This window comes from Shinella sp. 1A1, assembly GCF_055379515.1.
The window spans coordinates 661,944-885,747 of record NZ_AP039671.1 but is presented as its reverse complement, the minus strand read 5'-3'; the positions used below and the strand labels follow the sequence as shown (position 1 = coordinate 885,747).

The 223,804-nt window shown below is 66.8% G+C and carries 208 protein-coding genes (2 of these 208 only partly in view); 86 read left to right on the top strand and 122 right to left on the bottom strand.

Annotation, left to right across the window (positions count from 1 at the left end):
* Both ACZ48C_RS04355 and ACZ48C_RS04350 read left to right on the top strand, forming a co-directional pair.
* A protein-coding gene (locus ACZ48C_RS04355) for a glycosyltransferase family 39 protein (protein WP_464782304.1) crosses the window boundary here: on the top strand, positions 1-1,095 show its 3' portion. The gene continues 408 nt to the left of window position 1, outside the view; 1,095 of the gene's 1,503 nt are visible here — the last part of the coding sequence; its start codon lies beyond the left edge, outside the window; the stop codon is at positions 1,093-1,095.
* Between the two features lie 18 nt (positions 1,096-1,113).
* A complete protein-coding gene (locus tag ACZ48C_RS04350) occupies positions 1,114-1,857 on the top strand; it encodes a ChbG/HpnK family deacetylase (RefSeq protein WP_464782303.1) in 744 nt (247 codons plus the stop codon).
* 10 nt (positions 1,858-1,867) lie between these two features.
* Here the strand turns inward: ACZ48C_RS04350 and ACZ48C_RS04345 are convergent, their stop codons facing one another.
* Entirely contained in the window at positions 1,868-3,241 is a 1,374-nt protein-coding gene (locus ACZ48C_RS04345) for an aspartate aminotransferase family protein (protein WP_464782302.1), read from the bottom strand.
* Between the two features lie 149 nt (positions 3,242-3,390).
* Here ACZ48C_RS04345 and ACZ48C_RS04340 point away from each other — a divergent pair, with 149 nt between their 5' ends.
* On the top strand, positions 3,391-4,761 hold the full coding sequence (locus ACZ48C_RS04340) for a glutamine synthetase family protein (RefSeq protein WP_464782301.1): 1,371 nt from the start codon (positions 3,391-3,393) through the stop codon (positions 4,759-4,761).
* Positions 4,762-4,932: 171 nt separating this feature from the next.
* Here the strand turns inward: ACZ48C_RS04340 and ACZ48C_RS04335 are convergent, their stop codons facing one another.
* A complete protein-coding gene (locus ACZ48C_RS04335) occupies positions 4,933-5,871 on the bottom strand; it encodes a diacylglycerol/lipid kinase family protein (RefSeq protein ID WP_119258868.1) in 939 nt (312 codons plus the stop codon).
* 343 nt (positions 5,872-6,214) lie between these two features.
* Between ACZ48C_RS04335 and ACZ48C_RS04330 the strand changes: the two genes are divergently transcribed.
* Positions 6,215-7,453: an MFS transporter gene (locus ACZ48C_RS04330; protein WP_119258869.1), complete on the top strand. Its 1,239-nt coding sequence runs from the start codon at positions 6,215-6,217 to the stop codon at positions 7,451-7,453.
* A 73-nt stretch (positions 7,454-7,526) separates the two neighbouring features.
* On the opposite strand, the gene ACZ48C_RS04325 is transcribed toward ACZ48C_RS04330, so the two are convergent.
* The 3 genes from ACZ48C_RS04325 to ACZ48C_RS04315 form a co-directional block, all read right to left on the bottom strand.
* Positions 7,527-8,414, bottom strand: a complete 888-nt coding sequence (locus tag ACZ48C_RS04325) for an ABC transporter permease (protein WP_119258870.1) — start codon at positions 8,412-8,414, stop codon at positions 7,527-7,529.
* A gap of 161 nt (positions 8,415-8,575) precedes the next feature.
* On the bottom strand, positions 8,576-9,574 hold the full coding sequence (locus tag ACZ48C_RS04320) for an ABC transporter substrate-binding protein (RefSeq protein ID WP_119258871.1): 999 nt from the start codon (positions 9,572-9,574) through the stop codon (positions 8,576-8,578).
* Between the two features lie 359 nt (positions 9,575-9,933).
* The gene (locus ACZ48C_RS04315; RefSeq protein WP_424546694.1) at positions 9,934-10,563 is read right to left on the bottom strand and encodes a L,D-transpeptidase family protein; all 630 of its coding nucleotides are present in this window, start codon (positions 10,561-10,563) and stop codon (positions 9,934-9,936) included.
* Positions 10,564-10,865: 302 nt separating this feature from the next.
* Between ACZ48C_RS04315 and mgtE the strand changes: the two genes are divergently transcribed.
* Positions 10,866-12,245 carry a magnesium transporter gene (gene mgtE / locus ACZ48C_RS04310; protein ID WP_464782300.1) on the top strand — a complete coding sequence of 460 codons (1,380 nt, stop codon included), beginning with the start codon at positions 10,866-10,868 and terminating at the stop codon, positions 12,243-12,245.
* Positions 12,246-12,379: 134 nt separating this feature from the next.
* Here mgtE and ACZ48C_RS04305 read toward each other — a convergent pair whose 3' ends face one another.
* Positions 12,380-14,044: an electron transfer flavoprotein-ubiquinone oxidoreductase gene (locus tag ACZ48C_RS04305; protein ID WP_464782299.1), complete on the bottom strand. Its 1,665-nt coding sequence runs from the start codon at positions 14,042-14,044 to the stop codon at positions 12,380-12,382.
* A gap of 268 nt (positions 14,045-14,312) precedes the next feature.
* Here ACZ48C_RS04305 and ACZ48C_RS04300 point away from each other — a divergent pair, with 268 nt between their 5' ends.
* From ACZ48C_RS04300 to ACZ48C_RS04270, 7 genes are all read left to right on the top strand, one after another.
* Positions 14,313-15,716, top strand: a complete 1,404-nt coding sequence (locus ACZ48C_RS04300) for an FAD-binding oxidoreductase (RefSeq protein WP_464782298.1) — start codon at positions 14,313-14,315, stop codon at positions 15,714-15,716.
* 22 nt (positions 15,717-15,738) lie between these two features.
* A complete protein-coding gene (locus ACZ48C_RS04295; RefSeq protein ID WP_464782297.1) occupies positions 15,739-16,527 on the top strand; it encodes an SDR family oxidoreductase in 789 nt (262 codons plus the stop codon).
* A 142-nt stretch (positions 16,528-16,669) separates the two neighbouring features.
* On the top strand, positions 16,670-17,962 hold the full coding sequence (locus ACZ48C_RS04290) for an Hsp70 family protein (protein WP_464782296.1): 1,293 nt from the start codon (positions 16,670-16,672) through the stop codon (positions 17,960-17,962).
* Positions 17,963-18,007: 45 nt separating this feature from the next.
* A complete protein-coding gene (locus tag ACZ48C_RS04285) occupies positions 18,008-18,868 on the top strand; it encodes a uracil-DNA glycosylase (RefSeq protein WP_464782295.1) in 861 nt (286 codons plus the stop codon).
* Positions 18,869-19,079: 211 nt separating this feature from the next.
* Positions 19,080-19,256 carry a hypothetical protein gene (locus ACZ48C_RS04280; RefSeq protein WP_162911529.1) on the top strand — a complete coding sequence of 59 codons (177 nt, stop codon included), beginning with the start codon at positions 19,080-19,082 and terminating at the stop codon, positions 19,254-19,256.
* A gap of 52 nt (positions 19,257-19,308) precedes the next feature.
* Positions 19,309-19,452 carry a hypothetical protein gene (locus tag ACZ48C_RS04275; protein ID WP_162911530.1) on the top strand — a complete coding sequence of 48 codons (144 nt, stop codon included), beginning with the start codon at positions 19,309-19,311 and terminating at the stop codon, positions 19,450-19,452.
* A gap of 325 nt (positions 19,453-19,777) precedes the next feature.
* A complete protein-coding gene (locus tag ACZ48C_RS04270) occupies positions 19,778-21,064 on the top strand; it encodes an MFS transporter (protein WP_464782294.1) in 1,287 nt (428 codons plus the stop codon).
* On the opposite strand, the gene ACZ48C_RS04265 is transcribed toward ACZ48C_RS04270, so the two are convergent.
* On the bottom strand, positions 21,055-21,993 hold the full coding sequence (locus ACZ48C_RS04265) for a DMT family transporter (RefSeq protein ID WP_464782293.1): 939 nt from the start codon (positions 21,991-21,993) through the stop codon (positions 21,055-21,057). The genes ACZ48C_RS04270 and ACZ48C_RS04265 overlap by 10 nt on opposite strands.
* A 322-nt stretch (positions 21,994-22,315) precedes the next feature.
* Here ACZ48C_RS04265 and pepN point away from each other — a divergent pair, with 322 nt between their 5' ends.
* On the top strand, positions 22,316-24,964 hold the full coding sequence (gene pepN / locus ACZ48C_RS04260; RefSeq protein WP_464782292.1) for an aminopeptidase N: 2,649 nt from the start codon (positions 22,316-22,318) through the stop codon (positions 24,962-24,964).
* Positions 24,965-24,973: 9 nt separating this feature from the next.
* Here pepN and ACZ48C_RS04255 read toward each other — a convergent pair whose 3' ends face one another.
* Positions 24,974-25,342, bottom strand: coding sequence for a VOC family protein (locus ACZ48C_RS04255; RefSeq protein WP_464782291.1), 369 nt, complete (start codon positions 25,340-25,342; stop codon positions 24,974-24,976).
* 74 nt (positions 25,343-25,416) lie between these two features.
* On the opposite strand from ACZ48C_RS04255, the gene ACZ48C_RS04250 reads away from it, so the two are divergent.
* Entirely contained in the window at positions 25,417-26,118 is a 702-nt protein-coding gene (locus tag ACZ48C_RS04250) for a helix-turn-helix transcriptional regulator (protein WP_464782290.1), read from the top strand.
* 153 nt (positions 26,119-26,271) lie between these two features.
* Positions 26,272-28,620 (top strand): PAS domain-containing sensor histidine kinase, encoded by a 2,349-nt coding sequence (locus ACZ48C_RS04245; RefSeq protein ID WP_464782289.1) that lies wholly within the window; start codon positions 26,272-26,274, stop codon positions 28,618-28,620.
* Positions 28,621-28,865: 245 nt separating this feature from the next.
* Here ACZ48C_RS04245 and ACZ48C_RS04240 read toward each other — a convergent pair whose 3' ends face one another.
* The 31 genes from ACZ48C_RS04240 to ACZ48C_RS04090 form a co-directional block, all read right to left on the bottom strand.
* Entirely contained in the window at positions 28,866-31,820 is a 2,955-nt protein-coding gene (locus tag ACZ48C_RS04240; protein WP_464782288.1) for a bifunctional [glutamine synthetase] adenylyltransferase/[glutamine synthetase]-adenylyl-L-tyrosine phosphorylase, read from the bottom strand.
* A 30-nt stretch (positions 31,821-31,850) separates the two neighbouring features.
* Complete coding sequence (locus tag ACZ48C_RS04235) at positions 31,851-33,266, bottom strand: sensor histidine kinase (protein ID WP_464782774.1); 1,416 nt, start codon at positions 33,264-33,266, stop codon at positions 31,851-31,853.
* A 13-nt stretch (positions 33,267-33,279) separates the two neighbouring features.
* Entirely contained in the window at positions 33,280-33,963 is a 684-nt protein-coding gene (locus ACZ48C_RS04230) for a response regulator transcription factor (RefSeq protein ID WP_203318291.1), read from the bottom strand.
* Between the two features lie 114 nt (positions 33,964-34,077).
* Complete coding sequence (locus ACZ48C_RS04225) at positions 34,078-35,643, bottom strand: Do family serine endopeptidase (protein WP_424546682.1); 1,566 nt, start codon at positions 35,641-35,643, stop codon at positions 34,078-34,080.
* A 122-nt stretch (positions 35,644-35,765) separates the two neighbouring features.
* On the bottom strand, positions 35,766-36,224 hold the full coding sequence (locus tag ACZ48C_RS04220) for a cytochrome c-type biogenesis protein (RefSeq protein WP_464782287.1): 459 nt from the start codon (positions 36,222-36,224) through the stop codon (positions 35,766-35,768).
* Complete coding sequence (locus tag ACZ48C_RS04215; RefSeq protein WP_454635485.1) at positions 36,221-38,206, bottom strand: heme lyase CcmF/NrfE family subunit; 1,986 nt, start codon at positions 38,204-38,206, stop codon at positions 36,221-36,223. Before ACZ48C_RS04215 ends, ACZ48C_RS04220 begins: the two co-directional genes overlap by 4 nt.
* Positions 38,203-38,652, bottom strand: a complete 450-nt coding sequence (gene ccmE / locus ACZ48C_RS04210) for a cytochrome c maturation protein CcmE (RefSeq protein WP_119258890.1) — start codon at positions 38,650-38,652, stop codon at positions 38,203-38,205. Before ccmE ends, ACZ48C_RS04215 begins: the two co-directional genes overlap by 4 nt.
* Entirely contained in the window at positions 38,649-39,788 is a 1,140-nt protein-coding gene (gene ccmI / locus ACZ48C_RS04205; RefSeq protein WP_464782286.1) for a c-type cytochrome biogenesis protein CcmI, read from the bottom strand. The genes ccmE and ccmI overlap by 4 nt, the downstream gene beginning before the upstream one ends.
* A 106-nt stretch (positions 39,789-39,894) precedes the next feature.
* Positions 39,895-40,329: a hypothetical protein gene (locus ACZ48C_RS04200; RefSeq protein ID WP_119258892.1), complete on the bottom strand. Its 435-nt coding sequence runs from the start codon at positions 40,327-40,329 to the stop codon at positions 39,895-39,897.
* A gap of 109 nt (positions 40,330-40,438) precedes the next feature.
* Positions 40,439-41,857 (bottom strand): ATP-binding protein, encoded by a 1,419-nt coding sequence (locus ACZ48C_RS04195; RefSeq protein ID WP_464782285.1) that lies wholly within the window; start codon positions 41,855-41,857, stop codon positions 40,439-40,441.
* Positions 41,847-42,518: a response regulator transcription factor gene (locus tag ACZ48C_RS04190; protein ID WP_119258894.1), complete on the bottom strand. Its 672-nt coding sequence runs from the start codon at positions 42,516-42,518 to the stop codon at positions 41,847-41,849. The genes ACZ48C_RS04195 and ACZ48C_RS04190 overlap by 11 nt, the downstream gene beginning before the upstream one ends.
* 51 nt (positions 42,519-42,569) lie before the next feature.
* On the bottom strand, positions 42,570-42,821 hold the full coding sequence (locus ACZ48C_RS04185) for a hypothetical protein (protein WP_119258930.1): 252 nt from the start codon (positions 42,819-42,821) through the stop codon (positions 42,570-42,572).
* Between the two features lie 93 nt (positions 42,822-42,914).
* Entirely contained in the window at positions 42,915-43,121 is a 207-nt protein-coding gene (locus tag ACZ48C_RS04180; RefSeq protein ID WP_464782284.1) for a hypothetical protein, read from the bottom strand.
* A gap of 13 nt (positions 43,122-43,134) precedes the next feature.
* Entirely contained in the window at positions 43,135-46,974 is a 3,840-nt protein-coding gene (locus ACZ48C_RS04175) for a baseplate multidomain protein megatron (RefSeq protein WP_464782283.1), read from the bottom strand.
* A gap of 3 nt (positions 46,975-46,977) precedes the next feature.
* Positions 46,978-47,418 (bottom strand): NlpC/P60 family protein, encoded by a 441-nt coding sequence (locus ACZ48C_RS04170; RefSeq protein ID WP_464782282.1) that lies wholly within the window; start codon positions 47,416-47,418, stop codon positions 46,978-46,980.
* Positions 47,411-48,295, bottom strand: coding sequence for a DUF2163 domain-containing protein (locus ACZ48C_RS04165; RefSeq protein WP_464782281.1), 885 nt, complete (start codon positions 48,293-48,295; stop codon positions 47,411-47,413). The genes ACZ48C_RS04170 and ACZ48C_RS04165 overlap by 8 nt, the downstream gene beginning before the upstream one ends.
* The gene (locus ACZ48C_RS04160) at positions 48,292-48,927 is read right to left on the bottom strand and encodes a phage distal tail protein, Rcc01695 family (protein WP_464782280.1); all 636 of its coding nucleotides are present in this window, start codon (positions 48,925-48,927) and stop codon (positions 48,292-48,294) included. Before ACZ48C_RS04160 ends, ACZ48C_RS04165 begins: the two co-directional genes overlap by 4 nt.
* Positions 48,928-49,136: 209 nt before the next feature.
* Entirely contained in the window at positions 49,137-49,676 is a 540-nt protein-coding gene (locus ACZ48C_RS04155) for a phage tail tape measure protein (protein WP_203318277.1), read from the bottom strand.
* Between the two features lie 3 nt (positions 49,677-49,679).
* Entirely contained in the window at positions 49,680-49,883 is a 204-nt protein-coding gene (locus ACZ48C_RS04150) for a rcc01693 family protein (RefSeq protein WP_464782773.1), read from the bottom strand.
* Complete coding sequence (locus tag ACZ48C_RS04145) at positions 49,880-50,236, bottom strand: gene transfer agent family protein (RefSeq protein WP_464782279.1); 357 nt, start codon at positions 50,234-50,236, stop codon at positions 49,880-49,882. Before ACZ48C_RS04145 ends, ACZ48C_RS04150 begins: the two co-directional genes overlap by 4 nt.
* Positions 50,236-50,643: a phage major tail protein, TP901-1 family gene (locus tag ACZ48C_RS04140; RefSeq protein WP_464782278.1), complete on the bottom strand. Its 408-nt coding sequence runs from the start codon at positions 50,641-50,643 to the stop codon at positions 50,236-50,238. Before ACZ48C_RS04140 ends, ACZ48C_RS04145 begins: the two co-directional genes overlap by 1 nt.
* A 27-nt stretch (positions 50,644-50,670) precedes the next feature.
* Positions 50,671-51,078 carry a DUF3168 domain-containing protein gene (locus ACZ48C_RS04135; protein ID WP_464782277.1) on the bottom strand — a complete coding sequence of 136 codons (408 nt, stop codon included), beginning with the start codon at positions 51,076-51,078 and terminating at the stop codon, positions 50,671-50,673.
* The gene (locus ACZ48C_RS04130; protein ID WP_464782276.1) at positions 51,075-51,407 is read right to left on the bottom strand and encodes a phage head closure protein; all 333 of its coding nucleotides are present in this window, start codon (positions 51,405-51,407) and stop codon (positions 51,075-51,077) included. Before ACZ48C_RS04130 ends, ACZ48C_RS04135 begins: the two co-directional genes overlap by 4 nt.
* Positions 51,407-51,976, bottom strand: coding sequence for a head-tail connector protein (locus tag ACZ48C_RS04125; RefSeq protein ID WP_464782275.1), 570 nt, complete (start codon positions 51,974-51,976; stop codon positions 51,407-51,409). The genes ACZ48C_RS04130 and ACZ48C_RS04125 overlap by 1 nt, the downstream gene beginning before the upstream one ends.
* Before the next feature lie 175 nt (positions 51,977-52,151).
* Positions 52,152-53,402 (bottom strand): phage major capsid protein, encoded by a 1,251-nt coding sequence (locus ACZ48C_RS04120; RefSeq protein ID WP_464782274.1) that lies wholly within the window; start codon positions 53,400-53,402, stop codon positions 52,152-52,154.
* Positions 53,403-53,417: 15 nt separating this feature from the next.
* The gene (locus ACZ48C_RS04115; RefSeq protein WP_464782273.1) at positions 53,418-53,975 is read right to left on the bottom strand and encodes an HK97 family phage prohead protease; all 558 of its coding nucleotides are present in this window, start codon (positions 53,973-53,975) and stop codon (positions 53,418-53,420) included.
* A gap of 85 nt (positions 53,976-54,060) precedes the next feature.
* Positions 54,061-54,369, bottom strand: a complete 309-nt coding sequence (locus ACZ48C_RS04110) for a DUF6107 family protein (RefSeq protein ID WP_464782272.1) — start codon at positions 54,367-54,369, stop codon at positions 54,061-54,063.
* Between the two features lie 405 nt (positions 54,370-54,774).
* Complete coding sequence (locus ACZ48C_RS04105) at positions 54,775-55,908, bottom strand: phage portal protein (protein ID WP_464782271.1); 1,134 nt, start codon at positions 55,906-55,908, stop codon at positions 54,775-54,777.
* A 208-nt stretch (positions 55,909-56,116) separates the two neighbouring features.
* On the bottom strand, positions 56,117-56,728 hold the full coding sequence (locus tag ACZ48C_RS04100) for a glycoside hydrolase family 19 protein (protein WP_464782270.1): 612 nt from the start codon (positions 56,726-56,728) through the stop codon (positions 56,117-56,119).
* A 2-nt stretch (positions 56,729-56,730) separates the two neighbouring features.
* Positions 56,731-57,999: a DNA-packaging protein gene (locus ACZ48C_RS04095; RefSeq protein ID WP_464782269.1), complete on the bottom strand. Its 1,269-nt coding sequence runs from the start codon at positions 57,997-57,999 to the stop codon at positions 56,731-56,733.
* 307 nt (positions 58,000-58,306) lie between these two features.
* Positions 58,307-58,840: a hypothetical protein gene (locus ACZ48C_RS04090; RefSeq protein ID WP_464782268.1), complete on the bottom strand. Its 534-nt coding sequence runs from the start codon at positions 58,838-58,840 to the stop codon at positions 58,307-58,309.
* A 347-nt stretch (positions 58,841-59,187) separates the two neighbouring features.
* On the opposite strand from ACZ48C_RS04090, the gene ACZ48C_RS04085 reads away from it, so the two are divergent.
* Complete coding sequence (locus ACZ48C_RS04085) at positions 59,188-59,517, top strand: MmcQ/YjbR family DNA-binding protein (protein WP_318911225.1); 330 nt, start codon at positions 59,188-59,190, stop codon at positions 59,515-59,517.
* An 89-nt stretch (positions 59,518-59,606) separates the two neighbouring features.
* Here ACZ48C_RS04085 and ACZ48C_RS04080 read toward each other — a convergent pair whose 3' ends face one another.
* Positions 59,607-60,092 carry a YcgN family cysteine cluster protein gene (locus ACZ48C_RS04080; RefSeq protein ID WP_464782267.1) on the bottom strand — a complete coding sequence of 162 codons (486 nt, stop codon included), beginning with the start codon at positions 60,090-60,092 and terminating at the stop codon, positions 59,607-59,609.
* 187 nt (positions 60,093-60,279) lie between these two features.
* Here ACZ48C_RS04080 and ACZ48C_RS04075 point away from each other — a divergent pair, with 187 nt between their 5' ends.
* The 3 genes from ACZ48C_RS04075 (at position 60,280) to ACZ48C_RS04065 (ending at position 63,782) form a co-directional block, all read left to right on the top strand.
* Positions 60,280-62,454, top strand: a complete 2,175-nt coding sequence (locus ACZ48C_RS04075) for a transglycosylase domain-containing protein (RefSeq protein ID WP_464782772.1) — start codon at positions 60,280-60,282, stop codon at positions 62,452-62,454.
* A 187-nt stretch (positions 62,455-62,641) separates the two neighbouring features.
* Positions 62,642-63,235 carry a DUF1214 domain-containing protein gene (locus ACZ48C_RS04070; protein WP_119258915.1) on the top strand — a complete coding sequence of 198 codons (594 nt, stop codon included), beginning with the start codon at positions 62,642-62,644 and terminating at the stop codon, positions 63,233-63,235.
* The gene (locus ACZ48C_RS04065; RefSeq protein ID WP_313196634.1) at positions 63,228-63,782 is read left to right on the top strand and encodes a DUF1254 domain-containing protein; all 555 of its coding nucleotides are present in this window, start codon (positions 63,228-63,230) and stop codon (positions 63,780-63,782) included. Before ACZ48C_RS04070 ends, ACZ48C_RS04065 begins: the two co-directional genes overlap by 8 nt.
* A gap of 32 nt (positions 63,783-63,814) precedes the next feature.
* Here the strand turns inward: ACZ48C_RS04065 and ACZ48C_RS04060 are convergent, their stop codons facing one another.
* The 3 genes from ACZ48C_RS04060 to ACZ48C_RS04050 form a co-directional block, all read right to left on the bottom strand.
* The gene (locus tag ACZ48C_RS04060) at positions 63,815-64,003 is read right to left on the bottom strand and encodes a hypothetical protein (protein ID WP_464782266.1); all 189 of its coding nucleotides are present in this window, start codon (positions 64,001-64,003) and stop codon (positions 63,815-63,817) included.
* 1,131 nt (positions 64,004-65,134) lie between these two features.
* Positions 65,135-65,899, bottom strand: coding sequence for a hypothetical protein (locus tag ACZ48C_RS04055; RefSeq protein WP_464782265.1), 765 nt, complete (start codon positions 65,897-65,899; stop codon positions 65,135-65,137).
* Between the two features lie 148 nt (positions 65,900-66,047).
* Positions 66,048-66,515 carry a hypothetical protein gene (locus ACZ48C_RS04050; protein WP_119258217.1) on the bottom strand — a complete coding sequence of 156 codons (468 nt, stop codon included), beginning with the start codon at positions 66,513-66,515 and terminating at the stop codon, positions 66,048-66,050.
* A gap of 577 nt (positions 66,516-67,092) precedes the next feature.
* Here ACZ48C_RS04050 and ACZ48C_RS04045 point away from each other — a divergent pair.
* Positions 67,093-68,007 (top strand): DUF2336 domain-containing protein, encoded by a 915-nt coding sequence (locus tag ACZ48C_RS04045; RefSeq protein WP_464782264.1) that lies wholly within the window; start codon positions 67,093-67,095, stop codon positions 68,005-68,007.
* An 8-nt stretch (positions 68,008-68,015) separates the two neighbouring features.
* Here ACZ48C_RS04045 and ACZ48C_RS04040 read toward each other — a convergent pair whose 3' ends face one another.
* The 13 genes from ACZ48C_RS04040 to ACZ48C_RS03980 all read right to left on the bottom strand — a co-directional run bounded on the left by ACZ48C_RS04040 (position 68,016) and on the right by ACZ48C_RS03980 (position 77,869).
* Positions 68,016-68,147 carry a hypothetical protein gene (locus ACZ48C_RS04040; protein ID WP_318911219.1) on the bottom strand — a complete coding sequence of 44 codons (132 nt, stop codon included), beginning with the start codon at positions 68,145-68,147 and terminating at the stop codon, positions 68,016-68,018.
* A gap of 315 nt (positions 68,148-68,462) precedes the next feature.
* Positions 68,463-69,263 carry a DUF6456 domain-containing protein gene (locus ACZ48C_RS04035; protein WP_464782263.1) on the bottom strand — a complete coding sequence of 267 codons (801 nt, stop codon included), beginning with the start codon at positions 69,261-69,263 and terminating at the stop codon, positions 68,463-68,465.
* Positions 69,256-69,606: a helix-turn-helix domain-containing protein gene (locus ACZ48C_RS04030; protein ID WP_313194134.1), complete on the bottom strand. Its 351-nt coding sequence runs from the start codon at positions 69,604-69,606 to the stop codon at positions 69,256-69,258. The genes ACZ48C_RS04035 and ACZ48C_RS04030 overlap by 8 nt, the downstream gene beginning before the upstream one ends.
* 527 nt (positions 69,607-70,133) lie before the next feature.
* A complete protein-coding gene (locus ACZ48C_RS04025; protein ID WP_119258210.1) occupies positions 70,134-70,571 on the bottom strand; it encodes a Ros/MucR family transcriptional regulator in 438 nt (145 codons plus the stop codon).
* Positions 70,572-70,993: 422 nt separating this feature from the next.
* The gene (gene mnhG, locus ACZ48C_RS04020; protein WP_454635508.1) at positions 70,994-71,350 is read right to left on the bottom strand and encodes a monovalent cation/H(+) antiporter subunit G; all 357 of its coding nucleotides are present in this window, start codon (positions 71,348-71,350) and stop codon (positions 70,994-70,996) included.
* The gene (locus ACZ48C_RS04015) at positions 71,347-71,700 is read right to left on the bottom strand and encodes a cation:proton antiporter (RefSeq protein ID WP_119258208.1); all 354 of its coding nucleotides are present in this window, start codon (positions 71,698-71,700) and stop codon (positions 71,347-71,349) included. Before ACZ48C_RS04015 ends, mnhG begins: the two co-directional genes overlap by 4 nt.
* Positions 71,700-72,173: a Na+/H+ antiporter subunit E gene (locus ACZ48C_RS04010; protein ID WP_464782262.1), complete on the bottom strand. Its 474-nt coding sequence runs from the start codon at positions 72,171-72,173 to the stop codon at positions 71,700-71,702. The genes ACZ48C_RS04015 and ACZ48C_RS04010 overlap by 1 nt, the downstream gene beginning before the upstream one ends.
* A gap of 2 nt (positions 72,174-72,175) precedes the next feature.
* Positions 72,176-73,717: a Na+/H+ antiporter subunit D gene (locus tag ACZ48C_RS04005; RefSeq protein WP_464782261.1), complete on the bottom strand. Its 1,542-nt coding sequence runs from the start codon at positions 73,715-73,717 to the stop codon at positions 72,176-72,178.
* A 17-nt stretch (positions 73,718-73,734) separates the two neighbouring features.
* Positions 73,735-74,112: a Na+/H+ antiporter subunit C gene (locus tag ACZ48C_RS04000; RefSeq protein ID WP_119258205.1), complete on the bottom strand. Its 378-nt coding sequence runs from the start codon at positions 74,110-74,112 to the stop codon at positions 73,735-73,737.
* Entirely contained in the window at positions 74,112-74,531 is a 420-nt protein-coding gene (locus tag ACZ48C_RS03995; protein WP_119258204.1) for a Na(+)/H(+) antiporter subunit B, read from the bottom strand. The genes ACZ48C_RS04000 and ACZ48C_RS03995 overlap by 1 nt, the downstream gene beginning before the upstream one ends.
* Positions 74,532-74,838: 307 nt before the next feature.
* Entirely contained in the window at positions 74,839-77,178 is a 2,340-nt protein-coding gene (locus ACZ48C_RS03990; RefSeq protein WP_464782260.1) for a putative monovalent cation/H+ antiporter subunit A, read from the bottom strand.
* 47 nt (positions 77,179-77,225) lie between these two features.
* Entirely contained in the window at positions 77,226-77,621 is a 396-nt protein-coding gene (locus ACZ48C_RS03985) for a type II toxin-antitoxin system VapC family toxin (protein WP_348627935.1), read from the bottom strand.
* Positions 77,621-77,869, bottom strand: a complete 249-nt coding sequence (locus ACZ48C_RS03980; RefSeq protein WP_119258202.1) for a type II toxin-antitoxin system VapB family antitoxin — start codon at positions 77,867-77,869, stop codon at positions 77,621-77,623. Before ACZ48C_RS03980 ends, ACZ48C_RS03985 begins: the two co-directional genes overlap by 1 nt.
* Positions 77,870-77,986: 117 nt before the next feature.
* Between ACZ48C_RS03980 and msrB the strand changes: the two genes are divergently transcribed.
* Positions 77,987-78,394: a peptide-methionine (R)-S-oxide reductase MsrB gene (msrB, locus tag ACZ48C_RS03975; protein ID WP_464782259.1), complete on the top strand. Its 408-nt coding sequence runs from the start codon at positions 77,987-77,989 to the stop codon at positions 78,392-78,394.
* A gap of 61 nt (positions 78,395-78,455) precedes the next feature.
* On the opposite strand, the gene ACZ48C_RS03970 is transcribed toward msrB, so the two are convergent.
* Entirely contained in the window at positions 78,456-78,959 is a 504-nt protein-coding gene (locus tag ACZ48C_RS03970; RefSeq protein ID WP_119258200.1) for a GNAT family N-acetyltransferase, read from the bottom strand.
* Positions 78,960-79,089: 130 nt separating this feature from the next.
* Here ACZ48C_RS03970 and ACZ48C_RS03965 point away from each other — a divergent pair, with 130 nt between their 5' ends.
* A complete protein-coding gene (locus tag ACZ48C_RS03965; RefSeq protein WP_464782258.1) occupies positions 79,090-79,590 on the top strand; it encodes a hypothetical protein in 501 nt (166 codons plus the stop codon).
* 6 nt (positions 79,591-79,596) lie between these two features.
* Here the strand turns inward: ACZ48C_RS03965 and trhA are convergent, their stop codons facing one another.
* Together trhA and ACZ48C_RS03955 are read right to left on the bottom strand one after the other, a co-directional pair.
* Positions 79,597-80,253 (bottom strand): PAQR family membrane homeostasis protein TrhA, encoded by a 657-nt coding sequence (trhA, locus tag ACZ48C_RS03960; RefSeq protein WP_119258198.1) that lies wholly within the window; start codon positions 80,251-80,253, stop codon positions 79,597-79,599.
* Positions 80,254-80,368: 115 nt separating this feature from the next.
* Entirely contained in the window at positions 80,369-80,692 is a 324-nt protein-coding gene (locus ACZ48C_RS03955) for a TraR/DksA family transcriptional regulator (RefSeq protein ID WP_464782257.1), read from the bottom strand.
* 297 nt (positions 80,693-80,989) lie between these two features.
* Between ACZ48C_RS03955 and ACZ48C_RS03950 the strand changes: the two genes are divergently transcribed.
* Positions 80,990-81,850 carry a VOC family protein gene (locus ACZ48C_RS03950; RefSeq protein ID WP_464782771.1) on the top strand — a complete coding sequence of 287 codons (861 nt, stop codon included), beginning with the start codon at positions 80,990-80,992 and terminating at the stop codon, positions 81,848-81,850.
* Between the two features lie 159 nt (positions 81,851-82,009).
* On the opposite strand, the gene ACZ48C_RS03945 is transcribed toward ACZ48C_RS03950, so the two are convergent.
* Positions 82,010-82,345, bottom strand: coding sequence for a DUF930 domain-containing protein (locus ACZ48C_RS03945; RefSeq protein WP_245424885.1), 336 nt, complete (start codon positions 82,343-82,345; stop codon positions 82,010-82,012).
* Between the two features lie 239 nt (positions 82,346-82,584).
* On the opposite strand from ACZ48C_RS03945, the gene ACZ48C_RS03940 reads away from it, so the two are divergent.
* The 9 genes from ACZ48C_RS03940 to ACZ48C_RS03900 all read left to right on the top strand — a co-directional run bounded on the left by ACZ48C_RS03940 (position 82,585) and on the right by ACZ48C_RS03900 (position 94,615).
* On the top strand, positions 82,585-83,712 hold the full coding sequence (locus ACZ48C_RS03940) for an AI-2E family transporter (protein ID WP_119258194.1): 1,128 nt from the start codon (positions 82,585-82,587) through the stop codon (positions 83,710-83,712).
* Positions 83,713-83,804: 92 nt separating this feature from the next.
* Positions 83,805-84,119 (top strand): ArsR/SmtB family transcription factor, encoded by a 315-nt coding sequence (locus ACZ48C_RS03935; protein ID WP_119258237.1) that lies wholly within the window; start codon positions 83,805-83,807, stop codon positions 84,117-84,119.
* A 140-nt stretch (positions 84,120-84,259) separates the two neighbouring features.
* Positions 84,260-86,353: a S9 family peptidase gene (locus ACZ48C_RS03930; protein WP_464782256.1), complete on the top strand. Its 2,094-nt coding sequence runs from the start codon at positions 84,260-84,262 to the stop codon at positions 86,351-86,353.
* A gap of 244 nt (positions 86,354-86,597) precedes the next feature.
* Entirely contained in the window at positions 86,598-88,106 is a 1,509-nt protein-coding gene (locus ACZ48C_RS03925; protein ID WP_464782255.1) for a protein adenylyltransferase SelO, read from the top strand.
* Between the two features lie 145 nt (positions 88,107-88,251).
* Complete coding sequence (locus tag ACZ48C_RS03920; RefSeq protein WP_464782254.1) at positions 88,252-90,585, top strand: glucose/quinate/shikimate family membrane-bound PQQ-dependent dehydrogenase; 2,334 nt, start codon at positions 88,252-88,254, stop codon at positions 90,583-90,585.
* 513 nt (positions 90,586-91,098) lie between these two features.
* Entirely contained in the window at positions 91,099-92,775 is a 1,677-nt protein-coding gene (locus tag ACZ48C_RS03915) for an ABC transporter ATP-binding protein (protein WP_464782253.1), read from the top strand.
* A 62-nt stretch (positions 92,776-92,837) separates the two neighbouring features.
* Positions 92,838-93,293 (top strand): hypothetical protein, encoded by a 456-nt coding sequence (locus tag ACZ48C_RS03910; protein ID WP_464782252.1) that lies wholly within the window; start codon positions 92,838-92,840, stop codon positions 93,291-93,293.
* 220 nt (positions 93,294-93,513) lie between these two features.
* The gene (locus ACZ48C_RS03905; protein ID WP_424547786.1) at positions 93,514-94,014 is read left to right on the top strand and encodes a GNAT family N-acetyltransferase; all 501 of its coding nucleotides are present in this window, start codon (positions 93,514-93,516) and stop codon (positions 94,012-94,014) included.
* Between the two features lie 16 nt (positions 94,015-94,030).
* Positions 94,031-94,615 (top strand): DJ-1/PfpI family protein, encoded by a 585-nt coding sequence (locus ACZ48C_RS03900; protein WP_464782251.1) that lies wholly within the window; start codon positions 94,031-94,033, stop codon positions 94,613-94,615.
* A gap of 553 nt (positions 94,616-95,168) precedes the next feature.
* Here ACZ48C_RS03900 and ACZ48C_RS03895 read toward each other — a convergent pair.
* Together ACZ48C_RS03895 and ACZ48C_RS03890 are read right to left on the bottom strand one after the other, a co-directional pair.
* Positions 95,169-96,077 carry a cytochrome c gene (locus ACZ48C_RS03895; RefSeq protein WP_464782250.1) on the bottom strand — a complete coding sequence of 303 codons (909 nt, stop codon included), beginning with the start codon at positions 96,075-96,077 and terminating at the stop codon, positions 95,169-95,171.
* A 126-nt stretch (positions 96,078-96,203) separates the two neighbouring features.
* Positions 96,204-96,647: a c-type cytochrome gene (locus ACZ48C_RS03890; RefSeq protein ID WP_424547789.1), complete on the bottom strand. Its 444-nt coding sequence runs from the start codon at positions 96,645-96,647 to the stop codon at positions 96,204-96,206.
* Positions 96,648-96,858: 211 nt separating this feature from the next.
* Here ACZ48C_RS03890 and ACZ48C_RS03885 point away from each other — a divergent pair, with 211 nt between their 5' ends.
* On the top strand, positions 96,859-97,920 hold the full coding sequence (locus ACZ48C_RS03885) for a phosphatase PAP2 family protein (protein WP_464782249.1): 1,062 nt from the start codon (positions 96,859-96,861) through the stop codon (positions 97,918-97,920).
* Here ACZ48C_RS03885 and ACZ48C_RS03880 read toward each other — a convergent pair.
* Positions 97,889-98,524: a LysE family translocator gene (locus ACZ48C_RS03880; protein ID WP_464782248.1), complete on the bottom strand. Its 636-nt coding sequence runs from the start codon at positions 98,522-98,524 to the stop codon at positions 97,889-97,891. The genes ACZ48C_RS03885 and ACZ48C_RS03880 overlap by 32 nt on opposite strands.
* A gap of 121 nt (positions 98,525-98,645) precedes the next feature.
* On the opposite strand from ACZ48C_RS03880, the gene ACZ48C_RS03875 reads away from it, so the two are divergent.
* A complete protein-coding gene (locus tag ACZ48C_RS03875; protein WP_464782247.1) occupies positions 98,646-99,347 on the top strand; it encodes a helix-turn-helix transcriptional regulator in 702 nt (233 codons plus the stop codon).
* A gap of 53 nt (positions 99,348-99,400) precedes the next feature.
* On the opposite strand, the gene ACZ48C_RS03870 is transcribed toward ACZ48C_RS03875, so the two are convergent.
* The 3 genes from ACZ48C_RS03870 to ACZ48C_RS03860 all read right to left on the bottom strand — a co-directional run bounded on the left by ACZ48C_RS03870 (position 99,401) and on the right by ACZ48C_RS03860 (position 100,725).
* A complete protein-coding gene (locus ACZ48C_RS03870; RefSeq protein ID WP_464782246.1) occupies positions 99,401-99,709 on the bottom strand; it encodes a type II toxin-antitoxin system RelE/ParE family toxin in 309 nt (102 codons plus the stop codon).
* The gene (locus ACZ48C_RS03865; RefSeq protein ID WP_464782245.1) at positions 99,706-99,963 is read right to left on the bottom strand and encodes a CopG family ribbon-helix-helix protein; all 258 of its coding nucleotides are present in this window, start codon (positions 99,961-99,963) and stop codon (positions 99,706-99,708) included. The genes ACZ48C_RS03870 and ACZ48C_RS03865 overlap by 4 nt, the downstream gene beginning before the upstream one ends.
* A 159-nt stretch (positions 99,964-100,122) precedes the next feature.
* Positions 100,123-100,725, bottom strand: a complete 603-nt coding sequence (locus ACZ48C_RS03860) for a superoxide dismutase (RefSeq protein ID WP_119258180.1) — start codon at positions 100,723-100,725, stop codon at positions 100,123-100,125.
* A gap of 263 nt (positions 100,726-100,988) precedes the next feature.
* Here ACZ48C_RS03860 and ACZ48C_RS03855 point away from each other — a divergent pair, with 263 nt between their 5' ends.
* Positions 100,989-101,381: a hypothetical protein gene (locus ACZ48C_RS03855; RefSeq protein ID WP_464782244.1), complete on the top strand. Its 393-nt coding sequence runs from the start codon at positions 100,989-100,991 to the stop codon at positions 101,379-101,381.
* A gap of 290 nt (positions 101,382-101,671) precedes the next feature.
* Here the strand turns inward: ACZ48C_RS03855 and ACZ48C_RS03850 are convergent, their stop codons facing one another.
* Positions 101,672-102,556, bottom strand: coding sequence for a branched-chain amino acid aminotransferase (locus ACZ48C_RS03850; protein WP_464782243.1), 885 nt, complete (start codon positions 102,554-102,556; stop codon positions 101,672-101,674).
* Positions 102,557-102,842: 286 nt separating this feature from the next.
* Here ACZ48C_RS03850 and ACZ48C_RS03845 point away from each other — a divergent pair, with 286 nt between their 5' ends.
* From ACZ48C_RS03845 to tam, 3 genes are all read left to right on the top strand, one after another.
* On the top strand, positions 102,843-103,883 hold the full coding sequence (locus tag ACZ48C_RS03845; RefSeq protein WP_464782242.1) for a zinc-dependent alcohol dehydrogenase family protein: 1,041 nt from the start codon (positions 102,843-102,845) through the stop codon (positions 103,881-103,883).
* A 253-nt stretch (positions 103,884-104,136) separates the two neighbouring features.
* The gene (locus ACZ48C_RS03840) at positions 104,137-104,787 is read left to right on the top strand and encodes a haloacid dehalogenase type II (RefSeq protein WP_318911185.1); all 651 of its coding nucleotides are present in this window, start codon (positions 104,137-104,139) and stop codon (positions 104,785-104,787) included.
* 1 nt (position 104,788) lies between these two features.
* Positions 104,789-105,562: a trans-aconitate 2-methyltransferase gene (gene tam, locus ACZ48C_RS03835; RefSeq protein WP_464782241.1), complete on the top strand. Its 774-nt coding sequence runs from the start codon at positions 104,789-104,791 to the stop codon at positions 105,560-105,562.
* A gap of 3 nt (positions 105,563-105,565) precedes the next feature.
* On the opposite strand, the gene ACZ48C_RS03830 is transcribed toward tam, so the two are convergent.
* Complete coding sequence (locus ACZ48C_RS03830; RefSeq protein ID WP_464782240.1) at positions 105,566-106,456, bottom strand: LysR family transcriptional regulator; 891 nt, start codon at positions 106,454-106,456, stop codon at positions 105,566-105,568.
* A 137-nt stretch (positions 106,457-106,593) separates the two neighbouring features.
* On the opposite strand from ACZ48C_RS03830, the gene ACZ48C_RS03825 reads away from it, so the two are divergent.
* From ACZ48C_RS03825 to ACZ48C_RS03805, 5 genes are all read left to right on the top strand, one after another.
* Complete coding sequence (locus ACZ48C_RS03825) at positions 106,594-107,787, top strand: MFS transporter (protein ID WP_464782239.1); 1,194 nt, start codon at positions 106,594-106,596, stop codon at positions 107,785-107,787.
* A gap of 71 nt (positions 107,788-107,858) precedes the next feature.
* A complete protein-coding gene (locus tag ACZ48C_RS03820; RefSeq protein ID WP_464782238.1) occupies positions 107,859-108,692 on the top strand; it encodes an aldo/keto reductase in 834 nt (277 codons plus the stop codon).
* Positions 108,693-108,972: 280 nt separating this feature from the next.
* Positions 108,973-110,136 carry an MFS transporter gene (locus ACZ48C_RS03815; protein ID WP_464782237.1) on the top strand — a complete coding sequence of 388 codons (1,164 nt, stop codon included), beginning with the start codon at positions 108,973-108,975 and terminating at the stop codon, positions 110,134-110,136.
* Between the two features lie 15 nt (positions 110,137-110,151).
* Positions 110,152-111,414, top strand: a complete 1,263-nt coding sequence (locus tag ACZ48C_RS03810; RefSeq protein WP_464782236.1) for a hypothetical protein — start codon at positions 110,152-110,154, stop codon at positions 111,412-111,414.
* Complete coding sequence (locus tag ACZ48C_RS03805; RefSeq protein ID WP_464782235.1) at positions 111,414-112,010, top strand: hypothetical protein; 597 nt, start codon at positions 111,414-111,416, stop codon at positions 112,008-112,010. The genes ACZ48C_RS03810 and ACZ48C_RS03805 overlap by 1 nt, the downstream gene beginning before the upstream one ends.
* 55 nt (positions 112,011-112,065) lie before the next feature.
* Here ACZ48C_RS03805 and ACZ48C_RS03800 read toward each other — a convergent pair whose 3' ends face one another.
* A complete protein-coding gene (locus ACZ48C_RS03800) occupies positions 112,066-112,458 on the bottom strand; it encodes a hypothetical protein (RefSeq protein ID WP_119258171.1) in 393 nt (130 codons plus the stop codon).
* Between the two features lie 243 nt (positions 112,459-112,701).
* Between ACZ48C_RS03800 and ACZ48C_RS03795 the strand changes: the two genes are divergently transcribed.
* Together ACZ48C_RS03795 and ACZ48C_RS03790 are read left to right on the top strand one after the other, a co-directional pair.
* On the top strand, positions 112,702-114,252 hold the full coding sequence (locus ACZ48C_RS03795; protein WP_464782770.1) for a helicase HerA-like C-terminal domain-containing protein: 1,551 nt from the start codon (positions 112,702-112,704) through the stop codon (positions 114,250-114,252).
* Positions 114,253-114,868: 616 nt separating this feature from the next.
* Entirely contained in the window at positions 114,869-116,389 is a 1,521-nt protein-coding gene (locus ACZ48C_RS03790; RefSeq protein ID WP_464782234.1) for an ABC-F family ATP-binding cassette domain-containing protein, read from the top strand.
* A gap of 191 nt (positions 116,390-116,580) precedes the next feature.
* On the opposite strand, the gene ACZ48C_RS03785 is transcribed toward ACZ48C_RS03790, so the two are convergent.
* The 7 genes from ACZ48C_RS03785 to ACZ48C_RS03755 all read right to left on the bottom strand — a co-directional run bounded on the left by ACZ48C_RS03785 (position 116,581) and on the right by ACZ48C_RS03755 (position 123,586).
* Complete coding sequence (locus tag ACZ48C_RS03785; protein ID WP_464782233.1) at positions 116,581-117,330, bottom strand: RES family NAD+ phosphorylase; 750 nt, start codon at positions 117,328-117,330, stop codon at positions 116,581-116,583.
* Positions 117,290-117,667 carry an MbcA/ParS/Xre antitoxin family protein gene (locus ACZ48C_RS03780; protein ID WP_119258167.1) on the bottom strand — a complete coding sequence of 126 codons (378 nt, stop codon included), beginning with the start codon at positions 117,665-117,667 and terminating at the stop codon, positions 117,290-117,292. The genes ACZ48C_RS03785 and ACZ48C_RS03780 overlap by 41 nt, the downstream gene beginning before the upstream one ends.
* A 67-nt stretch (positions 117,668-117,734) precedes the next feature.
* Positions 117,735-119,120, bottom strand: a complete 1,386-nt coding sequence (locus ACZ48C_RS03775; protein ID WP_464782232.1) for a multicopper oxidase family protein — start codon at positions 119,118-119,120, stop codon at positions 117,735-117,737.
* Between the two features lie 85 nt (positions 119,121-119,205).
* On the bottom strand, positions 119,206-120,447 hold the full coding sequence (locus ACZ48C_RS03770; protein WP_464782231.1) for an MFS transporter: 1,242 nt from the start codon (positions 120,445-120,447) through the stop codon (positions 119,206-119,208).
* A 269-nt stretch (positions 120,448-120,716) separates the two neighbouring features.
* Positions 120,717-121,094 (bottom strand): response regulator, encoded by a 378-nt coding sequence (locus ACZ48C_RS03765; protein ID WP_162911478.1) that lies wholly within the window; start codon positions 121,092-121,094, stop codon positions 120,717-120,719.
* Between the two features lies 1 nt (position 121,095).
* Positions 121,096-123,015, bottom strand: coding sequence for a sensor histidine kinase (locus tag ACZ48C_RS03760; protein ID WP_464782230.1), 1,920 nt, complete (start codon positions 123,013-123,015; stop codon positions 121,096-121,098).
* Between the two features lie 79 nt (positions 123,016-123,094).
* Positions 123,095-123,586, bottom strand: a complete 492-nt coding sequence (locus tag ACZ48C_RS03755) for a MarR family winged helix-turn-helix transcriptional regulator (protein WP_464782229.1) — start codon at positions 123,584-123,586, stop codon at positions 123,095-123,097.
* 113 nt (positions 123,587-123,699) lie between these two features.
* Here ACZ48C_RS03755 and ACZ48C_RS03750 point away from each other — a divergent pair, with 113 nt between their 5' ends.
* From ACZ48C_RS03750 to rnd, 3 genes are all read left to right on the top strand, one after another.
* A complete protein-coding gene (locus ACZ48C_RS03750; RefSeq protein WP_234189232.1) occupies positions 123,700-124,122 on the top strand; it encodes an organic hydroperoxide resistance protein in 423 nt (140 codons plus the stop codon).
* 145 nt (positions 124,123-124,267) lie between these two features.
* Positions 124,268-124,444, top strand: a complete 177-nt coding sequence (locus ACZ48C_RS03745; RefSeq protein WP_162911477.1) for a hypothetical protein — start codon at positions 124,268-124,270, stop codon at positions 124,442-124,444.
* Between the two features lie 177 nt (positions 124,445-124,621).
* Positions 124,622-125,767 carry a ribonuclease D gene (gene rnd / locus ACZ48C_RS03740; protein ID WP_318912357.1) on the top strand — a complete coding sequence of 382 codons (1,146 nt, stop codon included), beginning with the start codon at positions 124,622-124,624 and terminating at the stop codon, positions 125,765-125,767.
* Here the strand turns inward: rnd and ACZ48C_RS03735 are convergent.
* From ACZ48C_RS03735 to ACZ48C_RS03725, 3 genes are all read right to left on the bottom strand, one after another.
* Positions 125,764-126,222, bottom strand: a complete 459-nt coding sequence (locus ACZ48C_RS03735; protein ID WP_162911476.1) for a DUF2442 domain-containing protein — start codon at positions 126,220-126,222, stop codon at positions 125,764-125,766. The two genes, rnd and ACZ48C_RS03735, sit on opposite strands and share 4 nt — an antisense overlap.
* On the bottom strand, positions 126,212-126,403 hold the full coding sequence (locus ACZ48C_RS03730; RefSeq protein WP_464782228.1) for a DUF4160 domain-containing protein: 192 nt from the start codon (positions 126,401-126,403) through the stop codon (positions 126,212-126,214). Before ACZ48C_RS03730 ends, ACZ48C_RS03735 begins: the two co-directional genes overlap by 11 nt.
* Before the next feature lie 119 nt (positions 126,404-126,522).
* The gene (locus tag ACZ48C_RS03725; RefSeq protein WP_318911171.1) at positions 126,523-126,930 is read right to left on the bottom strand and encodes a DUF2000 family protein; all 408 of its coding nucleotides are present in this window, start codon (positions 126,928-126,930) and stop codon (positions 126,523-126,525) included.
* Here ACZ48C_RS03725 and ACZ48C_RS03720 point away from each other — a divergent pair.
* Positions 126,929-127,831, top strand: coding sequence for an AraC family transcriptional regulator (locus tag ACZ48C_RS03720; protein ID WP_464782227.1), 903 nt, complete (start codon positions 126,929-126,931; stop codon positions 127,829-127,831). The genes ACZ48C_RS03725 and ACZ48C_RS03720 overlap by 2 nt on opposite strands.
* A gap of 166 nt (positions 127,832-127,997) precedes the next feature.
* Entirely contained in the window at positions 127,998-129,356 is a 1,359-nt protein-coding gene (locus ACZ48C_RS03715) for an esterase-like activity of phytase family protein (protein ID WP_464782226.1), read from the top strand.
* A gap of 102 nt (positions 129,357-129,458) precedes the next feature.
* Here the strand turns inward: ACZ48C_RS03715 and ACZ48C_RS03710 are convergent, their stop codons facing one another.
* From ACZ48C_RS03710 to ACZ48C_RS03690, 5 genes are all read right to left on the bottom strand, one after another.
* Positions 129,459-130,043, bottom strand: a complete 585-nt coding sequence (locus ACZ48C_RS03710; RefSeq protein ID WP_464782225.1) for a DUF922 domain-containing Zn-dependent protease — start codon at positions 130,041-130,043, stop codon at positions 129,459-129,461.
* A 6-nt stretch (positions 130,044-130,049) separates the two neighbouring features.
* Positions 130,050-131,570: a Ppx/GppA family phosphatase gene (locus ACZ48C_RS03705; protein WP_119258156.1), complete on the bottom strand. Its 1,521-nt coding sequence runs from the start codon at positions 131,568-131,570 to the stop codon at positions 130,050-130,052.
* Positions 131,571-131,580: 10 nt separating this feature from the next.
* The gene (locus tag ACZ48C_RS03700) at positions 131,581-133,794 is read right to left on the bottom strand and encodes an RNA degradosome polyphosphate kinase (protein WP_464782224.1); all 2,214 of its coding nucleotides are present in this window, start codon (positions 133,792-133,794) and stop codon (positions 131,581-131,583) included.
* A 314-nt stretch (positions 133,795-134,108) separates the two neighbouring features.
* Entirely contained in the window at positions 134,109-134,792 is a 684-nt protein-coding gene (hdaA, locus tag ACZ48C_RS03695; RefSeq protein ID WP_464782223.1) for a DnaA regulatory inactivator HdaA, read from the bottom strand.
* Between the two features lie 32 nt (positions 134,793-134,824).
* Complete coding sequence (locus tag ACZ48C_RS03690; RefSeq protein ID WP_119258153.1) at positions 134,825-135,946, bottom strand: AI-2E family transporter; 1,122 nt, start codon at positions 135,944-135,946, stop codon at positions 134,825-134,827.
* A gap of 521 nt (positions 135,947-136,467) precedes the next feature.
* On the opposite strand from ACZ48C_RS03690, the gene minC reads away from it, so the two are divergent.
* The 5 genes from minC (at position 136,468) to ACZ48C_RS03665 (ending at position 141,084) form a co-directional block, all read left to right on the top strand.
* Positions 136,468-137,211 (top strand): septum site-determining protein MinC, encoded by a 744-nt coding sequence (gene minC, locus ACZ48C_RS03685; protein WP_464782222.1) that lies wholly within the window; start codon positions 136,468-136,470, stop codon positions 137,209-137,211.
* A 26-nt stretch (positions 137,212-137,237) separates the two neighbouring features.
* Complete coding sequence (minD, locus tag ACZ48C_RS03680; RefSeq protein WP_119258151.1) at positions 137,238-138,053, top strand: septum site-determining protein MinD; 816 nt, start codon at positions 137,238-137,240, stop codon at positions 138,051-138,053.
* Positions 138,050-138,313: a cell division topological specificity factor MinE gene (gene minE, locus ACZ48C_RS03675; protein ID WP_119258150.1), complete on the top strand. Its 264-nt coding sequence runs from the start codon at positions 138,050-138,052 to the stop codon at positions 138,311-138,313. Before minD ends, minE begins: the two co-directional genes overlap by 4 nt.
* A gap of 139 nt (positions 138,314-138,452) precedes the next feature.
* A complete protein-coding gene (locus ACZ48C_RS03670) occupies positions 138,453-138,638 on the top strand; it encodes a hypothetical protein (RefSeq protein WP_424547817.1) in 186 nt (61 codons plus the stop codon).
* A gap of 271 nt (positions 138,639-138,909) precedes the next feature.
* Complete coding sequence (locus ACZ48C_RS03665) at positions 138,910-141,084, top strand: right-handed parallel beta-helix repeat-containing protein (RefSeq protein WP_464782221.1); 2,175 nt, start codon at positions 138,910-138,912, stop codon at positions 141,082-141,084.
* Between the two features lie 52 nt (positions 141,085-141,136).
* Here ACZ48C_RS03665 and ACZ48C_RS03660 read toward each other — a convergent pair whose 3' ends face one another.
* Complete coding sequence (locus tag ACZ48C_RS03660; RefSeq protein WP_318911163.1) at positions 141,137-142,000, bottom strand: DMT family transporter; 864 nt, start codon at positions 141,998-142,000, stop codon at positions 141,137-141,139.
* A gap of 101 nt (positions 142,001-142,101) precedes the next feature.
* Here ACZ48C_RS03660 and ACZ48C_RS03655 point away from each other — a divergent pair, with 101 nt between their 5' ends.
* Positions 142,102-143,499, top strand: a complete 1,398-nt coding sequence (locus ACZ48C_RS03655) for an aminotransferase-like domain-containing protein (RefSeq protein WP_464782220.1) — start codon at positions 142,102-142,104, stop codon at positions 143,497-143,499.
* Here ACZ48C_RS03655 and ACZ48C_RS03650 read toward each other — a convergent pair.
* Both ACZ48C_RS03650 and ACZ48C_RS03645 read right to left on the bottom strand, forming a co-directional pair.
* Complete coding sequence (locus ACZ48C_RS03650) at positions 143,496-144,245, bottom strand: SDR family NAD(P)-dependent oxidoreductase (protein WP_464782219.1); 750 nt, start codon at positions 144,243-144,245, stop codon at positions 143,496-143,498. The genes ACZ48C_RS03655 and ACZ48C_RS03650 overlap by 4 nt on opposite strands.
* A gap of 10 nt (positions 144,246-144,255) precedes the next feature.
* Complete coding sequence (locus ACZ48C_RS03645) at positions 144,256-145,029, bottom strand: SDR family NAD(P)-dependent oxidoreductase (protein WP_464782218.1); 774 nt, start codon at positions 145,027-145,029, stop codon at positions 144,256-144,258.
* A gap of 229 nt (positions 145,030-145,258) precedes the next feature.
* On the opposite strand from ACZ48C_RS03645, the gene ACZ48C_RS03640 reads away from it, so the two are divergent.
* A complete protein-coding gene (locus tag ACZ48C_RS03640; RefSeq protein ID WP_464782217.1) occupies positions 145,259-147,940 on the top strand; it encodes an ATP-binding protein in 2,682 nt (893 codons plus the stop codon).
* Positions 147,941-148,205: 265 nt separating this feature from the next.
* Here the strand turns inward: ACZ48C_RS03640 and ACZ48C_RS03635 are convergent, their stop codons facing one another.
* The 5 genes from ACZ48C_RS03635 to cyoA form a co-directional block, all read right to left on the bottom strand.
* Entirely contained in the window at positions 148,206-148,925 is a 720-nt protein-coding gene (locus ACZ48C_RS03635; RefSeq protein ID WP_464782216.1) for an SURF1 family protein, read from the bottom strand.
* A 218-nt stretch (positions 148,926-149,143) separates the two neighbouring features.
* On the bottom strand, positions 149,144-149,542 hold the full coding sequence (cyoD, locus tag ACZ48C_RS03630) for a cytochrome o ubiquinol oxidase subunit IV (RefSeq protein ID WP_119258143.1): 399 nt from the start codon (positions 149,540-149,542) through the stop codon (positions 149,144-149,146).
* Positions 149,539-150,162, bottom strand: coding sequence for a cytochrome o ubiquinol oxidase subunit III (gene cyoC, locus ACZ48C_RS03625; protein ID WP_464782215.1), 624 nt, complete (start codon positions 150,160-150,162; stop codon positions 149,539-149,541). The genes cyoD and cyoC overlap by 4 nt, the downstream gene beginning before the upstream one ends.
* 4 nt (positions 150,163-150,166) lie before the next feature.
* Positions 150,167-152,170: a cytochrome o ubiquinol oxidase subunit I gene (gene cyoB, locus ACZ48C_RS03620; RefSeq protein ID WP_464782214.1), complete on the bottom strand. Its 2,004-nt coding sequence runs from the start codon at positions 152,168-152,170 to the stop codon at positions 150,167-150,169.
* Between the two features lie 78 nt (positions 152,171-152,248).
* Entirely contained in the window at positions 152,249-153,307 is a 1,059-nt protein-coding gene (cyoA, locus tag ACZ48C_RS03615) for a ubiquinol oxidase subunit II (protein WP_413251112.1), read from the bottom strand.
* Between the two features lie 312 nt (positions 153,308-153,619).
* Between cyoA and ACZ48C_RS03610 the strand changes: the two genes are divergently transcribed.
* From ACZ48C_RS03610 to ACZ48C_RS03585, 6 genes are all read left to right on the top strand, one after another.
* Positions 153,620-154,945, top strand: coding sequence for an MFS transporter (locus ACZ48C_RS03610; protein WP_119258139.1), 1,326 nt, complete (start codon positions 153,620-153,622; stop codon positions 154,943-154,945).
* 121 nt (positions 154,946-155,066) lie between these two features.
* Positions 155,067-156,452: an NAD(P)/FAD-dependent oxidoreductase gene (locus tag ACZ48C_RS03605; RefSeq protein WP_464782213.1), complete on the top strand. Its 1,386-nt coding sequence runs from the start codon at positions 155,067-155,069 to the stop codon at positions 156,450-156,452.
* 109 nt (positions 156,453-156,561) lie between these two features.
* The gene (locus ACZ48C_RS03600) at positions 156,562-156,936 is read left to right on the top strand and encodes a COG4315 family predicted lipoprotein (protein WP_119258228.1); all 375 of its coding nucleotides are present in this window, start codon (positions 156,562-156,564) and stop codon (positions 156,934-156,936) included.
* Positions 156,920-157,486 carry an RNA polymerase sigma factor gene (locus ACZ48C_RS03595; RefSeq protein WP_464782212.1) on the top strand — a complete coding sequence of 189 codons (567 nt, stop codon included), beginning with the start codon at positions 156,920-156,922 and terminating at the stop codon, positions 157,484-157,486. Before ACZ48C_RS03600 ends, ACZ48C_RS03595 begins: the two co-directional genes overlap by 17 nt.
* Positions 157,483-158,262, top strand: coding sequence for an anti-sigma factor family protein (locus tag ACZ48C_RS03590; RefSeq protein ID WP_464782211.1), 780 nt, complete (start codon positions 157,483-157,485; stop codon positions 158,260-158,262). Before ACZ48C_RS03595 ends, ACZ48C_RS03590 begins: the two co-directional genes overlap by 4 nt.
* A gap of 164 nt (positions 158,263-158,426) precedes the next feature.
* The gene (locus ACZ48C_RS03585; RefSeq protein WP_464782210.1) at positions 158,427-165,212 is read left to right on the top strand and encodes a beta strand repeat-containing protein; all 6,786 of its coding nucleotides are present in this window, start codon (positions 158,427-158,429) and stop codon (positions 165,210-165,212) included.
* Here the strand turns inward: ACZ48C_RS03585 and ACZ48C_RS03580 are convergent.
* Both ACZ48C_RS03580 and ACZ48C_RS03575 read right to left on the bottom strand, forming a co-directional pair.
* Complete coding sequence (locus ACZ48C_RS03580) at positions 165,197-166,477, bottom strand: GGDEF domain-containing protein (protein ID WP_464782209.1); 1,281 nt, start codon at positions 166,475-166,477, stop codon at positions 165,197-165,199. The two genes, ACZ48C_RS03585 and ACZ48C_RS03580, sit on opposite strands and share 16 nt — an antisense overlap.
* 162 nt (positions 166,478-166,639) lie before the next feature.
* Complete coding sequence (locus ACZ48C_RS03575) at positions 166,640-167,044, bottom strand: MerR family transcriptional regulator (protein WP_464782208.1); 405 nt, start codon at positions 167,042-167,044, stop codon at positions 166,640-166,642.
* Between the two features lie 51 nt (positions 167,045-167,095).
* Between ACZ48C_RS03575 and ACZ48C_RS03570 the strand changes: the two genes are divergently transcribed.
* Positions 167,096-167,872 (top strand): MauE/DoxX family redox-associated membrane protein, encoded by a 777-nt coding sequence (locus ACZ48C_RS03570; protein ID WP_464782207.1) that lies wholly within the window; start codon positions 167,096-167,098, stop codon positions 167,870-167,872.
* Positions 167,873-167,911: 39 nt separating this feature from the next.
* On the opposite strand, the gene aguB is transcribed toward ACZ48C_RS03570, so the two are convergent.
* On the bottom strand, positions 167,912-168,790 hold the full coding sequence (gene aguB, locus ACZ48C_RS03565) for an N-carbamoylputrescine amidase (protein WP_464782206.1): 879 nt from the start codon (positions 168,788-168,790) through the stop codon (positions 167,912-167,914).
* Positions 168,791-168,865: 75 nt separating this feature from the next.
* Here aguB and ACZ48C_RS03560 point away from each other — a divergent pair, with 75 nt between their 5' ends.
* Positions 168,866-169,642, top strand: a complete 777-nt coding sequence (locus ACZ48C_RS03560; RefSeq protein WP_464782205.1) for a LuxR C-terminal-related transcriptional regulator — start codon at positions 168,866-168,868, stop codon at positions 169,640-169,642.
* Positions 169,643-169,702: 60 nt separating this feature from the next.
* Here ACZ48C_RS03560 and ACZ48C_RS03555 read toward each other — a convergent pair whose 3' ends face one another.
* The 7 genes from ACZ48C_RS03555 to ACZ48C_RS03525 all read right to left on the bottom strand — a co-directional run bounded on the left by ACZ48C_RS03555 (position 169,703) and on the right by ACZ48C_RS03525 (position 178,204).
* Entirely contained in the window at positions 169,703-170,794 is a 1,092-nt protein-coding gene (locus tag ACZ48C_RS03555; RefSeq protein ID WP_464782204.1) for a polyamine ABC transporter substrate-binding protein, read from the bottom strand.
* Positions 170,795-170,805: 11 nt separating this feature from the next.
* Positions 170,806-171,918 carry an agmatine deiminase gene (aguA, locus tag ACZ48C_RS03550; RefSeq protein WP_464782203.1) on the bottom strand — a complete coding sequence of 371 codons (1,113 nt, stop codon included), beginning with the start codon at positions 171,916-171,918 and terminating at the stop codon, positions 170,806-170,808.
* An 87-nt stretch (positions 171,919-172,005) separates the two neighbouring features.
* Complete coding sequence (locus ACZ48C_RS03545; protein WP_464782202.1) at positions 172,006-173,733, bottom strand: acetyl/propionyl/methylcrotonyl-CoA carboxylase subunit alpha; 1,728 nt, start codon at positions 173,731-173,733, stop codon at positions 172,006-172,008.
* Between the two features lie 9 nt (positions 173,734-173,742).
* Positions 173,743-175,332 carry a 5-oxoprolinase subunit B/C family protein gene (locus tag ACZ48C_RS03540; protein WP_464782769.1) on the bottom strand — a complete coding sequence of 530 codons (1,590 nt, stop codon included), beginning with the start codon at positions 175,330-175,332 and terminating at the stop codon, positions 173,743-173,745.
* Positions 175,333-175,339: 7 nt separating this feature from the next.
* A complete protein-coding gene (locus tag ACZ48C_RS03535; RefSeq protein WP_464782201.1) occupies positions 175,340-176,149 on the bottom strand; it encodes a putative hydro-lyase in 810 nt (269 codons plus the stop codon).
* 10 nt (positions 176,150-176,159) lie between these two features.
* Positions 176,160-176,927 carry a LamB/YcsF family protein gene (locus tag ACZ48C_RS03530; RefSeq protein WP_464782200.1) on the bottom strand — a complete coding sequence of 256 codons (768 nt, stop codon included), beginning with the start codon at positions 176,925-176,927 and terminating at the stop codon, positions 176,160-176,162.
* A gap of 14 nt (positions 176,928-176,941) precedes the next feature.
* On the bottom strand, positions 176,942-178,204 hold the full coding sequence (locus tag ACZ48C_RS03525) for an NRAMP family divalent metal transporter (RefSeq protein WP_119258124.1): 1,263 nt from the start codon (positions 178,202-178,204) through the stop codon (positions 176,942-176,944).
* Positions 178,205-178,450: 246 nt separating this feature from the next.
* Between ACZ48C_RS03525 and ACZ48C_RS03520 the strand changes: the two genes are divergently transcribed.
* Positions 178,451-179,113, top strand: a complete 663-nt coding sequence (locus ACZ48C_RS03520; protein ID WP_119258123.1) for a GntR family transcriptional regulator — start codon at positions 178,451-178,453, stop codon at positions 179,111-179,113.
* Between the two features lie 25 nt (positions 179,114-179,138).
* Here ACZ48C_RS03520 and ACZ48C_RS03515 read toward each other — a convergent pair whose 3' ends face one another.
* The 6 genes from ACZ48C_RS03515 to ACZ48C_RS03490 form a co-directional block, all read right to left on the bottom strand.
* Positions 179,139-179,963 (bottom strand): sugar phosphate isomerase/epimerase family protein, encoded by an 825-nt coding sequence (locus ACZ48C_RS03515; RefSeq protein WP_464782199.1) that lies wholly within the window; start codon positions 179,961-179,963, stop codon positions 179,139-179,141.
* The gene (locus ACZ48C_RS03510) at positions 179,960-181,165 is read right to left on the bottom strand and encodes an NAD(P)/FAD-dependent oxidoreductase (RefSeq protein WP_464782198.1); all 1,206 of its coding nucleotides are present in this window, start codon (positions 181,163-181,165) and stop codon (positions 179,960-179,962) included. Before ACZ48C_RS03510 ends, ACZ48C_RS03515 begins: the two co-directional genes overlap by 4 nt.
* Positions 181,166-181,221: 56 nt before the next feature.
* Positions 181,222-182,166, bottom strand: coding sequence for a substrate-binding domain-containing protein (locus tag ACZ48C_RS03505; RefSeq protein ID WP_454634779.1), 945 nt, complete (start codon positions 182,164-182,166; stop codon positions 181,222-181,224).
* A gap of 77 nt (positions 182,167-182,243) precedes the next feature.
* Positions 182,244-182,555, bottom strand: coding sequence for a MocE family 2Fe-2S type ferredoxin (locus tag ACZ48C_RS03500; protein ID WP_119258119.1), 312 nt, complete (start codon positions 182,553-182,555; stop codon positions 182,244-182,246).
* The gene (locus ACZ48C_RS03495; RefSeq protein ID WP_464782197.1) at positions 182,552-183,586 is read right to left on the bottom strand and encodes a sterol desaturase family protein; all 1,035 of its coding nucleotides are present in this window, start codon (positions 183,584-183,586) and stop codon (positions 182,552-182,554) included. Before ACZ48C_RS03495 ends, ACZ48C_RS03500 begins: the two co-directional genes overlap by 4 nt.
* A 127-nt stretch (positions 183,587-183,713) precedes the next feature.
* Positions 183,714-184,715 (bottom strand): LacI family DNA-binding transcriptional regulator, encoded by a 1,002-nt coding sequence (locus ACZ48C_RS03490; protein WP_464782196.1) that lies wholly within the window; start codon positions 184,713-184,715, stop codon positions 183,714-183,716.
* 247 nt (positions 184,716-184,962) lie between these two features.
* Between ACZ48C_RS03490 and ACZ48C_RS03485 the strand changes: the two genes are divergently transcribed.
* From ACZ48C_RS03485 to ACZ48C_RS03415, 15 genes are all read left to right on the top strand, one after another.
* A complete protein-coding gene (locus ACZ48C_RS03485) occupies positions 184,963-186,219 on the top strand; it encodes a flavin-containing monooxygenase (protein WP_464782195.1) in 1,257 nt (418 codons plus the stop codon).
* A 157-nt stretch (positions 186,220-186,376) separates the two neighbouring features.
* Positions 186,377-187,336 (top strand): LysR family transcriptional regulator, encoded by a 960-nt coding sequence (locus tag ACZ48C_RS03480; protein ID WP_318911137.1) that lies wholly within the window; start codon positions 186,377-186,379, stop codon positions 187,334-187,336.
* Positions 187,333-188,814 carry an aldehyde dehydrogenase gene (locus tag ACZ48C_RS03475; RefSeq protein ID WP_463620795.1) on the top strand — a complete coding sequence of 494 codons (1,482 nt, stop codon included), beginning with the start codon at positions 187,333-187,335 and terminating at the stop codon, positions 188,812-188,814. The genes ACZ48C_RS03480 and ACZ48C_RS03475 overlap by 4 nt, the downstream gene beginning before the upstream one ends.
* 288 nt (positions 188,815-189,102) lie before the next feature.
* The gene (locus ACZ48C_RS03470; RefSeq protein WP_464782194.1) at positions 189,103-191,184 is read left to right on the top strand and encodes an oxidoreductase; all 2,082 of its coding nucleotides are present in this window, start codon (positions 189,103-189,105) and stop codon (positions 191,182-191,184) included.
* A gap of 10 nt (positions 191,185-191,194) precedes the next feature.
* The gene (locus ACZ48C_RS03465; RefSeq protein WP_464782193.1) at positions 191,195-192,268 is read left to right on the top strand and encodes an ABC transporter ATP-binding protein; all 1,074 of its coding nucleotides are present in this window, start codon (positions 191,195-191,197) and stop codon (positions 192,266-192,268) included.
* Positions 192,265-193,194 (top strand): ABC transporter permease, encoded by a 930-nt coding sequence (locus ACZ48C_RS03460; RefSeq protein ID WP_464782192.1) that lies wholly within the window; start codon positions 192,265-192,267, stop codon positions 193,192-193,194. The genes ACZ48C_RS03465 and ACZ48C_RS03460 overlap by 4 nt, the downstream gene beginning before the upstream one ends.
* On the top strand, positions 193,191-194,000 hold the full coding sequence (locus tag ACZ48C_RS03455) for an ABC transporter permease (protein ID WP_464782191.1): 810 nt from the start codon (positions 193,191-193,193) through the stop codon (positions 193,998-194,000). Before ACZ48C_RS03460 ends, ACZ48C_RS03455 begins: the two co-directional genes overlap by 4 nt.
* A 33-nt stretch (positions 194,001-194,033) precedes the next feature.
* Positions 194,034-195,050: an extracellular solute-binding protein gene (locus ACZ48C_RS03450; protein WP_464782190.1), complete on the top strand. Its 1,017-nt coding sequence runs from the start codon at positions 194,034-194,036 to the stop codon at positions 195,048-195,050.
* Between the two features lie 57 nt (positions 195,051-195,107).
* A complete protein-coding gene (locus ACZ48C_RS03445; protein ID WP_460927563.1) occupies positions 195,108-195,530 on the top strand; it encodes a RidA family protein in 423 nt (140 codons plus the stop codon).
* 11 nt (positions 195,531-195,541) lie between these two features.
* Positions 195,542-196,219, top strand: a complete 678-nt coding sequence (locus tag ACZ48C_RS03440) for a DUF1028 domain-containing protein (protein ID WP_464782189.1) — start codon at positions 195,542-195,544, stop codon at positions 196,217-196,219.
* Between the two features lie 251 nt (positions 196,220-196,470).
* Entirely contained in the window at positions 196,471-197,631 is a 1,161-nt protein-coding gene (gene argE, locus ACZ48C_RS03435) for an acetylornithine deacetylase (RefSeq protein ID WP_464782188.1), read from the top strand.
* A 102-nt stretch (positions 197,632-197,733) separates the two neighbouring features.
* Complete coding sequence (locus ACZ48C_RS03430; RefSeq protein WP_119258105.1) at positions 197,734-197,937, top strand: cold-shock protein; 204 nt, start codon at positions 197,734-197,736, stop codon at positions 197,935-197,937.
* Between the two features lie 186 nt (positions 197,938-198,123).
* Positions 198,124-199,335, top strand: a complete 1,212-nt coding sequence (locus ACZ48C_RS03425) for an MFS transporter (RefSeq protein WP_464782187.1) — start codon at positions 198,124-198,126, stop codon at positions 199,333-199,335.
* A 65-nt stretch (positions 199,336-199,400) separates the two neighbouring features.
* A complete protein-coding gene (locus ACZ48C_RS03420; RefSeq protein WP_464782186.1) occupies positions 199,401-200,738 on the top strand; it encodes an NAD(P)/FAD-dependent oxidoreductase in 1,338 nt (445 codons plus the stop codon).
* Positions 200,739-200,817: 79 nt separating this feature from the next.
* Positions 200,818-201,774 carry a sugar-binding transcriptional regulator gene (locus tag ACZ48C_RS03415; RefSeq protein WP_119258103.1) on the top strand — a complete coding sequence of 319 codons (957 nt, stop codon included), beginning with the start codon at positions 200,818-200,820 and terminating at the stop codon, positions 201,772-201,774.
* A gap of 6 nt (positions 201,775-201,780) precedes the next feature.
* Here the strand turns inward: ACZ48C_RS03415 and dhaL are convergent, their stop codons facing one another.
* The 4 genes from dhaL to ACZ48C_RS03395 form a co-directional block, all read right to left on the bottom strand.
* Complete coding sequence (dhaL, locus tag ACZ48C_RS03410; protein WP_464782185.1) at positions 201,781-203,544, bottom strand: dihydroxyacetone kinase subunit DhaL; 1,764 nt, start codon at positions 203,542-203,544, stop codon at positions 201,781-201,783.
* Positions 203,545-203,579: 35 nt separating this feature from the next.
* Entirely contained in the window at positions 203,580-204,542 is a 963-nt protein-coding gene (locus ACZ48C_RS03405; protein ID WP_119258101.1) for an ABC transporter permease, read from the bottom strand.
* Positions 204,532-206,031 (bottom strand): sugar ABC transporter ATP-binding protein, encoded by a 1,500-nt coding sequence (locus ACZ48C_RS03400; RefSeq protein ID WP_119258100.1) that lies wholly within the window; start codon positions 206,029-206,031, stop codon positions 204,532-204,534. The genes ACZ48C_RS03405 and ACZ48C_RS03400 overlap by 11 nt, the downstream gene beginning before the upstream one ends.
* 78 nt (positions 206,032-206,109) lie before the next feature.
* Positions 206,110-207,057 carry a substrate-binding domain-containing protein gene (locus tag ACZ48C_RS03395; protein WP_119258099.1) on the bottom strand — a complete coding sequence of 316 codons (948 nt, stop codon included), beginning with the start codon at positions 207,055-207,057 and terminating at the stop codon, positions 206,110-206,112.
* Between the two features lie 481 nt (positions 207,058-207,538).
* Here ACZ48C_RS03395 and ACZ48C_RS03390 point away from each other — a divergent pair, with 481 nt between their 5' ends.
* The 3 genes from ACZ48C_RS03390 to ACZ48C_RS03380 are packed head-to-tail and all read left to right on the top strand — an operon-like array spanning position 207,539 to position 211,946.
* Positions 207,539-209,335, top strand: coding sequence for an assimilatory sulfite reductase (NADPH) flavoprotein subunit (locus ACZ48C_RS03390; protein ID WP_464782184.1), 1,797 nt, complete (start codon positions 207,539-207,541; stop codon positions 209,333-209,335).
* 10 nt (positions 209,336-209,345) lie between these two features.
* Positions 209,346-211,064, top strand: coding sequence for an NADPH-dependent assimilatory sulfite reductase hemoprotein subunit (locus ACZ48C_RS03385; RefSeq protein WP_464782183.1), 1,719 nt, complete (start codon positions 209,346-209,348; stop codon positions 211,062-211,064).
* A gap of 15 nt (positions 211,065-211,079) precedes the next feature.
* The gene (locus ACZ48C_RS03380) at positions 211,080-211,946 is read left to right on the top strand and encodes a sulfurtransferase (RefSeq protein ID WP_464782182.1); all 867 of its coding nucleotides are present in this window, start codon (positions 211,080-211,082) and stop codon (positions 211,944-211,946) included.
* A gap of 52 nt (positions 211,947-211,998) precedes the next feature.
* Here the strand turns inward: ACZ48C_RS03380 and ACZ48C_RS03375 are convergent, their stop codons facing one another.
* Together ACZ48C_RS03375 and ACZ48C_RS03370 are read right to left on the bottom strand one after the other, a co-directional pair.
* On the bottom strand, positions 211,999-212,691 hold the full coding sequence (locus ACZ48C_RS03375) for a DUF899 domain-containing protein (protein WP_454634745.1): 693 nt from the start codon (positions 212,689-212,691) through the stop codon (positions 211,999-212,001).
* A 2-nt stretch (positions 212,692-212,693) separates the two neighbouring features.
* Positions 212,694-212,960, bottom strand: a complete 267-nt coding sequence (locus tag ACZ48C_RS03370) for a hypothetical protein (protein ID WP_464782181.1) — start codon at positions 212,958-212,960, stop codon at positions 212,694-212,696.
* 169 nt (positions 212,961-213,129) lie between these two features.
* Between ACZ48C_RS03370 and ACZ48C_RS03365 the strand changes: the two genes are divergently transcribed.
* Both ACZ48C_RS03365 and ACZ48C_RS03360 read left to right on the top strand, forming a co-directional pair.
* The gene (locus ACZ48C_RS03365; RefSeq protein ID WP_464782180.1) at positions 213,130-214,581 is read left to right on the top strand and encodes a metal-dependent hydrolase family protein; all 1,452 of its coding nucleotides are present in this window, start codon (positions 213,130-213,132) and stop codon (positions 214,579-214,581) included.
* Between the two features lie 11 nt (positions 214,582-214,592).
* The gene (locus ACZ48C_RS03360) at positions 214,593-215,408 is read left to right on the top strand and encodes a porin family protein (protein WP_464782179.1); all 816 of its coding nucleotides are present in this window, start codon (positions 214,593-214,595) and stop codon (positions 215,406-215,408) included.
* A gap of 21 nt (positions 215,409-215,429) precedes the next feature.
* Here ACZ48C_RS03360 and ACZ48C_RS03355 read toward each other — a convergent pair whose 3' ends face one another.
* The 8 genes from ACZ48C_RS03355 to ACZ48C_RS03320 all read right to left on the bottom strand — a co-directional run.
* A complete protein-coding gene (locus ACZ48C_RS03355) occupies positions 215,430-216,938 on the bottom strand; it encodes a methyl-accepting chemotaxis protein (protein ID WP_464782178.1) in 1,509 nt (502 codons plus the stop codon).
* A 312-nt stretch (positions 216,939-217,250) separates the two neighbouring features.
* Entirely contained in the window at positions 217,251-218,168 is a 918-nt protein-coding gene (locus tag ACZ48C_RS03350; RefSeq protein ID WP_464782177.1) for an FAD:protein FMN transferase, read from the bottom strand.
* A gap of 4 nt (positions 218,169-218,172) precedes the next feature.
* Positions 218,173-218,754, bottom strand: coding sequence for a nitrous oxide reductase accessory protein NosL (locus ACZ48C_RS03345; protein WP_464782176.1), 582 nt, complete (start codon positions 218,752-218,754; stop codon positions 218,173-218,175).
* The gene (locus tag ACZ48C_RS03340; protein ID WP_464782175.1) at positions 218,751-219,572 is read right to left on the bottom strand and encodes an ABC transporter permease; all 822 of its coding nucleotides are present in this window, start codon (positions 219,570-219,572) and stop codon (positions 218,751-218,753) included. Before ACZ48C_RS03340 ends, ACZ48C_RS03345 begins: the two co-directional genes overlap by 4 nt.
* A complete protein-coding gene (locus ACZ48C_RS03335; protein WP_464782174.1) occupies positions 219,569-220,468 on the bottom strand; it encodes an ABC transporter ATP-binding protein in 900 nt (299 codons plus the stop codon). The genes ACZ48C_RS03340 and ACZ48C_RS03335 overlap by 4 nt, the downstream gene beginning before the upstream one ends.
* Positions 220,434-221,762 (bottom strand): nitrous oxide reductase family maturation protein NosD, encoded by a 1,329-nt coding sequence (locus ACZ48C_RS03330; protein WP_464782173.1) that lies wholly within the window; start codon positions 221,760-221,762, stop codon positions 220,434-220,436. Before ACZ48C_RS03330 ends, ACZ48C_RS03335 begins: the two co-directional genes overlap by 35 nt.
* Positions 221,763-221,765: 3 nt before the next feature.
* Positions 221,766-223,694, bottom strand: coding sequence for a TAT-dependent nitrous-oxide reductase (nosZ, locus tag ACZ48C_RS03325; protein ID WP_464782172.1), 1,929 nt, complete (start codon positions 223,692-223,694; stop codon positions 221,766-221,768).
* 19 nt (positions 223,695-223,713) lie between these two features.
* Positions 223,714-223,804 carry the 3' end of a 4Fe-4S binding protein gene (locus ACZ48C_RS03320; protein ID WP_464782171.1) on the bottom strand. 2,066 nt of this gene lie beyond the right edge of the window, so 91 of the gene's 2,157 nt are visible here — the last part of the coding sequence; its start codon lies off the right edge, out of view; it ends in the stop codon at positions 223,714-223,716.

Here is a 223,804-nt window from a genome sequence, read left to right as displayed (position 1 = left end):
TGGACGGCATGGGCTTTCGTGAAGGCGACGTCGGAGCGGGACGGAAAGCGACTGCTTCATGCGGCGCTCTTCGGCCTGTTCGCCGGGCTCTCCATGCTCAGCAAATACTATTCGATCGTGCTCATATTGCCGCTCTTCGCCTTCACCTTCCTGCCGAGCCAGCGCTGGCTCTGGCGGACGGCGGCGCCGTGGATCGCGATCGTGGTGTTTCTCGCCGTGACCACGCCGCATCTTCTCTGGCTGCTCGGCCATCGGGACGCCCTTGCCTATGCAAGCGAACAGGGCGCAGGCGACGGGCTCGGCAATGCCGTCTACTACATCGCGAAATTCGTGATCGCACCGCTCTTCTACTGGCCGATCCCGCTGGTACTGGCCGGGCTTCTTCTTGTCCGTGGCTCCTTGGCATCCCGCTGTGTACAACTGTCGCGGTGGCCCAAGGACCGTCTCGTCCTCGGCGTGCTCACACTCGGCCCCTGGCTGGTGACGCTCTGCTTCGCCATTGCCGGTCTTGCCGAACTGTCCACGCCCTGGGCGATCCCGATCGGCTTTGCCTTCATGCTCTACATTACCGCCAATGCCGAACCCGCTCGGCTTGAGGAGAACGGCCCGAAGCTGATCGCCGCATTCCGCTTCATCTGGCCCCTCATGCTGGTCGGCGGCCTCGTTGCCGGGGCCATTGACGGCTACAAAGCCAATGCGAACTACTACAAGCCGGACCAGGAACAGGCGCTCGCCGCCGTCGAATACTGGCAGGCCCGCCATGACACGCCCCTTGCCTGGGCGGCCGGCGGCAACCGCGCCGCGATGATCTCCTTCTTCTCACCAACCCCGATCGAGGCGCTGCCGGCGCTGCCGGACGCCCTGCCGTCCTATTATCCGCCGCGCGAGAACTGGAAGGCCGAAGCCGGCATGATCGCCTGCCCCTTCCATGCTCCCGGCGAAGGCGACGTGGAATGCGTGCAGGCGGCACATGCCTGGGCGGCTGCCAACGGCCTGCAATCGGAAGACGCCACCTTCACGATCAAGCGCTCCGGCTTGCGCTTCCCCCGCGAGGTACCGGTCGAAACGGCGGTGGTCTATGTCTGGCCCAGGTGACGGCAAGGGCGGGCGCGCATGCTGATCGCGGACGATTTCGGCCTCGGTCGCGGGCATGACAAGGTCATCCTCGATCTCCTCGAAAAGCGGCGGATCGACGGGACCTCGGTCATGATCGACGGCGACATCGATCCGGAGGACATGCAGCGCCTGTGCCATGCGCGTGAGAAAGGGGCGGCCGTTGGCCTTCATCTCAATCTTACACATGGCTTTTCCGGGCGGAACTTTCATCGGCCGCTCGGTGAACTGCTCGGGCTCTGCCTGACAGGCCGCCTTCCGCAACAGGCGAAAAGCGAGTTTCGCAGACAGACAGAGGCGTTTCGCGACGCCTTCGGCTTTCTTCCCGATTATTATGACGGGCACCAGCACTGCCACTGCTTTCCCGGCCTGAGCCGGCTCGCGGCAGCCCTGCCGCGGGAAAACAGCGCCTGGATGCGCGTCCCCCTGCCCCGAACATTCGGCGGCGTAGCGCTCAACCTGCGCTCAGCGGGACCGAAGGTAGCGCTGATCATGGCGCTGGCGCTTCTCGCCGGAAGGACCTTCCGCAAGGCGGGTTGGCAGACGAACACGGATTTTTCCGGTTTCCTGGCGCTGGACAGACCGGAAGCCGTCGCACGCTGGCTGCCCCGGCTCCTGAACGCGCGGGCGGACGATACTTTGCTGATGGTCCATCCGGGCCGGGCCGATGACCGGAGCCAATGCCCCGGTCATGCGCCGCAAAGTCGCGCCGTGGAGGCGGAAATCCTCTTCCGCCAGTCCTGAGGTATGTTCCTCAGCCCGCCATTACCTTCCACGCATGTTCCAGCCCCTTGCGCGTGATGTCGATCATCTGGTCGACCTCGGCATGGGTGATGACGAGCGGCGGGGAGAAGAGCATGCGGTCACCGGTGGCGCGCAGGACCAGGCCGCTTTCCAGGCAATGGTTGCGGACGGTGACGCCGGCTTTTTCCTTGTCCTCGAAGCGCTTGCGGGTCGCCTTGTCCTCGGCGAGCTGGACGGCGGCCATCAGGCCGACCTGCTGGACCTCGCCGACGATCGGCAGGTCCTCCAGCGACTTGAGGCCGGCGGCGAGGTAGGGGCCAATGTCGTCGTGGACGCGCTCGACCAGCTTCTCGTCCTCGATGATGCGCAGGTTCTCCAGCGCCGCGGCCGCGCAGACCGGGTGGCCGGAATAGGTGAAACCGTGGTTGAAGTCGCCCACTTCCTCGACCAGGACGTTGCCGACGCGATCGGAGACCATGACGCCGCCGATGGGCAGGTAGCCGGAGGAGAGGCCCTTGGCGATGGGCGCGAGGTCCGGCTCGACGCCGAAATGCTGGTGGCCGAACCAGTGGCCGGTGCGGCCGAAGCCGCAGATCACCTCGTCTGTCACCAGCAGGATGTTGCGCGCCTTGCAGATGCGGGCGATCTCCGGCCAGTAGGTGGCCGGCGGCACGATGACGCCGCCCGCGCCCTGGATCGGCTCGGCGACGAAGGCGGCGACATTGTCCTCGCCGAGTTCATCGATCTTCTCTTCCAGCTGGCGGGCCATCTTCAGGCCGAACTCGTCGGACGAAAGATCGCCGCCCTCGCCGTACCAGAAGGGCTGGTCGATATGGTGGATGCCGGCGATCGGCAGATCCCCCTGCTCGTGCATCCACTTCATGCCGCCGAGCGAGGCGCCGGCGACCGTCGAACCGTGATAGCCGTTCTTGCGGGCGATGACCGCCTTCTTGGTCGGCTTGCCCATGGCGCCCCAGTAGACGCGGGCCATGCGGAACCAGGTGTCATTGGCCTCCGAGCCCGAGCCGGTGAAAAAGACGCGGTTGATGTTCGGGCCGGCATGCGAGGTGATCTTCTGGGCGAGCAGCACGGCCGGCGGCGTCGTGGTGCCGAAGAAGGTGTTATAATAGGGCAGCTCGTTCATCTGGCGCATGACCGCGTCGGCGATCTCCCTGCGGCCATAGCCGATATTGACGCACCAGAGACCGGCGAAGCCGTCGAGATAGCGCTTGCCGTGATTGTCGAAGATATAGGAGCCCTCGCCCCGCTCGATGATGCGCGTGCCCGTCGCGTTCAGCTTCTTCATGTCCGAGAAGGGATGAAGATGATGAGCGGCATCGAGGGCACCGAGGTTGGAAGCGGCTGCTGCACTGCTGTTCGACATTTGACTACATCCTTGGGGGTAGGCCCCGCCTTATTGAACGGCGAGACAGAATGGGCTACGAAAATGCCCATACAACAGGCATTTGGCAAGAGATCGAGCGCACGCAAAATTTCCTGTCCTTGCTTCCCGCCAAACCAAAAGCAGGCACCATGACAAACGACAAGACGGCAGCCGGTTCGCCGCGCGCCAACGCCCCTATCGATGCCCCGGCCCGTATCGAAATCCTCCTCGTCGGCATGAACGGGGACCTGCGCGGCAAGCAGGTTCCGCTGGAAGGCGAGAAGAAGATCTGGGACGGTTCCGTGCGCCTGCCCTCCTCCACCCAGTCGCTCGACATCTGGGGCGACGACAATGACGACATCACCGGCCTTTCCATTTCCGTCGGCGATCCCGACGGCCTGTGCATTCCCGACCGCCGCTCGCTGGCGGCCATGCCCTGGGCGCCGGAAGGCTCGCGCCAGGTGCTCGCTACCATGCACGAATTCGACGGCAGCGCCTCCTTCATGGATCCGCGCGCCATTCTCGGGCGCATGCTGAAGCGTTTCGAAGACAAGGGTTTGACACCGGTCGTGGCGACCGAGCTCGAATTCTACGTGGTCGAGGACGACTGGCGCGAGACCGGCAAGCCGCGCCCACCGGCGGCGCTGATGTATCGCGGCGAGCCGAACGGTTTCCAGCTCTACGACATGCGCGCGACGGATGCGCTCGATGGCTATCTCCAGACCGTGCGGAGCTGGGCGAAAACGATGGACCTGCCGGCCGATGCGACGACCGCCGAATTCGGCCCCGGCCAGTTCGAGATCAACCTGCTGCACCGGCCGGACGCCATGGCGGCCGCCGACGACTGCATCTATCTCAAGCGCATCGCCGAACTGGCCGCGCCCCGCTTCGGCCTGAAGTCCACCTGCATGGCCAAGCCCTATGCCGAGCATGCGGGCTCGGGCCTGCATGTCCATTGCAGCATCATTGACAGGGACGGCCGCAACATCCTCGACGCAAAGGGCGGCGAGCCGACGAAGCTGAAGTCCATCACCGCCGGCATGCTGCAGACCATGCGCGACGCGCAGCTCGTCTTCGCGCCCTTCGCCAATTCCTACCGCCGCTTCCAGCCGGGCTCCTTCGCGCCGGTTGACCTTACCTGGGGCTTCGGCCATCGCGGCACCGCCATCCGCATCCCGGACAAGGACGGCCCGGCGGCACGCGTCGAGCATCGCGTGGCGGGCGCGGACGTCAATCCCTACCTGCTTTTGACGGCGATCCTCGGCGGCATCCTGCTCGGCCTCGAAAACGACCTCGATCCGGGCCCGGTGACGGAGCCGGGCAAGGACGTGGCCGACGCCAGGCGCCTGACGCACGACTTCCTGACGGCCGTCGAGGAGTTCTCCGCCTCGCCCTTCATCGCGGACGCCTTCGGTGCGGCCTACCAGAAGCTCTACGGCGATACGAAGCGCAAGGAGGCGATCACCTTCCTGCGCACGGTGTCGGATTTCGACTACCAGACCTATCTGCCGCGAATTTGACGGTTAGGGGCGGGTGCCCCTCATCCGGCCTACCGGCCACCTTCTCCCCGCAAGCGGGGCGAAGGAGATATGCCGCACCGGTTTCCTCACTCCTCAACGTCGCGTGGGGCAAGTCCCCTCTCCCGGCTTGCGGGGAGAGGGCTAGGGTGAGGGGCAAGCTTCCGCACTACCTCAGGCGGCGGCCGGCTCGGTGGTCGCCATGTTCTCCGCCTGCACCTTCGGCACCATGACCTTCAGCTCGCCCGGATGGAGGCGGATGGAGACGTCGCGGTCCATCGGCAGGAGTTCGCCGTCGATCACGCAGTTGATCGATCGGTCGACATTGGGAAAGTGCAATTCCACCTCGGTGCCGGTCATTTCCGTGACGTCTGCATTCTCGCGCAGCTTGCCGCGCAGGATGTCGAAGGCGAGCTTCGCCACGCCCGCGGGCTTCAGGGGATTGGTGGTGTAGAAGCCGAGATGGCCACCCGTCAGATCGTCGGCATAGAGCAGGCCGTTTTCCCCGAAGCGGTTGTTGGAGACGTTGATCGCCGAGACCTTGCGGTGCTCCTCGACGCCGTCGACATTGAACTCCACCTCGAATTCCGGCGGGTTGAAGATGACGCCGAGGGCCGCGCGGGTGTTGGCGGCCATCTTGCCGAGCCGGGAACGGTAGGTCATCCCGTTGCGCAGCCGCACCATGCGGGCGTGCAGACCGGCGGAAAACTGGTGCACGAAGGCCCGGTCGTCGGCCGTGCCGATATCGGCGGCGGCGATGTCGCCATCGGCCAGCGCCTCGATCGCCTGCCAGATGTCGAGCGGGATCTTCAGCGAGCGGGCGAAGAGGTTCATCGTGCCGGCCGGAACGATGCCGAGCGGCATTCCGCTCTGCCAGGCAAGGCCGGCCGCCGCCGACACCGTGCCGTCGCCGCCGCCCGCCAGCATCGCGTCGAGGTCGGTGCGCTCGGCGCAGCGGTGCAGCGCCATCTCGATATCGGCCCCTTCGACGATATCACAGTCGAGGTGATGCCCTGCCGCCGCGAAGACCCTTTCCGCATGACGCGCATAGGCCTCCATGTCGGTGGTGCGGAACGTCCCCCCGTCCCTGTTGAAAATCGCCTGTACTCTCATTCGCATACTCCGCTTATGGCCGAGAACGCCTGTGTCCTCCATTAGATAACGGAGAAAGCGGCGATTCACAGGCGGGGGTGAAAGGCAGTGCAACAATTCGTGAAAAGCGGCGGCGCCGGCAATTGCATTTTCGGCCAAAATTGGCAGTAGGCAGCGCGCGGCACTTTGATATAGTGCAATCCGGTCGCCTGGCGTCGGGAGTACGCCGTCCGATCGATTCTTACCCTTTCCCATCCAGGCCATTTCGGCCGGACCAGATCGCATTCGCAGCCAGGAGGAGTGGCCGCCCTTGTGAGGGTTCGTCGCCGGTTTGCCGTGTGGGCCATACCTGCGGAGCCTCCCCGTGTCCGAACATCCCCTGCCGAACGCCGCCCTCTCCTCCGGGCAGCCACCGCTTCCGGCGCTCACCGTCACCCTCATCATCCTGGCGCTCGCCGTCGGCAGCTTCGGCATCGGCACCGGCGAGTTCGCCATCATGGGCCTCTTGCCGGACGTTGCCGGCACCTTCGGCGTGACGACCGCCCAGGCCGGCTACGTGATCAGCGCCTATGCGCTCGGCGTGGTGGTCGGCGCGCCGGTCATCGCCGTCATCGGCGCGCGCTACCGCCGCCGCGACCTGCTGCTGGTGCTGATGGGCGTCTTCGCCGCCGGCAACCTTGCCAGCGCCGCCGCGCCGACCTTCGAGAGCTTCATGCTGTTCCGCTTCCTCTCCGGCCTGCCGCACGGGGCCTATTTCGGCGTTGCAGCGCTCGTCGCCGCGTCGATGGTGCCGGTCAACAAGCGCACGCAGGCGGTCGGCAAGGTCATGCTCGGGCTCACGGTCGCCACCCTGATCGGCACCCCGCTCGCCGCCTTCTTCGGCCAGGTGTTCGACTGGCAGTTCATGTTCATCGCCGTCGGCATCACGGGGCTTCTGACGGTCGCGCTGATCGCCCTCTTCCTGCCGCGCGACAAGGCGCCCAAGGGCATCAACGCGCTGACGGAGCTTAGCGCCCTCGGGCGCAGGCAGGTCTGGCTGACGCTCGGCATCGCGGCGACCGGCTTCTGCGGCATGTTCGCGGTCTTCACCTATATCTCGCCGATCGTCACGGACGTCGCCGGGCTCAATGTCGGCATGGTGCCGGTCTTCATGGCGATCTTCGGCGGCGGCATGATCGTCGGCAACATCTTCGGCGCCAAGCTTGCCGACATGTCGCTGATGCGCACGATCGGCTGGTCGCTGGTGCTCTATTTCTTCGTGCTCGTCAGCCTGTCGCTGACCGCGCACAATCCGGTGCTGCTCGGCCTCTGCTGCTTCCTGATCGGCTGCAGCTTCGTCGTCGGCCCTGCCCTCCAGACGCGCCTGATGGACGTCGCTGGCAATGCCCAGACGCTCGCCGCCGCGCTCAACCACTCGGCCTTCAACGTCGCCAATGCGCTCGGCGCATTCTTCGGCGGCCTGTCGATCAGCGCCGGCTACGGCTACGCCTCGATGGGCTTCGTCGGCGCTTCCACCGCCGTTGTCGGCTTCGGCGTCTTCCTGCTCTCGCTGTCGCTGGAAAAGATGGATCGCGCCGCGACGCCGGTCTGCCCGGCGGAGTAATCGCCGAACGCGGAAACGAAAAGGGCGCCCACGGCTTTTGCCGGGGCGCCCTTTTCCTTGCTTCCTGCCCGGATCAGCCGTGGATGATCTCGCGGTGCTTCTGCAACCTTGCGCCAAAAGCCTGGCTGACGCGGTCGAAGATGATCGCGATGCCGACGATGGCGAGACCATTGAAGATGCCGAGCGTGAAATACTGGTTGGAGATCGCCTTCAGCACCGGCTGACCGAGGCCCTGCACGCCGATCATCGAGGCGATGACCACCATGGCGAGCGCCATCATGATCGTCTGGTTGATGCCGGCCATGATGGTGGGCAGGGCCAGCGGCATCTGCACGTTCTTCAGCTTCTGCCAGCTCGACGAGCCGAAGGCGTCGGCCGCTTCCAGCACGTCCTTGTCGACGAGACGAATGCCGAGATTGGTGAGACGGATCATCGGCGGAATGGCGTAGATGACGACCGCGATGAGGCCCGGAACCTTGCCGATGCCGAGAAGCATGACCACGGGAATCAGATAGACGAAGCTCGGCATGGTCTGCATCACGTCGAGGATCGGGTTGATGGCGTTCTGCACCCGGTCGGACCGCGACATGAGAATGCCGATCGGTATGCCGATGACGATGGAGAGGACGGTACAGACGAAGATCATCGAGACCGTCTTCATCGTGTCGTCCCACATGTCGAAATAGCCGATCACGAGGAGCGTGGCGATGCTGCCGGCGACGATCTTCCAGTTGCGACTGGCAAACCAGGCGACCAGCGCGATGAGCAGGAGGATGATCGGCCAGGGCGTCTTCGTCATGAAGCGCTCGGACCAGATGAGAAAGTGCTGCAACGGTTCGAAGAGGCCTTCGATGCTGTCGCCATAGGCGCGGGTGAAGGCGCGGAAGCCCTCGTCGATCGCCTTCTTGAGGTCGCGCAGCGAGTTCGCGTCCATCGTCGGAAATTTCGTAAACCAGTCCATGTCGATCCCCTTCCGGTTCCGTCCGGTCTTGTGCCGGCTTGCGAACCAAACCCTGAAGCATGCCGCGGGAAATTGCATGGCGATTTGCGCCAACGACATGCGCTAAAACGAAGAAGAAGGGCGGCGTGCCCTGCGACACGCCGCCCCGATTGTTCAGTCGCTCAGAGCGCGGCCTTGATCTTTTCGGCCGCTTCCGGCGAGACCCAGTCCTTCCAGAGGGCTTCGTTCTCCTCCAGGAAGTGCTTGGCGCCGTCGTCGCCGCTCGCCTGGTTGTCGGTCATCCAGGCCATCAGCTTGTTGACCGTGGCGTTCGTCCAGGCGCGCTTGTTGAGATAGGCCATGACGTCTTCGCCGGCGCGTTCGGAGAACGGCTTGGTCACGAGCGTCTGGACGGTGTCCTTCGGCCAGTCGTTCTTCTTCGGATCCGGGCAATCGGCAACCGTGTTGCAGCGCTTCCACTCGGCCGCATCATAGGGAACGCCGTGCTCGAGCTTCACCATGTCGTACTTGCCGAGCAGCGCGGTCGGGGCCCAGTAGTAGCCGACCCAGCCTTCCTTGCGCTCGTAGGCCTTGGCGATGGAGCCGTCGAGGCCGGCGGCAGAGCCGGTATCGATCAGCGTGAAGTTCGCGGCTTCCCCGCCATAGGCCTTGTAGAGCTGGCCGGTCACGACCGTGCCGCCCCAGCCCTGCGGGCCGTTATGAACGGCGCCCTTGCTCTTGTCCTCCGGATCCGGGAACAGTTCCGGGTGCTTCAGCGCGTCGTCGATCGTCTTGATGTCCGGATGGGCATCGGCGACGTATTTCGGAATCCACCAGCCCTGGACAGCGCCGTCGGACAGCGCGACGGCCGCGCCGACCAGCTTGCCCTCGTCGATGCCGCGCTTGACGACGTCCGGCAGGAGGTCCACCCAGCCTTCCGGCGCGAGATCCGGGTCGCCCTTCTCGATCATCGAGGTGATGGTCGGGACCGTGTCGCCGACGATGACCTCGGCATTGCAGCCATAGCCTTCGTTCAGGATGAACTTGTCGAGTGCGGCGAGGACCTCGGCGCTCTGCCAGTTCATGCTGGCGATGGTCACGTCGCCGCATTCGGCGCGTGCGGCGCCCGTCATGGCCATGAGGCCGGCGACGAGGCAGGTGGAAGCAAGAAGATGTTTCATATCCGTTCCCTCATTTTGCGGCGGTGTCGTTGTGTCTGTCCGAGCCCCGCCGCACCGCCGCCGCCAGGCCCGTAATCCTCCACGGAACGTTCCCGAAGGGACCGGAAGCCCTCCTGGATCCGCGATACCGCATCCTCGACTTTTGCAGCTACAAAGTCGAATGCCGGTACGAATGCGTCTGGAATTGACCCCGATGCGTCATGGCGACATCAAATTCGCAGAACCGTCCCCACATTGTCCGCGCGTGGGGCTCCGGCGGCAATGGTATGATACAATTCAGCTTTTTCAACCCGCAAACGAAAGGCCGGCGCGAAGCCGGCCTTGATCCGATGCGACATGGGCGCCGAAAGCGCCTCAGATCAGGCTTCGCGGCGGCCCTGGATGACGAAGACGCGGCCGCTGACCTGAACGCGCTCGTAGAGATCGATCACGTCATGGTTGAGCATGCGCACGCAGCCGCTCGACATGGCCTGGCCGATGGACCACGGCTGGTTGGTGCCGTGGATGCGGAACATGGTGTCGCGACCGTTCTGGTAGAGATAGATGGCGCGGGCGCCGAGCGGGTTATTGATGCCGCCGGGCACGCCTGCGGCATATTTCAGGTTCTTCTTCGGATCGCGGCGGATCATGTTGGGCGTCGGCGTCCAGCTCGGCCATTCGGCCTTGCGGCCGATATAGGCGCTGCCCGCCAGCGAATAGCCCTGCCGGCCGACGCCGATGCCGTAGCGCATCGCCCGGCCGTTGCCGAGTACGTAGTAGAGGCGGCGCGCCGGCGTATCGACGACGATGGTGCCGGCGGCGTGCGGCGTATCGTAGGCGACCTCCTGGCGGCGCAGCTCGGGCTTGATCTTGTCGAGCGGCATCGCCCGGAGCGGATGCTTCTCGTCCAGCCGGTCGCCGTAGTTGGCGCGATCACTGGTGCCGTTCGTCGCGCAGCCTGCCAGCAATGCAGACGCGCCGATGAGGAATCCGCGGCGTGAGATCGACATGAGGCCCCCTAACCATTTGCCATTCCTCAAAGATTTATGGAGGTATGGTTAATGGCCGGTTAACGGACGAAAGGCCGCAGCGCCCGCAGCCATCTCCGTCTTGACATTCGCGGGAAACGGGCACATCACAAACGAACGTGCGGGATTTCACTCCTCCCGCGCGGATTTCAACGGAGCCATCATCACGATGCCAAGCGACAGTAGCAGTCGATCGAGGACGCCCGAGCGGCATATCGTGCACTGACGTTTCCGTCAGCTCGCCCGGTCGGCCGCAAGGGCCGATCGACGGAAAGGCGAGCAACATGAACATCCAGCGTTTCCCCGCAACCGCCGGCCGCGCCGCACGCGACCTTCTGAATACCGGCCGCAAGGCCCCCACCATCGCCGACCGCATCGAGCAGCTCAACCGGCTCGACGTGCGCGAAGCCGCACGCCAGCTCGCCACGCTGCCCGAGGGGAAGGCTCTCGCCGTCATCTCCCGGCCCGAACTGCACGGAGCGGCCGACATCGTCGCGGCCCTGCCGACGGACCATGCCGCGCGGCTCCTCAAGGACACCGCCTACGACCGGGTCGCCGACCTCTTCCAGGCTATGGAGGACGGCGCACGGCGCTCCGCCATCTTCGCCCGGCTCGATCCGGCGACGGCGCAGGCCGTCTCCCATCTCATGGCCTATCCGCAGCGCACCGCCGGCGCCATGATGACCCCGGAATTCGTCAGCGTGCTCGAGGACATCACGGTCGCCGAGGCGCTGGACCACGTGCGCGCCGTGGAAAAGTCGAGCGAGACCATCTACGCCATCTACGTTCTGGAGCCGGAAAGCCGCGCGCTCAGCGGGGTCGTCACCCTGCGCCGCCTGATCATGGGCGATCCCGCCGCCAGCATCATGAGCGTCGCCCGGCAGGCCGGCGTCGTCAGCGTCACCCCGCTGACGCCGCAGGAAGAAGTCGCCCGGCAGATCCGCAGCCACAACCTGCTGGCCATCCCCGTGCTCGACGACAAGCGCAACGTCCTCGGCATCGTCACCGTGGACGACGTGATCGACACGATGATCGCCGACACGACGGAGGACGCGCACAAGTTCGGCGGCATGGAAGCGCTCGGCAAGCCCTATATGCAGATCGGCCTCGGCGGGATGATCCGCAAGCGCGCCGGCTGGCTCGCCGCACTGTTCCTCGGCGAGATGCTGACGGCGAGCGCCATGCAGCATTTCGAGGCGGAGCTGGAAAAGGCCATCGTGCTGACGCTGTTCGTGCCGCTGATCATGAGCTCGGGCGGCAATTCGGGCTCGCAGGCCACCTCGCTGATCATCCGCGCGCTGGCGCTCGGCGAATTGAAGCTTTCCGACTGGTGGAGGGTCGCGCTGCGCGAGCTTCCGACGGGCATCGCGCTCGGCGCCATGCTCGGCCTCGTCGGCTTCGCCCGCATCACGCTCTGGCAAGAGATCGGCCTCTACGACTACGGGCCGCACTGGGTTCTCATCGGCCTGACGGTCTTCGCCGCGCTGATCGGCATCGTCGCCTTCGGCTCGATGGCGGGCTCCATGCTGCCCTTCCTGCTGCAGCGGCTGCGCTTCGACCCCGCCAGCGCCTCAGCGCCCTTCGTCGCCACGCTGGTCGATGTCAGCGGACTGGTGATCTATTTCAGCGTCGCGCTGGTGATCCTCAGCGGGACGCTGCTCTAGAAACAGAAAGGCCGGTGGATCGCTCCATCGGCCTTTCTGTCTGCTGCCGCTCCGGCATCACATATTAGGATAGACCGGCCCTTCGCCGGCTCTTTCCTTTTCCGGGGGCCCGTGCGGCCCAGCCTCTCCCAACATTACATGTTGGGATAGACCGGCCCTTCGCCCCCTTGTGGCGGCACCCAGTTGATGTTCTGGTTCGGGTCCTTGATGTCGCAAGTCTTGCAGTGCACGCAATTCTGCGCGTTGATCACGAAGACGTCCTTGCCGTCCTTCTCCACCCATTCGTAGACGCCCGCAGGACAGTAGCGGGTCGACGGGCCGGCATAGACGTCGAGTTCCGAGGTCTTCTGCAGTTCCGGGTTCTTCACCTGGAGATGGATCGGCTGGTCTTCCTCGTGGTTGGTGTTCGACAGGAACACCGAGGAGAGACGATCGAAGGTCAGCACGCCATCGGGCTTGGGATAATCGATCCGCTGGTGCTTGGCCGCCGGCTCCAGAGAGGCGGCATCGGTCTTGCCGTGCTTCAGCGTGCCGAAGAAGGAGAAGCCGAGCAGCGTGTTCGTCCACATGTCGAGACCGCCAAGCGCCACGCCGACCGCCGTGCCGAACTTCGACCAGAGCGGCTTGACGTTGCGCACCTTCCTGAGGTCCGAGCCGATGGCGCTATCGCGCCAGCCCTGTTCGATCTCGATCGGCTCGTCATTGGCGCGGCCGTTGGCGATGGCGTCCGCCAGCTTTTCCGCCGCGAGCATGCCCGACAGCACCGCATTGTGGCTGCCCTTGATGCGCGGCACGTTGACGAAACCGGCCGAGCAGCCGATCAGCGCGCCGCCGGGGAACGACAGCTTCGGCACCGACTGGTAGCCGCCCTCGGTGATGGCGCGTGCGCCATAGGAGAGGCGCTTGCCGCCCTCGAAGGTTCCCCGGATCGCCGGATGGGTCTTGAAGCGCTGGAACTCCTCGAAGGGGAAGAGATAGGGGTTCTTGTAGTTGAGGTGCACCACGAAGCCGACGGCGACCATGTTGTCTTCGAGGTGGTACAGGAACGAGCCGCCGCCAGTCTTCATGCCGAGCGGCCAGCCGAAGGAGTGCTGCACGAGGCCGGGCCTGTGGTTCTCGGGCTTGACCTGCCAGAGCTCCTTGAGGCCGATGCCGAATTTTTGCGGCTCGCGATCCTTCTGGAGATCGAACTTCGCGATGAGCTGCTTGGCGAGCGAACCGCGCACGCCTTCCGAGATCAGCGTGTATTTGCCGAGCAGCGCCATGCCACGGGTATAGTTCGGGCCGGGCTCGCCATTGCGCTCGATGCCCATGTCGCCGGTGGCGACGCCGATCACCGCGCCTTCGTCGTTGTAGAGCACTTCGGTCGCGGCGAAGCCCGGATAGATCTCGACGCCAAGCTCCTCCGCCTTGGCCGCCAGCCAGCGACAGACATTGCCGAGCGAGACGATGTAGTTGCCGTGGTTGTTCATCAGCGGCGGCATGAAGGCGTTCGGCAGGCGGACGGAGCCGGCCGGGCCGAGGAAGAGGAAGTGGTCGTCCGTCACCTCGGTCTTGAAGGGATGGCTTTCATCCTCGCGCCAGCCGGGCAGCAGGCGGTCGATGCCGATGGGATCGACGACCGCGCCCGACAGGATATGCGCGCCGACTTCCGAGCCCTTTTCCAGGACGACGACCGTCAGATCGGGGTTCACCTGCTTCAACCGGATCGCCGCCGAAAGGCCGGCCGGGCCCGCACCGACGATCACAACGTCGAATTCCATCGATTCGCGTTCGGGGAGTTCCATTTCTTCGCTCATTCATCTCTCCACCCGCGCCCCCTCAAAAGCCGCGGAAAGTCCCTCGTATCGGCCTGTCATGACAAATACGGTAAATCTTGTCGAGCCGTTCTGCGACAGACTTTCCCCGCATTTGCGCATGACCTCATGACATGGGCCCGAAGTATTGTTTACTTTAACGTAAACGTCAATCGATTGTCGGTCCTGCCGATGGGCTACGCGCTTGATTCCGCTTGTCCTCGGGACTACGCATTCGGCCAGCCCGAATGCCTGCCCGAGAGGAAGCGCCATGTCCGAGATTATCCGATCGCTCCAGCGCGACTTGAACGAATTCGGCGGGGACCTCCACCTTATCGGAGCCGACATGCTCGGCGGCCGGCATCCCGGCGAGCATCCGGACAATTTCGGCGCCGGCGCCATGGCGATGCCGGCGACACCGGAGGCGGCGGCAGCGGTCGTGCGCTGGTGCGCGGAGAACGGTGTGCCCATCGTGCCGCAGGGCGGGCGCACGGGGCTTGTCGGCGGCGGCATCAGCCGGCCGGGTGACCTCATCCTCTCGACGGCGCGGCTCGATCGTATCGAGGGCATCGATCCCCTCGCCCGCACGGTGACGGTCGGCGCGGGCGTGACGCTGCAGGCGCTGCAGGAAGCGACCGCCGCGTTCGGCCTCACCCCCGGCATCGACCTTGCCGCGCGCGGCAGCGCCACCATCGGCGGCATGATCGCCACCAATGCCGGCGGCATCCTCGCCTTCCGCAACGGCGTGATGCGCCATCAGGTGCTCGGCATCGAGGCCGTGATGCCGGACGGCAGCCTTTTCAGCGACCTGACGCGCGTGCTCAAGGTCAGCGCCGGGCCGGACATCAAGCAGCTGCTCATCGGCTCGGAAGGGGCCTATGGCTTCGTCACCCGCGCGGTGCTGAAGCTGGAAAGCTTCAACCCGATGCGCGCCACCGCCCTCGTCGGCGTCAGGGACGCGGCCTCCGCGCTTGCCGTGATCGCCCATTTCCGTTCCCTGCCCGCCTTGCAGCTCGAAGGGGCCGAACTGATGTGGCGGCGCTATTTCCTCGACAGCGCGGGAGAGCGCGGCTTCGACCTCGACTGGCTGGAGGACGGCACGGCGGCGGTCCTCTTGATGGAGGTTTCCGCCGCCAGCGAAGCGGAGGCCCGCACCGCGCTGGAAGAGGGCCTTGCCGGACTCTGGGAGCAGCACGGGCTGACCAGCGGCATCGTCGCCGCCTCGCTCGACCAGGCGCGGCGCTTCTGGGCGCTGCGGGAGGAAAGCGATTTCATCTATCGCCTGCATCCCGCCGCGCCCTCCTACGACGTATCGCTGCCGCCCGGCGCGCTGGACGCCTATGTCGCGGACCTCGACGCCCGGTTGAAGGCGGTGCATCCGAGTTTCGACGCCTATGTCTATGGCCATGTCGCCGACGGCAACCTGCATCTTTCCGTCATCGGCGAGGGCGCGGCGGCCCCGGCCGTGAAGGACGCCATCGAGGATGCCGTCTATACCGGCGTCACGGAAGCCGGCGGCAGCTTTTCCGCCGAGCATGGGGTAGGCACGGAGAAGCGCCGCGCCTATCTCACCTATGGCAATCCGGCCCGCCGCGCTCTGGCGCAGGCGATCAAGGCCGCGCTCGACCCGAAGAACCTGTTCAATCCCGGCAAGGTGCCCTACCGCGCCGATTGAACCCAAAAGGAAGGACCTCACCATGGATCTCGCCATCGCGGGCAAACGCGCCCTCGTCCTCGCCTCCTCCCGCGGCCTCGGCAAGGGCATTGCCGTCGCGCTCGCCCGCGAGGGCGCGCATGTGCTCCTGTGCGGCCGCAGCGCCGAAGTGCTGGAGGCCAATTGCAAGGCCATCAACGCGGAAGGCCCCGGCCGGGCGGACTGGGTCCAGGCCGATCTGGGCGACGAGAGCTTCGTCGAGACGCTGGTGAAGGCGGTGTCCGAAAAGCTCAGCGGCGTCGATATCCTCGTCAACAATTCCGGCGGGCCGACGCCGGGCTCGACCGAGGACATGAGCGAGGAGAAGCTCGCCGCCTATTTCAATTCCATGGTGCTGCGCATCATCACGCTCACCAACCGCCTGCTGCCGGGCATGAAGGAGCGTGGCTGGGGCCGCATCCTCACCGTCGCCTCCTCCGGCGTAATCGAGCCGATCCCCGGCCTTGCGCTCTCCAACACGCTGCGGCCGGCGCTGGCCGGCTGGTCGAAGACGCTGGCGGGCGAGGTCGCGCAATACGGCATCACCAGCAACATGCTGCTGCCGGGAAGCATCATGACCGACCGGCTGAAGAGCCTCGATGCCGCCGCGGCCGAGCGTAGCGGCAGGAGCGTCGAGGACGTGCGCGCGGCCTCGGAAAAGGCGATCCCCGCCCGCCGCTACGGCACCGTCGAGGAATTCGCCGCGACCGCCGCCTTCCTCTGCAGCACGCCGGCAAGCTACGTGACCGGCAGCCTCGTCCGCTGCGACGGCGGGGCGGCGCATTCGGTCTGAGGGCAGCCTCCGCCCTTGCCATCCGCCGCCGCCTGTGCGATCTGGCGCGCTCTCAAATTGCGGGGCGCGCCTGACGCGCCCTTTCGCGCGCGGAGCCCTTCGCTCCGGTTCAACCCATACCAGCGGACAAAGGGGCACGGCGATGGCACGGGCACTCGGGCTCGATTTCGGCACGACCAACACGGTTCTGGCGTTTGCGACAGGCGGCAGCGACACGCAGTCGATGCACTTCGAAAGCAGCGTCGGCGTCACCGACACGATGCGCACAGCGCTTTCCTTCATGAAGGATCCGGTCGTCGGCGCGCAGGCGCTGAAGGTCGAGGCCGGGCAGGCGGCGATCCGCCAGTTCATCGACAATCCCGGCGATTGCCGCTTCCTGCAATCGATCAAGACTTTTGCGGCCAGCGCCCTCTTCCAGGGCACGTTGATCTTCGCCCGCCGGCACGCTTTCGACGACCTGATGGAAATCTTCCTGCGGCGCCTCAAGGCCTATGCCGGCGACGAATGGCCGGGGGACGTCTCGCGGGTGATCGCCGGCCGGCCGGTGCAGTTCGCCGGGGCAAGCCCGGACCCGGACCTTGCGCTGGAGCGCTACAACGCCGCGCTGACACGGCTCGGCTTTCCGGAGATCCACTATGTTTTCGAGCCGGTCGCAGCCGCCTATTATTTCGCCCAGACGCTGAAGAGCGACGCGACCGTGCTGGTCGCCGACTTCGGCGGCGGCACGACGGACTATTCGCTGATCCGCTTCGAGCGGCAGGCGGGCCGGCTGGCGGCAAGGCCCATCGGCCATTCGGGCGTCGGCATTGCGGGCGACCATTTCGACGCGCGCATGATCGACCATCTCGTGGCGCCCGAGATCGGCAAGGGCACGCATTTCAGGAGCTTCGACAAGGTGCTGGAGGTGCCGAGCGGGTACTACGCCAATTTCGCGCGCTGGAACCAGTTGTCGATCTTCAAGACGACGCGCGAATTCACCGATCTCAAGTCACTGGTGCGCTCGGCTCTGGAGCCGGAAAAGCTGGAGCTCTTCATCGACCTCGTCGAGCATGACGAGGGCTATCCGCTCTACCAGGCGATCTCCGCGACCAAGATGGCGCTTTCTTCGTCCGACGAAGCGGAATTCGACTTCGCCCCGCTCGGCGCCGCCGGCCGCAAGGTGGTGAAGCGCGCCGATTTCGAAGGCTGGATCGCGCCGGACCTCGCCCGCATCGAGGGCGCGCTCGACGAGGTGCTGGAAAAGACCGGTACGGCACCGGCGGAGGTCGACAAGGTGTTCCTCACCGGCGGCACCTCCTTCGTGCCGGCCGTGCGGAACATCTTCAACCGCCGCTTCGATGCCGAAAAGATCGAGACGGGCGGCGAGCTGCTTTCCATCGCCCACGGCCTTGCGCTGATCGGCGAAAGCGAGGACGTCGCGCAGTGGGCGGCGTGACGCGGGCGCTTTCCTCCCGCCCATCGCTTCGCTAAGGTACGCCGCATGAACGCCGCCAGAGACCTCCATCCCGAACAGCTCCGTTCGCTTCTGCATTTCTATGCGGATGCGGGCGTGGAATGGCTGCTGGAGGAAGAGGCGGTCGACCGCATCGCCGAATTCGAGGCGATGCGCGCGGCGCGGGGCGCACAGCCCCGACAGGAGGCCGCACCCGCGGCTCAGGCACCGGCCCGGCAGGCCCCCGCGCGGCAGGAGCAAGCGCGGCCCGCCACCCCTGCCCCGATGCCGAATGTCTCGATCCCGGACAGCCAGGCCGTATCCGAGGCCGAATTCGCCGCCGCCAGCGCCCGTTCGCTGGACGAGCTGCGCACCGCGATGGAAGGCTTCAACGGCTGCAACCTCAAGACCAGTGCGCGCTGCCTCGTCTTTGCCGAGGGCAATGCGAAACCCTCCGTCATGGTGATCGGCGCCATGCCGAATGCCGAGGACGACCGCGACGGCCAGCCCTTCTCCGGCCGGCAGGGCGCGATGCTCGACCGCATGCTCGCCGGCATCGGGCTTGCCCGCGCCGACCTGCTCCTGACCAATGTCGTGCCGTGGCGGCCGCCGGGCAACCGCCCGCCGTCGCAGCGCGAAGCCGATATCTGCCGGCCTTTCATCGAACGGCAGATCGCGCTTGCCGAGCCGAATCACCTGCTGATCCTCGGCAATTTCGCCGCGCGCTTCCTCCTGCGCTCCAACGACACGATCCACCAGTTGCGCGGGGAATGGCGCGACATCGAGGTTGCCGGCCGCACGGTCCCCGCCTTCGCGACGCTCCATCCACAGGATCTCGTGACGGCGCCGATCAGCAAGCGGCTGGCCTGGCAGGACCTCCTTGCCTTCCGCGCAGGGCTCAAGGGCTGACACCAGCAAAGCCAACCAGTCTTTTCAAGGACTTGGCCGCAACCTCCTGCCAACCCTCAAGCGCCTTGCCGCGAATCTGCCTCAAGCATGAACAAAATATTTCATCAGCCATGCGAATTGCACATATCTGCCGGGCAGAATGTCGCATTGCGAAATCAATGTTGCGGTGCAATATAAGGACACGGGAGGACAGGATTTAAGGAATCGACCCATGACCGCCCGTTTTCGGCCCATTCATTCGAGCTTCGAGACGCTCCGCCATTCCGGCCTCCGCGCCGGCCGCGGCTTCGGCGGCATCGCTGCCCCGGCCAACGAGCAGCTCACGGCCGCCGGCTTTGCCCGCATCAACCGCCCCGCCCAGCTCTTCTCCGAGTTCATCACGCGCTGAGCGAATGCGAGGGCGCGTCCGCGCCCTCTCCAGACGACCGCAGGAGCAAGCCATGGCCACGATCCGCAAGCTGATGTCCGATATCGCCGATATCCGCGCCGCCGTGAACGCCGCGCGGGAATATTCGGTGCTCGCTTCCCTGCCGCGCGACGCCGTGCAGCGCCGCGATCCGCTCAAGGCCTTCCTGCCCAACTGAGCCGCGATATGATCGCCATCGTGAGGAAGTGAGACGCCTTCCTCGGGTGGAGACCGGGCCGAAGCCCGGTTCCCGTTTCTTGGCTGATCGTCAGGGTGAAGCGCCAAGTCCTGAACCTGATGACCGGCGTAAGCCGGATTTTCAAATGTCTCACCTCCTTTCTTTTCGCCCGACGTTTTCTTCAGCATGCCCCTTCCGGGAAGCTGCAACCTCTCCGTTTCATGACAATCTCTTTACGCCAGCCGTTGTCGCAGTGGACAGCGCGCGGGCGGCGCAATAGAGCGACAGTCGCAAGCGAACGCATCCCGCCTTTTCCGGAGCCCCCATGCTGGCGAGCCTCGTGCCGATCCTCAGCCTGATGCTGTCCACCCTCCTGATGATGGTGGCCTTCGGCCTCCAGAGTTATGTCGTGCCGGTGCGCGCGGTCGCGGAAGGCTGGTCGACGCAGACGATCTCGATGATCGCGACGGGCTACACGATCGGCTTCACGCTCTCCTGCATCGTCACACCGAAATTCGTGCTGCTCGTCGGCCATGTGCGGGTGTTCGTGGCGCTGATCACGATGCTTGCCATCGCCATCCTGCTCTGCGCGCTCGTCGTGGACTGGCCGGCCTGGATGCTGTTCCGCGCCATATCGGGCTTCGCCATTTCCGGCAGCTATCTCATCATCGAAAGCTGGCTGAACGAGAAGGTGACGAACGACAATCGCGGCTCGGTCTTCTCCATCTACCTGATCACGACCATGGTCGGCACGATCGGCGGGCAATATCTCGTGCCGCTCGGCGATCCCTCCAATACGACGCTCTTCATCCTCTGCGGCATCATCTTCTCGGTCGCGCTGCTGCCGACCGCCCTCACCTCCTCGCCGCTGCCGGCGGCGCCGACGCAGGTGCGCTTCAACGTTCCGACGCTCTATCGCCGCTCGCCCGTCGCCGTGGTCGGGGCGTTCCTCGCCGGCGCGCTTTCCGGCGCCTGGCTCAATCTCGGCGGCGTCTTCACGCAGCGCAGCGGGCTGACGACCGCCGAGGGCGCGACGCTGCTCGCCTCGGTGCTCATCGGCAGCTCCCTCTCGCAGATTCCGATCGGCCGGGCCTCCGACCGGATGGACCGCCGCCTCGTGATGGTCGCCTGCGGCGCGGTCGGAACGGTCTCCTGCCTCGTCATGGCGCTCGTGGCCGGCGGGCCGCCGGTCCTGCTCTATATCGCCGCCGCCTGCGTCGGCTCGGTGATCTTCCCGATCTATGCGCTGAATGTCGCCCATGCCAACGACCGGGCGCAGCCGGACGAATATGTCGAGGTCTCCTCCGGCATGATGATCGTCTACGGCGTCGGGACGATCTCCGGTCCCATTATGGTCGGTCCCATCATGGACCGCTTCGGCCCCGGTTCGCTCTTTGCGGTGCTCGCCGTCTATTTCCTGCTCTACGGCGCCTATGCCGCCTGGCGCATCAGCCGGCGCGAGGAAAACGACGGCCTCGTCGCCAAGACGGATTTCCAGGCCATGGCGGCGCAGCCGCTCGGCGCCGATGCCGCGGCGGCGGCGCTCCAGCCGGATGCGGTACCCGAGGAGCTGGTGGAGGACACGACGACGCCGGAATGGCGTCAGCCCTGAGGCAGCTTGTGGCGAAGCTCGGCACGGCGCTTCAGGTCGAGCCGGTGCTCGCGGAAGATCACGAAGATGCCGGCGCTGACGACGATGGCGGTGCCGAGGAGCATGGTGCGCGTCGGCACGTCGCCGAACAGGACGTAGCCGATGACCAGGCCGAGCACGATGGACGTATATTCGAAGGGCGCGATGGTGGAGACGTCGGCATAGCGGTAGCTCGACGTCAGCAGCAATTGCGCGATGCCGCCGCAGAAGCCGGCGAGCGCCATCAGGACGAGCGATTGCCAACCGAGCGCAATCCAGCCGAAGGGCAGCGTGCCGAGCGAGAAGAGCGAGGCGAAGAGCGAGAAATAGATCACGATGGTCGGCGTGCGCTCCGTCTGCACCAGCTTGCGCACCAGCACCATGGCGCAGGAGCCGAGCACGCCGAAGGCCAGCATGGCGAGCACGCCCATCGCCTCCGACGAGCCCATACCGCCGCTGCGGAAAAGCGTGAGGCGCGGCCAGCTGATGATCGCGACGCCGACGAGGCCGACGAGAACGGCCGTCCAGCGATAGAGGCCGACCCGCTCCTTGAGGAAGACGGCGGCGATCATGACGGTGAAGAGCGGCAGCGCATAGCCGAGCGCGATGGATTCCGGCAGGGGCAGGTGCACGAGCCCGTAGAAGCCGAAGCCCATGGAGAGGATGCCGACGAAGCCGCGCTTGAAATGCCCGAAAATGTCCTTCGTGCGGAAGGCGTCGCGCAACTGCCCGTGCAGGCCGAGGAAGACGAGGATCGGCACCATGGCGAAGGCGGAGCGCAGGAAGGTGATCTGGCCCGCCGGAATGTCCTTGCCGGCCGCCTTGATGAGCGTCGACATGCACAGGAACGTCATCACCGAGGCGACCTTCAGGCAAATCCCCTTCATGGGATCGGGAGACTGGACGTCCATGCGGGAACTCGTCACGGCGGGCCGGCCGTGGCTTCGGGGACTGAGGATGATCGGAGAACCGATTCAGACGATCGCAAGTCTAGCCGCATTGCGGGCCGGGTACGATGAATTCTCGTGATGCATCGCGGATAATTTTGATCGGACCGGACCAAAGAAATGCTGTGCCGGGACGGCACGATTTTGTGATTTCAGCTTTCCCTTGGAAATGAGATGTTAAGCCAATCGTCCTATCAATTCGTTGAACTTGGGGGCAGACCGTCCCGGCGCCCCTTCCGCCATGCACAGGCACGAGGGGCCGGGCGGCATAGAGCAGGACATATCCATGCGGACAGAGAACGGCCAGATCATCCACCTGGCGGACTATCGCCAGACTGACTTCGTTCTCGAGCGCGTCGATCTGACCTTCGAACTGGACCCGACGGAAACCAAGGTCGAGGCCCGCCTGATCTTCCACCGCCGTGAGGGCGCCGACCTTACCGCGCCACTCGTCCTCGACGGCGACGAGCTGGTCATGACCGGCCTCCTCTTCGACCAGATGGAGATGGACGCCGCCCGCTACGACGCCAAGCCCGATAGCCTGACGATCCGCGACCTGCCGGCGAGCGAGCCCTTCGAGATCACGATCACCACGATGATCAATCCCGAGGCCAATACCCAGCTCATGGGCCTCTACCGCACGAACGGCGTCTATTGCACGCAGTGCGAGGCCGAGGGCTTCCGCCGCATCACCTATTTCCCCGACCGGCCGGACGTGCTCGCCGTCTACACGGTCAACATCATCGCCGACAAGGCGGGCTGCCCGCTCCTGCTCTCCAACGGCAATTTCCTCGGCGGCGCGGGCTACGGCGAGGGCAAGCATTTCGCCGCCTGGTTCGACCCGCATCCGAAACCCTCCTATCTCTTCGCGCTCGTCGCCGGCGATCTCGGCGTGGTCGAGGACACGTTCACGACGATGTCCGGCCGCGAGGTGACGCTGAAGATTTATGTCGAGCACGGCAAGGAGCCGCGCGCGGCCTATGCGATGGATGCGCTGAAGCGCTCGATGAAATGGGACGAGGAGGTGTTCGGCCGCGAATACGACCTCGACATCTTCATGATCGTCGCCGTCTCCGACTTCAACATGGGCGCCATGGAGAACAAGGGGCTCAACGTCTTCAACGACAAATACGTGCTGGCCGACCCGGAAACCGCGACCGACCAGGACTATGCGAATATCGAGGCGATCATCGCCCACGAATATTTCCACAACTGGACCGGCAACCGCGTCACCTGCCGCGACTGGTTCCAGCTCTGCCTCAAGGAAGGCCTGACGGTCTATCGCGACCACGAATTCTCCGCCGACCAGCGCTCGCGCGCCGTCAAGCGCATCGCCGAGGTGCGGCACCTGAAGTCGGAGCAGTTCCCGGAGGATGCAGGCCCCCTCGCCCATCCGGTGCGCCCGACGAAATACCGCGAGATCAACAACTTCTACACGACGACCGTCTACGAGAAGGGCTCCGAGGTCACGCGCATGATCGCGACCATCGTCGGCCCGGACGGCTTCAAGAAGGGCATGGACCTCTATTTCGAGCGTCATGACGGCGACGCTGCGACGATCGAGGACTTCGTCAAATGCTTCGAGGACGCGAACGGCGTCGACCTTTCGCAGTTCTCGCTCTGGTATCACCAGGCCGGCACGCCGCTCGTCAGCGTCTCGTGCAGCTACGACCAGGCGAAGGGCGAATTCACGCTGTCGCTGGAGCAGATGATCCCGCCGACGCCCGGCCAGGCGACCAAGGAGCCAATGCACATTCCGCTGCGCTTCGGCCTGCTGCTGGCTGACGGCTCGGAAGCCACGCCGAGCGCCGTCAGCGGCGCGGATGTGACCGGCGACGTGCTGCACCTCAAGGAGCGCCGCCAGACCGTCACCTTCTCCGGCATCGCCTCGCGCCCGGTCGTCTCGCTCAACCGCAGCTTCTCCGCGCCGATCAACCTGCATTTCGAGCAGGCTCCGGCCGACCTCGCCCAGATTGCCCGCCACGATAGCGACCTCTTCTCCCGCTGGCAGGCGCTGAACGATCTTGCCCTGCCGAACCTCGTCGAGGCGGCGCGCAAGGCGCGGATAGGCGAACCGGTGGAAACCAATGCGGTTCTCGCCGATACGCTGATCGCCATTGCCGGCGACGAGGCGCTGGAGCCGGCCTTCCGCGCGCAGGCGCTGGCCCTGCCGTCGGAATCCGACATCGCCCGCGAGCTCGGCAGCAACAACGACCCGGACGCCATCCGCGCCGGCCGCGAGGCCGTGCTTGCCTTCGTCGCGAACCGCGATCCCGCGGCCTTCGCAAGGCTGTTCGACGCCAACCGCACCGAAGGCGCCTTCACGCCGGATGCGGCAAGCGCCGGCCAGCGCGCGCTGCGCAACGCGGCGCTCGCCTATCTCGCCGTTTCCGACAGCACGCCGGCCCGCGCGGCACAGGCCTTCGCAAACGCCGACAACATGACGGATCTCAGCGCGGCGCTGACGGTACTCGCCCACCGCTTCCCCGATGCGCCGGAAACGGCGGCGGCGCTGGAGACCTTCCGCGCCCGCTTTGCCGACAACGCGCTGGTCATCGACAAGTGGTTCTCCATCCAGTCGACCATTCCCGGCGACGGCGCGCTTGCGCGCGTCAAGGCGCTGATGACGAGCCCGCATTTCAACAAGGCGAACCCGAACCGCGTGCGCGCGCTCGTCGGCACCTTCGCCTTCTCCAACCCGACCGGCTTCAACCGGGCGGACGGCGCGGGCTACCGGTTCCTCGCCGAGCAGATCCTGGAGATCGACCCCAAGAACCCGCAGCTCGCCGCGCGCATCCTCACTTCCATGCGCTCCTGGCGGGCGCTGGAGGAGGTGCGCTCCGACCACGCCCGCAACGCATTGCGTACCATCGCCGCGGGCGAAAAGCTCTCCTCCGACGTCTCCGACATCGTGGAACGCATGCTGAAGGGCTGAGCCCCCGGCTCACTTGTCCGGCGGGCAGACGCGGATCCGGTGGCCATCCGGGTCCAGCGCGACGAAGGTGCGGCCGAAGACGGCCGTGAACGGCGGCTGCTCGATGGCGACGCCGGCCGCCTTCCACGTTTCATGCAGCGCGTTGATCGCCGCATCGTCATCGACGGCGATGGCGATCTCGGAACGATGGCCGGTGCCAGACGAGACGAATTCCGGCGAGCTGGTCGACCACAGGCCGAGACCGAGGCCGTTCTCGAACCGGAAGGCGACGAAGCCGGCCGACTGGGCCATCGGCGCGCGGCCGAAAAGCTGCTCGTAGAAGCGGCCGCTTGCCGCCGGGTTCCCGACATAGAGGATCAGGAGATTGGGAGAGATCATGCGGATCGTCCTTTCGTTGCTTTGACGGGACGATCCTAGGCGACACCACTGCCAGAAAATGGCAGTATCGTCGCATGGCCCGCTCCGAACGACTGCTCGCCCTCCTCCAGCTTCTGCGCCGCCATCGCCATCCGGTGAGCGGCGCCACGCTTGCCGGCGAGCTCGGCGTCAGCATCCGCACGCTCTACCGCGACATCGCCACGCTGCAGGCGCAGGGCGCCGATATCGAGGGCGAACCGGGCGTCGGTTATGTGCTGCGCCCCGGCTTCATGCTGCCGCCGCTCATGTTCTCGCAAAGGGAACTGGAGGCGCTGGTGCTCGGCTTCCGCTGGGTGCAGAAATTCGCCGATGCGCCCGTGACCAAGGCGGCGACGGATGCGCTCGCCAAGATTTCCGCCGTGCTGCCGGCCGAGCTTGCCGCGGAACTGGAGAACACGGCGCTGCTGGTCGGGCCGCGCAGGATCGTCGACGGCGAGATCGTCGACCTTGCCGTGATCCGCGCGGCGATCCGCCGGGAGCGCAAGCTCCTTCTGTCCTATTGCGACGCGGCGGGCGTGCGCAGCGAACGCGTGGTCTGGCCGGTCGCGCTCGGCTATTTCGAGGAGACGCGCATGCTGGTCGCCTGGTGCGAATGGCGGCAGGGCTACCGGCATTTCCGTACGGAGCGCATGGCGGCGATCGCGCTGCTGGAGGAGCGCTTTCCCCGCCGCCGCGCCGCGATGCTGAAGGAATGGCGCGAGACGGAAGCGGGACCGCGACGGGCGCGCCAAGCGTAAAGCCATGCCCGGCAAGTGCAATTTCCCAACTATGAGAAATGGTTAAAAAACTTTTACCTTTTTCTATGGACAAGCCGAATCACAATTGATTCATTAGGGCAGATTCGGGCGAGCGGCGCGCCGAATCACGAGAGGGTTACAAGGTTTATGACTATGGCGGACGCGCAACGAGGACGCGCAGCCGGCGGATGGACTCGTCTCAGATTCCCGGGAATGGCGGCCTGGGAAGACGAGGCGACGGGGCAGGCGAAGATCTTCGCCGGGCCTGCCGCACGGCGTCTGACGCGGGCTGAGCCCGTGCTGAAACGGTCTATACCGATCCTGATCATCGCCTTCCTCTTCGTGGTCGGCATTTCGCGGATGGTCGGCATCATCGCCGAGCATGACCGGATGGATGCGAGCGTGCGCGACACGACCTCGCTGACGGCGATGGCCGTCGGCGCGGTCTTTTCCGGCACGCTGGCCGAAAGCCTGGCGAACTCCGATCGCATGGCCGTCGAGGCCGCGCTCTCGCTCAACCTGCCGCAGGACCGCATGCAGCCGGGCGGCATCGTGCTCTTCGTCGAGGAGGAAGGCCGCGTCTTCGGCGCTTCGCTGGCGGCCGCGCGCTTCGTCGGCCAGTCGCTGGCGCGCTTTTCCTCAGAGCTTGCCGCCGCGCAGTATTTCGGCGAGGCGGGCGGCGTCTTCCACACCCGCATCGGCGGCGAGGAATACTATGCCTCGCTCGTGCAGATGCCGAAGAAGGGCGGCTTCATCGTCGTCGCCAATCCGCTCGGGCACCTCGCCCTCTTCTGGCGCGACGAGGTGGCGCTGAACGTCACGCTCTTCGCCGGCATCTCGGCGATCCTGCTCGTCATCCTCTATGCCTACTACATCCAGGCCAAGCGCGCGCGCGATGCCGATGCGATCTTCGCGGAATCCAACCTGCGCGTGGAGACGGCGCTCGCCCGCGGCCGCTGCGGCCTGTGGGACTTCGACCTCACCAACCGCCGGCTGTTCTGGTCGCGCTCCATGTACGAGATGCTCGGCATGCCGGCGCGCGACAGCGTGCTCTCCTTCGGCGATGCCGCGCGCCTGATGCATCCCGATGACGACGGCATCTACCAGGTCGCGCGCGCGGTCGCCCGCAGCGAGGCCAAGCAGGTCGACCAGGTGTTCCGCATGCGCCATGCCGAGGGGCATTACGTCTGGCTGCGCGCTCGCGCCCAGCTCATCCGCATGGCCTCCGGCCGGCTGCACATGATCGGCATCGCCATGGACGTGACCGAGCAGCACAGGCTCGCCCAGCGCTACCAGGAGGCCGACCAGCGCCTCGCCGACGCCATCGAATGCACCTCCGAGGCCTTCGTCCTCTGGGACAAGCACGACCGGCTCGTCATGTGCAACGCGCATTACCAGCAGGCCTATGGCCTTCCCGACGAGGTGCTGGTGCCCGGCACGGAGCGCGCGACGGTGCATGCCGCGGCGGCCCGCCCGGTCATCGAGCGGCGCATCGCGGATGCGGACGGCACCGGCATCTCGCAGACCAGCGAGGTGCAGCTTGCCGACGAGCGCTGGCTACAGATCAACGAGCGGCGCACCCGAGACGGCGGCTGCGTCTCCGTCGGCACCGACATCACCATGATGAAGCGGCATCAGGTCCGTCTGCGCGAATCCGAACGCCGGCTGATGGCGACCATCGGCGACCTCTCGGCCTCCCGCGCCACGCTGGAGCGGCAGAAGACGGAGCTTTCGCTGGCCAATGCCAACTACCAGGCGGAGAAGGAGCGCGCCGAGGCGGCCAACCGCGCCAAGTCGGAATTCCTCGCCAACATGTCGCATGAGCTGCGCACGCCGCTCAACGCCATCCTCGGCTTCTCGGAAATCCTGCAGAATCAGATGTTCGGGCCGATCGGCTCGGACAAGTACCGCGAATATTCCCGCGACATCCACGAGAGCGGCAAGCACCTGCTCAATGTCATCAGCGACATCCTCGACATGTCGAAGATCGAGGCCGGGCACATGCGCATCAGCTGCGAGACGGTCGATCTCGCGCCGCTGATCGAGGAGACCATGCGGCTCACCATGCTGCAGGCGGAAAAGAAGAACATCGCCGTGCGGCAGACCTGCCCGGACAATCTCCTTGCCGTCGCGGATCGCCGCGCCATGAAGCAGATCCTGCTGAACCTGCTCTCGAACGCCATGAAGTTCACCAATGCGGGCGGCAAGGTGGAGGTGCGGGCGCGCAAGGTCCACGGCGCGATCACGCTGACCATCGCCGATACCGGCATCGGCATCCCGAAATCCGCCCTCCAGAAGATCGGCCAGCCCTTCGAGCAGGTGCAGAGCCAGTACGCCAAGAGCAAGGGCGGCTCGGGCCTTGGCCTTGCCATCTCCCGCTCCCTCGCCCACCTCCACGGCGGCGGCATGCGCATCCATTCCGTCGAGGGCAAGGGCACGATCATCTCGGTGCGCATCCCTGACCGGGAACGGCTGGCGGGGTTGCACTTGGCGGCGGCTTGAGGCAATCGATCTCGACCGTGGCTTGCCCCTCATCCGGCCTGCCGGCCACCTTCTCCTTGGCTGCAGGGAGAAGGCGAGATGCCGAACCGCTTTCCCAAAACATCAGCGTTCATGTGGGGCACGTCCCCGCTCCCCGCTTGCGGGGAGAGGGTTAGGGTGAGGGCCAGCAACCTTGCGGCCAATCACGTTTACACCCGATGCCATCCCAGTCCAGAACAGGATGGCGAGAACGCAAGGGAGACGCCTCAGCCCTTCACCACCCCCTGGAAAATCTTCCGCACCGCCTTCGATATCCGGCGGATTTCCGCCTCCAGCGTGCGCAGGTCCGGGCAGTCACCGGCCCGGCAGACGAGATCGACGAGGCCGGCGGGGGCTTCCTTAGGGTCGAAGCCGCCGTCGACGCAGAGGCGGACGATCTGCGAGATCTCCGTATAGAGAGACAGCGCCTTCTGCACCGTATCGAGTTCGTTGGGGTCCATCATGCCGGCGCCAAGGACGGCAAGCGCATCGGCGGTCGGCATGACCTCTTCCGGCTGCGGGGCGCCGCGGGCCGGCGCGACCAGCGCCAGGAACTGGGCGATGAATTCGATGTCGATCAGCCCGCCTGCGATGAGCTTCAGGTCCCAGATGTCCCTGGGCGGCTTTTCCTCATCGATGAGATCGCGCATCTCCGCGACGTCCTTGGCGATCTTCGCCGTGTCGCGCTTGCGGGCGAGCACGGCACGGAAGATGCCTTCCGCCTCCGTCATCAGGCTCTCCTCGCCGCAGAGAACCCGGGCGCGGGTGAGCGCCATGTGCTCCCAGGTCCAGGCCTCCTCGGCCTGGTACTTGGCGAAGGAGGTGATGCGGGTTGCCACCGGCCCCTTGTTGCCGGAGGGGCGCAGGCGCATGTCCACTTCATAGAGCACCCCCTCGGCCGTCGGCGCGGAGAGCGCCGCGATCAGCCGCTGAGTGATGCGGGTGAAGTATTTGACGTTGTCGAGGGGTTTCGGACCATCCGATTCGAAGGCGTCGCTCTCGTGGTCGTAGAGGAGGATCAGGTCGATGTCGGAGCCAGCAGTCAATTCGAAGCTGCCGAGCTTGCCCATGCCGACCAGCACCACGCGCCCGCCGGGGAATTTGCCGTGCGCCGCCTCGATCTCCTCCAGCACCGCCTTCAGCGCCGCCGCGACGATGAGGTCGGCGACATGGGTGAAGGCGCGGGCGGCCTGTTTGCCGGTAATCGCGCCAGTCAGCAGGCGGATGCCGATGAGAAAACGCTGTTCGGCGGCGATGATGCGAAGGCGATCGAGAATTTCCTCATAGTGCCGCGCGCCGGAGACGAAGCCCTCGATGCGTTCGGAAAGATAGGCGCGGGTCGGCAGTTCCGCGAGGAGGCCAGGGTCCAGCATACCGTCGAAGACATGCGGCTTGGCCGCGATCACCTCGGCCAGCTTCGGCGCGGACGACATGATGTTGACGATGAGGGAGAGCAGCGCCGGGTTGTTGCCGAGCAGCGAGAAGAGCTGGATGCCCGCCGGCAGGCCGGAGATGAAGCTGTCGAAGCGAAGCAGCGCCTCGTCCGCCCGCTTGCTCTCGCCGAAGACGCGCAGCAGCTGTGGCGTCAGCTCCGTCAGCCGCTCACGCGCCTCGACGGATTGCGTGGCGCGGTAGCGGCCGTAGTGCCAGGTGCGGATGGTGCGGGAAATGTCGGCGGGCCGCTCGAAGCCGAGGCGCTTCAGGGTCTCCAGCGTATCGGGATCGTCCTTCTGGCCGGTGAAGACGAGGTTGCCCGTCTCTGAGGAGAGCTTCGCCTCCTGCTCGAAGAGCGCCGCATAGCGCCGCTCGACGGTCTTCAGCACTTCGACCAGCTTTGCGGAGAAGGCGGCGGTGTCGGCAAAGCCCATCATGAAGGCGATGCGCTTCAGCTCGGCCTCGGTTTCGGGCAGGATGTGGCTCTGCTCGTCGCGCACCATCTGCACGCGATGCTCGACGTCGCGCAGGAACCAGTAGGCGTCCGTCAGCTCCCGCGCCGTCGCCTCGTCGATCCAGTTGGCTTTCGCAAGCTCGGCCAGCATGGGCTCGGTGGCGCGCAGGCGCAGCGCCGGCACGCGGCCGCCGGCGATGAGCTGCTGGGTCTGCACGAAGAACTCGATCTCACGGATGCCGCCGCGGCCGAGCTTGACGTTGTGGCCCTTCACGGCGATCTCGCCATGGCCCTTGTGCACATGGATCTGCCGCTTGATCGAATGGATGTCGGCGATCGCCGCATAGTCGAGGTATTTGCGGAAAACGAAGGGCACGAGACCCTTGAGGAAGGCTTCGCCGGCCTTGAGATCGCCGGCGATGGGCTTGGCCTTGATGAAGGCGGCGCGCTCCCAGTTCTGGCCTCGCCCCTCATAATAGAGCATGGCCGAATCGAAGGAGATGGCGAGCGGTGTCGCGCCGGGATCGGGCCGGAGGCGCAGGTCCGTGCGGAAGACATAACCGTCCGCCGTGCGCTCCTGCATGATGCGGATCAGCCGGCGCACGAGGCGCGAAAAGGTCTCGACCGCCTCGCTCGGATCGACCGCCACGTCCGCCATCGGATCGAAGAAGACGACGAGGTCGATATCCGAGGAATAGTTGAGTTCGGCCGCGCCGAGCTTGCCCATGCCGAGCACGATGAGGCCGGATTTCTCGCTCGGGCGGGCGGGATCGGGCAGCTTCAGCTTGCCGCTCGCATGCGCCGAGAGAAGGAGATGGTCGATGGCCGCCGATGTCGCCGCTTCCGCAAGCCCGGTCAGGAGCGCCGTGGTCTTGCGGGCGTCGAAGATGCGGGCAAGGTCGGCGAGCGCCGTCAGGAAGGCGACCTCGCGCTTGGCGACGCGCAGGCGCGTCATCAGCATCGCTTCCGTCACCTCGCCGCCCTCCCCCGGCTCCCACGCCTTGCGGGTGCGGGCGACGGCGGCCTCGATGGCGGGAAGGATCGGCTCCTCCAGCGCGCGGACGAGGAGGGCCGGATCGATGCGGGCGGTATCGCGCAGATAGGGCGAGAGCGTGAAGGCCGCGACGATGAAATCCTTGAGCGGGCCGTCCTCGGCAAGAAGCTTCGCAATGCCGGCGTGTTCCCTGCCCCAGTCCTTGAGGTCGGACAGGACCGATTTGACTTCCGTCTGGCTCAGGGGCCGGATGGGGGATGCCGAAAGATCGGAAAACCGCATCGCTTCCGTCACGCTCATGATGTCTCCTCGCCGTTTCGACGAGGTGTATCAGTCCGGGAGGATGGGGAAAACCATCCTGACGGTCAGCCCCCGATTGTTTTCCCGCTCCGGATGGGTCGCATCGAGCTCCAGCCGGCCGTGATGCATCTCCATCACGGCGCCGACGAGTGAGAGGCCGAGGCCGGTGCCCGGCTTGGAGCGGCTCGCGTCGAGGCGCACGAAGCGCTGCACCACGTCGTCGCGCTTGTCGTCCGGCACGCCGGGGCCGCTGTCGGCGACGGAAAGGACGACGTCGGCCTCGCGCCGCGCCAGCGAGACGCGAATCTCCGGCTCGCCCTCGCTGCCCTCGGCATATTTGACGGCATTGTCGATGAGATTGCCGAGCGCCTGGCCGATCAGCTCGCGATTGCCCTTGACCTCGATGCCGTCGGCAATCTCGGTGACGAGCCGCAGGCCGCAATCCTCCGCGACGGGCTCGTAGAGCTCGGCGCTGTCATGGGCGATCTCGCTGATGTCGACGGCGCTCATCTCGGCGGGCGCCTGGCCGGCCTCGACGCGGGAGATCATCAAGAGCGCGTTGAAGGTGCGGATGAGCTGGTCGGATTCGCCGATCATCTCCTCCAGCGCCGTACGATGCTCCGCCGCTTCGCCGCCGGCAAGCGCGGCCTCCGCCTTGTTGCGCAGGCGCGTCAGCGGGGTCTTGAGATCGTGCGCGATGTTGTCGGAGACCTGCTTCAGGCCCTCGTTCAGCTTCTCGATGCGGCCCAGCATGGTGTTCAGCGATTCCGACAGGCGGTCGAACTCGTCGCCGGAGCCGCTGGTCGGCAGGCGCTGCGAGAGGTCGCCGGCCATGATGCGCTGGCTGGCGTCCGACATGCGGTCCATGCGCTTCAGCGCGTTGCGTCCGATCAGGTACCAGATGGCGAGCGCGCCGACACCCATGACGCCGAGCGCCACCATCAGCGCCTGGCGCACCAGCACACGGAAATTCTCCGGCTCGCCAAGATCGCGGCCGACCAGCACGCGAAGGCCGTTGGAGAGCACGATCACCTGCGCATAGGCCATCGGCCGGTTGTTGCCACGCGCCTCCTCTTGGTAGCGCTGGTAGCGGAACGGCGTCTCCGTCCAGCCCTCGGTGTCGAGCACGCCGGGCTGGAGGGAGGCGACATTGCCGGCGAGCACCTCGCCGGTGGGGCTGGCGATGATGTAGAGATTCGCGCCGGGCTGGCGGGAGCGGCGCTCCAGCGTGCGCAAGAGGCCGTTCATGCCGTTGTTGTCGAAGATGCGCTCGATCTGGTCGGCCTCCTGCGCCACCGCCTCGCGCATCTGCTGCTGGAGCAGTCCTTCCGACATGGAGGAGACGTAGAAGACGAGGAAGGCCGCGCAGGCGGCGAAGAGCAGCAGATAGACGGCGGAGAGGCGCACGGCGGTGGTGCGGTAGAGGGCGGTCAGCCTGCCGAGCATGCGGTTCATGGGGTCAGCCTGCCGCCTCGTCCTTCATCATGTATCCGGCGCCGCGCACCGTGCGCAGCAGCGGTTGGTCGAAGTCCTTCTCGATCTTCGAGCGCAGTCGCGAGACATGGACGTCGATGACGTTGGTCTGGGGGTCGAAATGATAGTCCCAGACGTTTTCGAGCAGCATGGTGCGCGTCACCACCTGCCCGGCATTCTTCATGAGATATTCGAGCAGGCGGAATTCACGCGGCTGGAGGAGGATTTCCCTGCCGGCGCGCTTGACGGTGTGGGAGAGCCGGTCGAGCTCGAGGTCGCCGACGCGGTAGACCATGTCCTGCTCGGGCGTGCCCTTGCGGCGGCCGAGCACCTCGATACGCGCCAGAAGCTCGCTGAAGGCATAGGGCTTGGGAAGGTAATCGTCGCCGCCGGCGCGAAGGCCCGTCACGCGGTCGTCGACCTGGCCGAGGGCCGAGAGAATGAGCACCGGCGTGTGGATGTTGCGGCGGCGCAGCTCCGAGATCAGCGACAGGCCATCGCGGCGCGGCAGCATGCGATCGATGACGAGGACGTCATAAGTGTTCTCGGTGGCAAGGAAGAGCCCGCTTTCGCCATCGCTGGCATGATCGAGCACGATGCCCGCCTCGCGAAAGGCCTTCGAGAGATAGGCCGCCGCCTCCAGATCGTCTTCAACAATCAATATCTTCATCGTAGGGACCTTACAGCATGTTCGGAGGGTCTTGGCTAGAAGCCGCCCCCCATACGGCAGCGCCGCGAAACCTTTCGATCTCGCGGCGCCGTGGGCAGGGAACAACGGAGCCGGTCAGCCCTGATCGATCGGCAGCGCCAGGAAGCGGCTGCCGTCCTTGGTCTCGATCTGGAACAGCGCCTTGGTGCGGCCGTCCTTGCGGGCGCCCTCGATTACTTTCATCACGTCGTCGGCCGACTTGACCGTCTGGTTGTTGACGGAGGTGATGCGGTCGCCTTCCTTGAGGCCCCGGTCGCTGGCGTCGGAGTCCGGATCGACGGTGGAGACCGTCAGGCCGTCGTCGCCCGGCGTCACCGAAATGCCGAGATCGGCGAGCGCCTGCTCGCTGTTCTCCTCGGCCGGAGCCGCTTCGTCGGGCGTCGCCGAGGCCTGGATCTGCTCGCCGGCCAGCGTGCCGATCTCGACCGACACATTCTGCGACTTGCCATCGCGCCAGACCGAGATATCGACCTTCTTGCCGGGCGCGATGTCGGCGACGCGGCGGGCAAGGTCACGCGGGTCCTTGACGGGTTCACCGTCGAGCGCGGTGATCACGTCGCCTTTCTTGATGCCGGCCTTGGCGCCGGGGGAGTCGGCCTGCGGCTCGACGACGAGCGCGCCGGCGGCATCGGCAAGGCCGAGCGAGTCGGCGATGTCGCGGCTTACCGGCTGGATCTGCACGCCGAGCCAGCCCCGGTCGACCTTGCCGTCCTTCATCAGGTCGGCGACGACGCCCTTGGCGACGGAAGCCGGAATGGCGAAGGCGATGCCGACATTGCCGCCGGAGGGCGAGAAGATCGCGGTGTTGATGCCGACGACCTGGCCGGAGAGGTTGAAGGTCGGGCCGCCCGAATTGCCGCGGTTCACGGCGGCGTCCACCTGGAGGTAGTCGTCATAGGGACCGGAGCCGATGTCGCGGCCGCGGGCCGAGATGATGCCGGCCGTCACCGTGCCGCCGAGGCCGAACGGATTGCCGACGGCGACGACCCAGTCGCCGACGCGGATCTGGCTGTCATCGGCGAAGCTGACATAGGTGAACTTGCGCTTGTCCTTCTCGGCGACCTTCAGCACGGCGAGGTCGGTGCGGCTGTCCTTGCCGACGAGCGTCGCGTTGAGTTCGGTGCCGTCGTTCATGACGACCGTGAAGGCCGAGCCGTCGCTGACGACGTGGTTGTTGGTGACGATGTAGCCGTCTTCGGAGATGAAGAAGCCGGAACCCTGCGCGGTCGGGCGCAGATGCGGCTTGCGGTTCGGGCCGCGACGGTCGCCGAAGCGGCGATCCGGACCGCGATCGCCATGGAACTGGTCCTGACCGCCGAATTCACGGAAGAAGCGCTTCAGCGGGTGATCGTCGGGAAGATCGTCGAAGCCGCGGCCGCCGAAGTTGAAGCTGAAATTGCTCTCGTCATTGGCCTGCTTCACATCGGACTGGACGCGGACGGAAACCACTGCGGGGGAGACGGCCGAAACGACATCCGCGAAGCTCGCGACCTGGGGGGCCTGGACGGCGACGGCCTCGGCATGGCTTTCGGTGACGCGCGCGGGAATGCCGGTCGCAAGCATGACGGCCGCAAGCCCGGCGACGGTGGTCGTCTGCAGCACGGTCTTGAGGCCAGGACGGAATGCGGAGATCTTGGACATTCTTTGCACCTTTTTTCTCTTCTCTCATGGCTGCGCCCGGCAGCCGATGGGAAAGAGATAGGCCGGCGCACATTACATGGCACTATCCGCCGCATGAATTTTTCGTAATGTTGGGAATTCGGCTAGTCGTTTTTCAGAGCGCGTTCCAGCTCGGCCTTTTCCGCTTCGGAAAGGAGCGTGCCCGTCGGCTGGCCGCCGCGCCGGCGCACAAAGAGGACCATCGCGGTCGCGCCAGCGAGGAAGAGCACCAGCGGCGCGCCCCACAGCAGCAGCGTCTCGCCGCGCACACGCGGATTAAGCAGCACGAATTCGCCGTAGCGGGAGACCACATAGTCGATCACCGCCTCGTCGCTGTCGCCGTTCTTCAGCCGCTCGCGCACGAGGAGGCGAAGGTCGCGGGCTAGTTCCGCATTGGAATCGTCGATCGACTGGTTCTGGCAGACCATGCAGCGCAGCTCGGCCGAAAGGGCGCGGGCGCGCGCCTCCAGCGCCGGATCGGCAAGAACCTCGTCCGGATTGACGGCGAAGGCCGGGAGAGCGGAAAGCAGGAAGAGGGCGGCGATGAGCAGGCGGCGCATCATTCCGCCGCCTCCAGCACGGGTTTCACCTTGCGGGCCTTCTGCGGCGCGCCGACGCGCAGGCGCCGGTCGCAGAGCGAGACCGCGCCGCCCGCCATCATGATCAGCGCGCCGATCCAGATGCACAGGATCATCGGCTTCCACCAGACGCGCACGACGATGCCGCCGTCGGCCATGGCGTCGCCGAGCGAGACATAGAGCTGGCTGAGGCCGAAGGTACGGATACCCGCTTCCGTCGTCGGCATGCGGCGCGCCATATAGAGGCGCTTCGACGACCAGATCTCGGTGACGATCACGCCGCCGCGCGCTACGGTGAAGTGGCCGGCTTCTTCCGTATAATTCGGCCCCTGCCCGCGGCGCATGCCGTCGAAGGTCAGGGTATAGCCGCCGGCCTCGACCTGCGCGCCGGGCTTCATCTCCACCACGTGCTCGGTCTCGAAGGCCGTGACCGCGATGATGCCGACGACCGTGACGCCGATGCCGATATGCGCGAGCGCCGTGCCGAAGGCCGAGCCCGGCAGGCCGATGAAGCGGCGGAAGGCGACATTGCCGGCCACCTTGCCGATGCCGGCGCGCAGCCACAGATCGGTGATCGCGCCCGCGATCATGTAGAAGCCGATGGCGAGGCCGAAATAGGCGAGCACCGGGCCGCCGTCATGCGCATAGACGACCGCCGCCGCCACGACGAGGCCGATGCCGACCGCCGCGAAGAGGCGCTGGCCGGCGGCGAGGATATCGCCCCGCTTCCAGGCGAGCAGCGGCCCGAAGGGCACGGCCAGCAGCAGCGGCAGCATCAGAAGGCCGAAGGTGAGGTTGAAGAAGGGCGGGCCGACGGAGATTTTCTCGCCCGTCAGCGCTTCCAGCACGAGCGGATAGAGCGTGCCGGTCAGCACCGTCGCCGCCGCTGTCGTCAGGATAAGATTGTTGAGGACGAGCGCGCCCTCGCGCGAGATCGGCGCGAAGAGGCCGCCGGCCTTGAGCGTCGCGGCGCGGAAGGCGAAGAGCGACAGCGCACCGCCGATGAAGAAGACGAGGATGCCGAGGATGAAGACGCCGCGCGTCGGATCGGTCGCGAAGGCATGCACCGAGGTCAGCACGCCCGAGCGCACGAGGAAGGTGCCGAGCAGCGACATGGAGAAGGTGAGGATCGCGAGCAGCACGGTCCAGATCTTCAGCGCCTCGCGCTTTTCCATGACGAGCGCGGAATGCAGCAGTGCCGTGCCGGCGAGCCACGGAATGAAGGAGGCGTTCTCCACCGGGTCCCAGAACCACCAGCCGCCCCAGCCGAGCTCGTAATAGGCCCAGTAGGAGCCCATGGCGATGCCGGCCGTGAGGAAGGACCAGGCGGCGAGCGCCCAAGGCCGCACCCAGCGCGCCCAGGCCGCATCGATGCGCCCGTCGATCAGCGCCGCGATGGCGAAGGAGAAGCAGACGGAAAAGCCGACATAGCCGAGATAGAGCAGCGGCGGATGGATGGCGAGGCCGATGTCCTGCAGCACCGGATTGAGGTCCCGCCCTTCGGGCGGCGCCGGCGAAAGGCGCAGGAACGGATTGGACGTCAGCAGGATGAAGAGGGCGAAGGCCACCGAGATCAGCCCCTGCACCGCCAGCACGTTGGCGCGCAGCCGCTCCGGCAGGTTGGCGCCGAAGGTCGCGACCATCGCGCTGAAGAAGGAGAGGATGAGGAGCCAGAGCATCATCGAGCCCTCGTGGTTCCCCCAGACGCCGGAAATCTTGTAGATCATCGGCTTCAGCGAATGCGAGTTCTCGAAGACGTTGGCGACCGAGAAGTCGGAGACGACATAGGCGAAGGTCAGCACCGAGAAGGAGAAGAGCACGAGCATGAAGCCGGCAAGGGCCGCGGCAGGAGCCACGGCCATCAGCGAGCGGTCGTTGCGAAGCGTACCGACCAGCGGCAGGACGAACTGGACGACGACCGTCGCCAGCGCCAGCACGAGGGCATAATGTCCAAGCTCGATGATCATTTGATCGTTTCCTTACCGGAAAGCTCGACGCCCTGCGCCTTCAGGCGGTCGGCCACATCCTTGGGCATATAGGTCTCGTCATGCTTGGCGAGAACCGTGTCGGCGACGAAAAGTCCATCCGTGCCGAAGGCCCCTTCGGCGACGACCCCCTGCCCCTCGCGGAAGAGGTCCGGCAGGATGCCGGTATAGGTCACCGGCACGTTGGCGAGCGTGTCGGTCACCGTGAAGGTTATGGTGGAGCCCTCGCCGCGCTTGACCGTTCCGGCCTCCACGAGGCCGCCGAGACGGATGCGGGTGCCCGGCGCGAGGTTCGCCTTGGCGAGGTCGCCCGGCACGTAGAAATAGGCGATCGACTGGCTGAAGGCGAACATGACCAGCAGCACTGCCGCGACGAGGAAGGCGACGCCGCCACCGATCACCGCCAGACGTTTCTGTTTGCGTGTCATTGTCCGCTGCCCTCAACCGAAATCGACAGTTCCCGCGCCAGCGCGAGAAGCTGTCTTCCGTTCTCGCTGTCCGCCGGGAAGGTTTTCAGCGCCGTCATTAGCGCCGCCTCGGCCTTCGGCCTTTGATCCAGCACAACATAGGAACGGATGATGCGCATCCACCCTTCGAAATTGTCGGGATTTTCCTGGAGCTTCGCCGCGAGGCCCTCGACCATGCCGCCGATCATCTGCCGGCGGTCGCCCGCCGACATGTCCTCGGCGGCGGCAACGTCCTCGGCCGTCGGGTTGCCCGGCTGGCCGGCCGTGGCGGCGCCCTCACCCGTCGCGGTCGCGGCGATATGCTTGTTGACGAGCGGCAGCCAGGGCGCATCGGCCGGCGCGTCCTTCGCCATCGCCTCGAAGGCCGCGCGGGCCTCCTCGCGCTTGCCTTCCTGCTCCAGCGCCAGCGCGAGATAGTAGCGGGCGCGGGGATTGTCGGCATTGAGCTTCAGCGATGCTTCGAGATGCTTGCGCGCATCCGCGGTGACGATGCCGTTCGCAAGGGCGATCAGCGTCTCCGCATAGCCGTCGAGCCGGTCGGGCGTTTCGCCGAGCAGGCGGATCGCCTCGGAGAAGGCGTTCGCCGCATCCTCCATCCTGCCGCTGCGGTAATAGATCGGCGCAAGCAGGTCCCAGCCCTCCCCGTCCTCGGGATTGCGGGCCAGATGGTTCTCCGCCTTGGCGACGAGGATGCCGATATCGTTGCCGGGATTGGCGAGGCGCTCGGCGAGCGGCTGGGCCGGAAGGTCCGGCCGGCCGGTCGCGATGTAGAGACAGAGCCCGATGGCGGGCAGGAGCACGATGACGAAAGCCTGCGCCAGCCGGTTACGGCGGCTTGCGGGATGCGCCCGCTCCTTCGCTTCGGCCTTGCGGGCGGCGATCAGCCGGCGCGCGACCTCCGCGCGGGCAAGTTCGGCCTCGCCGACGCCGATGAGGCCCGTCGCCTCGTCGCGCTTCAATTCCTCGAGCTGGTCGCGATAGACCTCGACGTCATAGCCGGCATCGTCCGCCGCCTCCGCGGGATGGCGCAGCAGCGGCAGGAGCAGGACGACGGCGACGGCGGCCGTCAGGATGGCGACGAGAATCCAGAAGAACATGACCGTTCAAATACTGGAACACCGGTGCGTTTCCAATTCCCCCCGGCGCAATGACGCAAAATTGAGGCGTTTCGCCGCAAGTTTATGCCTGTTCAGGCCCGGGCGTTCAGGAAAGCGGCGTCCAGGCGCCGTCGGCATTGCGGCAGGCGGCCCCGCGGGTCGTGGTGTCTCGCCCCTCGACCGTCAGCGTATGGCTGTACTGGCGGCAGTTCTGCGAGCCGACCTGATAGGGCGCGGCCGCGACGACCGAGCCGCTGACGCCCTTGCCCTGCCAGACGACAGGCTGGCCACCGGGGGCCGCTTCGAGCGCACGGTATTCCGCCTCGAGCGCCCGCTGCATGTCGGCCTTGGAGAGCTGCGTCGCCGCATTGCGGCTCACGAGACCGCCCTGAAGCGCGGTGATATAGACGGCGGCGCCACGCGAGCCGGACGGCAGCACGCCGCCGGCCATACCCTTGCCGCCCGATGTGGTGGTGCATCCCGAAACCGTCACTGTTGCCAGAAGCAAGGGGAAAAAGGCGCCGCGCAAACCCGTCTTCATCCGCTGGGACCGTCTCTCTACACGCAAGGGGCGGCAAGCCGCGCCATAACCATCCACATCCGCGATCCTCATCGTCGCGAGCCCTTTCCTTGTTGCATTGTCCGCCGCCTCAGGCAACATCCTTTGTGACAGCCGGCAGAACGAGCCGCGCCAGCAGCCCGCCGCCCGCCCCGCGCGAAAGCCCGAAGGTCCCCTGGTATTCCGAGGCGATCTCGCTGACGATGGAAAGGCCGAGGCCGGTGCCCGGCTTGCTTTCGTCGAGCCGCTTTCCCCGCTTCATCGCCTCGCGAATCTGGTCGGGTTCGAGGCCCGGACCGTCGTCCTCCACCTCGATCACGATCCAGCCCTTGCGCCCGTCGTCGTTGCCGCGCACATCGGCCGGCGCCGGGGTGACGCGGACGGCAACCGCCGTGCGGGCATAGCGCGCCGCGTTTTCGAGGAGATTGCCGACGGTTTCCTCGACGTCCTGCTGCTCCATCGCCAGGACGAGGCCGGGCGGATCGACCGCCAGCGGGAACTGGATCTCGGCATTCAGCCGCCGCATCACGCGCACCAGCCGCTCCAGCACCGGGAGCGCCTCCGTGCGGGCCAGCACCGATTCGCGCTGGGCGGCGATGCGGGCGCGGTTGAGGTAGGACTGCACCTGTCCCTGCATGGCCTCGGCCTGCGTCTTCACGAGATCGCCCTGCGGCGCGGCAATGAGGCGCGATTCGTTGAGCAGCACGGCGATGGGTGTCTTCAGCGAATGGGCGAGATTGCCGACCTGCATGCGGGCGCGCTCGACGATGCGCCGGTTGCTGTCGATCAGCGCGTTCACCTCGCTCGCCAGGGGCAGGATTTCCCTCGGGAAATCGCCGTCGAGCTGCTCGCTCTCGCCGGCCCGGATCTTTTCCAGCGCCTTGCGGGCGCGGTCGAGGGGCTTCAAGCCGATGAGGATCGCCGCCGCGTTGAGGAGAAGGCTGCCGACGCCGAAGCCGGCGAGCGCCAGATAGAGGCTGCCGGAGAAATCGTTGATGTCCGCTTCCAGCACGTCGCGATTGCCGACGACGCGAAAGCGCGCCGTGCGCCCCTCGTCGTCGAGCACCACTTCCGTCTCGCCCACCTCCACCTCGTTCCCGAAGGAATCGACCGTGGTGTAGAAGCGCTCGTAGCGCGTGTCGAAGGGGATGCTGTCGGTATCGGGGATCGGGATGCTGCCGGTGCCGAGAGAGGAGGAGGTTAGCGCCTCGCCCTCCAGCGCCCCGCCGATCGGCTCGACGATCCAGTACCAGCCGGATTGCGGCTGGAAGAAGCGCAGGTCCCCGAGCTGCGGCGTGCCGGCAAGCCGGGTGTTGTCGCCCGCCGAGACCGAATTGATGACGTTGTACAGCTGCGCGCGCAGCAGGTCGCGGAAGCTCTTTTCCGCGCTCTGCCTGTAGAGCGTGGAGATGACCACGGCGATGACGACGAGCGCCACCGCGGCCCAGAGGGAGGCGAGGAAGAGGACGCGGAAGGTGAGCGAGCGGGAGCGTCTGGCCTTATTTTCCATTGGCCGGCGCTTGCATCCGGTAGCCGAGGCCGCGCACGGTCTCGATCAGGTCGACGCCGATCTTCTTGCGCAGGCGCCCGACGAAGACTTCGATCGTGTTGGAATCGCGGTCGAAATCCTGGTCGTACATGTGCTCGACCAGTTCGGTGCGCGAGACGACCTCGCCCATGTGGTGCATGAGGTAGGAAAGCAGGCGGTATTCGTGCGAGGTGAGCTTCAGCGTCTCGCCGTTGACGGTCGCCTTGGAGCCCTTGGTGTCGAGCCGGACAGGACCGCAGACGATGTCGGGGCTGGCATGGCCGGCCGCGCGGCGGATGAGGGCGCGGATGCGCGCCAGCACCTCCTCGACATGGAAGGGCTTTGCCACATAGTCGTCGGCGCCGGCATCGATACCGGCGACCTTGTCGCTCCAGCGGTCGCGGGCAGTCAGCAGCAGGACTGGCATCGCCTTGCCGTCGGCGCGCCATTTCTCGAGGACGGTGATGCCGTCCATCTCCGGCAGGCCGATATCGAGGATGATGGCGTCATAGGGCTCGGTATCGCCGAGATAGTGGCCTTCCTCGCCATCGAAGGCCTGGTCCACCACGTAGCCCGCCTCCTTCAGCGCCTCGCTGAGCTGCCGGCTCAGATTGACGTCGTCCTCGACCACCAGAATGCGCATCGCGTCGTCCCCGTCTCAACTCCATCGCCGGGCAAGATAGCCCGGCGGCCCTTACATCGGCACGCGCACCGTCACCTTGCGCGGGCGGGCATTGCCATTGCCGGGCACCAGCACGGTCACCACGCAGCTATTGCCATCCGGCTTGGCGGACAGAAGCTCGCCGCCGGTCTGGGCCACCACCTGCGCGGCCGCGCTGCTGCAATCGCCGCCCACCGCGACGACATCCCGCCGCGCGCCCGTTTCGACGGGCGCCGGGAGCATCAGGCTGGCCGCAAGCGCGGATATGAGAAGTGGCGAGGCCATGAACATACTTTCAGATGCGGATCAGTGTGATGCAAGCAATAAACGATCCACGCTGAATGGCAAATGAATGCGGGCCGGGGTCGGAAATGCCGCCTAGCGCACGCGCCGGCTCGCCGAAATCCGGCCGATCAGCGCCACGAGGCCGCCGATCACGCCCACCGCCGCGACGAGGAGATCCGCAAGCTCGGCCTCGTCGCCGGCCGTCACCTCGACCCCGGCGGCATGGGCGAGCGAGGCGAGAATCGCGACAAGTGCGCCCCAGACGGTGCGCGACCGATACCAGGCTTTCACGTCGTTCATGGCTTTTCCTTTCCTAGAGGATGAGTGTCGCCTCGGCCGGCAGGCCGAGCGGCACCGCGCGGCCGAGCTGACGCACGCGGATGGAAAGCGAGCCCTGCGGCGCGCCGAAATCGGCCAGCTCGTCGGCGGCCGGATAGGTGTAGGCGGGGACCGGGGTCTCGACGCTGCGCAGCACCGTTCCGCCCGCAAGGATATCGAGGCGATAGGTTTCCGCCGGCTCGTCGAGCGGGATTTCGGCGGCGAGCCAGCTATCCGAATCGATCCGCCCGCGCCGTATCCACGAGAAGCGCGCCACGCCGTCGAGCCCGCGCCGGCCGCGAAGGTGCACGGGCGAAAGCGGCGTCAAAGCCCGCTGCCCGCCGGCAAAGGCGAACGGCCCGACCTGCCCTTCGGAAACGCCGACAGCATCGACGATCCAGTTGGAAAGCCGCCCGATCTCCTCCACGTCGAGGCCGAGCGGGCGCACGGCATCGTCGAGCACCACGACCTGCGCCCCTTCGGCATGGCCGGACACCATGGCGTCCTCCGTGCCGCAAAGCGCGCGCAAAAGTCCCGTCAGCCGCCAGCGGCCCGGCGCGATCTCGCTTGCCGTGCGGAAGGCGACGATCTCCCACGCGCCGTTTGCGCCCTCGACGGCGAGGCGGTTGCCGCCGTTCAGCACGCTCACCGTGTCCACGGAAGAGAGCCCGCCCGTGGGCAGGTCGAGAAAGATCGCCCGGTCCGGGTCGAAGCGCCCGACGACGCCCGCGCCAAGCGGCTCGGCCAGCTCGCCGATCCGCGCCGGCCGGTCGAGGCGGACGCGGATGCGGTAGCCCTCGCTGGTTTCCGAGCTGGAGACGACCATGGAGCGCCACGGGCGCGCATAGGCGGCGATCGAGGCGAAATCCTGCGCCTCGCCCGAGCCGAGGATCGGCAAATCGAGAAAGGCGATGACGGGCGAGAAGGCATCCGCCGGCCCCGCCCCGTTGACCGGCTTGCTGCCGCCGCCGACCACCAGCGGGGCCGCGCTCTCGCCAGCCGCCAGCCCACGTGCCTCCACCTCGCGCACGAGGCCGTCGGTGATGCCGGTGATGAGGAAGCGCCCGGAAGGCCCCTCCGCCAGCCGCACCACGTCGCCGGGCGTGAAGCCGAGCGCCGTCGGCGGCAGGCGGAAGGTGACGCGGCGCTGGCCGGAGCGATGGTCGCGCAGCGCGGTTTCCACGCTCGTGGTCGCCGCGCCCGCATGCAGCACGGCCGGCAGCGAGATGCGCAGCACCCGATCCGTATCGCCCGCCATGCGGCGGGAGCGCGTGGTGACGCGCGGATGGGCGCTCGTCTCGTCGAAATGGTCCAGGATCGCCTCGCCCGCCAGATCGCTGATATGGCCGCGCGTCTCCTCGAAGAGCGCCTCGTCCGGCCGTTCGGCGAGCACGTCGAGACGGGTCGCCGGCAGGGCGGATTTCAGCCGCGAGCGGAAGATGAGCCTGCCGTTCGCCTCCAGCGCGTCGATCTGGAAGGCCTCCATCAGCGGCTCGATCAGCCCGCGCGCCGAGGCCTGCTCGCCCTGCACGAGGCCCGGCAGGTCGCCCACCACGCCCGAAACGTCGAAATCGGCAAAGCCGTTATCCGTCAGGATGGCGGCGATGACGTCGGCGACGGTGCCCGCACCGAGCCGGCCGTTCAGCCAGTGCCCGCGCTGCCAGTTGATGCCGTCCGCCCAGAGCGCGGTGTTTTCCGGGAAGGCCGGATAGGGCCGCGCGTCCCAGGTCCAAAGGAACATGCGGCCGGGATCGACCATGCCCGCCTCCGGCCCCGCGCCCTGCCACCAGTCGTGATGGGCGTCGAGGAAGCGGCGCTGCATGGAATCGCTGCGCGCCCCGCCCGAATGGTGCGGCAGCGTGTTCTCGACGCTCTTCGGGTCGAGGAAGGTCTGCGGCTGGTTGGCGCCCTTGTCGATGGCCGGGCAGCCGAGTTCGGTGAACCAGACGGGCTTGCCACGCGGCACCCAGGCGGTCGGCGTCGGCAGTTCCGCCCCGCCCGGCCCGCGCTCGTAATGCGGGTTCGCCCACCAGCCGGCAATGTCCTTGTAGCGGAAGGTCCAGGGCTTTCCCGCCGCCCCGTCGCTGATCGGCCGGCGGATGCGCGCCTTGCGGTCGGCATCGTCCGCATAATACCAGTCGAAGCCCTCGCCGCCGGCGATCATGCCGGACATGCCCGCGACGTCCTCGCCGTGGCGGAAGCCGTCCGGGTTGCCGGCGAGCGTGTCGCCGTCCTGCCAGTCGGCAAGCGGCATGTAGTTGTCGATGCCCACGGCGTCGATCGCCGGATGCGTCCAGAGCGCATCGAGATGGTAACGCACTTCGCCGCTGCCGTCGGCCGGCTGGTAGCCGAAATACTCGCTCCAGTCCGCCGCATAGGTGATCTTCGTGCCGGCGCGCAGGATCGTGCGCACGTCGGCCGCAAGGGTGCAGAGCCCCTCGACGAAGGGAAAGCGTCCGTCGCCGTCGCGCAGGCAGGTGAGGCCGCGCATCTCCGTGCCGATGAGGAAGCCGTCGACGCCGCCCGCCGCTTCCGCCAGCAGCGCATGATGCAGGATCATCCGCCGGAAGCCCTGGTCGCCCGAGGGCGCGACGATATTTCCGCCCGAGACGGAAAAATGCGCCCGCTGCGCATTGCCGAGGAAGGCGGCGACCTGCGTGCGCGCCGCGCCCGTACGGTCGGCCGAGGGCGGATGGCAGGTGATGCGGCCGCGCCAGGGATAGGCCGCCTGCCCGGTTCCGCCATAGGGGTCCGGCAGGGTATTACCCTCGGGTATGTCCATCATCAGGAAGGGATAGAGATAGACCTCCAGCCCGCGCGCCTTGAGGTCGCGGATCGCCGCGATGACGCTCGCATCCGAGGGCGTGCCGCCATAGGCCGCCGCCCCGCCGTTGCGGCTGACGAGATAGGCGCCCGCGCGCGAAACGCCCGCGACGCGCCAGGCCCGCGTCTCCGTGCCACGCGTGCGCACCTCGACGCCCGGCACCATCTTGCACTGCCCTGCCCGAAGGTCCGTGCCGAACCAGGAGACGACGAGCGCGACCCGCTCGAGATTCGGGCAGAGGCTCTGCAGGTCGTTGATCGCCGCGTGCCAGTCGGTTGCGGCGAGCACCATGTTGCGGTTGAGGTGGCGGGCCGAGCCGGCGGCGAAGCGCTCGGTGACGAGCTGCGGGTCGTAGCCATGCTCCGTCGCGCCGGGAATGACCGTCACGGCGCGGATCTTCTTCTCCAGCGAGCCGACGGGCTTGACCACCTCGAAATGCAGGATGGGAATACGGTTGCCGTAGACGTCGAGCGGAAAGCGCTCCAGCACGACATAGGCAAGCCCGCGATAGGCTGGGGCATTCCCCGCCCCCTGCTTGGCCTCGATCAGCGGATCGGGCGGCTGGTCCGGCGTGCCGGTATAAACGCGCACCGAGAGCGCCGAAAGGTCGACCTCGCGCCCGTCCGCCCAGATGCGGCGGATGGAGGCGATCGGCCCCTCGCAGATGCCGACCGCGAAATTGGCGAAGTAGCGGTAGGTCTGCGTGCGCGGCCCGCTCGCCTTGCCCCCCTGACGCTGGACGATCACCTGCTCCTCGAAGCGCGTCGCCCAGATCAGCGTGCCGCCGACGCGCGCCGTGCCGTAGACGCGGCTGATCGCCGTGCCCTCTTCTGCGCCCGGCACGCGCGCATCGGCAAGGCGCGGGCCGGAAAGGGTCTGCCCGCCGCCCATCAGCGAGCGGTCGACCGCCGAGCCGGCCAGCGCCCCGACGGCCCGGCCGACGATGGCGCCGACGGGACCGAACACGCTGCCGAGCGCCGCGCCGGCGGCCTGGAGGAGAAGTGTCGCCATGGATCAGAAGGTCTCCGGGAAACGGAAGACGCCGGCGATGCGCCGGCGCCAGGCGGGAACGAGCGGCGATTCCAGCACCGCCGCCTGCTCGTAGGCATGGATGAAGCGATCCCCCGGCGCGGCGATGCCGGCGTGTTTTGCCGCCATGCCGTCCCGCCAGCGGAAGACGATGAGATCGCCGGGGCGCAGGTCCGCCAGAGGCAGTGCCGCCCCGCAATGGCGCGCGGCCGCCTCCAGCAGCCGCTCCCTGCCCGTCCGCTCCGCCCAGTCGGGCGCATAGGGCGCCGGCACTTCCGGCTCCGCGCCGTAAAGCTCGCGCCAGACGCCGCGGATCAGCCCGAGGCAATCGCAGCCGACGCCCTTCAGCGATCCCTGGTGTCGGTAGGGCGTGCCGATGAAGGTCCGCGCGACGGCGACGATCCTTTCCTGGAAGACCTCAGTCATAGAGCGGGCTCCCGTCATGCACGGTCTCGCCGTCGGCATAGCCGTAGCTGAAATCGCTGCCGGGAATATGCGGAAAACCCTGGAAATTGAGGCCGTTGCCGAATTTCGCCTTGCAGGTGGAAAAGCGCTTGTCGCAGCCCGCCGTCACTTCCAGCGTGTCGCCGACGGCGATCTCCGCCGCCATCGGCAGCCACAGCGTCAGCTCGTCCGCGCCCTCCAGCCGGCGATGGTCCTCGACATCGGCCGAAAGCCCCTTCGCCGCGCCGCTGGTGAAGGACAGCACGCCGTAGCGGAAGAAACGCTCCGTAAAGCCGGAAAGGCCGCTGACCTCGACATGCATGTCGTCGCGCACCGCCGTCACCGTCGCCACCGCTTTGTAGGCCATCAGATTCATGCCGCAGCGCGCATCGCCGAACACGGCATCGCACTGCCGCGCATAGATGCGCCCGCGCATCTGGTCGAGCCGGTGCGTCAGCCGCCGAAGCTCCACCCGGAAAAGCCCGCCCTCGCGCCGCACCTCGCCAAGCTCTGCGGTGCGCAGCAGCAGCCGCTGCGACGGGTCCTGCCAGTTGACCGTGAAGACCTCGACCTTCGCGCCGTCGTAGCGCCCCGCCGAAAGGTCCTCGGCGCGAATGGCGTCGGCGGAAAAGCCGCCCGAGACGTCGCCGCCCTCGGCCGAAAGCCCGTTGCCGTCCTCCGTCTCGCTCGCCTCGAAGCCGCTGGCGGCCAGATAGGCGAGCCCATCGAAGGAAAGATCGCGGTCGTGATCGGTGAAGCCCATCACCACGCCGTCGCGCCGCGTCACGCGCCAGGCGTTGCAGAGCGTCGTCGCCTCGCCGTCGAGATGGGCCTGAAGCCCTTCCGGTATCTCCCTCATGGCTTGATCTCCACGAGCGGGATGGAGGGAATGCGCCCCGCGTCGAACTGCCCGAGGTCGATGTCGATCCGGTCCGTATCGAAGCGCACCGGCACGTCGAATTCGAAGCCCGCCCGCACCGTGCCCGTGAGCGGCACCTTGCCCGGCTTGAAGGTGATCGTCCCGGCCATGTAGTCCACCGTATAATCCGCCGCCGGCACCGGGCTGCCCGCCACCGCGACCGTCACCGTGCCGGTCGCGGGCTTGTCGATCCGGCGCACCGTCTCGCCGCCCGCATCCGCATAGCGCTTGACGAGCTCAAACTTCGCCGTCGTCCCGTCCGCGGTGCCGAGGAACTGGTCCATGGCGCTGACGGCCGCGCCCGGCTCGCAGGACTTGTGATCCACCGGATCGCGGAAGCGGAAGCCGTAGAACTGCCCCGCCCGCGCCTCGAAGAAGGCGAGAACGGCGTAAAGGTCATCGACCGAGCGCACGCCCGAGCCCGCATCGTAGCGCCGCCGCGCATCCTGCCAGCGGCGGTTGCGGTTCTCCCGCCCGTTGGAAAGGCTAACGATGTCCGTCCGCCGCACCGGCCCGCCGCTGGTGCCGAGCGCCACCCGCAGCGGAAACCGCACCTCATGAAATCCTGCCATGTGGATATCTCCGAAATAGGCCGCAACGGCCCCTCATCCCGCTGCCGCGACCTTCTCCCCGCGAGCGGGGAGAAGGGACGGATGCACCGCCCTCCCCAGCCAACGAACGTTGCGGGGCGGGAAGCGCCCGCCTCTTGCGCCTTCTCCCCGCCTGCGGGGAGAAGGTGGCGGCAGCCGGATGAGGGGCAGTCCCAAGCCGCAAGCGCCGCTCACAAACTCCGCTGCCCCCGCCCCACCGCGCGGGTCAGCATGGCGGCGATCTGGCCCTCGGACTTGCGGAAGCTCGCCGCGTCCGGCGTCGTGACGTTGAAGACGATGCGCGATCCGCCGCCCCCGCCGTCCGCCGCGACGCCCAGCGCCCCGTCCGGCCCGCGCCGCAGCGGCAGGATCGCTTCCGCCCCCGCCTCGCCCATCAGCCCGAGCCCGCCGCCGCTGCCGAAATAGGTCGGCGAGGACACGACGCCGCCCTTGGCGAAGGGAGTCGCGCCGCCGAGCAGGCTTGAAATGCCGGAGCTGAGCAGCCCTTCCAGCGGCTTCATACCCACCGAAAGCGCGATGTCGCTCATGCGCAGCGCCAGCCCGCGCAGCACGCTTTCCAGCCCCTTGCCGTCCACCACCGCACCCTTCAGCGCATTGGTGAGCGCGAAGCCGAAGGAGCGCGAGCGCGCCTCCAGGTCGTCGAAGACGGTCGAAAGCGCCTCCGCCTCCGTCCGCGTGGCGGAAAGCGGGGTGTCGTTCCTGTCGGCCATGGTTCACTCCTTCTTGTCGGGAAAGGCCCGCATCAGCGCCGCGAGCCCCGCCCGGCCGGGCGTGCCGGCCGAGGGCCGCAGCAGGCCGAGCGCGAAGCCGAGTTCACGCGGCGTCATCGCCCAGAAATCCCTTGCGGGAAGCCGCATCCGGCAGAGCCCGGCATGAAGCACCGCCTCCCAGGGGAAGGCAGGCGTCTCACCGCTCAGGCCGGATGCGGCGGCGGAGGGTTTTGCCCCGGCCCGCCGCCGCCGAACGTCGCCTGCAGCAATTCGGCGGCGATGCGGGCAAAGCCCGCCAGCCCTTCCGCCACCGCCATCGCCGCCACGTCCTCGTCGCTGAAGAGGTTGCCACCGCCGCGAAGACCCGCGCCGATGATGCGGATGAGATCCTCCGCCTTCAGCCGGCCGCTGGAAAAGCGCTCGGCCAGCCCCGTCAGGCTGTCGACGGCAAAGGCCGTCTCCAGCTCCGCCAGCGCGCCGAGCGTCAGGCAGAGCACGCGCGTCTCGCCGTCGAGGCAGGCCTCGATCTCGCCGCGATGCCGGTTCGCCCGCGCGCCCATCAGAGCGCCCCGAAGGTCAGCGCGCCGGCCGATTCCAGCGCGATCTCGAACAGCACCTCGCCGTCATGCGCGCCGGAATATTCCAGCGAGGCGATCTGGAACGGCCCCGCGGCGGTGCCGAAATCCGGAATGACGATCTGCCAGCCGGTGATCGTGCCGGCGAAGAACAGCGAACGCACCAGCGCATCGGACGCCTGGTCCTTGAAGATGCCGCTGCCGGAGAGCGCCGCGCGCTGCACGCCCGCCCCGCCGAGCAGTTCGCGCCAGCGCCCCGCCGATTCCGCATCCGTCACATCGACGAGCGCGGCGTTGAAGGACAGGCGCTTCGAGCGCAGCCCCGCGACCGTCGCAAAGCCCGCCCCGTTGTCGATCTTGAGCAGGAGGTCCCGCCCCTTCTGTGCCACCATGGCTAGGTCCTTTCCGTGAAAGAGATATCAGGCATCCGGCTCCGTCACCGCGCGGAAGCGCATTTCCGCGCGGTGGAAGCGGGACTTGCCGTCGCGCCGAAGGCGCGTGTCGAGATGGAAGAGCAGCACGAGGTGATGGCCGGCCAGCACCAGCGGCGCATCGTGCAGCACCACGCGGACGGCAGCCGCAACCGCCTGCGCCTCCCGGTGCCCCGCCGCCTCGGACCAAGCCTCCAGCGTCACGACATGGTCCTCGCCCGCCTCCGTGGCGGTCGAATGGTCCGTGCTGTCGATACCGGCGATCACCAGCAGCGGCGCGGCCGGTTCGGCAAGCCGCCTGTCGGTGATGCCGGCCGCGCCGACAAGCGATACCAGTGCCGCATCGCCGGCAAGACGGGCGAAAATGGCTTTCTGCAGGGCGGAAGCCGCGCTCATGGCTTGATCTCCTCGCAGTCGCAGAGCGTGTAGCGCCCCGTCTCGTCGGGATCGCGGAAGGCGCGGATGGTGAAGCGCCGCGCGCCCTTGCGCAGCCGCATGCCGCCGGCAAGGTCATCGCGCCGGCGCAGCCGGATGCGGTGCGTCACCGTCACCGGCAGCGTTCCCGCCGCCTCTTCGGCCCGCATGGCGACAGGCTCGACGGACGCCCAGAGCGTCGCGACAGTGGCAAAGCCCACCGTCACGCCGCCCTGTCCATCCGGCGTTTCCTCCGGCCGCTCCAGAACGAGGCGGGCATTCAGCCGGCCGGGATCGATGAGCGCACCCATCACAGCCTCCTGAGGCGCCAGGGCGCGACGAGCCGGTCGTAGCCCTCCGGCACCGCCCCCGGCTGGTCTTCGGCGGCGAGCACGCCGCGCAGCTCGAACATCACGGCGACATGGAGCAGCAGCGCCCGCTTCAGCGTATCCGGCACATCCGCGCCGCTCTCGCCGAAGCCGGCAGTAAAATCGATCTCGATGCCGTTCATCGCCCGCGCCGTCGCCGGCCGCTCAGGCAGGATGAGCCGAACCGGCCGCGCCGCGCCATCAAGGACATAGCCGGCGGTATTCACGTCGACCGGCGCGCCGAAATCGTCGTAGACCGTCAGCATTTCAATGGCTTGCACCGGCCCCCTGGCAATCTGAATCACCCTGCCCTCCGGCCAGTCGTCGAGATAGAGCCGCAGCAGCCGCACGATCAGGCAAAGCCCCGTCTCGGCCTCCATATATTGGCGCGCCGTGCGGACCAGCGCCGCCAGAAGCGCATCCTCGTCGTCCGTGTCGAGGCGCAGATGCGCCTTCACCTCGGCGAGCGTGACCGGCTCCACGGCCGGCGGCATGAGTTCGGCAATGGTCATGGCAATCCTGTCCGATGGAGGAAATGCGGGCGCGGCCGGGAGGAAAACCGCGCCCGCTGCACCGACGGCAGGGAACGCCCGCCGGTGCGAGGGAAATTGTGAAAGGAAGGCATCGCCCCGCGATCCCTTCTCCCCGCAAGCGGGGAGAGGGAGCGCAGAAGCTTGCGCCCGCGGCTCAGCTCGCCGCGAATTTCACCAGCTTGATCGCCTCGAAGTTCTGCACCCCGCCGCCGACGCGCTTGGTCGTGTAGAACAGCACGTAGGGCTTGGCGGAATAGGGATCGCGCAGCACGCGAACGCCCGTGCGGTCGACGACGAGATAGCCGGCGCGGAAATCGCCGAAGGCGATGGAGACGCTGTCGGCCGCGACGTCCGGCATGTCCTCGGCCTCGGCGATGGCAAAGCCCATCAGCGAGGCTGCCTGGCCGGGCGTTGCCGGCGGGCGCCAGAGATAGTTGCCGTCGGCATCCTTGAACTTGCGGATGGCGCTCTGCGTCTTGCGGTTCATGACGAAGCTGGCATTCTGCCGGTGCCCCGCCTTCAGCGCATAGATCGTGTCGATCAGCGTGTCGGACGGCCCGCTCGCCTTGAAGGCCCCGGCCGTGCCCGTGGCGATATAGCCGATATTGCCCCAGCTCCAGCCGCTGTCGGCGACATTGGTATAGCTGAGGAACCCCTTCGGCTTGTTGGTGCCGTCGCCGGAGACGAAGGCCGTGCCCTCCTGCTCGCCGAAGACGATGTCCACTTCCGAGGCGATCCAGCTTTCCACGTCCACCGCCGCATCGTCGAGCAGCGCCGCCGTCGCCGCCGGCATGGCGTAGAGCTCCATGGTCGGGAAGGAGAGCTCGGCGAGCTGCGCCGCGTTGGTCTGCGGCCGCGAGGCCGTCTCCGCCACCCAGCCGCAGACCATGCCGGAGGTCGCGAAGGGCTTCTTCAGCACCGCGCCGGAGACCTGCCGCACCGTCGCCAGCGCCCGGATCGGCGAAGCGGCGGAAAGCCTCCGGCCGATCTCCGTATCGGTTTCCGGCGGCACGAGATAGCCGCCGTCCGCCGCCGAGCCGACCGACATGGCCTTGCCCTCCAGCGCACGAAGCGCGCTCTCGTCGCCCCGGCGCATATAGGCCGAGAAGGCCGCCTTGTGCTCGGCCGCCTCGGGCGAGCCCTCGCCGGCACCGCCCAGCGCCGGGCGGGCCTTCTTCAGCGCCAGCCCGTCGAGCACGCGCTTGTGCTCGTCCATGGCGCGGTTGATGCGGTCCACCTTGTCGCGCGTCACCACGTCGGCGGTCAGCTTCTGCTCGATCTCGCCGAGCCGGCGGTCGTTCGTCTCCTTGAAGGCCTCGAAGGCCTCCATGAAGTCGTCGAAGGCGGCGGTCATCGTTTCCGGCACGGCCTTGGTTTCCGGCGCGGTCTTCGTCGTCTGCGTCATGCCTGGTCTCTCCTGTTAGCGTTTCATGATCCGGGCCGCCCGGCGCATGCTGCGCACGAGCTCCGTTTCCCGGTCGCGGAACCACCGCGCATTCTTCACGTTCGACACCCGCGCCGAAGGCAGCATGGGAAAGGTGACGATCGAGATCTCCCAGAGGTCCGCCTCCAGGATGCGGCGCACGCCGCTGCCCCGGTCGGTCCTGGAGCGCACCGTCTGGAAGCCGATGGACAACCCGTCGAGCGCCCCCGATTTCATGAGCTGCAGCACCTCGCGCGCCCGGGCGACGCCGGGCGACAAGACGCCCTCGACATAAAGCCCGCGCTCGTCCTCGCGGATGGTGCGCCAGCGGCCGATGGGTTCTGCCGGATCGTGCTGGAACAGCATGCGCACGCCCGAGGCGCCGCGCTTTCGCAGCGACTGCACGAAGGCGCCGGGCGCGATCGCATCCTTGCCGAGGTCCACCTCGCCGAAGAGGCTGGCATAGCCGGAAAACACCCCGTCGCCGGAAACGCCCGCAAGCGTCAGATCGGCATATTTCTTCGTCCGCCAGACCGGCAGGTCGTCGGTTGTCATTGGTCTCTCCGATGTCGGGAAAGGGATAAGTGCAGGCATCAGGCGGCCCCGGCAAAGCCGGTCCGTCCCGCCCGTTGTCTATCGGCTACTGCCTCATCTTCTCCGCCAGCCGCGCCAGCACGCCGAGCCCCCACCAGGCCGAAAGGCTGGCCGCGGCCGAGCCGGTCAGCAGCACCTCCGCCGGCCCCAGATAGCCCGCGATGCCGAGCCGGACCGCGATCCACAGCCCCGCCGGCCCGCCGAAGACGAGCCCGCAGGCAAGCCCGGTGAGGAAGCGGCATCCCGCCTCGCGGCGGCTTCTCGGCAGGAGATAGATGAGCGAGACGGCCGCGCCCGCGGACGCGCCGATGAGCCGGGCCGTCCACAGCCCGCCATCGTTTCCGAAGTCAGCCATTGTTAAGCCTCTCAGATTATTATGGAAATCCAGCAGTAACGACCGAAGGCGCGCCGGCTCGCAGAGCCGGCACCGGCAATCCTCGAATCTTTCGAATCTCTTACGGCGCTTTCCTCGAAATCCGATTCAGCGCTTTCACGGCTGGAATCCGGAAAACGGGAAAGAGAGTCATCTTCTTCAGATCAAGCGTCTGCTTTTCCTGCAGAATTGTCGGCCTGGGAGGGTGCGATACCCCCCTCTGCCCTGCCGGGCATCTCCCCCACAAGGGGGGAGATCGGCAAGAGGCACAAGCCTTGCTCAATCGGCAATGCTGGCGTTAGGCGAGACGGCGCCCCATCCAATCTCCCCCCTTGTGGGGGAGATGCCCGGCAGGGCAGAGGGGGGTGAAGCGGCACGCGCCAGCCCTCAATACCCCACCGCCCGCCGTTTCTCCTCGTCGGTCAAAAACCCCGCCGTTCCCACCCGCGCCCAGAGCTCGGAGCGTTCCGCCGTAAGCCCGCTCACCTGGTCGAGGTCCGGCACCAGTCGCAGCCCGTCCCCATCCTCGGAGAACCACGCCGCGAAGGACGCCGCCGTGCGGCTGACGAGCGGCAGCACGGTCAGCCGCCAGAAGGCGCGGTTGGCCTCCTGGTAATTGGCATAGGTCGCATCGCCCGGAATGCCGATCAGCATGGGCGGCACGCCGAAGGCGAGCGCGATGTCACGCGCCGCCCCGTTCTTCGCCTCCACGAAATCCATCTCGCGCGGCGAAAGCCCCATCGCCTTCCAGTCGAGCCCGCCCTCCAGCAGCATCGGCCGCCCGGCCCGCGCCGCGCCGGAATAGCCCTCCTCCAGTTCGCTCTTCAGCCGGTCGTACTGGTCGGGCGAAAGGTTGCCGCCCTCCTTCGGCTGGTAGACCAGCGCGCCGGAGGGCCGCGCCGAATTGTCGAGCAGCGCCTTGTTCCACACCGCCGCCGCATTGGAGAGGTCGAGCGCCATGGAGGCCGCCTCCAGCGGCGCGAAGCCGAGCTGGTCGTCGAGCGGATGGAAGAGCCTCAGATGCAGGATCGCCTGCCCCTCGCCCGCAGCATGCCGGCGCACATGGTTGCTGGTGCGATATTCATAGGCCTCCGGCCAGCCGTCCCGCCCCTCGACGATGCGCATCCGGTCGGGCCGCAGCAGATGCAGCTCGCGCAACTCCTCGCCCACCTGCACGCCCTCGACGAAGGCGTTGCCGGAAAGCAGCAGGTGCCCGTAGAGCGTCTCGAAGAAATCCGTCCCCGCCATGCGCCCGTTCGGCCGGGCCAGCAGCGCCAGGCGAAAATCATCCGGCCGCTCCGCCTCACCCTCATAGGCGAGCCAGGGCACCGAAGCCGCCGCCTCGGCGATCATGCGCACCGCCCGGTGCGCCACCGGGTTCTTCATGAAGCCCTCGCGCGACAGCGAGGCATAGGACCGGCTCGACCAGTGCGCCCGGCCCTCCGCCGTCAGCGTGAAGAAGCCCGACGCCTTGGTTTCCGCCGCCTCCTGGCGGCGTCTGAGGAAGGATGGCAGTTTCATGATGTCCTCGGTCGTTATGAAAAGCACAAAAGCCGGCGGAGGCATCGCCCCTCATCCGGCTGCCGCCACCTTCTCCCCGCAAGCGGGGCGAAGGGACATGTGGGAGCGTTTTCCTCCCCATCGACATTGCTTACCAAGCGAGCGGGTGACCCCAATCCCCTTCTCCCCGCCTGCGGGAAGAAGGTGGCGGCAGCCGGATGAGGGGCGCCTACCCGCCCAAAGCCACAAAAAACGCCCGCCCATGCCCGGCAACCCGCTCCGCCCGGTCCAGCCCGTTAACGATCCGCCGCGCGCCCACCCAGTCCGAACCGCTGCCGAAAAAATGATCCACCAGCCGCCGCCCCGTGAAGGTGCCCTGCAACATGCCCGCGAAGAGAATCTCCACCGAGACCGCCAGTTCCATCGCCCGCCCCGGCCGCGCGACGAGGTCGACGCCCGTCAGCGCCGAAAGCCGCTCGTAATTCCGCCGGTGGGTGATCTGCACCAGCCCGCGCCCGAGCCAGCTCTTGCCGTCCGCGTCCCGCCGCCAATAGGGCGCGGAGACCTGCGGCAGACGCCCTTCGGAAAAGGCCCGGTCGAGATGCGCGATGGCTGCCGCGTCACTCGCGGCGAAGGTCTCGCGCACCGGCTGCATGCGCCCGCCCGTCTCGTGATGGGCCGTCGCCAGCATATAGGCGAGGAAGCGGCGGTCGTCCGTCTCGCCGCCCCGCTCGAAGCGGTCGAGGAGCGCCGTCATGCCGCGCACCTGGCCGCGCGCCAGTCGCCCGCCATAGAGCGTCCCGCGCACGGTATCGAAGAAGACCTTGCGGTCGATATCCATCGTCAGATCCCTCGCACCCGCGGTTCGCCCTGCCGGTCGATCACCAGCGCCGTCAGCGCCCAGACGAGCGCGTCGAGCCGATCCGGCGAGCGGCCGGCGGAAAGCCCGTCCGGCCCGAAATCGCACATCTGGTCCTCCAGCTCGGCGAAGGCGCCGGCATGGGCGACGCGCCCCTGCTCGTAGAGCGCCGCCACCGGCTCGGCGCGCAGGAATTTCCCGCGCGTCGCCCGCACCGTCGAAACCGGCAGGTTGGCGTCGACGCTCTTCAGCATCGCCGTCACCATGTCGCCGCCCTGGTTCACCTCGGCCACCACCCGGTCGGCGTCGAAGCGCCGGAAGGCGCGCACCACCGCGCCCGCCCAGCCCGCCGGGCTCGCGCCCGTCACCGATCCGTCCGCCAGCACCACCGCGCGGCCCTCGCCGTCGAGCCCCGCCACCACGATGCCGCAGACGGAAGCCACTGACGCCGTCGCCGGCGGATCGACCGCCACGACGATGCGCGACAGCGGCCCCGGCTGGCGCAGGCGGATCGCCTCCAGCCGCGCCCTCGTCCACAGCGCGTCCTCGCGGTCGGCGATCAGCTCGCCGTCGAGCTCCTGCCGCCCGAGCCGCGTGCCGCCGTAGCGGTCGGCCATGGCGGAAAGGAAACCCGGCGAGAGGTTCTTGGCATTGTCGGCGGTCGCGATGCGCCGCACCGCCGTCGCCGGATCGCCGGCGAGCCCCCGCAGCAGCGGCACCGGGCGCGGCGTCGTCGTCACCAGCACGCGCGGATCGTCGCCGAGGCGCAGGCCGAATTGCAGCATGTCCCAGGTCTCCTGCGCGTGCTTCCATTTGCCGAGCTCGTCGCACCAGCCGAAATGGAACTGCGGCCCGCGCAGGCTTTCCGGATCCTCCGAGGAGAAGATCTGCCCGATGGACCCGTTCGGCCAGACGAGCCGGCGGCGCGAGGCCTCGAAGTCCGGCCGGAAACGCCGCGCGATGCGGCAGATGCCCGATACGCCGTCGATCATCACCTCGCGCGCGTCGCCCAGCGTTTCGGCCACCAGCGCGATGCGGCTTTCCGGCCGCGCCAGCGCCAGCGCATGCACCCATTCGGCGCCCGCCCGCGTCTTGCCCGAGCCGCGCCCGCCCATCAAAAGCCAGACCCGCCAGTCGCCCGGCGGGGGCGTCTGTGGGGTGCGGCAGGTGAAGTGCCAGCCGCGGAGCTGGTGCAGGGAGCGTGGCGCCGGCCGTTCGGCGGAAGACGAGGGCGCCTCAGGCGCGTCGCTCATCCCCCTCCCGGGGGCTCCCCGCAAGCGGGGAGAAGGGGCTGGAGCCGGGGTTTCCTCCCCATCCATCCTTGCCGGAGACCGGGGCGCTTCCACATCCCCCTTCTCCCCGCTTGCGGGGAGAAGGTCCCGGCAGGGGGATGAGGGGCAATCTTTATCGACCGCCCCTCGCCGCCCCAGCCCCGCCTCCAGCGCATCGCCCGCTTCCGCCAGTGCCGCCCGTCGTTCCTCGATCATCCTCAAGCCCGCGGCCGCCGCCTTCACAGTCCTGTCCAGTTTCTTGCGCGCCGCCCGGCAGGCCAGACGCTCCCTACGGCCCGCCTTCCATGGCCGCGGCAGCATCGCCGCCAGCCCCGGCTTCCCGCATCCATTCCTGTTTCGCGGCATGCACCCGCTCCTCCACGCGCTCTTCCACGAGCCGGTCGAATTCCTCGATCAGCGCGGCCTCGTCGTCCTCTCCGCCAGCTTCCGCCTCGGTGCGACCGGCGATCAGCGTGCGCTGCAGGCTGTCGATCTTCTCCAGCGTGCGCACGATCAGCGAGACGGCCTCGATGGCCGCCTTGGCGTCGGTCTGGGCCAGCTTGCGCGCGGCCTCGTCGCCGGCATCGTCCGCGTCGCGCTCGGCCAGCACCTTCTGGCTCTGGAAGCGCTGGAAGCGTTCGCGCAGCTCCTTGGTCATTTCGAGAAGCATGGCCTGCATGTCGAGGAAAGGATCGCCCGGCGCCTCCGCCTTGGTGTCGAGCACCGGCGCCGCGCCGCTCTCGAGGCCCGCGCCCTTTGCCGAAAGCCCGTCATAGACCGCCCATTCCGGCAGGATGCCGTAAAGGTCGGGATCGATCGTCATATCCGTTTCCATCGCAAGGCCCGAAAATGAAAAGGCGCCCGGTCCGAACGGAACGAGCGCCTGCCAAAATCTCATCCGGGCACCCCGCCTCCCTCCGAAAGCGGACATGCCCCATCACCAGGGTTTCTGTACAATCCCGAGGCGCAACGCGCCGTGGCGGAACTGTCCTGGCCGGCCGCGGGCGGCCATCGCCGAACCTTCAGCCTCCGGAAAGCCCGGCGAACCCGCCGCCCGCACCTTTCCGACCATGACATAACCCTAGCAAACGACCGTGACGCCGTCAAGGACTATTTTCCTATTTCGGCCGAAAACTTTTCCAAGGGACCGTTCGGTGCTATCCTTCGGCCATGATATCCGACGACCTCATCACGATGGCGCTCGGCATGCCGGGAGCGCGGGAAAGCGCCCATTTCGGGAAGCGGGACTTCCGGGTGGGCGAGAAGGTGTTCATGACCCTGCCCGAGCCCGGCCGTGCGGTCCTGAAGTTCACGCGGGACCAGCAATCGCTGGTGCTGGAGACCGATCCCGGCCTCTGCGCGCCGGTGCCCGGCGGCTGGGGACAGAAGGGCTGGACCTCGCTCTATTTCGACGATGCGGACGGCGAACGGGTGCGCGCGCTGATCGGCACCGCCTGGCGCAATGTCGCGCCGAGGAAGCTCGCCGCCAGCCTTCACTAGGGCAGAAGTGCCCGTCCGCAATTGCGTGGAAACAAGGAGATGGAGCGTCTTTCGCGATCCGGAGAAAAGCGAAAACGCTCCTGGGGCGGCTACTTGCCCTCGCCCACTTCCAGCGGCCACGTCACGAGGTAGTCCTCGTAGTCGTCGATATCGATGCCCTCCTCGCTGACGGTGCGCCCGCGCGCGGAGATGCCGGCCTGGTGCACGGTATCGGGATCGCCGGAGACGAGCGGGTGCCACCAGTAGAGGTCGTGGCCGTCGCGGATGAGGCGGTAGCCGCAGGTCGGCGGCAGCCAGGAGATTTTGGCGACGCTCTCCACCGTCAGGCGGATGCAGTCGGGCACGGTCGCCTGCCGGTTCTCGTAGTCCGAGCAGCGACAGCTCTCCCCGTCGAGCAGCACGCAGCGGATGGAGGTCCAGGCGATCTCGCCGGTGTCCCAGTCCTCCAGCTTGTTGAGGCAACAGAGCCCGCAGCCGTCGCACAGGCTCTCCCACTCCGCGTCGTTCATCTCGGCAAGCGTCTTGGTCTTCCAGAACGGCAGGTCGCCGGGCTTTTGCGCAGTATTGGTCGTCATGCCCGACCCCTGAACCCCTTGCGGCCAAAGGTCAAGGCCCTTGCCCCCGCGCCCTTCCCCGCAAAATCCGTTCTGTTGTCTTCAAAAGGCTGTTATCGTGCCCGAATAAACCGCTGGTGACAGGACGTTAACCAGACCCGGGCAGGCTGCGGGCCGTCCCGTCACCCATCCCGTCACAAGGTATGCGATCGTGGAAGACGACAGCCAGAAGCCCGAAAAGCCCCGCCGCCGCAAGCGGCATATCTTCCTGCGCATCGATTCCTGGATCGACTCCACGGTCTGGAACGCCGGCTTCCGCGCGGCGGAAATCTGGGAGGAGATCACCATCTTCTCCCGCCGCTTCCACGTCAAAGGCTGGAAGAAGGCGGCCTTCGAGGTCGCCGGCGAGGGCATGAACCTCGGAAGCGCCGGCTTCGTGCTGCTGCTGGCGCTGGCGCTGCCCGCCTTCGAGGAGACCAAGGGCGACTGGCGCAACCAGAGCGACTTCGCCGTCACCTTCCTCGACCGCTACGGCAACGAGATCGGCCATCGCGGCATCATCCACGAGGATTCCGTTCCCATCGATGAGTTGCCGGACCACCTGATCAAGGCGGTGCTGGCGACGGAGGACCGCCGCTTCTTCACCCATTTCGGCATCGACTTCCTCGGCCTTGCCCGCGCCATGAACGAGAATGCGCGCGCCGGCGGCGTCGTGCAGGGCGGCTCAACCCTCACCCAGCAGCTCGCCAAGAACCTGTTCCTCTCCAACGAGCGCACCATCGAGCGCAAGATCAAGGAGGCGTTCCTGGCGCTGTGGCTGGAGGCGAACCTTTCCAAGAAGGAGATCCTGCGGCTCTATCTCGACCGCGCCTATATGGGCGGCGGCACCTTCGGGGTGGCGGCGGCGGCGCAGTTCTATTTCGGCAAGAACGTGACGGATGTGAACCTTGCCGAATCCGCCATGCTGGCCGGCCTCTTCAAGGCGCCCGCCCGCTATGCCCCGCATGTCAACCTGCCGGCGGCGCGCGCCCGCGCCAACGAGGTGCTGAGCAACCTCGTGCAGGGCGGCCTGATGACCGAGGGCCAGGTGATCGCCGCGCGGCGCAACCCGGCGAGCGTCATCGACCGCAACGAGAAGACCGCGCCGGACTTCTTCCTCGACTGGGCCTTCGACGAGGTGCAGCGCATCGCCAAACCCTTCGCCCAGCATTCGCTCATCGTGCGAACGACCATCGACATGGGCCTGCAGGCCGCCGCCGAGGAGGCCATCGAGAGCGGCCTTCGCCAGTATGGCGAGAGCTACCGCGTCAAGCAGGGCGCGCTGGTGATGATGGAGAACGGCGGGGCGGTGCGCGCCATGGTGGGCGGGCGCGACTATGGCGAAAGCCAGTTCAACCGCGCCACCCGGGCGCTCCGCCAGCCGGGTTCCTCCTTCAAGGCCTATACCTATGCCGCCGCCATGGAGGCCGGCATGACGCCGGAAACCACCATCGTCGACGCGCCGATCAGCTGGGGCGGCTGGTCGCCGCAGAACTACGGCCGCAGCTATGCCGGCCGCATCACGCTGATGACCGCCATGGCGAAATCCATCAACACCGTGCCGGTGCGCCTTGCCAAGGACAAGCTCGGCACCAAGCGCATCGCCGAGATGGCCAAGGAAATGGGCGTGGAAACGCCGCTGCGCACCGACAAGACCATGCCGCTCGGCACCTCGGAGCTGACCGTGCTCGACCAGGCGACAGCCTATGGCGTCTTTCCCGCCGACGGCATGCAGTCGCGCCGCCACGGCATCAGCCAGATCCTCAACTACGACGGCAAGATCCTCTACGATTTCGGCCGCGACGAGGCGCCGGCAAGGCGGGTGCTTTCCGAACAGGCGAACAGCTCGATGAACCGCATCTTCGTCACCATCCCGGTCAACGGCACCGCGCGGCGCGGCGCGCTCGACCGCGGCATCGTCTCGGGCGGCAAGACGGGCACGACGCAGGCCTATCGCGACGCCTGGTATGTCGGCTTCACCGGCAACTACACGGCCGCCGTCTGGTTCGGCAACGACGACTATACCTCGACCAACAACATGACGGGCGGCTCACTGCCGGCCATGACCTTCAAGCGGCTGATGGACTATGCCCACCAGGGCATCGAGCTTCGCCCCATTCCCGGCATCGAGAACCCGCTGCCGGACGGCAAGAAGGCCACCGAGACCGCCAAGGCGCCGAGCGACGACAATCCGCTGCCGGCGCTCGTTCGTCCCCGTTCGCTCTCCTCCGAGGTCACCCGGCTCCTGAAGGACATCGCCCGGCAGCTCGGTGAGGCAACGCCCCTGAAGGCCGATGGCCGCGTGGCCGCGCTTGACGGGGCTTCCGTGAAGCGGACAGAGTGACGGATAGAGCGTTTCCGCGTTTCTCCGAATCGCAAAAACGCTCTATCTCTTCGTTTCGACGCAGTTCCGGACGCAAGACCGCTTCGCACTTCTGCCGGAACTGCTTTTTGTTTTCGTTTGTCTTGTCGGGAAAACCGGGGTCCACTTTCCCTGACAAACTCCAGCTTACTCCAACGGTCCGATCGTCTTGTTCCGCACGCCCCTCGTCATCGCCACAGCGCTCGCCGTCGCCTTCGGCCTCGGCATCCTGAGCTCGATCTATGCCCTCAGGGCAACGGTCGGCTTCGGCGCCATCACGCTCGGGCCGTGGACGGCCTTTCCGGCGGCGCAGACCGTGGATGCCGATCCCTATGCCAAGGCGCACCGCGCGCGCGACGGAAAGCTGCTGCTCGGCGGGGCGGAGGGCCTCGTCTTCACCGCCGCGACGGACAGCGATCGCCGCACCCTGGTCGAGAACTGCCGCTACGAGATCACCGGCATCACCCCGCCGGCCCGCCTGTGGACGCTGCACGCGACGGACGCGCGCGGCAATCCGCTCGCCGGCGCACGGCCGGACCTGCCGACGGGCATCAATGCCTGGTCGGTGCTGCGCGGCGCCGACGGCGACTTCTCGATCGATATCGCCTCCTCCGCCATGCCCGGCAACTGGCTCGCCGTGCCGGAGGGCCGGGCTTCGTTCCTGCTCGTCATGACCCTCCTCGACACGCCGACGGCCGGCAGCTCCGGCGTCATCGACCTTGCCATGCCCGGCATCAAGCGGCTGGACTGCGCCGATGCGTAGCTTCCTCTACGCCATCGCCATCGGCCTGATCGGCGCGGCGCTGCTGCATATCGTCATCATCCTCTCGCTGCCGAGCTTCACCGGCCGCGACGCCTATACGCGGGTGCAGAGCCTCGGCGAGGCGAACCGCTTCTACAAGCTGGCGGAAAAGCCCGGCGACACGCTGGCGCCGATCAACGACGACCCGGCGATGGAGACCTCCGTCTGCACCTTCTCGGTCGAGAACGGCCCGATCCGCCTCTATGCGGAAGGCGACGTGCCCTTCTGGTCGCTCGCCGTCTATGACGAGGCCTCCAACGAGGTCTTCAGCATGAACGACCGCACGTCGGTCTCGGGCGCGCTCGATACGCTGATCGCGACGCCCATCCAGCTCATCGGCATCCGCAAGGCGGTGCCGCCGGAACTGGAACAGTCGATCCTCGTGGAGATGCGGGGAGAGGAAGGCTATGCGGTGCTGCGCACCTTCGTGCCGACGGAGAGCCGGCGGAAAGCCGCCGACGGCTTCCTTGCAGACGCAAGCTGCGAACCCTTCACGCCCGACCAGTAGGCGCGGACGAGCGTCGACAGCCCAGGGCCGCTTCAGGGCCGGCGGGCCGTATCCTGGACGCCGCGCTTTGCGGTCTTGCCGCGGGGCGCGATCATGGCCGGCGTCAGGCGCTCGTAGCGCACGCCGGTAAAGAGAAGGATCTTTGCCGGCGCCTCCGGGCGGGCGGCCTCGCGCCGCGGCATTCGCGTGCGCCATTCGCTCATTCGTACCACGTCTGCCATTCTCGCCTCCAAGAGAAGAATCGAGACGGATGAAGTACTCCTACAAATCTCACCCTGCCCGTTTGAACGGGCCGGTGCCTCCGGTTCCGTCACCCGGACGCGGCAGGAGCGCATCGTCATCCCTGTCGCATACGGGTGGAAAACGGCGATACGGGACCAGAAGTTTCCCTTTCACGGGAATGTGTCTGGCGGCCGTCCGGTATCCGGAACATCGCACCTTTCCCTGCCGAAGCGGCGCGCCCGAGGGCGGATCCCGCTTCCTGGTCGAATCATAGCACGTCTTTCAAGAGAGACGAGCCGATCCATGTCCCCAGAAATAGCGGTGATCGGGTTAACAGCCTGTTAAGAATAAGCAGGAACGCATCTTCGCGCTGTTTCGCAGGGAACAGGACCCCGCCAAAACCCCTCTTCCCGGCCACGTCCGGGACCGTAGTGAGTCGGGAAAGCCGCCGTTTTTCGTTCGAGATTCCGGCACGATTTCCATCCGCCTCCAGCTCTCCATCCAAAAACATTACAATAATCTAATTTAGATATACATTGAATCAAGACCCCTTCACAGCTTTTCGGTGGCGGATGGGCCGGATCGGTTCTCCGCCCGTTAACATTGCTATATATTATATATTTCTAATTTAATATATTAAGGGAAAATACGTGGAATAATGCGCGCCGCGCCCGAAGATAGACATGAAAAAGTGCACCCCAATATTTAAAGTAAAAAAGATAATTCAAAAGATATTTCATGACTTTTTCATAGTAAAAATTCCATTTCCTTTTTAGCAACTCCTGATTAAGAAATTGAATTTTCCATTAAAGGTGGCTAATGTAACGTTAACGCCACACGAAATAGAAGGCGGCGTTCCTCATTACCAAGCAACACTGAGAGGATTAGTCATGTTTTCGCGTAGAATCCTATTCTCCGCAACTACAGTTGCGGCCTGCGTTGGCCTTTATGCTTTCAATGCCGACGCTCAGACAACACGGCAGGACCGTGCTGAAAGCGCCTGCGAAGCAGCCCTCGCCTCCGGCGATATGGCCGCATTGCGGCAGGTACAGCGGCGTTTCAGCAATGAACTGACAGCTTGCACCGCCTTGGCGACAACCTTCGTCACCCTTCCTGAAAGCAGCGGCGGTTCATTCGCCGGCCGCCTTGCCACCCCCGGCAACAATGGCGACGATGGTGACGGCGATGGCGACGGCGGCGGTAACGGCGGCGGTCATCATGGTCATCACGGTGGCCATCACGGCCACCACGGCGGTCATGGCGGTCACGGTGGTCATGGCGGTCACGGTGGTCATGGCGGTCACGGTGGTCATGGTGGCCACGGCGGTCATGGTGGCCACGGCGGTGACGGCGACGGCCACGGAAACGGCCACGGCGGCGGTCATGGCGACGGCGACGGCAACGGCCATGGCGGCGGTCATGGCAACGGCCACGGAAACGGCCATGGTAACGGCCACGGCGGCGGCCATGGTAACGGCCACGGCGGCGGCCATGGTAACGGCGGCGATGGCCATGGGAACGGGAACGGGAACGGTAACGGAAACGGAAACGGAAACGGTAACGGAAACGGGAACGGGAACGGGAACGGGAACGGGAACGGGAACGGTAACGGAAACGGTAACGGAAACGGAAACGGTAACGGCAACGGCAACGGCAACGGCAACGGAAACGGAAACGGAAACGGAAACGGCAACGGCAACGGCAACGGCAACGGCAACGGCAACGGGAACGGGAACGGGAACGGCAACGGCAACGGCAACGGGAACGGCAACGGCAACGGCAACGGCAACGGCAACGGCAACGGGAACGGGAACGGGAACGGGAACGGGAACGGCAACGGGAACGGCAACGGGAACGGCAACGGGAACGGCAACGGGAACGGGAACGGCGGTCACGGTCGCGGATAGCGACTACAATCGTCCTGTTTACGCTTCGAATGCCACAGCAAAAAAGGCCAAGGGGACGTCTGTTCCCTTGGCCTTCATCATGTCTTCCATTGAGATCGGGCGGCGCGCTTTCACGCGCAGCAGGATGCGGCCGCCGTTACAAATCCGTGGTCTGCGTTCCGCAGGGCCTGATATGTTGGCTGACATATTCATAGGGCATGACCTTGAGATTGCGGTTCAGCCCGCCATTGTCCCTCAGCCAGCCGAGAACCCAGCGCGGATACTTCTTCAGCAGATAGGTCGCGGCGACCCTGTTGCCCTGCGAGGAGCTGCCGAACGGCAGGTGGAAGCCGAAGCGCGCGGCGGGCGTCACGCAAAGCTGCTCCTGGTTGAGGCCGAGATAGATGGTGCAGGCGGAATCGCAGCGGCCGCTGAATTTCACCGGCTGCCCCGTCTGTTCGAGTTGAGCCGCCTTGAGGGCATAATCGACGATCATGCCACCGTGGTCATTGCCGACCGTGTAGAACGCCCCCGTCCCCGACACGGCCATTGCCGTGGCAGTCGTCGTCGCAAGTGCGACCAGGGCGATGGATGCAATGCGAGCAGTGCTGGCGATCGGCTTCATGAGAGTGTCTCCGTTTACGAGACGTCTATCAGTCATTCCTAAAATTCCCGTTAAGATGTAGCGCTGAATGCGCGCCCGGTGGAAAGGGGACCGGCAAAGGCCGGCCTTTCTTCAAGCGCTACTCCGAAACCGCACGGGAAACGGCCGTGGGTAAAACGCAGGACAAAGCGGTGCGCGCAAGACCGGGAAAAAACGGGCAAGTTGGGCATTAGTATGGCCTTAAATACGTGAAAGCGGTGAATGTCCCCGTTTTCCCCGGAACCCACAGCAGGCTCGGCATCGTCGTTTCATCACTCTAGCATGAAGCAGGGCAACAACGAATGCCGCCCGCGCAACGCCGGCGCCAATCGGCCGGCGCACCCGGAAAATCCCGGTTCCGGACAGTATAGCTGCTTGTATTCGCTATTGTTTACGAAAAGGCAAGGTTAACGGCTCGCTAAGGTTTTTCCTCTACTTTTCATGAGTGATATGGGGATCGGCAGGGGGCTGCCGGTCCGGGGATGACAGGTGTTTCGTGGCGGACAGGTTTCGCGAACTGGAGAGACCGCAAGCCGGGCGGCCGAAGGACATCGTATTGATGGCCACGGTCTCCAGCTTCGAGAGCCTGCGTTTTCCGTCGCGGTCGGATCTCGTCCAGTTCGGCGAACTTTTCGAACAGCTCTATGCCGCTTCCAGCGATGAAGCGCGCCGGCAGGCCGTCGCCGCCTTGTCGCGCTGCCCGCAGGTGCCGCAGGAAACCGCCCTGTTCATCGCGCATCAGCCGATCAGCATCGCGGCCATCTTCCTGATGGGCTCGAAGACGATAACCGACGGCACGCTGCTCGACATCCTGCGCGCCACCGGCCCCGACCATGCCCGCGCCATCGGCCGGCGCGACGATCTTTCGCCCGCCGTCATCGAGGCGCTGGTCGGTACCCACCAGGAGCATGCCAGCCGCAGGACCGGCGAGGACCGCGCGGAGGCCCTTCGCGAGGCCGCGCGGCTGGAGCGGGAAGAGGAAATCCGTGCGGAATTGCGCGCGCTCGTGCGCGCGGCGACGCCCGCCGCCGAGGCGCCCGTCCGGCTGGTGCCGGCAAGCGAGATCCATCAGGCGCTGTTCGTGCGCTTCGCGCGCTCGGGCGATGTCGGCATGATCGCGGTGACACTCGCCGATGCGCTCGCCTCCAGCCAGTGGCTTTCCGAACGCATCCTTCTCGATGTCTCGGGCCGGCAGCTCGGCGAGACGCTGCTGGCGCTCGGCGTGGCGGAGGCCGATGGCCTCTTCGTGTTGAGGACGATCTATCCGCATCTGGCCGAAGGCGGGGCCGAGACGCTCATCGCCTCGCTCGATCCCGCCGAGGCGACCCGCCGGGTCGAGAGCTGGCAGAGGGCCGACCGCTACACGAATGGCGACGGCCTGCCGAAGGCCGCCAACCGCGACGCTGCCCCGGCCGGAGGGCTGGAGCATCGGGACGCATTGCCAGGACCCGGCCGGCAGAGCGCCGCCGGCTGACGCCCCCTTCAAAACACCCGGCGCCGCACCGGCGCGCGGACCGCAGCTTCCTCGTCCCGCCCGCCCGAAAGCGCGGCCAGCGTCATCAGCACGAACATTCCCGAAATCAGCAGTGCGAGGGCAGGCAGCACGATCAGCATGGGTCTCTCCAGGGGTCCGCACAGGCCGCTGCCTGTGTGCCTTGCTTTTCCCATGGCCGGATGTGGGCCGCTGTTCCCGGCGGAACAGGCGTCATGCGGAGGCTTGCCCCTCACCCTAACCCTCTCCCCGCAAGCGGGGAGAGGGGACGTGCCCCACGCGCGGTAGTCATTTGGGGAAACCGGTTCGACATATCCCCTTCGCCCCGCTTGCGGGGAGAAGGGGATATGCCGCACCGTTTTCCCTAGCCAATAACCATGCGTGGGGCACGTCCCCTCTCCCTGCCTGACGGAGAGGGTCAGGGCGAGGGGCGAATCTCAGCGCGGCAGTTCCGGCCGATACCCCTCCGCCCCCCAGGCATGCGCCCGCCGCTGGCCGGCGGCCGGCGGGGCATAGTGCCGGGCGAGCGCCATCAGGGAGGCGCGCAGGAGGAGTTTTGCGGAGCGGGCGGGCCATTGGCGTTCGCGTTCCACGGTTTCCAGCCCCTTCATGAAGCAGCAGACGTCGAGGGCGACGCCGGAGAGTTCGGGGCCCATCGCCTCGATGGCGCGGGCGACGCGCAGGCGCGCGGCGAGCGCCGTGTCGGTAAGGTCGCGCGACGCGCCGGCCTCGCCCTTCTGGCGGCCGGCGATGCGCGGCTCCCAGGACATGGTCATGCGCGGCTGGAGGCCGCCGCGGGTGAAATCGGCGTGCAGCCGCTCGCCAGCGGCGAGCGCGCTTTCCGGAAGGTAGGCGTCGCCCGACTTCTCCTTCAGCCGTGAAAGGCCCGCCAGCGGCGATTCGAGGCGGTTGGCGAGCGCCTTTTCGCGCACGCCGTCACGCAGCACCACGACCTCCTCGATATCCCGGTGCTGGCCGGCGAAGGGCGTTTGCGCCTCGCAGAGCCGGCGGCGCAGATGCGCGCGCGCCTCCGGCGTCGCCGCCAGCAGGTTTCCGTCGCGGCGGACGAGGCCGAGGCTGAGGGCCTCCCCGAGGATCGCGGGGGAGACGGACTGCGCCCTGCCGCCGGCAGCGGCGAGCGTGCCCTCACCCTCGAGGCGCGCTTCGCCGGCCGCCAGCAGGAAGCGCAGGAGTTTCGCAAGGTCGGCGGCATTCTTCCGTGCGGTCGCGTCACTCATGGCTGCCGATCCCCGCCGGGCCGAACACCGAAAGGACGACGCGCTCGATGGCCGAGACGAAGGCGTCGAAGGCGGCATCGTCGCGGCGATCCTCCACCACGTTGCAGGCATGGCCGACCGTGGTGCGGTCGCGGCCGAAGGCCATGCCGATCTCCGACAGCGAGAGCCGCAGCACGACATGGCAGACATACATGGCGATCTGGCGCACATGGCAGGTGGTGCGGCGGCTGTCGCGGCGCCAGAGCGGGCGGTCGCCCGCAAGGGCCGTCATCTCCAGAACGAGCTGGCGCACGATGCGGCAGGCGACGGGCGCCGGCACCGTCGGCGGCTCCTGCACGGCCATCGTCCGGCGGACGGCACGCGTCCCCTCGCCCGGCTCCATGCCGGATCCGGCGCCCTTGACTTCCGGCGCGGGGCCGGCGGAAGGTGGAACCGCTCGGGACGACCGTCTCTGGGAAACGATGAACTGGTGCATGACTGGCCACTCCGTTGATAGGAATTTATTCATACACCCTAGAGGATGGGCGAGGATGAATGAAGCACCCTGGCGCAATCATCCGTTGAATTTCTTCATATATTTGTGACAGGCATCCCCGATATAGGCTTATATTCCTTTTCCCTTGCGAAGCCTTGTGCGAAAAGCGTGGCCTTGCCGGCGTCTCCGCAACGCAAAAGGCCGGAGCCTTGCGGCTCCGGCCCTGGATCATCGGCCCCCTCGTTCCCGTCGCGATCCCCGGCGTTGAGTCCGAGGTTTGTGGATGCTCGGGTCAGGCCCGAGCATGACGAAGGAGAGGTTTCGGGACTTTGCCGACAGCATCAGGCCGGCGCCTCACGGCACCGGCCTTTAAATTGGCAGCAGGTCGCGCTGGATTACTTGCCGGCCTTGCGGCGCTGGCCGAGGCCCATTTCCTTGGCGAGGCGCGAGCGGGCCTCGGCATAGGCGGGGGCGACCATCGGGTAATCGGCCGGCAGGTCCCACTTCTCGCGGTATTCTTCCGGGGTCATGCCGTAATGGGTCATCAGGTGGCGCTTGAGCGACTTGAACTTCTGGCCGTCCTCGAGGCAGATGATGTAGTCGTTCTGCACGGACTTCTTCACCGGCACCGGCGGCTTCGGCTTCTCGGCGGCGACGGGCGCCTCGACGGTGGCGACGGGCTGCGTGGTGTTGTTGAGCGCCGCATGCACGTCGGCGATCAGGCCCGGCAGTTCCGAGACCGGCACGACATGGTTGCCGACATAGGCCGCAACGATATCGGCAGTAAGCTCGACGAGAAGATTGGAGCCGGCGCCAAGGGTTGTTTCTGTCATTTCTTTCTCCTGTCGGATATCGTTGTAGTCGAAAGCGCTGCTGACGACCGCGTTCCTGAATTCCGGATAAAGCCTTACTTCGAGCTGATTATGTGGCAAAACGATGCTCGCGCGAACGATGACGTTCGAAACAGCGGCATTTTACGCCAATATAACTTTTCACTACAGCGGCCGCTGTTTTCAGCGATTCTCTTGCCGTCATCAATACCGCATTCGCGCGACTACGGCAGGAACTCAACTTAGACAGGAAATCGATGCAGGCGCTAAATCAACCGGAATGCTTTACTTCGCCTGAAATATCATTCCCGGTTTGATTGTCCAGTATTATTTTGACAAAGCACAGAAAGAGCTTTCATGCCTTCAATCTATCCGCTGAAATTCAGTGGATACTCAAATTCCGGCCATGATCTATAAACCAAATGTCAACGCTTCTTGGCGTTGCGCTTCTCTGCCTCGCGCATATCGTCCATCACGGTTGCGCGCGCGAGGCGATAGCCCGCGCCATGGGCGGCCTTGGCGACGAGGTGGGCGGCGACCGGCGCCGTCAGCACGAAGAAGACGAAGCCGGCGAGCGCCCGGGTGAGGATCGCGATGTCGAAGGCGTGGATGCCCGCCGCAAGCAGCATCAGGCCCGAGCCCACGGTGCCGGCCTTGGAGGCCGCATGCATGCGCGTATAGACGTCCGGCAGGCGCACGAGGCCGACGGCGGCGAGGAAGGTGAAGATGCCGCCCGCCACCAGCATGACGGCGACGACGAGCGCCAGGATCATCTCCGTCATCGGCGTTTCCTCCGCTTGCCCGCCTTTTCCCGCTTGCGCCCTTCCGCAAGTGCCTCGCTCTCCTCGCCCGCCTCCATGCCCTGGCGCATGACGAAGCGCGCGAAGGCGACGGTCGCCAGGAAACCGACGAGGCCGAGCGCGATGGCGATATCGATATAGAGGTTGAAGCCGGTGCGGATCGCCACGACGGCGATGAAGCCGATGGCGATGGCGACCAGCATGTCGAGCGCGACGATGCGGTCCGGCAGCGTCGGCCCCCGGACGACGCGGAAGGCCGTCAGGAAGAAGGCCGCGCACATCAGGAGAAGCGCGATCGCGGCAGCGGCGGAGATGATCGTTTGCGCGTCCATCAGCGGAAAGCCTCCAGGATCTTCCTCTCGAAGCCGTTCGCGATGTCACGCCGCGCGCCGGCCGGATCGGAGCAGTCGATGGCATGCACGTAGAGCACCATGCGATCCGCCGAGACGTCGACGGAGAGCGTACCCGGCGTCAGCGTGATGAGGTTGGCGAGCAGCGTGATCTCGAAATCCCGGTCGACCGTCAGCGGGAAGGCGAAGATGCCGGGCTTCAGCGTCATTTTCGGGCTCGCCACCAGCACCGCGACCTTCCATGCCGAGAGCGCCAGTTCCTTGATGAAGAGCGCCAGCAGCGAGAGGATCTTCAGCGGCCGCAGGCGCCGGCCGTCCGGCTGGATATGGCCGCGGATCAACAGCAGGGACAGCGCGCCGGCGGCGATGCCGAGCAGGAGGTTCGGCACGGTGAAGCTGCCGGAAACGGCGAGCCAGACGAGGGCGAAGAGCGCGATGGTGACGGTCGGCCGCATGGTCAGTTCACCCCCGGAAAGACCGAGCCGAGATAGGCCCGCGGATCGGAAAGTCCCTCGGCGGCGTGCTGGACGGTCGAGAGCAGCGCCTCGGGGAAGAGGCCGAAGACGACGGTGAGCGCCGTCAGCGCCGCCAGCGGCAGGAGCGCGCTTATAGGGATCGCCATGGCCGGCAGGGCCTCGCCGGCGGGGCGCCAGTAGGCGAAGAGGAAGACGCGGCCGAGCGCGATGGTGGTCAGGAAGCCGGTGAGGAAGATCGCCGCCGTCAGCCACCAGGCGCCGATATCGATGGCGGCCTTGGCCACCATGACCTTGGGCCAGAAGCCGGAGAACGGCGGCAGGCCGGAGACGGCGAAGAACAGCACCAGCGACAAGGCGGAAAAGAGCGCCGAGCGGCTATAAAGCCCGCCGAGCCGGTTGAGGTCGAACGAGCCGGCGAGCCGTCCCGCCAGACCCGCCGCCATGTAGAGCGCGGTCATGACCACCATGGAATGCAGCGCATAGAAGATCGCCCCGCCGATGCCGCCGGGGCTGCCGAGCGACAGGCCCGCCAGCATGACGCCGATGCCGGAAATGACGACATAGCCGAGAAGGCGGCGGATATCGCTCTGCCCGAGCGCGCCGAGCGCCCCGACGAGCATGGTGGCGACGGCGATGATCGCGATGACGAAGCTCAGCGCCTCGCGCTCGACGGGAAAGAGCATGACCAGCGTGCGCAGCAGCGCATAGATGCCGACCTTGGTGAGAAGGCCGGCGAAGAGCGCGGAAACGACGACCTTCGGCGTGTGGTAGGAGGCCGGCAGCCAGAAATTCACCGGGAAGGCCGCCGCCTTCATGCCGAAGGCGAGGAGATAGAGCGTGGCGAGCGTCATCAGCGGCAGGTGTTCACGCCCGGCCGCCGCCTTGGCGGCGATGTCGGCCATGTTGAGCGTGCCGAAGACGCCATAGAGATAGCCGGTGGCGATGAGGAAGAGCGTCGTCGCGATGAGGTTGAGGAAGGCGTATTTGATCGCGCCGTCGATCTGGCGCGGCTCGGAGCCGAGCGTGATGAGGCCGAAGGACGAGATCAGCAGCACCTCGAACCAGACATAGAGGTTGAAGATGTCGCCTGTCAGGAAGGCGCCGGAAACGCCGGCCATCAGCAGCAGCAGGAACGGATAGAAGCCGTAGCGCCGGCCGCTGCCATCGATATCGGCGAGTGCATGGACGCCGCCGGCCAGCGCCACCACCGCGCCGGAAAGCGCGAAGAGCACGCCCGTCAGGTCCGCCGTAAAGGCGATGCCGAAGGGCGGTAGCCAGCGGCCCATGACCATGGTGACCGGCCCGTTCGCCGCGACATGGGCGAACAGCAGCGCATCGAGCGCGACGAGCACGGCGAGCGCCGGCACGGCGATCCAGCCCTGCACATGCAGCGACTTGCGCAGCATCAGCAGCACGGCGCCGACAAGGATGCACCAGGCGGGCGGCAGCACGACCAGCCAGTCGGCGGTCGCGACCGGCGTCGTGACGAGGGCTGCGGAAAGGTCTGCGGGGTTCACGGCCATTGGCGGGTCGGTTCCTGTCAGTAGCCGGTCGGCGGGAGGGGCTCGTCCTCCGGCTCCGCCAGGCGCATCTCGTTGCCGTTGTCGGTGCCGAGATCCTGGTAGGCGCGGTAGACGAGCACCAGCAGGAAGGCGAAGAAGGAGAAGGAAATGACGATGGCCGTCAGGATGAGCGCCTGCGGCAGCGGATTGGCGGTGAGCGTCGCCGGCACGTCATGCCCGGCCGGGATGATCGGCGGTACCTCGCGCAGGATGCGGCCATTGGTGAAGAGGAGAAGGTTCACCGCATTGCCGAGCAGCACGACGCCGAGCAGCACGCGCACCAGGAACTTCGACAGCATCAAATAGACGGCGGCGGCGAAGAACAGGCCGACGAGAAGGATGAAGGGCACTTCCATCAGACGTCATCCCCCGCCTCGAGCGCCAGCGCGATGGAGGTAATCGACCCCACCACCACGAGATAGACGCCGGTATCGAACAGCATGACGCTGGACAGCGGGATCTCGACGCCGAACACCGAGGGATAGATCCACAGCCCCGTCATGAAGGGCACGGCAAAGAGGATGGACATCAGGCCGGCGATGCAGGCGATGAAGAGGCCGAAGGCCGAGATCGCCATCGGGTGGAACCACAGCGCTTGGCGCACGGCCGAAATGCCATTGGCGATGCCGAAGATCGCCAGCGCCGACACCGCAATCAGCCCGCCGATGAAGCCCCCGCCGGGCTCGTTGTGCCCGCGCAGCAGCACGAAGATCGAGAAGAGCACCATGAGGGCGGTGAGGAATGGGGCGACGGTGCGGAAGATGAGGGTGTTCATGGGTGAACGCCTCCGGGGGCGGCGTGCCCGAACGCCTTCCGGCCAAGGCAGGAGCGCAGCCGGGGAACGGGGAGCCCCTTCTCCCCGCCTGCGGAGAGAAGGTCGCGGCAGCGGGATGAGGGGCGGCGCCGATCGATGAAGCTCGGCAGCGGCGGGAGCGTTGCCCGCCTGCCCCTCATCCGCCTGCCGGCACCTTCTCCCCGCAAGCGGGGAGAAGGAAGATGTGGCAACGCGGTGCACAACGCGCGAACCTCCCCGCCTTGCAGGAAGGATGGCGGGGAAGTCATCGGAACGTACGAACGCCGCATCATACGTCCCCCCTCGCCCTGCCGCCCTTGCGGATGCGGATGATCGACAGGATCGCCAGCCCCGTCACCATGACGACGGCGATCTCGCCGAGCGTGTCCGTGCCGCGGAAATCGACGATGATGACGTTCACCACATTGGCGCCGTGGGCGATGGTCTTGGAATAGAGGTTGAAGAAATCGGTGAGCGCCGTGTCGAAGCGGCCCTGCGTGACCTTCAGCAGGTAGAGCGCGAAGCCGAGGCCGCAGGCGATGGCGATGGCGGCGTCCGGGATCTTCTCCCTCAGCGGCCGGTGGTCGCGCGGCGTCAGCCGGAGGCGCGTCATGACGAGGGCGAGGATGACGACGGAGAGCGTCTCGATCATGAACTGGGTGAAGGCGAGGTCCGGCGCGCCGAAGAGCAGGAAGAGCAGCGCGACGCAGAAACCCTGGATGCCGAGCGCGACGATGGCGGTGAGGCGGCTCTTCGCCGTCAGCACCGCGCCGATGCCGACGACGGCGAGCACGACGACCGCAAGCTCATGGAACGGCATGCCGGCCGGCCAGACCGGCAGGCGCGGCCATTCGCCATAGACGGCGGGCGGCACGAAGAGCGCCAGCGCGACCGCCGCGAAGGTCGCGGTCATGTAGATTTCCATCCGGCCCGGCTGGGTGAGGCGCGTGACGAGCGATGCGCCGCGCACCAGCCCGGCCATCACCTGATCGAAGCCCCTGTCCGGCCCCCAGCCGATATCCTCGACCAGCCGGTCCGCGGCGGCGCGGGCCTTGTCGAGCGACAGGAAGACGATGACGCCGAAGGCGACCGTGACGGCGGAGAGGAGAAGCGGCATGCCGACATGCGGCACGGCCGAGACGGTGACGACCTCCGGCTTGCCGGCGATGGCCGAGGCGAGCGGCGAGGTCAGCAGCGCATGGGCCGTGGCGGAGAAGACGCCGATGGTCAGCCCCTTGATCGCCAGCAGCATCGGGCCGGCCCAGAGCAGCAAGGGGCCTTCATGCGGCTTCTTCGGCGTTTCGACGGGCGCGCCGAGGAAGGGCTTCAGCGCCACGGCGAAGGCGACGGCGAACATCAGGCCGTTGCCGATAATGGCCGCCAGCGTGAAGGCGATGGCGCGGAGATTGCCGCCGGCAAGCGCGACATAGATTTCCTCCTTGGCGAGGAAGCCGAAGAAGGGCGGCAGGCCCGCCATGGAGAGCGCGGCGACGAGCGCGGCGAGATAGGTGACGGGCATGGCGCGGGCGAGCCCGCGCAGTTTCGTGATGTCGCGCGTGCCGGTCTCGTGATCGATAATGCCGGCGACCATGAAGAGCGCGCCCTTGAAGAGCGAATGGGCGACGAGATAGAGAGCGGCGGCCGCCGCCGCATATTCCGAGCCGAAGCCGGTCAGCAGCACCAGAAGGCCGAGCGAGGCGACCGTCGTATAGGCGAGCATCAGCTTGAGGTCGCTCTGGCGGATGGCGAGCACGCTGCCGACAAGCAGCGTCAGGCCGCCGAAGGCCGGCAGGATCGTCTCCCAGGCCAGCGTGTCGCCGAGCACCGGGTTGAGCCGCATCAGGAGATAGATGCCGGCCTTCACCATGGTCGCCGAATGCAGGTAGGCCGAAACCGGCGTCGGCGCCTCCATGGCGTTCGGCAGCCAGAAATGGAACGGAAACTGCGCCGACTTGGTGAAGGCCCCGCCGAGGATGAGGAAGAACAGCGGCAGGTAGAAGGGGCTCGCGCGCACCTCATCGCCGAAGGACATCAGCAGCGAGAGCTGCGTGACGTCGGTGACGTCCCACATGAGCAGCAGGCCGGCGAGCAGGAAGAGCCCGCCCCCACCGGTGACGACCAGCGCCTGCAGCGCCGCGCGGCGCGCGGCTGCCCGCGTATGGTCGAAGCCGATCAGCAGGAAGGAGGTGATCGAGGTCAGCTCCCAGAAAACGAAGAGCATCAGGAAACTGTCGGAGGCGACGAGGCCGAGCATCGAGCCCATGAACATCAGGATGAAGGAGAAGAACCGTCCCTGGTGCGGATGCCCCTTCAGGTAGCCGCCGGCATAGAGCACGATCAGCGTGCCGATGCCGGAGATCAGCAGCAGGAAGGCGAGCGACAGGCCGTCGATCAGCCAGGAGAAGCTGACATTATAGGACGGCACCCAGGCATAGCCGCCGGTGATGACCTCGCCATGCGAGACCTCCGCGTTGAAGCCGAGGAAATGCAGGAAGACGGCGAGCGGGACGAGCGCCAGCGGCCAGGCGGCATTGTGGCCGAGAAGCCGCGTGAGGGCGGGCGCGATCAGCGCGCCGAGAAACGGCAGACAGAAGGCAACGAAAGTCAGGCCCATCGTGTCCGGCGTCATCCCCTCTCCCCATCCGCGGGCTTCGCCCGTCGTTATCCTTCAAAGCATCAGAGTGCCGTTTCTACGTCGGTATGAATGAAATCGCCACCCTTGAACAGCAAGGGCGCGGCGTTTTCACGCGCCAATGCATAGGAGAAGCAGTCTCCATAATTGAGATGCGCCGCATGTCCGGTGCCGCGTCCGAAGCGCCGGAAGGCGTCGAAGGCGATTTCGGCCTGTTCGGCCGTCACCGGCGCGACGCGAATGCCCGCCCGCAGCAGGAAGGCGTCGAGCGCATTGACGCCCGGCGCGCCGTAGCGGGCGAAGAGCACAATCTTCGTTTCCAGCAGCGTCGCGGCACTGAGGAGGCGCGCGGGAGCGCGCTCGATCGCTTCGTTGAAAACCCGTCGCTCCGGTTCGTCCGTCAGGATGGCGAAGAGTGCGGATGTGTCGAGCACGATCATCACGGCAAGCCGCTTTCATCGTAGCCGAGAATCTCGTCGGGCGTGCGTGGATCCAGCACCGGCAGGCTCGCGCAATCGAGAGCGATGCGGTCGAGTTGATCGGCAAGCTGCGGCGCATGGGCATGGCGCACACGCGCCAGACGCTCCTCGATGGAAATCTTGACAGCCTGCGTCAGGCTCTCGCCGGTCGCCGCGGCGAGCTTGCGAGCGAGGCTGTGCGCCTCGTTGTCCTTGATATTGAGAGGCATAATTTCCTCCATTATTAATAATATGGAGGATAGGAGGAAACGCGGTGAATTTCAACCACGCGCGCCAATTGTCTTGCCACAATCGCCGTCTTATCTATGGCTCGACAGGAGGACGCCATGAGCGACACGACGACGTTGAAGGTTAACAAGACCAAGGAAGAATGGCGGCAGGTTCTGACGCCGGAGCAGTTCCGCATCACGCGCGAGCACGGCACCGAGCGCGCCTTCTCCAGCCCCGACTTCGACCTTTCCAAGAAGGGCACCTATCGCTGCATCTGCTGCAACAGGCCGCTCTACCGGTCCGAGGCGAAGTACAATTCCGGCACGGGCTGGCCGAGCTTCTACCAGCCGATCGAGCCGGACGCGGTCACGGATCATTCCGACTATTCCTACGGCATGACGCGCACGGAAATCCGCTGTGCGGATTGCGACGCCCATCTCGGCCACGTCTTCCCGGACGGCCCGCCGCCGACGGGCCTGCGCTACTGCATGAACGGCGTGGCGCTCAGCTTCGACGAGGACTAGAGCATTTCCAGCAAAAGTGCGAAGCGGTTTTGCGGTTCGGAGAAAAGCGGAGACGCTCCAATCAGCGTGCCGGAACCTTCAGCTCCATGCAGGTCAGGTCCAGCCAGCGGCCGAACTTGATGCCGACCTCGCTGAAGCGGCCGACGACGCGGAAGCCGAGCTTTTCGTGCAGCCTGATCGAGGCGGTGTTCTCCGCCTCGATACAGCCCACCATGACATGGATGCCATTGAAGCCCGCCCGGTCGATCAGCGCTTTCAGGAGGCGCTTGCCCGTGCCGGTGCCGCGCGCATCCTTCTGCACGTAGACGGAGTGCTCCACGGTGTGGCGGAAGCCGTCGAAGGCGCGCCAGTCGCCGTAGGAGGCATAGCCGAGCACCTGCTTGCCGCGAACCGCGACGAGGACCGGAAAGCCGCGCTCGCGGCGGGCGGAAAACCACGCCCTGCGGTTCTCGAGGTCGACCACGGCCTCGTTCCAGATCGCCGTCGTGTTGGCGACGGCATCGTTGTAGATGTCCATGATACCGGGGAGATCGGCCTCCGCGGCGTCGCGTATCGTGATGTCCATGGTTCCCCCCTGCCTTTGCCCATGCCATACAGGAGGAGCGGGAAAGCTGTCCAGCCTGCTTCAACGGCAGGTCGATGAAACGCCCGCTCTCATCCGTTCCCCGCAGAACATCATCGACGAGTGGACCGCCGTGCAACGCTTCCTTTTGCTCTTCCTCCTCCTTCTTCCCGCCGCAGCCCTCGCCGCCGGCTGGGAGCCCTATGCCAATCCGCGCTTCGGCTTCGCCGTCGATATCCCGCCGGGCTTCGCGATGGTGCAGGAGGCCGACAATGGCGACGGGCGGACCTATGCGCGCGGCGCGGCGACGCTTGCCGTCTGGGGGCATTATCTCGCGGAGGGGGATTTCAAGGACGAGGTCGCCGGGCGGCGGGAGACCTACCGCAAGGACGGCTGGGATCTGTCTTATGACCGGCAGACGGCCGGTTGGGCCAGCCTTTCCGGCACGCGCGGCGACCGGATCCTCTATCACCGCGTCGTCCGGCTCTGCGACGATGCCGTCTCCTCCTTCGTGCTGGATTATCCGGCGGCGATGAAGGCGGAGATATCGCCGCTGCTCGGCCGCCTCGTGAAATCGCTGCATGCGGCGGAGGGCTGCTCCAGCGCGCAGGGCGCCGCGCCGGCCGCGCAGTAAGCGGGATCAGATGCCGGAAACGACGCTGGTGACGACGGCCGAATAGTGGACGGCCGCGGCCGCGACGACGAAGGCGTGCCAGATTGCGTTCTGGAAGCGCAGGCGCTCCCAGACATGGAAGATGACGCCGACCGAATAGAGCAGGCCCCCGACGACGATCAGCGTCAGGGTGGCGACGGAAAGATGCGTCAGCAGCGGGCCCGCGGCGAAGACGCCGCTCCAGCCCATGCCGAGATAGATGAGGATCGCCAGCCTGTCGTAGCGGCCGGGAAAGAGGAACTTCAGCGCCACGCCCGCCCCCGCCATTACCCAGATGAAGACGAGCATGCCGGCGAGGAACGGATCCTCGATGCCGCGCTGCAGGAAGGGCGTGTAGGTGGCGGCGATCAGCACGAAGATCGCCGAATGGTCGAAGCGGCGCAGGTGCCACTTCACCGTCGAGACCGGCCAGAGATTGTAGGCGAAGGACGTCGCCAGCGCGAGGACGAGGCCGATGCCGTAGATCCAGGCCGCGGCCAGCTGCCCGCTCGTCGCCCAGACCGTGGCGTAGAAGATCAGGGCGGTGACGCCCACCAGCGCGAAGACCACCCCGACGCCATGCACGATGCCGTCGGCGATCACCTCGTAGCGGTCATAGTCCCATTTGATGCCCTTGATTTCCATGGGTGTCCTGCCTGCGATAGCCTTCCCCCATCGTCTCGCGTTTTCGCCTCGCAGGCAAGATTTCCCGCGCCGCGCGGCCATCACGAAAGTTTGCCGCGCGACATGCAGCCCGTCCTCACTGCCGCGCGATGCATTCCTCGCACAGGGCAGCATGCGGCACGGCCGCAAGGCGCGCGGGCGAGATCGGCTCGCCGCACTTGGCGCAGGTGCCGAAGGTGCCCGCCGCGATGCGGTCGAGGGCGGCCTCGATGGCCTCAAGCTCCTTGAGGCCCGTCGTGCCGAATTCTTCCAGCACCTCGTCGTTCTCGCGCTCGATGGCGCGGTCGCCGCTGTCGCCGCTCTTGAGCGTGTCGAGATCCTTCTCGATCCTGTTCAGGCGGCCGTAAAGCCCGCGTTTGCGGGTGAGAAGAATGTCCTTGTAATGCGCCAGGTCCTTCACGATGCGGGTCTCCTTTTCTCGATGGGCGTGAAACTGGCATTGCCATTGTCGAACGGCATTGATCGGAATCAAGTCCCGGTCGCGCTTCGTCAACACCGCGTTGACAGTAAATCGCCGAAACGCCATCTTTCGTGAACGCTGCGGCTCCGCCATATTCCTCCCGACAGAACGGTTTCCGAGGGAAACCGAGACAGGGATCATATCATGACGGACCTCGACAGACGGACATTCCTCGGCGCCGCCGCCGCGGGCATCGCCGCCAGCAAGTCCGGGCCCCTTCGCGCGGAGACCGCATCCATGACAGACAATGCCAGCCACGCCGTCGACATGCCGGCCTTCGTCGACCATTCGCACCTGACGGTGATCGACCTGCCGATGGTATCTTCCTTCTACCAGAAGGTCATGGGCCTCTCGGTGCTCGACGGATCGGCCTCGGGCGAGACGCTCGGCGTCGGCGAACGGCCGCTGCTCACGCTGACGACGGGCAGCAACGCCGCCCGCGCGCCGCGCAACGCGCCCGGCCTCTTCCACACCGCCTTCCTCGTGCCGAACCGCAGGGAACTCGGCCGCTGGCTCGCCCATGCCGCCCATAACAACGTGGCGCTGACCGGCGCGTCCGATCACCTGGTCAGCGAGGCGATCTATCTCGACGACCCGGAAGGCAACGGCATCGAAATCTATCGCGACCGCGACCGCGCCGAATGGACCTATGTGCCGGACGGCACGGTGAAGATGGCGACGCACCGGCTCGACCTGCAGGCGCTCTACGACGAGGCGCCGAAGGACGGCTGGACGGGGCAGGAGAACGGCACCGTCATCGGCCATATCCACCTTCAGGTCTCCGATATTCCCGAAGCCGACGCCTTCTTTCGCGACGTGCTCGGCCTCGACGTCATGGCGCGCTATCCGGGCGCGAGCTTCTTCGCCACCGGCAAATACCACCATCATGTCGCGGCGAATGTCTGGAATTCGCGCGGCCAGCCGAAGCGCGAGGACGGCATGACCGGTCTTTCGGACTACACGATCCGCTTCAACGATGCGGCAAAGCTCGAAGCGGCGACGAAAAAGCTCGACGAACTGGCGATTCCCACCACCCGCTCGGGCGGCACGGTCTCGCTGGTCGATCCCTGGGGGATCGGTCTGAGGCTTTCGGCCTGAACCATCGGGCGGGCAGACGCGTATGCTGCCCCTCATCCGGCCTGCCGGCCACCTTCTCCCCGCAAGCGGGGAGAAGGGAAGAGGGGCAACGTTGACGCCGAATACGACAGCCTCACCGCCTGCAGGGAGAGGCCGATCACTCAAAAGTTACCGACGATCTCAATCGTAGAGATAATGCTCGGCCCAGTCCTCATGGGGCACCTGGTCGCCGATCTTGTACTTGAAGGCGTGGATGTCGAGCCGGTCGGAGCTCGCCTCGCACTTGTAGGACAGGCGATACCATTCGCCCTTGCTGCGGAAGACGGCGCCCTTCGTCTTGAAGGTCGTGCCGTCGAGCTTGGGGTCGCCGAAAGCGTAGGCGATCACCTTGTCCGGGCGGAAGCCGGCCCTGGCGCCGCTGATCTCGTCCATCGCCTCGATATCGCAGCGCTGCTCCAGCCGTTCGTCCGGGGTCAGCTTCTGCAACTGGTTGCGCACGCGGGTGTCTATCGCCATGGCGGGCTCGGCGAAAAGCGGTGCGAACGCAAGAGTGCAAAGGGCGATATGGAGCCCGATTGCATGCGGTTTCAACTCTCTGCCTCCTCTTCTTGGCGTCATGCCTGACGTCTTAATTCGGGGTTAGCGCGCAATATGTCTATTTGACGACCGGCTGCAACCTACCCAAGGTTTCATGAGTCATTGCTGGAACTTATCGTCGCGACCCGCGTTTGTAGCGCGAAATCGAGGGGTGCGCCATGCATGACATATCCGGAAAACCGGCCGAACGCCGGCTCCTGCAGGGCAGCATCGAGCCGGACGGAGAGGCTGCCGCCGGCAAGCCGCGCCGCTACGGGCTCGACATCGCCGCCGCCTGGGCGGCCATCGGTATTTTCTTCATCATGGCGATGGGCGTCGTCTATCTCATGGCGCCGATCCTCACCCCGCTCTGCCTTGCCGTCGTGACCGGCCTCATCTTCGGCGTGGCGGCGGAAAAGCTGAACGACCTCGGCATTCCGCCGCTGCCGACCGCGCTGCTGCTGGCGGGGCTGTTCGGGCTCGGCGTCTTCTTCGTGGCCGGCATGCTCGCCGATCCGATCGCCCAGCTCGCCGCCAACGCACCGGACCTCGTGCGCGGCGCCTACGATCGCATCACCCCGCTCTTTTCCCGCTTCGGCTGGCTGAACATCAGCCCGCAAATGTTCGAGAGCGGGCAGATGTCGATGGAAAAGGTGCTGGAAAACACCGGCAGCGTGCTCAGCATCGTGTCGGGCAGCCTGACGCCTGCCCTTCTGCAGGGCATGATCTTCTTCGCCGCCCTGGTGCTCTTCCTCTCGGCGCGGCTGAAGCTGCGGCAGATGATCATCATGGCCTTTCCGCGCCGCAACCAGCGGCTGACCACCATCCGCATCATGAACGCCATCGACAGCGCGCTCGGCTACTATTTCGCCACGGCCTCGCTGGTCTATGCGGCGCTCGGCGTCGTCACGGCGCTGATCACCTGGGGCGGCGGGCTCGCCATGCCGGCGCTGTGGGGGCTCTTCGCCTTCATCTCCAGCTTCGTGCCGTTCCTCGGCGTCACGCTGATGACGATCTCGCTCGCCGTAGCGGGCCTGCTGACGCACGAGACGCTGACCATGGGCCTCCTGCCGGCGCTCGCCTTCTTCCTGGTGCACCTGACCATGGAGAACCTCATCATGCCGGCGGTGATGGGAAAGCGGCTGGAGGTCAACGCCTTCATCATCTTCACCGCCATCATCTTCTGGACCTGGATGTGGGGAGCCGCCGGCGCGATGCTGGCCCTGCCCCTTTCCATCATCGGCATGACCATCGCCGACGAGCTGCGCCCCGCAAAACGCAAGGCCAAGCCCAACCTGCCGGGCTGACAGGGTTGGCTCTTGGTTAACATATGGTATAATATAAAATAGACTACTAATGTACGGAGTATCCTGTGGTCATCATCCCGTTCCGGGAGGCAATGCCTGCCTCGCGGGCCCGGGCCATTCGTGCGGCAAGAGTCGCCAGCCTCTTGAAGTCACTGGCCCACCCGGCCCGACTTATGCTGGTCTGTACACTCTGCGAGAAAGAAGCCTCTGTCAGCGAACTGGAAGAGGAACTTTGCGTTCACCAACCCACCCTGTCCCAGCAGCTCAACGTGCTGCGCGAGGCGGGACTGGTCGAATCGCGCCGGGAAGGCAAGCAGATTTTCTACAGGCTGACCGATGAAAGAGCCGTCCAGCTGATGGGCGCGCTCGGTGCCATTTTCCCTTCGGAACCAAAGCCCCCTTTCTAAAGGGGCCTCCCTTCGCGCCCCTGTCGGCATGCCGCGCGCCCCTTCCGGCGCTTTCGCATGCGCGCGAGCTTGCCGCTTGATGCGGTGGACGGGGCTCTCTATCTGTCTCATTCCCTTCTACCGATTTGCGGAGTGAGCCCTTGTCCGTCTTCAAAAACCTGCCCGCCGCCCCCGTCGCCGCCAGGAAGCCCGTTTCCGACACCCGCCACGGCATCACCCGCACCGACGACTATGCCTGGTTCCGCGACGAGAACTGGCAGGCGATGTTCAAGGATCCCTCCATCCTCCAGCCGGAGATCCGCGCCCATCTGGAGGCCGAGAACACCTATATGGCCGCCGCCATGGCCGATACCGAGGCGCTGCAGAAGACGCTGTTCGCCGAGATGCGCGGGCGCATCAAGGAGGACGACAGCTCCGTGCCGGTCAAGGACGGTCCCTTCGCCTACGGCACGTCCTTCGTCACCGGCGGCGAGCAGCCGCGCTATTTCCGCGAGCCGCGCGACGGGGGGACACGCACCGTCCTGCTCGACGGCGACAGGGAGGCCGAAGGAAAGGATTATTTCCGCCTGTCCGGCATCGACCATTCCACCGACCATTCCGTCGGCATCTGGGGCTATGATGACAAGGGCTCGGAATATTTCACGCTGAAGGTGCGCGACCTTGCGACCGGCAGGGACCATGCCGACGAGATCGTCAATTCGGGCGGCGGCGGCGTCTGGGCGCCCGATGCGAAGAGCTTCTTCTACACCGCGCTCGACGAGAACCACCGCCCCTCGAAGATCTACCACCACATCCTAGGCGAGCGGCAGGAGAACGACCGGCTGGTCTACGAGGAGAAGGACGCTGGCTTCTTCATGTCGGTCGGCGGGTCGCTGCTCGACGACTTCATCTATATCGACATCCACGACCACGAGACGAGCGAATACCGCCTCCTCTCGACCAGGGACCTGACGGCCAATCCGGTCGTCGTCACCCCGCGCCAGACGGGCCTCGAATATTCGATGACGGAGGGCGGCGACGTCTTCTACATCCTCACCAATGCCGACGGCGCGAAGGACTTCAAGATCATGCAGACGCCGGTAACGGCGCCCGGCCGGGAGAACTGGACCGAGGTCGTGCCGCACCGCCCCGGCACGCTGATCCTCAGCCACATGGCCTTTGCCCGCCACCTCGTCTGGCTGGAGCGCCACGAGGGCCTGCCGCGCATCGTGGTGCGCGAGCGCGAGAGTGGCGCGGAACATGCCATCGCGTTTGCCGAGGAGGCCTATTCGCTCGGCCTTTCGGGCGCGGCGGAATACGACACCGACGTCATCCGCTTCTCCTATTCCTCGATGACGACGCCTTCGCAGCTCTTCGACTACGACATGACGACGCGCGAGCGCAGGCTGCTGAAGACGCAGGAGGTCCCCTCCGGCCACAACCCTGACGACTATGTCACCCGCCGCGTCTTCGCCCCCGCATGGGACGGCGAGAGCGTGCCCGTCACCCTGCTCTACCGCAAGGACACGCCGCTCGACGGTTCCGCCCCGTGCCTGCTCTACGGCTACGGCGCCTACGGCATCACCATCCCGGCATCCTTCAACACCAATTGCCTGTCGCTGGTCGACCGCGGCTTCGTCTATGCCATCGCCCATATCCGCGGCGGCAAGGACAAGGGCTTTGCCTGGTACGAAGACGGCAAGATGGACAAGAAGACCAATACGTTCAAGGACTTCGTCGCCGCGGCGGACTATCTGAATCAGGAGAAGTTCACGTCCTACGCGAACATCGTCGCCGAAGGCGGCTCGGCCGGCGGCATGCTGATGGGCGCCATCGCCAACATGGCGCCGGAAAAATTCGGCGGCATCATCGCCGCCGTGCCCTTCGTCGACGTGCTCAACACGATGCTCGACGACACGCTGCCGCTCACCCCGCCGGAATGGCCCGAATGGGGCAACCCGATCGAGAGCAAGGACTTCTACCAGCTGATGGCGAGCTATTCGCCCTATGACAATGTCGGGCAAAAGCCCTATCCCGCCATCCTCGCCCTTTCCGGCCTCACCGATCCGCGCGTGACCTACTGGGAGCCCACCAAATGGGTGGCGCGCCTGCGCGAGAAGACCACCGGCAGCGAGCCCATCCTCCTCAAGACCAATATGGGCGCCGGCCACGGCGGCGCTTCGGGCCGCTTCCAGCGGCTGGAGGAGATCGCCTTCGAATATGCCTTCGCGATCAAGGTGGCGGGGAAGATGTAGGGCGGCGCCTCCCTAAATCCCTCCCCACAAGGGGAGGGACTTGAACTGCCGTTCCGGTGACCTTCAATTTTGAACGGTGAGCAAGCCTCCTGCTTTCTCCCCCTCGTGGGGGAGATGCCGGCAGGCGGAGGGGGTGGCCCCGCGAAGCAGGGGCGTTACCGCAATTCTCCGACAAAACACGAAAACCTTTCGCTCCGCCCCGCGACACCCTATCTGATAGGAAAGGCAGCAAGGGACGGAGATCATGAGCGGTACGACGACGGCAGCGGCGGACAAGACCCGCCCCATTCCCTTCGACAACAGCTATGCGCGGCTGCCGGACGCCTTCTTCGCGCCGGTCGATCCCACGCCGGTCGAGGCGCCGCGGCTGATCCGGTTCAACCGGGCGCTCGCCGAAGAGCTCGGGCTCGACGCCGATGCGCTGGAGCGGCACGGCGCGGCCTATTTCTCCGGCAATACGCCCCTGCCCGGCTCGCTGCCGCTCGCCATGGCCTATGCCGGCCACCAGTTCGGCCAGTTCGTGCCGCAGCTCGGCGACGGGCGGGCGATCCTGCTCGGCGAGGTGATCGACCGCACCGGCAAGCGCCGCGACATCCAGCTCAAGGGCGCGGGCCAGACGCCCTATTCGCGCCGCGGCGACGGGCGGGCGGCGCTCGGGCCGGTGCTGCGCGAATATATTATCAGCGAGGCGATGTATGCGCTCGGCATCCCGACGACGCGGGCGCTCGCGGCCGTTTCCACCGGCCAGCCGGTCTATCGCGACCGGGTGCTGCCGGGCGCGGTCTTCACCCGCGTCGCCGCGAGCCATATCCGCGTCGGCACCTTCCAGTTCTTCGCCGCGCGCGGCGATACCGAAAACGTGCGCGTGCTGGCGGACCATGTCATCGAGCGGCACTATCCGGAGCTGAAGGGCGCGGAAAAGCCCTATCTCGCGCTGCTCGACGCGGTGGCCGAGCGGCAGGCGGCGCTGATCGCCAAGTGGCTCGGCGTCGGCTTCATCCATGGCGTGATGAACACGGACAACATGACGATCTCGGGCGAGACCATCGATTTCGGCCCCTGCGCCTTCATGGACCGCTACGATCCGCGCACCGTCTATTCCTCCATCGATCATGGTGGGCGCTATGCCTTCGGCAACCAGCCGATGATCGGCCAGTGGAACATCGCCCGGCTCGCCGAGGCGATGCTCGCCATCCTCGACGAGGACCAGGACAAGGCGGTGGAGGCGGCGAACGCGGCCGTCGGGCGCTTCATGGAGCGCTTCCAGGAGCACTGGAAAGATGTCATCCGCGCCAAGATCGGGCTCGGCGAGCATGAGGAAGAGGGCGACCAGGCGCTGATCCGCGACCTCCTCATCCTGCTTTACGAGCAGAAGGCCGATTATACGCTGGCCTTCCGCCGGCTGGCGGATGCGGCGGAAGACAGCGGCGGGGATGCCGCGCTCGGCGCGCTGCTCGAAGATCCGGGTGCCCTTGCACCGTGGCTCGCCGTCTGGCGCGAGCGATTGTCGCGGGAGGCAACCTCCCCGCAGGCGCGCACGGCGGCGATGCGCCGGGTCAATCCCGCCTTCATCCCGCGCAACCACAAGGTCGAGGAAGCCCTGACGGAAGCCGTCGATCATGGCGATTTCTCGCTGTTCGAAGCGCTCAACGACGTGCTCGCCCGCCCCTACGAGGACCAGCCGGCCTTTGACGCCTATGCGCAGCCGCCGAAACCGGGCGAGGAGGTGACAGCAACCTTCTGCGGCACATAGGAGAAAACACACCTACAGATTGCTCCGAAACTTGAAATGCGGCAGCATTGAAGCGTCACGCTTGTGCCCTAGTTTCACAAACGTCCCTCCTTGAGCCGGACGTCATGTCGGCATCTCCCCGGCCGGCATAACCACGGAGATCATCATGTTGCTCACGCTGACCGCTGTCCTCTTCACCATCATAGGACTGGTGCTGACGGGCGGAGGCGGGTGGCTGCTGTCGCTCGGCGGCAGCCCCTACTATCTCGTCACCGGCCTTGCCTTCCTCGTCACCGCCGCCTTGCTCTTCCGCCGCTCGGCGGCGGCGCTCTGGCTCTATGCCCTCATCGTCCTCGGCTCGCTCGGCTGGGCGGTCTGGGAGGTCGGCTTCGACTGGTGGCAGCTCGGCCCGCGCGGCGGCGTCATCGTGCTCATCGGCCTGTGGCTAATGCTGCCGGCCATCCGCCGGCCGCTCGGTTTTGCGAGCCCCACCGGCACGCCCTACCCCGCCTCGGCGATGCCGCTTGCCATCGCCGTCCTCGTCGCCATCGCGGTCGCCGGCTACTCGATGACGCAGGACCCGCACGACCTTGCCGGCAGCCTGCCGAAGGAGATCGCCAATGCGACGCCCGCGCTCGGCGGCAACGTGCCGGCCGGCGAATGGCACCAGTACGGCCGCACGCAATACGGCCAGCGCTATTCGCCGCTCGACCAGATCAATGCCGACAACGTCTCCACGCTGAAGGTCGCCTGGCAGTACCAGACCGGCGACGTGAAGCTGCCCGACGACGTTGGCGAGACCACCTACCAGGTGACGCCGCTGAAGGTCGGCGACACGCTCTACATGTGCACCCCGCACAACTGGGCGATCGCGCTCGACGCGGCAAGCGGCAAGGAGAAGTGGAAATACGATTCCAATTCCGGCATGAACCCGGACCGCCAGCACCAGACCTGCCGCGGCGTGACATACTATGCCGATCCGGCCGCCACCGCCGGCACGGCCTGCGCCACCCGCGTCTATCTGCCGACCTCCGACGCCCGGCTGATCGCGCTCGACGCCGAGACCGGCGACGTCTGCACGAGCTTTGCCGAGAACGGCGTGCTGCATCTCGAAAAGGGCATGCCCTACAATCCGGCCGGCTACTACTACTCCACCTCGCCGCCCGTCATCACCGACGGCAAGATCATCATCGGCGGGGCGGTGAACGACAACTATTCCACCAAGGAGCAGTCGGGCGTCATCCGCGCCTTCGACGTCAATTCCGGCGCGCTGGTCTGGAACTGGGATTCCGGCAATCCGGACGTGACGACGCCGCTGCCCGAGGGGCAGGTCTACACCGTCAACTCGCCGAATTCCTGGTCGGTGTTCAGCTATGACGAGGCGCTCGGCCTCGTCTATGTCCCGCTCGGCAACCAGGTGCCGGACCAGCTCGGCATGGGGCGCAGCGAGAATGTGGAGAAGTTCTCCTCCTCCATCGTCGCGCTCGACATCAAGACCGGCGCGCTGCGCTGGGTGCGCCAGACGGTGCATCACGACCTGTGGGACATGGACGTGCCCGCCCAGCCGGCGCTGATCGACATCACCCGGGACGGGGCGACCGTTCCCGCCCTCGTCGGCGCGACCAAGCAGGGCGACATCTACGTGCTCGACCGGCGCACCGGCGAGCCGATCATCCCGGTCAAGGAAGTGCCCGCCCCGACCGGCGCGATCCCGGAGGATTTCTCCGCGCCGACCCAGCCGGTCTCCGACCTCACCTTCATGCCCGATCCGCTGACCGAGAAGAACATGTGGGGCATCACCATGTTCGACCAGATGATGTGCCGCATCGACTTCCTGTCGATGAAATACGAAGGCCGCTACACGCCGCCCTCGCTTGAGGGTACCATCGTCTATCCCGGCAATTTCGGCACGTTCAACTGGGGCTCGGTCGCGGTCGATCCCGAGCGGCAGGTGATGTTCGGCATGCCGACCTACCTCGCCTTCACCTCCCGCCTCGTGCCGCGCGACCAGGTGCCGCCGAAGGGGCAGGACGAGAAGGGCTCCGAACAGGGCCTCAACCGCAACGACGGCGCGCCCTACGGCGTCTATATGGGTCCGTTCCTCGGCCCCCTCGGCATTCCCTGCCAGGCGCCGCCATGGGGCTATGTCGCGGGCGCCGACCTTGCCACCGGCAAGATCGCCTGGAAGCACAAGAACGGCACGGTCATGGACATGACGCCGCTGCCGCTGCCCTTCAAGGTGGGCGTGCCCGGCATCGGCGGCCCGATGATGACCAAGGGCGGCGTCGCCTTCCTCGGTGCGGCGGTGGACGATTACCTGCGCGCCTATGACGTGACCACCGGCCGCCAGCTCTGGGAAGCCCGCCTTCCCGCCGGCGGACAGGCGACGCCCATGACCTACACGGTCGGCGACAAGCAATATGTGCTGATCGTCGCCGGCGGCCACGGCTCGGTGGGCACGAAGCCGGGGGATTACGTGATCGCCTATACGCTGCCGTAGGGGCGGAGGGTTCATCCCCGTCTGCCCTGCCGGGCTTCTCCTCCACAAGGGGCTGCTCGTCAGGGAATTCGGCGCTGCCGCGCGCCCCTCATCCGCCTGCCGGCACCTTCTCCCCGCAAGCGGGGCGAAGGGACTTGGGGCATATGTTTTCCCCACAAAAGCTGTTGTTTGAGCAAAGCCTCGCATCCTGCCCCTTCTCCCCGCCTGCGGGGAGAAGGTCCCGGCAGGGGGATGAGGGGCCTCTCCAACACGAACATATAAGGCTTTAAACCGCCCCACCCCCTCATCCGACCCTACGGGCCACCTTCTCCCCGAGGGGGAGAAGGTGAGAGCGGCAACGTCGTACTCCATGGGCTACAGCCTACCCGGTGAGGATATTCCCGGCAGGACAGAGGAGTGGCCGCGGCAAGCGCATCAACCTTGCCGTGACCACGGAAAGCCCGGTACTGGGTTGCCACCCGACGCCGGTCTTTCCATTATGCCGCCCTGCCCATCCTCCCCGGGAGATTCGCCATGAAAGACGACTGGCGGCTGATCGCCGCGCCGGTGAAGATCATCCTTGCCAATTACGGGCGCGCCTCGCGCGGCCTCCTGGCGCTGGTCGCCGTCATCGTCTTTCTCTCGGCCGTTTCCGCCGTCGCCGCGCCCTATCTCTTCTCGCGCCTCATCGACGCAATGGCCGCCGACCGGCTCGCCGAGGGACTGGCCGCCGGCCTCGTCGTCTATGCCCTGCTCATCGGCATCGCGGCTGCACTGCAGCACATGGTGCAGTATCTCTCCTACATGAGCGCGGAGAACCTCAGCTTCATCGCCAGCACCAGCCTGTTCGACCGGCTGCTGAGGAAGACGGCCGGCTTCTTCGTCGAGCACAACCCGGCCGAGATCGAAGGCGCGCGGCGGCGCGGACAGGGCGCGCTGATGACGCTCATGCAGCTCGGCCTCATCGTCTTCATTCCGGGCACGACGCAGATCGTGCTCGCGCTCGCCATGCTGGGGGCGACGATCAACATGGAGGTCGTGCTGATCGTCATCGTCTACGGCACCGGCTTCGTCGCCCTCACCGCCCTTGCCAACCACCGCACGCGCCGCTTCCTCGACGCGGCCATCGAGGCCGGGCAGGAGAACGCAAAATTCGTCGGCAACGCCATGGCGGCGATGGAGACGCTGCGCCATTTCGGCAGCCACGGCTGGATGCAGGCGCGCTTTGCCGGCAAGGCCCGCGAGGAGCGCGACAACTGGGCCGCCTTCTGCCGCCGCCGCATCGGCTACAGCGCGGTGCTCGGCGCGGGGCTGGCGCTGCAATTCGTCGTCACCTTCCTCCTGCTCCTGCCGCGCTACCGGGCGGGCGAACTCAGCGTCGGCGACCTCGTCCTCTTCAACATGCTGCTGCTCCAGCTCAACATGCCCTTCGAGATGATCGGCCATGCGCTGGACGACGTGGTGCGCGCGCGGGCCTCGCTGCTGCCGCTCGCCCGCATCTGGGCCGCACCGGAGGAAGAGGATGCCGTAACGCCCGGCGGCTTCTTGCCGCGAGACGGCCGCCTCGCCTTCGAGAAGGTCTCCTATGCCCATGAGAACGGCCGGGGCGTCACGGATATCAGCTTTTCGGCGACGCGCGGGCGCATCACCTATCTCGTCGGCGAGACCGGCTCGGGCAAGTCAACGCTGCTGCGCCTCGCCCTCAAATCGCTCAGCCCCGCCTCGGGCCGCATCGCCGTCGACGGCATGGACCTCGAAGCCGTCTCCCAGCGCGACTGGTACGCCGCCGTCGGCATCGTGCCGCAGGAGCCGACGCTGCTCAACGACACGCTCGCCGTCAACATCGCGCTCGGCCGGCCGATGGACCCGGAGCGGCTGCGGCGCGCGGCGGAGAAGGCGGCGATCCTTGCCTTCGTCGAGGCCCTGCCCGACGGTTTCGAGACCATGGTGGGCGAGCGGGGCATGAAGCTCTCCGGCGGCGAGCGCCAGCGCATCGCCATCGCCCGGGCGCTCTATGCCGATCCGCAGTTCCTCTTCCTCGACGAGGCGAGCTCGGCGCTGGACGAGGCGACGGAAGCGGAGATCATGCAGCACATCCGCAGCCTTGCCGGCGACGTGACGATCCTTGCCGTGACGCACCGGAAAGGCGTGATCGCCCCCCTCGACCACGTCGTCACCCTCGGCGCCGGGCACATCGAGAGCGAGACCTGAGACAAGTCTCGCAAAAGCCGCAACCGCTAATGGTTTCCCCAAGGAATTCGAGGGAGCCTTTCATGAAGATCGACGGCAGCATGCTTTCCGCCTATGCGCTCGGCCGGCAGCGGCCCGCCGCCGGCGCTGGCGACAGCCTTTCCAATGGCATGGGCGATGGCGGCGGCGCGTGGAAGCGCAACATCCCGACGGTGGAGACCTCCGCCGCCATGCCTTCCGGCCTTGCCAATGCGCTGTGGGTCAACAAGCAGGAGAAGGCCGAGCGGGAGAGCGAGGGGCTTCTCTCCGATTTCATGGAGCTTTCGAAGATGAACCCAATCGAGCGCCTGCGCAAGGAGCTGCTCGAATCGATGGGCCTCACCGAGGAGAGCCTCGCCGCGCTGCCGCCCGAGCAGCGCGAGGCGATCGAGGAGGAGATTCGCCGCGCCATCAAGGAGCGGCTGGGCATCGACGACAACCAGCAGGCCGGCCCCGCGGAAGGGCAATCCGCGGCCGGCACGGAGGAAGCGAAGGCCTGACCGGCCTTCGCTTTCATCCTTCCTCTTTCCCATGAGAAAGCCAGTTGACAAACGGCGCGAAAGGGAGAATATCGCGACCATGATCAAGAGCACGCACATCGCCGCAACGTATTTTTGGCTGTTCCGATAAGGAGCGGCTGTTCGATCATGTCAACAAGCCGCCATCAGGCGGCTTTGTTGTTTTAGGGCACCTGATGGCACGAAAACCAAGGAGCCCGAAATGCTGAATACCGTCATCAAGCTCGATCCCCACGCCGTCGAACGCCCGCCGATGCTGACCATCCGCGCCGCGCGCCAGGGCGACCTGCAGCAGATCCTCGACATGATCGCGCTGCACGCCGAATGCCACGGCGACACCGCGAAGATCACCGCCGTCGACCTCGACCGCGACCTCTTCGGCACCCATCCCTGGATCACCGCCCTCGTCGCGGAAGCCGGCGGCCGGCTGATCGGCTACGCGCTGTTGGTGCCGATGTACCGCGCCATGGAAGGCGTGCGCGGCATGGAGCTGCACCAGATCTTCGTGCGCGAGGACAATCGCGGCCATGGCATCGGCCGCCATCTCGTTTCCCGCGCCCGCGAGCATGCCCGCATCTCCGGCTGCGGCTACCTCTCGGTGAGCGCGGCGACCGGCAATTTCGGCGCGCACCGCTTCTACGAGCAGATGAACTTCCGCGCCGGCCCGGTGACGGGCATGCGCTACGTCCAGGCATTGGGCTGAACCGACGGAGGCCGGCATGGCGAAGCGACTGGCAATCGTGCTGACGGAAGGCTACGCGGACTGGGAATGCGCCCTGCTGATGGCGACGGCGCGCGGCGACTGCGGGGCGGAGACCGTGGTGCTGACGCTCGGCGGGGCCGACGTCACCTCGCTCGGCGGCCTCGCCGTCAAATCCGCCGGCAAGGCGGAAGCGGCCATGCCCGCCGATTTCGACGTGCTGGTCGTGTGTGGCGGCACGATATGGCAATCCGGCGCGGCGCCCGACCTCTCGGCTCCGGTCGGGCGTTTCGTCGAGGCCGGCAAGCCGGTGGCGGCGATCTGCGACGCCACGCTGGAATTCGCCCGCCTCGGCCTCTTCGATACGCGGGCGCATACCGGCAACTATTCCGGCCAGATCGGCAAGCTCGTTCCGGACTATCGCGGCGCGGCGCATTACCGCGACCAGCCGCAGGCCGTGAACGACCGCGGCGTCATCACCGCCTCCGGCGCGGCACCCGCCACCTTCGCCCGCGAAATCCTCGAGGCCATCGGCCTCGGCTCCTCGGAGTTGCGGGATTATCTGGCGATGTACGGGGATGAGCATGAGGCGGCGAAGGGCTGAGGATTGAGGGCTGGCGCGGAACGCATGTCGGACGACGCAGGAGCGACCGACCGCGCCGCGGAAATGCCCGCCCCGATGGCCGCAGCACCCGACTTTTCGGCATTGTCGCGGCCTGGCGGCATTTCGCCAGCCTGAAGGCATCTCGGCGTGGGCACCCGGCCTGGGGCATTCCGGCTTGGTGGCGGCCATGCCCTGCACGGCGGCAGGAGGCTGCCCACCCCACCCTCCATCGTCATCCTCGGGCTTGCCCCGAGGACCCACGCCCCAAGCTCAGGTCGCGCCGTGACTCATGGATCCTTGGCTCAAGCCCGAGGATGACAAAGGAGAGGTGAGTGTCCCGTCAGGGCGGCAGAGAGGATGCAGCTCGCGTAAGGCCGCGGGCGTTCAGGCTCACGGGGCGTTGAGGCCGCCGGGCGTCGGGCCTACCGGAGACGATTAGGCCCGCCGAACGTTCCGGCCCCCTGAGCGTTCCGCCGACCGAGCGTTCCAGCTCCACCAAACCGTCAAACCCCGTCAGGCCTCGCCCCGAACCGCCAGCCTCCCGCCCAACCCCTCACCGCGCCGGGATCGCCTTCAGGTAGGCGGCGATGGCCTCGCGGTCTTCCTTCGGCAGCAGCGCCATGTTCTTCTGCACGGAGACCATGGCGCCGCCGACGCTGTCGAATTCCGGCGTGAAGCCGGTTTCGAGGTAGTTGACGATATCGCCCGCGCTCCAGCTGCCGAAGCGGCCCTCGACGGGGGTGATATCGGGGACGCGGCCTTCGCCTTCCGGGTTCGGCCCGCCGGCGAGCCACTGGTCGGTCTTCAGGCCGCCCAGCATGTCGCGCGGGGTGTGGCATTCGCCGCAATGGCCCGGCCCCTCGACGAGATACTGACCGTGCCTGATCGTCTCGTCGGCATCGGCGAGCGCCACGCGCGGCGCCTCGTTGAGGTAGAGAAACTTCCAGCCGCCGAGCGCGAGGCGGATGTTGAAGGGGAACGGCAGCTCGTGCCCCGGCGCGACATTGCCGCTCTTCGGCAGGGTCTTCAGATAGGCGTAGAGATCGCCGATGTCCTTCACCGTCATGCGCGCATAGGAGGCGTAGGGGAAGGAGGGATAGAGGTGCTCGCCGTCGCGGCCGGTGCCGCGCTTCATGGCGTCGCCGAATTCCGCCAGTGTCCAGGTCCCGATGCCCGCCGTTTCGTCCGGCGAGATGTTCGGCGCATGGAAGGTGCCGAAGGGGCTCTTCAGCGCGAGCCCTCCGGCCAGCACCAGCTTCTGGTCGTCCGGCGCGCCCGGCGCCGCGTGACAGCTCACGCAGCCGCCCGCATGGAAGATGCGCTCCCCATTGGCAAGGTCCGGCTCGCCGGCGGCGGCCCAGGCCTCGGCCGGAAGCCGCTCGGGCGCCGTCAGGAAGACAAATGCGCCCGCGCCGATCGCGCCGAGCAGCACCACGCCGCCAAGAAGTCTTTTGAGTGCCATGGGTCCTCCCCGCCTGCGCCCGCCCCTTCCGACAAAGAGGCCGCGGCGCATAAACACAAAGGTTCCATCCCGGCGCCCGGCACCGGGACGGTGTTCATTCTTTCGGGATGATCCGGTCCACCGCGGTCATTTCTTGACGCGGTAGACCTCATGACAGCCGCCACAATTGGGGCCGATCGCGCCGAGCGCCGCGACGACACCCGCCTGGTCCGCCGGAAGGCTCGCAAGGGCCGTGTCGGCGGCCGCGCCGAGCTTGGCGGCATGGGCCTTGAAGTCGTCCATCTTTTCCCAGATCGTCGCCTTGGCTTCCGTGTCATGGCCGGTCTCGGAGCCTACGGGGAACTGCTCCGGAAAGGCCTTCGCCACCTCGCTCATCGTGGTCAGCGATGCCTTGACGACCTCCGCATCATAGGGCTTCTCGCCCTTGGCGATGCCGGAAAGCGCGCCCATGGCCCCGCCCACCTTCTTCATCATCTGCTGGCGCACGACCTGCGGCTCGTCCGCCGCCACGACAGCGCCCGCGCCGATGACTGCAAGCGCGGCCGCGGCCGCCAAAGTCCTGAACTTCATGGAGTTCTCCCCGTTGCTGGCGGCCGGCCGGGGCCGCGCCGCCGATTTGCGATGCGCGGCCATGATTGCATTTTAGAAAATCCACGACAGTAAAATCTTTTTGATGCCGACGATGCGCGGAACGCCACGGGCGGCCGCATCTTCAACGTTTCTTGATCTTTTATAAGCACAACTCGGGCATCGACACAGTATCGGTCCGAGGACCACCAGCATGCGGAACGCATTCCTCAAGACCTTGTCCGCCGACCTGCGGCAGATGCTGCCGTTCCATGTCTTCGTGCTCGCGCATATGGCGCTGGTCGTCGGCATCCTCACCTGGCATGCCGATTTCACGGCGGCGGCCTACCTGCAATATGCCGCGCAATTCGGCCCGGTCTATTTCCTGGGGCTTCCGGCCATTCTCCTCCTCGGCAAGCTCGTTGCCGGCGTGTTCCGCAACCCGAAGGCGCCGCTCGCCTGGGTGACGCTGCCGGCGCCCGCGCTGCTCGGCCATCTGGCCGGCGCCGCCGCCGTCTTCGGCTCCGTCATCCTCTTCATGGGCTCGTTCACGACGTTCAAGACGATGATGCCGGCCCTGAGGAACGGCTTTCCCTACGACCGCGTGCAGGCCGACCTGGATGCCCTGCTCTTCGGCGGCGTCGATCCCGGGCCGCGGCTGATGGCGCTCTTCGGCAATCCGCATATCCTCTCCATCCTCGAATGGAACTATTCCGTCGCCTGGACGGCCTTCGCCTTCGTGCCGCTCTTCTTCATCGTGCTGCGCGCAAGGGGCGCTGTCCGCCTGCGCTATTGCCTCGGCTTCGCCCTCGTCTGGGCGGTACTCGGCAATCTTCTCGCCTGCCTCTTTCTTTCCGCCGGTCCCGCCTTCTACGGGCACGTCACCGGCGATGCCGCGCGCTTCGCGGCGCAGTTGCGGATGCTCGACAATGGCGTCGTGGCGGCCTTCCAGACCTATCTGTGGCAGAACCATCTTCAGGACGTCGCGGGGCTCGGGACGGGCATTTCCGCCTTCCCGAGCGTCCATGTCGGCGTCACGATGATGAACGCCCTCTTCCTGCGGGAATTCAGCCGCACCGCAGGCCTGCTCGGCTTTGCCTATGTCTTCGTCATCCTCATGAGCTCGGCGCTCTTCGGCTGGCACTACCTGATCGACGGCTATACCTCCATATTGGTCGTCCTTCTCCTGCATGTCGTGCTGAAGCGCCTGTTCGCGGCACGGTCCGCGGCACCGGCCGAAGGCCTCAAACCGTCCCCCAGCCCCGCCATACCGTGACCACGGCGATCACGACGAGCAGCACGCCCGCCGCGCGGCCGACGAGGCGGGTGGCGGCGGGACTGCCGACGAGCACGGCGCGGCTCTTGGCGGCGGCCAATGCGAGGCCGCCATAGACGGCAAGCTGCGTCGCCCAGATCATCAGCAGCATGACGAGCGTCTGGCGCCAGAGCGGCCCGAATTCCGGGCGCAGGAACTGCGGGAAGACGGCGAGCATGAAGAGATAGGCCTTGGGGTTCATGAGGCTCGTCAGCGCGCCCTGGCGGAAGCGCGTGGCAAGGCCGCGCCGCTCGAGGCCATCGACCTCGCCGATGACGATGGAACTGCGGAAGAGCTGCCAGCCGATGAAGGCGACATAGGCCGCGCCCAGCACCAGCAGCCCGTTGAAGAGTTTCGGCGCGAAATGCAGCAGCATGCCGACGCCGAGGGCGGCATAGAGCGTGTGCACCAGACCGCCCGCCATGATGCCGAAGGTCGCCGAGAGCCCCGCCCTGCGGCCGCCGGAGAGCGCGCTGGCCAGCACGAAGACCATGTCCATGCCCGGCACGATGACGATGCCGGAGACGAGCAGGAAGAAGAGCCAGAGGTTTTCGCTATAGGTCATGTCAGTTGGCCGTTGCCTTTTGCCGCGCCGCAGCCCTATGCTGCCTTTTATTTCAAGCGCTTGAGGCGTGCTATAGCGAAAGCCAACTGACAGGGATGTGTCAGTTGTGACGGAGAAAACCATGCGCAAGGCATCCCGGCTCTTCGAGATCATCCAGATTCTCAGGCTCGCCCGCCAGCCGGTGACCGCCGCCGGGATCGCCGAACGGCTGGAGGTGACGGCGCGCTCGATCTACCGCGACATCGCCGCGCTGCAGGCGATGCGCGTGCCGGTCGAGGGCGAGCGCGGCATCGGCTATATCCTGCGCCCCGGCTTCGACCTGCCGCCGCTGATGTTCACCATCGAGGAGACGGAGGCCGTGGTGCTGGCGCTCGCCCTTCTGGAGCGCACAGGGGACGCGGAGCTGAAGGCGGCCGCCAGAAGGGTGGGCGAGAAGATCGCCGGCGCCGTGCCGCCGCCGCTGCGCCAGACGCTTTCCGCCCGCGCGCTGCACGCCTGGGGCACCGCGCCGCGCCAGCCCGAGGGCATTGACCTTGCCACGGTGCGCCGGGCGATCCGCGACGAGGAGAAGCTGCTCATCGACTACCGCGACGAATATGCCCGCGCCACCGAGCGCACCATCCGCCCCATCGCGCTCATCTACTATTCGGAAACGGCGAACATCGTCGCCTGGTGCGAGCTGCGCCGGGCCATCCGCAATTTCCGCGCCGACCGGGTGGAGGCCTGCGAAGCGACGGGCGGACATTTCCGCGGCGAAGGCGACGGGCTGCGGCAGATCTGGATTTCCGGCTGGGCGGAGAACCGGGCGGCGGCGGGTTCCTAAGCGTTTCACGCATTCCGGACGCAAAGCCGCGATGCACTTTTGCGGGAATTGCCCTATTCCGGCCATTCCTCGCGCGGCCATTGCCGCGCAGTATGGATGACGCGCAGGATGAACAGGGTCTCCCGCCCCTCGGCCATCTCCATGCAGTAGGCGAGAACATAGGGAAGACCGCTCACCGATTTCTCGTAGGTGCCGCCGACCCGGCCCGGCCGGCCGACGGCGCGTTCGCCCAAAAGGACCGCCGCCGCATCGATCCGCGCGGCAACCGAGCGTGCCGCTGCGGGATCGTCCTTCGCGATGTGGCGGACCTGCTGCTTCAGGTCATCGAGGGCCGCGCGGGACCATCGGACGGGACGCTTCACGACCGGTCGCGCTCAGCCGTATCGATCGCGGAGGCGAGTTCGGACATGGCTTCCTCGTGCGAAACCGTCCGCCCCTTGCGAACGTCCTCAAGGCCTTCGCTGATGCCCTCTACGATCGCCAGTTCCCTGGCGACATAGGCCGAGACCGCCTCGGCGGCGAGGAAGGAGCGGCTGCGGCGCGTGTCCGCCGCCAGCCTGTCGAGCTTTTCCTTGATGTCGGTGCTGACGCGGATCGTCATCGTCTTGCTGCTCATGGTGGCCATCCGTACTGGTTTGTGTACATGCCAGCACAATATCACACATCGGATGAAATTGAAGAACCCGTTCCTTTCGGCAGCTGGAGAAGAAGGCTCGCCAAACAAAAACCCCGGCCGTTTCCGACCGGGGTTTTCGAAATCCGATAAGCCGAAGGCTTACTTCGTTGCGGCTTCGTAGCGCTCCAGGACGTAATCCCAGTTGATCAGGCTGTCGACGAAGGCTTCGAGGTACTTCGGGCGGGCGTTGCGGTAGTCGATGTAGTAGGAGTGTTCCCATACGTCGACGCCGAGGATCGGTTCCGCGCCGTGGACCAGCGGGTTTTCGCCGTTCGGGGTCTTGGAGATGGCGAGCTTGCCGTCCTTGACGGAGAGCCAGGCCCAGCCGGAGCCGAACTGCGTGGTGCCGGCGGCGACGAAATCGGCCTTGAACTTGTCATAGCCGCCTAGATCGCTGTCGATGGCCTTCTGCAACGCGCCCGGCAGGCTCTTGCCGCCGCCGCCCTTCTTCATCCACTTCCAGAAATGGACGTGGTTGTAGTGCTGGCCGGCATTGTTGAAGAGGCCTTGGTTGGTGCCATAGGACTTCTTGACGATCTCTTCGAGGGAGAGGTTCGCAAGGCCTGCTTCCTCCGCCAGCTTGTTGCCGTTGTCGACATAGGCCTTGTGGTGCTTGTCGTGGTGATATTCGAGGGTCTCGCGCGACATGAAGGGCGCGAGCGCGTCGTAATCGTAGGGAAGCGGCGGAAGTTCGAAAGCCATGATGGTGTCTCCTCTTTGTTTGCCGCAATTCCGAAGGCGGGCCGGTTTCCCGGCCAATGCTGGAATTGCTCTGGCGACGGAATTTTGTGAAGGAAATCCGTGAGCGGAACATAGGAGCGGCAACCGGAAGAGGCAACCGCCCGCCTTCCAAATTTTCCTGACATGCGGCAAAATCCTTCCCGTTTCGCCTGCCGGATCAAGGGCGGACGGAACCCCTTTCCGATTCGCGGCGTTTCGCCCTTCCCGCCAACCCGGAGCCCTCCATGCGCATCATCCCCTTTTCCGCCCTCGCCCTCTCGCTTGCCGCCGCCGACGCCCATGCCTCTTCCTCCGATGCCTGGGAGGAATTCCGCGCGGATGTGGAGAAAAGCTGCCTTGCCAGCCTGCCGGAGGTGCTGGGAACGCCGAACGTCTTCGTCGAGCCGACCGGCACGCAATCCTTCGGCATCGCGGCGATCGAGGGGCTTTCGCCGGAATCGAAGAGCCAGATCACCTATGTCTGCATCTACGACAAGCAGAAGAAGACGGTGGAAGTCTCCCCGCCGATCGCCGCGGAATTCCTGCATGTGGTGCGGGAAAGCGAGCGCGAGGCGGCGGCCAGAAAACGGGCCGAGACGGGGGATAATACGACGCAGGATGCGGCGGGGCAGGAATAGGAACCCATCGGGGAGCTGCACTTTCCTGCACTCCTCCCGCTGCCTAACATCCTCCGGGCACCACGTCTCCTCCGTCATGGTCGGGCTTGAGCCGACCGTCTACCGGGACGCCGCGGATCGTGGATCCTCGGGTCAAGCCCGAGGATGACGCAGGAGGAGAGGGAGCGCGCGATTGAAGGCACGCTACCTGTGCCGCACCGCTCTATTGGGGAGGTCGCCTCTCCTGCCCCTCCGTCACTCTCGGCCTCGGGCCGAGGGTCAAAGCCGGCCCTGAGGCCGGCCCCCTTCATTCACGCATCGCCGTTCGAATGCGCCCAGTCGAAGTAGAGGTCGCGGGCCTTGGCGGTGATGGGGCCGTGAGGAAGGTCGCGGTCCTCGAAGCGGGTGACGGGGACGACCTTGGAGTAGTTGCCGGAGGTGAAGATCTCGTCGGCAGCTGCAAAGTCGGCCGGGGTGAGCGTGGTCTCGACCACGTCGAAGCCCGCGTCCCGCAAAAGGCCGATGACGCGGCTGCGCGTGATGCCGGCAAGGAAGGTGTGGTTGGCGGCGGGGGTGAAGACGACGCCGTCGCGCACCATGAAGATGTTGGACGAGGCGGTCTCGGCGACATTGCCCAGCATGTCGCGCACCAGCGCGTTGTCGAAGCCACGCTTCTTGGCCTCCACCAGCATGCGGGCATTGTTCGGGTAGAGGCAGCCGGCCTTGGCATCCGTCGGCATGCATTCCACCGTCGGGCGGCGGAAGGGCGAGACGGTGAGCGAGGAGCGGGCGTTCGGATCGCCCAGCGAGGCTTCGAACAGGCAGAGCGCGAAGCGGGTGGAGCCCGCATCCGGCGCGACGACGCTGATCGGCGAGCCGTGCTCGGCCCAGTACATCGGCTTGATATAGATCGCCGTCCTGCCGTCGAATTTCTTGACGCCTTCCCAGGCAAGCGCCTCGATCTCTTCCGGGGAGACGGTCGCCGCAAGGCCCAGCGCCTCGGCGGAGCGGTTGATGCGCCGGCAATGCAGGTCGAGGTCCGGCGCGATGCCATCGAACCAGCGCGCGCCGTCGAAGACGGTCGAGCCGAGCCACATGGCATGCGAGGTGGGGCCGATGAGCGGCGGGTTGCCGGAAATCCATTCGCCGTCCACGAAGGTCCAGGTGGCGGAGCGCGGTGAGGTATCGACTGGCATGTTTCAAACTCCTTCCAGAGCATTTCCGGCAAAGGGCGGAGCGGTTCGGCGTCCGCCAATGCGAAGAACCAAAGAGCCGGAGCGGTTTCGCGGTTCGCGAGAAAAGCGGAAATGCCCTGGCCCATCAAGGCCCGACCGGGATAAGCGGTCAAGTCGCCCCTGCCTTCCGCCAGAGCGCGCCGCATGTCCATTCAAGATGTTGAATGGGTGCATCAGGTCTTGTCATAGATGGCCCGGTTGAGGGCCTTCCGGGTGCATGCGATAGAAGAGCAAAAGGGAGACGGCCATGCGCGCGATGTACTACGAAGCCTTTGAAGCGAAACCGGATATCCGCGTCCTGCCGGATCCGACGCCGACGCCCGGCGGCGTGGTGATCAAGGTCGAGGCGACGGGGCTTTGCCGCAGCGACTGGCACGGCTGGATGGGTCACGATCCCGATATCCGGCTGCCGCATGTGCCGGGGCACGAGCTCGCCGGCACGGTGGCGGCGGTCGGCAAGGCCGTTACCCGCTTCCGCGAGGGCGAGCGCGTGACCGTGCCCTTCGTCTCCGGCTGCGGCCATTGCGGCGAGTGCCGCTCCGGCAATCAGCAGGTTTGCGAAGAACAGTTCCAGCCGGGCTTCACCCATTGGGGGTCCTTCGCCGAATATGTCGCCATCGACCATGCCGACCAGAACCTCGTGCACCTGCCGGAAGCCATCGACTATGCCACGGCCGCCAGCCTCGGCTGCCGCTTCGCCACCTCCTTCCGCGCAGTGGTGGACCAGGCGCGGGTGACGGGCGGGGAATGGGTGGCGGTGCATGGCTGCGGGGGCGTCGGCCTCTCGGCCATCATGATTGCCGCCGCGCTCGGCGCCAACCCCATCGCGATCGACATCTCCCCCGAGAAGCTGGATTTCGCGAAGAAGATGGGCGCGGTCGCGGCGATCAATGCCCGCGCGGTGACCGATGTCGCCGAGGCGGTGCGGGAGATCACCGGCGGCGGGGCGCATGCCTCCGTCGACGCGCTGGGCTCGCCCGTCACCTGCTTCAATTCCATCAAGAATTTGCGGCGGCGCGGGCGGCATGTGCAGGTGGGGCTGATGCTGGCCGATCATGCGACGCCGCAGATCCCCATGGCGCAGGTCATCGGCCATGAGCTGGAGATCTATGGCAGCCACGGCATGCAGGCCTGGCGCTACGATGCCATGCTGGCGATGATCGAAAGCGGCAAACTTGCGCCGCAGAAGCTGATCGGCCGGCATATCGGGCTGGAGGAGGCGGTGCCGGCGCTGATGGCGATGGACCGGGCGACGGATCTGGGGATCAGCGTGATTACGCGGTTCTGAAGGGTGGTGGGCTTGGCTCACCCCCCTCTGGCCTGCCGGCCATCTCCCCCACAAGGAGGGAGATCGGCAAGAAGTGAGAACCTCGCTCAATCAGCGACGTTGAAGATAGGCGAAACGTCGCTCCATCCAATCTCCCCCCTTGTGGGGGAGATGGCCGGCAGGCCAGAGGGGGGTACCCCACCCGATACGAACAATTGACATTCGCCGCCCGATAACCGCCAATCGACGGCAAGAGTGCAGGAGAATCGCAGCCATGTCCCATGCCGCCTATGTGTTCGACGCCTATGGCACGCTGTTCGACGTGCATGCGGCGGTGCGGCGTCATGCGGGGGATGTGGGGCCGAACTACCAGATCTTTTCCGAGATCTGGCGCGCCAAGCAGCTCGAATATTCCTGGACTCGGGCGCTGATGGGCGCCTATGCGGATTTCTGGCAGCTCACCGAACAGGCGCTCGACTATACGTTCCAGCGCATCGGCGGCGTCGATCCCTCTCTGCGGCAAAAACTGCTCGACGCCTACTGGAAGCTCGATTGCTACCCGGAAGTGCCGGCCGTCCTGAAGGCGCTGAAGCAGCGCGGCGCGCATATCGCCATCCTTTCCAACGGCTCGCCCGCCATGCTCGCCTCGGCGGTGAAGAATGCGGCGCTCGACACCGTGATCGACGACATCTTCTCGGTGGATGCGCTGAAGACCTACAAGACCGCCCCGGCCGTCTACGATCTGGTGACGACGAACTACCGGCTCTATCCGAATGCCGTCTCCTTCCAGTCCTCCAACCGCTGGGACATTGCCGGGGCGACGAAATTCGGCTTCCGCACCGTCTGGATCAACCGGTCCAACATGCCGGACGAATATTTCGACCTCGGCCCGTCCCTGATCCTGCCTTCGCTGGAGAGCCTGTAAGATGGCCTGGTCCGCCGCGCAGTACCTGAAATTCGAGGACGAGCGCACGCGCCCGGCCGCCGACCTTCTCGCCCAGGTGCCCGCCGATCTCAGGGCCGGCACGGTCTATGACCTCGGCTGCGGCCCCGGCAATTCGACGGAGCTGCTGGTCAGGCGCTTCCCCGGCCGGGGCGTGCGCGGCGTCGACAGCGCGGCGGACATGCTGAAGGCGGCGCGCCAGCGCCTGCCGGGCGTGGATTTCGTCGAATGCGACCTTGCCAAATGGCAGCCGCCGGAGCCGGCCGCCCTGCTCTTCGCCAATGCCGTCTTCCAGTGGCTGCCCGATCATGTGGCGCTGATGACGCGGCTGATGGACGGCCTTCGCCCCGGCGGCGTTCTGGCCGTGCAGATGCCGGACAATCTTTCCGAACCCTCGCATCTCCTGATGGAGGAAAGCGCGCTGGCCGGTCCCTGGCACAGCGCCTTTGCCGAGGGTACGCCACGCCGCAAGCCGTTGCCCGGCCCCGCCGCCTATTTCGATGCGCTCGGGCCGAAGGCGGCGCGTGTCGACGTCTGGCACACCGCCTACAACCACCCGATGCCGGATGCGGCGGCCATCGTCGAATGGGTCAAGGGCACGGGGCTGCGCCCCTATCTCGACCGCATCCCGGCGCAAGAGCGCGACGGCTTCCTTGCGGATTACGAGGCGCGCATCGGCAAGGCCTACCGGCCGATGGCGGACGGGCGGAGGTTGCTGCGCTTCCCGCGGCTCTTCATCATCGCCGTGAAGGCCTGAACCTCATATCTTCTCCACGAGAAAATCGATGAAGGCGCGGATGCGTGCGGCCAGATGCTCGTGGCCGGCGAAGACGGCGTGCACGATCTCGATATCACCGGGATTGAAGGCCTCCAGCACCGGCACCAGCGTGCCGGCGGCGATGTCGGGCTCGACATGGAAGCGGCCGATGCGGCCGATGCCAAGGCCGTCGAGGCAGAGCTGGCGCAGGATCGCTCCGCTGGAGACCAGCATGTTGCCCGTGATCTCATAGGGCTCGGTGGCGCCGTCCTCCGACAGGAAGGGCCAGTCGTCCATGCTGCGGCGGAAGTTGAAGCGCAGGCAATTGTGGGCGGCGAGATCGGCGGGGTGCTGCGGGGTGCCGTGCCTTGCGAGATAATCCGGCGAGGCGATGACGACCTTGCGGCTTTCCAGCAGCTTGCGCGCCTTCAGCGAGGAGTCGCGTAGCGGCCCGGAGCGGATGGCGACGTCGGTGCGCTCGCCGATCACGTCGATCACCCCGTCCGTCAGCGTCAGGTCCAGCTCGATCTCCGGGTAGAGCGCCAGGAAGGCCGGCAGCAGCGGCAGGATGTAGCGCTCGCCGAAGCCCACCGACGCGTTGACCCGAAGCGGGCCGCGCGGCACGACCTTCGCGCCCTCGGCGACGATCCGCTCCGTCTCTGCAATCTCCGACAGGATGCGCCGCGCCCGGCCGAGATAGACCTCGCCCTCCGGCGTCAATTCCAGCCGGCGCGTGGTGCGCACGAGAAGCCGCGCGCCGAGCCGGTCCTCGATGCGGGTGACGAGCTTGCTGACGGCGGAGGGCGACAGGCGCAGCTTGCGACCCGCGGCGGAAAAGCTCTTCAGCTCCGCCGCCAGCACGAAGACCTCCATTTCGCCAGCCCGGTTGTCCATGCGCCACCTGTGAATTGACTTCACATATGCTTATCCACTACTCCCGATTAACGCGCAAGTGGCCCTGCCCCATATTCCGCCCCGAACCTGATCACCCACCAACAGGACGCCCGGCCACCGGGCGCGGGGATTGAACCATGCCACTTGCCCTCCTTGCCCTGACCGTCGCGGCCTATGCGATCGGCACCACGGAATTCGTGATCGTCGGCCTGCTGCCGACCGTCGCCTCCGACCTCCACATCACCCTGCCGCTCGCCGGCCTTATCGTTTCCGTCTATGCGCTCGGCGTGACTTTCGGCGCGCCCGTTTTGACGGCGCTTACCGGAAAGCTCGGCCGCAAGCCGCTGCTGCTCGGCCTCATGGCCCTCTTCATCGCCGGCAACGCGCTGGCAGCGCTCGCGCCGAGCTACGGCATGCTGCTTTCCGGCCGGGTGCTGTCGGCCTTCGCGCATGGCGTCTTCTTCTCCGTCGGCGCCACCATCGCGGCCGATCTCGTCGCGCCGGACAAGCGCGCCTCCGCCATCGCCATGATGTTCATGGGGCTGACGGTCGCCATCGTCACCGGCGTGCCGCTCGGCACCTTCATCGGCCAGACCTTCGGCTGGCGCGCCACCTTCTGGGCCGTGGCCGGCCTTGGCCTCGTCGCCTTCGCGGCCATCGCCCTCCTGCTGCCGGCGAACCTCAAGCGCGAGGAGCCGGCCGGCCTCATGGAACAGATGCGCGTGCTCGGCTCCGGCCGGCTGCTGATCGTCTTCGCCATGACGGCGCTCGGCTATGGCGGCACCTTCGTGACGTTCACCTTCCTCTCGCCGCTGCTGCAGCAGGTCACCGGCCTTTCCGAAAGTACGGTCAGCCTCGTGCTGGTGCTCTATGGCGCAGCCATCGCGCTCGGCAATGTCGTCGGCGGCAAGGTGGCGGACCGCGATCCCGTCCGGGCGCTCGTCGTGCTCTTCGCCCTGCAGGCCGCCGTGCTGGTGCTCTTCACCTTCACCGCCCCCTCGCCGGCCCTCGCGCTCGTCACGCTCGCCGCGCTTGGGTTCCTGTCCTTCGCCAACGTGCCGGGCCTCCAGCTCTATGTCGTCGCCATGGCGCAGCGCCACCGCCCGGCCGCCGTCGACGTCGCCTCGGCGCTCAACATCGCCGCCTTCAACCTCGGGATTGCAGCCGGCGCATGGATCGGCGGCCTGGTCGTCGCCTCCCCGCTCGGCCTCGGCGCAACGCCGTGGGTCGGCGCCATCCTCGTTGCCGGCGCGCTCGGCCTGACCCTTGCCAGCGGCGCGCTCGACCGGCGCGAGCGCGGCCAGCCGGATGCCGCCTGCCAGCCCGCCTGAAACCCTTCGACCGCCGGGGCGTTCCTCCAAAGAGCTCCGGCGGGCCACCAACCTCACAAGGAGAAAAACCCATGAAAACCGTCAGGGCCAATGGCGCCCATATTCCCCAGCTCGGCTTCGGCACGTTCCGCATGCCCGAAGCCGAGGTAATTTCGATCCTGCCGAAGGCGCTCCAGAGCGGCTTCAACCATGTCGATACCGCCCAGATCTACGAGAACGAGGCCGCCGTCGGCGAGGCCATCCAGACATCCGGCATCGCCCGCGACAGCATCTTCCTCACCACCAAGGTCTGGGTCGGCAATTACGGCAGGGACCGCTTCGCTGCCTCCGTCGAGGAAAGCCTGAAGAAGCTGAAGACCGACCATGTCGATCTCCTCCTCCTGCACTGGCCGAACGAGGCCGTGCCGCTCGAGGTGCAGATCGGCGAACTCAACGCCGTGCGCGAGCGGGGTCTTGCCAGGCACATCGGCGTCAGCAATTTCAACACGGCGCTGATGGCCGAGGCCGTGCGCCTCAGCGCTGCGCCGCTTGCCACCAATCAGGTCGAATACCATCCCTATCTCGACCAGATGAAGGTGCTGGAGGCTGCGGAGACCTATGGCATGGCGCTGACCGCCTATTACGCCATGGCCGACGGCAAGGTCCCGAACGATCCGGTGCTCAAGGAAATCGGCGCAGCGCACGGCAAGTCGGCGGCGCAGGTCGCGCTGCGCTGGCTGATGCAGCAGCCGGACGTCGTCGCCCTCACCAAGACCGCAACGGACAGCCGGCTTGCCGAAAACCTCGCCATCTTCGACTTCGTGCTGACGCCCGGCGAGATGATGCGCATCCACAAGCTCGCCCACCCGGACGGCCGCATCGTCAGTCCCGACGGGCTTGCTCCGGCATGGGACAAGGCGGCGTAAGAGGCACGCCTTACTTGAAAATCCCCTTCTCCTCTCGGGGAGAAGGGGACCCGAAGGGTCGGATGCGGAGGCTTTTCTCACCATCCGGCTTTTGCGCATCATGAATCCCGCCTGCGGTGTCCCCTCATCCGCCTGCCGGCACCTTCTCCCCGAGGGGAGAAGCGGATGTGGACCGATTTGCCCTATGGCGATGCCCTCGCCGCCCCTCGGGCCGGCTTCCCAAAGGCCCGCCGGGCGGATATGGGTGATGTGCCGCGCCGCGAGCGGCTGGGAGCCCTTCATGCAGACCTCGTCCCCGACCGTCTTTGCGCCGGACTGGCCGGCCATTGCCGCCGTCATTCTCGGCGTCACCGCCTTTTCCGTGGCGCAGGGGCTCACCTATCCGCTGATCTCGCTGACGCTGGAATCGCGCGGCTATTCGCCGGCGCTGATCGGGGTCAACGCGCTCGCCTTCGCCGGCGGGCTTGCCGCCTCGACGCTGCTGCTCGGCAGCCTCACCGCGCGCTGGCGGGCCGACCGGCTGATCATCGCCAGCCTCGTCGGCTGCTCGCTCTGCCTTGCCACCTTCGCCGCCTCCACCTCCTTCGCCGTGTGGCTCGGCGCCCGCTTCCTGCTCGGCTTCTTCGCCAGCCTCATCTTCATGCTCGGCGAGGCCTGGCTGAGCGCCGCCTGCCCGGACCGGCTGCGCGGCCGGATCTCCGGCGCCTACGGGGCGGGCATGTGCGCCGGCTTCGCCGCGGGGCCGCTCGCCATTCCGCTGCTCGGCAGCGAGGGCGGGCTCGGTTTCGCGCTGACGGCGGTCTATCTCGCCATCGTCGCCTTCGCGACCGGCATGCTGATGTTCTCGACGCGGACGGTGCCGGAGCCCTCCTCGACGGGTGCCGTCTTCCGCTTCTTCCGGGCAGCACCCCTGCTCGTCGGCATGGTCTTCGTCTTCGGCTTCGCCGATATCGCGGCGATCTCCGCCATGCCAGTCTATTTCGTGAAGATGGGCTACAGCCAGGCCTTCGCCGCCGTCAGCGTGACGGTGCTCGCCCTGCCGACCGCCATCGCCCAGCCCTTCATCGGCCTGATGCTCGACAAGCTGCCGCGCGAGCGGGTGGCGCTGAGCGCCGTGACGGTCGCTGCCGCGAGCTATCTCATCCTGCCGTCGATGGAATCGGAAATCGCGATCCTCGCCGTCTTCGCGCTGATGGGCACGGCGACCTTCTCGCTCTATACCTGCGCACTCACCATGCTGGGCGAGCGCTACAACGGCGCGATGCTGGTGGCCGGCAGCGCAGCCTTCGCGCTCGCCTATGCGGCGGGCAGCGGCGCGGGCTCCAGCGTCACCGGCGCGATCATGGAGGCCGGCGGGCCGAAAGCCGGGCCGCTCTCGGTCGGCCTCGGCCTTGCCATCTTCACCGCGGCGCTGGTTCTGGCGCGGCGGCAATCGCGCCCCTAGAACGGAACCTCAACCATGAAAAACTATGGCGCCCTGAAGCTCGGCCTGGATGAAAACCAGTCCCTTCTCATGAAGCACCACGGCTACTACCGCGAGGCGATCCGCGACCGCTTTTGGTACGATGATCCGCAACCGGTTCGCTTCGGTGCGCTCGGACCGCCGCAGGCCGAGATCGATCTGGCAGCCATGACGCTTGTCGTGGACAAGGACCAATGCAACGAGCACGGCTACTGGCTGCCGCATCCGGACCTGCGCCCGCATATCGTCCGACAGGCGGCAAACCATGTCGACCGGTTGAAGCGCCTGGCGGACGGCACCGCCGGCAATCCGGGCTTCGCGCATTTCCACAGCGCCTTCGACGCAAGTCTCGAGGCATACGAGATCAACGATACGGTACGCCTTGGCCGCGATCTCTATCCCGGCGGGGCTCTTTCCATCGCCAAGGCGACCTATCTCGACCAGATCGGCACCAACATGCTGGCGGACCGGCCGGTCGAGCCACCCGCGGAGCGGCGACGCACCAGCCCGCTGGCGGGGCGCACCTGCCGGGAACTCGATACCCTCGATAACGGAAGACTGAAACCGCTCGACGACTGCATCCAGGCAAATACGATCGGTGTCGCGACCGTCGCGGTGGACCGGGACAATCGCATCATTGCCCGCTTCCGCAAGGCAAATGGCACCGGCAGCCGACCGGATCTTCCGCAGAAACGGCTGGGTGCGATGCCGGAAGGCTGGCACTGCTTCTCTTCCGGCGTGCTGGAATGGAGCGATATTGCCGAGGCCGCAGCGGAGGCCTCGGCGGAAAAGTTCTGCGCCGGCCTTATGGAAGGCATGCGGCGCGAGATCTGGTACGAGACCGGCTTTGCCCGCGATTCGGACGAGTACTCGATCGTGCCCTATGCCTTCGCGCGCGAACTCAAGCGACCGGGCAAGCCGCAATTCTTCTTCCTTACCAAATTCCATCGGATGCGGGCCGAGGACGTCTGCGCATGCGTAGAGGAGAGCTATCGCGCAAGCCGCATTCGCGAGGCGGGGGAATATGGCGCGCCCGAGCAGACAGGCCTCCAGAAGGTCGCGCGGCTCCTGCTGCGCAGTTGGCGGCCGCCACCCGGCTTCTGGATCATCGAACCCAAGGGGCGGAGCGGCCTCGACCAAGCCATGCTCCGCAGAATTTCCGACGAAGGGCATGAGGACCAGACGTTGACCTACGAGCTCTACGGCGCGCTCTATCTTCTACGCAATCAGGACATTTCGTCCTTTTTCGGGGAGCGATAATGCTGTTTCGTCAGGTGTTTTTCAGCCGCGGCGCCGGCATGTACCGCTTTCGGCCGTTGCGCAGCACTCTCTTCACGCTCGCCGTCTGCATCGTCTTCCTTCTTGCCTGGGAAGCCGTCGGCGCACCGGCGTCTTTTTCTGACGGCGCATGGTTGCTGCTGGTTCTGGTGCCGATCACCCTCCTCTACCAGATCGCGATGGTGGCATTGGGCCTTCAGGGGGTCATCGGCGCACCGCGCGCAATGGGACGCAAGGGCTTTGCGCTGCCCTCGATCTTCGAAGACCGGCCGGGCAACCGATCGGCCCTACCGGTCGTGCTCAGTCTGATCGCCAGTCTCTATTGCGCGAGCGCGGCATTGCTATTGCCCTTCACCGCAATCACCTTCAACGGTGATGGCTGTGCCGAATGGACTGCCGCGCTCTATCGCTTCCTGCTGCTGGTGGTGAATCTGGTGCCGGGCTACGACGCCTGCATCGAAATGCCGCCGCTGCTTTACCGCACTGCCCGCTTCATCATCAATGTCATGATTGCCGGCGCTCTCATTGCCCGCCTGCCGGATCTGATCCGTAGCAAGCCCTCCCGCGAGGCGCCCTGAGCAGGACGAGGAATGGCACCGCGCCCGATAAAGGACGCGGCGCCGGATATTCTTGTCAGACGAACTGGCTGAGCCCCGGAACCGAGGCGACGACTTCGTCGACCACGTCGCTGCCGGCATGTTCGCGGGCGACCGCGATGGTTTCCTTGGCAAGGCCGGTGATTTCGCCCATGCCGAGGCCCTGGCTCATCAGCTGCTGGCCGAGGCCCATGACGCCGCCACCGGCGCCGAGGGCGCTCATCAGGCCGCCGAGCAGGCCCTTGCCCTCGCCTTCGCCATTATACTGGGCGACGAGGTCGGAGGCGCCGGGAATGGCCTCGATCATCTTCGCGACCGGGCCATCGGCCGCCTCGCGCTGCAGGAAACCGAGCATCATGCCGATCGCCTTTTCGGCAAGGGCGGCATCGATGCCGACGGCATCGGCAACGCGGGAGACGAGATCGTTCATGGAAAATCCTCCGAAGGAATTGACGTTAACGTCAAGGTAAATGAATTCGCCGGCAAACTCAAGCGAGCCCGGCGCGCTTTCCCATCTTGAACCCGCCATGGCAAGGCCTTGAAAGCGTGTTGTTTGCCTGCCGGACTATCCTTATAAACTGAGCACGACGATTCAATGAAAACATCGCCGCGGCGACGCCTTGCCGCGAATCGCAGAACCGGCAGCCCAAGGAGTTTCAACGTGGCGGATTCCATTCTTCAAGACGGAAAACTCTATATCGGCACCAGCCGCAAGCCGGACGTTACGAACAACAAGCCCGAATATCTGGAGCTGAAGTTCGGCAATCGCCACGGCCTCGTCACCGGCGCGACCGGCACCGGCAAGACCGTGACGCTGCAGATCCTCGCCGAGGGTTTTTCCAATGCGGGCGTGCCCGTCTTCTGCGCCGACGTGAAGGGCGACCTTTCCGGCATCGGCGCGATGGGCGAGGCCAAGGACTTCCTGGAAAAGCGCGCCCAGCAGATCGGGCTCGAACCCTACGACTTCCAGGAGTTCCCGGTGATCTTCTGGGACCTCTTCGGCGAGAAGGGCCACCGGGTGCGCACCACCATCTCCGAGATGGGGCCGCTCCTGCTGTCGCGCCTGATGAACGCGACGGACGCGCAGGAAGGCGTCATCAACATCGCCTTCAAGATCGCCGACCAGGGCGGCCTGCCGCTGCTCGACCTGAAGGATCTTCAGGCGCTGCTCAACTATATGGGCGAGAACGCCTCGGCGCTTTCCAACCAGTTCGGCTTCATCTCAAAGGCCTCCGTCGGCTCGATCCAGCGCGAGCTGCTGATCCTCGAGCAGCAGGGCGCCGTGCAGTTCTTCGGCGAGCCGGCGCTGAAGATTTCCGACATCATGCGCACGACCAATGACGGGCGCGGCGCGATCTCGGTGCTCGCCGCCGACAAGCTGATGATGAACCCGCGGCTCTACGGCACGTTCCTGCTCTGGATGCTCTCCGAGCTCTTCGAGGTGCTGCCGGAAGTGGGCGATCCGGAAAAGCCGAAGCTCGTCTTCTTCTTCGACGAGGCGCACCTGCTCTTCAACGATGCGCCCAAGGTGCTGATCGAGCGCGTCGAGCAGGTGGTGCGCCTCATCCGCTCGAAGGGCGTCGGCGTCTATTTCGTCACGCAGAACCCGCTCGACGTGCCGGAAACCGTGCTCGCGCAGCTCGGCAACCGCGTGCAGCATGCGCTGCGCGCCTATACGCCGCGCGAGCAGAAGGCGGTGAAGACCGCCGCCGACACATTCCGCCCCAACCCGGATTTCGACTGCGCCACCGTCATCACCCAGCTCGGCACCGGCGAGGCGCTGGTCTCCACGCTCGAAGGCAAGGGCGCACCCTCCATGGTGGAGCGCACCCTCGTCCGCCCGCCGGCCTCGCGCCTCGGGCCGATCAGCGATGCCGAGCGGCAGGACATCATGAAGGTCAGTCCCGTCGCCGGCCTCTACGACGAGGATTTCGACCGCGAATCGGCCTACGAAATCCTGATGGCCCGCGCCAAGAAGGCGGCCGACGCCGCCGCGCAGCAGGCCGAGGCCGACCAGGCCAGCCAGCAGCCCTCCGGCGGCAGCCGCTGGACGCTGCCCGGCTTCGGCGACGAGGAACCGGCCGCTCCCAAGCAGGCCAAGCCGCGTGCGGGCTACCAGCGCGAGACGGTGGCGGAAGCGGCGATGAAATCCGTCGCCCGCACGGTGGCCTCCTCGCTCGGGCGGGCGCTGGTGCGGGGGATTCTGGGGAGCCTGCGGCGGTAGGCTGCGAGGTCTGGCAGGCCCCTCATCCGCCTGCCGGCAACTTCTCCCCGCAAGCGGGGAGAAGGGATTTGTGGCGCTGCCGCATTCCGGCTTCATCGGCGCGATTTTTGGGAGACCGGCAGCATCCCGCCGCTTGCGAGGTGGTGGCGGCGATTGGTCGTAAGCGCGGCCGGATAGCCCCTCATCCGCCTGCCGGCACCTTCTCCCCGCAGGCGGGGAGAAGGGACATGTAGGACTGCCGCGTTCTTCTCTCATCCGTCCGATTTGCAGGAAACCGGTGCGGCATTCCCCTTCTCCCCGCCTGCGGGGAGAAGGTCGCGGCAGCGGGATGAGGGGCGGCGGCGTTGCCAATGGCTGCATCCGGTGCTACCCATACCCCGTTCGCAACACGAAAGAGAGGGCTGTGCCGTGAAGTTCGGCTTCCTGCCACATCGCACACATGGCCCTGATCTTGCCCTGCAAATGCGTTTGCAGGGCTGATCGGAACGAACACACTTTCTCTTCTGGTCTGCCCTATCCGGCGATGCGGCCTTGCGCCCGCATCAACGCCCCTGCCCTTCCGCGCGCCTGACGGCTGACGCCGCGCCGCGAGGGTCATGAAGACCAGAGAATTCCCATGTCGCTCATCAATATCCGTGCGCTCGGCGTCACGCTGTCCACCGACCTCTTCGCCAATCTCAACCTCTCCATCGCCGCCGGCGACCGCATCGGTCTCGTCGCCGCCAACGGGCGCGGCAAATCCACGCTGCTGAAATGCATCACCGGCGCCTTCGAGCCGACGACGGGCGAGATCACCCGCGCCCGCGGCCTCACCATCGGGCATATGGAGCAGAACCTTCCCGCCGGCCTCGAAAGGCTCACCTTCCGCGAGGCGGTGCTGGACGCCCTTTCGCCCGAGCAGCAGGAGAGCGAGGGCTGGCGCGCCGATGTGACGCTGGAGGAGCTCGAGGTGCCCGAGGTGCTGCGCGAGCGGCCGCTGGCGGCGCTGAGCGGTGGATGGCAGCGCATCGCGCTCGTCGCCCGCGTGCGCGTCGGCGAGCCGGACGTGCTGCTGCTCGACGAGCCGACCAACCATCTCGACCTCGAAAAGATCGCCCGGATGGAAAACTGGCTCGGCACTCTGCCGCGCGACATGCCGGTCGTCCTCTCCAGCCACGACCGCGCCTTCCTCGATGCCGTGACGAACCGCATGCTCTTCCTGCGCCCCGAGCGCTCGCAGCTCTTCGCGCTGCCCTATTCCCGCGCCCGTGCAGCGCTGGACGAGGCGGACGCGGCGGAGGAGCGGCGCTTCGAGAAGGACATGAAGACCGCCCAGCAGCTTCGCCAGCAGGCGGCCAAGCTCAACAACATCGGCATCAATTCCGGCAGCGACCTTCTCGTGGTCAAGACCAAGCAGCTCAAGGCCCGGGCCGAGCGGATCGAGGAGGCGGCCAAGCCGGCCCATCTGGAGCGTTCGGCCGGCGCGATCCGCCTCGCCAATCGCGGCACCCATGCCAAGGTGCTGGTGACGCTGGAGGATTCGGCGGTGGACACGCCGGACGGCACGCTTCTCTTCCGTACGGGCCAAAAATTCATCTGCCAGGGCGACCGTATCGTGCTGCTCGGTCTCAACGGCACCGGCAAGACGCGGCTGGTGCGGCGGCTGCGGCAGGCGATCGAGGGCGCGGGCGAGCCCGGCATCAGGCCGACGCCCTCGCTGGTGCTCGGCTATGGCGACCAGGCGCTGTCCGACCTTTCGGACGGGGAAACGCCGCATGGCACGATCATCCACCGCTTCGACGTGGGCGACCAGCGGGCGCGCAGCCTGCTCGCCGGCGCGGGCTTTTCCGTCGAGATGCAGGGGCGGCCGGTCGGGCAGCTTTCCGGCGGGCAGAAGGCGCGGCTCGGCATGCTGGTGCTGCGGCTCGCCAACCCGAACTTCTACCTGCTGGACGAGCCGACCAACCATCTCGACATCGAGGGGCAGGAGGCGCTGGAGCGGGAACTGACGGCGCAGGAGGCAAGCTGCCTCTTCGTCTCGCACGACCGCGCCTTCGTGCGGGCGGTGGCGAACCGCTTCTGGCTGATCGAGAAGCGCAAGCTGATCGAGGTGGACGGGCCGGAGGGCTTCTTTGCGGAGACGGCGATGCTGGCGTGAGCGGGACTGGTTTCGCGAAATTCACCCCTTTCTTTCGTCATGCTCGGGCTTGTCCCGAGCATCTGCTACCGTCGCGGTTTTTCGACGCGTCGGCAGATCCTCGGCACAAGGCCGAGGATGACGCCGGTGAGCGGGGCAAGGGTTGTCAGCAGCCCGGGCGTCGCTGGGCAGAGAGGTGGAAAGGCCCCGCTTCACCCGATACGTGGGTCCCCGCGAAAATCCTCGCGGGAAAAGCCGATGCGTCTTGGCGGGTGGTCGCAGAGGGCCTGCACGCCGAGGGGGGAGAGGCGGATGCGCCAGGTCTGGCGCTCCACCGGCCGCGGTTCGGCGAAGCCGGCGGCTATCAGCAGGGCCATGTTGGTGCCGGCGGCGGGATCGCGCACCGAGCGGTAGAGGATGGCGGCGATGCCGCCCTGCCGCGCGCCGTCGGCCAGCGACTGGCAGGCGGCGTAGTCGGTCGGGTGCGTCCAGTGCGCGGCGTCGCGGTCGAGCGGCGGCAGGGTGAGGTCGATGGCGCTTTGCGTCGCGACGGCAGCGCGGAAGGCGGTGTAGTCGGCGGCGTTGCCCGGCAGCGGCGTTGCCGGCGATTCGGCAAAGAACAGCAGGCGGTAGAAGGCCATCTCGGCGAGCGCCGTCTCCACCGTCAGTGCCGCATAGTAGACGCCGAGCGTGCGCCCCGCCCGGCGGAAGCGCGAGCCGTGCGGATAGACGGCGCCGTAGCGGAAGGGCGTGGCCAGCAGATAGTCGAGCCCGGCGCATTCGGGCGGCAGGAGCGGCTTGCTCTCTTCCAGCAGGTCTTCGAGAAGCGCCTGCTCATCCAGCGTATCGACGAGCTTCAGGGTCGAGACGCGGTGCTGCGCCTCGACGAACCGCCAGACGCCGCCCTTGAAAGGCCGCGCCTCAGACGAGAGCGCGGCGGGCGTCCAGATAGGCAAGGACATCGACAAGGCCGGCAATGGAGACGATACGATCGACGGGGCGGGCGCCGAGCACGGTGTTGTCCGCCGTCATCCAGGCGCGGGCGACGCGCTCGTCGCCGCCGGTGATGGCATCGAGCGAGCGGAAGAGACGCACGAGCAGCACGGCAAGCTCGAAGGGCTTGGTGCCGCGCTCCAGCAGCACGTCCTGCCGCTTCAGCCGCGAGACCGTCGCCTCCGAAACGCCGATGACCGCCGAGAGGATGCGCGCCGTCAGCCCCAGCCCGTCCGCCGCGCGCACGGTCGCCTTGGTGAGCACGGTGCCTTCGGCATTGGCTTGCAAGAGGGGTTTGCGCTGCATGGGGCGATCTCCTTTCATGGGAAACAATATAGGCTTTATATTTCCCATGACAAGATGCGATCTGGCCTCACGCCACCCGGACGTAGCTCGTCATGCCGGTCTTCTGATGCTCGATGATATGGCAATGGAACACCCAGTCGCCGGGATTGTCGGCGACAAGGGCGAGCTGCACCTTCTCGTCCGGCAGGATGAGGTAGGTATCGGTGAAATGCGGGCGGACGGCCTGCTTGTTGGAGTTCATCGGCCGGAAGGCGAGGCCGTGCAGGTGCAGCGGGTGGACCTGCGGCGTCGGGTTCTCGACGTTGAAGACATAGGTCCGGCCCGTCTTCATCTCGGCGAGCGGAGCGGTCGGGTCGCCCGTGTCGTCCGCCCACGGCACCTTGTTGATGGCCCAGAAATTATAGCCGAGCGAGCCGCAGATGCCGTCCTTCGGCCGTTCCTCCGCCGAGGCGCTGAGGATGAAGGGAAGCTGCGTGGCGGCGGACAGATCGGGCTCGGCCATGGGATTGGCGGCCAGCGCCGGCAGGTCCCGAATATCCCGCTTCAGCGAGGCGCCGGTGGCGCGGAAGGTGGCGAGCGTGGCCGGCTTCGTGCCGCGCAGGTCCTTGAGGGCCGCGACCGCGCCTTCGCCGTCCGGCATGCGCAGCACGAGATCGAGGCGCTGGCCGGGGCCGACCAGGAGATGGTCCAGCGCGAAGCGCTCGGCCACGGGATTGCCGTCGGCGGCGATGACCTCGGCCTCCGCCCCTTCTACGACGAGGGCGAGGATGCGGGTGACGTCGGTGGCGGCAAGGCGCAGGCGCACGAGGCCGCCGGCCGGCGCGTCATATTGCGGCTCCCGGCGCCAGTTGGCGGTGCGAACGGTGCCGAAGGTGCCGGCGCGGGCGGCATCGCGCGGGCGGAACTGGGCGATGAACTGCCCGTCGCCACCGAGCCGCCAGTCGCGAAGGTTCAGCACGATCTCGGCGTCGAAGACCGGATCGGCCGCGTCCTCCACGACGACGAGGCCGGCAAGGCCGCGGCCCATCTGCTCCAGCGTGTTGCAATGGGGATGGTACCAGAAGGTGCCGGCATCGGGCGGGGTGAAGGCATAGTCGAAGCCGTCGCCGCCATAGACATAGGGCTGCGTGAGGAAGGGCACGCCGTCCATCCGGTTGTCGATGCGAAGGCCGTGCCAGTGGATCGTCGTCGGCTCGTCCAGTTTGTTGTCGAGGCGCAGGTTGAAGAGTTCGCCGCGGCGCATGCGCAGCACCGGCGGGATCTCCGCCTCGCCATAGGTCATGGCGCCCTTCGTCGGGCCCTTGTCGGTGATCAGCGCCTCGGCGCGGCGGGCGACGAGCGGCATGGCGGCCTTCGCGCTGGCAATGCCGCCGAAATACCCGGCAAGGCCGAGCCCGCCGGCATAGGCCCCGGCGGCAAGAGTGCTCTTCAACAGCGTGCGGCGTGTCAGCATGGCGGTCCCTCCGGGTATGTGACCCGTTTCTAAACCTGAGGACGGCGCTCATCAATAAGCATGCCGCGACCAGATTGCCGCAGGCTCAATGCTTGCCGTTGCGGTCCTTCTCGGGCGCGGCGAGCTTATTGAAGAAGAAGGAGGTGCGCAGCAGGGTGCGGAAGCGGCGGCGCCGCTCCCCGGCCGGCACGGCGGGGCGCGCGGTCATGCGCAGCGCCGTATAGGCCATGAAGGCGACGAGCACGACGGCGGTATAGAGGAAGAGCGCCTGCGGCCCGAGGAACTGCAGGAGGACGGAGGCGAAGAGCGGCCCGATGATCGCCCCGCAGGACCAGAAGAACAGCATGCCGGCCGAGACCAGCGCATGCTCGCCCTCGCCCGCATGATCGTTGGCATGGGCCGAGCACAGCGAATAGAGCGGCATGGCGAAGGCGCCGAAGACGAAGATGCCGACGAGGTTCTTCCATTCGTCGCCGCCGGCGAAGAGGGCGAGGTACAGCGCGGCGAATGTCGAGCCGAGCGTGGCGAAGAGGATGACGAGGCGCCGGTCGAGCCGGTCGGAATAGATGCCGAGCGGATATTGCAGCACGACGCCGCCGACGATGCCGGCGCTCATGAAGCTGGCGATCGCCGTCACCGACAGGCCGATATCGTGGGCGTAGATCGGCCCGAGATTGCGGAAGGCCGCATTGGTGAGGCCGACGACGATGCAGCCGACGGTGGCGAGCGGCGAGATGTTCCAGAGCTTCTTCACATCGAAGCGGATCGCCTCCGGCACGGTGGGGCTGGAGCGGTCGGCAAGCGAGATCGGCACCAGCGAGAGCGACAGCGCCATGGCGATGATGGCGAAAATCTCGAAGCCGCCGACGCCGACGCCGGGAATGACATATTGCGCCGCCGTGACCGAGCCGAGGTCGACGAGGCGGTAGACGGAGAGCGTGCGCGCCCGGTTGGCATTGGTGACGGCGGCGTTCAGCCAGCTTTCGACCGTGGCGAAGAGGCTGGCGAAGCAGACGCCGGCGACGAGGCGCATCAGGAACCAGAAGACCGGATCGATGACCAGCACCATGGCGATGGCCGAGGCCGAAGCGATGGCCGCCATGGCCGAGAAGGTGCGGATATGGCCGATGGCGCGCAGCACGCGCGTCACATAGATGCAGCCGATGGCGAAGCCGATGGAATAGCCCGCGCCGACGAAGCCGATGACGGAGGTGGAAAAGCCCTCGTCGGACGCCCGCAGCGCGATGAACGTGCCCTGCAGCCCGTTGCCCCCGATCAGGATGCCTGCGGTCACGAGAAGGGGAATCAGCGGGCGAATCGTGGACATGCGGCCACTATGGCGAAGGTTTTGCGGAAAGGGAGAGGGAAAGCGGCGGGGGATGCGGAAATCGTATGCAACGGCGGCGGATGCCATACCCCCCTCTGCCCTGCCGGGCATCTCCCCCACAAGGGGGGAGATCGGCAAGACGCGAAAACCTTGCTCAATCAGCAACGCTGGAGATGGGCGAGACGGTGCTCCATCCAATCTCCCCCCGTGTGGGGGAGATGCCCGGCAGGGCAGAGGGGGGTGGCATCCGCAGATCCGCCCTCCTTCCCTCACCCCTCCAGCAAATCCGTCATGACCCGCAGATGGTCGGCCGCCAGGGGCTTTTCGAAATAGCTCTTCACGAAGCTGTATTGCAGGGCGCGCTCGCGGTCCTTGCCGAGATGCGAGCTGGTGAGCATGGCGACGACGGGGGCGTGGACCTCGAACTCCTCGGCATAGCGGTCGAGGAACTCGAAACCGTTCATGACCGGCATGTTGATGTCGAGGATGATGGCGTCGGGCGTTTCAACGCGCAGCGCATCCAGCGCCTCCGTGCCGTCGAAGGCCTTGGTGACGCGGATCGACGGATCGAACTTGCGGATCGTGTATTCGCAGATGAACTGGTCGTTCTCGTCATCGTCGACGACGAGAATGGAGGTGATCTTCATTCTATTCCCCATCGGGCAGTTCCACGATGAAGCGGCTGCCCTTATCCCTTGCTTCGTAAAGTGCGGTCCCGCCGAGGGATTCCGCGGTCTTCTTCAAAATATAGAGGCCGAGCCCGCTGCCGAAGGAACGGTTCGGGTGCAGCCGTTTGAACATCTGGAACAACAAATGGCGGCTGGCGGGCGGAACGCCCAGACCGTTGTCCTCCACCGACAGCCGCAGCCTGCCGGCATAGCGGAAGGCGCGGATATCGATCGCCGGCTCGGCTTCCTTCGGATCGTGATATTTGACCGCGTTGGACAGCATGTTGCCGACGACGACCTGGAATTTCGACGGCTTGCTGACGATTGTCAATTCTGGCGGCACATGATTTTCGATGCGGATGCGCCGGACGTCGTCGAGATGCGACAGGGCATCGACCGCCTCGCTAACGAGCGCGCGCAGGCCCACCGGCCGATCCTCCTCTTCCAAAAGGCGGGTGCGCGTGACGGTGATGATGTTCTGGATCAGGTGGTCGAGGCGGCGGAAATTGCCTTCCATGCGCTGGAGCATCTCGCCGAGCCCGGCCATGTCGCCCTCCGCCATCATCTCGCGCGAAATGCCGAGCAGGCCGAGCGAGGAGGCGATCGGCGAACGCAGGTCGTGCGAGGTGCGGTAGGCGAATTCCTCCAGCTCGGCATTCGCCTCGATCAGCGCCTGCTCGTTCGCCTTGCGCTCGGAAATGTCGCGCACGATGCCGCTGTAGATCGTCGCGCCGTTCAGCTCCACCCGCGCGACGGCAAGGTCGAGCGGGAAGACCGTGCCGTCGCGGCGCCGGCCCTCCACCTCGCGGCCGACGCCGATGATCTTCGCCTCGCCGGTGCGGCGGTAGCTGGAAAGATAGCCGTCGTGCTCGCCGTGATAGGGCTCGGGCATCAGCATCTTCACGTTCCGCCCGACCACCTCCTCCGGCGCATAGCCGAAGATGCGCGTGCAGGCGGCGTTGACGGAAAGGACGATGCCGCGCTCGTCGATGGTGACGATGCCGTCCACCGCATTGTCGATGATGGCGGCAAGGCGGGCGCGGCTTTCGGCAAGCTCGCCGGCCATGCGGCGCGCCCGGCGCGAGGAGAGATAGAGATGGGCGATCAGTGCGCTGTAGAGCGCGCCGGAAATCAGGACGAGCGAGGACAGCGTCGAGCGGGCGGTGTTGTCGCTGCTGGAGAAGGTGATGCCGAAGGCCTTCTCGTAGCGCGCCAGCTCGTAATAGGTCATGGCGAGCAGCAGGAGATAGGTGCCGAGGCCGAGCGCGCCGGCCAGCGCAATCCGGTGGTAGCCGGTCGTCTCCGCGCCCACGAAGACCAGCACGAGGCCGAGCGCGACGAAGCAGCTCGCGCTCTGGAAGGACATGCGCGTATAGCGCACCCAGTCATGGGCGAAATCGAGCGCGATGGCATAGCCGATCAGCGCGGCCGCCGCGATGATGACGCAGGCCATGCCGAGCGCCACCTGCAGCATCCCGCTCCTGCCCTGCAGCGCGCGTTGCAGGAAGGCAAGGCCTGCCAGCATGAAGCACAGCGCGGTATTGGGCGCGATGCGGCCGGGCCGGCTGGTGCCGATATCGACGAAGGGCCGGTCGAGCAGCGTGTCGATGCCCGCATCGATGCCGAAGAGGTGCTGGGCGAGCGCCAGCGCGCCGTAGACGAAGACCATGAGGAAGAGCGCGGCCGGAAGACGCCGGAAACCGCGGCCGGCCAGAAGCACGGCGGACCCCATGGCGGTGAAGGCGAGCGCCGCATTGAACTTCATGCCGAAAAGAGCGGGATAGCGCGCGGCGAGCGCCGCCGGCTCGGCGAGCCACAGCGTCAACATGACGACACCGACCGCGACGCACCAAAGGCCCGCCGCGACACTCGCCTTCTGCCAGGACCCCTGCCCGTTCACCCCTGCCCCCTTGGCGCTTGCGACGCCGCGCGGACCTTAACCCGAAGGCCTTGCAGGGTGAAGAGGCGAAAAACTACCCCTATGCCGCGTCGTCGCGCCTGTCCGTGCCCTCGAGCCGCCCGGCCAGCGCCTGCAGCTCGACCGTAAGCGATTGCAGCGCCTCGATGGAACAGCCCGTCGCCTTGCCGATCGCCATGCGGATGGCGACAGCCTCGCTCTGCATGGCGCGGCCCTTGTCGGTGAGGGTGACGAGGACCTGCCGCTCGTCGGCCTTGTCGCGGGCGCGGTGGATGTAGCCCGCCGCCTCCAGGCGCTTGAGCAGCGGCGAGAGCGTGCCGGAATCGAGCCCCAGCGTCTCGCCGAGCGCCTTGACCGTGCGGCCATCCTCCTCCCACAGCGTCATCAGCGCGATATATTGCGGATAGGTGAGGCCATAGGGGTCGAGCAGCGGCTTGTATGTGCGGTTGAGCGCATGGGCCGCGGAATAGACGGCGAAACAGAGCTGCTGGTCGAGGGCCAGCATGCCCGGCGCAATGTCGTTCGTCTCAGCTTCGTCACGTTTGTCGCTCATGCTGCCATTCTCGCATAAACGGCCGAAATTGCAATTTGCAAAATCATATTGCGCGCAATCTAGTTTTGCGCTATCAAATAGCCATCATCAACGACGACAGGAAGGAGACAAACATGCCCATTCTCTACAGGACCAAGGCTTCCGCAACGGGCGGCCGCGCCGGCCATGGCGCAACGGAAGACGGCACCGTCGACGTGACGCTGACCGTGCCGAAGGAACTCGGCGGCGACGGCGCGTCCGGCGCGAACCCGGAAAAGCTCTTCGCGGTCGGCTATTCCGCCTGCTTCCTCGGCGCGCTGAAATTCGTCGCCGGCAAGGAAAAGGTGAAGATCCCGGATGACGCGAAAGTCACCGCGACGGTCGGCATCGGCCCGCGCGAGGACGGCGGCGGCTTCGGCATCGAGGCGGCGCTCGAAGTCTCCGCCCCCGGCGTCGACAAGGCCGTGCTGGAAGACCTCATCAAGAAGGCCCACGTCGTCTGCCCCTACAGCCACGCCACCCGCGGCAATCTCGACGTCAAGACCACGGTCGCCTGACGCTTCCCTGCCCCGACCGGAACGAAAGGCCGTCCGCCCCGCGGGCGGCCTTTCTGTTTCCGGGGAAACAGCGGGCGGCGAGGCGCCGTGGGACATTCGGATCACCGGACGAGAGAGGCTCGTCCGAACTGATCGGGAGAGACCCATGCGCAAGATCATCGTTTCGGCCGCCATCGCGGCCGTCGCCGCCATTTCCTTCGCTGCCCCTTCCCAAGCCGGCTACTACGGCTACGGCCACAAGCCGCATTGCTTCATCAAGAAGGTGAAGTCCTACGACGACTACGGCAACGTCATCATCAGGAAGTTTAAGGTCTGCAAGTAGTCCCGCGTATGCTGACCTTCGAAAGGGCCCGGATGTGCCTGCATCCGGGCCTTTCGCGTGTAACCGGTCTTGCCGCGCCGCCTCCGGCGCAAGTTTTTGATTGTGGCAAAAGGGTGGAACGTCTAAAGCTGCCCGATCAAAAATTTCAAGAAAAGCCCGCCAGAGCCGCCTATGCAGATCATCGAGACAACCGCAGCCCTTCGCGACGCCTGTGAGACGCTCGCCCGTTCCGAGTATCTGACGATCGACACGGAGTTCCTGCGGGAGACGACGTTCTGGCCGGAGCTCTGCCTGATCCAGCTCGCCGGTCCCGAGACCGAGGTGATCGTCGATCCGCTCGCCAAGGGCCTCGACCTGCAGCCGTTCTTCGAGCTGATGGCGAACCCCGCCGTGCTGAAGGTGTTCCACGCCGCCCGGCAGGACATCGAGATCATCTTCAACCGCGGCGGGCTGATCCCGCATCCGATCTTCGACACGCAGGTCGCCGCCATGGTCTGCGGCTTCGGCGACAGCGTTTCCTACGACCAGCTCGTGCAGAAGATCAAGGGCGTGCATATCGACAAGTCCTCGCGCTTCACCGACTGGAGCCGCCGGCCGCTCACCGACAAGCAGCTCGAATACGCGCTCGCCGACGTGACGCACCTGCGCGACGTCTATCTGGCGCTCAAGGAGAAGCTGGAAAGCGCCGGCCGCTCGCTGTGGCTGACCGAGGAAATGGCGGTGCTGGAATCGCGCGATACCTACGACCTGCATCCGGACGACGCCTGGCGGCGCCTCAAGATGCGCGTCAAGAAGCCGATGGAGCTGGCCGTCCTGCAGAAGGTCGCCGCCTGGCGCGAACGCGAGGCGCGCGCGCGCAACGTGCCGCGCTCGCGCATCCTCAAGGACGACACGATCTACGAGATCGCCCAGCAGCAGCCCGCCGATGCCGAGGCGCTCGCGCGCCTTCGCACCATTCCCAAGGGCTGGGAGCGCTCGCAGTCGGGCGCCGCCCTGCTCGAGGCCATCGGCGAGGCGCTCGCCATTCCCAAGGCCGACCTGCCGCGCCTGCCGCGCCAGAACCATGTGCCGGAGGGCGCGGCCGCCGCCAGCGAGATGCTGAAGGTGCTCCTCAAGATCGTCGCGGAAAAGCAGGGCGTCGCCGCCAAGATCATCGCCAATTCCGACGACCTCGAAAAGATCGCCGTCGATGGCGAAGCCGCCGACGTCGCCGCCCTCCACGGCTGGCGCCGCGACCTCTTCGGCGAGACCGCCCTCAACCTCATCGGCGGCAAGGTGGCCTTGCGCTTCGTCGACCGCAAGATCGAGGCGGTGGAGCTTTAAGCCCTGCGCCGCGCGTGCTCGACAAGGTAGCGGGTCGCAAGACCGATATGCCGCGGGATCGGCTTGTCCTTGCGGTAGGAGGCAACGAGGCGGCGCGAGACTTCGAGCGCCGCCGCCATGCCATCCAGCGACATGCCGAGCTGGTCCATTGCCGCCCTGAAATCCGCATTCTCGAAATCGTCGGATGGCAGCGCCTCGATCCAGACCGCCGAGCATTCGAGGTCGTCCCCCGGCCAGACCAACGCATCCCCCTCCTCGCTGACGGCGAGCACGCGAAAGAGCGCATCGTCCTGCCGAAGCGGGATGAAGATGCGCCGGCTTTCCAGCATCGGGCCGAGATCGACCACCTTGCTCGCCCCGTCACGCCAGACAACGCGCACGCGCCGGCCATCAAGCGCCTCGGCTTTCATGATGCGCGGCAAAGGCCGGCCCACGGAAATGATGTCATCGTTCATTGAGACGGCGCCACTCACGTTCCAGCAACTCCCTGTTTTCCAAGGCCCAGCGGCACGCCAGATCATAGGACCGGCGGTCGATCGAGCCTGACAGAACCGCAAGATCGGCAATCCGCACCAGCGCTTCATGTTCCGGCGTCAGGATGTGGAAATGCGGCGGGTTATGGTCGTCGGCGAACATGCGGATCTTCAAGTTTCCGAACATGAAGAGTGTCGGCACATCCAATTCCAGCGATAAAATAGTGCACTCGGCGCACTAAATCAACGATATAGTGCACCGAGTGCACTTCCTTGTCCAGCCTAGGCGTGCAGCTTCGCGCCCTTCGTGATCCGATCGACGGTTTTCTTCTCGGCGTGAAGGGCGATGCCGACGATTTTTGCGTCGTCCGGGCCGAACTTTTCGAAGACGGCGCGGTTGGCGGCGTCGTGGCCGGTGGCGAACATTTCCTCGATATAGACGGAGGCCGGCACCTCGCGCTCCAGCGCGCGGGCGTGGATCTTCGCGAGAGTCGCGCCGTCTGCCGCCAGCACGATGACGGGCTGGACGCTGAGGGCATTGTAGACATTGCCCCGCGCATCGCGGTAGGCTTCGCCGATCAGCTCCGGCTTCCGGCCGATGATGCCGCCGGACAGGAAGGCGGTGACGTTGAGCTTCTGCCACACCTCCAGATCCTCGCGCAGCACCACGGCGAACTTGGTATCGAACATGCAGGTATTCTCCCGGGAAAAGGCCGCGGACCATTCCGCGGCCAATGCGATAGCAGGCGCGCTCGACGATCCGCTTGAACGTTCGTGCGAGGAGAAGGACCGCATCGTCGTCGCGCCGGAGCTTGCCGGCATCGAGCGCATCGAGGCGCGCTTCCGCGGCAAGGGGTTCGAGCCGCACCGGCACGATACCTATGCGCTCGGCGTCACCATGGCCGGCATCCAGACCTTCCGCTATCGCGGCGAGGCGCGTTTCAGCCCGCCCGGCAACGTGATCGTGCTGCATCCCGACGAGCTGCATGACGGCGGCGCGGGCACCGAGGAAGGCCTCACCTACCGCATGATCTACATCCCGCCGGAGCGCTTCCTGCCGGCGACGGCCGGGCGCGGGCGGACGCTGCCCTTCGTCGCCGCGCCCGTCGTCGACGATCCGCGCCTTGCGGGCCTGCTGCTCGACGCCATCGGCAGCATGGACGAGACGATCGAGCCGCTGAAGCTGGACGAGATCGTCGGGGAGATCGCGAGTGCCCTCCTCGACCATGCCGGGGCACCGCAGGCACGAGCGGGGCGGCTGGCGCGGCCGGAAGTGCAGCGGGCCTGCGATTTCCTGCGCGGGAACCTTTCCCGGCAGGTCGGCTCCGCGGAGCTGGAGGCGGTGACGGGGCTCGACCGTTTCGCGCTTTCCCGCCAGTTCCGCCAGCTCCTCGGCACCAGCCCGCACCGCTATCTCGTCATGCGGCGGCTGGAGCGGGCGAAAGCGCTGATCACGGCCGGCGAGACCATCGCGGAAGCGGCCTTCGCCAGCGGCTTTGCCGACCAGGCGCATCTCAACCGGCACTTCAAGAAGGCGCTCGGCATGACGCCCGGGCGCTTCGCGGCGCTGGCCGCCGGGCACCGGAACTGATCCCTAGAGCATTTCCAGCAAAAGTGCGAAGCGGTTTTGCGTTCGGAAACGCGGCAAAACAAAGAGGTCACGAAAGCGATACCCAACTGTCAAGCCGCGGTCATGCGCGACGCCTATCAAGCGGCGTCGCTTCGCCGACCCGTTTTGCAAACCCATGGGGATTTTCATGACCAGGCACCTTTTCGCCACCGCCGCGCTCGCGCTGTTGACGTCCACCGCAACCTTCGCCGCGGACAAGGAATTTCCGGCCACGCTGAAGGCCCACGCGATCCTTCCGGCCAACACGATCCTCGCCGCGCCGGCCGATGCCGCCGACTACCTGAAGACCTCCGGCAAGTTCACCACGCCCGACCGCAAGCGCACCGAGGCCCTCGGCAGCATCATGGGCAAGGACGGCGTGCGCGAAACCGGCCTTTCGCTGCCCTTCGACGGCCAGCCGATGCAGGGCTTCTCCGGCATCAAGGCCATGGAGGACGGCACGTTCTGGACGCTCTCGGATAACGGCTTCGGCAACAAGCTGAACTCGACCGACGCCATGCTGATGATCCATCATGTGCGCTTCGACTGGGACAAGGGCACGATGGAGCCGATCAAGACCGTCTTCCTTTCCGATCCCGACAGGAAGGCACCCTTCCCGATCGTCATGGAAGGCGCGGCGACGCGCTACCTCACGGGCGGCGACTTCGACGTCGAATCCATCCAGCCGGTGGCGGACGGTTTCTGGATCGGCGAGGAATTCGGCCCCTATATCCTGAAATTCGACCTCGACGGCAAGCTGACGGATGTCATCGCCACCGAAGTCGACGGCAAGCCGGTGACCTCGCCGGACAACCCGACGCTTGCCGTGCAGGCCGATCCCTCCAAGAAAATGCCGGCCTTCAACCTCAAGCGCTCCGGCGGCTATGAGGGCCTTGCCCTGTCGAAGGACGGCGCGAAGCTCTATGGCCTGCTCGAAGGCCCGATCTGGCTCGACGGCGAGAGCGTCGAACAGGCCGAAGGCCGCCCGGCGCTACGCATCATCGAGCTCGACGTCGCCTCCAAGGCATGGACGGGCCGGAGCTGGCTCTATCCGCTTTCAGAAGGCGGCGAGGCGATCGGCGACTTCAACATGCTGGACGCGACGACCGCCCTGGTGATCGAGCGCGACAACGGCGCGGGCACCGCCGACAAGGCCTGCGCCGATCCGAAGGACCCGAAGCCGGATTGCTTCGCCCCCGCCTCGAAGGTCAAGCGCATCTACAAGATCGCCATGACCGACGAGAACGCCGGCAAGGCCGTGCGCAAGATCGGCTATATCGACCTCCTCAAGATCGCCGACCCCGACAACAGGAAGCGCCAGGGCGGCGGCGAAGGCTTCTACGACATGCCCTTCGTCACCATCGAGAATGTCGACCGCGTGGACGACACGCATATTATCGTCGGCAACGACAATAACCTGCCCTTCTCCGCCGGCCGCGCGCTGGACAAGGCGGACGACAACGAGTTCGTGCTGCTGGAAGTGGGCGAGTTCCTGAAGGCCGAATGATCGGAGAGCGGGCCGCATCCTCCTTCTCCCCGCCTGCGGGGAGAAGGGGCAGGAGGCGCCGCCGTCTTGCTGCAAGTGACGATCCGGGGAGAAGAATTTCCGCTACCGCGGATCGACCAGCCGCAGGATCAACTGGTGCACGTTGCCGCCCTCGCTCATCTCGACCTGGTCGAAATCGCGGCTGCGGGCGCGCTGGGCGTTGGAGAGTTCGCCGAGGCGGGCCTGCAGTTGCGGGCGGATCTTCCGGCAGTCCGGGTCGTTCTCGACCGTCATGCCGACGCTCATCGCCTCGATCTCCTTCACCATGTCCCGGATGAAGTCGCCATGCACCTTCTCGTGCGCGGTGACGCCGGCGAGGAAGGTGTCCCAGCGGCCCTTCATCGGCTCGACGAGCTTGGTTTTCAGCCTGGGCAGCGTGTAGGTGATGATGAGCTTCGGCCGGTTGACCGTGATCACGCAGGCATTGCCCTTGCGCTCGTATTTGCGCGTCCAGGTGAGCTTGAAGCCGGTATGGGCGATGACGCGGGCGACGCCGAGCTTCGGGCCGCGCTCGCCGATAGAGCGGTAGATCTCAAGGCCCGTCGCGCCCTCGACCGTATAGGGCTCCACCCGCTCGACCGCCTGCCAGTCCTGCGCCATGGCGCTTGCGGCGAAGAGGAAACCGGCGAGGAAGGACACGATCCGCATGGCGACCTAAAGGTACCTGAAGGCGAGCTTCCTGCCGGTCAGGCGGGCAAGCTGCTGTAGGCGGCCCTCGAGCCGTTCGCCGGCGAGTTCGGCATAGTCCGGCGGGACGACGAGATCGAGGTCGACATCCGCCTGCGTCGACTTGCGGAAGGCAAGGCGCGGCACGACGCCGGGCATGGAAGCCGAGAAAAGGTAGACGACGCGCAGCAGTCCGCCGACGAGCTTGGCCAGCTCGCGCAGGCGCGGCGTCGCGACGGCGGCGAGCGAGCTGCTCACCGCATCGTCGTTCAGCCCTTCGAAGCGGTAGTAGTTGGTGAGCGCGATGAAGGCGCGGCCGGGATGGGTGATGCCGATGAAGGTGCCGTGCGCGATGAGGTTCAGCGCCTGAAGGCCGCGATAATCGGGATGGGCGCGCCAGCTTATATCCGCCAGGAGGCAGGCGGCCTCGCGGTAGCGCCGCTCCTCGTCCGTCTCGGTGATGCCGAAGAGCGGCATCATGCGGCCGGTCCATTCGGCAAGCTCGCGGGCATGCTCGGGCGAGCGCGCGCGCAGGATGGCAAGCTCGCCGGCGGCGGCGAGCAGCGGATCGCGCGCCTTCTCGCGCTCGGGCAGCAGCGAATAGAGATAGCCCTCGCGCACGCCCTGCGCGGAGAAGAAGACCCGCGAGGGCTTCATGATGGCGATGGCCTCCTGCATGGCGACGGCGCCGAAGGGCAGGAGGTTGCGGCGGTTCTTGGAGATCGTGGCATAGGCCGCGTCCTTGGGATCCTTGGCCGTGACGATATCCGTCAGGAAATCCATGGCGTCGGAAAAGCCGAGCTCGTAGCCCTGGATCATGTGCAGCGGATAGTTGCGCACCTCCATGTTCAGCGTGCCGATGGCGCGCCAGGTGCCGCCGACGGCATAGAAGGCGCGGCCCGCGCCATTCTTCAGAAGATTGGCGGTGCGAAGATACTTGCGCGCGACGATGCGGGCCTGGGCGGGCGAACCGCCGGAGGCTTCCGACAGGCGGATGCCGCCGAGCGGCAGGGTGACGCCCTTGCCGATCATGCCGCCGGCCACATCGATCAGCTCCAGCGAGCCGCCGCCGAGGTCGCCGACGATGCCGTCGGTGTCATGGAAGCCGCTGACGATGCCGAGGGCGGAGAAATAGGCCTCCTCCTCGCCCGTCAGAACGCGGACCTTCTGGCCAAGGATCATCTCGGCCTGATGGATGAAATCGGGGCCGTTTTCCGCCTCGCGCGCGGCGGCGGTCGCCAGCGCGAACATGGTGGAGGCGCGGGCCTGCCTTGAAAGAGCCTTGAAACGGTGGAGAGCTGCCAGCGCCCGGTCGACGCTCGCCTGGTCCATGCGGCCCGTTTTGGCGAGGCCCCGGCCGAGGCCGCACATGACCTTCTCGTTGAAGAGAATGGCCGGCGAACGGCTCATGCCCTCGTAGACCACCAGGCGAATCGAGTTGGAGCCGATATCCACGACCGACACCGGGGCAATTCCAGGCAGACGCCCCTGGGCTTCAGATTCGACCATGCATATCCAGTTACTTCTTGCGCCGGCCTTGCCAGCCCGCGATCGCCTTCGGTGCGGAGGACTTCAGGGCTTCACCCCGGCCGGACAGGCTGGGGTTGGTCATGAAGTAGTGCTGAGCGTTGAACGGCTCGGCGCCGGGCTGCACTTCCATGCGCCGGGACGTTCCGTCCGCAAGGATCTCGTAGCTCTGCTGGTTATCGATCAGATTGCCCAGCATGATCTGCGAGAGGACCTGCTCATGCACCGTCCGGTTGATCAGAGGCACGAGTGTCTCGACCCGCCGGTCCAGGTTGCGCGGCATCATGTCCGCCGAGCCTATATAGACCAGCGCCTTGTCCGATGGAAGCCCGTGGCCGTTGCCGAAGCAGAAGATGCGGGAATGTTCGAGGAAGCGGCCGACGATGGACTTGACGCGGATATTGTCGGAAAGCCCCGGAACCTGCGGGCGCAGGCAGCATATGCCGCGCACGACGAGGTCCACCTCCACGCCCGCCTGGCTGGCGCGGTAGAGCGCATCGATGATGTCGGGATCGACCAGCGAGTTCATCTTCATCCAGATCGCGGCCGGCGCACCGTTCTTCGCATGCGCGATCTCCTCGTCGATGTGACGCAGGATGCGCGGGCGCAGCGTATAGGGCGAGAAGGCGAGTTTCATGCCGGCCTCCGGCTCGCCATAGCCGGTGATGAAGTTGAAGATGTTCGCCATGTCGCTGGCGATGGTCGGGTTGCAGGTGAAGAAGGACAGGTCCGTATAGATCTTCGCCGTGACCGGATGGTAGTTGCCCGTGCCGAGGTGGCAATAGGTGCGCAGCTTGCCTTCCTCGCGGCGCACGACCATCGACATCTTGGCATGGGTCTTCAGTTCGATGAAGCCGAAGACGACCTGCACGCCGGCACGCTCGAGGTCGCGCGCCCAGCGGATGTTGGCCTCTTCGTCGAAGCGGGCCTTCAGCTCCACCAGCGCCGTCACGGACTTGCCGGCCTCGGCGGCGTCGATCAGCGCGCGCACGATGGGGCTGTCGTTGGAGGTGCGGTAGAGCGTCTGCTTTATCGCCAGGACGTCAGGATCGCGCGCAGCCTGGAGAAGGAACTGGACCACCACGTCGAAGCTTTCGTAGGGGTGGTGGACGACCATGTCCTTTTCGCGGATGGCGGCGAGGCAGTCTCCGGCGTGCTCTCGGACACGTTCGGGAAATCGGGCATTGTAGGGCTCGAACCTCAGGTCGTCGCGCGGCGCCTTGGCGATCTCCGACAGCGTGTTGAGGGCGAGCAGGCCCGGCAGGACCGCGACGCGGTTGTCCGGCACGTTCAGCTCGCCGACCACGAAGCGGCGCAGCGATTCCGGCATTTCCGAGTCGGTCTCGATGCGGATCACCGAGCCGCGGCGGCGGCGCTTCAGCGCCGTCTCGAAGAAGCGCACGAGGTCTTCCGCCTCTTCCTCCACTTCGATATCGCTGTCGCGGATGATGCGGAACGTACCCGAGCCGCGCACGATATAGCCCGGGAAGAGCTTGCCGATGAAGAGGCCGACGGCATCCTCCAGCGTGATGTAGCGGATCGCGCCGCCGGCGTCCGGCAGGCGGATGAAGCGGTCGAGCGCGACGGGCAGGCGTAGCAGCGCCGTCATCGGCTCCTTGCCCATCGTGCTTTCGAGCTGGAGGCCGATGGAGAAGCCGAGGTTGGGGATGAAGGGGAACGGGTGCGCCGGGTCGATGGAAAGCGGCGTCAGCACCGGGAAGATCGACTGGATGAATTCCTGCTGCAGCCAGACCCGGTCGTCGCTGGAAAGCGCCGTCGGGCGGACGATGAGGATGTCTTCCTTGGCGAGATATTGCTGGAGCACGGCGAGCGAGGCCTGCTGCTCCATCTGGAGATTGTCGATCTCCTTGAGGATGTCGTCGAGCTGCTCGGCCGAGGTCTTGCCGTCCGGGCTGCGGATGCCGACGCCCTGGCGCACCTGCCCTTCAAGGCCGGCGACGCGCACCATGAAGAACTCGTCGAGATTGGCGGCCGAGATGGAGAGGAACCGCACGCGCTCCAGCAGCGGATGGGCGGTGTTCAGCGTCTCCTCGAGGACGCGGCGGTTGAACTGGAGCCAGGAGAATTCACGGTTGATGAAGCGCTCGGGGCTCGCCATCAGCGCTTCGATATCGACGGAAGCGCCATCGGGGCGCGCGCCCTCGGCGGGCTTTTCCTGAGAAAGATCGGAAGTCGCTGTATCCATTGGATGTTCCGCCCGGTTGGCCACCTGTTCGACGCAGCTTCGAACGGGAAAGGATTTATGCTTTTCCACGAAGCGCTTAGCGCAGTTTGACGACAGAACTGTGACAGTCAATCGGGGGCGGTGGAATTCGGGGGACAATCGTGTGTGGCACCCCCCTCTGCCCTGCCGGGCATCTCCCCCACAAGGGGGGAGATCGGCAAGAGGCGAGAGCCGTGCTTCATCGGTACCGTTAAAGACGGGCGAGACGCTGCCCCATCCAATCTCCCCCCTTGTGGGGGAGATGCCCGGCAGGGCAGAGGGGGGGTAGTCCGCCCCTAGTCCCCGCCCACCATTTCCCCCAGCACCTCCTGCGCCAGCGCCCGCGTGATGCGGCTGCCGCGGGCGAGCGCGAGGCGGTCGAGCCGTTCCACCAGCGTCTGCGCGGCCTCCAGCGAGCGCTCCATGCGCGCGACGATATAGGCCACCAGCTTCTCGTCGACGAAGAGCTGGCGGTCGGCGAAGAGCTTGACGATGACCTGGGAGAGCAGTTCGTCGTCCGGCTCGCCGATCTCCACCACCGTCGCCGCCTTGAGGCGCGAGCGCAGGTCCGGCAGGTCGACCGGCCAGGACATCGGCCAGAGCCGGCTGGTGATGAGCAGCGTGTGGCCGTGCTGGCGCACATTGTTGATGACGTGGAAGAGCGTGCGGTCGTCGAAGCCCTTGCGGTCGGCATCCTCGATGAGCACGGGGCCGTGCTCGGCCGCCGCTTCCGCCCCCCTGCCCGGCTCGGCCTCGATCAGCGCCGCGCCGGCCTTCTCGCGCCAGATCGCGGCAAGGTGCGACTTGCCCGAGCCGATCGGCCCGGCGATGATGACGACGGGCGCCGGCCAATGCGGCCAGGCGTCGATCATCGCCACCGCCGCATCGACGGGCTCGGCGACGAGCAGGTCGTCGCGGCCCGTCGCGGGATCGTGCCCGAAGGCCAGCGGCAACTGTTCGGCTGTCTTGCGCGACGTCATGGACATTACTCGGTACTCTGAACTCTTGCCGTCTACTCGTCTTCCGGCGTGCTCTCTTCGAGAAGGATGGGCTTGCTGCTGCCGTAATAGAGGTCGCTGTCAAGGTAACGCCTGAGGCCGAAGCGGACAAGCACGCCCACCGCGGCCGCCGCCGGCACCGCGATCATCAGCCCGACGAAGCCGAAGAGCGCGCCGAAGGCGACGAGCGCGAACATCAGCCACACCGGATGCAGCCCGACGCGCGAGCCGACCAGCTTCGGCTGGAGGATGTTGCCCTCGATGAACTGGCCGGAGAAGAAGATGACGGCGACGAGCACGACCATCCAGTAATCCGGCCAGAACTGCACGACGGCGACGCCGATGGCGAGCACCAGCCCGACCAGCGAGCCGACATAGGGAATGAAGCTGATGAGGCCGGCGAAGAGGCCGATCAGCAGGCCAAAATTGAGGCCGGCGAAGGAAAGGCCGATACCGTAGTAAAGGCCGAGGATGATGCAGATGGAGCCCTGCCCGCGCACGAAGCCGGCGATCGCCGCATCCATCTCGGACGCGATCTGGCGGACATTGTCGACATAGTCGCGCGGCACCCAGCTATCCACTTTGGCGATCATGCGGTCCCAGTCGAGCAGGAGATAGAAGGCGACGACGGGGGTGACGACCAGCAGCGAGACGATGTTGACCAGCGCCATGCCGGAATTCCAGAGCTGCTTGAACACCGTGCCCAGGAAGCCCGCGCCCTCGGCGAGGATCGAGGAGAAGCTCTGCTTGATCGTGCCCATCTGGCTGCTGATCCATTTGGGCAGGAGGTCGGGATTGAAGCTCGCCACCAGCTCCTGGAGCTGCGTGACGTAGCCCGGCAGCTTTTCGAGGAAATCGGCGGCCTGGGTCGCCAGCAGCGGGATGACGATCATCAGCGACAGCGCGAAGAGCACGACGAAGGTGATGAGGATCACCACTGTCGCCATCATGCGGGACAGGCCGATGCGCTCCAGCCGGTCCGCCACCGGATCGAGGAAATAGGCGAGCGCCATGCCGGCGATGAAGGGCAGCAGGATATCGGAAAAGACGAGCAGGAAGAGGACGAAGCAAACGAGCGCGATGAGCCAGAACACCGCCTGCCGCTTCAGTCCCGCGCCGCTGATATGGGCTGCCATCGTGCTTTATCCCGTGTTCCGCCACTGTCTGGAGACGAGATAGGATGCGGGCCCGAGAAAGGTCAAGGCTCGGCGGGCAAGGGGGATGCTGCGTTTTCGTGCGGGAAGTCGCTTATTCGGCCTGCCTGCGGCTTTTCCTGAAGGAAAACGGGCCGGGCCGTTTTCCCCCGTTTCCACATGGGCGGCGGCACGCTTCCAGCCGCATGGCCATCTCATATGGAATGCGACGTTGCCCTCCTCCCATATGACAGCCCGGCCGCCTGCGAGCACGCCTGAAGAGCCATGCTCCCTGCAACGGCCCGACCCGAAGATCGAATCAGCCGCCCCCAAACCCCTTGCAAAGCCCCTTTTCCACCCGCACCGGGCGCGAAGAATATGGCACGTCTACCTCCACGTTTCCTTCGCCCGCGATATTCCCGCCCGCGCCGCCGGGAAGGCATGCCTCGCGCCAGCCTGACCTGCAAATTAACCTTTTGTTAACCATTTCACCGCTACACCGGAGCTACCGAAAATTAACCAAGATGACTGACGTGTTAACTCAACCCCGGCCGATCCGCCTCAAGGGGCGGTCCTTCCTTGCGCTTGCGCTGACCCCGGAGCTGCCCTTTGCGGACTGGCTGCGGCGGCTCGACGACCTCGCCGCCCGTTCGGCCGGCTTCTTCCTTCGCCGGCCGGTGGTGCTGGACGTCGAGGGACTGGATATCGACCGGGCGGAGCTGCGCGAGCTGGTCGACCAACTCAATGCGCGCAATGTGCGCGTCATGGGCATCGAGGGCGCGCGCTCCTCGCTGCTCGGCCCCGACATGCCGCCGGCCATGACCGACGGACGCCCGGCAGCCGATATCGAGGCGCCGGAAAAGACCTCTGCGGAGCCCGTGGAAGCGGCAGAGCCGGTCAGGAATGTTGCGCCTGTCGCCGCGACGCCAGTCCAGACGACGCCGTCGCTGGTCGTCTCGCGGCCGGTGCGGTCGGGCCAGTCGATCTTCTTCCCGGAGGGGGACGTCACCATCATCGGCTCGGTGGCCTCCGGGGCGGAGATCGTCGCGGGCGGCTCCATCCACGTCTACGGCCCCCTGCGCGGCCGGGCGCTGGCGGGGTCCACCGGCAACGCCTCGGCGCGCATCTTCTGCCGCAAGCTCGAGGCCGAGCTGATCGCCATCGACGGGTTCTACAAGACGGCGGACGACATGGAGCCGGAGCTGCGGGGCAAGCCCGGGCAGGTCTGGCTGGAAGGCGAAACAATCAAGGCCGCGACACTCGGCTGACGAAATCCAATGGACTGGAGAGACATATGGGCAAGGTAATCGTTGTCACATCGGGCAAGGGCGGCGTCGGCAAGACGACGTCGTCGGCGGCCCTCGGCGCCGCGCTGGCGCAGAACGGCGAGAAGGTCGTCGTCGTGGACTTCGACGTCGGCCTGCGCAATCTCGACCTCGTGATGGGCGCCGAGCGCCGCGTCGTCTACGATCTCGTCAACGTCATCCAGGGCGAGGCCAAGCTGACGCAGGCGCTGATCCGCGACAAGCGCCTGGAATCGCTCTATCTGCTGCCGGCCTCGCAGACCCGCGACAAGGACAACCTGACGCCGGAAGGCGTCGAAAAGGTTATCGCGGCCCTCAAGAACGCCTTCGACTGGGTGATCTGCGACAGCCCCGCCGGCATCGAGCGCGGCGCGACGCTCGCCATGCGCCATGCCGACGTCGCCATCGTCGTCACCAATCCGGAAGTCTCGTCCGTCCGCGACTCGGACCGCATCATCGGCCTTCTCGATTCCAAGACGCTGAAGGCGGAGAACGGCGAGCGCATCGAAAAGCACCTGCTGCTGACCCGCTACGACGCCGTGCGTGCCGAGCGCGGCGACATGCTGAAGGTCGACGACGTGCTGGAAATCCTCTCCATCCCGCTGCTCGGCATCATCCCGGAAAGCATGGACGTGCTGCGCGCGTCGAACGTCGGCGCCCCCGTGACGCTCGCCGATGGCCGCAGCGCCCCGGCGCTCGCCTATTTCGAAGCGACCCGCCGCCTCAAGGGCGAGACCCTGCCCGTCACCATCCCCGGCGACAAGCGCAGCTTCCTCGGCAAGATCTTCGGAAGGAAAGCGGCATGAACCCGTTCCGTTTCTTCTCCCGCGGCCAGTCGGCCCCCGCAGCGCGCGAGCGCCTGCAGGTGCTGCTCGCCCACGAGCGGGCCTCCACCGGCGACTCGGATCTCGTCAACAAGCTGCGCGACGAAATCCTGAAGGCGATTTCCAAGCACATGCAGGTCGACGACGAGAAGGTTTCCATCAAGATGGAACGCGGCGCGCAGGTCTCCACGCTTGCCGTCGACATCGAGATCCCATTCGATCCCACCAAGAAGGCGGCCTAACGGCCGCCCTCCCCTCGCGCCCGTGCATCTGGCGGATGCCGGGCACCGATCCCGCACCATCGAAGGACAGCGACCTCGCCACCGGCCTCCATTGGGGGCCGATACCCCATTTTCAACATCCAAGTTCAAGGAGAATGTCATGACCCGTTTCGCGCTTCTGGAAAGACTGAAGGCAGTCCAACGGATGCCCAAATACCAGGGACGTGACATCACCACCATCAGCGCCATCCTCTCCAACCAGGCGCTGGAACGACATGTGGAAGTCTGCGAGCAGGCGGCGGGCGTCATGGTCCCGCCCGAAGAGCCGCCCGCAAGGGCGAACTGAGCCCCTGCGGGGCAGATGTCGCAACTGCGCCATTTTGTCGCCTTTGAACGACCGCCCTTTCCGGCAGGAAGGGCGGTCGTCCTTTTTGCGACATGGTTAACGATTGGTTTTTCAACCTTTCGCACCCCTCCTCCCAAATCCTTTCCGGCACCGGCGGACCGTGCGGCGGTCAATGCCGTCCGGGCCTTGATATTTTAAAAGTTGACTCTTTAACTCATGAATAATATCGCCGATCGCATCCGCGCTGCGGATTGTCGAATTGGAGATATTTATGAACATTGTTAAAGGGTTAGCCGGGCCGCTAGCAGCGGTGGCCGTGGGGGTCGCGCATGCCCATGCCACCGATATTCGTGGCTTCACCGAATTCGAAGGCCGTTGGCTCGGGGGCGAGGCGGCGGGCAATCTCGGCATCATGCTGCCGTTCCGCCGCGACGATGGCCAGGCGTTCTTCCTCGATCTCAGCGGCGCTTTCGTCGAAGGCGGCATCCGGCAGGGTTCGCTCGGCGCGGGCTACCGCTTCGGGACGCCGGGCCAGTGGACGTTCGGCGTCTACGGCTATTACGACTATCTCAGCTCCAGCTACGGCAACGATTTCCACCAGCTCTCCTTCGGCGCCGAGGCGCTCGGCCCGGTCTTCGAGACCCGCGCCAACATCTACCTGCCGCAGCACGGCAGCAAGGCGGCGGACGGAGCTGGCCGAGGCGTGATCAGCAACGGCGCGCTGAAGTTCCGCGCCGGGCGCGAGGAAGGCCGCACGGGCGCGGATGCCGAAGTCGGCGTCAAGGTTCCCGGCATCTCGCCGGACGGAAACGCCGAGCTGAAGCTCTTCGCCGGAAGCTACTGGTACGACGGCCGCAATGTCAGCGACATGTTCGGCGCCAAGCTGCGCGCGGAACTCACCATCGCCAATGTCGCCGGCCTTCCTTCCGGCTCGACGCTCGCCTTCGGCGCAAGCGCCGCCTACGACAACGAGGACAAGCTGACCGGCGGCGTGATGGCGCGGCTTCGCATTCCGTTCGGCGCGCCGGCGGGCGAAGCGGTCGATCCGTTCGACCCCATGACGCAGGCCGTGCGGCGCAATGCGGGCATCCGCACCGAGGTCGCCGCGAGCGGCGCGCTGGAAGACGCCGTCTTCGTCTTCAACGGGCAGACCGTCGATACCGTGCTGAACATTTCCGGCGCGAGCGGCGATGCCGCGGCCATCAACGCGCTTCTCGCCGGCGCAGGAACCGGCGCGCTGGTGCTGGCGGACGGCAATATCGGCCTCGACGGCTCGCTGATGCTCGGCGAGGGCCAGGCCCTGCTCGGCGGTGGGGGAACGCTGGCGCTGCGCGGCGCTTCGAGCCGGAGCGGCGGCATCTTCACCAATAGCGGGGCGGCGACGACGCTGACCGGCTACGATCCGGCGCAGGACGTCGTGACGATGGCCTCGAACAGCATGCTCTCCACGCTTTCGGTCACCGGCGGGCTTGCCGGCATCGGCAGCACCGGCACGGCCGGCCTCACCATCCACCGGGTCGACGTTTCGGGAACCGCGCAGGACGGCATCCGCCTGACACGCGTCGACGGCGCGGTGATCGAGAACAGCGCCATCCACGACCTTTACATCTGCACCAACAACACGACCTGCGAATTCGCCGTCGGCGACCCGAACCGCGCACCCTTTGCCGCGATCAGCGCCCATGGCACGAAGAACCTCACGGTCCGCGACACGGCGATCGACAACGTCACATACGGCATCTTCGCCGGCAGCGCGATCGACGACAGCGGCTGGCCGCCGGTGATCACCGACCTTGCCAGCAACATCACGATCGACAATGTGACGATCACCCGCTCGCGCCGCGAGGGCATCCTCCTCGTCGCGGCCGACGACGTGACCATGAACAGGGTGACGATCGACAACACGAAGCAGGACCGCGACATGGACCTCGTCGTTCTGCAGGGCACGTCGAATGTCCGGATCACCGACATGTCGCTGAAGGGCGGCATCAACGGCCTGATGCTCGTCACCGCCTCCACGCTGCCGGACGAGGCGCAGACGACGAATGTCAGCGTGGACGGCCTGAAGATCGACGGCACCACCAATGCCGGCATCTTCTTCAACCCGGTCTCCGGCATCGACCTGAAGAACGTGACGATCACCAATGCCGGCACCTACGGCATGTTCCTCTATGGCGACGAGTGGGGCTTCATGGGCGGTCCGGTCTCCGACATCACCTTCGAGAATGTGGTGATCGACAACGCCAGGACGGCGGGCCTCTACTTCATGGGGCCGACGGAAGACCTTTCCGGCAGCGTCACCGTCAGGAACACCCCGCGCGATTGCAAATCCGATCCGTCATGGAGCGGCGGCCTCAGCGGCTCGATCGACCAGCCCGGCGGCTCGGTCTTCATCGTGAACGGCAAGGAGATCGGCCCCGCCACCTTCGCCGCCCGTTGCGGCTGAAGCCGATGACGCCATCCCCGCGGCTCCGGCCGCGGGGATGGCAATGCCCATGCTAGCGGGCGAACTTTCGCGCGCCGGCCACGCAGAGCACGATGGCGAGCGTCGTGAAGACCATCAGCGGGCTCACCTTCTCGTGTAGCAGGCCGGCGGCGAGGAGCAGGCCGAAGAAGGGTTGCAGAAGCTGCAACTGGCCGACCGCCGCGATGCCGCCGAGGGCAAGGCCGCGATACCAGAAGATGAAGCCGATCAGCATGCTGAAGACCGAGACATAGGCGAGCCCCGCCCAGGCATCGCCGGCAATGCCGGCCCAGCTTTCGGGAAGCCGGAAGAGCCCGATCACCACCATCACCGGCAGCGACAGCACCAGCGCCCAGGAGATGACCTGCCAGCCGCCCAGCCGGCGCGACAGCGCCGCGCCCTCCGCATAGCCGAGGCCGCAGACGACGACGGCGGCGACCATCAGCAGGTCGCCGACAAGCGAGACCTCCGCGCCGGAATTGAGCGCGAAGCCCACCACCGTCGCGCTGCCGAGAATGGAAAACAGCCAGAAGAGCGGCTTCGGCCGCTCCCCGCCGCGCAGCACGCCGAAAACGGCGGTGGAGAGCGGCAGGAGGCCGATGAAGACGATCGAATGCGCCGAGGTGATATATTGCAGCGCAATCGCCGTCAGCAGCGGAAAGCCGACGACGACGCCGAGCGCGATGATGACGAGCGAGAAGAGATCGTCCCGCGACGGCTTCGGCTGGCGAAGCACGAAGAGCAGCGCGCCGCCGAGCAGCGCGGCGATGACCGCCCGCGCCGATGTCAGGAAGATCGGCGAAAAGCCGGATACCGCGATGCGCGTCGCCGGCAGCGATCCGCTGAAGATGATGACCCCGAGCAGCCCGCTGCCCCAACCGTCCGTCGCTGTTTTCATGATACCTCGCATTCGCCCTCTCGATACATCGCGGGGACTGGCGGCGGCAGGAACAAAACCGTACAATTATGGCAAACTGTATTGGTATGGAGAGCCATACAATGACCGAACTTTCCGCCGGCAGCCGGACCCTCGACGTCATGGCGGCGATCCGCGGCCGCATTGCCGGCCGCGCCCTCGCCCCGGGCGACCGGCTTCCCTCGATCCGGCGCTTCGCCGCGACGATGGGCGTCTCGCCCTCGACGGTCGTCGAGGCCTATGACCGCCTCGCGGCGGAAGGGCTGATCCGGGCGCAGCGGGGTTCGGGCTTCTATGTCGCGAGCAGCGCCCAGCCGCCGCTGAAACTTTCGGCGGAAACCCCGAAGGCGCGGGCGGTGGATCCCTTCTGGGTCTCCCGGCAGGCGCTCGATGCGGGCGAAGCGGTGCTCAAGCCGGGCTGCGGCTGGCTGCCTTCCGACTGGATGCCGGACGCGGCGCTGCGCCGCGCCATCCGCAGCCTTGCGCGCAGCGACAGCGACTTCCTCGCCTATTACGGCAGCACGCGCGGCTCGCCGGCGCTGCGCCGCCTGCTGCTCGGCCGCCTCACCGAAGACGGCATCGCGGCGGGACCGGACCACCTGATGCTGACCAATACGGGCACGCAGGCGCTCGACCTGATCTGCCGCTTCCTGTTGCGGCCGGGCGACACCGTGCTGGTCGACGATCCCTGCTATTTCAATTTCCAGGCTTTGCTGAAGGCCCATCAGGTGAGTGTCGTCGGGGTGCCCTATACGACCTCGGGCCCCGATGTCGCCGCCTTCGAGGCGCAGCTCGCCGCCGCGCGGCCGCGGCTCTACATCACCAATTCCGCCATCCACAATCCGACGGGCGCGACGCTCTCGCCGCAGGTCGCCCACCGGCTCCTCAACGCCGCCGGGGCGATCGACATGGCCATCGTGGAGGACGAGATCGTCGCCGATTTCGAGCCGGAGCCCTCGACCCGGCTTGCCGCGCTCGACGGGCTTTCCCGCGTCATCCGCATCGGCAGCTATTCCAAGACGCTCTCCGCCTCGGCGCGCTGCGGCTATATCGCGGCGCGGCCGGACTGGATCGAGGGGCTGGTCGACCTCCAGATCGCCACCAATTTCGGCGGGCCCAACCCGATCTCCGCGGAGATCATCGCCCACATGCTGTCGGGCGGCGGCTATCGCAAGCACATGGAGGAGCTGCGCCGCCGGCTGGTGCGGGTGCGGCGCGAGACGGTGGAGCGGCTGCAGCGGCTCGGCATCGAACCCTGGCTCCTGCCGCGCGGCGGTTTCAACCTCTGGTGCCGCCTGCCGGACGGGCTGGATTCGGCGCTGGTCGCGCAGGCCGCCGTCGCCGAAGGCGTGGTCCTCGCCCCCGGCAACGTCTTCAGCATCTCGCAGAGCGCGGCCGGCTTCATGCGCTTCAATGTCGCCCATATGCAGGACCCGCGGGTCTACGAGGTCCTCGCCCGGGCGATGAAGCATGCAGCCTAGCCTTTGGCCTCCTGCAGGATATTGCCGCCGTCGACGACGAGGACCGCGCCGTTGATGTAGCTCGCCTTCGGCGAGGCGAGGAAGGCGACGGCGGCCGCGACCTCCTCGGGCCGTCCCGCCCGGCCGAGCGGCGTTGCCCTTGCGGCGCGGCGCTCCTCTTCCGTCGAGGCGCCGGTGTCGATCCAGCCCGGCGCGACGGCATTGATGGTGACGCCCTGCGGCCCCGCCTCCAGCGCCAGCGCATGGGTCATGCCGACCATGCCGGCCTTGGCGGCGGAATAGGCCGTCTCGCCGCGATTGGCGACATAGGGGCCGGTCACGGAGGCGACGTTCACCACGCGGCCGTAGCCGTCCGCCAACATGTCCGGCAGGTAGATGCGGGTCGCAAGGAAGGCCGTCTTGAGGCTGACGGTGATGCCGCGATCCCAGTCCTCTTCCTCGAGCTGCACGAATTCGCGCTGCAGGGCGGGCTGGGCAAGGTTGCCCATGCCGGCATTGTTGACGAGCACCGAAGCGGGGCCGGTTTCCTGCCGGAGCCTTTCCACCGCTGCCCTCGAGGTCAGGTCGCAGAGGTGGCCCGTCGCCGGAAAGCCCGCCCGGCGCAGTTCCTCCGCGCGGGCGAGGACCCGCTCGCCGATCGCGACGAGATGGACGTGGAAGCCCTCTTCCGCAAGGCTGCGGGCGCAGGCAAGGCCGATGCCGTCCTCGGCGCCCGCGCCGGTGATGATTGCCGTCTGGCGCTGCATGTCCTTCTCCTCAGTAGCCGGCGGTCACGCCGAAATCGATCGAGAGCGCCGCGCCGGTGACGGGGGCGGCATCCTTCTCGCAGAGGAAGGCGACCATGCGGGCGATCTCCTCCGGCCGGATGAAGCGGGCCGCGGCCTGCTGCGGATAGTTCGACAGAAGCTTCGCCTTGTAGCCGTCCGGATCGCCCCCGCCATAGCGCTCGGCCTGGAACTCGATCATGGGCGTGGCCACATCGCCGGGGCAGACGGCGTTGACGCGGATCCGGCGCGGGGCGAGCTCCAGCGCGAGCGCCTTGGTGAGCAGCACGAGGCCGCCCTTGGAGGCGCAGTAGATCGACGCGCCGTTGTTGCCGACCAGCCCGGCATCGGAGGCGATGTTGACGATGGAGGCGCCGTTCTCCAGATGCGGGATCGCCGCCTGGATGAGGAAGAACGCCCCCTTGAGGTTGACGTCGAGAACGAGGTCCCAGTCCGCCTCCGTCATCGTCACCGCCTCGCCCTCGCGCCAGACGCCGGCGGAATTGACCAGCACGTCGAGCCGGCCGCGCCAGGCCATGACGGCCTCGACCGCAGCAGTGCATCCGGCGACCTTGCGGATGTCGAGCGGCACGGCGAGCGCCTCGCCGCCGCCGGCCCCCAGCGCCTCCACCGTCGCCGTCAGGCGCTCCGATTCGAGATCGGCGATGGCGACCGCGAAGCCGTCGGCGGAAAGCCGCGCGGCGATGGCCGCTCCCATGCCGCCGGCTCCCCCGGCGATGAGCGCTACTCGTTTCTGGTCGGTCATGCATTCCCCCACGCAATTCGATATGCGGCCAGAAGAAGGCCCCGCGCGGCGCGCGTCAACAGCGCAGTTCGCATCGGGCGATGCGCCGCCCGCACAATCCGGCGAAACGGATATGGCAAGCCCCATCGAAAAGCGTGTAGAAGGCGCCTTTCGGATTCATCGGCGAGCCGCGGATGAACGTGCTACAGCTCAACCCGGCGCCTTTCCCGCGCCGAACACGAGAGTGAGAATGACGGACATCGACCGCGACGACAGTCGCAGACCGGATCCCGACGCATCGCCTGCCGCGGCGGACAGTGATCGCCGGGGCAAACTGACCGTTTTCCTCGGCGCCGCACCGGGCGTCGGCAAGACCTACGCCATGCTGACGCGGGCGGGACGCCTGAAGGCGGAAGGCGTGGACGTCGTCGTGGGCCTGGCGGAAACCCACGGCCGCAGCGAGACGGCGGCCCTTCTCGACGGGCTGGAGGTGCTGCCGCGCCTTGCAGGCGCGCAGGACGGCCAGGCATTCGACGTCGACGGGGCGCTTGCGCGCCATCCGCGCATCGTCCTCGTCGACGAGCTTGCTCATTCCAACCCCGAGGGCAGCCGGCATCCCAAGCGTTATCAGGACATCGAGGAGCTGATCGCGGCCGGCATCGATGTCTGGACGTCGCTCAACATCCAGCATCTCGAAAGCCTCGCCGACCTCGTCGCGCAGATCACCGGCGTCACGGTGCGCGAGCGCGTTCCCGATACCGTGCTGAAGAAGGCCGACGAGATCGTTCTGGTCGACCTGCCGCCGACCGAGCTGATCGAGCGCCTCAAGGAAGGCAAGGTCTATCTGCCGGAAAATGCGAGCCGCGCCGTCGACCGCTTCTTCCGCCTCGGCAACCTCACGGCACTGCGCGAGCTTGCCCTTCGCCGCACGGCCGACCGGGTGGACAACCAGATGGTCGACTATCTCAAGCAGCACGCCATCGAGGGGCCATGGGCCACCGGCGAGCGGCTGCTCGTCTGCGTCGGCCCGGATGAGCTTTCCGAGAAGGTGGTGCGCGTCGCGAGCCGCCTTGCCTCCGGGCTCAACGCGCCGTGGCTGGTCGTTTCCATCGAGCGGGCCGACCGCGAGGAGGAAACGACGGAACGGCTGCAGCGCATGGAAGCGCTGTTCCGCCTCGCCGAGCAGCTCGGCGCGGAGACGCGCCGGGTGGTCGGCAACGATTTCGTCGAGGAAATCCTCAAGCTCGCCCGCCGCGAGCACGCGACGCAGATCGTGATCGGCGCCAAGCGCAACCGCGGCTGGACCCGCTTCCTCTCGCGCTCCCTTCCCGACACGCTGTCGCGCAAGGCCGCCGGCATCGGCATTCATTTCGTGACGCCCGAAAAGGACGAGAAGCCACCCGCGCCACGGCGCATGGCGCTGCCGGGGCTTGCCGCCTATCGCCAGCCGGCCCTCATCGCCATCGGCCTCACCGCGGCCATCGCCGTCGCGGGCAAGCTGGTCTATGTCTTCGCCGAATTGCCGAACATCTCGCTGCTCTTCCTGCTCGCCGTTCTCGGCTCGGCGGTGCTGGGCGGCTATGTCTCCGCCTTCATCGCGGCGATCCTCTCGGCGCTCGCCTACAACTTCCTCTTCATCGATCCGCTGCACACCTTCACGATCACCGCGCCGCACGAGGTCTTCGCGCTGGTCGTCTTCCTCTGCGTCGCGATCATCGCCGGCGGTTTCGCCTCGCGCATCAAGGAGCAGGCGGAGGTGGCGCGGGTGCGCGCCACGGCGTTGCAGTCGCTCTACGACTTCTCGCGCAAGCTCTCGACCACCGCGACGGCGGACGACGCGATCTGGGTCGCGGTCTCGCAGCTCCAGGCGAGCCTTCGGCGCAACATCGTGCTCCTGCTGCCCGACAAGGGGGACCTCAGGGTCGCCGCCGTCTGGCCGCCCGATACCGACCTCGACACCACCGACTTCACCGCCGCGCGCTGGACGCGCGACAAGCAGGAGACCGCCGGGGCCGGCACCGGCACGCTGCCGGACAGCCGCTTCGAATTCCGCCCGCTGATGGGCCCGCACGGGCTGGTCGGCGTCTGCGGCATCGAGCAGACCGAGGAACGGCTCGACCTCAATGCCGAGCGGGCGCTTTCGGCCATCCTCGACCAGACCGCCATCGCCCTCGACCGTGCCCGCCTCTCGGAGGAGAGCGTGGAACAGGCCGCCAGGCTGGAGGGCGAGCGCTACCGGGAGACGCTGCTCGCCTCCATCTCGCACGACCTGCGCACCCCGCTCGCGACGATCGTCGATGTGGCGACGAACCTGCGCCAGCAGTGCGAGACGATGCCCCGCGAGGAGCGCGACGGCGACCTCCGCCTGATCGAGGAGGAAGGCGGCCGCCTGAGCGGCTTCGTTTCGAACCTTCTCGACATGACGCGCATCGAGTCCGGCATGCTGAAGCCGAAGAGCGACCGGCTCGACGTCGCCGACGTCGTCCAGACGGCCGTCGAGCGGGCCCGCAAGTATTTCCCCGGCAAGGTGATCGAAACGGGCATCGCGCCGGACCTGCCGCCCATCGAGGGCGACGGCGTGCTGCTCGGTCAGGTGCTCTTCAACCTGCTCGACAATGCGGTGAAATATGGCGGCGAGGAGCCGGTCAACGTCTATGCGCGGCGCGACGGCGGGGATGTGCTGATCTCCGTCACCGATCTCGGCAAGGGCATTCCCCCTGCGGAACTCGACCGCATCTTCGAGAAATTCTACCGCCGCGGCAAGCCGGACGGGCGGGCGCCCGGCACCGGCCTCGGCCTTTCCATCGCCCGCGGCTTCACCGAGGCGATGGGCGGCAAGATCCAGGCGGAAAGCCCCGCCGTGAAGAAGAGAGGCACGCGCATCGCGCTGCGCTTCCCGGCCGGCGAAAAGAAGGCCGACAAGGCGAAGTGACACGGAGGCCGAGAGCATTTCCAGCAAAGTGCGAGGCGGTTTTGCGGCTCGGAGAAAAGCGGAAATGTCCTGACGCAGGGAGGTGACGCGGCCGTTTGCGCATTTTTTTGCACAAGCGTACCGGATTCGCGGAATCAGACCTTCCCTGCGCGGGGGCAAACTCCTAGTGGGAGGTCACTCGCGTGACCCGCGAGCTTCCCCGCGTCACCGGGAGCCAACCGTGACGCTCGCTGCCCCGCTTCGTGCGGGGCTCTTTTTTTCCAGCCTATGTCACGCGCCTGCGCCAGACCCGCCAGACCGCCGCCGCGCTCATGGCGGCGAGCGCATACCAGGTCAATGCATAGACGAGGTGGCTGTTGCGGAAGGCGACGACGGTGAGGCCGCCGATGGGCAGCCCGCCCGGATTGGGCGTCGCATCCGCATCGATGAAATAGGGCGCGACATCGGCAAGGCCCTTTGCCGCCGCGATGGCCGCGACGTCGCGGGAGAACCAGCGGTCCGCCGCCGGATCGTTGGAGCGCAGGAACGCCCCGCCCGGCTCCGTGATGCGCAAAAGCCCGGTGACCACGACCGGCCCGGCGGCGATTTCGCCCGCCAGCCGCGCCTCGGGCGTGCTCCTGTCCGCCGGCACGAAGCCGCGATTGATCAGGATCGCCGAGTCGTCGACAAGGACGAGCGGCGTCACCACCCAGAAGCCTGCGCCCCGTTCGGTCACCGCCTGGACCAGCACCGTCCTGTCGTGTTGGAAGAGGCCGGTCACGGTGACGCGGCGGTATTCGTCCTTCTCCCTGTCGACCGAAGGCCATTCCGCCCGTCCCGGCGCCGGGACCGGATCGGCATGGATGCGGCTTTCGACGCGGGCGATGAGGTCGAGCTTCCAGAAGAGCCGTTGCACCTGCCAGGTGCCGAGCGCGAGGAAGACGGCGACGAGCAGGACGAGAAAGGCGGCGAGGACGAAGCGGGCGCGGGAAGACGGTTCGGACATCGGGTGCTATCGCACCCCCCTCTGCCCTGCCGGGCATCTCCCCCACAAGGGGGGAGATTGGATGGGGCAGCGTTTCACCCCTCTCCAGCATTGCCGATTGAGCAAGGTTTTCGCGTCTTGCCGATCTCCCCCCTTGTGGGGGAGATGCCCGGCAGGGCAGAGGGGGGTATCGACGACGCTTCCGGCCTTCCCGGCCATGCCCACACCCACCGCCACCCTCATGGCATGTTCTTCATCATCTCGTGGGTCATCGGCATCATGTTGGCGTTGAGGTGGTGCATGACCCAGAGCGAGCCCGCCAGCGCGATGCCGACGATGATGAGCGTGAAGATCAGCGCCATCAGCGTCCAGCCGCCTTCCGAGCGCGGGTTCATGTGCAGGAAGTAGACCATGTGCACGAAGATCTGCACGACGCCGATGCCCATGACGAGGACGGCCGTCAGCAGCTTGCTTTCCATGACGCCCGCCATGACCAGCCAGAAGGGAATGGCAGTCAGGACGACCGACAGGAGGAAGCCGATCATGTAGCCCTTGAAGGAGCCGTGGCCGGCCTCGTGCCCGTGGCTGTGCCCGTGATGGGCTTCGGCCGCGCTTTCGTGGGTGTGGTGCGCGCTCATCCGAGGACTCCGAGAAGATAGACGAAGGAGAAGACGCCGATCCAGATGACGTCGAGGAAGTGCCAGAACATGGAAAGGCACATCAGCCGGCGGCGGTTCTCATGGGTGAGGCCGCGCCTCTTGACCTGCACCATCAGCGTGATCAGCCAGATCATGCCGAAGGTAACGTGCAGGCCGTGCGTGCCGACCAGCGTGAAGAAGGACGACAGGAAGGCCGAGCGCGTCGGGCCGGCGCCCTCGAGGATCAGGTGGTAGAACTCGTAGAGTTCCAGCCCGAGGAAGGCCGCGCCGAAGACGCCGGTGATGGCGAGCCAGACCAAGGTCTCCATCTTGGCGTTGCGCTCCATCTGGAGCATCGCGAAGCCGTAGGTGATGGAGGAGAAGAGCAGCATCGCCGTGTTGATCGCGACGAGCGTCAGGTCGAAGAGGTCGGCGGGCGACGGACCGGCGGCATAGTTGCGGCCGAGCACGGCGTGCGTCGCGAACAGCACGGCGAAGATCAGGCAGTCGCTCATCAGGTAGAGCCAGAAGCCCAGCATGGTGCTGTTTTCCGGATGGTGCTCTTCCGTCAGGTAGAAGGTCGGCTTTTCGCCGGCGTCGTGGACTTGGGTCGCGCTCATGGGCTCAGGTCCGTTCTTGCAGCAGTTTCGTGCGCGCGTCCTCGGTCGCCGTCACCGTCTCGACGGGGATGAAGAAGTCGCGGTCGTAGTTGAAGGTATGGGCGATCGACACCGCGACGATCGCGATGAGGGAGAGCGCCGCCAGCCACCAGATGTACCAGATCAGCGCGAAGGCGAGCACCGTGCTGATCCCGGCGAGGATGACGCCCGTGCCGGTGTTCTTCGGCATGTGGATCGGCCTGAAGCCTTCCAGCGGGCGCACATAGCCGCGGTTCTTCATGTCGTACCAGCTGTCGTGGTCGTGCACGACGGGCGTGAAGGCGAAGTTGTAGTCCGGCGGCGGCGAGGAGGTCGACCATTCCAGCGTGCGGCCGTCCCATGGATCGCCGCTGTCGCAGCGCAGCTGGTCGCGCCTCAGGTAGCTGACGACGAGCTGGACGATGAAGGAGGCGATGCCGAGCGCGATCAGGACGGCGCCGAAGGCGGCGATGACGAACCAGATCTGCAGCGAGGGATCCTCGAACTGGCTGACGCGGCGGGTGACGCCCATCAGGCCGAGCACGTAGAGCGGCATGAAGGCGAAGAAGAAGCCGATCTGCCAGAACCAGAAGCTCATCTTGCCCCAGAAGGGATCGAGCTTGTAGCCGAAGGCCTTGGGGAACCAGTAGACGACGCCCGCCATCAGCCCGAACAGCACGCCGCCGATGATGACATTGTGGAAATGGGCGATGAGGAACAGCGAATTGTGCAGCACGAAGTCGGCCGGCGGGATGGCCAGCATCACGCCCGTCATGCCGCCGATGACGAAGGTCACCATGAAGCCGACCGTCCACAGCATCGGCACCTCGTAGCGGATGCGCCCGCGATACATGGTGAAGAGCCAGTTGAACATCTTCGCCCCCGTCGGGATCGAGATGATCATGGTGGTGATGCCGAAGAAGGCGTTGACCGAGGCGCCCGAGCCCATCGTGAAGAAGTGGTGCAGCCACACGAGGTAGGAGAGGATCATGATCACGCAGGTCGCATAGACCATCGAGGCATAGCCGAAGAGGCGCTTGCCGCAGAAGGTCGCCACCACCTCGGAGAAGATGCCGAAGGCCGGCAGGACGAGAATGTAGACCTCCGGGTGGCCCCAGATCCAGATGAGGTTGATATACATCATCGGGTTGCCGCCGAGGTCGTTCGTGAAGAAGTTCGTGCCGACATAGCGGTCGAGCGAGAGCAGCGCGAGCGTGGCGGTGAGGATCGGGAAGGTCGCGACGATCAGGATGTTCGTGCAGAGCGAGGTCCAGGTGAAGATCGGCATCTTCATGAAGGTCATGCCCGGCGCGCGCATCTTCACGATGGTCGCGATGAGGTTGATGCCGGACAGCGTCGTGCCGACGCCCGCCACCTGCAGGCCCCATATGTAATAGTCGACCCCGACGCCGGGACTGTAGTCCGCGCCCGACAGCGGCGGATAGGCCAGCCAGCCGGTGCGCGCGAACTCGCCGACGAAGAGCGACATCATGATGATGATCGCGCCGGCCGTCGTCATCCAGAAGGAGAAGTTGTTGAGGAAGGGGAAGGAGACGTCGCGCGCGCCGATCTGCAGCGGCACGACATAGTTCATGAAGCCGGTGACGAAGGGCATCGCCACGAAGAAGATCATGATCACGCCATGGGCGGTGAAGACCTGGTCGTAGTGATGCGGCGGCAGGTAGCCCTCGCTGCCGTTGAAGGCGATCGCCTGCTGGATGCGCATCATGATCGCGTCGGAAAAACCGCGCAGCAGCATGACGATGGCGAGGATGATGTACATGATGCCGATCTTCTTGTGATCGACCGACGTGAACCACTCGTTCCAGAGATAGCCCCAGAGCCTGAACTTGGTGATGAGCGCGAGGAGCGCGATGCCGCCCAGCGCCACCACGGCGAAGGTCACGACGAGAATAGGCTCGTGATAGGGGATCGCCTCCAGGGTAAGCCGTCCGAAGAGGAAATGCGTGAGGCTGGTGTCACCGAACATGGGATCGTCCAATATCGTTTCAGATGCGGCCCTTGTCCGGGCCTTGGGCACCCGCCGCCGGGGCGGGCGCCATGAGGTCTAGTGCGACTGGTGCGCGTCGTGGTCCATCGCGGCGGGTTTGTCCTGCCGCTCCTCGACGCCCTCGGCCGGCTCCTCGCTGCGCGCGGGATTGCCGGTCTCGGGGAAGGTCGCGGCGGTCCCCTCCCCGGCGGCGTGGCGGTTGTCGTGCTGGAGCTTCGCCCGGTTCTCCTGGCTCTCCTTGCCCGCGCCGCCCATCATGTCGATATGCATCATGTCCTTCATGCACATCTGGCCTTCGCGCACGCACATGTTGAGCACGGCCTCATAGAGCCCGTCGTCGACGGAGGCGTAGTAGCGCACCGGCTCCCTGGAGCTCGGCTTTTCGAGCTTGAGATAGGCGTCGCGGTTGAGCGCCGTGCCGTTCTGCTTGACCTGCGCGACCCAGGCGTCGAAGCCGGCCTGGTCCACCCCGTGGAACTTGAAGCGCATATGGGAGAAGCCGTCGCCGCTGTAGTTGGACGAGAAGCCGTCATATTCGCCGGCCTTGTTGATGACGGCGTGCAGCTTCGTCTCCATGCCCGGCATCGTGTAGATCATGCCGGCGAGCGCGGGGACGTAGAAGGAGTTCATCACCGAGGAGGCGGTGAGCTTGAAGTTGATCGGCACGTCGACGGGCGCTGCCATCTCGTTGACCGTGGCGATGCCGTAGTCCGGATAGAAGAACAGCCACTTCCAGTCGAGCGCCACCACCTCGACGGTGATCGGCTTCGTCTCTTCGGAGACCGGCCGCGCGGCGTCGATCCGGTCGAGCGGGCGGTAGGGATCGAGCTTGTGGGTGCTGACCCAGGTGATCGCCCCGAGCGCGATGATGATGGCGAGCGGGGCCGACCAGATGATGACCTCGAGGCCCGTGGAATGGTGCCATTCGGGATCGTACTTGGCCGCCGTGTTGGACTGGCGGTAGCGCCAGGCGAAGAAGAGGGTCAGGAAGATCACCGGCACGATGATCAGCAGCATCAGGACCGTCGAGATGACGATCAGGTCCCTTTGCTGCGTGGCGATATCGCCGGAAGGAGACATCACGACCATATTGCATCCGGAAAGGATGGCGAGCATGGGAGCCAAAGTGATCGAGTGTCGGGCTAAACTGAATTGCTTCGGCATTGCGGCCTCAACTTGCGTTCTGTCTAGTCGGCAATAGTCGGGCGCGGTGGCGGTTGGAAATGAGGTCCATCGTCGCAGCGCAGCATTCTGTCGCAGCACGGTAGACAATCAGGGGCTTTCTGTCGATGCGCGATTGTACTAGCGCAATAGAAATGCCCGTTGTCAATTTCCGGCACCAGCAAAGCGACGCATGCCGGTCCTTGATCTTCGAGGCCGATTGATCAACATTCTAGTGACATGACCCTAATCCACGCGGAGGCGTTCATGAGTTCGGCCATCAATCCCACATCGTCCGGTCTGGAGCGGGATGCCCGCCGCATGCACCAGGACGACAAGCCGCTCTCGCCGGGCAGCGTCGCCATCGGCGTGGTGATCGGCCGCACGTCGGAATTCTTCGACTTCTTCGTCTACGGCCTCGGCTCCATCCTCGTCTTCCCGAAGCTCATCTTCCCCTTCGCGCCCAATGCGGTGGCGGCGACGCTGATGTCCTTCGCGCTGTTCCCCCTCGCCTTCCTCGCCCGCCCGGTCGGCTCCTTCGTCTTCATGTGGATCGACCGCAACTACGGGCGCGGCACGAAGCTCACGGTGGCGCTGGTGATCCTCGGCGGCTCGACGGCCTCCATCGCCTTCCTGCCGGGATACGACACGCTCGGCTACTGGGCGGTGGCCCTCCTCGCGCTCTTCCGGCTCGGACAGGGTTTTGCGCTCGGCGGCGCCTGGGACGGCCTCGCCTCGCTGCTGAACCTCAGCGCCCCGGCCAACCATCGCGGCTGGTACGCGATGATCCCGCAGCTCGGCGCGCCCATCGGCTTTGCGCTGGCCAGCATCCTCTTCGGCTATTTCGTCAGCAATCTCTCGGAGGCGGACTTCCTCGCCTGGGGCTGGCGCTATCCCTTCTTCGTCGCCTTCGCCATCAACGTGGTGGCGCTCTTCGCGCGCCTGCGCATCGTCGCCAGCAAGGAATTCGGCGCGGCCATGGAGGCGCAGGAGCTGCAGGCCCGGCCGATCTTCGAGATGCTGAGCAAGCACGCCATCGACGTCGTGCTCGGCGCCTTCGTGCCGCTCGCCAGCTTCGCGATGTTCCATCTCGTAACGATCTTCCCGCTCAGCTGGGTCACGCTCAAGGGCGGCCAGTCGGCGGCGGAATTCCTCTGGGTGCAGGTGGCGGGCGCGGCCTTCGGCGCGGTCGGCATCATCCTTTCCGGCGTCATCGCCGACCGGATCGGCCGGCGCAACCAGCTGATGGCCGGTGCGATCCTGATCGCGATCTTCTCCTTCTCCGCGCCGTTCCTGCTCGATGCCGGCGGCAAGGGCCAGGATGCCTATATCCTCATCGGCTTCTTCATCCTCGGCCTCACCTTCGGCCAGTCCTCCGGCGCCGTCTCCTCGCGCTTCACGCAGTATTACCGCTATACCGGCGCGGCGCTGACCTCGGACCTCGCCTGGCTGATCGGCGCCGCCTTCGCGCCGCTCGTGGCGCTGGGTCTCGCCTCCAGCTTCGGCATCATCTTCATCGGCGGCTACCTGATCTCCGGCGCGATCTGCACCATCGCGGCCCTCAGCCTGACGAAGGTTCTCGACCAGCAGTAACGGTCTCCACACCGCATCCGGAGGGCGCCCCGCGGGGCGCCCTTTTCGTCCGGCGATTGCCAAGGCTCCCGCCGGCCAATATGCCTTCACGTCAGGAACGGCGGAAGCGAAGGCAGCGCATATGGACGTGACGACGAACGGCAACATATCCTTCTGGTACGCCGATATCGGCGGCGTGCCGCAAAGGCGTCCCGCCCTTCCCGGCGACCGCGAGGCCGATGTCTGCATCATCGGCGCCGGCTATACGGGCCTGTGGACCGCCTATTACCTGAAGAAGGCCGATCCCTCGCTCGACATCGTCGTCGTCGAGCGCGAATTTGCCGGTTTCGGCGGCTCGGGGCGGAACGGCGGCTGGCTTTCCGGCGGCTTCGGCTGGTCGCGGGAAAAGTACCTCAAGACCGCGACGCGCGGCGCGGTGGTCGACATGCAGCGGGCCATGGCCGGCACGGTGGACGAGGTGATCCGCGTCGCTGAGGCCGAGGGCATCGATGCCGATATCCTGCGCGTCGACAACATCACCGTTGCCACCAACAGGCCGCAACTGGAGCGCGCCCGCGAGGAATATCAGTTCTACCTCGACTGGGAGATGCCGGCCGACCGCATGGAGATGCTCTCGGCGGAGGAAGCGGCGCGGCGCATCCGCATCGCCGGCGTCGAGGGCGCCTTCGTCATCCGCGACATGGCGCGGGTCCAGCCGGCCAAGCTGGTGCGCGGCCTTGCCAACGTGGTCGAGGGCCTCGGCGTCCGCATCTTCGAGGGCACCGCCGTCACCGGCTTCACGAAGGGCCGCGTCGAGACGGAGCGCGGCATCGTCCGCGCGCCGGTCGTCATCCGCGCCACGGAGGGTTTCACCGCCGGCCTGCCGGGCCATGAGCGCACATGGCTGCCGCTCAACAGCGCACAGATCGTCACCGAGCCGCTGCCCGAGGCGCTGTGGCGGGAGATCGGCTGGGAAGGCCATGAACTGCTCGGCGATGCGGCGCATGCCTATTGCTATGCCCAGCGCACCCGCGAGGGCCGCATCACCATGGGCGGTCGCGGCGTTCCCTACCGCTTCGGATCGAAGACCGATATCGACGGCCGGACGCAGCAGGCGACCATCGACGCCCTCCATGCCATCCTCACTCGCCTCCTGCCGCAGACGAAATCCCTCAAGATCGAGCATGCCTGGTGCGGCGTGCTCGGCGTGCCGCGCGACTGGTGCACGACGGCGGGCTTCGACCGGGAAACGGGCATCGGCTGGGCCGGCGGCTATGTCGGGCTGGGCGTCTCCTCCTCCAACCTCGCGGGGCGGACCCTGGCCGACCTCGTGCTCCGGCGCGAAACGGAACTCACCGGCCTTCCCTGGGTCAACCGCATGGTGCGCCCATGGGAGCCGGAGCCCTTCCGCTGGCTCGGCGTCCATTCCATGTACCAGCTCTACCGCATGGCGGATGCGCGGGAATTTACGGGCCTCCAGCACACGTCGCGGCTCGCCGCCATCGCCGACGGCATCACCGGACATTGAGCCGGCGGCGGGTCCTTACATTTTTCCATCGCGGGACGGAATAAACCGGCGGGGTCCGGTGTCTTGGCATGGACGGCTCCGGAAGCGCGTCATAACGATGGAGAAGACCATGAAGCTCTTTGTTCTCGTCCCGCTGGCTGCCGCCCTCCTTGCCGGCACCGCCTTTGCGGCAGAGCCGTTCAAGACCGTGAAGACCGACAAGGGCGAGGTGCTTGCCGGCGAAAAGGGCATGACCCTCTACACCTTCAAGAAGGACAAGCACGGCAAGTCCGCCTGCTACGACAAATGCGCCGCCAACTGGCCGCCGGCCAAGGCCGCTTCCAACGCCAAGGCAGAAGGCGCATATTCGCTCGTCACCCGCAAGGACGGGTCGAAGCAATGGGCGAAGGACGGCATGCCGCTTTACTACTGGGCCAAGGACACCAAGGAAGGCGATGCGACCGGCGACGGCATGAACGGCGTCTGGAATGTCGCAAGGCCGTGATCCCCACGCCATGACCGATGGCGGCGGGCGGGAAGGCGACGCCTCCCCGCCCCCTGCCTTCGAGGCGCAGATCCTTGCCCTCCTGCCGCAGTTGCGGCGCTATTCGCGCAGCCTGACGCGCTCCGACGCGGAGAGCGAGGATCTCTTGCAGGACTGCGTCGAGAAGGCGCTCGTCCACCGCGCGCAATGGCGCGGCGCGAACATTCGCGCCTGGGCCTACCGGATCATGACCAACCTGCATCTCAACGCGCAACGGGCCGTCGCGCGGCGGCCTTCCGTCGGCATCGAGGAAGCCGACGCCATCGCCGAGAACGCCGCACCTTCCGATCCGCTGGAACGCAACCGCCTGGTGCAGGCGCTGGAGATCCTGCCGAAGGAGGCGCGGGCGGTGCTGATGCTCGTCGCCGTCGAAGGCCATTCCTACCAGGAGGTCGCCGGGATCCTGGAAATTCCTGTCGGTACCGTCATGTCGCGCCTTTCGCGCGCCCGGCAGATGCTGCGGCAAAGGCTGCAGGAGGAAAACGTCATTCATTTGCGGAGCCCACGATGAGCGAGCGCCAACCCATCGGCGAACCCGACCTGCACGCCTATGTCGACGGGCTGCTCGACGAGGCGGAGCGCCGGCACGTCGAGGATCATCTGGCGGAGGACCCGGAAGCCGCCCGGCTCGTCGCCGACTGGCAGGCGCAGAACGAGAGCCTGCGCGACGCCTTTGCCGGCCATGCCGTTTCCCGCCCGTCCGATGCCCGTCTCGTCTCGTCGCCGGCGGCGGCAGGGGCAGGCTTCCGCCGCTTCGCCATGGCGGCCGCCGCCGCCGGCCTTTTCGTGCTCGGCGGGCTTGCCGGCCATTTCGTGCCGCCCCTTTTCGAAGCGCCGCCGCAGCAAGTCGCGGCGATGGACGCGCTGCCGCAGGAGGCGCGCAACGCCTATCTCATCTATGCGAGCGAGGTGCGCCATCCCGTGGAGGTCTTCGCCGACGAGGAGGCGCATCTCGCCGCATGGCTCGGCAAGCGGCTCGCCATACCGGATCTCAAGGTGCCGAGCCTGCAATCCATCGGCTTCCGGCTGGTCGGCGGCCGCCTCCTTCCCGTCGCCGACAGGCCGGGCGCCATGTTCATGTACGAGAACGAGGCCGGGCGGCGCGTGACCGTCCTCGTCGGGCGCAACGGGGACAATCGCACGACGAGCTTCCGCTTCGCGTCAGCAAGCGGCATCGAGACCTTCTACTGGATCGACGGGGACCTCGGCTATGCCGTGACAGGCGACATTTCCCGCGATGTCCTGCAGCAGATCGCCGAGGAATGCTACCGCCAGTTCCCCACCTGAGGGACGCCGGAAGGGCGGAGCGAAGGGCCGGGCGGGCACGTCCGGCCGGCGAGGACACACCTACAGGTTCAGGCAAGCTCACGGTTGTATCGAGCAGGCTGCCGGATCGTGCATTTACGTGTGTTTTCGTTTCCTTCTTTCAGGACTTTGCCCAGGATTTTGCCATGACGTCGATCGTTTCCTCGCTCAGCCTCAGCCAGATCCGGCAGCTTTCGACGGAGACGATCCAGCAATGGTCGACCGAGGACGTGGCCTCGCTGTCCACGAGCCAGATCGGCGCCTTCTCCTCCAAGCAGATCGCGGCGCTGGAACTCGAGGATATCGGCATTCTCAGCGACGGCCAGATCAGCGCCATCTCGCAGGGCGCCATCATCGGCCTGTCGCTCGACCAGATCGGCGCGCTCACCCATTCCTCCATCGAGAACCTGACGACGGGCCAGGTCGCGGTGCTGACCGCATCGCAGGTCGGCGCGCTTTCGGCCGACCAGGCCGAGGCCCTGACGCCGTCGCAGGTCCAGGCGCTGGGCACCGCGCAGCTTGCGGCCCTCGCCCCGGAGGACCTTGCGACCTTCTCGACCGAGGACATGGCGGCGATCAGCTACAAGGCGGTGCAGGGCCTCAGCCCCGCGGCGCTGGCGGCGCTCTCCAGCGGGCAGGTCGCCGCGCTCGCGCCGCTCGCCGTCGCCGGCCTTACGACGGACCAGACCGGAGCGCTCACGCCCGACCAGATCGCCGCGATGACGACGGCGCAGATCGCGCTGCTCAAGCCCGCGCAGATCGCGGCGCTGAGCGCGGAGGCGGTCAAGGCGTTCTCGGCCGAACAGATCGCGGCGCTGAGCAGCGGCGCCATCACCGGCTTCTCCACCGCACAGATCGGCGCACTCTCCGAAGGGCAGGTCGAGGCGCTGACGCCCGCGCAGGTCAAGGCGCTGTCGGCCCAGCAGCTCGGCGCCATCTCCGCCGACGGCCTTGCCACCTTCTCGGCCGAGGACATCGCCGCCATCGCGGCCAAGGCCCTTTCGGGACTCAGCACCGACGCCATCGCGGCGCTTTCCGAAGAGCAGGTCGCCGCGTTGAGCGTGCAGGCCATCCAGAGCCTTTCGGTCGCGCAGGTCGCCGCCTTCACGCCCGACCAGACCGCCGCGCTCACATCCAGGCAGCTCGCCGCCATGGGCGCCGCGCAGATCGCCGCCTTCAGCGCCGACGACCTCGCGCGCATGTCAACCGACAGCCTTGCCGCGATTTCGGCGAAATCGCTGTCCGGGCTCAGCACGGCGGCCATCGCCGCCCTCAGCACCGAGCAGGTCGGCGCGCTCTCCACCGCGCAGATCGCGGCGCTCACCGCCCTGCAGGTCTCCGCCTTCACGACCGACAGCATCGTGGCGCTCTCCACCCGCCAAGTCGCCGCCTTCGGCAGCGCGGCGGTGCGGGGCCTCACGGCTAGCCAGATCGGCGCCATGAGCGAGGCGCAGGTCGAGGCCTTCACCCCGACGCAGATGAAGGGCTTCACCGCCGTCCAGGCCGCCGCCCTCGACAAGGCCGGTATCGCCACCTTCTCGACAGCCGACATCGCGGCCCTCTCGCCGGCCGCGGTCGCCGGTCTCAGCCCGGATACCATTTCGGGCATGACGCCGGCGCAGATCGCCGCGCTCAGCACGAAGGCGGTCGCCGCCCTCACCCCGGCGCAGATCGCCGCGCTGGACGAAAGCCAGGTCGAGGCCTTCACGCCCGCCCAGATCAAGGTGATGACCGCGGCGCAGATCGCCGCCTTCAGGCCGGAGACGCTCTCGACCTTCTCCAGCAGCGACATCGCTGCGATCCGCAACAACGCGCTCATCGGCCTCGGCCCGGATGCGCTCGCCGCCCTTACCACCGGCCAGATCGCGGCGCTGACCTCCGCCCAGATCGGTGCGCTCAAGACGACGCAGATCGCCGCCCTCGACAACGGCCAGATCGAAGCCCTCACCCCGACGCAGGTGAAGGCGCTGACCGCCGCGCAGCTTGCCGTGCTGAGCGTCGATGCGCTCTCGACCTTCTCGACGGCCGATATCGCGGCCCTCAGCAACAGGGCGGTTTCCGGCATCGGCAGCAGCGTCCTTGCCGCCCTTTCGCTCGAGCAGATCGGCGCCTTCGGCACCCTTGCGCTCACCGGTCTTTCCACGGCGCAGATCAGCGCGATGAAGACGGAGCAGATCGCGGCGCTTGCTCGCTCGCAGATGGGGGCGCTGAACGCCGCGCAGATCGCGGCCATCGACCCGGCCGTGCTGGCCGACATGACGCCCGCCCAGATCGCGGCGATCAACAGCAAGGCCATTGCCGGCCTGCCGACCTCGGCCATCGCCGCCCTGTCGCCCGAGCAGGTCGCCGCGCTCAGCCCGAGCGTCGTCGCGCGCCTTTCCACCCTGCAGATCGCGGCGCTGAGCACCGGCCAGGTCGAGGCGCTCACGCCCGACCAGATCCGCGGAATGAACGCCAAGCAGATCACGGCGCTCGGCGCGGAGGGCATCGCGACCTTCTCCACCGAGGACATGGCGGCGATCAACACCAAGTCCATCAACGGCCTTGGCAGCGCAGCGCTCGCCGAACTCTCGACCGCCCAGATCGCCGCGCTCACGAGCGGCCAGATCGGCGGCCTGACGGCGGCGCAGATCGCCAGCCTCGGCGAAGCCTTCCTGAGGGCCCTTGCGACCGGGCAGATCACCGCCATCGGCACGGGCGCGATCGGCGGCCTTTCGGCCGACCAGATCGAGATGCTGAGCACGGCGCAGATCGAGGCGCTTTCCTCGCAGCAGGTCAAGTCGCTGACCTCCGCGCAGCTTTCCGCCCTCAGCGGGGCGGATCTCGCCACCTTCTCGACGGAAGACCTCGCGGCGATCTCCAGCAAGGCCATCGCGGGTCTCAGCCCTGCGGCGATCGCCGGGCTCACCACCGCGCAGATCGCAGCGCTCAGCCGCACGACCCTCTCCGGCCTGACCGCCTCGCAGATGGAGGCGCTGACGAGCGCGCAGATCGCGGCCTTCTCGACGGCGCAGATCGGCGGCTTCACCTCCGCCCAGATCGGCGCACTCGAACCGCAGGACATCCGCGCGCTCTCGACCGCCCAGATCGCCGCCCTCAGCCGCGGCGCGGTCTCCGGCATCGCCCCGGACACCTTCGCCTCGCTGACCTCGGCGCAGATCGCCGCCCTCAGCACCAGCGCCTTCACCGGCCTGACCAGCGACCAGATCGAGGCGCTGAGCCCGCTGCAGGTCAGCCAGCTTTCCGCCGCCCATCTCAAGGCGCTGACCGCCGCCCAGGCCGGCGCGCTCGACACGGATGTGAAGGCGCTCACCCCCGAACAGCTCGCCGGCCTCACCCCGGCGGCCGTTTCCGGGCTGCGCTCCGGCCAGATAAGCGCGCTGGGCTCCGACCAGATCGCTGCACTGACCACCGCGCAGATCGCGGCCCTGTCGTCCGGCCAGGTCGCAGCGCTCAATCCGTCCGACCTCGATGCCCTGTCGAACGCCCAGCTCGCCGCCCTCAGCGCCTCCGGCGTTTCCGGCCTCACCTCGAGCCAGATCGCCGCGCTCAGCCTGTCGCAGATCGGCGCGCTCGGCACACGGCAGATGGCCGCGCTGACCTCCTCGCAGATTTCCGCCTTCGGCACGGCGCAGATCGCCGCCCTCACGACCGGGCAGATCGCGGCCCTCAATGCCGGCAGCATCGCCGGCTTCACCTCGCAGCAGCTTGCCGTGCTCAGCACCAGCCAGGCCGAGGCGCTGACCAGCGCCCAGGTCGGCGCGCTGAATCCCGACCAGATCGGCGAATTCGGCACGGCGGAGATCGCGACCTTCTCCACGAAGGACATATCGATGATCACCGCCAGCGCCATCAAGGGCATTTCGGCGGCGACGCTCGCCTCGCTCTCCACCGCCCAGATCGCCGCCTTCAGTGCGGCCGCCATGGGTGCGATGACCACCCAGCAGCTCGCCGCCCTCACGACCGCGCAGGCCGAGGCGCTGACCCGCACGCAGATCGCGGCGCTGAGCTCGACGCAGATCGCCGCCCTCAGCCCCGAGGACATCGCGACCTTCTCCACCCAGGAAATGGCCGCCATCTCGTCCGGCGCCCTGCCGGGCCTTTCGACCGAGGCGCTCGCGGCCCTTTCGACGGCGCAGATCGCCGCCCTCAGCTCCACCGGCATCGCCGGCCTCACCACCAAGCAGATCGCCGCCCTCAGCCTCGCGCAGGCGGAAGCCCTGACGACGAGCCAGATCGGCGCGCTCAGCTCCACGCAGCTCGCCGCCTTCACATCCGACGGCATCGCGACCTTCTCGACGCGCGAGATCGCCGCCATCGGCTCGGATGCCATCGGCGGCCTTTCGACCGAGGTGATCGCCGCCCTCTCGACGGGGCAGGTCGCCGCGCTCAGCACCGCGGCCATCGGCGGGCTCGGGACGAAGCAGATCGCCGCCCTTTCCAGCGACCAGCTCGATGCGCTTTCGGCCGATCAGGTCCGCGCGCTCAACGCGCGGCAGATCGCCAATCTCGGCCCGGCCTATATCGCGACGCTCTCGACGGCGCAGATCGCCGCCCTCAGCGCGGCGGCCATCGCCGGCCTGACGCCCGAGCAGATCGCCGCCTTCTCCACCGCGCAGGCCGAGGCGCTGACGCCGACGCAGATCGCGGCCTTCTCCTCGCGCCAGATCGCCGCGCTGGACATGGCCAAGCTCGACACCTTCTCCTCCGCGGACATCGCGGCCATCGGCTCGGGCGCGATCGCGGGCCTTTCGACCGCCATGCTCGCCTCGCTGTCGACCGGCCAGATCGCGGCGCTGAGCGCCGCCGGCCTTTCCGGGCTTTCGAGCGACCAGGTCGCGGCACTTTCCGGCACGCAGATCGAGGCCATGACCACGGCGCAGCTCGGCGCGCTCGGCTCCCGGCAGGTCGCGGCGCTGCGCGCTGACGGCATCGCGGCGCTGACGCCGGCCCAGATCGCCGCGCTCAATGCCGACGGCATCGCCGGCCTGACCTCGGCGCAGATCGGCATCCTCTCGCCGCTGCAGGCCGAGGCGCTGACGGCAACGCAGATCGCCGCGCTGAGTTCGGCGCAGATCGGCGCCTTCAGCCCCGCGAATCTAGAAACCTTCACGCCCGCCGAAATCGGCGCGATCACCTCGCGCGCGGTGGCGGGCCTGCCGACGGCGGCGATCGCCGCGCTCACCCCCGCCCAGGTCGCCGCGCTGAATGCGGCGGGCCTCACCGGCGCGCAGATCGGCACCTTCAGCGAGAGCCAGTTCGAGGCGCTGACGAGCCTGCAGATGGCGGCGATGGGCTCGACGCAGGTGGCTGCCCTGACCACGGCCAATATCGCCACCCTCTCGCCCGAGCAGATCGCCGCCCTCAGCACGGCCGGCGTCGCGGCCCTCTCGACGGCGCAGATCGCGGCCCTCAGCACGGCGCAGGCCGAAGCGCTCACCAACACGCAGGTCGGCGCCCTCAGCTCGCAGCAGATCGCGGCCTTCAGCGCCGACGACCTCGCGCAGTTCTCGGCCGCGGACATGGCGGCCATCAGCTCACGGGGGATTCTCGGCCTTTCGACCGGCATGATCGCCTCGCTGACGACGGCGCAGATCGCCGCCCTCGGCACGGCCGGCATTTCCGGCATGACGAGCGAGCAGATCGCCGCGCTCAGCGCCGATCAGGTCGAGGCGCTGACGGCGACGCAGATCGGCGCCTTCACCTCACGCCAGATCGCCGCCTTCGACGCCGCCGACATCGCCCTCTTCACCACCGCGGAAATCGGGGCGATCGGCTCGGCGGCCATGGCCGGCCTTTCCGCCTCCATCCTCGCCGGCTTCTCGCCGGAGCAGATCGAGGCGCTGAGCCCCGCCGGCATCGGCGGCATGACGACGGGCCAGATCAGCGCCCTCAGCCCGAACCAGATCGCCGCGCTCTCCACCGCGCAGATCAACGCGCTCACCTCCAAGCAGGTCGGCGCCCTCGCCGTCGCGGACATCGCGGCGCTGACGCCCGGCCAGATCGCCGCCCTCAGCCCGAGCGGCATTGCCGGCCTTACCGGCATGCAGGCCGCGAGCCTTACCTTCGAGCAGGCCGAATCCCTCTCGGCCAGCCAGGTCGCAGCTCTGACGGCCGCCGCGCTCGGCGGGCTTTCGAGCGAGGCGCTCGACACCTTCTCGACGAGCAAGCTCGCCGCCATCGGCTCCAGCGCCATCAAGGGCCTGCCGCCGAGCTATCTTGCGACGCTTTCGGATGCCGAGATCGCCGCGCTCGGCACCGGCGCGATCTCCGGTCTCAGCAGCGCCCAGGTCGCCGCGCTCTCGCCCGGCCAGCTCGAAGCCTTCTCTATGGCGCAGATCGCCGCCCTCAGCTCGCCCGGAACAGCCGGCCTGACGCCGGCGCATATGCAGACCATCTCGACCGAGGAACTGGCGGCGATGAGCCCCTCGGCCATCAAGGGCCTTTCCCCGGCGGTGATAAGCGGGCTGTCGACGGAAAGCATCGCGGCCCTCGGCACCGGCCAGATCGCGGCCCTGACCTACAGCCAGGTGAACGCCATGAGCACGGCCCAGGTGGCGGCGCTGACGGTCGAGCAGGCGGGCGCGATGACGGCGACGCAGACGGCCGGGCTCGGTGCGGACGATCTTGCCACCTTCTCGCCGGACCATATCGTCGCCCTCGGCACGAATGCGGTGCTGGGCCTCAGCACGGCGGCGCTCGCCGGCCTCAGCAGCGAGCAGGCCAATGCCTTCACGCCCGCCCAGCTTGCCGCCATGACCCCGGCGCAGGTCGCCGCCCTGCCGCGCGGCCCCGCCGCAACGACGGTGACCGGCGGCACGTCGGGCACGGGCGGAACGTCCACGGAAAGCACGGAGCCGACGGCGGACGCCACGACGAGCGATCCGCAATCCGACATCGCGGCGATCATCTCGTCCTATCTGGAGATCTGAACCGGAGCGGACCCGGCCTCCGGGTTCGCCGCAAGAGAGGCGGCCTCCTCGGCGGCGAGGGCCGGCGGGGCGGTCCGCACCCGGCGGGCATCCGCTGTTCCATCCGGCCGCGCCGCCTCGACCCGGTTGCGGCCGTTCGCCTTGGCGCGATAGAGCGCCGCATCGGCCCGGCGCAGGAGGTCGTCATAGGTCTCGTCACGGGCCGCGCGCGCGGCGAGACCGGCCGAGACCGTCAGGGCGACCCCTTCGCCATCCGCCGAAAAGCCGCCGTTCTCCACCGCCGCGCGCATCCGCTCGACGATGGCGAGCCCGTCGGCCTCCGCCAGGTCGCGGAAGAGGACGACGAATTCCTCGCCGCCGGTGCGGGCGATCAGGTCGGCGGGGCGCAGCCCGGCGCGCAGCCGGTTCGCGACATGGACGAGCACACGGTCGCCGGCATCGTGGCCATAGGTGTCGTTGATCGCCTTGAACTTGTCGATGTCGAACACCGCGAGGCAGAGGCCGCCGCCGGCCTGCCGCGCCGAAAGAAACGCCTCGGCGCCGGCGCGGGCGAGGCTGCGCCGGTTCGGCAATCCGGTCAGGTAGTCGGTGTCGGCGGCCCCCTCCAGACCGCGCTGCAGCCGGTCCGAGCACATCAGCAGGAAGGCGGTGGTGCCCATGACCGGCAGCGTGGTCATCAGCAGGGCCGACAGCACGTTCAGCCAGTTGCCGCCGCTTTCCACGGCAAAGCCCTCGGAAACGTCGGCGAAGAGGTAGAGCATGCAGCGCGCCGCCGCATAGAGGCCGACGCCGGCGAACATGGCGGTGAGGATGGAACGGGCGAGCGAAGCCTCGCCGCGGCCCCTGTTCATGAGATCCCTGACGCACATCGCCATCAGCCCGACCCAGACGACGGAAACCACCGCCATGCGGACATGGAAGTTCGGCATGACCGCCGAGAACCAGGCGACGACCAACGAGGCCGCCAGCGCCGGCAGGAACAGCCACGCGCCGACCGGCAGCCGCAGGAACCGGCGGATCGCCACGCAATAGGCCGCCAGCCCGAAGGCGAAGCCCGCATTGGCCGCCGTCAGCATCAGGGGCCGCGGCAACGGACCGCCGAGCGCGAAGACGATGCATCCGAACGCCACCAGCAGCGTGCCGAGACACCACTGCCGCGCCGCGGGCCTGAGGCCGGCGGGCAGTTCGCGTCCCATGGCGGTCAGGATGGCCCCGTTGGCCAGCACCATGATCGACGCCATCGTGAATATGGTTTTCGCATCCATTCCGAACGCGCTCCTTTCAGGAGACCGTTGGCGGCCCATGATGGAGCGGCCAGCGCACGAAACGCGGCGCCGAGAAGCACCGCAACATGCCGGCACCTTAGCGGGAGACTCCTAAACGCCTGTTGCGAGACTAGGCGAACAGAAGGTTAAGCGTGCCGCTTCTCACGCCTCGAAGGATTTCAGGATGGGACAGGGGCCGGTCCTGCCGACGGCGCATTCCGAGACGAGCTTCTGCAGCGAGGCCCTGGCGCGCTGCAGGTCCTCCATGCGTGCGTCGAGTTCGGCAAGGCGCCTGGTGGCCATCTCGCGGGCCGCGGCGCGGTCCTCGCCGGCATCGAGGGCGAGAAGCTGGCGGATCTCTTCCAGCGTGAAGCCCGCCGTCTGCGCCTGCCGGATGAAACGCAGGCGCGAGAGGTCCGCTTCGCCATAGCGGCGGATGCCGTCGATGCGCTTCGGCGTCGCAAGCAGGCCGCGGCGCTGGTAGAAGCGCACGGTCTCGACGCCGACATGGGCGGCAGCGGCAAGTTTTCCGATCGTCAGGTCCATAGGGTGTTGACTCCGTACCATGGTACGGAACCTATAGTCCTGCCAACGGTTTCACAAGACAGGAGACGTGAGATGTTGGACAAGGTACGAAATGCCGGCCGCAAGGCCATCCTCTACCGCATGGTGATGCCCAGCCACACCTGCCCCTACGGCCTCAAGGCGAAGGACCTCTTGCGCCGCTCGGGCTACGAAGTCGACGACCGCCACCTGACGAGCCGCGCGGAAACCGACGCCTTCAAGGCCGAGCACGATGTCGCGACCACCCCGCAGGTCTTCATCGACGGGGAACGCATCGGCGGTTACGACGACCTTCGCCGCCATCTCGGCAAGCCCGTCGCCGACCCCAAGGCGACCACCTATCGCCCGGTCGCCGTGCTCTTCACCCTGACGGCGCTGACGGCGATGGCCGCGAGCTTCGCGGTCAGCGGCTCGCCCTTCACCGTGCGCGCGGCGGAATGGTTCATCGCCTTCTCGATGGTCGCGCTCGCCATGCTGAAGCTCCAGAATGTCGAGAGCTTCGCCACCATGTTCCTCAACTACGACCTGCTCGCGAAGCGCTGGGTGCCCTACAGCTATATCTATCCCTATGCCGAAGGGCTCGCCGGGGTGCTGATGGTGGCGGGCGCGCTCACCTGGCTTTCGGTTCCCGTCGCGCTCTTCATCGGCACCATCGGCGCGGCCTCGGTCTTCAAGGCGGTCTATATCGACCGGCGCGAGCTGAAATGCGCCTGCGTCGGCGGGTCGAGCAACGTGCCGCTCGGCTTCATCTCGCTGACGGAGAACCTGATGATGATCGCCATGGCCATCTGGATGGCCGCCGTCTCGCTCGGCTACATCCACGCCATGTGATGAGAAAGGCACGGCGTCCATGGACGCCGTGCCCTTGCTTCATGCTTGCCTGCGGCCGTCGAGCGTCGCGAGATGGCCGTAAAGCTCCGGGCGGCGGTCGCGGAAGACGCCCCAGGAGCGGCGCTGGTGGGCGATGGCGTCGAGGTCGAAGGTGGCGGTCAGCACCGTCTCCGTCGTCCGGCCGGCCTCGGCCACCTTGGCGCCGGTGGGATCGGCGATGAAGGACGAGCCGTAGAAGGTGATGCTCGTGCCGTTGCGCCCCTCTTCCGTGCCGATGCGGTTGGAGGCGACGAGCGGCATGAGGTTCGCCCCGGCATGGCCCTGCATCACCCGCTGCCAGTGCGCGCTGGAATCGAGGCTCGCATCGTGCGGCTCGGAACCGATGGCGGTCGGATAGAGCAGGATTTCAGCGCCCTGCAGCGCCATGGAGCGCGCCGCCTCCGGAAACCACTGGTCCCAGCAGATGCCGACGCCGATGCGGCCGGCCCGCGTGTCCCACACCTTGAAGCCGGTGTCGCCGGGCGAGAAATAGAACTTCTCCATATAGCCCGGCCCGTCCGGCAGGTGGCTCTTGCGGTAATTGCCGAGCACCCGGCCGTCCGCGTCGATCACCGCGAGGCTGTTGAAATAGGACTGGCCGGCGCGCTCGAAATAGCTGAGCGGCAGCACGACGCCGAGTTCGGCGGCGAGCCTTGCGAAATGCGCGATCAGCGGATTGCCCTCGAAGGGCCGGGCGAGCGCGAAGAATTCGTGGATCTGGTCCTGGCAGAAATAGGGCGCGGCGAAGAGTTCCTGGATCAGCACCAGGTCCGCCCCCTTCTCCTTCGCCTGCCGGACGAGCCCTTCGGCCCGCTCGATATTGGCCTTCTCGTCCCAGATGCAGGCCATCTGCGTGGCGGCCACCGTGACATTGCGCATTCTCTAACGCTCCCTGTTGCCAATCTTCCGGGCCGTCCGGCTTGAATTCCCGGCCGCCCCGTCTATCCTGTCCCCATGCGACCCGACCTCACCTTCGAGCAGCTCCGGCACTGGAGCAGCGGCATTACCGCTGCGGTCAGCGCCACCTTGCCCGAGGAGATCTCGGCCCATTTCACGGCCGGCGCGCGCCATCTCGTCGCCTCCGACCAAGTCTATATCGGTCTCTACCTGCGCGACAGCGCCTCGATCACCATCTACGAGCGCGATCCCGACCACTGGAACCGCAACTACGATACCCGCAAGTACCGGCAGGACCCGTTCTTCCGCCTCTTCGCCGGCACGCGGCAGGATTTCCTGCTGCCGCTCTCCGCGCTCGACAAGGGCGATTTCCACACCAGCGCCTACTACCGCGACTTCTACGAGCCCTCCGGCAGCTTCGACGAGATCACCGGCGTCTTCAACTTCGACCGCAACGCCGCCGGCTTCGTCACCTATCTGCGCCGCCGCGGCGCCCGCCCCTTCGGCACAGAGGACCTCGCGGTCGCCGAGGCGACGGCCGACGCCACCCGCCTCGTGCTCGAACGGCTCTGGCGGCAATGGCGCCCATCCGGCGAAAGCCGGCTGTCGCTTGCCGGCCTCAGCCCGCGCGAGCGCCAGATCGCCCTTCTCCTCATCGACGGCGGCTGCGCCAAGACGATCTCGCGCGACCTCGCCATCGCCCCCGGCACCGTGCGCAACCACATCAAGACCGTCTACCGCAAGCTGGGCCTCCATTCCCAGGTCGAGCTGATGGCCGCCGTGCGCGAGGCTGGGACGGCCCCTCATCCGGCTGATGCCACCTTCTCCCCGTAAACGGGGAGAAGGGAAACGCCGCGCCGTTTTCCTCAAATCGGCGGGAAACCCTCACCAAGCCTATTGCCCCGAAACGATGTGCGTCCACATGCGGTTCTGCAGGCGCAGCAGCTTCGCATCGCTCGATTCCACCACGAAGAGCTTGGCCTTCACGTCATCCGGCGGGAAGACGCCGGGGTCCTTCGCCACCGCCTGGTCCATCAGCGGCAGCGATTCCGGGATCGGGTTGGCGTAGGAGACATAGCTGGAATTGGCCGCGGCGATGTCCGGGCGCATGTTGAAGTCGATCCAGGCGAGCGCGTTTTCCGGGTGCGGCGCATCCTTCGGCATCGCCATCGTGTCGAAGTTGATGAGCGTGCCTTCCTTCGGGATCGCATAGGCGATCTCCAGCTTCTTCTCGCTCTCGGCCGCCCGGGCCTTGGCCTGAAGGATATCGCCCGACCAGCCGAGCACGACGCAGATGTCGCCATTGGCAAGATCGTTAATGTAGCGCGAGGAATGGAAATAGCGGATGTGCGGGCGCACCTTCAGCAGCAGGTCCTCGACCTTGGCGATGTCGTCCGGGCTGGTCGAATGCGGGTCGATGCCGAGATAGTTCATCGCCATCGGGATGATCTCGGCCGGCGCATCGATCATCGCCACGCCGCAATCGGCGAACTTTTCCACGATCGCGGGGTCGAAGACCATGGCGAAGGAATCGACCGGCGCGTCGCCCATGCGCTGCTTCACCGCCTCGATATTGTAGCCGATGCCGTCGGTGACGGCCATGTAGGGCACGGCATAGGCGTTGTCCGGGTCCGCGCCCTTGATCAGCGAGAGCGCCTGCGGGTCGAGCTTGCCGATATTGGAAAGCTTGGCCTTGTCGAGCGGCTGGAAGGCGCCGGCCTTCACCTGGTTCTTGAGGAAGGGATAGGCGGAAGGATAGACGACATCGTAGCCCGACCCGCCCGTCAGCATCTTGGTTTCCAGCACCTCGTTGCCGTCATAGACGTCGTAGACGACGCGGATACCGGTCTCCTTCTCGAATTTCTCCGCCGTGTCGGGCGCGATGTAGTCCGACCAGTTATAGACGTTGACGACCTTTTCCTCCTGCGCCCACGCGCCGCCCGAAGCGGCGAGAAGGGCGAGGATCGAGACGAGCGTTCTGCGCATGGCTTCCTCCATCAGGCTTTCGTCTGGCCGGCATAGACCGGCAGGGTGATGCAGGCGACATTGCCGCCGCCGAGCAGGATTTCGCGGGAATTGTCGATGCCGACAATGCGGTGATCGGGGAAGAGCTCGGCGAGCTTGGCTTTCGCAGCGAGATCCAGCTTCTCGTCGTCGAACTGCGGCACGACGACGACGGAATTGCCGGGATAGTAGTTGATATAGGTGGCGGCGATGCGGTTGCCGGCCGGGCGCGCCCAGGTGCTGTCGACCTGATCGACGCCCGCCGCCTCCTCCGCCGTCATCTCGATGGGTCGGGGATGGTAGATGCGGTGCAGCTCGAGCGAACGCCCCCGCGCATCGCGGGCGGAACGCAACGCCTCCTCCACCTCGCGCACGATCTCGTATTGCGGATCGTCGCGATCCTCCGTCCAGCTGAGCGCCACCACGCCGGGCCGCACGAAGCAGCAGACGTCGTCGATATGGCCGTCCGTCTCGTCGAAGCAGAAGCCGCGCGGCAGCCAGATGACATGTTCCAGTCCGAGATAGTCGCAAAGCTGCTGCTCCACCGCCGCCTTGCCGAGATGGCCGTTGCGGTTGCGGTTGAGGAGGCACTGTTCCGTGGTGATCAGCGTGCCCTCGCCGTCGCATTGCAGGCCGCCGCCCTCGGCGATCAGCGGCGAGCGGTAGCGGGCCATGCCCTCGGTCTCCAGCACCTTGCGGGCGGCGAGATCGTCGAGGTTCCAGGGCGAATAGAGGCCGCCGTCATTGCCGCCATAGGCGTTGAAGGTCCAGTCGACGCCGCGCACCTCGCCGTGGTCGTTGACGACGAAGTTCGGGCCGCTGTCGCGCAGCCAGGAATCGTCCGTCGTCATTTCGATGAGCCGCACGCTCTCCGGCAGCATGGCGCGGGCGTTGAGCCACTGGCGGGCGGAGACGGCGATGGTAACCGGCTCGCTCTCGGCGATCGCCGCGGCGACCTTCGCGAAAAGCTTCTGCGCCGGCTTGGCGCCGAGCCGCCAGGTATCCGGCCGCTCCGGCCAGATCAGCCAGCAGCCGGCCTTGGGTTCGAATTCCCCCGGCGCTCGAAAACCGTCGGCCCTGGGCGTGCTTGTGAGCGTGCGTACCATGTTCCCCCCAATGAAAATCCGGGGGGATTAAGGCAAGCACAGCCCTTTCGGGTCAATGTCCCATTTGGGACAGGTGGGAGGGCCGGGTCAGCCCTCGAACACCATCAGCGTATCGCCTGCCTGAAGGTAATCACCTTCCTTGACGCGCAGGCGCAGGCGGCCGGACTTGGGGGCGAGAACCTGCGTTTCCATCTTCATCGCCTCCATCACCGCGACGAGATCGCCTTCCGCGACAGTCGCACCGTCGGCAATCTTGAAGGCCTGCAGCGTGCCGGACACGGGCGCGGCGATGCCGTCATCAACCGGCTTGCCCGCGCTCGCGGCGGATGCCGTGCCCTGCCCAGCGGCACCAAGGCCGGCCAGAAGCAGGCTCGGCAGCGCGAGCGATACACGCTTGCCGTCGATTTCGAGATGGGTGCGGACCAGCGAGGGATCGGCAACCGGCTCGGGTCGAGCTGCGGCTTCCGGCATGACGGCGAAGTCGGTTTCGATCCAGCGGGTATGGACCTTGAAGCCATCCGTCCCGATGAAGTCATCGGTATCGATGGCCGCGCGGTGGAAGGGCAGCACGGTCGCAACGCCCTCGATGCGGAATTCGCGCAGCGCCCGGCGCGCGCGGCGCAGGGCCTCTTCGCGCGTCGCGCCTGTCACGATGAGCTTGGCCATCAGCGAATCGAAGACGCCGGGGATCGTGGAACCAGTGACGACCCCGCTATCGAGGCGCACGCCGGGGCCGGACGGCGGATCGAAGGCGGTGATCGCGCCCGGCGTCGGAAGGAAGCCGCGGCCGGGGTCTTCCGCATTGATGCGGAACTCGATGGAGTGGCCGCGCGGTTCCGGCGTCTCGGTGACGGCGAGCGGCTTGCCCTCGGCAATCCGGAATTGCTCGATGACGAGGTCGATGCCCGTCGTCTCCTCGGTGACCGGGTGCTCGACCTGGAGGCGGGTGTTCACCTCCAGGAACGAGATGGTGCCGTCGGCGCCGAGCAGGAACTCCACCGTGCCGGCGCCGGAATAGCCGGCGGCGGCGCAGATCGCCTTGGCGGAGGCGTGGATGCGCTCGCGCTGCTCCGGCGTCAGGAAGGGCGCGGGCGCCTCCTCGATGAGCTTCTGGTTGCGGCGCTGCGCCGAGCAGTCACGGGTGCCGAGCACCAGCACGTTGCCGTGCCTGTCGGCAATCACCTGCGCCTCGATATGGCGCGGCCGGTCGAGGAAGCGTTCGAGGAAGCATTCGCCGCGGCCGAAGGCGGCCGTCGCCTCGCGCACGGCGGATTCGTAGAGGTCGGCGACCTCCTCCATCTTCCAGGCCACCTTGATGCCGCGCCCGCCGCCGCCATGCGCCGCCTTGATGGCGACCGGCAGGCCATGCTGTTCGGCAAAGGCGATCACTTCTGCCGCAGACGAGACCGGGCCGTCGCTGCCCGCGACGAGCGGCGCGCCGACGCTGGTGGCGATGCGCCGCGCCTCGACCTTGTCGCCGAGCGCCTCGATCACATGCGGATCGGGCCCGATCCAGATGAGGCCGGCATCCTGCACGGCTTTCGCGAATTCCGCCCGCTCGGAGAGGAAGCCGTAACCGGGATGCACGGCATCCGCGCCGGAGCGTTTCGCGATGGCGATCAGCTTTTCGATGTCGAGATAGGTCTCGGCCGGGCGCACGCCATCGAGGCCATAGGCCTCGTCGGCGAGGCGCACGAAGAGCGCGTCGGCATCCGGGTCCGCATAGACGGCGACCGACTGGAGGCCGTGGTCGCGGCAGGCGCGCAGGATGCGCACGGCGATCTCGCCGCGATTGGCGATCAGCACTTTCTTCATGGCACTCTCCTATCGGGCCGCGGCGATTTCGGCGAAGGGGCCGATCGGGCGGAAACGGATTTTTGCGTTGATGGGGATCTGGCCGGCAAGGTCCAGATGATATTCGGCGACAGCGCCGATAACGGGATAACCGCCGGTCAGCGGATGGTCGGCGAGGAAGAGCACCGGCTGGCCGCTGTGCGGCACCTGGATAGCTCCCGTCGCCGTGCCTTCGCTCGGCAATTCCGCGCTGTCCCTGCGCTCCAGCGGCACATCGCCGGCAAGGCGGATGCCCACGCGGCTCGATTGCGGCGTGACCTGCCACAGCTGGCTCGTCAGCGTCTCGATACCCTTCTCGGTGAACCAGTCCGTGCGCGGGCCGAGCACCACGTCGAGCGTCACGACATCGCCCGCTGACGGCAGGTCAAAGGCCGGGGCCTCTTCTAGGGAAACGCTGGCGAGCCCCTCCCCGCCGCTAAGCGTAAGCACCGTCCCGGCCGTAACCGGCTCGGGGCCGACAACGGCGAGCGTATCGGTCGCGGCGCTGCCGAGAACCGGGGCAACGTCGAAGCCGCCGCGCACGGCGAGATAGGCGCGCATGCCCTTCTTCGGCTGGCCGATGGTCACGACATCGCCGGGCTCCAGCGAGACGGGCTCATAGGCCGCTAGATCACGGCTGCGGCCGGCGGTATCGCGGACAGTCACCGCCGACGCCGCGCCGGCAAGGCCGATCACGGCGCGCGCATTGCATTCGAAGGAGAACCCGCCAAGGGTGAGTTCGAGGACCGGCGTGTTCGCCGGATTACCGACGATGCGGTTGGCGGCATTGAAGGCGGCGCGGTCGAGCGCGCCGGAGGCGGAAACGCCCTGCCCCGTCTGACCGAAGCGGCCGAGGTCCTGGAAGACGGCCGGCATCGGCGCGGCAAGCACCTTGAACTGCGGCGCTTCCGGTGCGACGGCGCGTTCCTTGCGGGGCGCGGCTTGCGGGATGCTGACGGTCCTGCCCGGCTGCTCCATGTCGAAGAAGCGGACGCGGTAGCCGGGCTGGAACAGCGCGCCGGGATCGCGATCGATGTCCCACATTTTGACTGGCGTCGTGCCGATGATCTGCCAGCCGCCGGGGCTTGCCTGCGGGTAGACGCCGCTGAAGGCGCCGGCAAGCGCCACGGAGCCGGCGGGAATGCGGGTGCGCGGGCTCTTGCGGCGCGGCACGTGCAGCACCGGATCGCCGCCGACGAGATAGCCGAAGCCCGGCGCGAAGCCGCAGAAGGCAACGGTGAATTCACTCTCCGTGTGGCGACGGATGACCTCCGCCACGCTGAGGCCCGTCAGCTCGGCGACGTCGGCAAGGTCCTCGCCGTCATAGCGCACCGGGATTTCCACCAGATGTTCCGAAGGCGCGATCTTCGCCGACAGGTCGCGGGTGGCGATCTGCGCGGCGAGCTCCGCGGACGTCACCTTTTCCGGGCGGAAGCGGATCATCAGCGTGCGCGCCGCCGGCACCATCTCCTCTATGCCGCCGATGGCATCGGCCTGCAGGGAGGCAAAAAGCGCGAGCGTTTCATCGAGATCGGCAAGCTCGACGAGGATGGTGGTCAGGCTGACGGGAAGAAAGCGCATCATGCCCTCATGCGTGGTAGGCGGAATCGGGGATATCGGTGATGAACATGTAGCCCGGCGCATGGGTGATGGCGAAGGGTACGCCGGAGGCCATAACCGCCGCCTGCGGGGTGACGCCACAGGCCCAGAAGACCGGCACCTCGCCCGGCTCGATGCGCACGGCATCGCCGAAATCGGGCCTGGCGAGGTCGGCGATGCCGAGCTCTTCCGGCGCACCGATATGCACAGGCGCGCCGTGCACGGCCGGGAAGCGGCCGGAGATCGTCGCGGCATCGGCGACGCGCGCGGCCGGGATCGGGCGCATGGAGACGACCATGTTGCCCTTGAGCCGCCCGGCCGGCCGGCAGGCCCTGTCGGTCAGGTACATCGGCACGTTCGACTTGTCCGTCATGTGACGGATCTCGATGCCCGCCTCGACCATCGGCGTCTCGAAGGTGAAGGAACAGCCGATCAGGAAGGCGACGAGGTCGTCGCGCTCGGCCCAGGCCGCGGTCGCGTCCGGGGTCTCCTCGACGAGCTTGCCGTCCCGCCAGATGCGGTAGAGCGGCAGATCCGTGCGAAGATCGGCGCCGGGCGCCAGCAGCGTCGTCGGCGAGCCCGGATCGGAGACGTCGAGCACCGGACAGGGCTTCGGATTGCGCTGCGCATAGAGCAGGAAATCGAAAGCCCAGTCGCGCGGCAGCACGATCATGTTGGCCTGGGTGAAGCCGGGTGCGATGCCCGAGGTCGGCGCGACGAGGCCGTCGCGGTAGGTGGCGCGCGCCTTGCGGGCGCTCGACGCGTCGACATGGTCGAGATAGGCGGTCGGGATCGTCATGGCCGCGCCCTCACGCCTTGTCGGCGAAGGAGCGGATGACGATGCCTTCGGCCTCGAAGCGACGGCGGATCTCCTGCGCGATGGCCACGGCACCGGGGCTGTCGCCATGCACGCAGATCGACTGCGCCTCGACGCGGATCGTGCTGCCGTCGATGGCCTCCAGCGTGCCCTCGCGGGCAAGCTGCACCATGCGGTCGGCGATCGTCTTCTCGTCGTGCAGCACGGCGCCCGCCTCGCGGCGGGAGACGAGTTCGCCCTTCGGCGTATAGGCCCGGTCGGCGAAGGCTTCGGCGACGACGGCAAGGCCGGAGCGGCGGGCGAGATCGAGGATCGGGGCATTGGCAAGGCCCATCAGGATCAGCGAGGGATCCACGGCCTTGATGCCATCGATCACCGCCTGGCCCTGCCTGGCGTCATAGGCGATGCGGTTGTAGAGCGCGCCATGCGGCTTGACGTAGCGCACCGTGGTCCCGGCGGCAGCGGCGACGCCCTTGATCGCGCCGATCTGGTAGATCACGTCGGCGATCAGCTCTTCCGGTGTTGCGTCGAGGTCGCGCCGGCCGAAGCCGACGCGGTCCGGATAAGAGACGTGGGCGCCGATGACGACGCCGTTGGCGGCGGCGGCCTTGACCGTGCGGTAGATGCCCGCCGGGTCGCCGGCATGGAAGCCGCAGGCGATGTTGGCGGAGGAGACGACGGCGAGCATCGCCGCGTCGTCGCCCATGCGCCAGGCGCCATAGCTTTCACCGAGGTCGCTGTTGAGATCGATCGCTACCATGATTTCCTCCCTTGTCAGCCGAGCAGGCTGAAGATCGTGCCGGCCGACTTGTAGCCCATATACCACGTCAGCGCGCAGACCAGGACGCCGAGGACGAGCAGCCAGCGCGGATAGCGGTAGCCGCCCATCAGGTCTTCGCGCTTCCAGGCGGCGAAGAGGAAGATGGACAGGCCGATGGGCAGGATGAGGCCGTTGAGACCGCCGACGAAGACCAGCATGGCGGCCGGCGGCGTGGTCATCAGCAGATAGGAGACCAGCGAGACGGCGATGAACAGCACCGTCGCCATGTTGCGCGTATGCTCGCTGACATCGTGCTTGAAGACGGTGATGAAGGACACCGACGTATAGGCCGCGCCGATGACGCTGGTGATCGCCGCCGCCCAGAAGATGATGCCGAAGAGGCGCAGGCCGAAATCGCCGGCGGCGGCCTGGAAGGCCTGTGCGGCCGGGTTCGCCACCTGGCTGGACGTGTCGATGACGACGCCGCTCGCCACGACGCCCAGAATGGCGAGGAAGAGCACGTAGCGCATCAGGCCGGTGACCGCGATGCCGGTCAGCGCCGCGCGGTTGACGGCGGGCAGATGCTCCTGGCCGACCATGCCGCGGTCGAGCAGGCGGTGCGCGCCGGAATAGGTGATGTAGCCGCCGACCGTGCCGCCGACGATCGTCGTGATCGTCGCGAAGTCGATCGTCGCCGGCAGCACCGTCTGGTAGAGCGCCTCACCCACCGGCGGGCCGGAGACGAAGGCGACGTAGAGCGTCAGCACGATCATCAGGATGCCGGCGAAGACGATGAAGCGGTCCACGGCAAGGCCGGCCCGCTTCGACAGGAAGATGCCGATGGAGAAGACCGCGCTGATCGCCCCGCCGATCTTCGGATCGAGACCGAAGACGGCGTTGAGGCCGAGGCCCGTGCCGCCGATATTGCCGATATTGAAGAACAGGCCGCCGACGATGACGAGGACGGCGAGCAGATAGCCGGAGCCCGGAATGGCGGCATTGGCGACGTCGGAGGCGCGCATGCGCGTCAGCGTCACGATGCGCCAGATGTTGAGCTGCACGACGAAGTCGATGACGATCGAGGCAAGGATGCCGAAGGCGAAGGCGGCGCCGAGCTTCGTGGTGAAGGTGGCCGTCTGCGTGATGAAGCCGGGGCCGATGGCGCTGGTCGCCATCAGGAAGATCGCGGCGATGAGCGCGGCGCGACGGGACTTGACGGTGTGGACGCCCTGCGCGACCACACCCGTGGCGGCAGGCGCTGCTGCATTCTGTTCCATGAGATTTCTCCGCTCTCCTTCACCCGCCCCTCGCGGGTGGCGCATGGTGGAATGATGCATTGCTACACAAAAATGTCAACTTTGTTCAACAATAATTCCCTATCGTTCCTTATTTCTGCCTTTTTACCAATCAGATAGCGCGGGATTGGCGACGAATTTCGCACCGTCCCTTCTGCATTCGTGCTAAGGCCAGCATTGAAATAGGGCACGTTCCGGCGGTTGAAAGCCTGGGACGGGGAGGATGGCATGAGCGAGGATGGTAATGGCCTGCCACTGGCGGACCGGCTGGCGCGGCGCATTCGAACGCTGCTGATCTCGGGCGAGCTCTCGCCCGGCCAGCGCCTTTCGGAGGCGGCCTTCAGCGAGCGTTTCGACGTCTCGCGCAACTCGCTGCGCGAGGCCTTCCGCCTGCTCACCAAGGATGGGCTGCTGCGGCACGAGGCCAATCGCGGCGTCTTCGTCGCCGTGCCCTCCATGGCCTCGATCATCGACATCTACCGCGTGCGGCGCATGCTGGAATGCGGCGCACTGCGCCAGGCATGGCACCAGCATCCGGCGATCCGGGTGATGCGCGAGGCCGTGGGCCGGGCGCAACAGGAGCGCGAAAAGGGCGACTGGCTCGGCGTCGGCAGCGCCAACATGATCTTCCACACCGCCATCATCGACCTTTCCGACAGCGTGCGGCTCAACGAGTTCTACGAGCGCATCTCGGCGGAGCTGCGCCTCTGCTTCGGGCTGCTCAACGACCCCGAGCACCTGCACGCGCCCTTCGTCGACATGAACGACGCCATCGTGACCCTTCTCGAGGAGAACCGGCCGCACGAGGCGGCGGCGCAGATGGAGACCTATCTGAACCTTGCCGAGCGCACCATGCTGAAGGCGCTGGAGCGGGCCTCCGAGCAGGCGTGAGCGGCGGCGGCCTCGCCGCCTCCCCTTACCGCCAGAGCGCGCGCACCTCCTGCCGCAGCATCAAGGCCTCCGCCCAGCGGTCCGTCGTGTCGTTGCCGTCCCTTCCGGTGATGGCATAGGGCTTGGGGCCGAGTTCGCAGGTGAAGACCAGTTCGGCATCCTCGGCTGCACGGGCGCGCCAGTGGCGGAAGCCGTCGTCCCACCAGGTAAGGAAGAGGTCGAGCCAGGGGCGATGATGCGGGAAGGAGATCTCGATCTGCACCTGCTCGCGCGAGGCGACGCGGCCGTGGAAGGCTTTGGCATTTTCCAGGATGCGCCGGATGAGGGCGTGGTTCTCCTCCTCGACCGGAAAGGCGAATTCCCGGCCGACGAGGAAATGCGAGAGATCGGCGAGAAGTGGCAGATCGGGGCGGCGGTCGAGCAGATCGAGCGTGAAGAACAGGTCCGTCGTCATCCGGTCGCGGTGCGTCTCGATGAAGACCGGAATGCCGGCCTGCTCGGCAAGCGCCATCCAGCCGTCGAGCAGCGGCAGGCAATCCTCCACCCGGCGCAGGCGGATATCGGGCTGGAGGTTGACGTGCCTCACCGGATATTCGGCGGCCAGTTCCAGCGGCAGGCGCAGGTCCTCGACGGTGCGCGGGAAGCAGACGCCCTCGATACCAAGGCCGGTTCCCCGCAGCGCCTCGTCCAGCGCCCTGACGTCCGCGCGCTTCGTGTAATGCGCGCTGACGCCGTCGAAGCCCGCCTCGGCGATCATCGCGATGTTTTCCGCAAGGCTGCGCTCATGGCCGTCCGTATGCCGGCGTTCCATGGCCCAGAGCGACTGGAAGAACAGCAGTTTCTGCATCACGCCGCCCGCGCGCTCTTGAGGAGGGCCTTGAGGTTCACGGCGGGGTCCGCGAGCGCGGCGGGATCCGGGCTGATGCCGGTGGCGATCAGCATCTCGGCGAGCTTGATGTCCTTCGCAAGGCTGTTGCCCGGCCCGAGGCCGGCGGCGGCCACGAGACGACCGCCGTCGAGATAGAATTCCAGCTCCCCCTCCCCGGCCGGCCGCAGGATGCAGTCATGCCCCGGCTGGGGCAGGCCCGCGACCTGCAAGCCGAGATCGTACTGATCGGACCAGAACCACGGGATTGCGGCGAAGGCTTCGCTCGCGCCCGCCATGTTGCGCGCGGCGGTTTCGGCCTGGCTGCGCGCGTTGCGCCAGCTTTCGAAGCGGACATGGCCGCCGCCGGCCACGGATACCGCCGCGCAGTCGCCCGCCGCGAAGACATGCGGATCGCTGGTGCGCAGGAAGGCATCCGTCAGGATGCCGTTGCCGGTCGCGAGCCCCGCCGCCTCGGCAAGGCCGGTATCCGGCACGACGCCGATGGCCGAGACGACGATATCGGCCGGAACCCGCGTGCTATCAGCCAGCAAGACGGCATCGGGCGTGATCTCGGCAATCCCTTGCCCGAGGTGGAAGCGCACGCCCTCCTCGGCATGGCGCGCATGCAGCCGCGCGGCAAAGCGCGCGGGCACGGCGCGGCCGAGGGGCCTTGCCGCCGCCTCGACGACGCTGACGGCGATGCCCTTGCCGCGCAGCACCGCCGCAAGCTCCATGCCGATCAGCCCGCCGCCGACGATCGCGACGCTTGCCGCCGCTTCGGCGCGGGAGAAGATCGCCGCCGCATCCGCGAAGGTACGGAAATCGAGCGCCCCTTCGGCGCCCGGGCAGGCGAGCCGGCGGGGGCGCGCGCCGGTCGCAAGGAGCAGCCTGTCATAGGCAAGCGTCCGCCCGTCGCCGAGGAGAAGGTGGCGACGGGCGGTGTCGATCTGCACTACCGGCATGCCGGGAAGATAGTCGATGCCGGCGGCTTCGAGAGCCTCGGCCGAGCAGATCGGTTTCATCTGGACGGCGCCGTCCAGCGGCTTGGAGAGCGGCGGGCGCTCATAGGGAAGATGCGGCTCCGTGCCAGCCAGCGTGACCGGACCGGAAAACCCGGCCTCGCGAAGCGCGAAGGCCGCGCGGGTGCCGGCTTCGCCCGCGCCGATGATGACGATCCCGTTCATGAGGCTCTCCATGGAAAGTGTTGCCGGCGCGTTCGGAAACGCACCGGCGGGGAGGATCAGTTCCGCGTGGAATAGTCCGCCATGTTCTTCGGCGTGACGAGCTCGAAGGGCACCCAGACCTGCCTGTCGACGGCCTCGCCGCGGGCGAGCGCCACGGCGGCGTCCAGCGCGCTGCCGGACTGGCCCCTGGCGTTCTGGAACACGGTCGCGTCGAGATCGCCGGCCGCCATGGCGGCAAGGCCGTCCTGCGTGGCGTCGATGCCGATGACGATCACGTCGTCCATGGAGACGCCCGCCGCCTTCAGCGCCTGGATGGCGCCGATGGCCATTTCGTCGTTGTTGGCGAAGACCACGTCGATGGGCTGGCCGGCGGTGATCCAGTTCGTCGTCAGGTCCATCGCGTTGGTGCGCGTCCAGGCGGCGGACTGCTCATCGGCGATCGTCACGGCCTTGCAGTCGCCGCCCGTCAGGGCGTCCTTGAAGGAGGAGGTGCGGTCGCGCGAGGCCTGATGGGCAAGGTCGCCCATCAGGATATAGACCTGCGCATCCGACGCCTTGCCCTTCTCCTTCAGCAGCGAACAGGCCGCCTCCCCGGCAAGCCGCCCGGCATCCGTCTCCTTCGAGCCGACATAGGCCTGCTTTTCGGGAAGACTGGCGAGGTTTTCCGGCTCGAGATTGAGGAACACGAGCGGAATGCCGGCCTTGGACGCCGCCTCGCTGACGCCGGGGGCGGCGGAGGTGTCCGTCAGCGTCATGATGATCGCATCGACGCCGGCGGCGATGAAGTTGTTCACCTGGTTGAGCTGCTTGGAGATGTCGGTCTGCGCGTCCTCGACCTGCACGTTGACGCCGTTCACCTCGGCGGCGCGGGCGCCGATACCCTCGCGCAGCAGCGTCTGGAAATTGTTGTCGAAGCTCTGCATCGAGACGCCGATCGTCTCAGCCGAAGCAGCGCTTCCCATCAAGGCGGCCAGAACGGCCGCCAGGCATAGAGATTTCATGTCATTCCTCCCAATGGGTGCCGGTTCACCCGCTCGCACACCGGAGGCCCGAAGGGCCCGATCGATGATGCGTGGACTCAGGCGAGCGCCACGCGCACCTCGCCGTCGATCACCTCGGCGGGATAGGTCTTCAGGTTCTCGCAGGCGGGAAGGCGGAGGGCCTCGCCGGTGCGATAGTCGAAGGCGCCGGAATGCTTGGGACATTCCACCTCGAAATCCATGACGAGCCCGTCGGCGAGATGGATCGCCTCATGGGTGCACAGGCCCGCCGTGCAATAGACGCTGTCGTCCGGGCCGCGGTAGATCGCATAGGTGCGGCCGCCATGGTCGAAGCGCACGGCGCCCTCCTGCTCGATATCGTCGATCCTGCAGGCGGATACCCAGGTCATTCTGCGGCTCCCCGGACTTCGGTGCGGGCCTTGCGGGCGGCAAGCTTTTCCTTGCGCCTGCGGTAGCGCTCCTGCATGCGGGCCTCGCCCTCCGGCGAGCCGTCGTGCCAGGTGCCGAACCACTTATCGAGCGGGATCAGGGCATCGCCGTAGTTCACCTCGAAATACTTGTGGTGCAGGTAATGCGCATAGGAATGGCTATCGACCAGCTTGTCCTCGCCGACCTCCACCTTGTCGAAGCCGACATGGCCGGGAATGGCGCCGAAGCCGGCATAGTGGAGCTGGTAGAGCATCAGCACCGGGTTGGACGGCAGGATCAGGTGATAGAAGGCCGTGCCGAGATAGAGGAAATGCTCGACCGGATGCATGGACAGCGACGACCACGGCGACGGGTTCACCGAATTGTGGTGGACCGAGTGCACCCATTTGTAGAGGAAGGGCACGTGGATGAGCCGGTGGATGCAGAAGAAGTGGAACTCGTGGATGATCGGCACGACGAGCGCGACCAGCGCCAGCGTCCACGGATTCTCCGCGAAGGTCAGCCAGGGCGCATAGCCGTTGGCATAGGCCCAGAGCATGGCGACCTCGATGGCCGTCCAGATCGTCACGCCCGACAGGAAGGTGCGCAGCATGTTGTCGACGTTCTGGCGGTCGAACCAGAAAACGTTGTTCTTCTGGTCGGAGGGGAACCTGCCATTGTACTTGAAGCGGTTCTCCTGCCGCTTCAGCACGTAGAGGTGAAGCTCGAAGGCGCCGTAGAACAGGAAGACGCAGACCGCGTTCACCGCATAGAGCCAGAGCGCCCAGCCGATGGCGAGCGTCTTCATCGTCTCGACCGGGGGGATCACCCAGGCCCAGTAGGCAACCGCCGAGAGCGCGAAGATGACGTTCCAGGGGAAGAAATAGTGCGGCAACCACCTGAGGATCGCCATGAGCTTCGGCGGGAAGGCGAACAGCGGCGCGGTCTCCACCGGATCGTTCGGCGCCCAGTCGCCGCGCTTGTTGCGCTTGCCGTATTTCAGATCGTCCATTGCGCTCTCCTTCGGGCTTTCGCCCGCACAATTGCCGGATGACGGGAGAGCGCCGCCGGCCCTCCTCCTGACTTGAAAAATATCAGGAACAGGGCGGCGCGCCGAAGGCTTCCTTGATCAAATCAGATCAAAGCCCCTCGGCCGTGATGGTGATGAAGCGGATGGGATTGCGGTCCGGTTCGATGTCGGTCAGGCCGATCCGGCGCAGGACGAGATCGAGGGCGCGCTGGGCCTGCGCCTCCGGCGCCTGGTCCAGCACCACGTCCATGATGCCTTCGCTCAGCGCCGTGCGGGTGTAGTCCGTCAGCTCATGGCCGACGAAGAGGATGTCGCGCCCGCGCGGGTGGCGCTGCAGCACGCTGATCAGCGCCGCATTCGCCCCGCCCGCATTGTAGAGGCCGACGAGATCGGGGTGTCTTTCGAGCACCATCGCCAGCGTCTCCGCGCTGAAATGCTCCTCGTCGCGGGTGAAGCCGAGCCATTCGAAGGCGATGGGGCCGGGATGCCTGAGGAAATAGTCGGAGAAGCCGCGGATGCGGTCGCGATGCACCTGATAGATGGGATGACAGAGGGCGACGACCGGCCCTTGCGCCCGCGCCATGCGCGCGATGAAGAAGGCGGCCGTGCGGCCCGCCGCATGATTGTCGATGCCGACGAACTCGCCCGTATGGCCCGAGGCGCGCGTGACGACATGGACGACCGGGATGCCCCGGGCGACCACCGCCTCCACCGCCGCGCTGATCAGCGGGCTGTTGGGAACGGCGAGGATGAGGCCCGCCCGAGGCGTCTCGGTGGAGAGGATGCGCCTTGCGATCGCTTCCGGCTTCATCTCCTCGGTGAAGCTGCGCTGGACGACCACCAGCGGATCGAGCGTCGCGGCAATGCGCTCGAAGGCCCGGGAAAGCCGCCGGTAGAACGTCGTCTCCGGCCGCACCATCAGCACCTCGATGCGCAGCAGCCCGCGATGGGTATCGGGCAGCGTGCGCGGATATTTGAGGGCGCGCGCGGCGATCACCACCCTGGCGACGAGGTCCGGCCGCACGCCGCCGCGCCCGTTCAGCACCCGCTCGACCGTCGCCGTCCCCACGCCGGCATGGCGGGCGATGTCGCGGTAGTTCGGCTTGCTCACGGTGCGGCGTCCTTCGATGGCTTCAGGGCGAATCCGAATCTAGCCCAACCTTGCCGCTCACGCGCGCTCCAAAATGGCATCCGCCGCCTTTTCCATCCCGCCCCTCGTTGGGCGGCAGCGATTCCATGGCTTAGCGACCGCCTAAGCATCGCTGAATCAAACACTCATGTCCGCTTTTTTTCCCTTCCCTTACACATCGGCAGGACCGGTCACAAAGGTGGCGCTCCGGGAAGGAAAGGAAAGCGGCATGGCAGTGGAAAAAGTGGACACGCTCGTCATCGGCGCCGGCCAGGCGGGCGTCGCGATGAGCGAGCATCTCGGCAGGCGCGGCATTTCCCATCTCGTCCTGGAAAAGGCCCGCATCGCCGAGAACTGGCGCACCGCCCGCTGGGACAGCCTCGTCGCCAACGGCCCCGCCTGGCACGACCGCTTTCCCGGCATGACCTTCCCCGGCCTCGACGGCGAGGCCTTTGCCCCCAAGGAGCAGGTGGCGGATTATTTCGTGACCTATGCGGAAAAGATCAAGGCGCCGATCCGTTGCGGCGTGGAGGTTCGGTCGGTCAGCAAGGAGGGCGAGACCTTCCGCGTCGAGACCTCCGACGGCGTGATCGAGGCGCGGAACGTCGTCTCGGCCACCGGCGCCTTCCAGCGCCCCGTCATGCCGGCGCTGGTACCGCAAGAGAAGGGCCTGACGCAGATCCATTCCAACGCCTATCGCAATCCCGGCCAGCTGCCCGAGGGCGCCGTGCTGGTGATCGGCGCCGGATCCTCCGGCACGCAGATCGCCGACGAGCTCCTGCGCGCCGGCCGGCGCGTCTACCTTTCCATCGGCCCGCACGACAGGCCGCCGCGCCGCTATCGCGGCAAGGATTTCTGCTGGTGGCTCGGGGTGCTGGGCATCTGGGACCTCAAGGTGCCGGCGCCGAACACCGAGCATGTCACCATCGCCGTCAGCGGCGCCTATGGCGGGCAGACGGTCGACTTCCGCCGCCTCGGCAATCGCGGCATGACGCTGCTCGGCCGCGCCGAATCCTACAGGGACGGCGTGCTGCATGTCGCGCCCGACCTTGCGGAGAACATCGCGCGGGGCGATGCCAACCATCTCTCCCTGCTCGACCGCGCCGACGCCTATGCGGCGGAACACGGCCTCGACCTGCCGGAGGATCCCGAGGCGCGCCACAGGGAACCGAATCCTGCCTGCGTGACCGACCCGATCCTGACGCTGGACCTAAAGGAGGCCGGCATCAACTCCATCGTCTGGGCGACGGGCTATGCGGTGGACTACGGCTGGCTGAAGCTCGACGCGCTCGACGAAAAGGGCCGCCCCGTCCACGAGCGCGGCGTCTCGAAGGTGCCCGGCCTCTTCTTCGTCGGCCTGCCGTGGCTGTCGCGCCGCGCCTCCTCCTTCATCTGGGGCTGCTGGCACGACGCGGATTATCTCGCCGGCTACATCGCCGAGCACCGCAGCGGAAAGGACGCCGGCGTCGCCGCCGTGGCCTCCTGAAAGGCCAGGCACCGGCCGCCCGCGAGGAGGAAGCGAGCATGCCATGAACCGTCCCCCCGCCCCGAGGCGCGAGCGCGCCGTCCACAGCCTGACGGAACGCACCCTTTCCGCGCGGGCGAATCTGTTCCTTAATTGGGGCCTCAACAGGGGAACAGACATGGCCTTGCGCTTCACGCTCCGGCAACTGGAGTATCTCGTCGCGGTCGGGGAATTCGGCTCCGTCACGGAGGCGGCCGAACGGGTGAACGTTTCGGCGCCGTCCGTCTCGGCGGCGATCTCGCAGCTCGAGAAAGAATTCGGCATCAACCTCTTCGTGCGCCGCCACGCGCACGGCCTGTCGCTGACGCAGGCCGGCCACGGCTTCGTCGCGCAGGCGCGGCAGATCCTCTCGGAAGCGGCAAAGCTCAACGCGCTTTCCAACGAGCTGACCGGCCAGGTGCGCGGGCCGCTGCATGTCGCCTGTCTCGTCACCTTCGCGCAGGCCGTCATCCCGCCGCTGCGCCGCGCCTTCTCCGATACCTATCCGGATGTCGACTTCTTCCAGTACGAGCGCGACCAGGCGCGCATCCTCGAAGGGCTGCGCATGGCGCGCTTCGACATCGCGCTCAGCTACGATCTCGACATTCCCGCCGACATGACCTTCCACGAGCTCGCCGTGCTGCCGCCCTATGCGGTGCTCGACGAGGACCATCCGCTCGCCGGCCGCCGCGAGGTGACGGTGGAGGACCTGGCGCCGCATCCGATGATCCTGCTCGACCTGCCGCATTCCTCGGCCTATTTCCTCTCGCTCTTCCGCGATGCGGGCCTGACGCCCCATGTGGCGGAGCGCACGCGCGACATGTCGGTCATGCGCGCCATGGTCGCCAACCGCTTCGGCTACTCCATCGCCAATATCCGCCCGGTCTCCACCTATGCGCCGGACGGCAGCCGCCTCGTCTTCGTGCCGCTCACCGGGAACCTGCGCCCCATGCGCATGGGCATCCTCTCGATGGCCGATGCCAATCCGGCGCTCACCGTGCGGCGCTTCATCGACTTCTGCGGCGAGACGATCCGCGGCATGGGCATGGACCTGCCGGTTTCCGCCGACACCCCACCCGCAAAGAAAGGCAGTTCATGACGACGACCATCGACTGGCGCGCCCGCGCGGCGAGCCTGAAATTCCGCAACGGCCTCTATATCGACGGACGCTTCCGCGATGCGGCGAAGGGCGGCCGGTTCGAGACCGTCAACCCCGCCAATGCGCAGGTGCTGACCGCCGTCGCACGCGGCACCGCCGAGGATATCGACGCCGCCGTCGCCGCCGCCCGCCGCGCCTTCGAGGACGGCCGCTGGTCCGGCAAGTCGCCGGCCGAGCGCAAGGCCGTACTGCTGCGCCTTGCCGCCCTCATCCGCGAGAACGTGCCGGAACTCGCCCTCCTCGACACGCTCGACATGGGCAAGCCGATCGGCGACAGCTCGACCATCGACGCACCCGGCTCCGCCCACTTCTTCGAATGGCATGCCGAGGCCATCGACAAGCTCTATGACGAGATCGCCCCCACCGGGCGTGGCGACCTCGCCATGATCCGCCGCGTGCCGCTCGGCGTCATCGGCGCCGTCGTGCCGTGGAACTTCCCGCTCGACATGGCGACGTGGAAGCTCGCGCCGGCGCTCGCCACCGGCAATTCCGTCGTGCTGAAGCCGGCCGAGCAATCGCCGCTCTCCGCCCTCATGCTGGCCGAGCTTGCCTCCGAGGCGGGCCTGCCGGACGGCGTTCTCAACGTCGTGCCCGGCTTCGGCGAGGATGCCGGCCGCGCGCTCGGCCTCCATCCCGATGTCGACGCCCTCGTCTTCACCGGCTCGACCAAGGTCGGCAAGCTCTTCATGACCTATGCGGGGACAAGCAACATGAAGCAGGTCTGGCTGGAGACGGGCGGCAAGTCGCCGAACCTCGTCTTCGCCGATGCCGATCTCGACAGGGCGGCCGAGATGGCGGCCTTCGGCATCCTGTTCAATTCCGGCGAGGTCTGCTCGGCCAATTCCCGCCTCCTCGTGCACCGCTCCGTCCAGGAGGAATTCACGCAGAAGCTGATCGCCGCGACGGCCGCATGGCCGCTCGGCGACCCGCTCGACCTTGCCACGCGCATGGGCCCGCTGGTGGAGAAGAGCCATGCCGACCGCGTCGCCTCCTATATCGACATCGGCCGCAGGGAGGCGCGCCTTGCCCATGGCGGCACGCGCGAGACGCGCGACGGCTCGGACTGCTACATCCAGCCGACCATCTTCAACGAGGTCGCGCCGGACGCGCGCATCGCGCGGGAGGAGATCTTCGGCCCTGTCCTCGCCATCACGCCCTTCGACAGCGACGAGGAGGCGCTGCGCATCGCCAATGACAGCGAATACGGCCTCGCCGCTTCCGTCTGGACGAAGGACCTTTCGCGCGCGCTCTCGGTTTCCGACCGGCTGAATGCCGGCACGGTCTCCGTCAACACGGTCGATGCGCTCTCCGCCATGACGCCCTTCGGCGGGGTCAAGCAGTCCGGTTTCGGCCGCGACCTCTCCATCCACAGCTTCGACAAGTATTGCGCGCTCAAAACCGTGTGGGTGAAATACTAGGCATCTGCCCGGGCCGGCGGCACGCGCCGGCCCGTATTTCGATCATCGGCCGCGCCGGCTCCAGCTTGCGCTTTTTCCCGCAAGCCGAAGCCGGCACCGCCGTCTTCATAATTGACTGAAATCAAAAGATATTTTGCAAGACGCCGTTTATTCGCGCGAAAACTGAAAAGGCGCGGCCTTCACACCGCGCATCTCGATTAGCCTGAACCTAATCCATGCTTCCGGAACGCATCATTTACCGGAGGCACTTCGCCCAATCCAATAGCCTCACAAAACCCGGGGACCGCCATGCGTGACGCCAAATACGATATCCTGTTCGAACCCCTCGCGATCGGCCCGCATGTCGCGAAGAACCGGTTCTACCAGGTGCCGCATTGCAATGGCGGCGGCTATCGCGACCCCTCGGCGGCCGCGGCCATGCGCGGCATCAAGTCGGAGGGCGGCTGGGGCGTCATCTTCACCGAGCAGACCGAGATGCACCACACCTCGGAGATCACGCCCTTCATCGAGCTGCGCCTGTGGGAGGACAAGGACATTCCCGGCCTTCGCCGCATGTCCGACGCCATGAAGGTGCATGGCGCGCTCGCCGGCATCCAGCTCGCCTATTCCGGCATCAACGGCCCGAACTTCTACACCAAGGAAGTGCCGCTCGCCCCGTCTGCCTTGCCGATCCGCACCTTCACCAACGACCCGGTGCAGGCCCGCGCGCTCGACCTCACGGATATCAAGAATCTCCGCCGCTGGTTCGTCAACGCGGCGAAACGCTCCAGGGTCGCCGGCTTCGACCTCATCTGTCTTTACGGCGCGCACGGCTTCGGCATCTTCCAGCACTTCCTGTCGCGCGCCACCAACCAGCGCACCGACGAATATGGCGGGAGCCTCGAAAACCGCTCGCGCTTCGCCCGCGAAGTCGTCGCCGATATCCGCGATGCCGTCGGCGACACGACCGCGATCACCATGCGCGTCAGCCTCGACGAGACGATCGGCGAGCTCGGCTTCTCCAATGCCGAGGTGCGCGAATTCGTCGAGATGAACGCCGACCTGCCCGACCTCTGGGACCTCGCGCACGGCGCCTGGGAAGACTGCTCCGGTCCCTCGCGCTTCAAGGAGGAAGGCGCGCAGGAGCTGCTGGTCAAGGGCATCCGGGAACTCTCCTCGAAGCCCGTCGTCGGCGTCGGCCGCTTCACCTCGCCGGACGTGATGGCGCGCATGATCCGCCAGGGCGTGCTCGATTTCATCGGCTGCGCCCGTCCCTCCATCGCCGATCCCTTCCTGCCGAGGAAGATCGAGGAAGGCCGCATCGAGGACATCCGCGAATGCATCGGCTGCAACATGTGCATCACCGGCGACATGACCATGTCGATCAGCCGCTGCACGCAGAACCCGACCTTCATGGAGGAATGGCGCAAGGGCTGGCACCCCGAGCGCATGAACGAAAAGGGCGAGAGCCAGACCGTGCTCGTCGTCGGCGCCGGCCCCGCCGGCCTCGAAGCCACCCGCGCCCTCTCGCTGCGTGGCTATGACGTGACGCTGGCCGAGGCGACCACGACGCTCGGCGGCCGCGTCGCCCGCGAACGGCTGCTGCCCGGCCTTTCCGCCTGGGGCCGCGTCGTCGATTATCGCCAGTACCAGATTTCCCAGCGCACCAATGTCGAGACCTATTTCGACAGCCGCCTGACGGCCGAGGATGTGCTGGGCTTCGGCTTCGAGCATGTCGCCATCGCCACCGGCTCGCACTGGCGGCGCGACGGCGTCGCCCGCCAGCATGTCGTGCCCATGCCGATCGACCCCGCCATGACCCTCTGGACGCCCGACGACGTCATGGCGAAGGTCCATCCCGAAAATCTCGCCGGCAAGACCGTCGTCATCTATGACGACGACCACTATTACATGGGCGGCGTGATGGCCGAGGTGATGGCCAAGGCCGGTGCCAACGTCATCCTCGTCACGCCCTCGGCCTATGTTTCCGACTGGACGCGCAACACGCTGGAACAGGGCGCGATCCATGTGCGCCTCGACGATCTCGGCGTCGACATCCGCCTCAACCGCGGCGTCACCGCCATCCGCGCCGGCGAGGTCGAGACCAACTGCACCTATACCGGCCGCAAGACGGCCATCGGCTGCGACGCCGTCGTCATGGTCGCCTCGCGCCTCGCCGAGGATGCGCTCTACAACGATCTTATCGCCCGGCAGGCGGACTGGGCGGATGCCGGCATCAGGACGGTCAAGATCATCGGCGATGCCAGCGCCCCGGCCCCCATCGCCTGGGCGACCTATGCCGGCCATCGCTATGCGCGGGAACTGGACACGCCCGATATCGGCGATGCCCTGCCCTTCCGCCGCGAAGTCACCCAGCTCGAACCGGCGTGAGGAACGACGCATGACTGAGCCCAAGGCCATCGAAGTGAAGTCGGTTTCCAAAAACTTCGGGGCCTATCAGGCGCTGAAATCGGTCAGCTTCGACATCGGCAGCAACGAGTTCTTCACGATGCTCGGCCCCTCCGGCTGCGGCAAGACCACGCTGCTGCGCATGCTCGCCGGCTTCGAAAGCCCGGATGCAGGCTCGATCCTCTTGAACGGCAAGGAAGTGGTCTCCATTCCACCGCACAAGCGGCGGGTCAACACAGTCTTCCAGAGCTACGCCCTCTTCCCGCACATGACGCTGGAACAGAACGTCGCCTACGGCCTCGAAAACCTCGGCTGGCAGCAGGGTCGTATCAAGACGCGCGTCGGCGAGATGCTGGAGCGCGTGCATATGGGACCGATGGCCAGGCGCAAGCCCGCCCAGCTCTCCGGCGGTCAGCGCCAGCGCATCGCCCTTGCCCGGGCGCTGGCGCCCGAGCCGGAGGTGCTGCTGCTCGACGAGCCGCTCTCCGCCCTCGACCTGAAACTGCGGCAGGCGATGCGCGACGAGCTGCGCACGCTGCAGCGCGACACCGGCATCACCTTCGTCTTCGTCACGCACGACCAGGAAGAAGCGCTCGACATGTCCGACCGCATCGCCGTGCTCGGCGGCGGCGAGGTGCAGCAGATCGGCACGCCGGCCGAGATCTACGAGGAACCGGTGAACCGCTTCGTCGCCGATTTCGTCGGCGAGACAAATTTCCTCGACGTGGAGGTGCTGGAAACCAACGGCGGCGAGGCGACCATCCGCACGCCCTTCGGCCTTTCCATCACCGTGCCGGCAACCGGCCCGACCGCCAGGGGCCGCGCGACGCTCTCCGTGCGCCCGGAAAAGATCAATCTCGGCAATCAGGCAGAAGGGATCACCTTCGAGGGCCGCATCACCAACAAGAACTATATGGGCGGCTACACCCATTACACGCTCGACGTCGCGGGCACGGAACTGCGCGCCTCACGCCGCAACGCCTCCCGCAAGGGCGACACGATCCCGCTTGGTGCGACGGTTCCCGTCGGCTTCGTCGCGGGCTCCGCGCGGGTGCTGGCGGCATGACGGACAGCGCCCTCCATATCCCCGCCGAAACGGTGCGCGCGCCCCGCGCCCGTTTCTGGCACGATCTTTCCTTCTGGGGCCTGCTGCCCTCACGCCTGCTGATGGGCTTCGCGCTGATCCTGCCGATCTTCATCATCGCCGCCGTGTCGGTCGCGACGCGCGGCGCCTATGGCGGTTTCACCTGGGATTTCAACGTCGCCGGCTACAGCCAGATCCTCTTCAACGAGGGTTGGACCGGGGAGCTGGAATTCACCCCGCAATATCTCCTGATCATCGGCCGCACCTTCCTGCTCGCCGGCGCGACGACGCTGATCTGCCTCCTCTTCGCCGTGCCGGTCGCCTATTTCATCTCGCGCCAGCCGCCGGGCCGCAAGGCGGCGCTCGTCTATCTCGTGACGCTGCCCTTCTGGGTCTCGATGATCCTGCGCGTCTATGCCTGGATGATCATTCTCGGCAAGGACGGCACCTTGCCGAAATTGCTGGAAACGCTCGGCTTTCCTGCCGGCATGAGCTTCATGTTCAACGACGGCGCGACGCTGACGGCCATGGTCTATACCGCCATGCCCCTGATGGTGCTGCCGGTCTTCGCCTCCATCGAGAAGCTGGACGGCACCCTGATCGAGGCCTCGCACGACCTCTACGGCGACCGCTGGGTGACGCTGCGCCGGGTGATCCTGCCGCTGACGGCACCAGGCCTTACGGCGGGCGCCATCCTCGTCTTCGTCCCCTCGCTCGGCGCGGTGCTGGAGCCGACCCTGATGGGCGGCGGCAAGCAGATGATGATGGGCTCGCTCATCCAGCTCCAGTTCGGCGGCGGCCGCAACTGGCCCTTCGGCGCGGCCATCGCCATGGCGCTGATGGCCCTCGTCATGGTCTTCCTGATCTTCACGGCGCTGCGCGCCGCCCGCCGGGAGGCGACGCCATGAGCATCCGCCACGACGTCAAGCGCTATCCGGGCCTTGCCCCGCTCACCGTCTTCTTCTTCCTCTATCTCTATGCGCCGCTCGCGGTCATCGTCGTCTATTCGTTCAACGCAAACCGCGTGGCCGGCGTGTGGACCGGCTTCTCGCTGAAATGGTACGGCTCGGCACTTAACAATGCCGCGCTGATGAATGCGCTGAAGACCTCGCTGACGGTCGCGGCCATCGCCACCGTCGTCTCCACCCTCGTCGCGCTTTCCGCCGCGCTCGCCATCATCCGCGGCAAGGACCTGCGCTTCCGCAAACTTTCCGAGACCGTCGTCAACCTGCCGTTGCTGCTGCCGGAAATCGTGCTGGCCGTCGCCACGCTCCTTCTCTTCTCGCTGCTCGATATCCAGAACGGCATGCTGCGGCTCGTCATCGCCCATTCCGCCTTCTGCACGCCCTTTGCCTTTCTGCCGATCCGCGCCCGCCTGCAGGGCATGTCGCTGGACTTCGAGGAGGCGAGCGCCGACCTCTATGCCGACCGCTGGACGACCTTCCGCCGCGTGACGCTGCCGCTGATCTTCCCCGGTGTCTTCTCCGGCGCGATGCTCGCCTTCCTCATCTCGATGGACGACTTCATCACCTCGAACCTGCTTTCGACCGGCGGTTCGACGACGCTGCCCGTCTACATCTTCTCGCTGATCCGCGCCGGCACCTCGCCGGAGCTGAACGCCATCGCGACGCTGCTGATCCTGGCATCGCTGGTCCTTGCCACCGTCGCGCTACTCGTTGCCGCGCGCGGCGCCCGCGAAAATGCAGAACCGTAATCACAGAACGATAATCAAAGAGAGGAACATAAAATGAAGAAATACCTTGCCGCCACCGCTCTCGCCCTCTGCTTCGCCACGAGCGCGCAGGCCGCCGGCGAACTCAACATCTATGCCTGGGCCGAATCCATCTCGCCGGACCTCATCGCGAAATTCTCCAAGGAGAACGACGTGAAGGTGAATGTCGACAGCTTCACCTCCAACGAAGACCTTTTGACCAAGCTGCAGGCCGGCTCCTCCGGCTACGACATCGCTACTCCCTCGCAGCACTTCCTGCGCGTGATGATCGACCAGGGCATCATCGAGAATTTCGAGGCCAACAAACTCAAGGCCTATGAGAACATCGAGGAGAAATGGCGTAACCAGTGGTGGGACGAGAAGCAGGAATATTCCATCCCGCTCGCCTACGGCACTGCCGGCTTCGTGGTGAACACAGACCAGTACAAAGGCCCGACCGACAGCTTCAAGTATTTCTTCGAGCCGGCGGAAGAACTGAAGGGCAAGATCGCCCTCCTCTCCTATCCCGACGAGGTGATCGGCGCTGCCCAGCTCTATCTCGGCGTACCCTTCTGCTCGGAAGACCAGGCGGAGATGAAGAAGGTGCTGGACCTGCTGATGGCGCAGAAGCCGTCCGTCGCGGTCTACTCCTCCGACAATATCGCAAGCCGCCTCGCGTCGGGCGAAGTCTCGGCGCATTTCTGGTGGGACGGCGACTCGCTGCGCGCCCGCAAGACCGGCTCGCCGGTCAAGCTCGCCATGACCAAGGAAGGCCTCGTCGGCTGGATGGACAGCTATGTCATCCCGAAGGATGCGCCGAACCACGACAACGCGGTGAAGTTCATCGAGTTCATGTCAACGCAGGAGAACGCCACGGAGCAGATGAACTTCTACTCCCATTCCTCGCCGATGAAGGTCATCGCGGACAAGGTCGTCAATACGAAGGAAACGGCGCCGGAACTCTATCCGGACGTGCCGATCACCTTCTCGCGCACCTGCTCGGCCGCCGCGCAGGACTTGGTGACCCGCGTCTGGACCCAGCTTCTTCAATAGCAAGACATTGGCGCCGCGGGTAGCCGCAGCGCCCTACCCGAAATCAAGGAGATCTCCATGCCCGTGCACACCCGCATCCGCCCCTTCAACACGAAGGAAACCTATCCCGAGCAAAAGCTGAACAACGATCTCTGCCAGGCCGTGGTGGCGCGCGGGACGACGGTGTTCGTGCGCGGGCAGATCGCGCAAGACCTCGACACGCGCGAGAGCCTGCATATCGGCGATGCCGGCGCGCAGGCCCGCAAGGCGATGGAAAACATCAAGATGCTGCTGGAGGAAGCCGGCTCCGACCTCAGCCATATCTGCCGCGTCGTCGTCTATCTCATCGATATCCGCTACCGCGAGGCCGTCTATACCGAGATGGGCAAGTACCTTCAGGGCGTCTTCCCTGTCTCGACCGGCCTCGTCGTCTCCGCCCTCGCCCGGCCGGAATGGCTGGTCGAGATCGAGGCGACCGCCGTCATTCCCGACGAAGCCTGAAGGAGGCCGGCATGACCTTTTCCGTCTCCGGCCGCTGCCCCGACACCGGCATGTTCGGCGTCGCCGTCTCCTCCTCCTCGCCGAGCGTCGCGGCGCGCTGCGCCCATGCGCGCGCCGGCGTCGGCGCGGTCTCGACGCAGAACGTCACCGATCCTCGCCTTGGCCCGAAAGGGCTGGACCTGATGGCCGGCGGCCTTTCGGCGGAAGCGGCGCTGGCGCGGCTCATCACTGAAGCCCCGCATATCGAATACCGCCAGCTGGCGCTGGTCGATGCCGAAGGCCGCACCGCCGCCTATTCCGGCGCGAAAACCCTCGGCACCCATGCGACGGCGTGCGGAACGAACGTCGTCGCCGCCGGCAACATGCTGACGAGCATCGAAATCCCGCAAAAGATGGTGGAGGCTTTCGAGGCCTCGGCCGGAAAGCATCTCGGTGACCGGCTGATCGCCGCCATGCGCGCGGCGCTCGCCGCGGGCGGCGAGGAAGGGCCGGTCCACTCCATGGGCCTCGTCATGGTCGACAAGGTCTCCTGGAACGTCGCGGACCTGCGCGTCGACTGGACCGAGGGCGATCCGATCGAGGAATGCGCCGCCCTGTGGGAGCGCTGGCGCGGCGAGATGGATGCCTATGTCACCCGCGCGCTCAACCCCTCGGGCGCGCCGAGCTATGGCGTGCCAGGGGATTTGTGAGAGGTGGTTTAATCTGCGCCGCGCCCGGGGCTGCCCCTCACCCTAGCCCTCTCCCCGCAAGCGGGGAGAGGGGACGTGTCACACGCACGGTTATTGGTTGGGGAAACCGGTCCGGCATATCCCCTTCTCCCCGCCTGCGGGGAGAAGGTGGCCGGCAGGCCGGATGAGGGGCAAGCGCCATCCCAAGACAAAAGTGATACCCTCCAATACGCCCAAAGCACCATCATCCCCAACCACACGACCGCACCCCCATGATCCCCTCCACGCCGGAAATCCTCGCCCGCCTCATCGCCGAGCCCACCGTCTCGCGCATGTCCAACCTCGCGCTGCTCGACTATGTGGAAAGCCTGCTGCGCCCCGCCGGCGCGCGCATCGAGCGATTTTCCCACCCAGACGGCAGCCGCGCCAATCTCTTCGCGACCATCGGGCCGGAAGGGGCCGGCGGCGTGGTCCTTTCGGGCCATACGGATGTCGTGCCGGTCGAGGGGCAGGCCTGGAGCAGCGATCCCTTCACGCTCACCGAGCGCGACGGCCGCTTCTTCGGGCGCGGCACGGCGGACATGAAGGGCTTCGTCGCGGCCAGCCTGCGCGCGGCGCTTATCGCCGCCGGCCGGCCGCTGAAGCGACCGCTGCATCTTGCCCTTTCCTATGACGAGGAAATCGGCTGCATCGGCGTGCGCGGCATGATCGAGGCGCTGGCGGCACGGACGGAGCGGCCGGCGCTGTGCATTGTCGGCGAGCCGACGGAGATGCGGATCGCCACCGGCCACAAGGGCAAGCGGGCGCTGCGGGCCTGCTGCCACGGGCAGGAGGGCCATTCCGCCCTCGCCCCGAAGGCCCTCAACGCCCTCCATCTCGGCGCGGCCTTCATCCAGGCCCTTGAGGCGCGGCAGGATGCGCTGGCGGCGCACGGCGCGCGCGATGCCGACTACGACATCCCCTATTCCACCATCCATGCCGGCATGATGCGCGGCGGCACCGCGCTCAACATCGTGCCGGGCCGCTGCGAGATCGATTTCGAGATCCGCAACATCGCCGGGGACGATCCCGCCGACATCCTCGCCGGCATCGCCGCCGATGCCGAAGCCATCGCGGCGCCCTATCGCGGCCGCTTCCCCATGGCCTACATCGAGATCGAGGAGGTTTCCGGCTATCCGGGCCTTGCCACCCGGCCGGACGCGCCCGCAGCCCGCCTCCTCGCCCGCCTGCTCGGCGACGAGACCACGCTGAAGGTGGCATTCGGCACCGAGGGCGGCCTGTTCGACCAGACGCTCGGCCTCTCCACGGCGATCTGCGGTCCCGGCTCGATGGAACAGGGCCACAAGCCGGACGAATTTATCGCGGCCGGGCAGCTTGCACGGTGCGATGCGATGCTCGCGCGCCTCACGGAAGAGCTCGAAACCGCCGCCTGACCCGTATTGCCGCCGATATGGCGCGAATAAGCTGTTGCCGCATGCACTCGCGATGCATAAGCTCCGGCGGCCGAAAGACGGCTTTTCGCACACGAGGATATCATGGCAACCGGAACTGTTAAGTTTTTCAACCAGGACAAGGGCTTCGGCTTCATCGTTCCAGACAATGGCGGACCGGACGTGTTCGTCCACGTATCGGCCGTTCAGCCGGGCGGGCTGCTGCAGGAAGGCACGAAGGTCAGCTATGACATCGGCCAGGACCGCAAGACCGGAAAGTCGAAGGCCGAGAACGTCAGCACGCTCTGAGAAGACCTGGAGCATTTCCGCTTTTCCCGAATCGCGAAAACGCTCCAGCTCTTTGCTTCTCCGCATTTTCGAACGCAGGGCCGCTTCGCGCTCTAGCCGGAAATGCACTCATTCGAGAACGGCCATGCGGGGATGCGGCTGCAGCAGCAGACCCATCGCCGCATCCGGCCGCTCATGGAATCCGATATGACCGTCGCCATCCGCACCGCCACGCAGCCGAGGACCTATCTTGCGGTCCTCGTCGTCCTGGGCTTCAGCCATCTTCTCAACGACCTGATGCAATCGCTGATCCCGGCGGCCTATCCGATCCTGAAAGATGCCTATGCGCTCGACTTCGTGCAGATCGGCATGATCACCATGACCTTCCAGATCGCCGGTTCGCTGCTGCAGCCGGCCATCGGCATGGTGACGGACAAGCATCCCGCGCCCTATTCCCCGGTCGTCGGCATGATGTTCACGCTGTCGGGGCTGGTCAGCCTCGCCTTCGCCCAGAGCTATGCGGTGATCCTCGTCTCGGTGGCCCTGATCGGCATCGGCTCGTCGATCTTCCATCCCGAGGCGACGCGCATGGCGCGCTATGCCGCCGGCGGGCGGCAGGGGCTGGCGCAGGGGCTCTTCCAGGTCGGCGGACAGGCCGGCGGCGCGCTCGGGCCGGTCTTCGCCGCGTTGATCATCGTTCCCTGGGGCCAGCCGAGCCTTGCCTGGTTCGCCGTGCTGGCGCTGATGGCGATGGGGCTCCTCGTCTGGATCGGCAGCAAGCAGCGCCAGATCAGCGCCGAATTCTCGGCGATGCGGGCGAAGGCCAAGACGGCGACCGGCACCGTGCGCCATGCCCCCGCGACGATCGGCGCGGGGCTGGTGGTTCTGACGCTGCTGATGTTCACCAAGAATGCCTATGGCGAGAGCTTCCGCTCCTTCTACACCTTCTATCTCATGGAGAAGTTCGGCCTCTCCATCCCCTCGGCGCAGATGATGCTGTTCATCTTCCTCCTGGCCTCGGCGGCGGGCGCGCTGATCGGCGGCATCGTCGGCGACCGGATCGGCCGCTACCGGATCATCTGGATCTCGGTGCTCGGCCCGCTTCCCCTGACGCTGATCCTGCCCTATGCCGATCTCTTCTGGACCGGCGTGCTGACGGTCATGATCAACCTGATCATGGCAAGCGCCTTCGCCTCGATCCTGATCTATGCCATCGAGCTTCTGCCGAACCGCATCGGCCTGATCGGCGGGCTGTTCTACGGCCTCAACTTCGGCCTCGGCGGCATCGCCGCCGCGCTCCTCGGCATCCTTGCCGACAGCTACGGCGTGGAGACGGTCTACCATCTCTGCTCCTTCCTGCCGCTGGCGGGGCTGCTCGCATGGTTTCTCCCGAGGATCGAGGAAGGCACCGGCGGATAAGCCGCCCGGCCTGCCTCTCCCGAGCGGCGGATATCCGCCGCGAACCCAATCAAGGAATTCTTTCGATGCCCGGTCCCTTTGTCGTACCCGTCCATGGCGATGCCGATCTGCCTGCGGAGGTCGACGTCGTCGTCATCGGCGGCGGCATCATCGGCGTCTCGACGGCGCTGGAGCTTGCCGAGGCCGGCCAGCGCGTCGCGGTGTGCGAGAAAGGTAGCATCGGCCACGAGCAGTCCAGCCGCAACTGGGGCTGGGTGCGCGTCGCCAAGCGCGACCCTCGGGAAATCCCGCTGGTGCTGGAAGCCCAGCGCATCTGGCGTGGGCTGAACGCGCGGACCGGGCGCGACACCGGCTTCACGCAGGCGGGTATCCTCTTCAACGCGGAAAACGAGCGGGAAGGCGCCGGCTACGAGACCTGGCTGAAGCATCTCGACGGGCTCGGCGTCGATTGCCGGATGCTCTCGGGCGCGGAATTTTCGGCCATGTTCCCGCAATCGCGCCTTCGCCCGCCCGCCGCGCTCTACTGCGCCGACGACGGGAGGGCCGAGCCGCAGAAGGCGGCGCCCGCCATTGCCGAGCGCGCCCGCGAATGCGGCGCGCATATCCTGACGGAATGCGCCGTGCGCGGGATCGAGACCTCCGGCGGGGCGATCTCGGCGGTCGTCACCGAGCGCGGCACGATCCGCTGCCGCGCGGCGGTGCTGGCGGGCGGGGCATGGTCGGAGATGTTCACCCGCAGCCTCGATGTCGGCATCCACCTGCCGCAACTGAAGGTGAAGAACTCGGTCCTGCGCACCGAACCGCATGACGGCGGCCCGGACCAGGCGATGTGGGCGGGCGATTTCGCCATCCGCAAGCGGCAGGACGGCGGCTACACCATCGCCTCGGGCATCGGCAACGTCGTCGACATCGTGCCGGCCTCCTTCCGCTATGCGCTCGATTTCGTGCCGGCGCTGAAGGCCGAATGGCGCGCGCTGATGCTGCGCGCCGGCTGGCGCTTTCTCGACGAGGCGCGCATGCCGCGCCGCTGGAGCCTCGACGAGCCGAGCCCGTTCGAATATTGCCGCGTGCTCGATCCCAAGCCGAGCCGCAAGCTGGCCGACATGGCCATGGCCTCGGCGCAGAAGGCCTTCCCGGCGCTGGCCTCGGCAAAGGTGGCGCAGCGCTGGGCCGGCTATATCGACGCCACGCCGGATGCCATCCCGGTGATTTCGGGCGTGGCGAAAATCCCCGGCTTCTTCATCGCGACCGGCTTTTCCGGCCACGGCTTCGGCATCGGCCCCGGTGCGGGCCGGCTGATGGCCGATCTCGTGCTGGGCCGCAATCCGGTCGTGGACCCGCGCGAATTCCGGCTCGAACGCTTCGTCGACGGCTCCAGGATCGAGCTGCTCGCCGGATACTGAAACGGCGGCGGACAGCAGCAGTTGCTCCCGACAGGCGAATTGACGTATCGAGGACGCGCACGCCGGGAGAACATGTTGCATGAGCGAAGAATGGGGACATTTCGATGAGGAACTGGAGCGCGCGCGCGTCGCGTGGCTCTATTTCATCGGCGGGCAGACCCAGCAGGAAATCGCCCAGCGCATGAACATCACGCGGCTGAAGGTCAACAAGATCATCGGCCAGGTGCGCGATTCCGGCAGCGTGCAGGTCAAGGTCAGCCTGCCGCTCACCGACTGCATCGAGCTCGCCGAGAAGGTTTCCGCCCGCTACGGGCTGGTCGATGCCGTCGTGGTGCCGGACCTCGACGACTATATCGAGCAGAAGCGCGTCATCGGCGAGGCGGCGGGATCGCTCGCCAGCGACCTGATCGAAGGGCGCGACATGGGGGTGGGGATCGGCTCGGGCCGTACCTTGAGCTTTGCCGTGCGCAGCCTGCGGGCGCGGCCGCGCTCGCAGAGCTGGGTCGTCGGCCTCACCGGCGGCGTCACCAGCGGCTCGGCCACCAACACGTTCGAGGTCGCCACGGCCTTCGCCCGGGCGCTCGGCGTGGAATGTCACTATCTGACGGCGCCGATCTACTGCGCCAATCCGGAAAGCCGCAACGCGCTGCTCCTCAACGACGAGCTGACGGACGTGCTGGCGCGCACGGAGATCGCCGATATCGGCATCGTCTCCTGCGGGGCGCTCGCGCAGGAGACGTCGCTGACGCAGATCCGCGTGGTGAAGGACAATCTCGACACGGTGCTGAAGCGCGGCGCGGTCGGCGAATTCATGGGATGGTTCCTGGACGCGCGCGGCCAGACGATCGACCATTTCCTCAACGATTCGATCATCGCGCTGCCGCCGGACAAGCTGAAGCTCAAGCCGATTTCGGTGCTCGTCTCCGGCGGCATCCGCAAGATCCCGATCATCCGGGCGATCCTGCGCGCCGGCTATGTCAACCGGCTGGTCACCAATGAAGGCGTGGCGCGGGCCCTTTTGCAGGGCCCGCGCTGAGGCCGGTCAGGCAAGCGCCTTCTGCAAGGCGGCCGCCATCGCGCGCAGCGTGACATAGGTCGAGGCCGCGCCGGGGTCGATATGGCCGACGGAGCGCGCGCCGAGCTTGGCCGAGCGGCCGCGGCGCGATTCCAGCGCCGCCGTCGCCTTCATGCCCGCCTCGCCGCCGTCGCGGGCGGCAAGCAGCACGTCGATGGCCGAGCCACCGCCCTTGGCGCTCTCCTGCGCCGCTTCGACCGCCGGCGCCCAGGCGTCGATCATCGTCTTGTCGCCCGGCTCGGCCCGGCCGCGGTCGCGGATGCCCTGGCAGGCGGCGCCCAGCCATTCGGCCATGCCGGCGCCGTCGAGGTTGAGCCTGTGGCTGACGGCCGTGCCGGCGCGCAGGAAGGCCGTGGCATAGAGCGGGCCCGAGGAGGCGCCGACCGCATCGAGGAACGCCTTCGCCATGCGCTTGCAGATCCCCTCGATCGTCTCGTCGGCCTGCGTGTCCTCCAGCGCGTGCTGGACGGCCTTCCAGCCGATTTCCATCGTCACGCCGTGGTCGCCGTCGCCGATCACGCCGTCGAGTTCGGAAAGCCAGTTCTTCTCGGCGATGATCTGCTCGCCGACCGTATGCATCATCGCCCGGAAGATCGTCGGCGTGACGTCGCCCTCGGTGAGGAGTTCGCGCGGCTTTTCCGGTGCGGCCGCCGTGCTTTCGGCGGCCTTGACGGCCTTGCGGCTGCGGGCGGAAACGTCGCTCTTCTCGAAGGCGCCGACGACGAGGGCCGGCGTGCGGCAGGGGTGGTCCAGCAGGGCCTGAAGCGTGTCGTCGAGCTTCATCAGCGTCACCGAGGCGCCGGCCATTTCGAGCGAGGTCGCATATTCGCCGACCCAGGAGGCGTGGATATCGATGCCGAGCGCATCAAGCCGCTGCCTGACGCGGCGGAAGATGACGTAGAGCTCGATCTGCGAGGTGGCGCCGAGGCCGTTGACGAGAACGGCGACGCGGGAACCGGCCGTGAGGTCGAGCTCCGCGAGGATGGCGTCCATCAGCTCGTCGGTCACGGCGTCCGCGGGGGCGAGCTTCTGGCGGCGAATGCCGGGCTCGCCGTGCAGGCCCATGCCGATTTCCATGTCCTCGTCGCCGATGGTGAAGTTCGGCTTGCCAGTCTGCGGCAGCGAGCAGGGGCTGAGCGCGACGCCGATGGAGCGGGTCGCATCGTTCGCGGCAAGCGCAAGCGCCTCGACCCGCGCAAGCGGCTCGCCGAGATCGGCGGCAGCGCCAGCGACCTTGAAGACGAAGAAGTCGCCGGCAATGCCGCGACGCTCGGACTTGCGCCCGGCGGGCGCGGAGGCGACGTCGTCGGCAACGGCGACATGGCGCACCGGAATGCCCGCCTGCTCCAGCTCCTCGGCCGCCATGGTGAAGTTCAGCACGTCGCCGGTATAGTTGCCATAGAGCATCAGCACGCCGACGCCGCCATCGGCGGCGCGGGCCGCCTCGGCGATATGTGCCGGCGAGGGCGAGGCGAAGACGTTGCCGACGGCCGCGGCATCGGCAAGGCCGCGCCCGACATAGCCGGCAAAGGCCGGCTCATGGCCCGAGCCGCCGCCGACGACGATGCCGACCTTGCCGTCGCGCGGGCCGTCCACGGCGACGACCGCCCGTCCTGTCTCCCCTTCCACGCGCAGCATGTCGGGATGAGCGCCCACCATGCCCTCGATCATCTCCGGGATGATGTTCTCCGGCGCGTTGATCAGCTTCTTGGTTTTGACTTCCTGGTTCATTCTCTTGTCTTTCGTCAGATCGATGCGGCCGGCCGTCAGGCGTCGCGGCGCAGATAACGGCGGGATACGGCGTCGAAGGAGATGGCGAGCACGACGATGGCGCCCGAGACGATGCCCTGCCAGTAGGGCGAGACGCCGAAGAGCACGATGATGTTCTCGATGATGGCGATGATGCCGGCACCGAAGATCGCGCCGATGGGGCTGCCGATGCCGCCCGTCGTGGCGACGCCGCCGATGACCGAGGCGGCGATGGGCGCCAGCACCCAGGTCTCGCCAATCGACGGCTGGGCGGTGCCGAGGCGCGCGACCATCAGGACGCCGGCGAGCGCGGCGATGGCGCCGGCGGCGACGAAGACGAGAAGGCGGATCTTGTCGACCTTGATGCCCAGCATGCGGGCGCCGGCCTGGTTGTTGCCGATGGCGTACATGTAGCGGCCGAAGGGCGTCTTCAGCATGACGAAGGTGGCGACGGCGAGCGCGACCAGCATGATGACGAAGGGAACCGGCATGCCGAGGACATCGCCGCGGCCGAGATACTGCACCTCGCGCGGGATGCCGGTGATGGCGACGCCGCGCGTCAGCACGAGGTTGGCGCCGCCGAAGATGCCGGCCGTGCCGATGGTCAGCACCAGCGAATGGAGCCTGAGCACCGTCACCAGCAGGCCGTTGAGGAGGCCGAGGCCGGCGCCGAGCAGGATGGCGAGCAGCATGGCCGAATAGGGCTCCAGGCCGAGCCGGACCATCAGGATGCCGGAGATGACGCCGCACAGGCCCCCGATGACGCCGAGGGAGAGGTCGAGCTCGCCGAGCACCATCAGCATGGACTGCGCGATGGTGATGAGGCCGACGAAGGCAAGCCCGCGCGCGATGACCGAGAGGTTGTAGGGCGTGAGGAAATAGGGAGAGATCAGCGCCGACAGCACGAAGATGACGGCGAGCGCGACGAAAACGCCGGCAAGGGGGCTGCGCGTCAGGAGCGCGAGGGATTTACTTTGCATCGGCTTTCGCCTCCGTGCCGAAGATGGCGCCTACGAGTGTTTCATTGCTGGTTTCGGCGGTATCGAACGCGCCGGTGATGCGGCCGTGGTGCATCGTGACGATGCGGCTCGCGCATTTCTTCAGTTCGTCGAGTTCCGAGGAGACGAGGATGACGCCGACGCCTTCCTCGGCAAGGCCCTTCATGATCCGGTAGATCTCGGTCTTGGTGCGGATGTCGATGCCCTTGGTGGGTTCGTCGAAGATCAGCACGCGCGGCCGCGTGGCCATCGCCCGGCCGATGATGGCCTTCTGCTGGTTGCCGCCGGAAAGCTGCGAGATGCGCTTGCCCATGCCCGAGGTGCGGATGCCGTAGTCGTCGATGATCTTCTGCACCGCCTCGCGCTCGCGCCCGCTGCTGATGCCGAAGGCCCCCTTCGTCAGCGAGAGGATGGAGATGCCGATATTCTCGCGCAGCGACAGGAGCGGGAAGATGCCGTGGTGCTTGCGCTCCTCGGAAAGGTACAGCATGCCGCCGTCGACCGAGGCCGCGGTGTCGTTGAGCGTCCACGGCTTGCCATCGACCTTAACCGTGCCGGCCTTGGCCTTCAGGAAGCCGAAGATCGTCTGCATGACCTCCGAGCGGCCGGCGCCGACGAGACCGGCGAAGCCGAGGATCTCGCCGCGGCGCAGCTCGAAGCCGACATCCTGGAAGCGGGCGCCGGAAAGGCCGCGCACCTCCATGATGGTGTCGGTGACGGGGCCTTTCGGCCGGAAATGCTCTTCGAAGGCGACATCGCGGCCAGACATGGCGCGGATCAGGTCGGCCTCGGTGATATCCGCGATCCGGCCGCTCTCGACCTTCTCGCCGTTGCGCAGCACCGTGTAGTCGTCGCCGATGGCGAAGACCTCGTCCATCTTGTGGCTGATGAAGACGATGGCGTGGTCGCGGTCGAGAAGGCCGCGGATGACCTTGAAGACGCGGTCCACCTCGACGCGCGTCAGCGACGACGTCGGCTCGTCGAGGATGAGGACCTTCATGCTGGCATTGGTGCAGGCGCGGGCGATCTGGAGCAATTGCTGGTCTGAAACAGAGATGTTGGCCACCAGCTCGCGCGGATCGGCCTCGATGCCGAAGCGCTCGAGATAGGTCCGCGCCTCCTCGACGAGGGCGCCGCGATCGACGAGAAGGCCGCCATGCCCCGTCCGGCTGAACGGCATGAAGAGGTTCTCGGCGACGCTCATCTGCGGGAAGAGGTTGAGCTCCTGCGGGACATAGGCGACGTTCTTGTAGAGGCTCGGGTCCTCCGCCGGGTCGCGGCCGTCGATCAGCACCTTGCCGCGCGAGGCCCGGTCCGTGCCGGTGAGGATCTTGACGAGGGTGGATTTGCCGGCGCCGTTCTCGCCGGCGAGAATATGCGTGCGGCCGAGTTCGATCGACAGGTCGACCTTGTCGAGGGCGGTCACGCCGGGAAAGTCCCGGCCAAGGCCGTGGGTTTCGAGATAGGCCATGGGGCACCTCGCGTCACGATGAGATGGAAGAGGCGCGGGAAATATCCCCGCGCCTTACGGCAATCCGGTCGCGCCGGATCAGCCGCCCACGTTTTCCTTGGTGAGGAAGGCGTTGCCGGTGTCGAGGTAGCCCGGCACCTTGGCGCCCGTCGCCTGCGCCCACAGCAGCATGACCGACCAGTAGCCCTGAAGCTCCGGCTGCGAGGCCGAGGAGCTGTCGGCGACGCCCTCGCGGATCATGTCGAGCATTTCCGGCAGGTTGTCGAGGCCGACGAGCGTGACCTTGCCCTGCTTGCCGGCTTCGACGATGGCCTGACCGATGCCGATCGGGCCGGCGGCGTCGGACGCGACCCAGCCCTTGAGGTTGGGGTTCGCCTGCATGATGGCGGCCGCCTGCTGTTGCGCCGTCTCGATGCTGTCATTGTCGATGCCTTCGGCGACGACCTTGATGCCCGGATGCTCGGCGAAGACCTGGCGGTGGCACTCGGCGCGGATCGAATGGTTCGGCGCGGTCGGCACGCCCTGCATGATGGCGACCTCGCCCTCGCCGCCGAGAACCTCGACGAGGCGGCGTGCGGCGATCTTGGCCTGCTCGCAGAAGTCCGAGCCGATATAGGGGATCGCCATGCCTTCCGGCGGCACGGAATCGAAGATCACCAGCGGGATCTTCTGGTTCTGCGCTTCCTCGAGCGAGGCGCGGTTGCCCGAGGGGTCGAGCAGGTCGAGCGCCAGGCCGTCGGGCTGGGTCGCCAGCGCGCTGTCGATGATCTGGTTCTGCTGGACGACGTCGGCGGACTGCGGCGCCGAATAGATGACCTCGACGCTGGAACCGGTCTGCGCCTTGATCGCGGCGGCGGCGGCCTGCGCGCCGTCGTTGACCTTGTCGAACCAGGGATGGACGACCTTCGGCACGACGACGAAGCGGTAGCTGTCCTTCTTGGTGGTGCCGGCGGCATCCTCAGCCGAGGCGACGACCGGCAGCGCGAACGCGGCGGCGCATGCCAGCAACGTGACGAGTTTCTTCATGATGACCTCCCTTGGAGCAGGCGAGATCCCTCCCGCCTGAGTGATGGAACGAGGGCTTTGCGTGGGCTCGCTCCCAAAACCCAAAGCCCGCGTGCAAATTGATACAGATGTATTTTCATTTTTACAACAGTAAAAAAGCCCCCGCTCAGCGGGCACAGACCGGGTCGTCGGCGCGCAGGTGCACAAAACGCTTGCGCCGTGACCCGTTCCTAGAGGCGCGCGGAAGGCGCCAACCGGCTGAATCCCGAAAAAATCGCCGGCCGGCAAAGGGTAGATTGTCCCAAGAAAACGGGCCGCTGCAGAACGCCCGGAACGCCCTTCCCTTTCCGCTTGGAACGCGTGTCTAAAGACGCGTTGACTGCAATTTTCTTGCACCGAGACGGCAATATCATTCGTTTGTCATGCCTGCCGACGCCCGCCAATAGTGCCGCCGAACCCTTTGGAAATGCCGGTTTTCCGGCCTCGGGAGGCGAGCGGACGCATGACTGTCGTGGAATTCAACGGACCCGGGCTGAGCGAGGAACAGTGGAGGACGGTGCGCGCCGTCGCCACGGCGCTCAAGCCGCAGCAGGCGCTCTGGCTGAGCGGCTATTTCGCCGGGCTGGCCGATGCCGGCCGCCCCGAGGCGGCCCATCTCGTGCCCGCCGGGCTCGAGCCCGCGCCGGCCGCCGCCGCCCGCACGCTCACCATCCTCTATGGCAGCGAAACCGGCAACGGCAAGCGCCTCGCCGCCCGCCTTGCCGAGCGGGCGCATGCCGCCGGCCTCACCCCGGTTCTTGCCGACATGGCCGACTACAAGCCGCGCCGGCTGAAGGAGGAGCAGGACCTCCTCATCGTCGCCTCCACCCATGGCGAGGGCGCGCCACCGACCTCCGCCGCCGGCTTCTTCGAATTCGTCGAGGGCCGCAAGGCGCCCCGGCTGGAGGGGCTGCGCTACGCGGTGTTGGCGCTCGGCGATTCCACCTATGAATTCTTCTGCGGCGCGGGCCGGCGCATCGACGACCGCCTTGCCGCGCTCGGCGGCAAGCGCCTGCACGAGCGTGTCGACTGCGACGTCGACTATGACGACCCGGCCGCCGCCTGGATCGAGGCGGCCCTCGCCGCCCTCGCCCCGGCCCGGAATGCCGCAGCGATGCCGGCCGTCGCCACATCGGCCACGCCATCGGCAACCGCTTACGACAGGCAGAATCCCTTCCCGGCCATCGTCATCGAGAACCTGGCGCTCACCGGGCGCGGATCGAGCAAGGAGACGCGGCATGTCGAGCTGTCGCTGGAAGGCTCGGGCCTTGCCTTCGCACCGGGCGATGCGCTCGGCGTCATGCCGCGCAACGATCCGGCGCTCGTCGAGGGGCTTCTTTCCGCGCTCGACCTTTCCGGCAGCGAAGCCCTGACGATCAAGGGTGCGGCGACGACGCTCGGCGAGGCGCTCGAAGGCGTGTTGGAGATTACCGCCGCCACGCCGCGCTTCCTCGACCAATGGGCGGAGGTGACGGGCGCTGCCGCACTGAAGGAACTGGCGGGCGATGCGCGCTCGGCGTTCCTTCGGGAAAATCACGTCATCGACATCCTGCGCCGCTATCCGGCGAAGGGCATCGACGCGGCGGCGCTCGCTGCCGGCCTTCGCCCGCTCCAGCCGCGGCTCTATTCCATCGCCTCTTCCGCGACGGCCGTTCCCGACGAGGTGCACCTGACGGTCAGCACCGTTCGCTACGGGCTGAACGGCGAGGAGCGCTTCGGCGTCGCCTCCGGCCAGTTCTCGCGCCGCGCCGCGCCGGAGACGGTCCTTCCCGTCTATGTGCAGGAGAACCTGCGCTTCCGCCTGCCGGAAGGCGACGCGCCGATCATCATGATCGGCGCCGGAACGGGCGTCGCCCCGTATCGCGCCTTCCTGCAGGAGCGCGAGGCGCAAGGGGCCAAGGGCCGCACCTGGCTGTTCTTCGGCGAGCGCAACTTCGACAGCGACTTCCTCTACCAGACCGAATGGCAGGGCTTCCTCAAGGACGGCGTGCTGACGCGCATGAACGTCGCCTTCTCGCGCGACGGCGCGCAAAAGACCTATGTCCAGCACCGGCTGCTGGAGGAGGCCCGCGAGCTCTATGCCTGGCTGGAAGAGGGCGCGCATCTCTATGTCTGCGGCGACGGGGCGAAGCTTGCGCCCGACGTGCACCGCGCGCTCACGGCGATCGTCGCCGAGGCAGGCGGGCGCGGCAAGGCCGCCGCCGAGGACTACCTCGCCGCGCTGCGCGAAAGCCGCCGCTACCAGATCGACGTTTATTGAGGCCCCGACGATGACCCTTCTTGAAACCGACCGCAGCCGCGACATCTCCCAGCCGCTCGAAAGGCTGAGCGCCGACGAGACGATGAAGGCGGGCAGCGACCAGCTTCGCGGCACCATCGCTGAAGGCCTTGCCGCCCCGCTGACCGCCGCCGTGCCCGGCGACGACATCAAGCTGATGAAATTCCACGGCCTCTACCAGCAGGACGACCGCGACATCCGCGACGAGCGCCGCCGGCAGAAGCTGGAGCCGGCCTATCGCTTCATGGCGCGCGTGCGCCTGCCGGGCGGGGTGCTGTCGCCCTCGCAATGGCTGAAGCTCGATGCGCTCGCACGGGCCTATGCCGGCGACACGCTGCGGCTCACGACGCGCCAGACCTTCCAGCTCCACTATCTCCACAAGAAGAACCTGAGGGCCGTCATGCAGGGGCTGCGCGACGTCGCACTCGACACCAAGGCGGCCTGCGGCGACGATGCGCGCGGCGTCATGGCTTCGATCAACCCTCAGCTTTCGGCGCTGCATGCCGAAGTCTACGCGCTCGCCAAGGGAGCGAGCGACCACGCTACGCCGAAGACCGGCGCCTATCCGGAAATCTGGTATGGCGAGGAGCGCCAGACGCGCGGCGAGGCGCCGGAAGAGCCGATGTACGGCCGCACCTACATGCCGCGCAAATTCAAGATCGGCTTCGTCATTCCGCCGGTCAACGACATCGACGTCTATGCGCAGGATCTCGGCTTCATCGCCATTATCGAGGACGGCCGGCTTACCGGCTTCAACGTGGCGGTCGGCGGCGGCATGGGGCGGACGGACCAGGCGCCGAAGACCTATCCGCGGCTTGCCAGCGTCATCGGCTTCATACCGAAGGACAGGGTGATCGAGACCTGCGACGCCGTCATGGGCGTGCAGCGCGACTATGGCGACCGCGCCGACCGCAGCCGCGCCCGCTTCAAATATACGGTGGACGACAAGGGGCTCGACTGGATCAAGGCGGCGATCGAGGACCGGCTGGGCTTTGCGCTGGGAGACGCCCGATCCCACACCTTCGCCACCAACGGCGACACGCTCGGCTGGCAGCGCGGCGAGGATGGGCGCGAACACTATACGCTGCGCATCGAGAACGGCCGTGTGAGGAACGCCCTCTTCGACGGCCTGCGCGCCATCGCCGAGGGGCATCGCGGCACCTTCCGCGTCACGCCCAACCAGAACCTCGTCATCGCCGAGGTGGAGCCGGCCGACCGGCCGGCCATCGAGGCGCTGCTGAAGGCGCACGGGCTCGATACGCTTGGCGGCGGCAGCGGCCTCCGGCGCAATTCCATGGCCTGCGTGGCGCTGCCGACCTGCGGCCTCGCCATGGCCGAGAGCGAGCGCTACCTGCCGGTGCTGATCGACAAGATCGACGCCATCCTCGCCGAACACGGCCTTTCGGACGAGCCGATCACCATCCGCATGACCGGTTGTCCGAACGGCTGCGCGCGGCCCTATATCGCCGAGATCGCGCTGACCGGCCGGGCGCCGGGCAAGTACAACCTCTATCTCGGCGGCGGCTTTGCCGGCCAGCGCCTCAACAAGATGGTGCTGGAGAACGCGGCGGAGCCGGCGATCCTCGATCTCCTCGGCGAGGTGATAGGCCATTTCGCCCGCGAGCGGCTTCCGGGCGAGCATTTCGGCGATTTCGCCATTCGCGCCGGCTATGTGGCCGAGGTCACGGAAGGCCGCCATTTCAACGACTGACGAAAGGAAAGCATCATGACGACAGCAGCAACCGATTCCCTTGTGACCGTGGACTGGCTGAAGGACCATCTGACCGACCCCAAGGTGCGGGTCTTCGAGGTCAGCGTCGATACCGGCGTCTACGAGAAGGGCCACATTCCCGGCGCGGTCGATCTCAACTGGCACACGGACCTCGTCGACACCGTCAACCGCGACATCGCTTCGCGCGAGAAGCTCCAGGCGCAGCTGCGCCGGGCAGGCGTCGACGAGGACACCACCGTCATTATCTACGGCGACCACAACAACTGGTTCGCCGCCTGGGGCGTCTGGGTCCTCGATGTCTACGGCTTCGGCACGCGGGCAAAGCTCCTCGACGGCGGCCGCAAGCTGTGGGAGGCGCGCGGCCTGCCGTTGACGACGGCGGTGCCCGCTTACGAGGCGACGGCGCTGGAGCTGCCCGGGCGCGACGACAGCCTGCGCGCCCGCCTTGCCAACACGCTCGACGTCGCCGAGGGCCGCATCGACGGCAAGCTGGTCGACATCCGCTCGCCCGACGAATATCTCGGCAAGGTCTTCGCGCCGGAAGGCGTCAAGGAACTGTCGATCCGCGCGGGCCACATTCCCGGCGCGGAAAACGTGCCATGGGCCACCATCGTCAACGAGGACGGCACCTACAAGCCGCTCGACGAGATCCGCCGCATCTATGCCGAGAAGGGCATCGACGGCACGAAGCCGGTCATCACCTATTGCCGCATCGGCGAACGGTCGAGCCACACCTGGTTCGCCCTCAAGCGCCTGCTCGGCTACGACGCCCGCAACTATGACGGCTCGTGGACCGAATACGGCAATGCCGTCGGCGTGCCGGTCGTCAACCGGAGCGGGACGGTCTGGCTCGGCAAGTAGGGCTTTCCGCGGGCGGCGCGCAACGCCGCCGCCCGCGCCCGGCTGTCGGCCGTCAATATTCGTCGTGCAGCTTCACCCAGCTCATCGTGCCGTTCTCGTTGCGGCCCTTGGGGACGAGGTCGAGCCAGTTGAGCGCGCCCATCAGCAGCTCCGTGCCGCGATGATAGGTCGAGTAGGTGTGGTAGATGTTGCCCTCCTCATCCTTGGCGAAGACGCTGAGGCCGAACATGTCCGGCGCGTTGCGGATCGTCGTCAGGCCGTAATTGTAGAGTGCGCGGCCGGCGGCGCGGTCCTCCGGCCTGAACGACACGCCGAAATCGTAGTTGAAGTCGCGGTCGTCCGAGGAGACCCAGGGGAAGGTCCAGCCCATCCGCTCCTTGACCGCCTCGATCCGCCGGACCGGCGCGCGGGAGACCGCGGCGAAGGCGAGGTCCGCCTGCTCGAAATGCCGGCGCGCCGCATCGGCGTGGTCCACCGTGAAGGAGCATCCCGGGCAGATGTGGTCCGAGCCGGGCGTCAGCATGAAGTGGTAGACGGCAAGCTGGCTGCGATCCCCGAAGAGGTCGCCCAGCGTGACGGCGCCGTCCGGACCGTCGAAGACATAGGATTTCTCGACCCTGACCCAGGGCAGTTGCCGGCGCTCGGCGCGCAGGGCGTCGAGCTGGTGGGTCATGGCGCGCTCCTTTTCGAAGAGGGCCTTGCGGGCCGCAAGCCAGTCCTCGCGCGAAACGATGGGGTGCTGCATTGTCATTCTCCTTCGGTTGATGTGTCGGGCGGGAAGCGCCGCGTCCGGCGGGAAACGAGCCTCAGCCAGGGCGGCAGATGAAAAAGAGCCATCAGCAGGTACATCGCGGCCATGCCGTCCATCGGCAGCGGCCCCGAGGCGCAGAAGGCCATCGGGTCGCCGGCGCTTGTCCACGCCATGGCGGCGAAGACGGGCGAAGCGGCAAGGCAAAGCCAGTCCGCCGGACCATGTGCCCGCCCTTGAAGCGGCCTTTCGACTGTCACCGGCATCGCCATTTTCCTCTCCCGCGCTTCCGTCGTTGCAAAGCCGAGACTAGGCCGGAAGGAACGATTGCCGGGAGTGACAAGTGTGTCGGGATTTTCCCATGGACGCGGCCGACGGTTGATTAAGTCTCATGCGCTGGGCATAAGACACTCTTCGAGCAGAGGGAGGGGCGCCTTGTTGTTTCGTCTTGGCCAGAGATACCGGCATCTCACGCATGACGGGGATTGCGCGTGCCACAGCCCGCTCGCCCGGGATCTGTTCTCCCGCATCGATGCGGGGCTGTCCCGCCGCTCGGTCCTGAAAGGCATCGCGGCGAGCCTCGCCGCCCCCGCCCTTGGCGGCGCGGCCTTCGCGCAGGCGCCCGCAAGGGCCGTGCGGCTCACGAATGTCCGGATCTTCGACGGGGAGAACGCCACGCTTGCCGAGGGCCGGGACGTGCTGGTCGAGGGCCGGCTCATCAAGGCGCTGGTGGCGGCCGGGGAGACGGTCGCCGATACCGATGCCATCGATTGCGGCGGGCGCACGCTGATGCCCGGCATGATCGACGCCCACTGGCATTCGATCCTCGCCGGCATTTCCCAGCTCACGGCGATGACCGCCGATATCCCCTATGTCCACCTGCTCGCCGCCGAGGAAGCCGAGCGCACCGTGCTGCGCGGCTTCACGACGGTGCGCGATGTCGGCGGCCCTTCCTTCGCGCTGAAGCGCGCCATCGACGAGGGGCATGTCGCGGGGCCGCGCATCTATCCGTCCGGCGCCATGATCTCGCAGACCTCGGGGCACGGCGACTTCCGCATGCGCACCGACCTGCCCCGCACCGCGCAGGGCGACCTCAGCATCGCCGAACGGGCCGGCATATCGGCCATCGCGGATGGCGAGGCGGAAGTGCTGCGCCGGGTGCGCGAGCAGCTCATGCTGGGCGCCAGCCAGATCAAGATCATGGGTGGCGGCGGTGTCGCCTCGGCCTATGACCCGATCGACGCGCTGCAATATTCCGAGGCGGAGATGAAGGCCGCGGTCTCCGCCGCCGCCGACTGGGGCACCTATGTCTGCGTCCACACCTATACGTCGGCCGGCGTGCAGCGCGCCCTTGCCTGCGGCGTGAAATCCATCGAGCACGGCCAGCTTGCCGACGAGGAAACCGTGCGGCGGATGGCGGATGCGGGCGCGTGGTGGAGCATCCAGCCCTTCCTGGCCGACGAGGATTCCAACACCTATCCGTCGTCGGAACAACGCATGCAGCAGCAGGCCATCGCCGAGGGCACCGGCCGGGCGGTCGAGCTTGGGCGCAAGCACAAGGTCCGCATGGCGCTCGGCACGGATATCCTGTTCAGCCCCAGGGGCACGGCGACGCAGGGCAAGCAGCTCGCGAAGTTCGCCCGATGGTACGAGCCCGCGGATGTCCTGCGTCTCCTGACCAGCGGCAATGCGGAGCTTGCCGGCCTCTCGGGGGCACGCAATCCCTATCCGGGCAGGCTCGGGCGCATCGAGGCCGGCGCCTATGCGGACATTCTCGTCGTCGACGGCAATCCGCTGGAGGATATCGCCCTGATCGCCGATCCGGAACGCACGATGAAGCTCATCATGAAGGATGGGCGCATTCACAAGAACACGCTTTCGGCCTGAAGGACAGTCTCGTGATCCGATACGCCGCCCTGCTCACCCTCGCCGCCGCCTGCACCGCGCAGACGGCCTCAGCCGCCGATGCCTTCGCCGGCCCGTCCGAAGAGCCCGCCGCCGTCACGGATGCGGGCCCCGGCTGGGCCCTGCAGATCACGCCCTATATGTGGGCCGCGGGCCTCAAGGGCGACATCTCGCCGTTCCGGCGCGCGCCGACCATCGGCGTGGAGAAATCCTTCTCCGACGTCATGGACGACCTCAACTTCGGCGGCTTCGTGAATGTCTGGGCGCGCTACGACCGCTTCGTCCTGTCAGGCGACATGATGTATGTCGACACCACGGACAGCCATGCCTTCGGCGCGCTGCCCGCACTACCGGTGCCACCCGGCACCATCATCAACGGGAGCGTCGACAGCAAGCAGTTCATGGCCACGCTGCAGGGCGGCTACCGCGTCGTCGATACGCCCGACTTCACGCTGGATGCCCTTGCCGGTGCGCGCTTCTGGCATATTTCGAACGACGTGACGGTCAGTGCGCTGGGCGTGTCGCGCACCTATGGCGAAAGCTTCGGCTGGGTCGATCCGGTGGTCGGCCTGCGCGCCTTCCTTCCCCTGACGGACAAGCTTTCCGTGCAGGCGCAGGCGGATGTCGGCGGCTTCGGCGCGGGATCCGACATCACCTGGTCCGCGCTCGCCACCATCAACTATACCTTCACCGACCACCTTTCCGTCTCCGCCGGCTACAAGGTGCTCGATGTCGATTACGACCGTGGCGGCCATGTCTTCGACACGCGCCTCAGCGGCCCCGTGCTGGGCCTGACGTTGCGTTTCTGAGCAGCGCCCGGCCGGCGTCTTTCAGCCGTATCGCCGTTGCGCCGCCCTTGCCGCCCGCTGGCTGCGCTCGGCCGAGACCGTGAAGCTGTCCACCAGCCCTTTCAGCGTCGTGCTGATCTGCATGAGATTGTGCGTGGCGGCGTTGGTCTGCTCGACCATCGCGGCGTTCTGCTGGGTCATCTGGTCCATGCTGCCGACGGCCGTGTTGATCTCGGCGATGCCGGCCGACTGCTCCCGGGCGGAGCTGGCGATGGCGTCGATATGGCCGTTGATATTGACGACCTGCTCGCCGATATGGTGCAGCGCCTCTCCTGTCTTGTGCACCAGCGACACGCCGAGCTGCACGTCCTCGAAGGACTTGTCGATCAGCGCCTTGATCTCCTTGGCGGCCTCGGCGGATTTCTGCGCGAGTTCGCGCACCTCCTGCGCGACGACCGCAAATCCCTTGCCGGCCTCGCCCGCCCGCGCCGCCTCGACGCCGGCATTGAGGGCAAGCAGGTTGGTCTGGAAGGATATCTGGTCGATGACACCGATGATCTGGGTGATCTTGCCGGAGGATTCCTGGATGGCGCCCATGGCGGAAACCGCCTGCTCGACGATGGCGCCGGAGCGCCTGGCCTCCTCCGTCGCGCTGCCGACGACGCGGCGGGCCTCCTCGGCGCGCTGCGCGGCCTCGCGGGAAATGGTGGTGATCTCCTCGACGGCGGCGGCGGTCTCTTCCAGCGAAGCCGCCTGCTGCTCGGTGCGCTTGGCCATGTCGTCGGTGGCATGGACCAGCTCGCCGGAATTGCCGGCCGCATCGTCCGCCGCCGTCACGATGGCGCCGAGCGTGTCGTCCAGCTTCTCGATCGCCGCGTTGAAATTGGAGCGCAGCCGCTCGAATTGCGGGGCGAGCGGCGTGGCGATCGCGGCGGTGAGGTCGCCGCCGGCAAGGCGGTTGAGCGAGGTGTCGATCGCGCCGAGCGCCTCTTCCTGCTCGGCGTTCAGCGCTTGGCGTGCGGCCTCGGATTTCTCGCGCTCCTCCTGGAGGGCGTCGAGATAGACCGAGATCGCATAGTCCATGTCGACCAGCGCGGCCTTGACGATTGCGGTGATCTCCTCGCTCAGCGCGTCGGCCTTCTTGCGGTAGAGGAAACCTTCGAGATGCTTGCGGACGACGCTCTCGACGATGGCTTCCAGGATCAGCGCGTAGCCGCCGATATACCAGCGCGGCTCCAGGCCGAGGCGGGCATGGGTCTTGCCGATCGTGGTGACGGCATCGACATAGTGCGCGTCGAACTTCGCCGAGCCGATCACTTCCCAATGCTTGATCTGCCGGCCCTTTGCGCTCTGGATATGCGCCTCGTTGGAAAAGAACCGGGCGGTCTCTGGCGTGGCGCGGGCCTTGCCGTAGAAGATGTCCAGCGCGCCGTCGAGCGAGGCGGAAATGGTGGGCAGCGCCCGCTTCAGCGCCGCGCGCTGGCCGGCGTCGAACTCGACGAACTGGAGGCGCTCGTTCAGTTGCTGGGTCTTGGCATCCTGCGCCGACATCGGCAAATCCTCTGCAGTTGGGTTGGCGAATGACGCAAGTCCCGAATCAGGATCCCGGCCTTAGGTCTGTAGCGATTTTTCGCAGGGGACAGTAAACAAACACTGTAAATCGGAAGACGATACTTCGACAGGAATTGACGAACGGCAAGTTCCGTTCGGATTTATATGCTAAGTATTACTTACAGATGCGGATGATACCAATAAATACCATTGAAAACCAATATATCAGACGCACCGATACGTATATCTCACGTAACGTAAAGCGGATGCAACGCGCTGCGCTGGGCCGCCGTCCCGCTCCGGGGCGCGCGCCTAGACCATCGCCCCGGCTTCCAGCCGCGCGCCGTCGAAGCGGCTGATCATGGCAAGGACGGCCTCCCTGTCGGGCATCAGACAGGCGGCCGTCGCCAGGGCGTCGGCAATCGCCGCCGAGGGGGCGGAGATCGAGACCGACCGCCATTGCGCCGGCGCGGGCATGCCCGTTTCGGGATCGAGGATATGGCCGTCCCGGCCGCCCTGGTCGAAGGTCGTGCCGAGCGGGGCGGAGGTCGCGAGTGCTCGCTGGCGTAGCGCCACGCGCTCGCCCGTTTCAAGCCGCAACGGCCATTCCCCGCCCTGGGGTTGCCCGCCGAGGGCGCGGAATTCACCCGTGTCGATCAGGATGTCGGTGAGGCCCTCGGTCTCCAGCAGCGCGGCCACCCGGTCGGCGACATAGCCCTGGCCGATGCCGTTCAGCGTCAGCGCCGTGCCGGGCCGCAGCGTGATCGCCGCCGCGTCGAGCTCCACCCTCCCCCAGCCGGTCTTCCGCAGCACGCCTTCGAGGCTTTTCGCATCGGGCCGCGCGCCCTTCGCGGCCGCTTCCGCCCAGAGCGCCCAGAGCGGCTGCACCGTCGGATCGAACCGCCCGCCGCTCGCATGGTGCACCGCGCCGGCCAGCGACAGGCATTCCAGAAGCTCGAAGGGCGGGGCGGCGAGACGGCCCTCGCGGTTCAGCCGCGACAGGGCGCTCTCCGGCCGGTAGAGGCTGAGGATATCCTCCAGCCGGCCGATCTCGGCCATGACGCGGGCGGCGACGGCCTCGCCGTCCGGGTGGTCGAGGCGGATCGAAGCGCGCGCGCCCAGCGCCTGCCCGGTCCACAGGCGCGCGGTTCCTCCATCGGCGCGGGCGATGGCCGGCAGGGCGGCGAAGGCCGCGGAAATGGCAATGAGGCGGCGGCGGGTCGTCAGCATGGGGTCAGCCTCCAGTGGACGGGGTAAGGGCGTTCAGGCGGTCGCGATAATCAGCGTCGTCGGTATCGGGCCGGCCGCCGGTCTCCACCGGCGTCAGCACCATGGCGTCGGTCACGTCGGCAAGGGCGAGCACCCGGCCGCCCTCCGCGAGCACGAAGGCGGCGGCCTGCTCCCGGCTGGAAAAGGGCACGGTCTCCGGCGCGCCCATGCCACCCTGCCGGGCCGAGCCGACGACATAGAAGGCCTTGTCGGCGGCGATCCAGTTGCCCTTGCCGGGCGCGTCCCAGGTCGCCCCCGCCGCGCCCATGTCGTTGACATAGACCGCGACGATGGGCGCGACCTGCTCGGGACCGCGGGCATAGGCGATGGCGTCGCGCACCTGGCTGAAGAAGAGCGGGGCGGCATTGCCTTCGAGGAAGACCTGCGCCTTGGGGCCGGGATGCTCCAGAAGGTTCATCTGGCAGTAATGGCCGAGCGTCTCGGGCGTCATTTCCTGCGGCACGATGGCCTGGGCGACATCCTCCTTGCAGGCGGAAAGAAGGAGGAGCGCCGCCAGGAGCACGGCGGGGCGGAGACGGTTCTTCATGGCGTCACCTTTCGGAAGGCTGCGACCGCGAGCGTGATGGCCGCGAGCGGCCAGACGAGGAGCGAGGCGGCCGACTGCCAGAGCGGGATCGCCCGCGCCGCCCCGCCGATGCCGCCGGCCGCGGCGACCGCCTCGGCCGCCGAGAGATTGAAGACGCGGAAGGCGTCGGCGGGATTGGCAAGCAGCGCGACGGGCAGCGCATGAGTGGTGAAGACCCCGCCGCTGTCCGTGACGATCAGCGCCAGAAGGGCAAGGTCGTAAAGCACCACGGCCGCCAGCCAGAGCGCGATGGCAAGCCCTGCCGCGCCCGAGGGTCGGCGCGCTAGGGCCGAGAGCGCATAGCCCGCGCCGAGGAAGGTCGCGCCGAGCGCGACGGACGTCCAGACCAGCCGCCAGAGCGAGGCAAGGCCCGCCACCGCGCCGGGATCCGACCAGACGGCGACCAGCGCCGCCGCGCCATAGCCGAGCGTGACCGCGAGCGCGAGGATCGCCAGATGCGCCAGGAGCTTGCCGAGCAGGATCTCAAGGCGCGAGACGGGATAGGTGAGAAGCAGCGGCAGCGTGCCGCGCTCCACCTCGCCCGCCACCGCGTCGAAGCTCATGAGGAGCGCCAGCAGCGGCACCAGATAGACGGCGAGTGAGGTGAGCGAGGCGACCGTCACCGACAGCCGGTCGACGCCGACATCGCCGGTCGGGGCGGCACCGGCGGCGGCGAGCACCAGCGCGAACAGCACCATCATGCCCGTCGCGATGGAGACCCAGCGATTGCGGAAGGCGATGCGGAATTCCGAGACCGCCGTGGCGAGGATGCGGTTCATTGCCCGTCCCTCCGGCTGAAATGGCTATAGATGTCCTCGAGGCTCGGCGGGATCACGTCGAGATCGGCGACCTCGCCGCCGAGCGCCGATATGCGGGCGAGCAGCGGCAGCTTCTCCGCCTGCGCGCAGGAAAGGCGCAGCAGGCCGTCGCCGCCGGTGGAGGCCTCGGGAAAGGCCGAGACAAGCGCCGGCGCGCGGCCGGGCGCGGGCCGCACCAGCAGGGCGACGGGCAGCGCGGCGCGGGCGCGCAGGTCGGCAAGCGTGCCTTCCGCCACCAGAGCCCCGCCGGAAAGGATGAGGATGCGGTCGGTGCGCACCTCCACCTCGGTCAGCACATGCGAGGAGAGGAGGATCGCCGTTCCCTCGGCGGAAAGGCCATCGAGCAGGTCGTAGAAGTCGCGGCGCGAGACGGGGTCGAGGCCGGAGGTCGGTTCGTCGAGGACGAGCAGGCGCGGCTTGCCGATCAGCGTCTGGGCGAGGCCGACACGCTGGCGCATGCCCTTGGAATAGGTGCCGATGCGCCGCCGCGCGGCATGGGCGAGGCCGACGCGCGACAGGAGCTCCATGGCCTGTCGCGGGCTCTCGCCGCGCAGCGAAAGATAGTAGCGAAGCTGCTCCTCGCCCGTCAGCGCCGGATGGAAGGCGACGTTCTCGGGCAGGTAGGCGACCGCGGCGCGGGCGGAGGACGAGCCGGGCGCAGAGCCGCAGACCGAGACCTCGCCGCCGTCATAGGGAATGAGGCCGAGGATGATCTTCATCATCGTCGACTTGCCCGCCCCGTTATGGCCAAGCAGCGCCGCGCGCCTGCCCGCCTCCAGCGTCAGCGAAACGGCCTTCAGCGCCTCGACATCGCCGAAGCGCTTAGTGAGCCGGGAGATTGTCAGGGTCGGTGTCATCGTAACTTCCTTCGGCCCAGCGGCCGGCAGCCTCGGCCTCGTAACCGAGAATGTCGGGCGGGACGGATATTGTGAGGGGCCGCATCAGCGGCGCGCTGTCGCGCACGCCGCCGGGCAGCGTCGCGGGAAAGTCCCGCTGGCTCCAGCGCACGAGCTGCACGGCGGGCGAGCCGATGAGGAGGCTTGCCGCCGGCTGCGACCAGAGGATCTGGTCCATCAGGTCGTTGGGCCGGTAGAAACTGTCGGCGATGCCGTCGCCGTTGAGGTCGAAGGCGGGATGGTCGGACCAGAAATTGCCCCTGCCCTCATGGCTCCATTCCATGTTGCGCGTGCCGACATATCTCACCTGCTCGCGGTTGCCGACGAAGGCGTTGCCGGTCAGCACGTTCTTCTCCGAGCCGGCGGTGAAATGGATGCCGATGCCGCAGCCCTCGAAGCGGTTGTTCCAGATGAGGTTCTTGTGGGCGTTGTAGATGAAGAGGCACTTCCTCGTGCCGCCGCGCACCAGGTTGCCCGTGACGTCGGCATTGTTGGCATAGTTCAGCATCAGCCCGTGCTCGCGGTCGCCGAGACTGAGATTGTTGAGGACCTTCGCCCTGTCGGAGAACATGATGGCGAAGCCGAGATGGTTGCCGATGGAGACGTTGCCGGAAACCTCGGTGTTGCGGGTGTACATGAAATGCACGGCGAAGCGCAGGTCGCGCATCACGTTGCCGCGGTAGATGCTGTCGGCGCTGGCATTGGAAAAGATGCCGTCTCGGCCGTAGCGGATGGCGTTGTTCTCCAGGAGCGTGCCGGGGCTGTTCCAGACATAGATGCCGTTGCCGCGCTCGTTCATGCGCGCGCTGTCCGTGCCGACGATCTCGTTGCCGGCGACGGTCGCGTTGCGGCCGCCATGCACGTCGATGCCGTGCATGTTGCCGGTGACCAGCAGCTTTTCGATGCGGGCGCGGTCGGCGCCCTTGAGGATCTTCACGCCGGCGTCGAGGTCCTGGTTCACTCGTCCCGAGCCGGTGACGGTGAAGCCCGTCAGGGTCACGTCGGGCGCGGCGATGGTCATGACGCTCCCCTCGCCGAGCCCGTCCACCACCGCCCCGCGCGGGCCGGTAACGGTGAGCGGCCTGTCGACGGTGACGGGGCCTTTATAGGCCCCGTCGGAAAGCCGCAGCACATCGCCGGGCGCCGCCCCGGCAATGGCCGCCGCGAGGCTGCCCGCGCCCGGCGCGACGGCGCGCTCCGCCGCGGCGAGCGGCGAGGCGAGCAGAAGGCCGATCAGGAGGACGGGCAGCCGCATTTCTCAGGCGTCCTTCGGTTCCACGAACATGCGGCCGCGCATTTCCATGTGCAGGGCATGGCAGAACCACTGGCAATAGTACCAGTAGACGCCCGGATTGGCCGCGACGAAGGTGACGGAGCTCGTCTGCTGCGGCCCGACTTCCATGGCCACGCCATGGTTGCCCATGGTGAAGCCGTGCGTCAGGTCGTCGATCTCGTCGAGATTGGTGACGATGATCGTGACCTCGTCGCCTTCCTTCACCGTGAAGCTTTCCTGGCTGTAGCTCGGCGCGACGGAGGTCATGTAGACGCGCACCTTGTTGCCGTCGCGGATGACGGCGTCGGTCCATTCGTCGATATTGACGCCGTCGGCCTCGGCCTGCTTGCGCGTCTCCGACCACAGCGGATCCTGGCGGTCCCAGACCGACTTGATGTTCGGCAGGATCGAGGGGGAGACCGCGATGGCGTCATGCGGCTCGGCGAAGGTCGGGCCGTCGTGCACCAGCTTCATCTTGTCGCCGGAAATGTCGATCAGCTGGTCATTCTCCGGCTTCAGCGGGCCGACATTGAGGAAGCGGTCCTTGGAGAACTTGCACAGGCACACCAGCCAGTCGTTGGTGGCGTCCAGCGTCTCGCCCATCACGGTCTTCAGGTGGCCGGGCTGGTACTGGACGTCGAGCTTGTCCTTGATCGGGTCGATCTTCTCGCCGGCATAGGCGCGGATGGCCTCCTCGATGTTCCACTTGACCACCTGGCTGTCGAGGAAGAGCGAGGTATAGGCGTTGCCGCGGCCGTCGAAGGCGGTATGGAGCGGGCCGAGGCCGAGTTCCGGCTCGGCCACCACGGCGCTGCGCGGCTCGGCATTGTCATAGAAGATCGCGTCGAACTTCGTGACGTCGAGCACGGTGACGGTCGGCGAGAGCTTGCCGTTGATGCACAGGTGCTTCCTGTCCGGCGCCATGTTGCAGCCGTGCGGGTTGTTGGCGATGGGGATGTAGCGGGTGAAGAGGGATTTCGCCTCCTTGCGGCCGTCCAGAACCTTGACGCCATTGATCTCCTCGAACTTGCCGGCGGCGATGGCCTTCTCGATCTCGGCGAGGTTGAAGACGACGACATGGTCCATCTCGGACTTGGTCATCTCCTCCAGCGTCGTGCCCATTTCGGAATTGTAGCTGGTCGAGAAGGCCCACTTGCCCTCGTAGTCGGCATCGCAATTGTCGAGGTTGCCGGAGACCTGCACCTGCCAGGCGACTTCCCACTTGTCGGCGTCGACCGCGGTGAAGATGTTCACATAGGTCGAGACGTCCTTCATGGTCGAGCCGTCGTTGACCAGAGGCGCCTCGTCCTCGCCGTTGCAGAAGACGTAGTTGGAGCGCGGCCATTTCTGCGGGCGCAGGCCATGGATGCCCTTGGCATTGGGGATTTCCAGGATCGCGTCGGTCTTCATCACGTCGCAGCGCACGCGGGCGACGCGGGTATTGGCCTTGTCGTTCATGAAGAGGTAGCGGCCGTCATACTTGCCCTCGGTGAAGGACATGTGGACGTGGTGCAGGTCGCCGTTGTCGTGGATCTTCTTGCCGTTGGCGGCGAGCTGCTTCTTCGTCTTCTCCGACATCGTGCGCTGGTGGATGCGAATGGATTCGTTCGTCTGGCCCCAGCCGGTGGCCGAGCAGCGGTTGAACACCGGCACGCGCATCAGTTCGCGCATCGAGGGGATGCCGAGGATGCGCATCTCGCCGGTCTGGCCGGAGGACCAGAAGCCGTAATAGTCGTCGAGCTTGCCGGGCGCGACGGAACCGTCGGCCCCGGCGGCGGCACGGGCCGGGGTCGCAAGGCTTGCTGCGCCGAGGCCGAGCGCGGCCGGCCCCATCGTGCCGGCGAGAACCGCCGAGCCCGCGGTCGCGCTGAACAGCGCGCGACGGCTCAGTCCCTTGTTTTCCTTCGTTTCCATGGTGGGTTTCCTTCTTCGGTTAAACCTTGGCTGCGGGTTGGTGGATCGGCGCGCCGCCGGGACTTGCCGCGAGCCTGGCGCGCGACTTCATCTTCTTGATCACGACGGGG

Excerpts from the sequence above, each read along its gene's own strand:
- ACZ48C_RS04350 (WP_464782303.1), top strand. The coding sequence starts at position 1,114 with ATGCTGATCGCGGACGATTTCGGCCTCGGTCGCGGGCATGACAAGGTC.
- ACZ48C_RS04345 (WP_464782302.1), bottom strand. The coding sequence starts at position 3,241 with ATGTCGAACAGCAGTGCAGCAGCCGCTTCCAACCTCGGTGCCCTCGAT.
- ACZ48C_RS04340 (WP_464782301.1), top strand. The coding sequence starts at position 3,391 with ATGACAAACGACAAGACGGCAGCCGGTTCGCCGCGCGCCAACGCCCCT.
- ACZ48C_RS04335 (WP_119258868.1), bottom strand. The coding sequence starts at position 5,871 with ATGAGAGTACAGGCGATTTTCAACAGGGACGGGGGGACGTTCCGCACC.
- ACZ48C_RS04325 (WP_119258870.1), bottom strand. The coding sequence starts at position 8,414 with ATGGACTGGTTTACGAAATTTCCGACGATGGACGCGAACTCGCTGCGC.
- ACZ48C_RS04320 (WP_119258871.1), bottom strand. The coding sequence starts at position 9,574 with ATGAAACATCTTCTTGCTTCCACCTGCCTCGTCGCCGGCCTCATGGCC.
- ACZ48C_RS04315 (WP_424546694.1), bottom strand. The coding sequence starts at position 10,563 with ATGTCGATCTCACGCCGCGGATTCCTCATCGGCGCGTCTGCATTGCTG.
- mgtE (WP_464782300.1), top strand. The coding sequence starts at position 10,866 with ATGAACATCCAGCGTTTCCCCGCAACCGCCGGCCGCGCCGCACGCGAC.
- ACZ48C_RS04305 (WP_464782299.1), bottom strand. The coding sequence starts at position 14,044 with ATGAGCGAAGAAATGGAACTCCCCGAACGCGAATCGATGGAATTCGAC.
- ACZ48C_RS04300 (WP_464782298.1), top strand. The coding sequence starts at position 14,313 with ATGTCCGAGATTATCCGATCGCTCCAGCGCGACTTGAACGAATTCGGC.
- ACZ48C_RS04295 (WP_464782297.1), top strand. The coding sequence starts at position 15,739 with ATGGATCTCGCCATCGCGGGCAAACGCGCCCTCGTCCTCGCCTCCTCC.
- ACZ48C_RS04290 (WP_464782296.1), top strand. The coding sequence starts at position 16,670 with ATGGCACGGGCACTCGGGCTCGATTTCGGCACGACCAACACGGTTCTG.
- ACZ48C_RS04285 (WP_464782295.1), top strand. The coding sequence starts at position 18,008 with ATGAACGCCGCCAGAGACCTCCATCCCGAACAGCTCCGTTCGCTTCTG.
- ACZ48C_RS04280 (WP_162911529.1), top strand. The coding sequence starts at position 19,080 with ATGACCGCCCGTTTTCGGCCCATTCATTCGAGCTTCGAGACGCTCCGC.
- ACZ48C_RS04275 (WP_162911530.1), top strand. The coding sequence starts at position 19,309 with ATGGCCACGATCCGCAAGCTGATGTCCGATATCGCCGATATCCGCGCC.
- ACZ48C_RS04270 (WP_464782294.1), top strand. The coding sequence starts at position 19,778 with ATGCTGGCGAGCCTCGTGCCGATCCTCAGCCTGATGCTGTCCACCCTC.
- ACZ48C_RS04265 (WP_464782293.1), bottom strand. The coding sequence starts at position 21,993 with ATGGACGTCCAGTCTCCCGATCCCATGAAGGGGATTTGCCTGAAGGTC.
- pepN (WP_464782292.1), top strand. The coding sequence starts at position 22,316 with ATGCGGACAGAGAACGGCCAGATCATCCACCTGGCGGACTATCGCCAG.
- ACZ48C_RS04255 (WP_464782291.1), bottom strand. The coding sequence starts at position 25,342 with ATGATCTCTCCCAATCTCCTGATCCTCTATGTCGGGAACCCGGCGGCA.
- ACZ48C_RS04250 (WP_464782290.1), top strand. The coding sequence starts at position 25,417 with ATGGCCCGCTCCGAACGACTGCTCGCCCTCCTCCAGCTTCTGCGCCGC.
- ACZ48C_RS04245 (WP_464782289.1), top strand. The coding sequence starts at position 26,272 with ATGGCGGACGCGCAACGAGGACGCGCAGCCGGCGGATGGACTCGTCTC.
- ACZ48C_RS04240 (WP_464782288.1), bottom strand. The coding sequence starts at position 31,820 with ATGAGCGTGACGGAAGCGATGCGGTTTTCCGATCTTTCGGCATCCCCC.
- ACZ48C_RS04235 (WP_464782774.1), bottom strand. The coding sequence starts at position 33,266 with ATGCTCGGCAGGCTGACCGCCCTCTACCGCACCACCGCCGTGCGCCTC.
- ACZ48C_RS04230 (WP_203318291.1), bottom strand. The coding sequence starts at position 33,963 with ATGAAGATATTGATTGTTGAAGACGATCTGGAGGCGGCGGCCTATCTC.
- ACZ48C_RS04225 (WP_424546682.1), bottom strand. The coding sequence starts at position 35,643 with ATGTCCAAGATCTCCGCATTCCGTCCTGGCCTCAAGACCGTGCTGCAG.
- ACZ48C_RS04220 (WP_464782287.1), bottom strand. The coding sequence starts at position 36,224 with ATGATGCGCCGCCTGCTCATCGCCGCCCTCTTCCTGCTTTCCGCTCTC.
- ACZ48C_RS04215 (WP_454635485.1), bottom strand. The coding sequence starts at position 38,206 with ATGATCATCGAGCTTGGACATTATGCCCTCGTGCTGGCGCTGGCGACG.
- ccmE (WP_119258890.1), bottom strand. The coding sequence starts at position 38,652 with ATGACACGCAAACAGAAACGTCTGGCGGTGATCGGTGGCGGCGTCGCC.
- ccmI (WP_464782286.1), bottom strand. The coding sequence starts at position 39,788 with ATGTTCTTCTGGATTCTCGTCGCCATCCTGACGGCCGCCGTCGCCGTC.
- ACZ48C_RS04200 (WP_119258892.1), bottom strand. The coding sequence starts at position 40,329 with ATGAAGACGGGTTTGCGCGGCGCCTTTTTCCCCTTGCTTCTGGCAACA.
- ACZ48C_RS04195 (WP_464782285.1), bottom strand. The coding sequence starts at position 41,857 with ATGGAAAATAAGGCCAGACGCTCCCGCTCGCTCACCTTCCGCGTCCTC.
- ACZ48C_RS04190 (WP_119258894.1), bottom strand. The coding sequence starts at position 42,518 with ATGCGCATTCTGGTGGTCGAGGACGACGTCAATCTGAGCCGGCAGCTC.
- ACZ48C_RS04185 (WP_119258930.1), bottom strand. The coding sequence starts at position 42,821 with ATGGCCTCGCCACTTCTCATATCCGCGCTTGCGGCCAGCCTGATGCTC.
- ACZ48C_RS04180 (WP_464782284.1), bottom strand. The coding sequence starts at position 43,121 with ATGAACGACGTGAAAGCCTGGTATCGGTCGCGCACCGTCTGGGGCGCA.
- ACZ48C_RS04175 (WP_464782283.1), bottom strand. The coding sequence starts at position 46,974 with ATGGCGACACTTCTCCTCCAGGCCGCCGGCGCGGCGCTCGGCAGCGTG.
- ACZ48C_RS04170 (WP_464782282.1), bottom strand. The coding sequence starts at position 47,418 with ATGACTGAGGTCTTCCAGGAAAGGATCGTCGCCGTCGCGCGGACCTTC.
- ACZ48C_RS04165 (WP_464782281.1), bottom strand. The coding sequence starts at position 48,295 with ATGAGGGAGATACCGGAAGGGCTTCAGGCCCATCTCGACGGCGAGGCG.
- ACZ48C_RS04160 (WP_464782280.1), bottom strand. The coding sequence starts at position 48,927 with ATGGCAGGATTTCATGAGGTGCGGTTTCCGCTGCGGGTGGCGCTCGGC.
- ACZ48C_RS04155 (WP_203318277.1), bottom strand. The coding sequence starts at position 49,676 with ATGGCCGACAGGAACGACACCCCGCTTTCCGCCACGCGGACGGAGGCG.
- ACZ48C_RS04145 (WP_464782279.1), bottom strand. The coding sequence starts at position 50,236 with ATGGGCGCGCGGGCGAACCGGCATCGCGGCGAGATCGAGGCCTGCCTC.
- ACZ48C_RS04140 (WP_464782278.1), bottom strand. The coding sequence starts at position 50,643 with ATGGTGGCACAGAAGGGGCGGGACCTCCTGCTCAAGATCGACAACGGG.
- ACZ48C_RS04135 (WP_464782277.1), bottom strand. The coding sequence starts at position 51,078 with ATGAGCGCGGCTTCCGCCCTGCAGAAAGCCATTTTCGCCCGTCTTGCC.
- ACZ48C_RS04130 (WP_464782276.1), bottom strand. The coding sequence starts at position 51,407 with ATGGGTGCGCTCATCGATCCCGGCCGGCTGAATGCCCGCCTCGTTCTG.
- ACZ48C_RS04125 (WP_464782275.1), bottom strand. The coding sequence starts at position 51,976 with ATGACCATTGCCGAACTCATGCCGCCGGCCGTGGAGCCGGTCACGCTC.
- ACZ48C_RS04120 (WP_464782274.1), bottom strand. The coding sequence starts at position 53,402 with ATGACGCAGACGACGAAGACCGCGCCGGAAACCAAGGCCGTGCCGGAA.
- ACZ48C_RS04115 (WP_464782273.1), bottom strand. The coding sequence starts at position 53,975 with ATGACAACCGACGACCTGCCGGTCTGGCGGACGAAGAAATATGCCGAT.
- ACZ48C_RS04110 (WP_464782272.1), bottom strand. The coding sequence starts at position 54,369 with ATGGCTGACTTCGGAAACGATGGCGGGCTGTGGACGGCCCGGCTCATC.
- ACZ48C_RS04105 (WP_464782271.1), bottom strand. The coding sequence starts at position 55,908 with ATGAAACTGCCATCCTTCCTCAGACGCCGCCAGGAGGCGGCGGAAACC.
- ACZ48C_RS04100 (WP_464782270.1), bottom strand. The coding sequence starts at position 56,728 with ATGGATATCGACCGCAAGGTCTTCTTCGATACCGTGCGCGGGACGCTC.
- ACZ48C_RS04095 (WP_464782269.1), bottom strand. The coding sequence starts at position 57,999 with ATGAGCGACGCGCCTGAGGCGCCCTCGTCTTCCGCCGAACGGCCGGCG.
- ACZ48C_RS04090 (WP_464782268.1), bottom strand. The coding sequence starts at position 58,840 with ATGACGATCGATCCCGACCTTTACGGCATCCTGCCGGAATGGGCGGTC.
- ACZ48C_RS04085 (WP_318911225.1), top strand. The coding sequence starts at position 59,188 with ATGATATCCGACGACCTCATCACGATGGCGCTCGGCATGCCGGGAGCG.
- ACZ48C_RS04080 (WP_464782267.1), bottom strand. The coding sequence starts at position 60,092 with ATGACGACCAATACTGCGCAAAAGCCCGGCGACCTGCCGTTCTGGAAG.
- ACZ48C_RS04065 (WP_313196634.1), top strand. The coding sequence starts at position 63,228 with ATGCGTAGCTTCCTCTACGCCATCGCCATCGGCCTGATCGGCGCGGCG.
- ACZ48C_RS04060 (WP_464782266.1), bottom strand. The coding sequence starts at position 64,003 with ATGGCAGACGTGGTACGAATGAGCGAATGGCGCACGCGAATGCCGCGG.
- ACZ48C_RS04050 (WP_119258217.1), bottom strand. The coding sequence starts at position 66,515 with ATGAAGCCGATCGCCAGCACTGCTCGCATTGCATCCATCGCCCTGGTC.
- ACZ48C_RS04045 (WP_464782264.1), top strand. The coding sequence starts at position 67,093 with ATGGCCACGGTCTCCAGCTTCGAGAGCCTGCGTTTTCCGTCGCGGTCG.
- ACZ48C_RS04040 (WP_318911219.1), bottom strand. The coding sequence starts at position 68,147 with ATGCTGATCGTGCTGCCTGCCCTCGCACTGCTGATTTCGGGAATGTTC.
- ACZ48C_RS04035 (WP_464782263.1), bottom strand. The coding sequence starts at position 69,263 with ATGAGTGACGCGACCGCACGGAAGAATGCCGCCGACCTTGCGAAACTC.
- ACZ48C_RS04030 (WP_313194134.1), bottom strand. The coding sequence starts at position 69,606 with ATGGCCGTGCAGGAGCCGCCGACGGTGCCGGCGCCCGTCGCCTGCCGC.
- ACZ48C_RS04025 (WP_119258210.1), bottom strand. The coding sequence starts at position 70,571 with ATGACAGAAACAACCCTTGGCGCCGGCTCCAATCTTCTCGTCGAGCTT.
- mnhG (WP_454635508.1), bottom strand. The coding sequence starts at position 71,350 with ATGACGGAGATGATCCTGGCGCTCGTCGTCGCCGTCATGCTGGTGGCG.
- ACZ48C_RS04015 (WP_119258208.1), bottom strand. The coding sequence starts at position 71,700 with ATGGACGCGCAAACGATCATCTCCGCCGCTGCCGCGATCGCGCTTCTC.
- ACZ48C_RS04010 (WP_464782262.1), bottom strand. The coding sequence starts at position 72,173 with ATGCGGCCGACCGTCACCATCGCGCTCTTCGCCCTCGTCTGGCTCGCC.
- ACZ48C_RS04005 (WP_464782261.1), bottom strand. The coding sequence starts at position 73,717 with ATGGCCGTGAACCCCGCAGACCTTTCCGCAGCCCTCGTCACGACGCCG.
- ACZ48C_RS04000 (WP_119258205.1), bottom strand. The coding sequence starts at position 74,112 with ATGGAAGTGCCCTTCATCCTTCTCGTCGGCCTGTTCTTCGCCGCCGCC.
- ACZ48C_RS03995 (WP_119258204.1), bottom strand. The coding sequence starts at position 74,531 with ATGAACACCCTCATCTTCCGCACCGTCGCCCCATTCCTCACCGCCCTC.
- ACZ48C_RS03990 (WP_464782260.1), bottom strand. The coding sequence starts at position 77,178 with ATGACGCCGGACACGATGGGCCTGACTTTCGTTGCCTTCTGTCTGCCG.
- ACZ48C_RS03985 (WP_348627935.1), bottom strand. The coding sequence starts at position 77,621 with ATGATCGTGCTCGACACATCCGCACTCTTCGCCATCCTGACGGACGAA.
- ACZ48C_RS03980 (WP_119258202.1), bottom strand. The coding sequence starts at position 77,869 with ATGCCTCTCAATATCAAGGACAACGAGGCGCACAGCCTCGCTCGCAAG.
- msrB (WP_464782259.1), top strand. The coding sequence starts at position 77,987 with ATGAGCGACACGACGACGTTGAAGGTTAACAAGACCAAGGAAGAATGG.
- ACZ48C_RS03970 (WP_119258200.1), bottom strand. The coding sequence starts at position 78,959 with ATGGACATCACGATACGCGACGCCGCGGAGGCCGATCTCCCCGGTATC.
- trhA (WP_119258198.1), bottom strand. The coding sequence starts at position 80,253 with ATGGAAATCAAGGGCATCAAATGGGACTATGACCGCTACGAGGTGATC.
- ACZ48C_RS03950 (WP_464782771.1), top strand. The coding sequence starts at position 80,990 with ATGACAGACAATGCCAGCCACGCCGTCGACATGCCGGCCTTCGTCGAC.
- ACZ48C_RS03945 (WP_245424885.1), bottom strand. The coding sequence starts at position 82,345 with ATGGCGATAGACACCCGCGTGCGCAACCAGTTGCAGAAGCTGACCCCG.
- ACZ48C_RS03940 (WP_119258194.1), top strand. The coding sequence starts at position 82,585 with ATGCATGACATATCCGGAAAACCGGCCGAACGCCGGCTCCTGCAGGGC.
- ACZ48C_RS03935 (WP_119258237.1), top strand. The coding sequence starts at position 83,805 with ATGCCTGCCTCGCGGGCCCGGGCCATTCGTGCGGCAAGAGTCGCCAGC.
- ACZ48C_RS03925 (WP_464782255.1), top strand. The coding sequence starts at position 86,598 with ATGAGCGGTACGACGACGGCAGCGGCGGACAAGACCCGCCCCATTCCC.
- ACZ48C_RS03920 (WP_464782254.1), top strand. The coding sequence starts at position 88,252 with ATGTTGCTCACGCTGACCGCTGTCCTCTTCACCATCATAGGACTGGTG.
- ACZ48C_RS03915 (WP_464782253.1), top strand. The coding sequence starts at position 91,099 with ATGAAAGACGACTGGCGGCTGATCGCCGCGCCGGTGAAGATCATCCTT.
- ACZ48C_RS03910 (WP_464782252.1), top strand. The coding sequence starts at position 92,838 with ATGAAGATCGACGGCAGCATGCTTTCCGCCTATGCGCTCGGCCGGCAG.
- ACZ48C_RS03905 (WP_424547786.1), top strand. The coding sequence starts at position 93,514 with ATGCTGAATACCGTCATCAAGCTCGATCCCCACGCCGTCGAACGCCCG.
- ACZ48C_RS03900 (WP_464782251.1), top strand. The coding sequence starts at position 94,031 with ATGGCGAAGCGACTGGCAATCGTGCTGACGGAAGGCTACGCGGACTGG.
- ACZ48C_RS03895 (WP_464782250.1), bottom strand. The coding sequence starts at position 96,077 with ATGGCACTCAAAAGACTTCTTGGCGGCGTGGTGCTGCTCGGCGCGATC.
- ACZ48C_RS03890 (WP_424547789.1), bottom strand. The coding sequence starts at position 96,647 with ATGAAGTTCAGGACTTTGGCGGCCGCGGCCGCGCTTGCAGTCATCGGC.
- ACZ48C_RS03885 (WP_464782249.1), top strand. The coding sequence starts at position 96,859 with ATGCGGAACGCATTCCTCAAGACCTTGTCCGCCGACCTGCGGCAGATG.
- ACZ48C_RS03880 (WP_464782248.1), bottom strand. The coding sequence starts at position 98,524 with ATGACCTATAGCGAAAACCTCTGGCTCTTCTTCCTGCTCGTCTCCGGC.
- ACZ48C_RS03875 (WP_464782247.1), top strand. The coding sequence starts at position 98,646 with ATGCGCAAGGCATCCCGGCTCTTCGAGATCATCCAGATTCTCAGGCTC.
- ACZ48C_RS03865 (WP_464782245.1), bottom strand. The coding sequence starts at position 99,963 with ATGAGCAGCAAGACGATGACGATCCGCGTCAGCACCGACATCAAGGAA.
- ACZ48C_RS03860 (WP_119258180.1), bottom strand. The coding sequence starts at position 100,725 with ATGGCTTTCGAACTTCCGCCGCTTCCCTACGATTACGACGCGCTCGCG.
- ACZ48C_RS03855 (WP_464782244.1), top strand. The coding sequence starts at position 100,989 with ATGCGCATCATCCCCTTTTCCGCCCTCGCCCTCTCGCTTGCCGCCGCC.
- ACZ48C_RS03850 (WP_464782243.1), bottom strand. The coding sequence starts at position 102,556 with ATGCCAGTCGATACCTCACCGCGCTCCGCCACCTGGACCTTCGTGGAC.
- ACZ48C_RS03845 (WP_464782242.1), top strand. The coding sequence starts at position 102,843 with ATGCGCGCGATGTACTACGAAGCCTTTGAAGCGAAACCGGATATCCGC.
- ACZ48C_RS03840 (WP_318911185.1), top strand. The coding sequence starts at position 104,137 with ATGTCCCATGCCGCCTATGTGTTCGACGCCTATGGCACGCTGTTCGAC.
- tam (WP_464782241.1), top strand. The coding sequence starts at position 104,789 with ATGGCCTGGTCCGCCGCGCAGTACCTGAAATTCGAGGACGAGCGCACG.
- ACZ48C_RS03830 (WP_464782240.1), bottom strand. The coding sequence starts at position 106,456 with ATGGACAACCGGGCTGGCGAAATGGAGGTCTTCGTGCTGGCGGCGGAG.
- ACZ48C_RS03825 (WP_464782239.1), top strand. The coding sequence starts at position 106,594 with ATGCCACTTGCCCTCCTTGCCCTGACCGTCGCGGCCTATGCGATCGGC.
- ACZ48C_RS03820 (WP_464782238.1), top strand. The coding sequence starts at position 107,859 with ATGAAAACCGTCAGGGCCAATGGCGCCCATATTCCCCAGCTCGGCTTC.
- ACZ48C_RS03815 (WP_464782237.1), top strand. The coding sequence starts at position 108,973 with ATGCAGACCTCGTCCCCGACCGTCTTTGCGCCGGACTGGCCGGCCATT.
- ACZ48C_RS03810 (WP_464782236.1), top strand. The coding sequence starts at position 110,152 with ATGAAAAACTATGGCGCCCTGAAGCTCGGCCTGGATGAAAACCAGTCC.
- ACZ48C_RS03805 (WP_464782235.1), top strand. The coding sequence starts at position 111,414 with ATGCTGTTTCGTCAGGTGTTTTTCAGCCGCGGCGCCGGCATGTACCGC.
- ACZ48C_RS03800 (WP_119258171.1), bottom strand. The coding sequence starts at position 112,458 with ATGAACGATCTCGTCTCCCGCGTTGCCGATGCCGTCGGCATCGATGCC.
- ACZ48C_RS03790 (WP_464782234.1), top strand. The coding sequence starts at position 114,869 with ATGTCGCTCATCAATATCCGTGCGCTCGGCGTCACGCTGTCCACCGAC.
- ACZ48C_RS03785 (WP_464782233.1), bottom strand. The coding sequence starts at position 117,330 with ATGTCCTTGCCTATCTGGACGCCCGCCGCGCTCTCGTCTGAGGCGCGG.
- ACZ48C_RS03780 (WP_119258167.1), bottom strand. The coding sequence starts at position 117,667 with ATGCAGCGCAAACCCCTCTTGCAAGCCAATGCCGAAGGCACCGTGCTC.
- ACZ48C_RS03775 (WP_464782232.1), bottom strand. The coding sequence starts at position 119,120 with ATGCTGACACGCCGCACGCTGTTGAAGAGCACTCTTGCCGCCGGGGCC.
- ACZ48C_RS03770 (WP_464782231.1), bottom strand. The coding sequence starts at position 120,447 with ATGTCCACGATTCGCCCGCTGATTCCCCTTCTCGTGACCGCAGGCATC.
- ACZ48C_RS03765 (WP_162911478.1), bottom strand. The coding sequence starts at position 121,094 with ATGAAGATCACCTCCATTCTCGTCGTCGACGATGACGAGAACGACCAG.
- ACZ48C_RS03755 (WP_464782229.1), bottom strand. The coding sequence starts at position 123,586 with ATGAGCGACAAACGTGACGAAGCTGAGACGAACGACATTGCGCCGGGC.
- ACZ48C_RS03750 (WP_234189232.1), top strand. The coding sequence starts at position 123,700 with ATGCCCATTCTCTACAGGACCAAGGCTTCCGCAACGGGCGGCCGCGCC.
- ACZ48C_RS03745 (WP_162911477.1), top strand. The coding sequence starts at position 124,268 with ATGCGCAAGATCATCGTTTCGGCCGCCATCGCGGCCGTCGCCGCCATT.
- ACZ48C_RS03735 (WP_162911476.1), bottom strand. The coding sequence starts at position 126,222 with ATGAACGATGACATCATTTCCGTGGGCCGGCCTTTGCCGCGCATCATG.
- ACZ48C_RS03730 (WP_464782228.1), bottom strand. The coding sequence starts at position 126,403 with ATGTTCGCCGACGACCATAACCCGCCGCATTTCCACATCCTGACGCCG.
- ACZ48C_RS03720 (WP_464782227.1), top strand. The coding sequence starts at position 126,929 with ATGCAGGTATTCTCCCGGGAAAAGGCCGCGGACCATTCCGCGGCCAAT.
- ACZ48C_RS03725 (WP_318911171.1), bottom strand. The coding sequence starts at position 126,930 with ATGTTCGATACCAAGTTCGCCGTGGTGCTGCGCGAGGATCTGGAGGTG.
- ACZ48C_RS03715 (WP_464782226.1), top strand. The coding sequence starts at position 127,998 with ATGACCAGGCACCTTTTCGCCACCGCCGCGCTCGCGCTGTTGACGTCC.
- ACZ48C_RS03710 (WP_464782225.1), bottom strand. The coding sequence starts at position 130,043 with ATGCGGATCGTGTCCTTCCTCGCCGGTTTCCTCTTCGCCGCAAGCGCC.
- ACZ48C_RS03705 (WP_119258156.1), bottom strand. The coding sequence starts at position 131,570 with ATGGTCGAATCTGAAGCCCAGGGGCGTCTGCCTGGAATTGCCCCGGTG.
- ACZ48C_RS03700 (WP_464782224.1), bottom strand. The coding sequence starts at position 133,794 with ATGGATACAGCGACTTCCGATCTTTCTCAGGAAAAGCCCGCCGAGGGC.
- hdaA (WP_464782223.1), bottom strand. The coding sequence starts at position 134,792 with ATGACGTCGCGCAAGACAGCCGAACAGTTGCCGCTGGCCTTCGGGCAC.
- ACZ48C_RS03690 (WP_119258153.1), bottom strand. The coding sequence starts at position 135,946 with ATGGCAGCCCATATCAGCGGCGCGGGACTGAAGCGGCAGGCGGTGTTC.
- minC (WP_464782222.1), top strand. The coding sequence starts at position 136,468 with ATGACTGACGTGTTAACTCAACCCCGGCCGATCCGCCTCAAGGGGCGG.
- minD (WP_119258151.1), top strand. The coding sequence starts at position 137,238 with ATGGGCAAGGTAATCGTTGTCACATCGGGCAAGGGCGGCGTCGGCAAG.
- minE (WP_119258150.1), top strand. The coding sequence starts at position 138,050 with ATGAACCCGTTCCGTTTCTTCTCCCGCGGCCAGTCGGCCCCCGCAGCG.
- ACZ48C_RS03670 (WP_424547817.1), top strand. The coding sequence starts at position 138,453 with ATGACCCGTTTCGCGCTTCTGGAAAGACTGAAGGCAGTCCAACGGATG.
- ACZ48C_RS03665 (WP_464782221.1), top strand. The coding sequence starts at position 138,910 with ATGAACATTGTTAAAGGGTTAGCCGGGCCGCTAGCAGCGGTGGCCGTG.
- ACZ48C_RS03660 (WP_318911163.1), bottom strand. The coding sequence starts at position 142,000 with ATGAAAACAGCGACGGACGGTTGGGGCAGCGGGCTGCTCGGGGTCATC.
- ACZ48C_RS03655 (WP_464782220.1), top strand. The coding sequence starts at position 142,102 with ATGACCGAACTTTCCGCCGGCAGCCGGACCCTCGACGTCATGGCGGCG.
- ACZ48C_RS03650 (WP_464782219.1), bottom strand. The coding sequence starts at position 144,245 with ATGCAGCGCCAGACGGCAATCATCACCGGCGCGGGCGCCGAGGACGGC.
- ACZ48C_RS03645 (WP_464782218.1), bottom strand. The coding sequence starts at position 145,029 with ATGACCGACCAGAAACGAGTAGCGCTCATCGCCGGGGGAGCCGGCGGC.
- ACZ48C_RS03640 (WP_464782217.1), top strand. The coding sequence starts at position 145,259 with ATGACGGACATCGACCGCGACGACAGTCGCAGACCGGATCCCGACGCA.
- ACZ48C_RS03635 (WP_464782216.1), bottom strand. The coding sequence starts at position 148,925 with ATGTCCGAACCGTCTTCCCGCGCCCGCTTCGTCCTCGCCGCCTTTCTC.
- cyoD (WP_119258143.1), bottom strand. The coding sequence starts at position 149,542 with ATGAGCGCGCACCACACCCACGAAAGCGCGGCCGAAGCCCATCACGGG.
- cyoC (WP_464782215.1), bottom strand. The coding sequence starts at position 150,162 with ATGAGCGCGACCCAAGTCCACGACGCCGGCGAAAAGCCGACCTTCTAC.
- cyoB (WP_464782214.1), bottom strand. The coding sequence starts at position 152,170 with ATGTTCGGTGACACCAGCCTCACGCATTTCCTCTTCGGACGGCTTACC.
- cyoA (WP_413251112.1), bottom strand. The coding sequence starts at position 153,307 with ATGCTCGCCATCCTTTCCGGATGCAATATGGTCGTGATGTCTCCTTCC.
- ACZ48C_RS03610 (WP_119258139.1), top strand. The coding sequence starts at position 153,620 with ATGAGTTCGGCCATCAATCCCACATCGTCCGGTCTGGAGCGGGATGCC.
- ACZ48C_RS03605 (WP_464782213.1), top strand. The coding sequence starts at position 155,067 with ATGGACGTGACGACGAACGGCAACATATCCTTCTGGTACGCCGATATC.
- ACZ48C_RS03600 (WP_119258228.1), top strand. The coding sequence starts at position 156,562 with ATGAAGCTCTTTGTTCTCGTCCCGCTGGCTGCCGCCCTCCTTGCCGGC.
- ACZ48C_RS03595 (WP_464782212.1), top strand. The coding sequence starts at position 156,920 with ATGTCGCAAGGCCGTGATCCCCACGCCATGACCGATGGCGGCGGGCGG.
- ACZ48C_RS03590 (WP_464782211.1), top strand. The coding sequence starts at position 157,483 with ATGAGCGAGCGCCAACCCATCGGCGAACCCGACCTGCACGCCTATGTC.
- ACZ48C_RS03585 (WP_464782210.1), top strand. The coding sequence starts at position 158,427 with ATGACGTCGATCGTTTCCTCGCTCAGCCTCAGCCAGATCCGGCAGCTT.
- ACZ48C_RS03580 (WP_464782209.1), bottom strand. The coding sequence starts at position 166,477 with ATGGATGCGAAAACCATATTCACGATGGCGTCGATCATGGTGCTGGCC.
- ACZ48C_RS03575 (WP_464782208.1), bottom strand. The coding sequence starts at position 167,044 with ATGGTACGGAGTCAACACCCTATGGACCTGACGATCGGAAAACTTGCC.
- ACZ48C_RS03570 (WP_464782207.1), top strand. The coding sequence starts at position 167,096 with ATGTTGGACAAGGTACGAAATGCCGGCCGCAAGGCCATCCTCTACCGC.
- aguB (WP_464782206.1), bottom strand. The coding sequence starts at position 168,790 with ATGCGCAATGTCACGGTGGCCGCCACGCAGATGGCCTGCATCTGGGAC.
- ACZ48C_RS03560 (WP_464782205.1), top strand. The coding sequence starts at position 168,866 with ATGCGACCCGACCTCACCTTCGAGCAGCTCCGGCACTGGAGCAGCGGC.
- ACZ48C_RS03555 (WP_464782204.1), bottom strand. The coding sequence starts at position 170,794 with ATGCGCAGAACGCTCGTCTCGATCCTCGCCCTTCTCGCCGCTTCGGGC.
- aguA (WP_464782203.1), bottom strand. The coding sequence starts at position 171,918 with ATGGTACGCACGCTCACAAGCACGCCCAGGGCCGACGGTTTTCGAGCG.
- ACZ48C_RS03545 (WP_464782202.1), bottom strand. The coding sequence starts at position 173,733 with ATGAAGAAAGTGCTGATCGCCAATCGCGGCGAGATCGCCGTGCGCATC.
- ACZ48C_RS03540 (WP_464782769.1), bottom strand. The coding sequence starts at position 175,332 with ATGCGCTTTCTTCCCGTCAGCCTGACCACCATCCTCGTCGAGCTTGCC.
- ACZ48C_RS03535 (WP_464782201.1), bottom strand. The coding sequence starts at position 176,149 with ATGACGATCCCGACCGCCTATCTCGACCATGTCGACGCGTCGAGCGCC.
- ACZ48C_RS03530 (WP_464782200.1), bottom strand. The coding sequence starts at position 176,927 with ATGGTAGCGATCGATCTCAACAGCGACCTCGGTGAAAGCTATGGCGCC.
- ACZ48C_RS03525 (WP_119258124.1), bottom strand. The coding sequence starts at position 178,204 with ATGGAACAGAATGCAGCAGCGCCTGCCGCCACGGGTGTGGTCGCGCAG.
- ACZ48C_RS03520 (WP_119258123.1), top strand. The coding sequence starts at position 178,451 with ATGAGCGAGGATGGTAATGGCCTGCCACTGGCGGACCGGCTGGCGCGG.
- ACZ48C_RS03510 (WP_464782198.1), bottom strand. The coding sequence starts at position 181,165 with ATGAACGGGATCGTCATCATCGGCGCGGGCGAAGCCGGCACCCGCGCG.
- ACZ48C_RS03505 (WP_454634779.1), bottom strand. The coding sequence starts at position 182,166 with ATGAAATCTCTATGCCTGGCGGCCGTTCTGGCCGCCTTGATGGGAAGC.
- ACZ48C_RS03500 (WP_119258119.1), bottom strand. The coding sequence starts at position 182,555 with ATGACCTGGGTATCCGCCTGCAGGATCGACGATATCGAGCAGGAGGGC.
- ACZ48C_RS03495 (WP_464782197.1), bottom strand. The coding sequence starts at position 183,586 with ATGGACGATCTGAAATACGGCAAGCGCAACAAGCGCGGCGACTGGGCG.
- ACZ48C_RS03485 (WP_464782195.1), top strand. The coding sequence starts at position 184,963 with ATGGCAGTGGAAAAAGTGGACACGCTCGTCATCGGCGCCGGCCAGGCG.
- ACZ48C_RS03480 (WP_318911137.1), top strand. The coding sequence starts at position 186,377 with ATGGCCTTGCGCTTCACGCTCCGGCAACTGGAGTATCTCGTCGCGGTC.
- ACZ48C_RS03475 (WP_463620795.1), top strand. The coding sequence starts at position 187,333 with ATGACGACGACCATCGACTGGCGCGCCCGCGCGGCGAGCCTGAAATTC.
- ACZ48C_RS03470 (WP_464782194.1), top strand. The coding sequence starts at position 189,103 with ATGCGTGACGCCAAATACGATATCCTGTTCGAACCCCTCGCGATCGGC.
- ACZ48C_RS03465 (WP_464782193.1), top strand. The coding sequence starts at position 191,195 with ATGACTGAGCCCAAGGCCATCGAAGTGAAGTCGGTTTCCAAAAACTTC.
- ACZ48C_RS03460 (WP_464782192.1), top strand. The coding sequence starts at position 192,265 with ATGACGGACAGCGCCCTCCATATCCCCGCCGAAACGGTGCGCGCGCCC.
- ACZ48C_RS03455 (WP_464782191.1), top strand. The coding sequence starts at position 193,191 with ATGAGCATCCGCCACGACGTCAAGCGCTATCCGGGCCTTGCCCCGCTC.
- ACZ48C_RS03450 (WP_464782190.1), top strand. The coding sequence starts at position 194,034 with ATGAAGAAATACCTTGCCGCCACCGCTCTCGCCCTCTGCTTCGCCACG.
- ACZ48C_RS03445 (WP_460927563.1), top strand. The coding sequence starts at position 195,108 with ATGCCCGTGCACACCCGCATCCGCCCCTTCAACACGAAGGAAACCTAT.
- ACZ48C_RS03440 (WP_464782189.1), top strand. The coding sequence starts at position 195,542 with ATGACCTTTTCCGTCTCCGGCCGCTGCCCCGACACCGGCATGTTCGGC.
- argE (WP_464782188.1), top strand. The coding sequence starts at position 196,471 with ATGATCCCCTCCACGCCGGAAATCCTCGCCCGCCTCATCGCCGAGCCC.
- ACZ48C_RS03430 (WP_119258105.1), top strand. The coding sequence starts at position 197,734 with ATGGCAACCGGAACTGTTAAGTTTTTCAACCAGGACAAGGGCTTCGGC.
- ACZ48C_RS03425 (WP_464782187.1), top strand. The coding sequence starts at position 198,124 with ATGACCGTCGCCATCCGCACCGCCACGCAGCCGAGGACCTATCTTGCG.
- ACZ48C_RS03420 (WP_464782186.1), top strand. The coding sequence starts at position 199,401 with ATGCCCGGTCCCTTTGTCGTACCCGTCCATGGCGATGCCGATCTGCCT.
- ACZ48C_RS03415 (WP_119258103.1), top strand. The coding sequence starts at position 200,818 with ATGAGCGAAGAATGGGGACATTTCGATGAGGAACTGGAGCGCGCGCGC.
- dhaL (WP_464782185.1), bottom strand. The coding sequence starts at position 203,544 with ATGAACCAGGAAGTCAAAACCAAGAAGCTGATCAACGCGCCGGAGAAC.
- ACZ48C_RS03405 (WP_119258101.1), bottom strand. The coding sequence starts at position 204,542 with ATGCAAAGTAAATCCCTCGCGCTCCTGACGCGCAGCCCCCTTGCCGGC.
- ACZ48C_RS03400 (WP_119258100.1), bottom strand. The coding sequence starts at position 206,031 with ATGGCCTATCTCGAAACCCACGGCCTTGGCCGGGACTTTCCCGGCGTG.
- ACZ48C_RS03395 (WP_119258099.1), bottom strand. The coding sequence starts at position 207,057 with ATGAAGAAACTCGTCACGTTGCTGGCATGCGCCGCCGCGTTCGCGCTG.
- ACZ48C_RS03390 (WP_464782184.1), top strand. The coding sequence starts at position 207,539 with ATGACTGTCGTGGAATTCAACGGACCCGGGCTGAGCGAGGAACAGTGG.
- ACZ48C_RS03385 (WP_464782183.1), top strand. The coding sequence starts at position 209,346 with ATGACCCTTCTTGAAACCGACCGCAGCCGCGACATCTCCCAGCCGCTC.
- ACZ48C_RS03380 (WP_464782182.1), top strand. The coding sequence starts at position 211,080 with ATGACGACAGCAGCAACCGATTCCCTTGTGACCGTGGACTGGCTGAAG.
- ACZ48C_RS03375 (WP_454634745.1), bottom strand. The coding sequence starts at position 212,691 with ATGCAGCACCCCATCGTTTCGCGCGAGGACTGGCTTGCGGCCCGCAAG.
- ACZ48C_RS03370 (WP_464782181.1), bottom strand. The coding sequence starts at position 212,960 with ATGCCGGTGACAGTCGAAAGGCCGCTTCAAGGGCGGGCACATGGTCCG.
- ACZ48C_RS03355 (WP_464782178.1), bottom strand. The coding sequence starts at position 216,938 with ATGTCGGCGCAGGATGCCAAGACCCAGCAACTGAACGAGCGCCTCCAG.
- ACZ48C_RS03350 (WP_464782177.1), bottom strand. The coding sequence starts at position 218,168 with ATGCTGACGACCCGCCGCCGCCTCATTGCCATTTCCGCGGCCTTCGCC.
- ACZ48C_RS03345 (WP_464782176.1), bottom strand. The coding sequence starts at position 218,754 with ATGAAGAACCGTCTCCGCCCCGCCGTGCTCCTGGCGGCGCTCCTCCTT.
- ACZ48C_RS03340 (WP_464782175.1), bottom strand. The coding sequence starts at position 219,572 with ATGAACCGCATCCTCGCCACGGCGGTCTCGGAATTCCGCATCGCCTTC.
- ACZ48C_RS03335 (WP_464782174.1), bottom strand. The coding sequence starts at position 220,468 with ATGACACCGACCCTGACAATCTCCCGGCTCACTAAGCGCTTCGGCGAT.
- ACZ48C_RS03330 (WP_464782173.1), bottom strand. The coding sequence starts at position 221,762 with ATGCGGCTGCCCGTCCTCCTGATCGGCCTTCTGCTCGCCTCGCCGCTC.
- nosZ (WP_464782172.1), bottom strand. The coding sequence starts at position 223,694 with ATGGAAACGAAGGAAAACAAGGGACTGAGCCGTCGCGCGCTGTTCAGC.